This window comes from Natronomonas gomsonensis (genome assembly GCF_024300825.1).
GTDB lineage: Archaea > Halobacteriota > Halobacteria > Halobacteriales > Haloarculaceae > Natronomonas > Natronomonas gomsonensis.
In genome coordinates, this window is record NZ_CP101323.1 from 3,007,108 (window position 1) to 3,227,721 (window position 220,614).

235 protein-coding genes, 4 tRNA genes and 3 pseudogenes (2 of these 242 cut by a window edge) are annotated in these 220,614 nt (G+C 62.1%); 133 read left to right on the forward strand and 109 right to left on the reverse strand.

The features are described from left to right. A protein-coding gene (locus tag NMP98_RS15900) for a C-terminal binding protein (RefSeq protein ID WP_254858839.1) crosses the window boundary here: on the reverse strand, positions 1-30 show its start. The gene continues 960 nt to the left of window position 1, outside the view; only the first 30 of its 990 coding nucleotides appear in the window; it begins with the start codon at positions 28-30; the stop codon falls past the left edge of the window. A 171-nt stretch (positions 31-201) separates the two neighbouring features. On the opposite strand from NMP98_RS15900, the gene NMP98_RS15905 reads away from it, so the two are divergent. After that, positions 202-1,188, forward strand: a complete 987-nt coding sequence (locus NMP98_RS15905) for an LLM class flavin-dependent oxidoreductase (RefSeq protein ID WP_254858840.1) — start codon at positions 202-204, stop codon at positions 1,186-1,188. Positions 1,189-1,207: 19 nt separating this feature from the next. Here NMP98_RS15905 and NMP98_RS15910 read toward each other — a convergent pair whose 3' ends face one another. Together NMP98_RS15910 and NMP98_RS15915 are read right to left on the reverse strand one after the other, a co-directional pair. After that, on the reverse strand, positions 1,208-2,890 hold the full coding sequence (locus NMP98_RS15910) for a thiamine pyrophosphate-binding protein (RefSeq protein WP_254858841.1): 1,683 nt from the start codon (positions 2,888-2,890) through the stop codon (positions 1,208-1,210). Between the two features lie 58 nt (positions 2,891-2,948). Then, positions 2,949-4,328, reverse strand: coding sequence for an aspartate aminotransferase family protein (locus NMP98_RS15915; protein WP_254858842.1), 1,380 nt, complete (start codon positions 4,326-4,328; stop codon positions 2,949-2,951). Positions 4,329-4,948: 620 nt separating this feature from the next. On the opposite strand from NMP98_RS15915, the gene NMP98_RS15920 reads away from it, so the two are divergent. After that, on the forward strand, positions 4,949-6,118 hold the full coding sequence (locus NMP98_RS15920) for an ABC transporter substrate-binding protein (RefSeq protein ID WP_254858843.1): 1,170 nt from the start codon (positions 4,949-4,951) through the stop codon (positions 6,116-6,118). Between the two features lie 86 nt (positions 6,119-6,204). Here the strand turns inward: NMP98_RS15920 and NMP98_RS15925 are convergent, their stop codons facing one another. Next, positions 6,205-6,570 carry a universal stress protein gene (locus NMP98_RS15925; RefSeq protein ID WP_254858844.1) on the reverse strand — a complete coding sequence of 122 codons (366 nt, stop codon included), beginning with the start codon at positions 6,568-6,570 and terminating at the stop codon, positions 6,205-6,207. A gap of 520 nt (positions 6,571-7,090) precedes the next feature. Here NMP98_RS15925 and NMP98_RS15930 point away from each other — a divergent pair. Further along, positions 7,091-8,515, forward strand: a complete 1,425-nt coding sequence (locus tag NMP98_RS15930; protein WP_254858845.1) for an aldehyde dehydrogenase family protein — start codon at positions 7,091-7,093, stop codon at positions 8,513-8,515. Between the two features lie 14 nt (positions 8,516-8,529). Here NMP98_RS15930 and NMP98_RS15935 read toward each other — a convergent pair whose 3' ends face one another. After that, positions 8,530-9,666, reverse strand: coding sequence for an acyl-CoA dehydrogenase family protein (locus tag NMP98_RS15935; protein ID WP_254858846.1), 1,137 nt, complete (start codon positions 9,664-9,666; stop codon positions 8,530-8,532). Positions 9,667-9,767: 101 nt separating this feature from the next. On the opposite strand from NMP98_RS15935, the gene NMP98_RS15940 reads away from it, so the two are divergent. After that, positions 9,768-11,282, forward strand: a complete 1,515-nt coding sequence (locus NMP98_RS15940; protein WP_254858847.1) for a class I adenylate-forming enzyme family protein — start codon at positions 9,768-9,770, stop codon at positions 11,280-11,282. A gap of 79 nt (positions 11,283-11,361) precedes the next feature. Here the strand turns inward: NMP98_RS15940 and NMP98_RS15945 are convergent, their stop codons facing one another. The 4 genes from NMP98_RS15945 to NMP98_RS15960 all read right to left on the reverse strand — a co-directional run bounded on the left by NMP98_RS15945 (position 11,362) and on the right by NMP98_RS15960 (position 14,760). Next, positions 11,362-12,165, reverse strand: a complete 804-nt coding sequence (locus NMP98_RS15945) for an ABC transporter permease (protein WP_254858848.1) — start codon at positions 12,163-12,165, stop codon at positions 11,362-11,364. Beyond that, positions 12,158-13,042, reverse strand: coding sequence for an ABC transporter permease (locus NMP98_RS15950; RefSeq protein WP_254858849.1), 885 nt, complete (start codon positions 13,040-13,042; stop codon positions 12,158-12,160). Before NMP98_RS15950 ends, NMP98_RS15945 begins: the two co-directional genes overlap by 8 nt. Before the next feature lie 26 nt (positions 13,043-13,068). Beyond that, positions 13,069-14,184: an ABC transporter ATP-binding protein gene (locus NMP98_RS15955; protein WP_254858850.1), complete on the reverse strand. Its 1,116-nt coding sequence runs from the start codon at positions 14,182-14,184 to the stop codon at positions 13,069-13,071. A gap of 108 nt (positions 14,185-14,292) precedes the next feature. Next, the gene (locus NMP98_RS15960) at positions 14,293-14,760 is read right to left on the reverse strand and encodes a VOC family protein (RefSeq protein ID WP_254858851.1); all 468 of its coding nucleotides are present in this window, start codon (positions 14,758-14,760) and stop codon (positions 14,293-14,295) included. Positions 14,761-14,840: 80 nt separating this feature from the next. Here NMP98_RS15960 and NMP98_RS15965 point away from each other — a divergent pair, with 80 nt between their 5' ends. After that, positions 14,841-15,647 (forward strand): enoyl-CoA hydratase/isomerase family protein, encoded by an 807-nt coding sequence (locus tag NMP98_RS15965; RefSeq protein ID WP_254858852.1) that lies wholly within the window; start codon positions 14,841-14,843, stop codon positions 15,645-15,647. Positions 15,648-15,650: 3 nt separating this feature from the next. On the opposite strand, the gene NMP98_RS15970 is transcribed toward NMP98_RS15965, so the two are convergent. Both NMP98_RS15970 and NMP98_RS15975 read right to left on the reverse strand, forming a co-directional pair. Next, entirely contained in the window at positions 15,651-16,067 is a 417-nt protein-coding gene (locus NMP98_RS15970) for an EamA family transporter (protein WP_254858853.1), read from the reverse strand. 151 nt (positions 16,068-16,218) lie between these two features. Beyond that, positions 16,219-17,049 carry an IclR family transcriptional regulator gene (locus NMP98_RS15975; protein WP_254858854.1) on the reverse strand — a complete coding sequence of 277 codons (831 nt, stop codon included), beginning with the start codon at positions 17,047-17,049 and terminating at the stop codon, positions 16,219-16,221. Between the two features lie 985 nt (positions 17,050-18,034). Between NMP98_RS15975 and NMP98_RS15980 the strand changes: the two genes are divergently transcribed. Next, positions 18,035-19,978: an archaea-specific SMC-related protein gene (locus NMP98_RS15980; protein ID WP_254858855.1), complete on the forward strand. Its 1,944-nt coding sequence runs from the start codon at positions 18,035-18,037 to the stop codon at positions 19,976-19,978. Positions 19,979-20,584: 606 nt separating this feature from the next. Here the strand turns inward: NMP98_RS15980 and NMP98_RS15985 are convergent. After that, the gene (locus NMP98_RS15985) at positions 20,585-20,995 is read right to left on the reverse strand and encodes a TRAM domain-containing protein (RefSeq protein WP_254858856.1); all 411 of its coding nucleotides are present in this window, start codon (positions 20,993-20,995) and stop codon (positions 20,585-20,587) included. 655 nt (positions 20,996-21,650) lie between these two features. Between NMP98_RS15985 and NMP98_RS15990 the strand changes: the two genes are divergently transcribed. From NMP98_RS15990 to NMP98_RS16010, 6 genes and pseudogenes are all read left to right on the forward strand, one after another. Next, positions 21,651-22,544, forward strand: coding sequence for an alpha/beta fold hydrolase (locus tag NMP98_RS15990; protein ID WP_254858857.1), 894 nt, complete (start codon positions 21,651-21,653; stop codon positions 22,542-22,544). Between the two features lie 1,031 nt (positions 22,545-23,575). Further along, on the forward strand, positions 23,576-24,781 hold the full coding sequence (locus NMP98_RS15995) for a Cdc6/Cdc18 family protein (RefSeq protein WP_254858858.1): 1,206 nt from the start codon (positions 23,576-23,578) through the stop codon (positions 24,779-24,781). Between the two features lie 381 nt (positions 24,782-25,162). Next, positions 25,163-25,357, forward strand: a pseudogene (locus NMP98_RS19565) (cell division control protein Cdc6); the annotation flags it as partial. A 249-nt stretch (positions 25,358-25,606) separates the two neighbouring features. After that, a complete protein-coding gene (locus NMP98_RS16000) occupies positions 25,607-25,987 on the forward strand; it encodes a PDDEXK family nuclease (protein WP_254858859.1) in 381 nt (126 codons plus the stop codon). After that, entirely contained in the window at positions 25,987-26,343 is a 357-nt protein-coding gene (locus NMP98_RS16005; RefSeq protein ID WP_254858860.1) for a hypothetical protein, read from the forward strand. Before NMP98_RS16000 ends, NMP98_RS16005 begins: the two co-directional genes overlap by 1 nt. Continuing rightward, the gene (locus NMP98_RS16010; protein WP_254858861.1) at positions 26,343-27,044 is read left to right on the forward strand and encodes a hypothetical protein; all 702 of its coding nucleotides are present in this window, start codon (positions 26,343-26,345) and stop codon (positions 27,042-27,044) included. The genes NMP98_RS16005 and NMP98_RS16010 overlap by 1 nt, the downstream gene beginning before the upstream one ends. A gap of 18 nt (positions 27,045-27,062) precedes the next feature. On the opposite strand, the gene NMP98_RS16015 is transcribed toward NMP98_RS16010, so the two are convergent. Both NMP98_RS16015 and NMP98_RS16020 read right to left on the reverse strand, forming a co-directional pair. Then, positions 27,063-27,383 carry a DUF6788 family protein gene (locus tag NMP98_RS16015; protein WP_254858862.1) on the reverse strand — a complete coding sequence of 107 codons (321 nt, stop codon included), beginning with the start codon at positions 27,381-27,383 and terminating at the stop codon, positions 27,063-27,065. A 123-nt stretch (positions 27,384-27,506) separates the two neighbouring features. Next, positions 27,507-27,920, reverse strand: a complete 414-nt coding sequence (locus NMP98_RS16020; RefSeq protein ID WP_254858863.1) for a MarR family transcriptional regulator — start codon at positions 27,918-27,920, stop codon at positions 27,507-27,509. 128 nt (positions 27,921-28,048) lie between these two features. Here NMP98_RS16020 and NMP98_RS16025 point away from each other — a divergent pair, with 128 nt between their 5' ends. The 3 genes from NMP98_RS16025 to NMP98_RS16035 all read left to right on the forward strand — a co-directional run bounded on the left by NMP98_RS16025 (position 28,049) and on the right by NMP98_RS16035 (position 30,732). After that, entirely contained in the window at positions 28,049-28,597 is a 549-nt protein-coding gene (locus tag NMP98_RS16025) for a DUF8170 family protein (protein WP_254858864.1), read from the forward strand. Between the two features lie 408 nt (positions 28,598-29,005). Next, the gene (locus NMP98_RS16030; protein WP_254858865.1) at positions 29,006-29,932 is read left to right on the forward strand and encodes a MarR family transcriptional regulator; all 927 of its coding nucleotides are present in this window, start codon (positions 29,006-29,008) and stop codon (positions 29,930-29,932) included. Continuing rightward, a complete protein-coding gene (locus NMP98_RS16035; RefSeq protein WP_326494488.1) occupies positions 29,929-30,732 on the forward strand; it encodes a DUF6036 family nucleotidyltransferase in 804 nt (267 codons plus the stop codon). Before NMP98_RS16030 ends, NMP98_RS16035 begins: the two co-directional genes overlap by 4 nt. Positions 30,733-30,743: 11 nt before the next feature. Here the strand turns inward: NMP98_RS16035 and NMP98_RS16040 are convergent, their stop codons facing one another. Further along, complete coding sequence (locus NMP98_RS16040) at positions 30,744-31,559, reverse strand: hypothetical protein (protein ID WP_254858867.1); 816 nt, start codon at positions 31,557-31,559, stop codon at positions 30,744-30,746. 126 nt (positions 31,560-31,685) lie between these two features. Between NMP98_RS16040 and NMP98_RS16045 the strand changes: the two genes are divergently transcribed. Continuing rightward, positions 31,686-32,177 (forward strand): MOSC domain-containing protein, encoded by a 492-nt coding sequence (locus NMP98_RS16045; RefSeq protein ID WP_367997244.1) that lies wholly within the window; start codon positions 31,686-31,688, stop codon positions 32,175-32,177. 57 nt (positions 32,178-32,234) lie between these two features. Here the strand turns inward: NMP98_RS16045 and NMP98_RS16050 are convergent, their stop codons facing one another. Beyond that, on the reverse strand, positions 32,235-32,555 hold the full coding sequence (locus NMP98_RS16050) for an antibiotic biosynthesis monooxygenase family protein (protein WP_254858868.1): 321 nt from the start codon (positions 32,553-32,555) through the stop codon (positions 32,235-32,237). A 58-nt stretch (positions 32,556-32,613) separates the two neighbouring features. On the opposite strand from NMP98_RS16050, the gene NMP98_RS16055 reads away from it, so the two are divergent. Beyond that, entirely contained in the window at positions 32,614-33,798 is a 1,185-nt protein-coding gene (locus tag NMP98_RS16055) for a trans-sulfuration enzyme family protein (protein ID WP_367997274.1), read from the forward strand. 155 nt (positions 33,799-33,953) lie between these two features. Here the strand turns inward: NMP98_RS16055 and NMP98_RS16060 are convergent, their stop codons facing one another. The 3 genes and pseudogenes from NMP98_RS16060 to NMP98_RS19570 all read right to left on the reverse strand — a co-directional run bounded on the left by NMP98_RS16060 (position 33,954) and on the right by NMP98_RS19570 (position 37,083). Beyond that, complete coding sequence (locus tag NMP98_RS16060) at positions 33,954-34,880, reverse strand: ArdC-like ssDNA-binding domain-containing protein (RefSeq protein ID WP_254858870.1); 927 nt, start codon at positions 34,878-34,880, stop codon at positions 33,954-33,956. A 587-nt stretch (positions 34,881-35,467) separates the two neighbouring features. Further along, positions 35,468-36,280, reverse strand: a pseudogene (locus tag NMP98_RS16065) (transposase); the annotation flags it as partial. A 408-nt stretch (positions 36,281-36,688) separates the two neighbouring features. Continuing rightward, positions 36,689-37,083 (reverse strand): annotated as a pseudogene (locus NMP98_RS19570) (sensor histidine kinase). Positions 37,084-37,198: 115 nt separating this feature from the next. On the opposite strand from NMP98_RS19570, the gene bioB reads away from it, so the two are divergent. The 4 genes from bioB to bioD are packed head-to-tail and all read left to right on the forward strand — an operon-like array spanning position 37,199 to position 41,254. Then, a complete protein-coding gene (gene bioB / locus NMP98_RS16070; protein ID WP_254858871.1) occupies positions 37,199-38,314 on the forward strand; it encodes a biotin synthase BioB in 1,116 nt (371 codons plus the stop codon). Between the two features lie 19 nt (positions 38,315-38,333). Next, on the forward strand, positions 38,334-39,380 hold the full coding sequence (bioU, locus tag NMP98_RS16075) for a (S)-8-amino-7-oxononanoate synthase BioU (RefSeq protein WP_254858872.1): 1,047 nt from the start codon (positions 38,334-38,336) through the stop codon (positions 39,378-39,380). 15 nt (positions 39,381-39,395) lie between these two features. Continuing rightward, positions 39,396-40,598, forward strand: coding sequence for an aminotransferase class I/II-fold pyridoxal phosphate-dependent enzyme (locus tag NMP98_RS16080; RefSeq protein WP_254858873.1), 1,203 nt, complete (start codon positions 39,396-39,398; stop codon positions 40,596-40,598). Then, positions 40,595-41,254, forward strand: a complete 660-nt coding sequence (bioD, locus tag NMP98_RS16085; protein WP_254858874.1) for a dethiobiotin synthase — start codon at positions 40,595-40,597, stop codon at positions 41,252-41,254. The genes NMP98_RS16080 and bioD overlap by 4 nt, the downstream gene beginning before the upstream one ends. A 761-nt stretch (positions 41,255-42,015) precedes the next feature. On the opposite strand, the gene NMP98_RS16090 is transcribed toward bioD, so the two are convergent. The 3 genes from NMP98_RS16090 to NMP98_RS16100 form a co-directional block, all read right to left on the reverse strand. Then, complete coding sequence (locus NMP98_RS16090; RefSeq protein ID WP_254858875.1) at positions 42,016-43,449, reverse strand: NAD(P)(+) transhydrogenase (Re/Si-specific) subunit beta; 1,434 nt, start codon at positions 43,447-43,449, stop codon at positions 42,016-42,018. A gap of 1 nt (position 43,450) precedes the next feature. Continuing rightward, a complete protein-coding gene (locus NMP98_RS16095) occupies positions 43,451-43,735 on the reverse strand; it encodes an NAD(P) transhydrogenase subunit alpha part 2 (RefSeq protein ID WP_254858776.1) in 285 nt (94 codons plus the stop codon). 72 nt (positions 43,736-43,807) lie between these two features. Continuing rightward, a complete protein-coding gene (locus NMP98_RS16100; protein ID WP_254858876.1) occupies positions 43,808-45,025 on the reverse strand; it encodes a Re/Si-specific NAD(P)(+) transhydrogenase subunit alpha in 1,218 nt (405 codons plus the stop codon). A gap of 316 nt (positions 45,026-45,341) precedes the next feature. Here NMP98_RS16100 and NMP98_RS16105 point away from each other — a divergent pair, with 316 nt between their 5' ends. After that, on the forward strand, positions 45,342-46,109 hold the full coding sequence (locus tag NMP98_RS16105; RefSeq protein ID WP_438269635.1) for a DUF7260 family protein: 768 nt from the start codon (positions 45,342-45,344) through the stop codon (positions 46,107-46,109). A gap of 369 nt (positions 46,110-46,478) precedes the next feature. On the opposite strand, the gene panB is transcribed toward NMP98_RS16105, so the two are convergent. Together panB and rdfA are read right to left on the reverse strand one after the other, a co-directional pair. Beyond that, on the reverse strand, positions 46,479-47,312 hold the full coding sequence (gene panB / locus NMP98_RS16110) for a 3-methyl-2-oxobutanoate hydroxymethyltransferase (protein WP_254858878.1): 834 nt from the start codon (positions 47,310-47,312) through the stop codon (positions 46,479-46,481). Positions 47,313-47,929: 617 nt separating this feature from the next. Beyond that, a complete protein-coding gene (gene rdfA / locus NMP98_RS16115; RefSeq protein ID WP_254858879.1) occupies positions 47,930-48,565 on the reverse strand; it encodes a rod-determining factor RdfA in 636 nt (211 codons plus the stop codon). 192 nt (positions 48,566-48,757) lie between these two features. On the opposite strand from rdfA, the gene NMP98_RS16120 reads away from it, so the two are divergent. After that, positions 48,758-49,528 (forward strand): IclR family transcriptional regulator, encoded by a 771-nt coding sequence (locus NMP98_RS16120; protein ID WP_254858880.1) that lies wholly within the window; start codon positions 48,758-48,760, stop codon positions 49,526-49,528. Positions 49,529-49,836: 308 nt separating this feature from the next. On the opposite strand, the gene NMP98_RS16125 is transcribed toward NMP98_RS16120, so the two are convergent. The 3 genes from NMP98_RS16125 to NMP98_RS16135 all read right to left on the reverse strand — a co-directional run bounded on the left by NMP98_RS16125 (position 49,837) and on the right by NMP98_RS16135 (position 52,876). Then, entirely contained in the window at positions 49,837-50,805 is a 969-nt protein-coding gene (locus NMP98_RS16125; protein WP_254858881.1) for an electron transfer flavoprotein subunit alpha/FixB family protein, read from the reverse strand. Then, positions 50,802-51,596 carry an electron transfer flavoprotein subunit beta/FixA family protein gene (locus tag NMP98_RS16130; protein WP_254858882.1) on the reverse strand — a complete coding sequence of 265 codons (795 nt, stop codon included), beginning with the start codon at positions 51,594-51,596 and terminating at the stop codon, positions 50,802-50,804. The genes NMP98_RS16125 and NMP98_RS16130 overlap by 4 nt, the downstream gene beginning before the upstream one ends. 116 nt (positions 51,597-51,712) lie before the next feature. Further along, positions 51,713-52,876 carry a helix-turn-helix transcriptional regulator gene (locus NMP98_RS16135; RefSeq protein ID WP_254858883.1) on the reverse strand — a complete coding sequence of 388 codons (1,164 nt, stop codon included), beginning with the start codon at positions 52,874-52,876 and terminating at the stop codon, positions 51,713-51,715. Between the two features lie 154 nt (positions 52,877-53,030). Between NMP98_RS16135 and NMP98_RS16140 the strand changes: the two genes are divergently transcribed. Both NMP98_RS16140 and NMP98_RS16145 read left to right on the forward strand, forming a co-directional pair. Next, positions 53,031-54,233 (forward strand): DUF7096 domain-containing protein, encoded by a 1,203-nt coding sequence (locus tag NMP98_RS16140; protein WP_254858884.1) that lies wholly within the window; start codon positions 53,031-53,033, stop codon positions 54,231-54,233. 37 nt (positions 54,234-54,270) lie between these two features. Next, complete coding sequence (locus tag NMP98_RS16145) at positions 54,271-54,804, forward strand: archaellin/type IV pilin N-terminal domain-containing protein (protein ID WP_254858885.1); 534 nt, start codon at positions 54,271-54,273, stop codon at positions 54,802-54,804. On the opposite strand, the gene NMP98_RS16150 is transcribed toward NMP98_RS16145, so the two are convergent. After that, positions 54,723-55,409 carry a methyltransferase domain-containing protein gene (locus tag NMP98_RS16150; RefSeq protein WP_254858886.1) on the reverse strand — a complete coding sequence of 229 codons (687 nt, stop codon included), beginning with the start codon at positions 55,407-55,409 and terminating at the stop codon, positions 54,723-54,725. The genes NMP98_RS16145 and NMP98_RS16150 overlap by 82 nt on opposite strands. Positions 55,410-55,558: 149 nt before the next feature. Between NMP98_RS16150 and ahaH the strand changes: the two genes are divergently transcribed. The 12 genes from ahaH to NMP98_RS16210 all read left to right on the forward strand — a co-directional run bounded on the left by ahaH (position 55,559) and on the right by NMP98_RS16210 (position 67,036). After that, entirely contained in the window at positions 55,559-55,891 is a 333-nt protein-coding gene (gene ahaH, locus NMP98_RS16155) for an ATP synthase archaeal subunit H (protein WP_254858887.1), read from the forward strand. Continuing rightward, complete coding sequence (locus NMP98_RS16160; protein WP_254858888.1) at positions 55,878-58,127, forward strand: V-type ATP synthase subunit I; 2,250 nt, start codon at positions 55,878-55,880, stop codon at positions 58,125-58,127. Before ahaH ends, NMP98_RS16160 begins: the two co-directional genes overlap by 14 nt. Before the next feature lie 177 nt (positions 58,128-58,304). Beyond that, positions 58,305-58,577 carry an ATP synthase subunit C-like protein gene (locus NMP98_RS16165; RefSeq protein ID WP_156707810.1) on the forward strand — a complete coding sequence of 91 codons (273 nt, stop codon included), beginning with the start codon at positions 58,305-58,307 and terminating at the stop codon, positions 58,575-58,577. A gap of 22 nt (positions 58,578-58,599) precedes the next feature. After that, positions 58,600-59,181 carry a V-type ATP synthase subunit E gene (locus NMP98_RS16170; protein ID WP_254858889.1) on the forward strand — a complete coding sequence of 194 codons (582 nt, stop codon included), beginning with the start codon at positions 58,600-58,602 and terminating at the stop codon, positions 59,179-59,181. Next, on the forward strand, positions 59,178-60,239 hold the full coding sequence (locus NMP98_RS16175) for a V-type ATP synthase subunit C (RefSeq protein WP_254858890.1): 1,062 nt from the start codon (positions 59,178-59,180) through the stop codon (positions 60,237-60,239). Before NMP98_RS16170 ends, NMP98_RS16175 begins: the two co-directional genes overlap by 4 nt. Next, positions 60,236-60,556 carry a V-type ATP synthase subunit F gene (locus NMP98_RS16180; protein WP_254858891.1) on the forward strand — a complete coding sequence of 107 codons (321 nt, stop codon included), beginning with the start codon at positions 60,236-60,238 and terminating at the stop codon, positions 60,554-60,556. Before NMP98_RS16175 ends, NMP98_RS16180 begins: the two co-directional genes overlap by 4 nt. A 1-nt stretch (position 60,557) precedes the next feature. Continuing rightward, entirely contained in the window at positions 60,558-62,315 is a 1,758-nt protein-coding gene (locus NMP98_RS16185; protein ID WP_254858892.1) for an ATP synthase subunit A, read from the forward strand. A 2-nt stretch (positions 62,316-62,317) separates the two neighbouring features. Beyond that, positions 62,318-63,730 (forward strand): ATP synthase subunit B, encoded by a 1,413-nt coding sequence (locus NMP98_RS16190; protein WP_254858893.1) that lies wholly within the window; start codon positions 62,318-62,320, stop codon positions 63,728-63,730. 46 nt (positions 63,731-63,776) lie between these two features. After that, the gene (locus NMP98_RS16195; RefSeq protein ID WP_254858894.1) at positions 63,777-64,304 is read left to right on the forward strand and encodes a DUF7504 family protein; all 528 of its coding nucleotides are present in this window, start codon (positions 63,777-63,779) and stop codon (positions 64,302-64,304) included. Positions 64,305-64,333: 29 nt separating this feature from the next. Further along, positions 64,334-65,023, forward strand: a complete 690-nt coding sequence (locus tag NMP98_RS16200; protein WP_254858895.1) for a V-type ATP synthase subunit D — start codon at positions 64,334-64,336, stop codon at positions 65,021-65,023. A gap of 169 nt (positions 65,024-65,192) precedes the next feature. After that, positions 65,193-66,608: a WS/DGAT/MGAT family O-acyltransferase gene (locus NMP98_RS16205; protein ID WP_254858896.1), complete on the forward strand. Its 1,416-nt coding sequence runs from the start codon at positions 65,193-65,195 to the stop codon at positions 66,606-66,608. A 38-nt stretch (positions 66,609-66,646) separates the two neighbouring features. Next, positions 66,647-67,036 (forward strand): DUF6276 family protein, encoded by a 390-nt coding sequence (locus NMP98_RS16210; RefSeq protein WP_254858897.1) that lies wholly within the window; start codon positions 66,647-66,649, stop codon positions 67,034-67,036. Positions 67,037-67,213: 177 nt separating this feature from the next. Here the strand turns inward: NMP98_RS16210 and prf1 are convergent, their stop codons facing one another. Next, a complete protein-coding gene (gene prf1, locus NMP98_RS16215) occupies positions 67,214-68,455 on the reverse strand; it encodes a peptide chain release factor aRF-1 (RefSeq protein ID WP_254858898.1) in 1,242 nt (413 codons plus the stop codon). A gap of 90 nt (positions 68,456-68,545) precedes the next feature. Between prf1 and NMP98_RS19480 the strand changes: the two genes are divergently transcribed. Beyond that, positions 68,546-68,680 (forward strand): hypothetical protein, encoded by a 135-nt coding sequence (locus tag NMP98_RS19480; protein WP_255453895.1) that lies wholly within the window; start codon positions 68,546-68,548, stop codon positions 68,678-68,680. Positions 68,681-68,917: 237 nt separating this feature from the next. Here the strand turns inward: NMP98_RS19480 and argS are convergent, their stop codons facing one another. From argS to NMP98_RS16230, 3 genes are all read right to left on the reverse strand, one after another. Further along, positions 68,918-70,660 carry an arginine--tRNA ligase gene (gene argS, locus NMP98_RS16220; protein ID WP_254858899.1) on the reverse strand — a complete coding sequence of 581 codons (1,743 nt, stop codon included), beginning with the start codon at positions 70,658-70,660 and terminating at the stop codon, positions 68,918-68,920. A 51-nt stretch (positions 70,661-70,711) separates the two neighbouring features. Then, positions 70,712-71,209: an HTH domain-containing protein gene (locus NMP98_RS16225; RefSeq protein WP_254858900.1), complete on the reverse strand. Its 498-nt coding sequence runs from the start codon at positions 71,207-71,209 to the stop codon at positions 70,712-70,714. A gap of 225 nt (positions 71,210-71,434) precedes the next feature. After that, positions 71,435-71,932 carry an HTH domain-containing protein gene (locus NMP98_RS16230; protein ID WP_254858901.1) on the reverse strand — a complete coding sequence of 166 codons (498 nt, stop codon included), beginning with the start codon at positions 71,930-71,932 and terminating at the stop codon, positions 71,435-71,437. A 201-nt stretch (positions 71,933-72,133) separates the two neighbouring features. Between NMP98_RS16230 and twy1 the strand changes: the two genes are divergently transcribed. From twy1 to rnz, 6 genes are all read left to right on the forward strand, one after another. Next, positions 72,134-73,105, forward strand: a complete 972-nt coding sequence (gene twy1, locus NMP98_RS16235; RefSeq protein ID WP_254858902.1) for a 4-demethylwyosine synthase TYW1 — start codon at positions 72,134-72,136, stop codon at positions 73,103-73,105. Positions 73,106-73,251: 146 nt separating this feature from the next. Continuing rightward, on the forward strand, positions 73,252-73,953 hold the full coding sequence (locus NMP98_RS16240) for a DUF120 domain-containing protein (RefSeq protein ID WP_254858903.1): 702 nt from the start codon (positions 73,252-73,254) through the stop codon (positions 73,951-73,953). Beyond that, positions 73,937-74,662, forward strand: coding sequence for a 3,4-dihydroxy-2-butanone-4-phosphate synthase (ribB, locus tag NMP98_RS16245; protein ID WP_254858904.1), 726 nt, complete (start codon positions 73,937-73,939; stop codon positions 74,660-74,662). The genes NMP98_RS16240 and ribB overlap by 17 nt, the downstream gene beginning before the upstream one ends. Before the next feature lie 76 nt (positions 74,663-74,738). Next, a complete protein-coding gene (locus NMP98_RS16250) occupies positions 74,739-75,668 on the forward strand; it encodes a branched-chain amino acid transaminase (RefSeq protein WP_254858905.1) in 930 nt (309 codons plus the stop codon). 9 nt (positions 75,669-75,677) lie between these two features. Next, the gene (locus NMP98_RS16255) at positions 75,678-76,157 is read left to right on the forward strand and encodes a cupin domain-containing protein (RefSeq protein WP_254858906.1); all 480 of its coding nucleotides are present in this window, start codon (positions 75,678-75,680) and stop codon (positions 76,155-76,157) included. A 45-nt stretch (positions 76,158-76,202) separates the two neighbouring features. Continuing rightward, positions 76,203-77,132, forward strand: a complete 930-nt coding sequence (rnz, locus tag NMP98_RS16260; RefSeq protein WP_254858907.1) for a ribonuclease Z — start codon at positions 76,203-76,205, stop codon at positions 77,130-77,132. Between the two features lie 6 nt (positions 77,133-77,138). Here rnz and NMP98_RS16265 read toward each other — a convergent pair whose 3' ends face one another. Next, the gene (locus tag NMP98_RS16265; RefSeq protein WP_254858908.1) at positions 77,139-77,594 is read right to left on the reverse strand and encodes a MaoC family dehydratase; all 456 of its coding nucleotides are present in this window, start codon (positions 77,592-77,594) and stop codon (positions 77,139-77,141) included. A gap of 109 nt (positions 77,595-77,703) precedes the next feature. Between NMP98_RS16265 and NMP98_RS16270 the strand changes: the two genes are divergently transcribed. Next, on the forward strand, positions 77,704-79,686 hold the full coding sequence (locus NMP98_RS16270; protein ID WP_254858909.1) for a DUF460 domain-containing protein: 1,983 nt from the start codon (positions 77,704-77,706) through the stop codon (positions 79,684-79,686). Between the two features lie 36 nt (positions 79,687-79,722). Continuing rightward, the gene (locus NMP98_RS16275) at positions 79,723-79,947 is read left to right on the forward strand and encodes a hypothetical protein (protein ID WP_254858910.1); all 225 of its coding nucleotides are present in this window, start codon (positions 79,723-79,725) and stop codon (positions 79,945-79,947) included. Here the strand turns inward: NMP98_RS16275 and NMP98_RS16280 are convergent. From NMP98_RS16280 to NMP98_RS16290, 3 genes are all read right to left on the reverse strand, one after another. After that, the gene (locus tag NMP98_RS16280; protein WP_254858911.1) at positions 79,944-80,150 is read right to left on the reverse strand and encodes a DUF7470 family protein; all 207 of its coding nucleotides are present in this window, start codon (positions 80,148-80,150) and stop codon (positions 79,944-79,946) included. The two genes, NMP98_RS16275 and NMP98_RS16280, sit on opposite strands and share 4 nt — an antisense overlap. 98 nt (positions 80,151-80,248) lie before the next feature. Further along, positions 80,249-80,509, reverse strand: coding sequence for a DUF5658 family protein (locus tag NMP98_RS16285; protein WP_254858912.1), 261 nt, complete (start codon positions 80,507-80,509; stop codon positions 80,249-80,251). Positions 80,510-80,677: 168 nt separating this feature from the next. Beyond that, the gene (locus tag NMP98_RS16290) at positions 80,678-81,667 is read right to left on the reverse strand and encodes a zinc-dependent alcohol dehydrogenase family protein (protein ID WP_254861337.1); all 990 of its coding nucleotides are present in this window, start codon (positions 81,665-81,667) and stop codon (positions 80,678-80,680) included. A gap of 265 nt (positions 81,668-81,932) precedes the next feature. On the opposite strand from NMP98_RS16290, the gene eif1A reads away from it, so the two are divergent. Together eif1A and NMP98_RS16300 are read left to right on the forward strand one after the other, a co-directional pair. Further along, on the forward strand, positions 81,933-82,226 hold the full coding sequence (eif1A, locus tag NMP98_RS16295; RefSeq protein ID WP_178918246.1) for a translation initiation factor eIF-1A: 294 nt from the start codon (positions 81,933-81,935) through the stop codon (positions 82,224-82,226). A 52-nt stretch (positions 82,227-82,278) separates the two neighbouring features. Continuing rightward, positions 82,279-82,665 carry a DUF2237 family protein gene (locus NMP98_RS16300; RefSeq protein ID WP_254858913.1) on the forward strand — a complete coding sequence of 129 codons (387 nt, stop codon included), beginning with the start codon at positions 82,279-82,281 and terminating at the stop codon, positions 82,663-82,665. A 15-nt stretch (positions 82,666-82,680) separates the two neighbouring features. Here the strand turns inward: NMP98_RS16300 and rio1 are convergent, their stop codons facing one another. Next, on the reverse strand, positions 82,681-83,550 hold the full coding sequence (gene rio1 / locus NMP98_RS16305; RefSeq protein ID WP_254858914.1) for a serine/threonine-protein kinase Rio1: 870 nt from the start codon (positions 83,548-83,550) through the stop codon (positions 82,681-82,683). Positions 83,551-83,670: 120 nt separating this feature from the next. Between rio1 and NMP98_RS16310 the strand changes: the two genes are divergently transcribed. After that, positions 83,671-84,183 (forward strand): metallophosphoesterase, encoded by a 513-nt coding sequence (locus NMP98_RS16310; protein ID WP_367997275.1) that lies wholly within the window; start codon positions 83,671-83,673, stop codon positions 84,181-84,183. Then, the gene (locus NMP98_RS16315; protein WP_254858916.1) at positions 84,180-84,674 is read left to right on the forward strand and encodes a GNAT family N-acetyltransferase; all 495 of its coding nucleotides are present in this window, start codon (positions 84,180-84,182) and stop codon (positions 84,672-84,674) included. Before NMP98_RS16310 ends, NMP98_RS16315 begins: the two co-directional genes overlap by 4 nt. Positions 84,675-84,684: 10 nt before the next feature. Here the strand turns inward: NMP98_RS16315 and glmM (NMP98_RS16320) are convergent, their stop codons facing one another. Genes glmM (NMP98_RS16320) through NMP98_RS16330 form a run of 3 tightly spaced genes read right to left on the reverse strand, consistent with a single transcriptional unit; the run spans position 84,685 to position 87,813 of the window. Beyond that, on the reverse strand, positions 84,685-86,028 hold the full coding sequence (gene glmM, locus NMP98_RS16320; protein WP_254858917.1) for a phosphoglucosamine mutase: 1,344 nt from the start codon (positions 86,026-86,028) through the stop codon (positions 84,685-84,687). A 46-nt stretch (positions 86,029-86,074) separates the two neighbouring features. Further along, complete coding sequence (locus NMP98_RS16325) at positions 86,075-87,340, reverse strand: RuBisCO large subunit C-terminal-like domain-containing protein (RefSeq protein ID WP_254858918.1); 1,266 nt, start codon at positions 87,338-87,340, stop codon at positions 86,075-86,077. After that, positions 87,337-87,813, reverse strand: a complete 477-nt coding sequence (locus tag NMP98_RS16330) for a hypothetical protein (RefSeq protein ID WP_197424810.1) — start codon at positions 87,811-87,813, stop codon at positions 87,337-87,339. Before NMP98_RS16330 ends, NMP98_RS16325 begins: the two co-directional genes overlap by 4 nt. A 99-nt stretch (positions 87,814-87,912) precedes the next feature. Between NMP98_RS16330 and NMP98_RS16335 the strand changes: the two genes are divergently transcribed. Further along, positions 87,913-88,461, forward strand: a complete 549-nt coding sequence (locus tag NMP98_RS16335) for a KH domain-containing protein (RefSeq protein ID WP_254858919.1) — start codon at positions 87,913-87,915, stop codon at positions 88,459-88,461. A 15-nt stretch (positions 88,462-88,476) separates the two neighbouring features. Here the strand turns inward: NMP98_RS16335 and NMP98_RS16340 are convergent, their stop codons facing one another. Continuing rightward, positions 88,477-90,063, reverse strand: a complete 1,587-nt coding sequence (locus NMP98_RS16340) for a GMC family oxidoreductase (protein WP_254858920.1) — start codon at positions 90,061-90,063, stop codon at positions 88,477-88,479. Positions 90,064-90,262: 199 nt separating this feature from the next. Between NMP98_RS16340 and thsA the strand changes: the two genes are divergently transcribed. After that, positions 90,263-91,942: a thermosome subunit alpha gene (thsA, locus tag NMP98_RS16345; protein WP_254861338.1), complete on the forward strand. Its 1,680-nt coding sequence runs from the start codon at positions 90,263-90,265 to the stop codon at positions 91,940-91,942. Positions 91,943-92,012: 70 nt separating this feature from the next. On the opposite strand, the gene NMP98_RS16350 is transcribed toward thsA, so the two are convergent. The 3 genes from NMP98_RS16350 to NMP98_RS16360 all read right to left on the reverse strand — a co-directional run bounded on the left by NMP98_RS16350 (position 92,013) and on the right by NMP98_RS16360 (position 95,194). Then, positions 92,013-93,257 (reverse strand): hemolysin family protein, encoded by a 1,245-nt coding sequence (locus NMP98_RS16350; RefSeq protein ID WP_254858921.1) that lies wholly within the window; start codon positions 93,255-93,257, stop codon positions 92,013-92,015. A gap of 41 nt (positions 93,258-93,298) precedes the next feature. Continuing rightward, the gene (locus NMP98_RS16355; protein WP_254858922.1) at positions 93,299-94,396 is read right to left on the reverse strand and encodes a DUF2157 domain-containing protein; all 1,098 of its coding nucleotides are present in this window, start codon (positions 94,394-94,396) and stop codon (positions 93,299-93,301) included. Between the two features lie 264 nt (positions 94,397-94,660). After that, positions 94,661-95,194 carry a CDP-2,3-bis-(O-geranylgeranyl)-sn-glycerol synthase gene (locus tag NMP98_RS16360; protein ID WP_254858923.1) on the reverse strand — a complete coding sequence of 178 codons (534 nt, stop codon included), beginning with the start codon at positions 95,192-95,194 and terminating at the stop codon, positions 94,661-94,663. Between the two features lie 87 nt (positions 95,195-95,281). Between NMP98_RS16360 and NMP98_RS16365 the strand changes: the two genes are divergently transcribed. Further along, complete coding sequence (locus NMP98_RS16365; RefSeq protein ID WP_254858924.1) at positions 95,282-96,118, forward strand: proline dehydrogenase family protein; 837 nt, start codon at positions 95,282-95,284, stop codon at positions 96,116-96,118. Here NMP98_RS16365 and NMP98_RS16370 read toward each other — a convergent pair whose 3' ends face one another. Next, positions 96,119-96,757 carry a DUF502 domain-containing protein gene (locus NMP98_RS16370; RefSeq protein WP_254858925.1) on the reverse strand — a complete coding sequence of 213 codons (639 nt, stop codon included), beginning with the start codon at positions 96,755-96,757 and terminating at the stop codon, positions 96,119-96,121. Between the two features lie 249 nt (positions 96,758-97,006). Next, on the reverse strand, positions 97,007-97,600 hold the full coding sequence (locus NMP98_RS16375) for a conditioned medium-induced protein 4 (protein ID WP_254858926.1): 594 nt from the start codon (positions 97,598-97,600) through the stop codon (positions 97,007-97,009). A 96-nt stretch (positions 97,601-97,696) separates the two neighbouring features. Here NMP98_RS16375 and NMP98_RS16380 point away from each other — a divergent pair, with 96 nt between their 5' ends. The 5 genes from NMP98_RS16380 to NMP98_RS16400 all read left to right on the forward strand — a co-directional run bounded on the left by NMP98_RS16380 (position 97,697) and on the right by NMP98_RS16400 (position 102,591). Then, positions 97,697-98,284 carry a biotin transporter BioY gene (locus NMP98_RS16380; protein WP_254858927.1) on the forward strand — a complete coding sequence of 196 codons (588 nt, stop codon included), beginning with the start codon at positions 97,697-97,699 and terminating at the stop codon, positions 98,282-98,284. Next, the gene (locus NMP98_RS16385) at positions 98,281-98,979 is read left to right on the forward strand and encodes an energy-coupling factor ABC transporter ATP-binding protein (RefSeq protein ID WP_254858928.1); all 699 of its coding nucleotides are present in this window, start codon (positions 98,281-98,283) and stop codon (positions 98,977-98,979) included. Before NMP98_RS16380 ends, NMP98_RS16385 begins: the two co-directional genes overlap by 4 nt. Further along, positions 98,973-99,686: an energy-coupling factor transporter transmembrane component T family protein gene (locus NMP98_RS16390; protein ID WP_254858929.1), complete on the forward strand. Its 714-nt coding sequence runs from the start codon at positions 98,973-98,975 to the stop codon at positions 99,684-99,686. The genes NMP98_RS16385 and NMP98_RS16390 overlap by 7 nt, the downstream gene beginning before the upstream one ends. A 99-nt stretch (positions 99,687-99,785) precedes the next feature. Continuing rightward, positions 99,786-101,957 carry a (Fe-S)-binding protein gene (locus NMP98_RS16395; RefSeq protein WP_367997276.1) on the forward strand — a complete coding sequence of 724 codons (2,172 nt, stop codon included), beginning with the start codon at positions 99,786-99,788 and terminating at the stop codon, positions 101,955-101,957. A 94-nt stretch (positions 101,958-102,051) separates the two neighbouring features. Beyond that, on the forward strand, positions 102,052-102,591 hold the full coding sequence (locus tag NMP98_RS16400) for a hypothetical protein (protein WP_254858931.1): 540 nt from the start codon (positions 102,052-102,054) through the stop codon (positions 102,589-102,591). A gap of 15 nt (positions 102,592-102,606) precedes the next feature. On the opposite strand, the gene NMP98_RS16405 is transcribed toward NMP98_RS16400, so the two are convergent. Further along, a complete protein-coding gene (locus tag NMP98_RS16405; protein WP_254858932.1) occupies positions 102,607-103,911 on the reverse strand; it encodes a hypothetical protein in 1,305 nt (434 codons plus the stop codon). A gap of 154 nt (positions 103,912-104,065) precedes the next feature. Between NMP98_RS16405 and NMP98_RS16410 the strand changes: the two genes are divergently transcribed. Together NMP98_RS16410 and NMP98_RS16415 are read left to right on the forward strand one after the other, a co-directional pair. Then, positions 104,066-105,298 carry a digeranylgeranylglycerophospholipid reductase gene (locus NMP98_RS16410; RefSeq protein WP_254858933.1) on the forward strand — a complete coding sequence of 411 codons (1,233 nt, stop codon included), beginning with the start codon at positions 104,066-104,068 and terminating at the stop codon, positions 105,296-105,298. Positions 105,299-105,343: 45 nt separating this feature from the next. Next, on the forward strand, positions 105,344-105,997 hold the full coding sequence (locus NMP98_RS16415) for a CRISPR-associated protein Cas4 (protein WP_254858934.1): 654 nt from the start codon (positions 105,344-105,346) through the stop codon (positions 105,995-105,997). Here the strand turns inward: NMP98_RS16415 and NMP98_RS16420 are convergent. The 3 genes from NMP98_RS16420 to NMP98_RS16430 are packed head-to-tail and all read right to left on the reverse strand — an operon-like array spanning position 105,992 to position 107,390. Continuing rightward, positions 105,992-106,579, reverse strand: a complete 588-nt coding sequence (locus tag NMP98_RS16420; RefSeq protein ID WP_254858935.1) for an L-threonylcarbamoyladenylate synthase — start codon at positions 106,577-106,579, stop codon at positions 105,992-105,994. The genes NMP98_RS16415 and NMP98_RS16420 overlap by 6 nt on opposite strands. After that, positions 106,576-107,091, reverse strand: a complete 516-nt coding sequence (locus NMP98_RS16425) for a redoxin domain-containing protein (RefSeq protein ID WP_254858936.1) — start codon at positions 107,089-107,091, stop codon at positions 106,576-106,578. Before NMP98_RS16425 ends, NMP98_RS16420 begins: the two co-directional genes overlap by 4 nt. After that, on the reverse strand, positions 107,088-107,390 hold the full coding sequence (locus tag NMP98_RS16430; RefSeq protein WP_254858937.1) for a glutaredoxin family protein: 303 nt from the start codon (positions 107,388-107,390) through the stop codon (positions 107,088-107,090). The genes NMP98_RS16425 and NMP98_RS16430 overlap by 4 nt, the downstream gene beginning before the upstream one ends. Before the next feature lie 122 nt (positions 107,391-107,512). Here NMP98_RS16430 and NMP98_RS16435 point away from each other — a divergent pair, with 122 nt between their 5' ends. After that, positions 107,513-108,892 (forward strand): hemolysin family protein, encoded by a 1,380-nt coding sequence (locus NMP98_RS16435; protein ID WP_254858938.1) that lies wholly within the window; start codon positions 107,513-107,515, stop codon positions 108,890-108,892. Between the two features lie 10 nt (positions 108,893-108,902). Here NMP98_RS16435 and NMP98_RS16440 read toward each other — a convergent pair whose 3' ends face one another. Beyond that, entirely contained in the window at positions 108,903-110,072 is a 1,170-nt protein-coding gene (locus tag NMP98_RS16440; protein ID WP_254858939.1) for an inorganic phosphate transporter, read from the reverse strand. A gap of 91 nt (positions 110,073-110,163) precedes the next feature. Between NMP98_RS16440 and NMP98_RS16445 the strand changes: the two genes are divergently transcribed. Next, on the forward strand, positions 110,164-110,760 hold the full coding sequence (locus NMP98_RS16445) for an IMPACT family protein (protein WP_254858940.1): 597 nt from the start codon (positions 110,164-110,166) through the stop codon (positions 110,758-110,760). A 147-nt stretch (positions 110,761-110,907) separates the two neighbouring features. On the opposite strand, the gene upp is transcribed toward NMP98_RS16445, so the two are convergent. Next, complete coding sequence (gene upp / locus NMP98_RS16450; RefSeq protein WP_254858941.1) at positions 110,908-111,579, reverse strand: uracil phosphoribosyltransferase; 672 nt, start codon at positions 111,577-111,579, stop codon at positions 110,908-110,910. Positions 111,580-111,669: 90 nt separating this feature from the next. Here upp and NMP98_RS16455 point away from each other — a divergent pair, with 90 nt between their 5' ends. Then, positions 111,670-112,368 carry a DUF5828 family protein gene (locus NMP98_RS16455; RefSeq protein ID WP_254858942.1) on the forward strand — a complete coding sequence of 233 codons (699 nt, stop codon included), beginning with the start codon at positions 111,670-111,672 and terminating at the stop codon, positions 112,366-112,368. Between the two features lie 9 nt (positions 112,369-112,377). Here the strand turns inward: NMP98_RS16455 and trpY are convergent, their stop codons facing one another. Beyond that, positions 112,378-112,881, reverse strand: a complete 504-nt coding sequence (trpY, locus tag NMP98_RS16460; protein WP_254858943.1) for a TrpY family transcription regulator — start codon at positions 112,879-112,881, stop codon at positions 112,378-112,380. 87 nt (positions 112,882-112,968) lie between these two features. Here trpY and NMP98_RS16465 point away from each other — a divergent pair, with 87 nt between their 5' ends. Further along, positions 112,969-113,400, forward strand: coding sequence for a PaaI family thioesterase (locus tag NMP98_RS16465; protein WP_254858944.1), 432 nt, complete (start codon positions 112,969-112,971; stop codon positions 113,398-113,400). Between the two features lie 9 nt (positions 113,401-113,409). On the opposite strand, the gene NMP98_RS16470 is transcribed toward NMP98_RS16465, so the two are convergent. From NMP98_RS16470 to NMP98_RS16485, 4 genes are all read right to left on the reverse strand, one after another. Next, entirely contained in the window at positions 113,410-115,104 is a 1,695-nt protein-coding gene (locus tag NMP98_RS16470) for an aldehyde ferredoxin oxidoreductase C-terminal domain-containing protein (RefSeq protein WP_254858945.1), read from the reverse strand. Positions 115,105-115,163: 59 nt separating this feature from the next. Continuing rightward, complete coding sequence (locus tag NMP98_RS16475; protein WP_254858946.1) at positions 115,164-117,056, reverse strand: cation:proton antiporter domain-containing protein; 1,893 nt, start codon at positions 117,054-117,056, stop codon at positions 115,164-115,166. A gap of 74 nt (positions 117,057-117,130) precedes the next feature. Further along, complete coding sequence (locus NMP98_RS16480; RefSeq protein ID WP_254858947.1) at positions 117,131-118,042, reverse strand: MBL fold metallo-hydrolase; 912 nt, start codon at positions 118,040-118,042, stop codon at positions 117,131-117,133. A gap of 46 nt (positions 118,043-118,088) precedes the next feature. Next, positions 118,089-118,949 (reverse strand): hypothetical protein, encoded by an 861-nt coding sequence (locus tag NMP98_RS16485; RefSeq protein WP_254858948.1) that lies wholly within the window; start codon positions 118,947-118,949, stop codon positions 118,089-118,091. Positions 118,950-119,089: 140 nt separating this feature from the next. On the opposite strand from NMP98_RS16485, the gene serS reads away from it, so the two are divergent. Beyond that, entirely contained in the window at positions 119,090-120,460 is a 1,371-nt protein-coding gene (gene serS, locus NMP98_RS16490) for a serine--tRNA ligase (protein WP_254858949.1), read from the forward strand. Here the strand turns inward: serS and NMP98_RS16495 are convergent, their stop codons facing one another. From NMP98_RS16495 to NMP98_RS16510, 4 genes are all read right to left on the reverse strand, one after another. Further along, entirely contained in the window at positions 120,461-120,709 is a 249-nt protein-coding gene (locus NMP98_RS16495; protein WP_254858950.1) for a hypothetical protein, read from the reverse strand. It lies immediately after the preceding gene. 83 nt (positions 120,710-120,792) lie between these two features. Continuing rightward, on the reverse strand, positions 120,793-121,137 hold the full coding sequence (locus tag NMP98_RS16500; RefSeq protein WP_254858951.1) for a nuclear transport factor 2 family protein: 345 nt from the start codon (positions 121,135-121,137) through the stop codon (positions 120,793-120,795). A gap of 60 nt (positions 121,138-121,197) precedes the next feature. After that, positions 121,198-121,665: a GNAT family N-acetyltransferase gene (locus tag NMP98_RS16505; protein WP_254858952.1), complete on the reverse strand. Its 468-nt coding sequence runs from the start codon at positions 121,663-121,665 to the stop codon at positions 121,198-121,200. A gap of 63 nt (positions 121,666-121,728) precedes the next feature. Further along, positions 121,729-122,442 carry a competence/damage-inducible protein A gene (locus NMP98_RS16510; RefSeq protein WP_254858953.1) on the reverse strand — a complete coding sequence of 238 codons (714 nt, stop codon included), beginning with the start codon at positions 122,440-122,442 and terminating at the stop codon, positions 121,729-121,731. A 156-nt stretch (positions 122,443-122,598) separates the two neighbouring features. On the opposite strand from NMP98_RS16510, the gene NMP98_RS16515 reads away from it, so the two are divergent. Genes NMP98_RS16515 through NMP98_RS16525 form a run of 3 tightly spaced genes read left to right on the forward strand, consistent with a single transcriptional unit; the run spans position 122,599 to position 125,295 of the window. Next, positions 122,599-124,029 carry a cytochrome ubiquinol oxidase subunit I gene (locus tag NMP98_RS16515; RefSeq protein ID WP_254858954.1) on the forward strand — a complete coding sequence of 477 codons (1,431 nt, stop codon included), beginning with the start codon at positions 122,599-122,601 and terminating at the stop codon, positions 124,027-124,029. Continuing rightward, on the forward strand, positions 124,022-125,023 hold the full coding sequence (gene cydB / locus NMP98_RS16520; protein ID WP_254858955.1) for a cytochrome d ubiquinol oxidase subunit II: 1,002 nt from the start codon (positions 124,022-124,024) through the stop codon (positions 125,021-125,023). The genes NMP98_RS16515 and cydB overlap by 8 nt, the downstream gene beginning before the upstream one ends. Beyond that, positions 125,023-125,295 (forward strand): hypothetical protein, encoded by a 273-nt coding sequence (locus NMP98_RS16525; protein WP_254858956.1) that lies wholly within the window; start codon positions 125,023-125,025, stop codon positions 125,293-125,295. The genes cydB and NMP98_RS16525 overlap by 1 nt, the downstream gene beginning before the upstream one ends. 37 nt (positions 125,296-125,332) lie before the next feature. Here the strand turns inward: NMP98_RS16525 and NMP98_RS16530 are convergent. Next, positions 125,333-125,403 (reverse strand) — tRNA-His (locus NMP98_RS16530). Positions 125,404-125,522: 119 nt separating this feature from the next. Here NMP98_RS16530 and NMP98_RS16535 point away from each other — a divergent pair. Next, positions 125,523-125,978 (forward strand): DUF5814 domain-containing protein, encoded by a 456-nt coding sequence (locus tag NMP98_RS16535; protein ID WP_254858957.1) that lies wholly within the window; start codon positions 125,523-125,525, stop codon positions 125,976-125,978. A gap of 12 nt (positions 125,979-125,990) precedes the next feature. Here the strand turns inward: NMP98_RS16535 and NMP98_RS16540 are convergent, their stop codons facing one another. Then, the gene (locus NMP98_RS16540; RefSeq protein WP_254858958.1) at positions 125,991-126,416 is read right to left on the reverse strand and encodes a DUF8146 domain-containing protein; all 426 of its coding nucleotides are present in this window, start codon (positions 126,414-126,416) and stop codon (positions 125,991-125,993) included. Positions 126,417-126,578: 162 nt separating this feature from the next. Here NMP98_RS16540 and hisI point away from each other — a divergent pair, with 162 nt between their 5' ends. Next, positions 126,579-126,944 carry a phosphoribosyl-AMP cyclohydrolase gene (gene hisI, locus NMP98_RS16545; RefSeq protein ID WP_254858959.1) on the forward strand — a complete coding sequence of 122 codons (366 nt, stop codon included), beginning with the start codon at positions 126,579-126,581 and terminating at the stop codon, positions 126,942-126,944. After that, entirely contained in the window at positions 126,928-128,067 is a 1,140-nt protein-coding gene (locus NMP98_RS16550) for a DUF7118 family protein (protein ID WP_254858960.1), read from the forward strand. Before hisI ends, NMP98_RS16550 begins: the two co-directional genes overlap by 17 nt. Here NMP98_RS16550 and glmM (NMP98_RS16555) read toward each other — a convergent pair whose 3' ends face one another. Further along, on the reverse strand, positions 128,068-129,444 hold the full coding sequence (glmM, locus tag NMP98_RS16555) for a phosphoglucosamine mutase (protein ID WP_254858961.1): 1,377 nt from the start codon (positions 129,442-129,444) through the stop codon (positions 128,068-128,070). 241 nt (positions 129,445-129,685) lie between these two features. Here glmM (NMP98_RS16555) and NMP98_RS16560 point away from each other — a divergent pair, with 241 nt between their 5' ends. Then, the gene (locus NMP98_RS16560) at positions 129,686-130,468 is read left to right on the forward strand and encodes a helix-turn-helix transcriptional regulator (RefSeq protein WP_254858962.1); all 783 of its coding nucleotides are present in this window, start codon (positions 129,686-129,688) and stop codon (positions 130,466-130,468) included. A 32-nt stretch (positions 130,469-130,500) separates the two neighbouring features. Then, positions 130,501-131,277, forward strand: coding sequence for an HVO_0234 family beta-propeller protein (locus NMP98_RS16565; RefSeq protein WP_254858963.1), 777 nt, complete (start codon positions 130,501-130,503; stop codon positions 131,275-131,277). Here NMP98_RS16565 and NMP98_RS16570 read toward each other — a convergent pair. The 3 genes from NMP98_RS16570 to NMP98_RS16580 are packed head-to-tail and all read right to left on the reverse strand — an operon-like array spanning position 131,274 to position 134,415. Further along, entirely contained in the window at positions 131,274-132,365 is a 1,092-nt protein-coding gene (locus NMP98_RS16570; RefSeq protein ID WP_254858964.1) for a DUF373 family protein, read from the reverse strand. The genes NMP98_RS16565 and NMP98_RS16570 overlap by 4 nt on opposite strands. A gap of 60 nt (positions 132,366-132,425) precedes the next feature. Then, a complete protein-coding gene (locus NMP98_RS16575; RefSeq protein WP_254858965.1) occupies positions 132,426-133,091 on the reverse strand; it encodes a DUF6517 family protein in 666 nt (221 codons plus the stop codon). A 43-nt stretch (positions 133,092-133,134) separates the two neighbouring features. Further along, positions 133,135-134,415 (reverse strand): MFS transporter, encoded by a 1,281-nt coding sequence (locus tag NMP98_RS16580; protein WP_254858966.1) that lies wholly within the window; start codon positions 134,413-134,415, stop codon positions 133,135-133,137. Positions 134,416-134,499: 84 nt separating this feature from the next. On the opposite strand from NMP98_RS16580, the gene NMP98_RS16585 reads away from it, so the two are divergent. Beyond that, positions 134,500-135,492 carry a radical SAM protein gene (locus NMP98_RS16585; protein ID WP_254858967.1) on the forward strand — a complete coding sequence of 331 codons (993 nt, stop codon included), beginning with the start codon at positions 134,500-134,502 and terminating at the stop codon, positions 135,490-135,492. Between the two features lie 47 nt (positions 135,493-135,539). On the opposite strand, the gene NMP98_RS16590 is transcribed toward NMP98_RS16585, so the two are convergent. Continuing rightward, on the reverse strand, positions 135,540-136,253 hold the full coding sequence (locus NMP98_RS16590) for a YqjF family protein (protein ID WP_254858968.1): 714 nt from the start codon (positions 136,251-136,253) through the stop codon (positions 135,540-135,542). A gap of 89 nt (positions 136,254-136,342) precedes the next feature. Between NMP98_RS16590 and NMP98_RS16595 the strand changes: the two genes are divergently transcribed. Next, entirely contained in the window at positions 136,343-136,609 is a 267-nt protein-coding gene (locus NMP98_RS16595) for a hypothetical protein (RefSeq protein ID WP_254858969.1), read from the forward strand. On the opposite strand, the gene NMP98_RS16600 is transcribed toward NMP98_RS16595, so the two are convergent. Next, positions 136,599-137,258, reverse strand: coding sequence for a hypothetical protein (locus NMP98_RS16600; protein WP_254858970.1), 660 nt, complete (start codon positions 137,256-137,258; stop codon positions 136,599-136,601). The genes NMP98_RS16595 and NMP98_RS16600 overlap by 11 nt on opposite strands. Before the next feature lie 97 nt (positions 137,259-137,355). On the opposite strand from NMP98_RS16600, the gene NMP98_RS16605 reads away from it, so the two are divergent. The 3 genes from NMP98_RS16605 to NMP98_RS16615 are packed head-to-tail and all read left to right on the forward strand — an operon-like array spanning position 137,356 to position 139,142. Beyond that, on the forward strand, positions 137,356-137,841 hold the full coding sequence (locus NMP98_RS16605; RefSeq protein WP_254858971.1) for a TRAM domain-containing protein: 486 nt from the start codon (positions 137,356-137,358) through the stop codon (positions 137,839-137,841). After that, the gene (locus NMP98_RS16610; protein WP_254858972.1) at positions 137,838-138,293 is read left to right on the forward strand and encodes a Tfx family DNA-binding protein; all 456 of its coding nucleotides are present in this window, start codon (positions 137,838-137,840) and stop codon (positions 138,291-138,293) included. The genes NMP98_RS16605 and NMP98_RS16610 overlap by 4 nt, the downstream gene beginning before the upstream one ends. Positions 138,294-138,353: 60 nt before the next feature. Next, positions 138,354-139,142 (forward strand): SDR family oxidoreductase, encoded by a 789-nt coding sequence (locus tag NMP98_RS16615; protein ID WP_254858973.1) that lies wholly within the window; start codon positions 138,354-138,356, stop codon positions 139,140-139,142. A gap of 1 nt (position 139,143) precedes the next feature. Here the strand turns inward: NMP98_RS16615 and NMP98_RS16620 are convergent, their stop codons facing one another. Together NMP98_RS16620 and NMP98_RS16625 are read right to left on the reverse strand one after the other, a co-directional pair. Continuing rightward, the gene (locus tag NMP98_RS16620) at positions 139,144-139,569 is read right to left on the reverse strand and encodes a universal stress protein (RefSeq protein WP_254858974.1); all 426 of its coding nucleotides are present in this window, start codon (positions 139,567-139,569) and stop codon (positions 139,144-139,146) included. Positions 139,570-139,630: 61 nt separating this feature from the next. Beyond that, on the reverse strand, positions 139,631-139,915 hold the full coding sequence (locus NMP98_RS16625; protein ID WP_178918195.1) for a DUF7091 family protein: 285 nt from the start codon (positions 139,913-139,915) through the stop codon (positions 139,631-139,633). 206 nt (positions 139,916-140,121) lie between these two features. Here NMP98_RS16625 and NMP98_RS16630 point away from each other — a divergent pair, with 206 nt between their 5' ends. From NMP98_RS16630 to radB, 3 genes are all read left to right on the forward strand, one after another. Beyond that, complete coding sequence (locus NMP98_RS16630; RefSeq protein ID WP_254858975.1) at positions 140,122-141,051, forward strand: replication factor A; 930 nt, start codon at positions 140,122-140,124, stop codon at positions 141,049-141,051. Next, positions 141,051-141,683 carry an RPA family protein gene (locus NMP98_RS16635; protein WP_254858976.1) on the forward strand — a complete coding sequence of 211 codons (633 nt, stop codon included), beginning with the start codon at positions 141,051-141,053 and terminating at the stop codon, positions 141,681-141,683. The genes NMP98_RS16630 and NMP98_RS16635 overlap by 1 nt, the downstream gene beginning before the upstream one ends. A 71-nt stretch (positions 141,684-141,754) precedes the next feature. Continuing rightward, complete coding sequence (gene radB / locus NMP98_RS16640; RefSeq protein WP_254858977.1) at positions 141,755-142,453, forward strand: DNA repair and recombination protein RadB; 699 nt, start codon at positions 141,755-141,757, stop codon at positions 142,451-142,453. Positions 142,454-142,459: 6 nt separating this feature from the next. On the opposite strand, the gene NMP98_RS16645 is transcribed toward radB, so the two are convergent. After that, positions 142,460-143,602: a CBS domain-containing protein gene (locus NMP98_RS16645; protein WP_254858978.1), complete on the reverse strand. Its 1,143-nt coding sequence runs from the start codon at positions 143,600-143,602 to the stop codon at positions 142,460-142,462. 80 nt (positions 143,603-143,682) lie between these two features. Here NMP98_RS16645 and NMP98_RS16650 point away from each other — a divergent pair, with 80 nt between their 5' ends. From NMP98_RS16650 to NMP98_RS16660, 3 genes are all read left to right on the forward strand, one after another. Next, entirely contained in the window at positions 143,683-143,991 is a 309-nt protein-coding gene (locus NMP98_RS16650) for a lycopene cyclase domain-containing protein (protein WP_254858979.1), read from the forward strand. 51 nt (positions 143,992-144,042) lie between these two features. After that, a complete protein-coding gene (locus NMP98_RS16655; RefSeq protein ID WP_254858980.1) occupies positions 144,043-144,957 on the forward strand; it encodes an SDR family NAD(P)-dependent oxidoreductase in 915 nt (304 codons plus the stop codon). 107 nt (positions 144,958-145,064) lie between these two features. Continuing rightward, positions 145,065-145,538, forward strand: a complete 474-nt coding sequence (locus NMP98_RS16660) for a hypothetical protein (protein WP_254858981.1) — start codon at positions 145,065-145,067, stop codon at positions 145,536-145,538. Between the two features lie 227 nt (positions 145,539-145,765). Here the strand turns inward: NMP98_RS16660 and NMP98_RS16665 are convergent, their stop codons facing one another. Both NMP98_RS16665 and NMP98_RS16670 read right to left on the reverse strand, forming a co-directional pair. Next, the gene (locus NMP98_RS16665; protein WP_254858982.1) at positions 145,766-146,842 is read right to left on the reverse strand and encodes a tyrosine-type recombinase/integrase; all 1,077 of its coding nucleotides are present in this window, start codon (positions 146,840-146,842) and stop codon (positions 145,766-145,768) included. Continuing rightward, positions 146,839-146,997, reverse strand: a complete 159-nt coding sequence (locus NMP98_RS16670) for a hypothetical protein (RefSeq protein ID WP_254858983.1) — start codon at positions 146,995-146,997, stop codon at positions 146,839-146,841. The genes NMP98_RS16665 and NMP98_RS16670 overlap by 4 nt, the downstream gene beginning before the upstream one ends. 437 nt (positions 146,998-147,434) lie before the next feature. Between NMP98_RS16670 and NMP98_RS19680 the strand changes: the two genes are divergently transcribed. Beyond that, a complete protein-coding gene (locus tag NMP98_RS19680) occupies positions 147,435-147,755 on the forward strand; it encodes a winged helix-turn-helix domain-containing protein (RefSeq protein WP_254858984.1) in 321 nt (106 codons plus the stop codon). A gap of 15 nt (positions 147,756-147,770) precedes the next feature. Next, complete coding sequence (locus tag NMP98_RS16680; RefSeq protein WP_254858985.1) at positions 147,771-148,064, forward strand: winged helix-turn-helix domain-containing protein; 294 nt, start codon at positions 147,771-147,773, stop codon at positions 148,062-148,064. 64 nt (positions 148,065-148,128) lie between these two features. On the opposite strand, the gene NMP98_RS16685 is transcribed toward NMP98_RS16680, so the two are convergent. The 10 genes from NMP98_RS16685 to NMP98_RS16730 form a co-directional block, all read right to left on the reverse strand. Beyond that, a complete protein-coding gene (locus NMP98_RS16685; RefSeq protein ID WP_254858986.1) occupies positions 148,129-149,148 on the reverse strand; it encodes a ComEC/Rec2 family competence protein in 1,020 nt (339 codons plus the stop codon). Positions 149,149-150,128: 980 nt separating this feature from the next. After that, positions 150,129-150,911 carry a hypothetical protein gene (locus tag NMP98_RS16690; RefSeq protein ID WP_254858987.1) on the reverse strand — a complete coding sequence of 261 codons (783 nt, stop codon included), beginning with the start codon at positions 150,909-150,911 and terminating at the stop codon, positions 150,129-150,131. A gap of 60 nt (positions 150,912-150,971) precedes the next feature. Next, the gene (locus NMP98_RS16695; RefSeq protein ID WP_254858988.1) at positions 150,972-151,961 is read right to left on the reverse strand and encodes a hypothetical protein; all 990 of its coding nucleotides are present in this window, start codon (positions 151,959-151,961) and stop codon (positions 150,972-150,974) included. Continuing rightward, positions 151,954-152,778 (reverse strand): DUF8125 domain-containing protein, encoded by an 825-nt coding sequence (locus tag NMP98_RS16700; RefSeq protein WP_254858989.1) that lies wholly within the window; start codon positions 152,776-152,778, stop codon positions 151,954-151,956. Before NMP98_RS16700 ends, NMP98_RS16695 begins: the two co-directional genes overlap by 8 nt. Then, positions 152,775-153,332, reverse strand: a complete 558-nt coding sequence (locus tag NMP98_RS16705; protein ID WP_497007556.1) for a DUF8063 family protein — start codon at positions 153,330-153,332, stop codon at positions 152,775-152,777. Before NMP98_RS16705 ends, NMP98_RS16700 begins: the two co-directional genes overlap by 4 nt. Before the next feature lie 5 nt (positions 153,333-153,337). After that, complete coding sequence (locus tag NMP98_RS16710) at positions 153,338-155,074, reverse strand: twin-arginine translocation signal domain-containing protein (RefSeq protein WP_254858991.1); 1,737 nt, start codon at positions 155,072-155,074, stop codon at positions 153,338-153,340. Between the two features lie 103 nt (positions 155,075-155,177). Beyond that, entirely contained in the window at positions 155,178-155,579 is a 402-nt protein-coding gene (locus NMP98_RS16715) for a DUF8023 family protein (RefSeq protein ID WP_254858992.1), read from the reverse strand. Continuing rightward, positions 155,579-155,923 carry a hypothetical protein gene (locus NMP98_RS16720; RefSeq protein WP_254858993.1) on the reverse strand — a complete coding sequence of 115 codons (345 nt, stop codon included), beginning with the start codon at positions 155,921-155,923 and terminating at the stop codon, positions 155,579-155,581. The genes NMP98_RS16715 and NMP98_RS16720 overlap by 1 nt, the downstream gene beginning before the upstream one ends. 582 nt (positions 155,924-156,505) lie before the next feature. After that, entirely contained in the window at positions 156,506-158,437 is a 1,932-nt protein-coding gene (locus NMP98_RS16725) for a hypothetical protein (protein WP_254858994.1), read from the reverse strand. Beyond that, a complete protein-coding gene (locus NMP98_RS16730) occupies positions 158,434-158,697 on the reverse strand; it encodes an HNH endonuclease family protein (protein WP_254858995.1) in 264 nt (87 codons plus the stop codon). The genes NMP98_RS16725 and NMP98_RS16730 overlap by 4 nt, the downstream gene beginning before the upstream one ends. Positions 158,698-158,935: 238 nt before the next feature. On the opposite strand from NMP98_RS16730, the gene NMP98_RS16735 reads away from it, so the two are divergent. Beyond that, positions 158,936-159,112 carry a hypothetical protein gene (locus NMP98_RS16735; protein WP_254858996.1) on the forward strand — a complete coding sequence of 59 codons (177 nt, stop codon included), beginning with the start codon at positions 158,936-158,938 and terminating at the stop codon, positions 159,110-159,112. 81 nt (positions 159,113-159,193) lie between these two features. Here the strand turns inward: NMP98_RS16735 and NMP98_RS16740 are convergent. Continuing rightward, a tRNA-Val gene (locus tag NMP98_RS16740) sits at positions 159,194-159,268 on the reverse strand. 203 nt (positions 159,269-159,471) lie between these two features. On the opposite strand from NMP98_RS16740, the gene NMP98_RS16745 reads away from it, so the two are divergent. From NMP98_RS16745 to NMP98_RS19485, 8 genes are all read left to right on the forward strand, one after another. Beyond that, complete coding sequence (locus NMP98_RS16745; RefSeq protein WP_254858997.1) at positions 159,472-160,785, forward strand: hypothetical protein; 1,314 nt, start codon at positions 159,472-159,474, stop codon at positions 160,783-160,785. Between the two features lie 159 nt (positions 160,786-160,944). Then, complete coding sequence (locus NMP98_RS16750) at positions 160,945-161,871, forward strand: hypothetical protein (RefSeq protein WP_254858998.1); 927 nt, start codon at positions 160,945-160,947, stop codon at positions 161,869-161,871. 121 nt (positions 161,872-161,992) lie between these two features. Next, on the forward strand, positions 161,993-162,994 hold the full coding sequence (gene trpD, locus NMP98_RS16755) for an anthranilate phosphoribosyltransferase (protein ID WP_254858999.1): 1,002 nt from the start codon (positions 161,993-161,995) through the stop codon (positions 162,992-162,994). Further along, the gene (locus NMP98_RS16760) at positions 162,991-163,617 is read left to right on the forward strand and encodes a phosphoribosylanthranilate isomerase (RefSeq protein WP_254859000.1); all 627 of its coding nucleotides are present in this window, start codon (positions 162,991-162,993) and stop codon (positions 163,615-163,617) included. Before trpD ends, NMP98_RS16760 begins: the two co-directional genes overlap by 4 nt. After that, a complete protein-coding gene (trpE, locus tag NMP98_RS16765) occupies positions 163,614-165,188 on the forward strand; it encodes an anthranilate synthase component I (protein WP_254859001.1) in 1,575 nt (524 codons plus the stop codon). The genes NMP98_RS16760 and trpE overlap by 4 nt, the downstream gene beginning before the upstream one ends. Then, positions 165,185-165,769: an anthranilate synthase component II gene (trpG, locus tag NMP98_RS16770; protein WP_254859002.1), complete on the forward strand. Its 585-nt coding sequence runs from the start codon at positions 165,185-165,187 to the stop codon at positions 165,767-165,769. The genes trpE and trpG overlap by 4 nt, the downstream gene beginning before the upstream one ends. A 571-nt stretch (positions 165,770-166,340) precedes the next feature. Then, the gene (locus NMP98_RS16775; protein WP_254859003.1) at positions 166,341-169,502 is read left to right on the forward strand and encodes an adenosylcobalamin-dependent ribonucleoside-diphosphate reductase; all 3,162 of its coding nucleotides are present in this window, start codon (positions 166,341-166,343) and stop codon (positions 169,500-169,502) included. A gap of 47 nt (positions 169,503-169,549) precedes the next feature. After that, positions 169,550-169,675, forward strand: coding sequence for an HVO_2523 family zinc finger protein (locus tag NMP98_RS19485; RefSeq protein WP_268105598.1), 126 nt, complete (start codon positions 169,550-169,552; stop codon positions 169,673-169,675). Here NMP98_RS19485 and NMP98_RS16780 read toward each other — a convergent pair. Beyond that, the gene (locus tag NMP98_RS16780; protein ID WP_254859004.1) at positions 169,672-170,325 is read right to left on the reverse strand and encodes a TVP38/TMEM64 family protein; all 654 of its coding nucleotides are present in this window, start codon (positions 170,323-170,325) and stop codon (positions 169,672-169,674) included. The two genes, NMP98_RS19485 and NMP98_RS16780, sit on opposite strands and share 4 nt — an antisense overlap. Positions 170,326-170,409: 84 nt before the next feature. On the opposite strand from NMP98_RS16780, the gene NMP98_RS16785 reads away from it, so the two are divergent. Next, a complete protein-coding gene (locus NMP98_RS16785; protein ID WP_254859005.1) occupies positions 170,410-170,772 on the forward strand; it encodes a DUF5830 family protein in 363 nt (120 codons plus the stop codon). A gap of 44 nt (positions 170,773-170,816) precedes the next feature. Further along, entirely contained in the window at positions 170,817-171,221 is a 405-nt protein-coding gene (locus NMP98_RS16790; RefSeq protein ID WP_254859006.1) for a hypothetical protein, read from the forward strand. 33 nt (positions 171,222-171,254) lie between these two features. Here NMP98_RS16790 and NMP98_RS16795 read toward each other — a convergent pair whose 3' ends face one another. Then, a complete protein-coding gene (locus NMP98_RS16795) occupies positions 171,255-172,229 on the reverse strand; it encodes a DUF7115 domain-containing protein (RefSeq protein ID WP_254859007.1) in 975 nt (324 codons plus the stop codon). 117 nt (positions 172,230-172,346) lie between these two features. Here NMP98_RS16795 and NMP98_RS16800 point away from each other — a divergent pair. From NMP98_RS16800 to NMP98_RS16810, 3 genes are all read left to right on the forward strand, one after another. Beyond that, positions 172,347-172,479: transfer RNA gene (locus NMP98_RS16800), tRNA-Met, on the forward strand. Between the two features lie 88 nt (positions 172,480-172,567). Continuing rightward, complete coding sequence (locus NMP98_RS16805; protein WP_254859008.1) at positions 172,568-172,999, forward strand: DoxX family protein; 432 nt, start codon at positions 172,568-172,570, stop codon at positions 172,997-172,999. A gap of 91 nt (positions 173,000-173,090) precedes the next feature. Beyond that, positions 173,091-173,858 carry a hypothetical protein gene (locus NMP98_RS16810; protein WP_254859009.1) on the forward strand — a complete coding sequence of 256 codons (768 nt, stop codon included), beginning with the start codon at positions 173,091-173,093 and terminating at the stop codon, positions 173,856-173,858. 14 nt (positions 173,859-173,872) lie between these two features. On the opposite strand, the gene NMP98_RS16815 is transcribed toward NMP98_RS16810, so the two are convergent. Then, positions 173,873-174,088, reverse strand: a complete 216-nt coding sequence (locus tag NMP98_RS16815; protein ID WP_156709319.1) for a hypothetical protein — start codon at positions 174,086-174,088, stop codon at positions 173,873-173,875. Positions 174,089-174,173: 85 nt separating this feature from the next. On the opposite strand from NMP98_RS16815, the gene NMP98_RS16820 reads away from it, so the two are divergent. Continuing rightward, a complete protein-coding gene (locus NMP98_RS16820) occupies positions 174,174-174,584 on the forward strand; it encodes an acyl-CoA thioesterase (RefSeq protein ID WP_254859010.1) in 411 nt (136 codons plus the stop codon). Between the two features lie 3 nt (positions 174,585-174,587). Here the strand turns inward: NMP98_RS16820 and NMP98_RS16825 are convergent, their stop codons facing one another. Next, positions 174,588-175,187 (reverse strand): DUF7504 family protein, encoded by a 600-nt coding sequence (locus tag NMP98_RS16825; RefSeq protein ID WP_254859011.1) that lies wholly within the window; start codon positions 175,185-175,187, stop codon positions 174,588-174,590. A 96-nt stretch (positions 175,188-175,283) separates the two neighbouring features. Here NMP98_RS16825 and NMP98_RS16830 point away from each other — a divergent pair, with 96 nt between their 5' ends. Then, positions 175,284-175,688 (forward strand): DUF7522 family protein, encoded by a 405-nt coding sequence (locus NMP98_RS16830; RefSeq protein ID WP_254859012.1) that lies wholly within the window; start codon positions 175,284-175,286, stop codon positions 175,686-175,688. Here NMP98_RS16830 and NMP98_RS16835 read toward each other — a convergent pair. Further along, complete coding sequence (locus NMP98_RS16835) at positions 175,680-175,892, reverse strand: DUF7543 family protein (RefSeq protein WP_254859013.1); 213 nt, start codon at positions 175,890-175,892, stop codon at positions 175,680-175,682. The two genes, NMP98_RS16830 and NMP98_RS16835, sit on opposite strands and share 9 nt — an antisense overlap. Before the next feature lie 71 nt (positions 175,893-175,963). On the opposite strand from NMP98_RS16835, the gene NMP98_RS16840 reads away from it, so the two are divergent. Together NMP98_RS16840 and NMP98_RS16845 are read left to right on the forward strand one after the other, a co-directional pair. Then, a complete protein-coding gene (locus tag NMP98_RS16840) occupies positions 175,964-176,389 on the forward strand; it encodes a DUF8009 family protein (RefSeq protein ID WP_254859014.1) in 426 nt (141 codons plus the stop codon). Positions 176,390-176,535: 146 nt separating this feature from the next. Then, the gene (locus tag NMP98_RS16845) at positions 176,536-176,769 is read left to right on the forward strand and encodes a DUF8028 family protein (RefSeq protein WP_254859015.1); all 234 of its coding nucleotides are present in this window, start codon (positions 176,536-176,538) and stop codon (positions 176,767-176,769) included. A gap of 15 nt (positions 176,770-176,784) precedes the next feature. On the opposite strand, the gene NMP98_RS16850 is transcribed toward NMP98_RS16845, so the two are convergent. Then, a complete protein-coding gene (locus NMP98_RS16850; RefSeq protein ID WP_254859016.1) occupies positions 176,785-177,702 on the reverse strand; it encodes a DMT family transporter in 918 nt (305 codons plus the stop codon). 78 nt (positions 177,703-177,780) lie between these two features. Here NMP98_RS16850 and NMP98_RS16855 point away from each other — a divergent pair, with 78 nt between their 5' ends. Then, positions 177,781-178,197: a type IV pilin domain-containing protein gene (locus NMP98_RS16855; RefSeq protein WP_254859017.1), complete on the forward strand. Its 417-nt coding sequence runs from the start codon at positions 177,781-177,783 to the stop codon at positions 178,195-178,197. On the opposite strand, the gene NMP98_RS16860 is transcribed toward NMP98_RS16855, so the two are convergent. Genes NMP98_RS16860 through NMP98_RS16880 form a run of 5 tightly spaced genes read right to left on the reverse strand, consistent with a single transcriptional unit; the run spans position 178,184 to position 181,756 of the window. Further along, the gene (locus NMP98_RS16860; protein WP_254859018.1) at positions 178,184-178,384 is read right to left on the reverse strand and encodes a hypothetical protein; all 201 of its coding nucleotides are present in this window, start codon (positions 178,382-178,384) and stop codon (positions 178,184-178,186) included. The two genes, NMP98_RS16855 and NMP98_RS16860, sit on opposite strands and share 14 nt — an antisense overlap. Before the next feature lie 6 nt (positions 178,385-178,390). Next, positions 178,391-178,882, reverse strand: a complete 492-nt coding sequence (locus NMP98_RS16865; protein WP_254859019.1) for a CBS domain-containing protein — start codon at positions 178,880-178,882, stop codon at positions 178,391-178,393. A 47-nt stretch (positions 178,883-178,929) separates the two neighbouring features. Then, positions 178,930-179,952: a metal ABC transporter permease gene (locus NMP98_RS16870; protein ID WP_254859020.1), complete on the reverse strand. Its 1,023-nt coding sequence runs from the start codon at positions 179,950-179,952 to the stop codon at positions 178,930-178,932. Then, complete coding sequence (locus NMP98_RS16875; protein WP_254859021.1) at positions 179,949-180,695, reverse strand: metal ABC transporter ATP-binding protein; 747 nt, start codon at positions 180,693-180,695, stop codon at positions 179,949-179,951. The genes NMP98_RS16870 and NMP98_RS16875 overlap by 4 nt, the downstream gene beginning before the upstream one ends. Then, positions 180,692-181,756, reverse strand: coding sequence for a metal ABC transporter substrate-binding protein (locus tag NMP98_RS16880; RefSeq protein ID WP_254859022.1), 1,065 nt, complete (start codon positions 181,754-181,756; stop codon positions 180,692-180,694). Before NMP98_RS16880 ends, NMP98_RS16875 begins: the two co-directional genes overlap by 4 nt. Positions 181,757-181,891: 135 nt before the next feature. Between NMP98_RS16880 and NMP98_RS16885 the strand changes: the two genes are divergently transcribed. Further along, a complete protein-coding gene (locus NMP98_RS16885; protein WP_254859023.1) occupies positions 181,892-182,557 on the forward strand; it encodes a ribonuclease HI in 666 nt (221 codons plus the stop codon). 438 nt (positions 182,558-182,995) lie between these two features. Here the strand turns inward: NMP98_RS16885 and hemA are convergent, their stop codons facing one another. The 3 genes from hemA to ahbB are packed head-to-tail and all read right to left on the reverse strand — an operon-like array spanning position 182,996 to position 186,063. Further along, positions 182,996-184,351, reverse strand: a complete 1,356-nt coding sequence (gene hemA, locus NMP98_RS16890) for a glutamyl-tRNA reductase (RefSeq protein ID WP_254859024.1) — start codon at positions 184,349-184,351, stop codon at positions 182,996-182,998. Continuing rightward, positions 184,348-184,995, reverse strand: coding sequence for a precorrin-2 dehydrogenase/sirohydrochlorin ferrochelatase family protein (locus NMP98_RS16895; RefSeq protein ID WP_254859025.1), 648 nt, complete (start codon positions 184,993-184,995; stop codon positions 184,348-184,350). Before NMP98_RS16895 ends, hemA begins: the two co-directional genes overlap by 4 nt. 9 nt (positions 184,996-185,004) lie before the next feature. Continuing rightward, positions 185,005-186,063, reverse strand: coding sequence for a siroheme decarboxylase subunit beta (gene ahbB / locus NMP98_RS16900; protein WP_254859026.1), 1,059 nt, complete (start codon positions 186,061-186,063; stop codon positions 185,005-185,007). Between the two features lie 126 nt (positions 186,064-186,189). Here ahbB and NMP98_RS16905 point away from each other — a divergent pair, with 126 nt between their 5' ends. The 5 genes from NMP98_RS16905 (at position 186,190) to cofG (ending at position 190,950) form a co-directional block, all read left to right on the forward strand. After that, positions 186,190-187,191 carry a complex I NDUFA9 subunit family protein gene (locus NMP98_RS16905; RefSeq protein WP_254859027.1) on the forward strand — a complete coding sequence of 334 codons (1,002 nt, stop codon included), beginning with the start codon at positions 186,190-186,192 and terminating at the stop codon, positions 187,189-187,191. Positions 187,192-187,283: 92 nt separating this feature from the next. Beyond that, a complete protein-coding gene (locus NMP98_RS16910; protein WP_254859028.1) occupies positions 187,284-188,453 on the forward strand; it encodes a tubulin/FtsZ family protein in 1,170 nt (389 codons plus the stop codon). Further along, entirely contained in the window at positions 188,443-189,201 is a 759-nt protein-coding gene (locus tag NMP98_RS16915; RefSeq protein WP_254859029.1) for a hypothetical protein, read from the forward strand. Before NMP98_RS16910 ends, NMP98_RS16915 begins: the two co-directional genes overlap by 11 nt. After that, positions 189,202-189,807: a 2-phospho-L-lactate guanylyltransferase gene (gene cofC / locus NMP98_RS16920; protein WP_254859030.1), complete on the forward strand. Its 606-nt coding sequence runs from the start codon at positions 189,202-189,204 to the stop codon at positions 189,805-189,807. It abuts the gene before it with no gap. Between the two features lie 60 nt (positions 189,808-189,867). After that, on the forward strand, positions 189,868-190,950 hold the full coding sequence (cofG, locus tag NMP98_RS16925; RefSeq protein ID WP_254859031.1) for a 7,8-didemethyl-8-hydroxy-5-deazariboflavin synthase subunit CofG: 1,083 nt from the start codon (positions 189,868-189,870) through the stop codon (positions 190,948-190,950). On the opposite strand, the gene cofH is transcribed toward cofG, so the two are convergent. Next, entirely contained in the window at positions 190,947-192,302 is a 1,356-nt protein-coding gene (cofH, locus tag NMP98_RS16930) for a 7,8-didemethyl-8-hydroxy-5-deazariboflavin synthase subunit CofH (RefSeq protein WP_254859032.1), read from the reverse strand. The two genes, cofG and cofH, sit on opposite strands and share 4 nt — an antisense overlap. A gap of 120 nt (positions 192,303-192,422) precedes the next feature. Here cofH and tmk point away from each other — a divergent pair, with 120 nt between their 5' ends. Next, positions 192,423-193,004: a dTMP kinase gene (gene tmk / locus NMP98_RS16935; RefSeq protein ID WP_254859033.1), complete on the forward strand. Its 582-nt coding sequence runs from the start codon at positions 192,423-192,425 to the stop codon at positions 193,002-193,004. Here tmk and NMP98_RS16940 read toward each other — a convergent pair. Continuing rightward, positions 193,001-193,312 carry a DUF7991 family protein gene (locus NMP98_RS16940; protein ID WP_156709299.1) on the reverse strand — a complete coding sequence of 104 codons (312 nt, stop codon included), beginning with the start codon at positions 193,310-193,312 and terminating at the stop codon, positions 193,001-193,003. The two genes, tmk and NMP98_RS16940, sit on opposite strands and share 4 nt — an antisense overlap. A gap of 78 nt (positions 193,313-193,390) precedes the next feature. Between NMP98_RS16940 and NMP98_RS16945 the strand changes: the two genes are divergently transcribed. Further along, positions 193,391-194,431: a thiamine pyrophosphate-dependent enzyme gene (locus NMP98_RS16945; RefSeq protein WP_254859034.1), complete on the forward strand. Its 1,041-nt coding sequence runs from the start codon at positions 193,391-193,393 to the stop codon at positions 194,429-194,431. 19 nt (positions 194,432-194,450) lie between these two features. Here NMP98_RS16945 and NMP98_RS16950 read toward each other — a convergent pair whose 3' ends face one another. Further along, positions 194,451-194,681: an Lrp/AsnC ligand binding domain-containing protein gene (locus tag NMP98_RS16950; protein WP_254859035.1), complete on the reverse strand. Its 231-nt coding sequence runs from the start codon at positions 194,679-194,681 to the stop codon at positions 194,451-194,453. 122 nt (positions 194,682-194,803) lie between these two features. Here NMP98_RS16950 and NMP98_RS16955 point away from each other — a divergent pair, with 122 nt between their 5' ends. The 3 genes from NMP98_RS16955 (at position 194,804) to NMP98_RS16965 (ending at position 196,134) form a co-directional block, all read left to right on the forward strand. Further along, positions 194,804-195,490 carry a potassium channel family protein gene (locus tag NMP98_RS16955; RefSeq protein WP_254859036.1) on the forward strand — a complete coding sequence of 229 codons (687 nt, stop codon included), beginning with the start codon at positions 194,804-194,806 and terminating at the stop codon, positions 195,488-195,490. 2 nt (positions 195,491-195,492) lie between these two features. Next, on the forward strand, positions 195,493-195,723 hold the full coding sequence (locus NMP98_RS16960; protein WP_254859037.1) for an Lrp/AsnC family transcriptional regulator: 231 nt from the start codon (positions 195,493-195,495) through the stop codon (positions 195,721-195,723). Between the two features lie 63 nt (positions 195,724-195,786). Next, positions 195,787-196,134, forward strand: a complete 348-nt coding sequence (locus NMP98_RS16965) for a DUF7113 family protein (RefSeq protein ID WP_254859038.1) — start codon at positions 195,787-195,789, stop codon at positions 196,132-196,134. Here the strand turns inward: NMP98_RS16965 and NMP98_RS16970 are convergent. After that, positions 196,131-197,375, reverse strand: coding sequence for a DNA double-strand break repair nuclease NurA (locus tag NMP98_RS16970; protein WP_254859039.1), 1,245 nt, complete (start codon positions 197,373-197,375; stop codon positions 196,131-196,133). The genes NMP98_RS16965 and NMP98_RS16970 overlap by 4 nt on opposite strands. 51 nt (positions 197,376-197,426) lie before the next feature. After that, positions 197,427-198,596: an NAD-binding protein gene (locus NMP98_RS16975; protein WP_254859040.1), complete on the reverse strand. Its 1,170-nt coding sequence runs from the start codon at positions 198,594-198,596 to the stop codon at positions 197,427-197,429. A 108-nt stretch (positions 198,597-198,704) separates the two neighbouring features. Between NMP98_RS16975 and NMP98_RS16980 the strand changes: the two genes are divergently transcribed. The 13 genes from NMP98_RS16980 to NMP98_RS17040 all read left to right on the forward strand — a co-directional run bounded on the left by NMP98_RS16980 (position 198,705) and on the right by NMP98_RS17040 (position 211,925). Beyond that, positions 198,705-199,907, forward strand: a complete 1,203-nt coding sequence (locus NMP98_RS16980; RefSeq protein WP_254859041.1) for a TrkA C-terminal domain-containing protein — start codon at positions 198,705-198,707, stop codon at positions 199,905-199,907. Beyond that, positions 199,904-201,067: a DUF8167 domain-containing protein gene (locus NMP98_RS16985; RefSeq protein ID WP_254859042.1), complete on the forward strand. Its 1,164-nt coding sequence runs from the start codon at positions 199,904-199,906 to the stop codon at positions 201,065-201,067. The genes NMP98_RS16980 and NMP98_RS16985 overlap by 4 nt, the downstream gene beginning before the upstream one ends. A 37-nt stretch (positions 201,068-201,104) precedes the next feature. Beyond that, a complete protein-coding gene (locus tag NMP98_RS16990) occupies positions 201,105-201,440 on the forward strand; it encodes a ferredoxin (protein ID WP_254859043.1) in 336 nt (111 codons plus the stop codon). A gap of 164 nt (positions 201,441-201,604) precedes the next feature. Then, positions 201,605-203,362, forward strand: coding sequence for an ABC transporter substrate-binding protein (locus NMP98_RS16995; RefSeq protein ID WP_254859044.1), 1,758 nt, complete (start codon positions 201,605-201,607; stop codon positions 203,360-203,362). Between the two features lie 26 nt (positions 203,363-203,388). Further along, complete coding sequence (locus NMP98_RS17000) at positions 203,389-204,339, forward strand: ABC transporter permease (RefSeq protein ID WP_254859045.1); 951 nt, start codon at positions 203,389-203,391, stop codon at positions 204,337-204,339. 3 nt (positions 204,340-204,342) lie between these two features. Next, positions 204,343-205,377, forward strand: coding sequence for an ABC transporter permease (locus NMP98_RS17005; RefSeq protein WP_254859046.1), 1,035 nt, complete (start codon positions 204,343-204,345; stop codon positions 205,375-205,377). After that, on the forward strand, positions 205,377-206,741 hold the full coding sequence (locus NMP98_RS17010) for an ABC transporter ATP-binding protein (RefSeq protein WP_254859047.1): 1,365 nt from the start codon (positions 205,377-205,379) through the stop codon (positions 206,739-206,741). Before NMP98_RS17005 ends, NMP98_RS17010 begins: the two co-directional genes overlap by 1 nt. After that, on the forward strand, positions 206,738-208,087 hold the full coding sequence (locus tag NMP98_RS17015) for an ABC transporter ATP-binding protein (RefSeq protein ID WP_254859048.1): 1,350 nt from the start codon (positions 206,738-206,740) through the stop codon (positions 208,085-208,087). Before NMP98_RS17010 ends, NMP98_RS17015 begins: the two co-directional genes overlap by 4 nt. A 45-nt stretch (positions 208,088-208,132) precedes the next feature. Further along, on the forward strand, positions 208,133-208,657 hold the full coding sequence (locus tag NMP98_RS17020) for a DUF7974 family protein (protein WP_254859049.1): 525 nt from the start codon (positions 208,133-208,135) through the stop codon (positions 208,655-208,657). Positions 208,658-208,748: 91 nt separating this feature from the next. After that, a tRNA-Leu gene (locus NMP98_RS17025) sits at positions 208,749-208,833 on the forward strand. Between the two features lie 268 nt (positions 208,834-209,101). After that, the gene (locus NMP98_RS17030; protein ID WP_254859050.1) at positions 209,102-209,620 is read left to right on the forward strand and encodes a DUF5813 family protein; all 519 of its coding nucleotides are present in this window, start codon (positions 209,102-209,104) and stop codon (positions 209,618-209,620) included. Between the two features lie 80 nt (positions 209,621-209,700). Further along, positions 209,701-211,476 (forward strand): ATP-binding protein, encoded by a 1,776-nt coding sequence (locus NMP98_RS17035; protein WP_254859051.1) that lies wholly within the window; start codon positions 209,701-209,703, stop codon positions 211,474-211,476. A gap of 32 nt (positions 211,477-211,508) precedes the next feature. Continuing rightward, the gene (locus NMP98_RS17040; RefSeq protein WP_254859052.1) at positions 211,509-211,925 is read left to right on the forward strand and encodes a universal stress protein; all 417 of its coding nucleotides are present in this window, start codon (positions 211,509-211,511) and stop codon (positions 211,923-211,925) included. 209 nt (positions 211,926-212,134) lie between these two features. Here the strand turns inward: NMP98_RS17040 and NMP98_RS17045 are convergent, their stop codons facing one another. Next, positions 212,135-212,968, reverse strand: coding sequence for a KaiC domain-containing protein (locus NMP98_RS17045; protein ID WP_411911619.1), 834 nt, complete (start codon positions 212,966-212,968; stop codon positions 212,135-212,137). A gap of 114 nt (positions 212,969-213,082) precedes the next feature. Here NMP98_RS17045 and NMP98_RS17050 point away from each other — a divergent pair, with 114 nt between their 5' ends. Then, entirely contained in the window at positions 213,083-213,895 is an 813-nt protein-coding gene (locus NMP98_RS17050) for an NAD(+)/NADH kinase (RefSeq protein ID WP_254859053.1), read from the forward strand. Between the two features lie 62 nt (positions 213,896-213,957). Beyond that, positions 213,958-214,887 carry a GTP cyclohydrolase MptA gene (gene mptA, locus NMP98_RS17055; RefSeq protein ID WP_254859054.1) on the forward strand — a complete coding sequence of 310 codons (930 nt, stop codon included), beginning with the start codon at positions 213,958-213,960 and terminating at the stop codon, positions 214,885-214,887. A 6-nt stretch (positions 214,888-214,893) separates the two neighbouring features. Here the strand turns inward: mptA and NMP98_RS17060 are convergent, their stop codons facing one another. From NMP98_RS17060 to NMP98_RS17070, 3 genes are all read right to left on the reverse strand, one after another. Further along, positions 214,894-216,288 carry a PAS domain S-box protein gene (locus NMP98_RS17060; RefSeq protein WP_254859055.1) on the reverse strand — a complete coding sequence of 465 codons (1,395 nt, stop codon included), beginning with the start codon at positions 216,286-216,288 and terminating at the stop codon, positions 214,894-214,896. A gap of 85 nt (positions 216,289-216,373) precedes the next feature. Next, the gene (locus NMP98_RS17065; protein ID WP_254859056.1) at positions 216,374-217,180 is read right to left on the reverse strand and encodes a TrmB family transcriptional regulator; all 807 of its coding nucleotides are present in this window, start codon (positions 217,178-217,180) and stop codon (positions 216,374-216,376) included. 104 nt (positions 217,181-217,284) lie between these two features. Beyond that, complete coding sequence (locus NMP98_RS17070) at positions 217,285-218,898, reverse strand: DUF255 domain-containing protein (RefSeq protein ID WP_254859057.1); 1,614 nt, start codon at positions 218,896-218,898, stop codon at positions 217,285-217,287. A gap of 102 nt (positions 218,899-219,000) precedes the next feature. Here NMP98_RS17070 and NMP98_RS17075 point away from each other — a divergent pair, with 102 nt between their 5' ends. Both NMP98_RS17075 and NMP98_RS17080 read left to right on the forward strand, forming a co-directional pair. Then, a complete protein-coding gene (locus tag NMP98_RS17075) occupies positions 219,001-219,510 on the forward strand; it encodes a hypothetical protein (RefSeq protein ID WP_254859058.1) in 510 nt (169 codons plus the stop codon). Then, a complete protein-coding gene (locus NMP98_RS17080) occupies positions 219,507-220,013 on the forward strand; it encodes a hypothetical protein (RefSeq protein ID WP_254859059.1) in 507 nt (168 codons plus the stop codon). Before NMP98_RS17075 ends, NMP98_RS17080 begins: the two co-directional genes overlap by 4 nt. Before the next feature lie 26 nt (positions 220,014-220,039). Here the strand turns inward: NMP98_RS17080 and NMP98_RS17085 are convergent, their stop codons facing one another. Beyond that, positions 220,040-220,614 carry the 3' portion of a preprotein translocase subunit SecD gene (locus NMP98_RS17085; RefSeq protein ID WP_254859060.1) on the reverse strand. 1,024 nt of this gene lie beyond the right edge of the window, so 575 of the gene's 1,599 nt are visible here — the last part of the coding sequence; the start codon falls outside the window, past its right edge; its stop codon occupies positions 220,040-220,042.

Genomic DNA, 220,614 nt, shown 5'->3' on the forward strand with positions numbered 1-220,614 from the left:
GACAACGCGAATAGGCTTCTCGGTCGGCATATTCCTCGTTCAAACGGGACCGACATATGGGTTTTCTCAATCAATTATCAGATCGATCCAAGGATTTAATGTGATATCGAGGGATGGTTCGGGTATGGCGGATCATAGCGTAGCGACAGCAGCACAGCACCAAGTAACAGCAGATCTCACAGCTCGGTCGGTGGACAACGCATGAGAATTGGTGTCAATCTCAGTGATTTAGACTACGAACAGATGCGTGAGTATGCCGTCCAAGCTGAGGACGCCGGTCTTGATTCGGTCTGGGTCGGTGAAACCTGGGGGTGGGAGGCATTCACCGTACTGGGTGAACTCGCCCAGTTGACTGACGAAGTGACCCTAGGGTCGGGCATCGTCCCAGTGTACACTCGGTCGCCAGCCTTACTCGGTCAGGCGGCAGCAACCGTCGCGGAGGCGACGGACGACAGGTTCGTTATGGGCTTGGGTACCAGCGGGCCAGCTGTCATCGAACAATGGCATGGAGAGTCCTTTGAGCGACCCATTGGCTACACGGCCGAGACAATCAGTGTAATACGGAAAGTGCTCTCTGGAGACACCGTCTCTCATGACGGCGATGCCTTCGAGCTTGAGGGATTCCGTTTCCGGGCCGATCGCGAGTCCGGTGATGTTCCGCTATACGTCGGTGCACTCGGTAAGTCGAACGTCCGAATGGCCGGCGCAGTTGCCGATGGCTGGATGCCGATTTTTGTTCCGCGACAGCGTATCACCGAGCTATACAGTGAGTTCGTCGACAGCGCCGAATCGAGGGACCGTGATCCGAACGGACTGACGGTCCAACCCAACACGGTCGCGGCGATCAGCGAAGACGGCGAGACAGCTCGAGATGCGGTGCGCCACCACATAGCCTTCTACGTTGGCGCAATGGGCGATTTCTACCACCGTACCCTCTCCGAAGCCGGCTACGAGGAGACGGCCGACGCCGTCCGCGAGACTTGGCACGACGAGGGGCCCCAAGCCGCCGCAGATACCGTCACCGACGAGGTGATAGAGCAAGCTGCTATCGTCGGTACGCCTGAGGAAGCCCATACCCAATTGGACGCCTACGCTGATGGGCCCGCTGACGAGGTAGTTGGGTTCTTCCCCCGCTCGGCAGAGCCTGCTCTAATGGAATCGACCGTGAAGTACCTAGGTGAGTACTGAGCGGAGAGAATACGACTGTTCAGTCGTGGACCCGTACGTTGATGACAGCCGGGGCGTCCGCCTCGACAGCTTCTAGCAGCGTGGATTCAAGATTCTCACGCCGGTCGACCTGCAATCCAGTCGCACCGTGACTCTCTGCATTTTGTACTAAGTTGACACCGGGGTCGAAATCCATACCGATATACTCATGATCGTCGTCGGTGCCACCGAAGATGTTCAGCATACCGTCCTTGAGGATACGGTAATTACGGTTATCGGGGATAACGACGGTAAGGTCTAGGTCGTAGCGGGCCGCAGTGTACAGCGTCTGGGGGTAGTAAAGATACGAGCCATCACCGACAAATCCGACTACCGGCCGACTACCATTTTCACGTTCTCGCATAGCGACGGCCGCACCGACCGTTGCTGGCAGGCCATAACCTAAACCCCCGTTCTTGTTGGCAATGAATTGCTCTGGGTGGAGCTTCCAACGGGTTAGCAACGCGTACTTGCTGGTATTGCTTTCATTGACAACGAATCCTTCTGGAACTACCTTGGCCATGGCGTCAGCCAACGCAGCTTTCGAGATGCTGTCGTCAGATCGGTCCTCGCGCTCGGCAAAGACAAATTCACGGGCCTCCTCACGGCGAGTTGGGATTGTTTCCTGGCGCTGTTGACTCTCAGCATCGGAAACCTCGACCGCACTGGCTACCTCAGCCATAACTTCGCCAGGATCACCGATAACAGCCACATCTGCCGGCTGGTTCTTACCGACTTCAGTACTATCAGCGTTGACATGGATAGTTGTCGCGTCAGCGGGTATGTACGGTTCGTCGTAAGGGATGTAGGGTGAATTCGTCGAGCAGCCGACGAACACGAGCGTGTCAGTATCAAAGACCGCTCTAGCCATATCTGCGCCGGGTGAGACAAACGAGACCCATTGGTCATGGTCCGGCGGGAAATTTATTTCCGCAGTGATCATTTCGCTGTAGACGGCGGCACCGGTGGCTTCTGCCAGTTCGACAGCAGCAGTGATAGCCTCGTGACCCGACCGAGCGACCTGGTCACCGAGGACAATCACTGGCTCGTCGGCCGTCTCAAGCGCATCGGCTGCCGCTTTAATCTGCTTTTGTTCCCCTCGGCCAGCACTAGGTATTGCTCCCAGCCGAGCGGGTTCGTCGTCGGTCGTAGCCATCATCACGTCCATCGGAAGCCCGAGGAAGACCGGACCCATCGGTGGCGTTAGGGCAACCCGGACTGCCCGACGAACCATCGTCGGGAGTGCTGAGACATCTTGGATCTCGGCGCTGTACTTGCAGTACTCGTCGACCATGTCCACGAGGTCGCCGGAGAGTATCGGCTCTTCGTGCTGGAAGTGGGTACTGTGGTTGCCCGCTGTCACTAGCAGCGGGGCGCCAGTCCAAGCGGCATTCTGAATATTTCCCAGACCGTGGGCCAGTCCAGGTGCAACGTGAAGGTTCACGACGCCAAGCGGGTTTACGTTCTCATGATGGGACTGATAGCGCCGGGCGGAAGCGTAGCCGCCGGCCATGCCGACAGCTACGTCTTCGTGGAGACCCAAGACGTATTCGAGTGTTGAATCGGCTATCGCCCGCATAATGGGGAGTTCCGTCGTGCCGGGGTTACCGAACAGGTGCGTAACGCCATACTGCTCGAGGGCGTCAACGAACAGGTCCGCTCCGGTATAATCGTCGGTTGACATGCTATGTGGCAACGATATGTAGGGCCGATGAGGGCCAATGACAAAATACGTTCGGTCGTCAGGCTGTCCGGTCGGCAGCCACGGCCTCGACAGTATCGACGACTATGTCCATCCCGACGCGGGCCTGTTCATCAGTCATGACCAGTGGTGGTAGTAACCGAAGAACGTTCCCCTCGACACCGCCGCTCCAGACAATGACCCCTTTATTTAGACATCGACGCTGGACCTCGCTCACGTAATCACCGTCTGGCACTCCTTCAGTCGTAACAAACTCTGCACCTACAAGGGCGCCTTGGCCTCGAACCTCTCCGAGGAAAGGATTGCCATCTGCAGCCTCTCGAAGCCGATCCTCGAGGTAGGCTCCGAGCTCCACAGCACGCTCCAGCAGATTGTACTCCTTAATATATTCGATAGCCCGGGTACCGGCGACCATCGCAGGAACGTGTCCACGGAATGTACCCGCATGGGCACTAGGGCCCCAGGTATCTAGCGACTCATCGAAGACAGTCGCCGACAGGGGCAGACCGATCCCCCCGACTGCCTTCCCGAGAGTGATTGCGTCCGGTGTAAATTCGTGATGATCTGAGGCGAACCATTCGCCAGTACGCCCAATGCCGGTCTGTATCTCGTCGGCGATTAACAAAACATCATTCTCATCAGCGATAGCTGCGAGTTCAGATAAAAAGCCCTCTGGGGGAACCACGACCCCGCCAGATCCTTGGACGGGCTCGACCCAGATTCCTGCTGGTTCGGGGATGCCGCTGCGCTTGCCAGCAACGATTTCACGAATTTCTTCCAGCGCTCGTTCAGCGGAATCCTCTGGTGACCGATCCTCACGGAACGGGTAAGGATAGGGGGCGTGTACGACATCAGGAAGTAACGGCGCGTAGTCACTCTTGTAGCTTGACCAAGCCGAGAGACTAAGTGACCCGGACGTACCACCGTGGTAGCCACCTCGGAAGCCGACGAGTGCGTCGTTTCCGGTGTTATATTTCGCCAATTTGATTGTAGCTTCGACGGCGTTTGTCCCTGTTGGACCACCGAAAACAACTTTGCTCGACCCCGAAAGGTCAGCGGGAACGATATCGTCCAACGCTTCCATGAACTCCACACGTGCCTCCGTCGGGAAGTCAATAGTATGGACAAGATCGTCCTGCTGTGTCTTGGCAGCCTCGAGGACATAGGGGTTGGAGTGACCGACGTTGGCGACTCCGATCCCACCGAAGAAGTCGAGGTAGACGTTACCGTCGACGTCACGTATAGTCGCCCCACGAGCCGAATCAAGGGCGATTGGCAGCTTCTTTGGGTAAGCAACCGTGTTCGCCTCCAATTCGGATTGGGCAGCGAGCAGTTCACGGGAATTCGGCCCAGGCGGGGCAGTGGTCATCTTTGGATGGTCTGATAAGTGTAGCTCTGCAGGTGGTGGGCCAACTGTCATATCTCAATACAGGGAACCCCCCCGGTTATAGGTTGTGCTACTACGCTTGCTTGCCCCATTTATTCTAGTTGTTGAAGACATAATAGAACTAATTATGTACTATAATGATAGTGGGTTCCAGGTTCTCTCCTCGCTGGTAGTTGGCTTACTTGCGCGTGGGCGCGAGCGCGTGATGACAAGTGGTAAAATCGCAGCAACTGAACCCCCCGTACGATCGCCCAGTGTGTGAAGTCGCAGCGGTTTACATTTCACCTAGCGAGATTGCTTGAGCTGAACGTCTTCGCTGTGCTTCTAGGGAGGGTTTTCGGCTCGGTACTCGGCCAAGCAGGTTGTCGGTATTGCGGAGATTGTACGGAGCGACTGGCGCGACCCGGTATGGCAGCTCCAGAAACACTGTGAGGACTGTGTAAGGACATCTCCATCGAATACTTATTCGAAGGATCCGCGACTGGGGGAGATGGCAAGCATATCAGCTGAGAGAAATTATCTCTACCGCTGACTGCAACACCTCAAGGACGCTCTCCGAGTGACGAATTCTGTTTTATTTAATGTAATCGGGAGACAATCCCAAACATTTAATGTTGGCCCTCATGTGGTCTGTTATCGGAGCGTGATACCTAATGACGAAGCATGACAATAATTGCGGCTCGACAGGATCAGATACGTCTGTCGGAGTACCCCGACGGACCTTCCTCGGAACTGCAGGGGCTGGGGTTGCCTTCGGCTTGGCTGGTTGTATTGGCGGCGGGGGCAATGGCGATGGAGGCAATGGAGGTAACGGTAGTTCCAGCGACGACAAGCCATTTGCGGGGGAGACACTCCGCGTAACCACTTGGAGCGGTGAGTATACTACGCGGTTTCGAAATACGATCAAAGAGTGGTACGAAGAAGAGACTGGAGCAACTCTAAAAGTAATCCCTGGCTGGAGCGAACTCCTCTCGAAGATTCGTAGCGCCCCGGAAGATAATCCTCCCTACGACGTGACAATCACGGACGGCTACTACTATTACCAAGGCCGCTCGGCGGGACTATTCGAGCCGGTCCGGTACGACAACGTCCCAAACTACGAAGGCGTCCACCAGTTCCTCAAGGAATTCCGTGGTGATAACAACAAATACGGTGTGCCGGTTGACGGCGAACCGATTGCTATGCCGTACAACGCGGACCTTGATTTCGATCCCTCGACATGGGTTGACCTGCAGAGTGATGAGGCTAAAAATATCACTCTTGATGGCGGGTTCTACGCTTATCCGATGCAGATCGGCGCGATAATCGCTGACGAACTTGATGGCACCGGCGAGATCTACGACGAACAGTACCATTCCGCGCCATGGGACGCTCTCAAGTCTCTCAATATTTCTTCGTGGTACTCCTCAGGCGCGGAAGTCTGGCAGCAGCTCAGACAGGGTATCGCCGATATCGGCCAATACTACTATGCAACCTCAAAATTGAAGGCGCGTGATGACTCAACGAATATCGATTTGGCTGTTCCAGAGGTTACCGGTGGCTACTTCGATAACTTCTGTGTTGTCCGAGGGACCGATAAGCGAGATATGGCCGAACACTATCTGAACTTCCTGCTCGATCCCGAAATCCAGAGCCGGTGGTCCGAGGAGAGCTGGGAGGTCAAATCCCACTCCGAGTGCGAATACCCTGACTTCGTCGCCGAGGACCTTCCGACTACCAACGAGGAGATGGAACAGAGACTCAACTTCCCTAATTGGGATTACATGACAGACTACTCAGAGAAGTTCAACGGAGCATACAACGAGGCCAAGCAGTCTAGCTAAACAATCTCGATACCTCACCTACCGAAGAGAAACCGACTTTTTTGAGAGATCCCGGCTCTCAACCGTATCGCTGCAGAGGAAAGCGTTCACTCACCGCCGCCAGTAATGACCACTGGTCGATTGGTATTCAACAGGACCGACTGTGTGACGCTGCCAAACAGGACTTTACCTGCTGGACTTCGCTTGCGGCCACCCATTACAATAACATCTACGTCTTCTTCGTCAGCGAGTTTTTGAATCCCCTCGGTGGGCGGCGCATTCGCGGCGGCCACACTGACGTCATATCCTTTCTCAGTAAGAAGCTCCCTGATCCGTTTCACTGTCTTCACCCGCTCCGGCTGTCGCATCTCGGTTGGTGCATCTTCTTGAACACGATTCAATACGTGTGTCACGACGACCGATATCTCATCGGGGGAGACGGGTAGGTCCGTAACGTAGGTAGCTTGGCGCATCGAGCGATCAAGGTCGTCATCGACGGGTAACAGTACTCGGTACACAATTACAGGTTGGTAAGCACATTGCAAATAACCATCGCATGCTCAATTGGTACCGCTATCTTAGTGAGAAGTTGAGCTGCATCGGCTCGTACCAGAGTTTGTGGCTGTCGATCCTGAAACGTGCCACCTCATCTATGCCACCGGTAAACCGTCACACGGCTCAGCGGTTTCTGACCAAAATCGTCGAATTGTACGGATGAGCGCTGTCAAACGAAGTGACAGATGAAGGAATCGGCACCGTCGTTACCAAACACGGCGTTACACACTTCGATAGCATACGAAGCTGAATTGAACTGTGAATCAAAATCTGAAGCGCTACTTCGACGTGCTCTGCACCTCATTTATCGAACACAATGGAGAAACTACGAACAAGTAGCTTCGAAAGTTCGCCTGGGTCTGGAACGTTTGCCTAGCGTAGGAGTTTCCCGCCGCATTACGCCAAAAATTTATACGATAGTTCCACCTCCCGGCTAGCATGCGCGATCTGTATATCGACGGTCAGTGGTGTGAGAGTGACGACTGCGCAGCGATCGAAGTAACGTCCCCCATTGACGACGCAGTTCTAACCACGGTACCGTCTGGTACTGAACGTGATGTTGCTAGTGCGGTGGCGGCCGCTGAGCGGGCAAGCGACACGCTCGCCGATATGACCGTCGGAGACCGGGCCGAAGGCTTGGAGGCGGTCGCGGACCACCTGCGTGAACGCGCCGATGAACTAGCCGAGACACTGGCCCGTGAGGTCGGAAAGCCGCTGTCCGAGGCTCATGCAGAGGTCGATGGCGGCATCCACTCGGCGCGTGCCTACGGCGAGGACGCCCTCCGGCTGTTCGGTGATGTGACCCACTCAAGCATGCCGGACCGTCTTAATTTTACCCGACGTGAGCCATACGGCCCAACCGGTATCATAACACCGTGGAACTACCCGTTCGAAATCCCGATGGGGCACCTTTGTGCAGCCATCGCAGTGGGCAACCCGGTTGTCTGGAAACCGGCCGCCACGACATCGCTAATTGGGCATCATATCGCCGAGGCCTTCGCCGAGAGCCCACTACCTGAAGGGGCGTTCAACTTTGTGACCGGGCGCGGCAGCACCGTCGGGTCAGCGTTAGTCAATCACCCCGAGATTCGCTTGATCGCGTTTACTGGATCAACCACTGTCGGTCAAGGTATTGCGGCGAGCGCCGCTAACCACAGCGCCGAGTGTTTGCTGGAGATGGGTGGCAAAGATCCCGTACTTGTCTTTGATGATGCCGATATCGAGGCCGCTGCCGAACACATCGTCTTCGGAAGTAATTACAACTGCGGGCAGTCCTGTTCGGGAACCGAGCGCGTTCTGGCAACTCCGGGCATCTATGATGAACTCGTGACGGCCGTCGCGGAAAAGACGGCTGCACTAACCGTCGGTGATCCATTAGATCCCGAGACAGACGTCGGACCACCAATCAACGATGATGTTCGGGAGACGGTACGCGAGCAAGTCGCCGATGCCGTCGCCAACGGGGCAACTGTCGAATCTGGCGGCGAAGTGGGTGAACGGTATATCGAACCCACGGTACTTTCAGGAGTTGAACCTTCGATGGCCGTCGCTCGCGAGGAAACTTTTGGACCAGTCACCCCCATTCTAGAGGTGAGCGACTACGACGAGGCCATCACTGTGGCCAACGATTCCCGATACGGGCTACAATCAGCAGTGTTTACTGATTCAGTGGACCGCGCCCTGCGTGCTGCAGACGACATTGAGGCTGGCGGAGTCGTAGTCAACGGAACGAACAATGCTTGGGAGCACCAGCTTCCCTTCGGTGGTGTCAAAGAAAGTGGCAGCGGTGGACAGTTCAAAGGGGTTTGGCACCTCGAGTCAATGACGACGACCAAGGCGATAGCGGTCGATTACAGCGAATAGCCGCACACAGAACGTCAGTCGAAAGTTGCGTCGCCGATGACTTCTCGCATTATCTCGTTCGTTCCTTCGTAAATCTGGGGAATCTTCGAGAATCGGAAGAACGTCTCCACACGATACTCGTCGAAGCATCCGTACCCGCCGTGAAGCTGGACAGCCTCGCTGGCAACGTCCTCAAACAACGTTGTCGCCACGAGCTTGGCCATCGCCGCTCGCTCGGTATCAACGGGCTCATCGCTTTCGACGGCTTTAGCGGTGTCATAAACGAGCGCTCGAGCAGCCGCAAGCCGTGCACGGAGATTAGCCACCCGGTGGCGTACTGCTTGATTATCTGAAATCGGGGCGCCGAAAGCCTGGCGCTCGTCAATGTATTCCTCAAGGAGGTCGAGCGCGCCTCGGGCGGCGCCAACGGCAGAAACTGCAACGCTGAGTCGTCCCTCATCGAGGAACTCCATAGCCTGATAGAAGCCCTGACCCTCCTCACCGAGACGGGCTTCGACCGGGACGCGGACATCACTGAGGAACAGTTGCCCGAGATCCGTCGTCGAGGGGCCCAAGTATCCATCCATCGGAGTTGCCTCGAAGCCGTCGACGTCAGCGTCGACGATGAACGCCGAAATACCCTTGTGGGGTTCATCAGGTGATCCGGTCCGCGCGTAGACGACGATGAAATCAGCTACACTACCGTTGGAAATGAATACCTTATCGCCATTGAGGACGTACTCGTCGCCGTCGCGTTCAGCAGTGGTCTGGATGTTTGCGAAGTCCGAACCAGCCTCGGGTTCGGTCATGGCGACGGCACTCACCTTCTCACCTGCTGTCGCAGGCTCCACGTACCGTTCGATCTGTTCTTCAGTGCCGTACTCAAGAATCGACTCGCAACCGAACGTAATGGAAGTGACCGTCTCACCAATTCCAGGGTCGGCCCGGTGGAGTTCCTCGTTGACAATCAAATCCGTCACCAAATCCATACCTGCTCCGCCAACTGTCTCCGGGAAACCGGGGGCCAAAAGGTCCATCTCTGCGGCTTCCCCAACGACGTCCCACGGATACGTACCGTCGTGTTCGTATTCAACGGCGATAGGTTCTATTTCTTCCGTGGCGAACGTGCGTACCTGCTTCTGGATAAACTGCTGCTCATCCGTCAATCGCATGTTCCAACGTTACTCCCTTCCATTAATTATAGCTACCGGTGTCATGGCGTGACACGCTGCCGACTACATCGGGGATGAATATTTAATAACCCTCCCACTCTATGCCGGGGTACATCCAATCGATGAATTACGTGAGCTATGTGCGCCTTCAGTCACTGGCGCAGCCCGAAGCAGTTGCTGTACGGGATGAGGAGAAAACATGGACATACGGGGAACTCATGTCTGATGTCCAGCGCGGAGCGGCCGTACTGGCTGACAATGGTGTCGAAGCCGGCGATGTTCTAGCCCTCGCCTTGCCAAACTCCTACGAGTTCATCGTCGGGACATTAGCCGGGCTTGCCCGCGAGGCGATGGTCGCACCTATCAACCCCGAGTACCGCGAAGGTGAGTTCGATCACATTCTCCCAGAAGCTGATCCTGACGCCATTGTCTCAACAACTGCCGTCGCCGACCGTGTTAGTCACATTGCCCCGATGGAGACAACGTGGCTGACCGTCGACGGGACCACAGCGACTTCCGTTGACTTTGTTGATTCACTCAAAACCGCGGACGGAGGCTACCGAATTCCACCCACCAGTGCCGATACACCGGCATTCCTACTGTATACCTCTGGAACAACGGGTCAACCCAGCGGGGCAGTACACACTCATGATACGGTGATTGCCGTTTCGGATGCCTGTGCAGTCTCCTACGAACTAACCGTTGGCGACCGGTTCTTGGCGGCTATGCCGCTGTATCATTGCACCGGGGCAAGCATCGTCACATCGACATTGAAGATCGGCGGAGAGGTTGTCCTCTATGAGGACTGGGATGCCGAATCTACCCTCAAACTTCTCGATGAGTACGATATTAACGCCTTCTCCGGGGTGCCGACGATGTTTCAGGACTGGCTGGCACTCGACGACGGTACCTATGACTGCGAGGCGATGCACACGGCAGTTATTGGCGGGTCGGATGTCACTGCCGATCTGATCAAGCGTTCGGAGGCGTTGTTAGGTTGTCCGGTGTTGAACGGCTATGGCATGACGGAGACATTCATAGCCGGTATCTGGGAAGACCGATATAATGAGCGCCGGCCGCCGAGCGTTGGCCAGATGGAGGATTCGCTCATTGAGGCTAGCATTGTTGATCCTAAGACGGGCGAGGAACAACCCCCAGGCGAACCCGGTGAACTCCGGCTGCGGGGTCGGCCTCTGCTGGATGAGTACTACCGACGTCCTGAACTAACGGAGGAAGCCTTTGATGGCGAATGGTTCTACACCAGAGACCTAGCCAAACGGGACGAGGACAACTACCTGTATATTCTTGACCGATTGGATGACACCATTCTCTGTGGCGGGCACAACGTCTACCCACAGGAAGTCGAGGCGACCATTGAGGACCTCGACGGCGTCAAGCAGGCGATCGTTGTCGGCCGTGACGACGAGCGTAAGGGCCAGAAGCCGGTCGCAGTTGTCTCCCGAACAGATAGCGGGGTCACTGAGTCGATTGTTCGAGAGCACTGTCTAGAACAGCTTGCGGCCTACAAACACCCACGCGAAGTCCAATTCGTCGACAGTTTCCCCTTAAACGATGTAGGGAAGGTCGACCGCGACACGCTACGAGAGCGGGTCTAACGACGTCCGCTTTTTACGGGCAGATGGATCCAGAACGGGTCCAGTTCCGTGCGCTTTTTGTCAAAAGGAAAGAGCCGACTCAGAGCTGCTTGGAGAGCCGTTCGAGTCCGAGGACGAAGGCTGCCGGAATTAGCAGTGCAAGTGCCGCAAGGATCAGTACTGTGGTGACGACGCTGATCAGCGGACTCAACGACTGACGGAGCGATGTCCAAGCAAGTACTGGCACCGTCCGCGTGTCGTAGCCTGATAAAAATAGGGCCATGATGAATTCCTGAAGGCTGATGATGAATGCTATCATCGCCGAGGCGAAGATACCGTGGCGGATGCTCGGCATTACGATTTCGCCGAAAGTGCGCAGAGGGCCGGCGCCCAAGTCCATACTGGCATCACGCAACTCCCAGTCGAATCGGGAAAGCACCGCCTGCATAATAAAGAAGACCAGCGGCGTTGCCCACAGCGAATGAGCTAGGACAATCCCTATGCGAGTCTGCTGGAGCTGGAACTCGCTGAAGAACATCAGCAGCGTGACTCCAATAACTACCGCGGGGATCAGCAATGGAAGCAGTGCCATTGGGACGATAACCCGGGACCAGCGTGGGCCAGCGCCACGGACACCTAGAGCTGCAGTCACGCCCAGAAGCGTCGAGAGGACCATCGTTGCCGTGGCAGTGATGGCGCTGTTAGTCAGCGCCCGCATCCAGCGATCGTCTCGCAAGAACTCTTCGTACCAGATGAGCGCGATCTGTTCGGGTGGGAACGAGAGATTCCCTGACTTTGCGACGGATGTCGAAACCACGACTGCAAGCGGCGCCAGCATGGCGAAAATCACCAAGCTGTAGAAGCCCTTAAACAGCCAGTTCTCAGCCTGTTCGCGATTAAACATCGTGGTCACCTCCGCCATAGCGGTTCAGGAAGTTGAACAGAAGCAGTACACTGACCAACACTAGCACAAAAATGAGCAGTGCCATTGCACTAGCTTCGGGCCAGTTGAACTGAGTGAGAAGGCGATTCTCCACCTCGACGGCGAAGGTTCGCTCGGAACTCGACCCCAGCAGGGATGGGGCAGCGTAGGCACCGACACCCCAAGCCCAGGTAATCACTGTCGCAACGGCGATACCTGGCATCGCGCCGGGGACAACGACCTCCAGGACCGCCCGAGGCCGACTCGCACCGAGGTCATGGGCAGCCTCAACGGTGTCCCACTCTAGGGTACTCATGACACTGTAGATGGCCAAAACGGCGTAGGGAAGACAGATGTAGACTTGACCGATTATGGTACCGAGGAAGTTGTTCATCAGTGCTAACGGCTGGTTGACTAGCCCCGCTCCGATCAACCACTGGTTGATAGTACCGTTTGGCGTTAGTAACAGTACCCAAGCATAGAGTTTGGCGACCAAAGTCGTCAGAAGCGGAAGAACCATCGCAAAAAGCAGGATGGTCTGCCGAATACCGCTAGACCGCCAGACTGCGTAGGCGTACGCGAAGCCAATTGCGACTGTGATCACTGTCGAGACCACAGCCAGTTTGAACGTGAAGAGGAGTATTTCGTGGAGAAACGGCGACGTAAGGACATTTACGTAGCTTGTAATAGCCCAAGTGCCTTCAGCGTAGGCACCACTACTAGTCGGCTCGTACAGACTGAGACGAACTAGGTACAGCAGCGGAATGACGAAAAATACCGTCTCAAACACTGCCAGCGGCACCATCAGCAACTTGGATCTCGTTGAGCCACGCTGTAAGAGACGGCCGATTCGGTCCATCAAAGAGGATGTTACAGTGCTCATGATCAGGCTAGCCGCTCTTGGTTCCCGTCGAAGCAGAGAAGATCTTCGGGATCCCAGCTGATTGTGACGACATCACCAGTGTCGAACGGTTCGCCCCGCCCAACATCACTCTCGACGAACACTTCATCGCCACCGATGTCTAGATAGTGGCGGATCGTCGAGCCGCGGTACAGCGTCGTTGTCACCTCGCCTTTGAGCGAATTCCGATTACCCGATCCGTCAGAGCGAACGGAGTCAGCAGCCATGGCCTCAACAGCTAGCCTCTCCGGTCGGAGCGAGACCGTCACCGTGTCGTTTTCGGTGACCGAACTAACACCACTTACCGGGAGGTCGAGGACGTTTCCATGGCCAGTCTCGACAGCAATGCGGTCGGCACCGACCGAAGCAACCGTACCCGTCAGGAAGTTGGTGTCGCCAAGGAATTCCTCGATGAATTGGTTCTTAGGGTTGGCGTACACCTCCCGTGGCTCGCCCACCTGGACGAGTTCTCCCTGGTTCATAATACCAATACGGTCGGCCAGGGTGAATGCCTCGTCTTGGTCGTGGGTGACGTGAATCATTGTCTTTTCCAATTCCTCATGGATCCGCTTAAGTTCGATTTGCATCTCCTCCTTGAGGCGCTTGTCGAGGTTTGACAGTGGCTCGTCCAGCAGGAGGACAGAAGGATCGAGCGCCAACGATCGGGCCAGGGCAATCCGTTGTTGTTGGCCGCCGGAGAGGTCACGTGGTGATGAGTCGGCGAACTCACCCATCTGCACCATCTCGAGGAACCGTTCGGCCCTCTCAAGACGTTCATCCTTCGGTACACCATCCATCTTCAAACCGAACGTAACGTTCTCCAATACTGTCTTGTGGGGGAACAGTGCCCAGCTCTGGAATACCATTGAGGTATTGCGCTCATATGGTTGAGTCCCCGTGACCTCCTCATCACCGATGTGGATGGACCCCTCAGTCGGCTGATCGAGCCCGCCGAGCATCCGCAGCGTCGTTGACTTACCACAGCCGCTTGGGCCCAACAGACACCATAGTTCCCCTTCTTCAACGGACAGAGAAACATCGTCAACGGCGACTAGGTCGCCGAACTCCTTCACGAGGTTCTCGGTATGTAACTCTGCCATTGGTTACTTCCCTCTCAGTGCTTTCGGGATAACTTCGATCTTACCGTTCGATTCCATGTCATGCCAAATCATACGCCTCACCATAATTGTTCTGGTAACCCGCGCCACTCACTCGCTTGATACCGTGTGCGACAGTGGACAGCCTCCGATAGCGTCATCGAAGTCCTCATCGTACTCAACAAGTTGATACAGTACGCCATTAGCATCATCAGGACTGATAAACGCGTTAACAAACCCGTCGACCCGAGCGTAATCAACAACTCGAATATCGTGAGCTTCGAGGTGGGCAATCATTGCGTCAAGGTCGGCCACCTCCAAGGTGACGTGGTGAACCCCCTCTCCGTACCGATTGAGGTAGTCGGTGAGGAATGATGAATCAGCCACTGGCTCGATGAGTTCCAAGCGGCTTGCGTCGCCGAGGTCGTAGTAGTGGTACCGGAAGGCGTCATCGGGACCAAGGCCTCGATCAACCAGCGATACACCTAGCAGGTCGAACAGCGAATCGTCGGCAACATCTGAGACTGCCACGCCGATGTGGTCGACCCGAATGTCTGTCGGTGGATCTGTTTCGGACATCCACTCCCCCTATTCCACGACCGCTGCCTTGAACATTTCCCCACACAAGAATTATAGTGGAGACCATGCCAAGAGATACTGTGACAACTGTTGATACCGACCACCTGCGATTCGAGTTCGATACGGATCGTGGCGTGGCCACGTTGACGCTAAACCGCCCAGACAAACTCAATGCTATTACCGATGCGATGCTCGAAGGCATCGCCGAAGCAGTAGATGCCTGCCAAGAGTACGACGCCGAAGCAGACGGCGTCGCTGTCAACACATTGGTGCTTGAGGCAGCTGGAGACCGTGCATTCTCAGCTGGCTACGATGTTTCCCAATTCGACGAGAAAACATACCCAGTTGAGGAGCGCGCTTGGCGAGCGGCGACCAACGCTCTGGAATCCTACGATGTACCCGTTATTGCCAAAATCGACGGGTACTGTCTAGGCGGTGGTCTTGAACTTGCCTTAGCCTGTGACTTCCGAATCGCAAGCCTCCAAAGTGAGTTTGGCTTCCCCGAGGTAGATATTGGCCTATTCCCTTCCGGTGGCGGAACGCAGCGGCTCCAACCGCTGGTCGGCCCGGCGCGCACGAAAGAACTCTGTATGACTGGTCAGCGCTTCGATGGATCCACCGCTCTCAAAGATGGGTTGGTCACTGACGCAGTGCCCACCGCAGATCTCGATGGTCGAATTGCGGAGTTTGTCGACGATCTGGTGAGCAAGCCGCCATTGTCGATTCGAGCAGTCAAGAACACTGTCGACACCGGTCAGGGGATGTCGCGTGAGGAGGCACTCGAGTACGAACGCCAAGTCTACCAACCATTATTATGGACTGAAGATCACGCCGAGGGCGTTGCCGCGTTTGATGAGGATCGCGAGCCAGAATGGACCGGGCGGTAGGCTCTATCGTGTTAATAGGACAATTGCGATAACGGCTAGAATGATGCCGGCCACCTGAGAGAGATTCAGTGACTCATCCAATATGGTGACGCCGTACAGGGTCGTAACGACAAAATAAAGCGCTGGAATAGCCGGAACGATGCTGAGCTTACCAACTTTCACAGACTGATAGTATAGCAAGGTGCCTAAGCTCATTGTGATACCAGCGCCTATGGCAAACACCAGTCCGATTGTCGTCGGCAGGCTATCGGAGACACTAGGATTAAGCGCGATGACAACACCGATGGCGACGGCATACGTCGCCAGCAAGACTGCAGTCTCTGACATGTGTTCTAGAGCGTGGTTGGCCAAGATACCCCACGCCCCCCACAGAACCATCGCCCCGAGAGCGTACGTCATCGCGGTGGGCGTGCCACCCATCACTCAGGCCTCGCCTCCGTGTCTGGCTTGCCACGTTACCAGTTTGCGAGGTGAGGTTTGACTGAAAAGCATCCGTCTCGCGCTATGAACTGAGGTCATACTAATAGCGTATGTGATCCTCTCGCATAAATTTCCATTGCTGTGGCTCCGTTTAGAGCATTCGGCCCTCAAGGAAGGGATCAGATTCCTCCACATCAGCGAGGTCCTCCTCGAAGGATTCAACCACGTCGGCGAGTACGCCACGAATTTCCGCGAGCCGAGTCTCACCTTGGAAGTTGTAAGTAGGACCGTTGACTGCTAGTGCGCCGACGGCCTCGCCGTCAGGTTCATACACCGGCATCGCAACTGCAGCAAGACCGTCAACGTACTCCCCCTCAGAGTATGCCCACCCTCGCTCTCGAATTGTCTCCACTTCTGCGAACAATTCTTCTCTGCTCGTGATTGTTTGCTCGGTCCGTTTGGGGAGACCCCATCGGTTAATTACTGACTCAATCTCGGCATCCGACAGCGTGCTGAGAACCGCTTTGCCGGCTGCGATACAGTGGAAATGATAGTAGGTGCCGGTCCGCCAGTGCTTGTTAGACTGATCGACACTCTTCTCCTGAAAAGGATTATTCAGGTCGTAGGAAAGGTGAACCGTCATGACCCGTCCGTCGTTTTTGACAACGAAATCGACTTCCTCGTCAGTTTTTTCAGCCAGTTCGTCCACCTTTTCAGCGGCTATCCGGTAAGCAGGTCGCCGGGCTCGTGCGAACTCCCCTCGATTCACGAATTTCAAACCAAGATGAAACTGATCGTCTTCTCTGACGAGGTACCCACGGGAAGTCAACGTCATCAGGTGCTTGTATGCCGTGCTTTTCGAAATATCGAGTGCTTCAGCCACTTCCCCGAGTGTAGCACCGGCCGACTTCTGAATCTCTTGGATGACATCCAAGGACCGTTCTGTAGTCTTGATAGTCTCAATTGTTTCTTTGTGTTCCATACTTCACTTTAGACAGACTCAATGAAAATCGTTTCGATACTCGAAAAGTATCAGGCAAAAAATAAATGAGTCAACTGAGACTATACTCACGACCGCAACGGCAGATCTATTTCGATACTCGAAATATACGTGTGTGAATTGGTCTCATAATTGCTGAAGGGCAGGTCAGGCGTAGATTGTGGCACTCCAGTTGGTTCAAATTTTGCTCTGAAGGCCCGCTTAGGCCACTAAAAGCATTATTTCGAACTATCGAAAAGGTCAGAGTAGCTCATCAGAGATCGATAAGCCGCCATGGTAACCAATACATATTTTCAATAATCGATAGGAAAAAATCGACCAACGTAAGCTCTTTTCCGGATCATTTATTACTAATATAATATAATAAGGGGAAATCCATCGATCATCAATGGGCTGCAAGCCATTTCGAATAGTGAAATAATTGGCCATATCACTCTAAATAGAGCTACAAGTGTGTGCATTTATGACAATGGTCACGCCAGCCACCATGATAATCGGTATTTTCGTATACCGAAACCTACGGGTATCTGAATCATGCTACGGATATACTGTAGAGGTTAGTAATCTGATTCGAGTAATCGCTCGTATACATGTACGGAGCTCCGAAATCGCCCGGCAATTCAAGCACCCAACAACACCACAAAGGGGATCCGAGAAACAAGAGCGGTTCCGTGGGTAGCCTCAATACGATAGCTTCGAATTTCACAGCTAAGACGGTTGTAAGTACTCAGTATAAAATCTCTATCACCACTAATGCTGCTAGTTTTGTTGTGTGACTACAAAGCGCTAGTAGATTCCTTATGATGGCGAGAGTCGGATAACATCATTAGTGTTGTTATTGTTATTGGGACTACTAAGTCTCGGTGTATGTCGATCAACGAAGACACATCTATCACAGTACTAACGTTGTTATTGTATTGGATGACTGCAAAGCGTTAATATATCCTCCTCACTAAATATTCCGTACATGAGTTCAAAACAAATAGAATCGAAGCAGGCACTTACCGTTCGGAACGTTGGTGGGATCGATGAGGCGGAGCTCGCGTTCGAACCAGGTGTTACCATCCTCGCAGGACGCAATGCTACGAACCGAACCTCGCTGCTCCAATCGATAATGGCCGCTCTTGGCAGCGACAACGTCTCCATCAAGTCAGATGCCGACGAAGCACATGTCGAACTTACCCACGACGGAGAGACCTACACCCGGACACTCCAGCGCCGCAACGGCACGATCCACACCAGCGGTGACCCCTATCTCGACGACCCAACCGTCGCCGACCTGTTCGCGTTCCTCCTCGAATCCAACGAGGCCCGACGCGCCGTCGTCACCGATGCGGACCTCCGGGACATCATCATGCGACCGGTCGATACCGACGAAATTCAAGCCCAAATCGACCGACTCCTCGACGAACGACGGCAACTCTCCAACGAACTCGACGAACTCGACTCACTCAAAGACCGCCTCCCCTCCCTCGAGGAAAAGCGCACTCAACTGGAGAATCAAATCGAGGCAAAGCAAGCCGAACTCGAGGAACTCGAAGCTGACATCGAAGATCGGGACGCCGATGTCGAACAGAGCCGCGACGATAAAGCCGAACTCGAAAACACTCTCGAAGACCTCCGCTCGAAACGCTCAGACCTCGAAACCGTCCGATACGAACTCGAAACCGAAGAAGATAGCCTCGAATCGCTTCAGACGGAGAAACAGGAAGTCGAAGACGACTACGAGAACCTCCCCGAGACGCCCGCCGGCGACCTCGACGAAATCGAATCCAAAATCGACCAGCTCCGAAGTGAAAAACAGGCCCTAGAATCCGAAGTCAACGAACTCCAGAGCGTCATCGGGTTCAACCAGGACATGCTCGAAGATGCGGGCAACGGCGTCTTCGACGCCCTCCAGACCAACGCTGAAAACGACGACGTGACTGACGAACTACTGCCCGATGAAACCGTCACCTGTTGGACCTGCGGCAGCGACGTCGAGGCAGACCAAATCGAAACCACCGTCGAAAAACTCCAAGACCTCAGCAAAGACACCGTCAGCGACATCAACGACATCGACGCGGAACTCAGTGACCTGAAAGAACAGCGCCGCGAACGCCAAGACCAACAGCGCCAACGCGAACGCCTCGAACGCCGACAGCGAGAACTCGAATCCGAAATTGAAGACACCGAAGCCCGGATCAAACAGCTCTCCGAGCGCCGGGACGACCTCCGCGAGGAAATCAAGACCGTCGAAGCAGAGGTCGAGGAGTTGGAAGACGAATCCAACGAAGAACTGCTCGAATTGCACAAGGAGGCCAACCAGCTGGAGTACGACCTCGGCTCCCTCGAGAGTGACCTCGAACGCGTCGAAGACAACATCGAGAACATCGAAGTACGACTCGACGAGGAAGCCGACCTCAAGAACCGTCGCGAAGATGTCAACGACGAAATCGAGGAGCTACGGACGAAAATCGAGCGCATCGAACAGCAAGCCATCGAGGGGTTCAACGACCACATGGAAACGGTGTTGGAGACGCTCGCCTACGAGAATATTGCTCGGATTTGGCTGGAGCGAACGGAACAGGAAGTACGTGAGGGTCGTCGAAAGGTGACCAAAAGCGTCTTCGATTTGCACATCATCCGCCAAACGGAGTCGGGGACGACCTACGAGGATTCGATTACGAATCTCTCGGAGAGCGAACGGGAAGTGACAGGGCTGATTTTCGCATTGGCTGGCTATCTCGCACACAAGGTGTATGAGACCGTCCCGTTCATGCTAATCGACTCCTTGGAGGCAATTGACTCCGATCGAATCAGCCGCCTCGTCGACTACTTCGCCGGCTACAGCGACTTTCTTGTGGTTGCACTCCTGACCGAAGACGCTCAAGCGCTCTCTGACTCCCACAACCGGATTACCGAAATCTGAGACTCCCCTTTCGGTCCATTTTTTCTGTCGGAGATTTCTTTGAGCCGGCTCTTCCCGAGTTTCTAGATGAGGACAGACAACTCGAGGATTTTCTCTTCGACCAACTCCTCGATGAGGGCTCGATTTCTCCGGTGAGAAGGTGTGAGCGAGACTCGACATCGTCTCGACGACCTCGCTGGTTTGTTCAGCGACACTTGGTGTGGGCGCGGTTGTGAGCGGCCGGTTGACCAACTCACTGTCCTTGTAGTAACAGAACCTGAGCAGGGTGGCGTCATTCTCTTCGGGTGTGACAATCTGGACGACGCCGTATCCGTCTTTCCACATGTCAATCGTTTGTTCAAGCATGTTCTGTAGCATATACACACAACGTTTCGCGCATATGTACGTAAGCGGTTTCATTTATCTAATTCATATAATCGCCACATTGGATACCTACTATCAAATGGTGACAGCATCAGCTGAATAGAGCAAGTGATCCGTGAAGCGCGAGAGACGAGTGGCACACGATTTGAGTGGGCACCAAGAGCCCGAAGAGGTGGGCTATTCTGGACGTTCTCCGATGGACGCCGACTCCTCCGGTTGTTTCGGAGACGAATCCACTTGCGATTACTCGTAGTAGTCAATTCGCTCGACGACGTTGGCGAAGCCGACGTTCTCGCGGACGTTGGTGATTTCGATGCGAACACGTTCACCAACGTCGGTATCGGGGACGATGATGACGTAGCCACGTTCGACGCGGGCGATGCCATCACCGCCGTCACCGAGGGTTTCGATTTCGACCTGGCGGGTCTCCCCTTCCTCGACTGGTGGATTGGACTCGGCCTGAGCTCGCTGGCTCGAGGCCGACGAGGATGAATTCGAGGCGGGTGTTGCGGGAAGCAGCGCCACGCGATAGGTATCACCGGTGTTGAGCTGGCCGATCTCGAGTTCTCGCTGCGGGATTTCGATGACGTATGAGTCTCCGCGCTCTTCTACGTGGCCGGTGAACAGACAGTTGAGTTGTTCAGGGAGTTCCATTCGGGGCTACCTGATCTACCCGCGTGTGGAAGCGACTTGATTGTGTTGTCATCCGACCATATGTAGTCGGGATCAAATACTATTCCTTTGAACGAATCGTAGGCCATAGTGTGATAGCTGGCGCCCGGGAAGCCGTATCTCATGCCGAACGTGGCGAACGGTATCGGCGAGGAGATTATGAACAGTGGCCAGTGTTCTATCGGCAGACCTCTCAATTGTGATCGGGTTATATCGAGTTAACCAGCTACTTTATATATTCTTTAATGAATCTTCAGGCGACTACTGGGGCCCAGTTGTCGACAGACGACGTTCAACGAGTCGTTCGGTGATTCAAGTGCCTGAGCTTCGCCAGAACGGATGATGGAGGAGCGTTAGTATGTTCATCTAATATATTCACCCCACATATTCACCATGTATGTTCATCGCCTATGTTCAACGTGTATATCCACCAAATATGTTCACCACATATTTCCTACGCGACACAGACCGTATTCCGATGGATCGTTCCAGAATCCCCCAAGCACATGTGACTAGTCGCCGTCTTAGCGTCATGGACCATCCGGCCCCTAGGGAAAGGACCGAAAAACGAGACGGTGGGACTAGGAGTACTGCGAGGAAAGTCAGTCGGTGGGGCCGCAGGTCAGTTGCGGCCAGCATGCTGGGTCTAGCGTTGTATGCGGGCTACGAATCGGACCGGGATCCGGAGAAGCTCCGCGAGCGGTACACGTATCCGGAATCGGAGTTCGTGACTGTCGACGGGCTAACTGTTCACTACCGCGACACCGGGCCCGAGGACCCAAACGCCCCGACGCTGGTGTGTTGCCATGGGGTCTTCGCGTCGCTCCATACCTGGGAAGGGTGGACCGACGAACTATCCAGCGCGATGCGGGTCGTAAGCCTCGACCTTCCGGGGTTCGGGCTCACCGGTCCCCACCCGGAAGGACGCAACGGAATCCAAGAGACCGTCAACTTTCTCGCCGCCTTCCTCGATGCCATTGGAATCGAGCGAGCGTCGCTGGCGGGGAGTTCCCGGGGTGGTGAGATCGCTTGGCGGTTCGCTGTTGACTACCCCAACCGCGTCGACCGTCTGGTGTTAATCGGCGCCGCAGGCTATCCACGTAAGGAGACGCGGTGGCTGCGGCGAATACGGGACCTTGGCCCGCTCTCGTGGCCGCTCCAGTACTTCACTCCCCGACCGTTGACGGAGGTGGTCGTTCGGAAGGCATACGGCAACCCTGCGCGAATAGTACCCGAGACTGTGACTCGCTATCATGAACTACTTCTGCGAGCGGGGAACCGCGATGCAATCGCTAATCTGGACGTCCAGACCGGCGATCGGAGCGCCGACGTCCCGCGGGTCGACGCACCGACGCTTGTACTGTGGGGTAGCGAGGACGTGGTAATTCCGCCAGCACACGGGGAGCGGTTCGCTCGTGAAATTTCGGATGCCGAACTCGTTGTCTACCAGGGGTTAGGCCACATCCCGATGGAAGAAGACCCGAAGCGGACGGTTCCCGATGTCCGGACCTTCCTGTTGGACGAGGAGTGACGTCATCCCTCCACTTGCCACCCCTCACGAAGGTGTATAGCTGGGCTAAAAGAAGAGAGACGCAAACGGTCACTATCTTTCGATAATGGCCGTGCGCTCTGCCTGCTTTGTCGGTCGATAGATTTTGTCGACGGTAGTTAACCAACATAACCGACACAGTGAGCGACTCTGTTGGTTAATGGATGTGGCGTTTTTTCGAAATGTCGGGCAGCATGGGTAGTGACCAAATCTTATCGTATTAGTGGGGACAGTTCCACGAGGAAGAGCAAGCACGGGTATGGCAATTGCCGTACCCCAGAAGGGACACCGGGTTTCCGGTGAAATATCCGAGGGCCAACTCTGTAACTCGTGTTTAACCAACAGTATTGACGGTTGTCCTGCATCGTTGGTTAACGGTGCTACGTCTATTGGGCGGTCGAAGAGACACACCACGTTTCCGGTGGGTTGTGTCCGGAGAACCCTTAGGTCGAAATATGATAGCTCGATATGTCCCAAGAAATGACTCCGGCATACACACACCACGTTTCCGGTGAAATACCTATTGGAAGGCACTGTGTCTACGGTATTCCGCTGTGGTAGTGGTTGTATAACTATTCTTTCCTAGATGTATGTCTGACATAGTTTTATTACTATTCCCTGATTACCAGCCACTAACCTCATCGTCAGCAAAGAATGAAGACGACAGCTGTCGTCTTCAAGCTCCAGTTGATCTAACCGACTCTTGCTACTTGCGGGCGTGAACATTCGCATTCGTCTGCTTTCTCTGGTTCTACAGCTTCTGTCCTAACACGAGTCCTGGTAACCTCTTCAGCTGGGATCTGCCAAGCCAATGGATGGACTCCGTCCATTGAACAGGCCGTAACATGCTCTGTTTCGTACTGAGTTGCGATTCTAACCGTCTTTCCGCCCCCCCGATACCCCTCTTTCATCTGGAGTAGATACACTCATAATTCGGGTTTCACCGGAAACCCGGTGTGTGTGTCTCGGGGGAAGCTTCAAGTCGTTTCACCGGAAACTCGGTGTCAACGAGTATGTCTCAGTCTGACGAACTATTCACCCGGGAAGATCCGATCTTCGTGAACAAGGAACTCTTAGAAATTAACCATCTCCCGGATGAGGGACGCATCGTTGGGCGAGACGACGCGATTAGTAAACTCGCAAATGCAGTGAATCCGGCTATCTTTGGCCAGAGTCCGAGCAACGTTCTTATTTACGGTAAGACGGGGACTGGGAAATCTTTGTGTGCAAAATACGTCTCAACACGACTTGTCGAAACTGCTGCCGAGGAGAACGTTAACGCGAAGACTGCCTACGTTGACTGTGCACAGGATACAACTGAAACACAGGCTGTTCAAACCATCGCTAGTAAACTCAACGACCCTGACACGACTGGCGTTAACATCCCAGATAAGGGAATCAGTACCGCGACGTACTACAAGCGGCTCTGGAAAATCCTGGATGAGCAGCACGACGTTGCGTTAATCATCCTTGATGAAATCGACAAACTCGACGACGACAGCATCCTGATGCAGCTCTCACGAGCGGGAGAAGCGGGAAAAATCGAGAGTTGTAAGATCGGCGTGATTGGGATTAGCAACAAGATTCGGTACAAAGATCGAATGGACGAGCGTGTTAAAAGTAGTCTCTGTGAGCGTGAGTTTGTCTTCCCACCATACGATGCCGGACAACTGAATGATATCATGGAAGCACGACGGGATGCCTTCCGCGACGGTGTCCTAGACGAGAGCGTGATTTCTCGCACTGCAGCACTGGCCGCTCGCGAACACGGGGATGCACGCAAGGCAATTGACATCCTCCGATACGCCGGCGAGATCGCACAATCCGAGGAGGCAGAGGTCGTCCGTGAGGAGTTCGTCGATAGAGCTCGTGACCAGGCAGAAACCGATCGGTTCCGTGAACTCATTCGAGGTTCGACACCCCACTCACGATACGTACTACAAGCGTTGACAATCCTCTCGCTTAATTCACCGAAAAAAGAGGGATTCAGAACCACTGCTATCTACGATTTATATGAGCAAATTTGCCGACAGGAGGGCTCCGAGGGACTTTCGTTGCGTCGGGTTCGTGACCTCCTGAAAGAACATGCGTTCTTGGATGTTACCGAGCAATCTCGATGCTCCGGTGGTAGTGCTGAAGGTAGCTACACCGAACACCAACTGCTTGAAGACCCGGAAGTCATCCAGAGTGTCCTCTCGGGGAGCCTTGATTCTGAGTGAATAGGTCTCGACTGTTGGCTTCATCCCACAACTTTTGTCTTGCTAGGCCAGTGTCTGCGGTACTTCCTTTTTGATACAATCTCCAGTTGTAACACTGGCTTCATTTTCACCGGAAACCCGGTGTGTGTGTGGATATGGCCCCGGTTTACGCCAGAATTGTAATAGATTCACACGCAAACCCGTAAACAGCATTGCTAGCCCTATTCAAGATAACTTACACCGGAAACGTGGTGTCTCCCCTTCGTGTTTGCTGCGATGTATTTTACCGAACAACTGGTGTCCGCGGTCGAATTATGGCAATTTTCGCGTAGAGATTTTGGAGCGATAACCTAAGAATTGACTATGGATCGTTCACCGGAAATCTGGTGTGAATGAGAAACAGAGCTGACTAGGTACTCGCTGGTGAATTTCGAACGTCGGAGCCACGGTCCCGGTTCGGGGATGTTTCTCGAGTTCCAATTCGGTGAGCGTCCAGAGACAATTCTCGAAACGCTTCGTGAAGACTCCAAGATCGACATGGTTGCCTCATCTGAAGTTGAATCAGTCGTCAACGCCCAGATTCGCAACGAAGCCTGACACGGACCGTCTCCCTTGTCGCGGTTTTGTTTCGACACACCCCTCTATCGATGTGTTCACCTCCGGTAGTTGCCCTAAACACACCCCTCTATCGATGTGTTCGCAAGTAGTCCAGTGTCTCGAATTCGCCGAAGATTCACATACTATCGCGGCGTCAACAGAAAGAATGGCGACGATTTGGCTCACGATTGCAAGTCCAACGACCGAGGCGGTCGTCAACCCTTGCTTGCAGCCTGCGACGACCACTTCGTGCCGGATGAAATTCATCTACTCACGAATCCTGGTCTTGATCATGTAACGCCGTCGTTGGTCTCGCTGCTCGAGGACGTCGTCGCGACCTACGACACAACAGCTACTGTCGATACGCATCGGCTAAAGGCTGAAACCAACTACGGAGCTATCGCCTCGTTTTTCGTCGACAGCATTGCGACCGGCACGACCGACGACACTGTTGCGATAGACATCACGCCGGGTCGGAAATTCATGTCGGCTATCGCGTTCCAAGCGGGCCTCAAGCATGGCGCCGATCACGTCTTTTACCTCCATCTTCAGTCGACGGCGTATGGCCGGTGCTATCCCGACATTCCGCGAACGAACGTTGACCTCGTCGATTTCACGGAGGTGGTCTAATGTACACCCAGCGTGACCACCTCGTCACTCTTCTCAACGCGCTCTATGACAGCGGTGTGTCCTCGATCCCGGTCAAACATCCCTGCGACGACATCGGCGAACTGCTCCGCATTGAACTCGAAGCCGCAGGGCAAGCAACCGTTCGCTTCACGAAAGGCGCTGTGACCTATCGGGATGCTCGGGAAACAATCGAACTCGAATACGTCCAAGAGCGTACAATGACTTACCTGACGCGAACAGCTACGTTCGCGCTTTCGTTGGTAGTGGGTTGGTGCCACCGGAAAACGCTGATGCGATCGCTGAGTTTGTACAGCAGCATGGTTACCCGGATCTTGAGGCGGGCCACGACCCGGTGATGATTGGGCTCGATACGAATCTGATGGGGTTTCGACTCACCGAGGCACTCGATATCGACCCGGTTTCAGGGTCTCGCGATGGAGCCAACCGACGGCCGACGATGGGATATGCACTCTCGAAAGGCGTCAAGAAAGAACTCGATTGGTACTACAACCACTACGATACGGCGGATTTGACAGCGGCCTTCGGCGAGGAGTTTGCTCGGTTACAGAACCAACCTGCAGGGAGCAACCGTGAGGGATTCTTGGGCCTGTATGAGTTTCGCCGGTTGGCCTCACGCCGGCGAACAGACCTTGTTCCCGGAGAAGACGGCGACGTTGAGAAAGGCGACGCAGCGATTATTCAGGCCTATCGCGAGTACGACCAGGGTAATCGAAAGCGAGTGTTGCTCTTTAGCAACGACTATGCGTTCATCGACAACACTCAGGACGTCGGTCTTCGGGCCCAACATGTCACCTTCCCGGTCGACTTACCTCGAAAAACGACCGTGCCGTGGCGGGGATTGACGACGCTGCTGTACATTCTCGCGGTCCAATTCGGCGTCCTTCAGTTGCCGGAACTGACGCTCTACGGCGTCTGGGAGAATAAATCCGGGAAACACTGGCAGGACGAAGCGTTGTTCGTCGACAATCGGAGTCCCGTAGTTGGTGAGGCACTTGAACGGGCTATCTCGATTGTTGAGCGGTTTGAGGAAGTCTAATTCCGAAGAAATGGCATTCTAATCGGGGCTGACGGGTCCTTTGTATTTTGATCGGATTTTGTCGCCATCCCGCCACTGCCAGTAGTAGTATCGATTGTCGTTGATCTCTTTGATCGTGATTGTCGCCTTTGTGGGCACTTCATCGGGCAAGTCGTCAGGTCGCGCTTTGACCTCGGAGTCTTCTGACTCCTCCTCGAGGCGCGCCTCACGTTCCTTGTGTTCAGCCAATGCCTCCGCGTAGTGGGCGACGTGCTGGAGTTGGTCCGGGGAGTATCCATTGACCGTGTTGACGAGGTCTGTCGGGAGCTCCGCCGGCGGCGTCGGTGGCTCGTAGGACATCAGCGGTCGCCTCGTATTAACCAACAGAGCGCGTATCGGCATAGATTTGTTGGTTAATCAGATATCGTCCCGTCACGGGCTAAAGAGTGCGAATAGCAAACTATTCAGAAATAGACCGTGCCGTTAGACGCCGTCGGGACGGGGGGCGTTCTCGTACTTGATCATCTTCTCGGGCTTGTCGGAGATGGTGTCGTAGATTTGCTGGAGCGTCTCTTCAGCGGCCAGCAGGTTGTGCTCCTCCAGGAACTCCCGGCCCTCCTCCGTGAGTCCGTAGAACTTCCAGGGGTAGCCCTGTCGGCGCTGGTCGTCGCCCAGGGCGACCTCCTTGACGATGCCGGCGTCGATGAGTTTCTGGATGTGCTTGTAGACGGTGGCGTCGCTCACGCTGGGGTTGAGCTCCTCGAGCTCGTACATCGAGGGGAGCTGGTCGGGGTGCTGGAGGATGTTGTTGATCAGCGCGAACCGCGTCTGTTGGGTGACGAAGTGGACGAGTTCGCGGGATTCCATCCCCTCAGCTGTCCCCAGGTCGATGCTCATACGACACGATACACGGCCTGGCGGCAAGTAGTTTACCCTTGAGTAAACTACTCTGGGATAAATCACACCTGACTAAGCTGGTGATTTACTCCGTAAATCATATCGCAAGACGCTGAGAGGGGCCATATATGTCCGACGAGGAGCCGCCTGTCCCTGAAGAAGTCCTCACCAGTGCGAAGGACCAACTCGACGACGAAGAGATTTCACTGGCAGACAACGAGGAGATCCTCCACGCCCTGAGCGAACTGACCCCCGTCTACGAGAATGACCAGTCGTACTTCGTGCTGGGGAACTACGACCGAGAGCCGATCCGACGGTTGAACCTCGTGGTCGACCGCCTCAACCGCCGGCAGAACGCCTACGCCTTCCGGATGGTCGACATCCGTGGCGAGTGGGACAACAGCATCCAGAAATTCTGCCTGATTGCCGACATCGTGACCTCCCTAGTCGGCGTCGCCGAGAAGGAACCGAGTGACTTCCTCGTCGAACAAGGACTACTCGTCGGCACGACGGAGTTCTTCGCGAAGAGCCACGTCCTCAAGCGGGAGGACGAGGACGAAGACCACCCCTTCGGCTGGATGCAGGACGGCGTCTTCGAGCTGTTCGAGCAGGAGGGGCGGCTGTATCGCTGGCAGACCGAGGAGGAACTCGTCGATGTAACAGAAGATCTCCCGTGACGGGGGCCGCGACTGCTGTGGTAATCAACGACAGTGGTAAACGGGATGGCCTGTTGGTTAATCAGGATCAGCCTGTATCAGTCGGGAGTCGGCCATCCGGTCGCGGGACTCGGCCGCTCTTGATTTCGTGGTCAACGCGGCGGGGGTGCTTACATCCGCCGGCGGCGTCGATAGCTCTAGGACATCAGTTGGTTAATTGGATAACGGCTCGTCACCCGTTGAAGAGTTCGAATAGCAGACTATTCAGGAATAGAACGTACCGCTAAAACGTCGTCGGGGGCGTTCTCGTACTTGATCAGCTTCTCGGATTCGTCTGTGATGGTGTCGTAGATTTGCTGGGTTCGTCGGTGAGCTAGTGTAACACTACTCGAAACTTATTTATATATAAGTTTCATATTATGTTACACCGTGCTCCGGCGCATCGAACTGGATGTCCTCGCCACGGTCGAACGCGGCGACACAATCTCCGAGCTCGCGACGAAGCTCGACCACAGCGAGAGTTACCTCTCTCGTGCCGTCGCCGACCTCGTCGAGAAGAGGCTCGTCTACACGGAACGCGACGGGCGGCGAAAACGAGTCGTCCCGTCAGATGCTCGCGCCGTCGAGCTCTATCAGGACCTCGTCCGCCAGCACTCCCACATCAACTTCCCCGAGCTGCTGACCGGGAAATCACTCGAGGTACTGTACTACCTCGACCAGCCGCGAACCGTCTCCGAAATCGCTGACCGAAGCGACAATTACCGCAACACGGTTAACCGCGTCCTCAAGCGGTTTCGCGACCGGGGTCTCGTCGGGACGGCCAACGGCCACTACGAGTTCAACGCCGACTTCGACCACCTCCACGAGTTCGCCCGTGAACTCGCACACCATCTACATCGCCAGCGCCTCGAAGCCGTTGCCCCGAAGGGCACGATTCTCTGGGAGGACTACGACGAATTCCTCGCGCAGGCCGAGACGGAGATCGACGCAGCGGCGTTCCACGAAACCGGCCTCGCTCGATTCGCGGCCTTCGACCTCCAGTTCCTGCTCACCGGCCACCGCTACTACGTCTACTCCGAGGACCTCGACGCGGTCTCGCCGGCGGAGCTCTGCTGTCACACGCTGTTAATCGACGACGGCAGCCGTCACCGCTCGTACTGTCTCCTCCTGCTCAGCCACGTCGACGTCGACGAGGCGGACCTCCGAGAGCAGGCGGCGAAGTATGGCCTCGAAGACGAAATCGACGCCGTGCTCCGCTACCTCGAGACGCACGGGGAGGTCGACGATGCCCGACTCCCGGAGTGGGATGAGTTCCAGAAGCTGGCGGCTGACTACGAGGTGCCACTACCATCATGAGACCAACATTCGGACGTGAGTACATCGAGAACGAATTCCAGCGAATCGGAGACGGGCTATCTGAACCGCTCACGGTCTACCTGATCGGTGGTGGCGCGATGTCGCTGCGCGACCTCAAGGGAGCGACGAAAGATATCGACCTGGTCGTCCCAGATGGCGACGCGTACGGCCAGCTGTGGGCCGTCCTGATGGACCTCGGGTATGCGGAAGTTCAATCGCTGGATCCAGATTACCGGGCGCTGGGGGCGACGAGCTGCGTCGAAAACGACGATGGGTGTCGCCTCGACATCTTCAACCAGCAGGTCGCGAACAAGCTCGTGCTCACCGACGGGATGCAAGAGCGCAGCGAGCAGTTCCTCGACACGGATCGACTGATGGTCCGGCTAGTCAGCAACGAGGATATCTTCCTGTTCAAGGCGATCGCCGGCCGTGACGACGACATCGAGGACATGAATATGCTCGTGCAGGCCGGCCTCGATTACGACGTCGTCCGGGCTGAGCTCGAAGCCCAAATCGAACGCCTGGGGGACGATCAGTTTGCCACGTTCGCGAATGAGGCCCTGGTCGAACTCGAGGGGCGGTACGGAGTGACCACGCCGATCGAGGCCCGCGTCCAGGAGCTGACGAATAGATACTACCGGGGGCTCGAAGTCCTCCAGGCACTCGACGAGCCGAAGACCGTCGACGAACTGGCCGCCAAACTGGAGCTGGATACTGACGAGGTTCACGACCGGATCGCGTATCTCTCTACGTTCGACCGGGTCCGTCGGGATGGCGACACGGTCCGTCCTGTGGAGTAGTCTGGTCACGACTACGGGGAGGGAAGGCGGCCGTCTGGTCGGGGAACGCGGCCCCGTTTGATCTCGTGATCGACGCGGCGCAGGTGCTTGCAGCCGCCTTCGGGTGAACGTTGCTGCCAGTCGGGACAGGTACACGATTCGTCGATGACGTCGACTTCGTACCTGTTGCCGGACGCGGACTGCACCTCGTAGCAGCCACCTTTCGAGAGGAGTGAGACGTCCATCGCTTCGGCGACGGCACGCTTCGTGCGGGGCTCGAGATCGTCCTTCGACTGTTCGTTCGCGTCGACGACCAGTCGGTCGCGAACGTCGCCCGTTCGGCCACCGTCGGGAGCGACGGCTTCCGCAGGCCCCTTGAGCCGCTCGTGGAGCACTTCCTCCACCGGATGGTCTTCCGGCCACAGGTAGTGGACCTCGCGGCGCTCGCGATGGTCGTAGGAGCCGCACGCGGCTGCGCACCCAGTCCAGACGCGCCAGGCACCCAGCGCAGCCATCACGTCGACGATGTCACGGGGAACTGTCTGGTGGTCGTCCGGGAAGAACACCCGGAAGCGGGTACACGCCTCCTGCGGCGGGACGGTCTCCCACCAGTCTTCGCTGGAGCTCCAGCTGTCGTACATCGCCTCGTCGCTCCCGTAGCCGACGGTCACGCCGTTGATCGGTGTCCAGTCTGCTGGGAGGTGGTCCGCCTCGCCTTCAAGCACCCGAAGAACGGCGTATCGGAGGTACTCGTGGGCTTGGTTGTCTGTCGTTCGAGCGACCTGGTCGTGCTGCTCGGCAACGTGCTCGGCTTCCTCAAGGACCGTCGTGAGATATGGTTCAGTCATCATTCGACGGAGGTTAGAACGCGCCTCCGCCCCTCGGCGGGCGCAGAAAAACTACGTCTGGTATCGAAGACACCGAGTTTACATGAGACACGAAAGAGATTTCCTGAATAGAAACTATTCTGTCGTATGAACGGTGTTGGGACTGTCAAACGCATCTTTACGGCCCCAGAGGCCGAGGTCGAGATGGTCGAGCAGAGTGATGTCAAAGCCGTCGCTGGCAGTGGTCTTGAAGGCGACCGCTATTTTAGCGAAATTGAGACGGGGACCTTCGTCACGTGGGGTCCGGATGAGGAACGGCCCAATGGCTATGACGTAACGCTCATCGAGCGAGAAGCAATCGATGGTATTGAGCGCGAGGCAGATGTCGAACTCAGTCCCGGCGAACATCGGCGGAATATCATCACTCGTGATGCCGCACTCAACCATCTTGTCGGCAAGCGTTTTCGTGTCGGAGACGCCATCTTTCAAGGCGACCGACTCTGTGAACCCTGCGGGTATCTCCAAGATCTCATCGAGAAGGATGTATTGGAGCCGCTGGCTCACCGGGGCGGGCTTCGGGCAGACATTCTCGAAAGCGGGCGTATTCGCTCGAATGACGAGATAGAACCGCTCGAATAGGACAGCGCCACGCCACTATCGGATCGGCATCTCTGGAGGTTACCGGCCTTCGATGACCTAATTGGGAGGGTCTGCGTCGTCATTGAATCCGCTTCCGTACCGTTCGAGTACTTCTGTAACGGTGACTTCGTATGCGTCGTACCATTCAGTCCACCGTTGCTTTGCTTGCTTGTGGTCTGGATCCGCTCCAAACGATTCGAGTGCGTCTAGTGATTCCCAGTAGTAGACAACGAGAACCTCGTCACTTTCGAGGTCGTTCCACGTGCGTTTACCGAGGAACCCGTCTGTCTCCTCGGCAGCTACCTGTATCTTGTCGTTCAGTTCGTGGAATTCCTCGTCGTATTCTCCCGGATCAAGACGAAACGTGACGAGATACATCGACACCTGTTTGCTCTCGTAGATGGATAACCCAAACGAATTCACCGGCGATTTGTCTATGACACGAGATACTAACCGTTCCCCCGAGCACCGATTCAGAACGCTCGCCGTCGGATCTGGTCCAAATGGGATTCGTCCCGTGGAAGGTGGACCGGACGATGTCATTCCGCCACTACACCTCTCGACCACCTTCGAGTGGGCTGGGTCTGACGAAATTACTGAACACGCGTACTCGCGCGAGAGCAATCCAACGCGGGTGGCCCTCGAAGACCAGATCGCCCGCCTCGAAGGAGGCGAGCATGGATTGGTGTTTGCTTCGGGGATGGCTGCTATCTCGACGACGATGTTATCGCTGGTTCCGCCGGGGGGTCACATCGTGTCGTCGGACTCCGTCTATAGCGGTACTGAGAAGCTGCTCACAGAGATACTGGCGGGGCACTTCGGTATCGACATAGACTTTATCGACGCCCGTGACCCCGAAAACGTTGCTGCGGTAGCTGATTCAGACACTGACTTGATCTGGGTAGAGACGCCGTCGAATCCATTGATACGTCTTTGTGATGTCCGCTCGATAGCCGACATCGCTCAGGATCACAATGCCGCGTTCGGAGTTGACAGCACCTTCGCAAGTCCATATTTCCAAGCGCCGCTCGACCTGGGTGCAGACGTCGTCGTCCACAGCACCACCAAGTACCTCAATGGCCACTCCGACTCGACTGGTGGCGCCGTAATCACGGATGACGATGCAGCATTCGAGAACTTGGCGTTTTCCCAGCAGACCGGGCTCGGGAATATGCTTGCCCCGTTCGACTGCTATCTCGTTGCAAGAGGGATCAAGACGTTACCGACACGGATGGAAGACCACGAGAAAAACGCGATGGCAGTGGCTCGATTTCTTGAGGACCACGACTGGGTCGATCGCGTTCACTACCCGGGACTCGAAAGCCACCCCCAACACGATCTCGCCGCCGAACAGATGTCAGGGTATAGCGGGATGCTCTCCTTCGAGTTCGACGGCACGCTCGCCGAAATTGAAGCGTTCGTCGAGGGGCTCGATATATTCACTCCTGGAGCAAGCCTCGGTGGCGTAGAGAGTTTGATTGAGGTACCATCGCTGATGATTCCCGATGAGGTTGATCACGGGCCAGCTACGGCTGAGGTCCCGGAAAACCTCGTACGGATGTCGGTCGGTATCGAAGATGTCGATGATCTTCGCGAAGACCTCCGGACAGCGCTCCCGTAAACGCCTCCACGACGCCTCTCGCTAAAGTGGAGCTAATCGATTTATGACCGAATTCTCTGTCTAAAGAGAGTGATTGACCGAAGAACCTACGCATCTGCTTATTAACCAACAAGGTGAAAGGCGACACTGCTATGTTGGTTAAGAACGCGCGAGAGTCAGTCCTCGAGAACGTCGATGAGCTCTTCTGCTGTGGAACTGATCCGTCCGAGCCGCTCGCGAACGACCTCGAGGTTATCCGACTCCCACGCAGCGAGGTAGAACGCCGACCCGCTGGTGTCCAACCCACAGTAGCGCCCGACGACGTACGCGACGGCTTCGGCCTCGACTTCGCGTTTCGCCCGTTCGGTGTCGTCGTCGACGTTGAAGTGGAGCAGGGCGTGCGCGTACTCGTGAATCAGCGTCCGCGCAAGGTCGGCCTCGTTCTCCCGATCACGTACCTCGACGAGCGGCTGAACGTCGACGAGACTCAGCTGCTCGCAGATGCCCTTCGTCTCGCCGTGGGTCCACTCCTCGGCTGGAACGATCCGCACCGTCACGCCGAGGTCGTCAGCGGCGCCAGTCAACTGTTCGACGAGGTCGCCGGCGTCGCCGGTCGCTTCTGTGTCCAGGTCGGGAAGCGGCTCACCTTCCGTCTGGGAGACGTCGAACACCGGCGCGGGCTTGAACCCCACTAGGCCCTCGGACCACTCCTCGGGGGGCGTCTCGTCGTACTCACAGTCACTGTCCTCGTGGTAGCTCGGCGAGTTCTCGCACTCCGGGCACTGCTTGGTGATGATCGGCGCCCAGATCCAGATGGCCGACTCACCCTCCTTGACGTGGCGGTCGAACTCCTCCTGCCACGTCCGGTAGCCAGCCACCCGGCTCGCCTCGGGACACTGTCGCTTGATGAGGAGCGTGTTCCGGTAGGAGTAGTCGTGGAAACGACTCTGGACATCGAGCCACTCTTGGAACTCCGCGCTGGCCTGCGCGTCGTCGACGCCGGCGACGAGGTCGTCGATCCACTGTTCGATGGTACTGTTCATCTCGTCCGATCGCGTGTCGGTCTGGTCGAACGAGACCGACGAGTCTCTGGTCGTAGACATCGTGATCACCGAATCGAATTCACGGCGACTGCGTCTGTTCAGACCGCGCCGCACCCCTCAGGGGCAAAGAAAAACCTCACAAGAGGGCTCACTCCAATAGTGGGCCCGTCTTAGACTCTAATCCTTGCTATCACCGAACGTGATTCATTAAACATCTCACAAATGCGCTAAAACACCACTGATGTATGGAAAGCCGCCTCTATCCGTCGTTTGAGGAGATCGCCAATTCTGCCCAAGAGTCACCCACCCGCCCCGGATCAACGATCCCTCAAAGGACTCTCTCCTGCTTACAGGATTCATTCCAACAGAACCTCTACGGAAGAGGGACTGAAGCCGCTAAATTGCGTCCGAAGGGGGATATAAACCATATATTGATATACCAATCATCAATATCTGGAAGTTGAGACTACACCGGATTTAGCGGGGCTGTAATGCGTGGTTTCGGGCGAATTGTCGAGGTGAAGATGCTTCGAATCTCCTCTCGATAGTCTTCTCGTGTCGTACTACCAACTAGACCGGTGAATTTCCAAGATCCCCGACAGCGTTGCCACTCAGGAATCCGTACTGGCCCAGGACAGAGTATCGCTCTATCCGATCCCGGTCTCCTTCTTCAGCAGCGTGAGCGTATTGTCAGCCGTCACAATGGGTGAGTGTTCGTACTCACCCGTCAACTCGACTTGAACGAGCAAATCGACCGCTCGCCAAATCGAGTACAACAAACAGGCAAACGCGAAGTAGAAGAACCGCAACCCGAAGTCCTTCGATGTGGTGGCAGCCATGAACCGTTTGATCGATCTGTAGCCACTCTCGATTTCCCAACGGTAGCCGTACTCTGTGAGATGACCACTTCCGCCATTCGTCATAAACACCGAATACTGCCGGTGGTCGTCGTGCTCGGAGCTCTCTTTCCGACGGTAGATCAGCGTCGTCTCGTGCCACTCGTTCTTGCCGAGATGCAACTTCCGGTCCGTCTCGTATCGGTCTTGGTCGCGCTGGAGCAACCGCTTCGCCTGGGCTTTCTCGCTGGTCTGCATTCGCTTCGGTACGACATACGACAGCCCACACTGGCTGATCATCTCCAGAACGTGCTGACTATCGAACTCCCGGTCCATCAGGACGTTATCGACGTGGACGAGCTCTTCAGCCGAATCCAGCAAGTCCTTGACGATCTCCTTGCGTGACTCGCCTTTCCGTACCGGGCGGACATCAAGGACGAGCGGAACTGCGTTACCGACTAGCTGGACTGTCGCCCACTGGTAGGCGTACTCGTCGTTCCTCTCCTTTGTCCCAATAATCTCGTCCTCGTGGCCTGCGCGGTCGCCCGTGAAGGGGTCATCTTCGATAATGTCGATCGCGACGATCCCCGCTCGGAAGAACTCCTCCGTCTCCGCGAGCTCGTTCGCTGGAATCGTTTGAACTGCGCGACCGACTCGCGCGTTGTATCATTGCACGGCTATCAGAATATCTCTCTGAACTGGTACAAACTCCGATGGTCAATACGCACGCCTACCTAACAGCAGTTTCATCAGATGAGATGTCTAACGAATAGGATTTCAACAGAGCCGCGGATGTGAAGCAAGCCGCCGGTTGGAACCCATGACACGAGTCGCGTTCCTGATGAAGTCGAAATCAATGGTGTCACATTTACTCCTGCAGAATCACACGCGGATGATTAACCTTCAACAGTTCTGAAATTTATTTTTGGGCCACTCAATACGATGATGGCGATTTCGAAGACCTGTGCTGACTATGTATCCTGTACTTAGCGATTCTTCTCGGTCTATTTTAACCATTGTAGCGTGACCGACTCAGAGCGTCAATCTATCAGTCTGGACACTAGTGATTTCGAATCGTGCGCCTCCCTCGTCGCTGTCGGTCACGGTGATCTCCCACCCGTGAGCGTCAACGAACTGCTTGACGATATACAGCCCAAGCCCAGGCCCTCACCGTTGGTTGAGTCCTCTGATTCAAACACCTGCTCACCTACGTCATCAGAGATACCCGGCCCATCGGCTGCCACGTAGAAGCCGTCCTCCAACTCACCAATCGTCACAGGCACGTCCGCAATCCCGTATTCGACCGCATTCCGAATCAAATTCTCCACTACTTGCCGGAGCCGACTCGCATCAGCCTGAATCGTTTGCCCTGTGTCGGTGACCAGCGTCGTATCGGCTGTTGGAATGGTCTGCCAGCACTCACTCACTGTCTCCGCAAGATCGATTGCCTCGACCTCGCTCCGCCTTATCCTCCATCCTTATCTGAACACTGCCGTGAATGGAAACCCAAGAATTATATATTCGTCAACTATCTTGGCTATTGTGGTTTACGAGACAGGAAATCGCACCGTCGACGACGCTGTCGCCCGCGTACTCGACGGCGAGACACTCGACCGCCGGGATGGACTCGCACTGATTGCCCAGCCGGTCGAGCCCCTCGCCGAGGGAGCGGACTACGTCCGCTCCCAGCTCGGCGACGACACTGTCGACGCGTGTTCCATCGTGAATGCGAAGGCGGGAAATTGCGCAGAGGACTGTGGGTTCTGTGCGCAGTCAGTCCACTTCGACACTGGTATCGACACCTACGGCTTTCTTGACCCCGAAGAAATCCTCAAGGCGGCCAAGCAGGCCGAACGCGACGGCGCTCAGCGCTTTGGTGTCGTCGTGGCCGAGAAAGGCGTCTCCAAGGAAAATCGCCCCGACGAGTGGGACGACGTCATCCGCGCAATCCGCTTAGTACGAGACGAAACCGACGTCGAAGTCGACGCCTCCCTCGGGATTCTTACCGAAGAAGAGGCCGCGATTCTTGCGGACGAAGGGCTCAATCACTACAACCATAATATCGAAACCTCGCCGCGGTTCTTCCCCGAAATCGTCGGGACTCATGACTTCGAAGACCGCGTGAAGACGCTCGAAGTCGCCAAAGAAGCCGGCATGGACCTCTGTGCCGGCGTCATCCTAGGTATGGGCGAATCGCCCACCGACCGCGTGGATGCGGCCATCGCGCTCCAGGATATCGGCGTCTCCTCGCTCCCCGTCAACATCCTCAATCCGGTCGCCGGGACAATGTTCGACGACCGAGAGGAAGCACTCATCTCCACGACGGAGACCATCAAGACCATCGCGGTCTACCGGCTGCTCCACCCGCACGCGCGAGTGCGACTCACCGGCGGCCGCGAGGTCAACTTCGCTGAGGACGAGCAACACCTTCCCTTCGAGGCCGGCGCGGATGGCATCCTCACCGGGAACTACCTCACAACCGAGGGCCAGTCCCCCGGCGACGACATCGAGATGATGGAGCAGGCCGGCATGGAGCCCAATACCGAGGTCAACAATTTCGACCCGGAAGAAGTGAAATCCCGTGGCGACGATTCGGCCGACCCCGCGGACACGGCGGTCGGGACAGCCACGAGCAAGGCGGAACCGTCTGATGACTAACAGAGATACAGCAACAGCTATGAACGACATCAACTTCGCCGTTATCGGCACTGGTGGTATCGGCCGTCGCGCACTCGAAGTCTCCGCGGACAAAGACGAACTCACCCCTATCGCAGCCTGCGACCGCCATGGGGTTGCCGTCAACCACGACGGCCTTGATGTGGACGAACTGCTGGCCGCGACGGAGGGGAACATCGCTTCCGACGGCGGGACTACCGTTGAATCCGGCGGTGGCGGCATCAAGGAACACGGCGACGACAAGGGCGTCGTCGCCTCCGCAGAGGCAGTGCCGACGGAGACGCCTATCGAGGCCATCATCGCGGAACACGAGGCCATCGACGCGGTACTCATCGCGCTGCCGAACCTCGAACACGACTTCATCCCGAATGTCGCCGAGCGCTTCGCGAACGCAGGCTACGAGGGCGTCCTCGTCGACGTGCTCAAGCGTTCACGTGTCATCGGCATGCTCGACGACCGTGAGGAACAACTGGAAGAATCAGGCATCACATTTGTCTGCGGTGCGGGCGCGACACCCGGCCTCCTCACGGGCGCGGCGGCACTCGCCGCCCAGTCGTTCATCGAGATCGAGGAGGTCGAAATCTGGTGGGGCGTCGGCCTCAAGTCCGGCTATGAAGACAACCGTGGCACCGTCCGCGAGGACATCGCCCATCTCCCCGACTACGATATCGAATCGGCACGCGTCCTTTCGGACGAGGAGATCGAGGAAATCGTCGACGCTCACGACGGCGTCATCGAGTTCAACGACATGGAGCACGCCGACGACGTGCTTCTCGAACGGGCGGGTATCTGCGACGCTGAGGACGTGACCGTCGGCGGCGTCCTTGACCTTCGCAACGACGAGAAGCCCACAACGACGACCGTCAAAGTCACCGGTCGCACGTTCGATGGCGAGGTCGGTACCAACACGTTCGAACTCGACGACGACACGAGCATGGAAGCCAACGTGAACGGCCCTGCACTCGGCTACCTGAAGGCTGCCGTCCGCCGCAACTGGACCGGCGATTACGGCGTCTACGGGCCTGCCGAGCTCATGCCCGGGTTCTGAACCGTGCAGCAGCAGATGGATCGAGGGTTCGACCTCGAAGCACGCCTCCAGTCCCGGGAAGAGCGTGGGCTCCGTCGCGACCTCGCTCCTGTCGACCGTGTCGAGCCGAGGGCTCGCCGGGTGCCCGACCCCGGTGCCGACGTACCGGCCTTCGACGCCGATGCCGAGGAAATGCTGGTGTTCGCAGCCAACGACTACCTCGGGCTCGCGGGAAACGCCAGACTGGCCGAGGCAGCCGCCCGGACAGCCCATAAAGTCGGCACTGGCGCGGGCGCCAGCCGGCTCGTCGTAGGCGATACATCCGCTCACCGCGACCTCGAACACGCATTGGTCAAATCGAAAGAAACCGAGCGTGCGCTGGCGTTCTCCTCGGGGTACGCCGCCAACGTCGGGACGATTACGGCGCTCGCCCCCGACGTGATCTTCTCCGACGAACTCAACCATGCCTCCATCATCGACGGCTGCCGGCTCTCCGGCGCCGATATCGAGGTGTACGACCACTGTGACGCCAGCGACCTCCGGGCGACCATGGATCGCCGTGCCCGCGAAGCAGATGGGGAGGAATCCTGGCTGGTCGTGACAGATTCGGTATTCAGCATGGATGGCGACATCGCTCCACTCAGAATGATATGTTCGGCCGCTGAGCGCCACGGCGCGTGGGTGATGGTCGACGAAGCCCACGCGACGGGCGTGTACGACGGCGGCGTGGTCGGTCAGCTGGGACTCGAAGACCGGATTCATGTCCAGTTGGGGACCCTCTCGAAGGCGCTCGGTGCCCAGGGCGGGTTCGTCGCCGGGAACGAGGTGCTCATCGAGTACCTGGCGAATGCGGCCCGTTCGTTCGTCTTCTCGACCGGGCTCTCCCCGCCTGCGGCGGGTGCCGCACAGGAGGCGCTACGTATCGCACGGGAGACGGACCGCCCCCAGACGCTCCAGGATCACGCCGATTACCTCCGGTCGGGGTTTGAGGACCTCGGCTTCGAGGTGCTCGGTGAGACCCACATCCTGCCCGTGCTGGTCGGAGACCGGGAGGATGCGGTCGCGCTCGATGAAGCGCTCCGCGACCGCGGGGTGCTCGCCCCTGCCATCCGCCCGCCGACCGTTCCGGTGGGGATGTCACGGCTGCGCGTCGCTCCCACAGCCGCTCACACGCGCGAGCAACTCGACCGCTGTCTCGACGCGTTCGAGGCCGCCGGTGAGGAGGTGGGGCTGCGATGAGTCTCTTCGTGCTTGGCACCGGGACAGGTGTCGGCAAGACCGTCATCACCGCCGGCCTCGTGGGCTGGTTCCGCGACCGCGGCCGCGATGCGGTCGGTATCAAGCCCGCACAGACCGGCTTTCCACCGGACGACGACGCCGGCTTCGTCGCCGAAGCCGCGGGAAGCGAGGACGCCAGTATCTGCCCGCGCTATCTCGAACCCGCGCTTGCCCCGGCAGTTGCCGCAGATGTAGAAGATGTCGCCCTCTCTTACGACGAGATCCTACAGGGTTGTCGGCGCGAACTAGAGGCTGCCGACCCGGGTATCGTCGAAGGGATTGGCGGTCTCCGGGTGCCGCTCGCTGAGGGGATGGAGGTCGTCGACCTAGCCACCGATCTCGGATTACCGACGCTCGTAGTCGCACGCTCGGGACTCGGCACGCTCAATCACAGCGCGCTGACCGTCAAGGCTCTCGAACGGCGCGGTCTTGACGTGTGCGGTGTCGTCCTCAACGATTACGCTGGCGAAACGCTCGCCGAGCGGACGAACCCCGACGTACTCGAATCGATGGTCGATCTGCCTGTGTACACAGTGCCGGGACTCGACCTGGACACGCCGGGCGAAGCGGTGACAGCGGTAAAGGAAAACCTTCCGCTGAGCGTATTACCTGAATAGCGCCTACGACGGACCCAGAGGAATTGATAGATTCCGGGATTGATCCCTCTCAATGCCGTATGCATTGAGACGACCAGTCTCAACTTCTGTCAATATCGATTTACTTGCTTCACGAAGCGGAAGAGTAGGTTAGTTACATTCGCCCTTTCGGCTTTACTTCCCCCTGACCGACGCGATCCTGTCGCGTTCTGTGGATTCAAAAGAGCAGTCTTACCAGTACAATCGCTGGTGGCTAGCAGCAAATATTAATTCAGATTATGGGGCCTTCCAACGGAATTGTGATATTGTGCGGGCCAGCTGGAGTCGTCTCAGCGACTGGAAAAGAGTCCAGTAATAATTGTTTGATACTCGTGGGGTCAGGCGAGCATCTCTGACCAGACGCGATAATGGTTAAGCTCAGGGGACACGATTAGTTGACCGCATCCGTTGTTTGCCAGACTAACCCCAATAATAGGTAGTGGCATGATAGTACATAAAAACTTGGCTCTGTAGCCCCGCCACTACTGTTTAGAGGTGGGTGTCTGATGAATCGGTGTTACCGCTTCGAATATTTGTCAGAGTGAGAGTCCAGACGGCACCACACTCCATACATTCAATGGTCGCAGATTTGGAGGCGCCCCCACGTGTAAAGTCCGTTACATCGTGTCCACAATCACATTCGAAATTCACTTCCATACCTGATAAACAAGAGCCAATCGATAAATAGTCTGATTATCTCCTTTCGAAGACTCACTGCATACCTGAGAATATTCTCAGCTAATTCATCTGTTCTCCTTGTACTCGGCAACGACCTCCTGCATCGACTGCTTGCCGTCGCCGAACAGCATTACCGTGTTGTCCCGGGCGAACAGGGGGTTCGGAATGCCCGAGAAGCCAGGGCTGAGACTCCGCTTGTTCACGACGACGGTGCCGGCTTCGTAGACGTTCAACACTGGCATCCCGGAGATGGGGCTGCCATCGGCCTCGTTGGCCCGCGGATTCACGACGTCGTTCGCGCCGATGACGATGACGACGTCCGTCTGGGAGAACGTCGGATTAATCTCCTCGAGTTCCTTCATCTTGTCGTAGGGAACGTCCGCCTCGGCCAGCAGCACGTTCATGTGGCCAGGCATTCGGCCAGCGACGGGGTGAATGCCGAACTCCACCTCGACGCCGTCCTCATCGAGCAGCTCGGCGAATTCGGCGACAGCGTGCTGGGCCTGCGCGACTGCCATCCCGTACCCGGGCACGATAACGACGCGGTTGGCCGTATCGAGCAGCATCTCGAGTTCCTCTGGGGACGTCTCGGTGATGTTGCCCTCGTAGATGTCGTCCATCTCCTCCGAGGTGGCCGTCTCGCCGAAGCCGCCGAACAGCACATTGGCGAGCGACCGGTTCATCGACTCACACATGATGACCGTGAGGATCATCCCGGCAGCGCCCACGAGCGTCCCGGCGATGATCAGCGCGGTGTTACTCAAGACGAAACCGGTCCCTGCGGCAGCTAGCCCGGAGTAGGCGTTCAGCAACGCGATGACGACCGGCATGTCGGCGCCGCCGATCGAGATGACGAGCATCACGCCGAGAATCGACGCAGCGGCGATAAGTACCCAGAACGCCGGGACGACCGCCCCTTGGAGGACGCCCGCCAGCAGATCGGGCTGGATGACGATGTAGGCGCCTGCGAGGACGGCAACCCCGAGTAACAGGGCCTTGACGACGTGTTCGCCGGTGTAGCGGATCGCCGATCCGGAGATCAGGCCGTGGAGTTTCCCAGCGGCGACCATACTCCCGGTGAACGTGACGGCCCCGATAATTCCCGAGGCGGCGGCCGCGATAGCCAGGTCGGCCGGGAACGCCCCAGCCGTCGTCGTCTGGAACTCGATCAGCTCGGCGCCAGCGACGAGTGCGGAGGCCCCGCCGCCGAAGCCGTTGAAGACGCCGACGAGTTGCGGCATTTCGGTCATCTCCACTTTGATCGCAAGGCCGGCACCGACGAGCCCACCGACCGCAAGCCCGCCGATTAGCACCGCCGGTGAGAGAATCTCGAACCACAGGACCGTGGCGGCGACGGCGATTAGCATCCCGCCCGCCGAGGTGAGGTTCCCCCGGACCGCGGTCCTGGGGTGAGTCATGTCGCGAAGCCCCTGAATGAACAGGATTGCCGCTAACAGGTAGATTAGCCGGAGGACCGAATCGGAGAATAACTCAACCATCTTACCGACCCCCTCCGTGGAAGTCTTCGAGCATGAAGTGACTCACGAGGTAACCGCCGACGACGTTGATTGTCGCCATGACGACCGCCAGGAACCCCAGCACCGTTGCCACTGTCGTGGAGCCGGAGCCGGCGACTACGACCGCGCCGACGAGCGTAATCCCCGTGATGGCGTTGGCTCCAGACATCAGCGGCGTGTGCAGCGTCGCCGGAATCTTCGTTATGACCGAGTAGCCGAGGAACGCCGCCAAGACGAACAGCGTCAGGTGGGTAATGATGTCGGCCACGGCTACGCACCTCCCTCCAGGCGGACCGCTACATCCGCGGACGCATCACCACTCTCTGACGCCGGTTTTCGGTTAATCTTCATCATCGACCTCCACGTCGGCGGCCTCCTCGCCAGAACCGTCGTTCTGGTCATCTTCGGACGCCTCGTCCGGATCGGGTCGCTCCGCCGGGTGAGTCCACTGCACCTCCCCGGCGTGGGTGAGCATTGTCGAGTCCACGATCTCGTCATCAGTATCGATCTCGCCGGTGTCATCGTCGTAGAGATTCTCCAGGAAGTTCGCGATGTTGTTGCTGTATAGCTGGCTGGCGTGGTGGGAGACGGTCGCGGGCAAATTCGTCGGCCCGTGAATCGTGACGCCATCGTGTTCGACCGTCTCGTCTGGAACGGTAAGTTCGCAGTTCCCTCCCGTCGCCGCCGACAGGTCGATGATTACCGACCCGGGATCCATTCCCTCCACCATCTCGGTCGTGACCAGTTCCGGGGCGGGCCGACCGGGGACGGCGGCGGTCGTGATGACGACGTCGGACTCTCCAACGACGCGGGTCAGTTCCTTGCGCTGTTGTTCGAGGAATTCGTCGTCCATTTCGCGGGCGTACCCTTCGTCGTCGCCGGATCCTTCGGTCTCGAGGTCGAGTTCGACGAAGTCAGCGCCGAGGCTTTCGACCTCTTGTTTGACCTCTAAGCGGATGTCGTAGCCGCGGACGGAGGCGCCGAGGCGGTCGGCGGTCGCGATGGCCTGCAGCCCGGCAACACCGGCGCCGACGACGAACACCTCCGACGGCTGGACGGTCCCGGCGGCCGTCATCTGCAGCGGGTACATCTTCGGGAGCGCCTCGGCGGCCACGATCGCCGACTTGTAGCCGCCGATGCTCGCTTGTGAAGTCAGAGCGTCCATGCTCTGGGCCCGGCTGATTCGCGGGATGAGTTCGAGGGCGAGAGCGGTGACACCACGGTCGGCCAGTAGCTCTAGCTCCTCATCGAGGTCATAGGGGCCGAGTTGGCCGACGACGACTTGCCCCTCCGTGTAGGGGTCGACATCGTCGCCCGGGGTGGCCCCGAGTGCTCGGACCTGCACAATGATATCTGCGCGTTCAAAAACGGTCTCGCGGTCCTCGAGGACATCACAACCGACCTCGCGGTAGTCGGCGTCGGCCCAGTCAGAGCCTTCGCCGGCAGTCGCAGCGACGCAGACCTCGTGACCGTCCTCGATTAGGTCTTTGGCGGCGGGGGGAACGAGCGCGACCCGCGTCTCGTCTTCAGCGGTCTCTCTGGGAATTCCGATTATCACGGCCCATCACCCGATAGAGGGATTTGATCGCGATCATCCGGAAAACATGTTTCATACATTTCACTTATCATCTGTCTCCTTCATCTTTGTTTTGGACATATATTTTCTCCATCGAGAAATCTTACCATATCAAACTTAAATATTCAGGTAGAGGCGATATTACCGTAACATTGTCCGCTTATCAGATTCGAGCGTAACTGAGATCGAAACGTTTGGAGATGCATCCGTGAGAGTTGTTGGTCGGACGGTAGACAGTGTTAATCGGTAGCATGACAATAAGCCCGAATAGAGCGGAGGCTGTAGTAACATGGCCACTATGGAGCGAGGAAATAACATATTGAAGCAAGCAATCACGCTTGTCAAACAAGAGCGTTCATCAATTAACGCAGAGCAATGTGCTTTCGAGGCGTTCCGCGAGTCGGTCAGCCGAGCCCGACCGGCCACTGCCGGCGGTGGAACACAGACCAGAAGCCTACTCGAAGCATACAAAGAGAGGGTTATGTCGACGCCGGATTTCGAATCTGCCTACGACGAACCGGTTTCTGAAAGTCTCGAAGCAGAGTTCTCGCCGTCGCTGGCGAGTGCGCTCCAAGAGAACGAACCAGTGACCCAGCAGTTCAAACGTAATCTACTGGTCGAGACGACCGCAGCTATCGATTCGCGAACCCGATTTCTCCAAGCGCTGGAGGCCGAACACGAATCGATTCGAACCGTTCAGAAGACCGTTATAGACATCGATGACACGCTTCAGGAACTGCCGGTCTGTTCGTTACAATGTCTCCAGTTCGAGCGGTTCGTCGATGTCTGGGAGACCTGTGAACAAGCTGTCGAGCGATGCGACAGACGTTCCGAACAGCGACAATGCCACATCGCCGACCGTCAGACCACCGACAATCGTACGAACATCGGGACACACGCGCTTAACGCCTACCTCTACGACGATATCGAAACTCGATTTCCAGCGTTGTATGCCCTCGCCGAAACCCGACGATGTATCGAACAATATCGTGGTGGGGTGACCAGACCGGCTAGCCATACATCCGATGGCAACCGCGACTGTGGCTCCAGAATATTGTCGAATTGATATCTCTGCCAAGACCGTCCAGCCCTATCGTTCGGGCACCTTCTTGCGGACGAACTCGATGATATTCTGCATTACTACAAGTCGTAAAGGCCTCCCGAACGTTCACGGAGACGATACCGCCAAGACAATCGTGTCCTTGAAAAAGACATAAGTCCGCTAATCAAAAATCGAGAGGTCTGATTTATTGATTATGCGTAGACTGATGAACCTAGATACCACCAATAATCGATGTGTAAACCGCTTTCTCATCAATTGAGCGCACGTCCCTCAACGTTGCGTGTGTGCGAGGATGTTCTAAGAATAATTGTATTAAAGTGTATTATTCTCAAAATTACACGAGAGTCTATCGAGCTAGTATAATAGTCACTTTCAGTCTGACTTGTCAATTGGGTCATATACGTTTTCTCGAGCGGGGAAAGTCCCCTCTCGTACTTCCTTGGTATACGTCTTTACAGCTTCCTCGATAATTGAATCAAGATTCGCGTACTGTTTTGAAAGTTTGAGTGAGTCACCACCGAGACCTAAGACATCGGTGATGACCAGTACTTGACCGTCTACGTACCGTCCCGACCCGATTCCGATAGTAGGTACGTCTACCGCTTCAGTAACCTGTTTTCCTGTTTCCTCAGTGACTGCTTCGAGAACAATAGAGAAGACGCCGGCTTCTTCTAATTGAGTGGCTGTATCCACGATCGCTTCTAGGGTTACTGATGTATCGTGTCCACGTCCCTGAACGTACCCTCCGCCGATCTGATTCATTCTCTGGGGGGTAAGGCCGATATGGCCTTGTACGGGTATTCCGAGTTCGGTGAGGCGGTCGATGATCTCGATTGTGGTTTCCCCGTATGGTGCTGTTTCTAACTTCACAGCATCGGCTCCTGCCTCTTTCAGAAATCGACCTGCATTCTTGACTGACTCTTCGATAGATGTTCCGTAGCTTAGAAATGGTAAATCACTAATAAGCATTGCATTTTCAACAGTACGGTTAACAGCTGCAGTCAACGACAGCGCCTCTTCTAGCGTCACCGGTAGTGTTGAGTCGTAGCCGAGGTGGTTGTCCCCTGCGGAATCGCCGACAAGAATCATATCAATTCCACTAGTATCAACTTGACCTGCGATTGGAGCATCGTAGGCAGTCAGCATCGTCAATGGCTCATTACTTTCATACTTTTCGTACAGTTCTGGGATTGACAAACGCGACATAGTGCTTGTTTCTTGTTCCCAGTATTTAAATCTCTGTAAGGGCCCCTATATATCATGGTGAAGTAGTGTCCTTTCCCGTGGTGATACTCTAATTAGACGGATTCCAACCTCTGAAGACTGATTTGATCCGTTTTATGCAGATCTTCTAATTGACTATTTCCTCTCTTAATTTATCCTTTTTGACGGAGTAACAAGTCGTCTCTGCTTAAACCTAATGTTCAGAAAATGGCAGAGGAATCTTTCAATATTCAATCTACAGTCGCTCAATGAATTGTTATTATTATGTTCCGCATTATCGAACTTCTTCGTGATATTTCGTATATACTTCCGCTGTATCAATTCTACTGACACTCAAATCCTCCACACCACTTGAAATTCAGTTCTTAAATAATAAAAACGTAGCTAAATCGCATCTTGCTCGCATTCGATACGCCCCGAAGACCCCGTGACTTTTGTTCTTCATTTTCGAACAACATTGAGCGGGTAACTCGTGATCTGGCTGGTTCATCACTAATACGGGGTGACGGACTTCTATGGCGTGGGAGTTACTGAAACGAGAGGAGTGTCCGTTGACGTAAATATCTCATCAGCCCATTACAAATCTATGGTTGTAATATCTAGCACTCACAACCCCCGCGGTTGAAAATTTCGCTCACGGTCAGCTGGGTCCCGCAATCACTGCACCGGATTTGGATATTGACGATCACATCAAAGTCCCCGAGTGTGATTCGTTCTTTCTCTCGGAGAGACCTGAGGCTATTGGCAGTGACAGCGACCATACGGTTCTGGAGACGATGTATTGTATCTTGTTCCGTCTCGGGATTCTCCGAGACATTCGACTCTGGTGCAGACGCATCTCGATATTTCGTTAGGTAAGTGTGAATCGCTTGATGTGAGACAAAATCCGACGTGAGTGACTCGGTGTCGATCTCCTCGCGTTCGAGCCGCCGTTCGGCCCGCACACGACTGCCGGCACTCACCTCGTCGCTGGTCAGTAACTTGTATAGATTCTCAGCTTCGCCGTCGAGTACCTGCATCCCGGCGTTCTCCATCGCTTCATGTAAAACTCGTTGGTTAAAGAAATCTTCGAGTTCGCGAAGACTCATTCCCGCATTATCATCTGCAGTCCAGTGATGTTCAAGTTCCGATCCGATGTCACCCAATCCTCTGTCCACAATAACTCTCTTAACCTTGCTCTGTTGGTGGTTTGCCTCGGAATCGTCGTTCACCTTTGATTTTTGTTTGCTAGTCATCTCGCTAGTAAAACCGGGAGCCAGAGAAAAAACTGTTTCGCATACTCAAACCACTCGGCTCCCCGAAACCACTCCAATTCACTTGCCGACCGGTATTTCATACGTTATCTAGTTCGTCTCAACCCGTTCTAATAATAGGTGGTCGTTCGAGTAAGCGGAACCTTAATTATTGGTAAGTGATAACAGCAGTCTATGGGGACAACAAACGATACCAAACGAACGGTCAAGGCGGCCGAGACCACGTTCACAATACTCGAAACACTGAAGCGGCACGATGGGATGCGGTTGACCGAACTCGCGTCCGAGTTAGGGATGGCAAAGAGCACCGTCCATCGATACCTGCAGACCCTCCTCCAGAAACAGTACTTGGTCAAGGACGCGAATATGTATCATGTTAGTCTTCGATTCTTGGATCTTGGAGAGTACGCTCGGAATAGACAGGAAGGGTACCAGATGGCGAAACAGAAGGTCGAGGAAGTTGCTGAAGAGACTCAAGAGCGTGCTCAGTTCATCGTCGAAGAACACGGTCAGGCGGTCTACGTCCACCGCAAAGCCGGCACCCATGCGGTCCAGACAGACCCAGGTATCGGGAAACGTATAGATCTCCATTCGACATCCGCCGGGAAAGCCATCATCGCAGAGTGGTCCGACGAAGAGATTCAGGCTTTCGTTGACCACTGGGGACTGCCCTCACGGACATCACATACTATCACTGATTTTGAAACGCTCATGGAGACAGTTGACGACATTCGTGACTGTGGGTACGCCGTGAACCGGCAAGAAAACATTGAAGGACTCTGTGCGATTGGTGTCTCTATCTGTGGCCCTGACGACGAGGTCATCGGTGCACTGAGCGTTTCCGCCCCCACGAACCGGATGAAGGGTGACTGGTTCGAGCAGGAACTCCCCGATATGCTCCTCGGAATTACCAACGAGATCGAACTCAACATCCGGTACTCGTAACCGACTCCTAATTAACGAGCAGTATGCGTTCTTCATTCTCGAACGACTACACGAGCCAAATATGTGATCTCCACTACGAATATATTTTCTACACGATATAATCGGCCTTTCGTGGCCATATAGAAATGCAAAAACTGTTCTATTCTTTAGAACGCTTTATTCTGTTGTTCTAGTGAAAGTTCCACGTATCATGGAGGCGGACAGTGGTACGCTCCGGGTTGATGCTCACACCTTTATTTACAAATTTCCATAGGCAAATTTATAAATATAGATATTTTATTATACCTATATGTCCGCCGTCATTCTGTTTAAATATTGGGTGCTTCGCCGCCGAACTCCTCGATGAGTTCGGGGACGACCTCGAAGAGGTCGTCGACGATACCGTAGTCGGCGATGTCGTAGATGGGTGCGTTGGGGTCGGTGTTGATGGCGACGATGGTGTCGGCGCCCTTCATGCCGGCGACGTGCTGGACGGCCCCGGAGATACCGATGGCGATGTACACGTCGGGCGTGACGACCTTCCCGGACTGGCCGACCTGTCGGTTCTTCGGCAGCCAGCCGTTGTCGACGATGGGTCGCGACGAGGACAGCGTCGCGCCGAGGGTGTCGGCGAGTTCCTCGACGAGCGGGAGGTTCTCCTCCTCGTCGATACCGCGACCGATGGAGACGAGCACGTCAGCTTCGGTGATGTCGACGTCGCCGCCGCCGACCTCTTCGAAGCCGTTGACGGTCGTCCCGAGGGCGTCCTCGTCGATGTCGACGTCGAAGGCCTCGATTGCGGCGTCGCCGGCCGCTTCGGCCTTCGGCCACTCCGCCGGCCGGATGGTCAGCGCGTAGTCGTCGGCGTCGATGTCGTAGGTCGTCTCGACCTTGCCACCGTACTGTTCGCGGGTGACTTCGAGGTTGCCGTTCGTCTCGAAGTCGATGACGTCGGTGACGAGCGGAAGGTCGAGTTGCTCGGCGACCGACGGTGCGTAGTCGAGACCGTTAACCGAGTTCGGCATCAACAGCGCCGTCGGCTCGACCTCTGTGGCCAACTGCTCGATGGCCTGGGTGTAGACGCCGTGGTTGAACTCCTCGCCCTCGTCGACGGTGTAGATGGTGTCGACGCCGTCGCGGTTTACGTCCTCGGCGAAGCCCTCGACGTCGCCGCCGATGACGGCGAGTTCGAGGTCGGTGCCGAGGTCGTCTGCCAGTTCGCGGCCGGCCGTGACGAGTTCGTAGGACACGTCACGAACCTCGCCGCGGCGGTGTTCGGTAATTGCGAGAACGGTCATCCTTCGACGACCCCCTTGTCGCGGAGGAACGTAGCCAGTTCCCCTGCGGTCTCCTCTGCGCTCCCCTCCCAGAGCGTCGCATCGCCCTCGGATTCCGGTTCGTACATGTCGGTTCGCTCGACCGGCGATTCGACGACGCTGTCGTCGAGACCGAGGTCATCGAGCGTGTGGACATCCAGCGGCTTGCGTTGGGCCTGCCGGATACCGCGGAGGCTCGCGTAGCGCGGCTCGTTGATACCGGTCTGGATGGTCAACACGGACGGGAGTTCGACGTCGGTGAGTTCCTCGATGCCACCTTCGAGTTCGCGGTGGACGGAGGCGACGCCCGCCTCGATGTCGAGGTCGAGGGCGTTGACGACGGCGGCCCACTCGAATCCGATGCGGTCGGCGAGAGCGACGCCGGTCGCGCCGTTGGCGTCGTCGCCGGCCTGGACGCCGGAGAGGATGAAGTCGGGGTCTTCCTCTTCGACGACGGCGGCGAGGATGTCGGCTTTCGACTCGACGTCGAGGAACTGGGCGTTCTCGAGGGAGTCGTCCCACACGCGGAGCGCGCGGTCTGCGCCCTTCGCCAGCGCCATCCGAACGGTCTCCTCGGCGCGTTCGGGGCCGATGGTGACGGTGACGACTTCCACGTCGTCGTTCTCCTCCGAAATCTGTACGGCTTCCTCAACGGCGTAGTCGTCCCACTCGTTGAGATCATACTCGAGGGAGCCCTCGTCGATGTCGAGTCCCGAAATCTGGAACTCGTCGTCGACCTCGGCCACCTCTTTGACGGTGACGAGTATTTTCATAGCGGCTAGTCACCGGATATGACGACTGTCCGTGGTTAAACGTTTCCGAATCGTACGGCGTTTGTCACAGGTTAAGAATCCGCTGAACAGTGTTTAACCGCACGACGACGTGGTGGTCACTCCTCGTCGTCGAACTCGCCGAGTTGTTCGTCGGGGAAACTGATGAGGTTCTCCCGCCCAATTCGGAGTTTTTCGATGCGGTCGGCCTCGTCCATCGACGACAGCAGTTGTGACACCTTCGCGTTCGACCAGCCGGTCTCCTTGACGATGTTGGCCTGCTTCATCCGCCCCCCGTTCCGTTCGAGCAGTTGTTCGACCCGCTCCTCGTCGGAGAGGAGTTCGGGGTCGGTCGCCGGCTCGGGTTCGTCCTCACCGGCCGCTACGGGTTCGGTGTCCGTTCCGACGCCCGCTGTTTCGTCGCTCTCGGTGGCCGTCGGCGCCGACGGGTCGTCGGTTGCCGACGGTGTCGCCTCGGTGCCGCCGTCGGTTTCACCGTCCTGACGCTGCCACAGCAGGTACAGTCCCAGCAGCAACGCGGCGGCGCTCAACACCACGGCGCCGAGGAGCAGCAGCGTCGACAGTTGGGTTCCGCCCGGTCCCGCTGGCGTCCCGGTGTCCGTACTGCCAGGGCCACCGTTTCCGGGCTCGTAGACGATGTCGAAGTACCCCGGGTCGAACGTTTGCGGTCCCTCCCACCGGAGGTCACCGTCCCGCGGGGCGATTGGGGAGGTGCTCGGGCCGCCGTACCCCGGTGGGGATTTCAACACGAGCGTCTGTCCGTCGCTCAGTCCCGGGAGCCACGTCCCGTTGGTGGTGTTGAACGAATCTTGGAGGTACAGCGTCCCACTCGCGTCCTGCCGAGCGAACGATGTCCAGGTGAACGAGAGTCGGAACTCACCGTGTTGGCCGACGACCTCTCCGTCCTCGGTTTCGTTGACGATGACCGCGTTCCGGTCGGTGGAGTCCTGTGGAATCCGCATCTCTCGGTCGGTCGTTGCCGACGTCTCTTCGGCGGCGCGTCGGAAGGTCTCGATGCCGAGGTCGAAGTCGCGTTCGCCGCTCTCAAAGGCGGTGGCGAATGCCTGGAAATCCTCTATGTCTTCCTCGTCTTCCAGCGGAACGACAGCGACGACGTTCCAGCGAGCGTCGCCGTCGTCCTGCAGTTGTGCCTCCAGGCGGGTCTCTTCGGTCGTGTCCGGTTGTGCGACTGCAGGTGTGGCACCGACCACCAGCGCGGTCACGAGGAGGGCACACAGCAAAGCGAGGACCCGGCACCGCATATTAGGGTGGATGCACGCCCACGCGGGAAAACGCTTTCCATCACGAGATAAAACGTCTCCGGGGCGGATGAAGCGTTTCGAGCGCTCTGCGCTCCGTACAGCCGTCGGTGTCGAGTGGGCTGGATTTTTACTCGCCGGCGCCGAGGGCCCGAGTATGAACGGTTCCCGCGCCGTCGTGTTCGCCCTCCTCTGCTGTTTCGCCTTGGTGTCCGGCGTCGCCGTTCACGCCCAAACGGGTGGCGAGTCGACGATGTCGGTCACCGGGGACAACGGCACTGCGGAGTATCTGGCTCCGCCGCCGTCTGCTGTCGACCGAAGCGAGAGTGCAACGGCGACGCTTGACGTTGCGGGTGCAGTCGGCGACAACGCCATCGAACTCCAGACCACCTATCAGCGGGTCAACTTCCAGCGGGCGTATCGGAACGCCGAATCTGACACCGAACGCCGCATGGTCCTTCGGAACGCCGCCACGTGGTATTCGGAGCGGACCGACCGGCTAGAACGCCGACAGCGAACGGCGATACGGCAGTACGGCGACGGCGAAATCGGCTCCCAAGAGCTGTTTCGAACGCTGGCCGCCGTCGACCGGGGCGCCGCCGCGATGGAGTCGAACGTCGGCTGGTTCGAAAACAACGCCGACGACCTCGGGATGAGCGGCGTCCGGACGCAACTGAACACCGACCGCGTTCGGCTGCTCACCCTCCAGAGTCCGCTCGGGGGCGCCCTTGAGTCAGCGTTCGAAGGCAAACGGACACTCACCGTTCACACCGAAGTGAGCGACAACGCGACGGTGCTCGCGACGGTCGAAACCGACACGAACGGGGGGCAGACGTACCTCCGTGAAGCGCATGACCCCTCGGCGCGGTCCATCGGTGTCCCCGACACCTACGACGGTGACCTTTCGCCGGCTCTCGACCGAATCGAGACGCTGTATCCGTGGGTGACCGACAACGGGTCGCCGACGGTCGATTTCCTCGGCCCCGACCGGGCCCGACTCTACCGCTTCGAGTACGACCACCCACACGGAACCCTCCGGACGTATCTCGACGGTGGTTCCGAGGACATCGTCACGGAAATCCAGCGCAACGACCCCGAAGCGGTGCCGACCGACACCGTCGAAACGGTCGACGGAGACCTCCTACTCCGGGTCAACACGACCCGCGCTGGTGGCCCGCTCGGCGTGACGGTACTGAATGAGACGAGCGGTGAACCGGTCGCCGCAGCCATCGGGGTCAATGGCCGAGAGGTGGGCAACACCGACGGCGGACGGGTCTGGACCGTCGGTCCGCGAGGCACCGTGACGGTCAACGCCACCCACGACGGCCGGTCGCTGTCCATCACGACGACCCTCCAGTAGCGAACGTTCTTATCCGAAGCCGAGGCCACGGACGTGTATGTCCGACCGCGCCGCCGCTCCCGTCGTCGGAGTCGTCCTCCTGGTCGCGGTGACCGTCCTCGCGGCGACGGCCGTCGGGACGGCCCTCCCCTCGGAACTCTCCGACCCCGCTCGCACGGCCGCCTTCGACGTGGCGGCCGACGACACCGGTCGAGTGACCGTCACCCATCTCGGTGGTGACGCCGTCGACCCCGCCGAACTTCGAATCCGAATCCTCGTCGACGGCGAACGGCTTTCCGAACAGCCGCCGGTCCCCTTCTTTTCGGCGCGGGGGTTCGAAAGCGGGCCGACGGGACCGTTCAACAGCGCCACGCACGGCCCGTGGCGTGCCGGCCAATCCGCGAGTCTCCGCGTGGCAGGGACGAATTCACCGACGTTGCGTGTCGGTGCGACCGTGGAGGTGCGCCTCTACACCGACGGGACGCAAATCGCCGTCCAGACGGCGACCGTTCAGGCGGCTTCGACTGGGTCGCTGTCGACGGTCGTCTCCTCTTCGGTTTCGGGGGCGTCCTCGTCGTCGTCAGGCACGTAGGCGACGGTCGTAATCGCCCGCGGGGTTCCCGGTGCACGCTGTTGGATGTGGTGTTCGAACTCCTCGAAGCCGGCTTCGGCGAACATCCGGTCGGCCTCCGACTCGTCGTAAAACAGCATGATGGTGTCGGCGAGTTTCTGGAACAGCGTCGAGTTGGGATAGTCCGGGCCGACGACGAGAACCGGCTGGCCGGGCTTGGTGACGCGGCGGGCCTCCCGCAGCGCCGCGACGGGGTCGGGCCAGTACTCGATGGAACCGGACGACCAGTAGGCGTCGAAGCTGTCGTCGGCAAAGGGGAGCCGTTCGGCGTCGCCACGGTGGAACTTCACGTCACCGCGCTTGCCGAACTTCGCGAACGCCTTCTCCAGTTGGTGGGCCGACTGGTCGAGTCCCCACACGTCGTCGGTGTAGCCGAGAAGTCCCTCGGTCGCGAAACCGGTGCCACAACCCACGTCGAGGACGCGGTCTCCCGAATCGAGGTCGAGCCACTCTAAGGCCTCATCGCGCATCTCCTCGTTCCAGATGAACGGGTTGATGGTGTCGTACACCTGCGAGAGGTACTTGTAGAAGAGCCGCGCACGCGATTTGTCTTCGAGGAGTCCCATTGACTGCCTGTTGGGGTGGTTCGGTCATAATTCCCTTGTTTCCAGCCGTCGTCGCCTCCACGCGTTCGAAGACGACCCTGTCGAACCGCGCGAAAAGCCGTTTCGCAACTACCAAATAGGCGCTTTCCGAAGCATCCGATGATATAATCATGGCCAGGCCAGAGGTTCTTGACCGAATCAAGGAGGCCGAGCGGGAGGCTGACGAAATCGTCGCCGACGCGAAGGATGCGCGAGAGGAGCGCATCGCGGAGGCGCGCGAGGAAGCCGACCGTATTCGCGAGCAAGCCCGCGAGGACGCCGCCGACCACAAGGAGGCGGAACTCGCCGAGGCGCGTGAGGAAATCGAGGCCGAACGCGAGGAACTCCTCGCCGAAGGCGAAACCGACCGCGAGGCTCTCGAAGCGCGCGCCGACGAACAGCGCGACGAGGTGGTCGAATACACCGTGGAACTGTTCACGGAGGCGGTGAATGCTCAGACCTAAGCAAATGAGTCGGGTCTCGGTGACGGGATCCAAGCGCGTAATGGACGACGCCGTCGAGGCCGTCCACGACCTGAACCTGTTGCACGTCACCGAGTACGACGGCGGCTGGGAGGGGTTCGAACCCGGCGACCCGGTCGAGGGCGCCGAAGACGCCGCCGAGAAACTCGTCACCGTCCGCTCGCTTGAGAGCATTCTCGACATCACCGAGGAGGATGCCGGTCGGACGCGAATCATCGACGACGACGAACTCGACGAGGAACTCGAGGCGACCCGAACTCGAATCAACGAACTCGACGACCGTCGCTCCGAACTGGAGGACGAACTGCGAGAAATCGACGAGAAAGTCGACGCCGCACGTCCCTTCGCCGAGTTGGGCATCGATCTCGACTTACTCGCCGGCTACGACTCACTGACGGCCACCGTCGGCGAGGGCGACACCGAGACCATCCGTCGGACGCTCCTTGACGCCGACGAGGTCAACGGCTTCGAGATATTCGAGGAAGGCGGCTACGTCGCCGTCTTCGTCTACCCTGATGTCGACATCGAGGACGTGCTGGTCGGCGCGGCGTTCACCCGATACGAGGTGCCGGAGTTGGGTGACGGCGACGAGGCGACGAGTCCCGAGAAGTACATCGAGGACCTCGAACACCGCCGACAGAAGGTCGAGTCGAAGCTCGAAACTGTCGGGAACGAACTCGAAGACGCCAAACACGAGGTTGCCGGCTTCCTGTTGGCCGCCGAGGAGAAACTCTCAATCGAGGTCCAAAAGCGGGAGGCACCGCTGACCTTCGCGACGACGGAGAACGCCTTCGTCGCCGAGGGGTGGATTCCGAGCGACCGATACGCCGACCTCGCCGAGACGCTGCAGTCGGCCGTCGGCGACCACGTCGATGTCGAGGAGCTCGAACAGGCGGAGTACGGCGACGACGGTCACGCCCACGAACGCGAGAGCGTCGGTGGCTCCGGCTCTGCCGGCTCCGAAAGCGGCGAGACGGTCGCGGCCGACGGCGGCACCGCAATGAGCGGTGGCGACCCGCCGGTCGTCCAGGACAACAACGGGGCGGTGAAACCGTTCGAGGCGCTCATCGAGGTCATCAACCGGCCGAAATACTCCGAACTCGACCCGACGTTCATCCTGTTCCTGACGTTCCCGCTGTTCTTCGGGTTCATGATCGGTGATCTCGGCTACGGGTTGCTGTACGCCGGGATGGGTTACCTGCTGATGAGTCGGTTCGAATCCGATACGATTCGCTCGCTGGGTGGCGTCGGTATCTACGCGGGTGTGTTCACGGCTATCTTCGGTATCCTGTACGGGGAGTTCTTCGGACTCCACCAGCTCGGTGGCATCATCTGGGACGGCCACCCGCCGATTCACAAGGGGCTCCAGCCGCACTACATCTACTACGCTTACGCGTGGCTGCTGGCCAGCGTCATCGCCGGCGTGTTCCACCTCGTGGTGGGCCGCGTGTTCGACTTCGTTAACAACCTCGAACACGGCTTCGGCGAGGCGTTCATGGAGAGTGGGTCGTGGATTATCCTCACCCTCGGCGTCTGGTGGTGGGTGTTCACCACGTCCGCGCTCGGTCCGAAACCGAACTTCATGTTCAGCGTCTTTGCCGCCGAAGGGATGACCAATCCCGCGACGGGCGAGGTCATAAGCGAGGGCGTCGCCTTGCCGCTCGGATTCAACGGCTTTGCGCCGGTCGAACTCGTGACGCTGCCGGTCGTCGGGACGCTGACGCTGCAGGTCCTCGCCATCCTCGTCGGACTGGCGATGGTGTTGAAAGTCGAGGGCGGTATCGGCCTCGTCGAGTCGATTACTCAGGCGTTCGGGCACGTCGTCTCCTATACGCGTATCGCCGCGGTCCTTCTGGCGAAGGCCGGCATGGCGCTTGCGGTGAACCTGCTCGTCTTCGGTGCGTACCTCCACGACGGTGAGTTCCACCTCATCTTCTTCGCCGAGGCGGCCGAGGTCGCGGAGGCGGAAGCCGCAGGGGAGGTCATCTTCGGTGGACTCCTCAACGCGGAGGGCGGCGCGATGCTCGTCCTCGGCATCATCTTCGGCATCGTCGTGCTCGTCCTCGGACACCTGCTCGTGTTGATTCTGGGCATCACGTCCGCGGGCCTGCAGGCGGTCCGTCTCGAGTACGTCGAGTTCTTCGGGAAGTTCTACGAGGGCGGCGGCAAGAAGTACACGCCGTTCGGCTACGACCGGACCTACACGACCGAGGACTGACGCCTCGGTTGCCGCTGCTGTCGCTGTGTTGAGACATCGCATAGCGTTCAGATTGTGTACCGTTCTCACACGTGAGTGTGGGACCGTCTCCGTGTCGTTTGGGAAGTTTTATGAACTCAGTACGAACATATCCGTCTGTTCGGATAGCAGTCAATCCACCCGACGGAAAATCAAACCATGTTTGAACTTGCTACGGTCTTGGGCAGTGTTGCACCGGTTCTTCAGAGTGGAGCAGAAGCAGGCGGTCCCGCACTTGACGCGACAGGGGCAGCGGCGCTTGCAGTAGGCCTCGCAGCGCTCGGTGCCGGTATCGCCGAGCGAGGTATCGGCGCGGCGGCGATGGGCGCCATCGCGGAGAACGAGGACCTGTTCGGTCGCGGGCTCATCCTGACGGTGCTGCCCGAGACGCTCGTCATTCTGGCGCTGGTCGTCGTGTTCCTCACGCTGTAAACCGCACCCGATTTTTAAACCAATGAGCCTTGATACGGTCGTAGAGGACATCCGAGACGAAGCCCGCGCGCGTGCGGAGGACATCCGTTCGGAGGGCGAAGAGCGTGCCGAGGAGATAGTCTCCGAGGCAGAGCGCGACGCCGAGGAAATCCGAGAGGAGGCCGAACGCGACGTCAAACGCACTATCGAACAGGAGCGCGAGCAGAAGCTCTCTAGTGCGAAACTCGAGGCCAAACAGAAGCGCCTTGAGGCTCGCCGCGAGGTTCTCGAGGAGGTCCGCGACGACGTAGAAGCACAGATCGCCGCCATCGATGGTGACGAACGCGAAGAACTGACGCGAGCGTTGCTGGACGCCGCGGCCGAGGAGTTCGAGGACGCCGACACCGTCGTCGTTCACGGCCGAGCGGACGACGAGGAACTGCTCGAGACAGTCGTCGAAGACTACGACGGCTTCGACGTGGGCGAACCGACCGACTGTCTCGGCGGTGTCGTCGTCGACGCCGAGGAGTCCCGCGTTCGTGTGAACAACACGTTCGACTCCGTCCTCGAAGAAGTCTGGGACGACAACCTGCGTGACATCAGCGCACGGCTCTTCGAAGAATGAGCGTCAAAACCGAAGGGAGTTCGAACTACGAATACGTCACGGCACGAGTGCGCGCTCGCCGGGCGAAACTGTTCGGCGACGACGACTACCGGAAACTGGTCCGGATGGGCCCCGGCGAGATAGCCCGCTTCATGGAGGAGACGGAGTACGAAACCGAGATGAACGCCTTGGGTGCACGACACTCGGGCGTCGACTTGGTCGAGTACGCGCTGAACCGGAACCTCGCGAAGCACTTCGAGGACCTGCTGCGGTGGTCCGAGGGGAGTCTGTACGGCTACATCGCCCGCTACCTCCGGAAGTTCGACGCGTGGAACGTGAAGACGGTCATCCGGGGCATCTACACGGAGTCCGACCGGAGCGACATCGAGGACGACCTCATTCGCACCGGCGAGTTCTCCGAGCGTCTGCTCGACCGTCTCGTCGACGCATCGAGCATCGAGGAGGCCATCGAACTGTTGGACACCACCATCTTCGGCGGGCCGCTCGAAGATGCCTACAGCGACTTCGAGCGCGACGGCGTGTTGGTGCCGCTGGAGAACGCGGTCGACCGCGCCTTCTACGGACACCTGCTCGACGACTTGCCGAGCGCCGAACCGGACTCGCCGACGGCGCTGGTTCGTGAGTTCCTCGAAGCGGAAATCGACTTCCGGAACCTCCGGAACGGCCTGCGTATCGCACGTAGTGGTGCCGACATCGACCCCGCCGCGTACTTCATCGACGGCGGTCGACTGTTCGACCCCGAGGAACTCCGACAGTTGGCGAGCAACGACGAGGAGCTCGTCGCCCGCATCCGGGAGGGTCCCTACGGGGACGACCTCGATGTGGCACTCGAGGAACTGGAGGACGCCGACAGTCTCATCCAGTTCGAACACGCCCTCGACGCGGCGCTGTTGGAGTACTCCGGGAAGCTCTCGAATCGCTACCCGCTGTCGGTGTGCCCGGTGCTCTCGTACATCCTCGCAAAGGAGCGCGAGGTCGAGAACATCCGTGCCGTCGCCCGAGGGCGGGAGGCTGGTCTCTCCGTCGAGGAAATCGAGGAGGAACTGGTGATACAATGAGTCAGGAAATCGCCGTCGTCGGCAGTCCGGACTTCACGACGGGGTTCCGACTGGCCGGCGTTCGTCGCTTCGAGAGCATCACCGACGACGAGAAAGACGAGCGCCTTGACGACGCCGTCGAGGAGGTACTCGACGACGAAGGCGTCGGCATCGTCGTGATGCACGACGACGACGTTGCGGACCTCTCACGTACAGTTCGACAGCGAGTCGAAACGAGTGTCGAACCGGTCGTGGTCACCCTGGGTGGCGGCACCGGTTCGGGCAATCTGCGCGAGCAGATCAAACGCGCCATCGGCATCGACCTGATGGAAGAATAATATGAGCCAAGCTACTGCAACTGAAACCACGAGTGAGGGCGTCATCGAGAGCGTCAGCGGTCCGGTCGTGACCGCTGTCGACCTCGACGCCCGCATGAACGACGTCGTCTACGTCGGCGAAGAGGGCCTGATGGGCGAGGTCATCGAAATCGAGGGGAACCTCACCACCATCCAGGTGTACGAGGAGACCTCCGACGTCGCCCCCGGCGAACCGGTCGCCAACACGGGCGAACCGCTGTCCGTCGACCTCGGACCCGGCATGATGGACAGTATTTACGACGGTGTCCAGCGTCCGCTGGACGTCCTCGAAGAGCAGATGGGGGCGTTCCTCGACCGCGGCGTCGACGCACCCGGCATCGACCTCGAGAAGACCTGGGAGTTCACTCCCGAGGTCGAGGAGGGTGACGAGGTATCCTCCGGCGACGTCGTCGGCATCGTTCCCGAAACCGAGAGCATCGACCACAAGGTGCTCGTCCCGCCGGACTACGAGGGTGGCGAAGTGACGTCCATCGAGTCGGGTAACTTCACCGTCGACGAGACGGTCGCCGAACTCGACAACGGCGAGGAGATTCAGATGCGACAGGAGTGGCCGGTCCGAGAGCCGCGCCCCACCGTCGAAAAGGAGACGCCGACGACCCCCCTCGTCTCGGGTCAGCGCGTCCTTGACGGCCTGTTCCCCATCGCGAAAGGTGGGACGGCCGCCATTCCGGGTCCGTTCGGGTCCGGGAAGACGGTCACCCAGCACCAACTCGCCAAGTGGGCCGATGCGGACATCGTCGTCTACGTCGGCTGTGGCGAGCGTGGCAACGAGATGACGGAAGTCATCGAGGACTTCCCGGAACTGGAAGACCCCAAGACCGGCAAGCCGCTCATGTCCCGGACGTGTCTCATTGCGAACACGTCCAACATGCCCGTCGCGGCGCGTGAGTCCTGTGTGTACACGGGCATCACCATCGCCGAGTACTACCGCGACATGGGCTACGACGTGGCGCTGATGGCCGACTCCACCTCGCGGTGGGCCGAGGCCATGCGTGAAATCTCCTCGCGGCTGGAGGAGATGCCCGGTGAGGAGGGCTACCCCGCTTATCTCGCCGCGCGCCTCTCGGAGTTCTACGAGCGGGCCGGCAAGTTCCAGAACATCAACGGCAGCGAGGGCTCGATTTCGGTTATTGGGGCCGTCTCGCCGCCGGGCGGTGACTTCTCGGAGCCGGTCACCCAGAACACCCTGCGTATCGTGAAGTGCTTCTGGGCGCTGGACGCCGACCTCGCGGAACGTCGGCACTTCCCGTCTATCAACTGGAACGAGTCGTACTCGCTGTACAAAGAACAGCTCGACCCGTGGTGGCGGGAGAACGTCCACGAGGAGTTCCCCGAAGTGCGACAGTGGGCCGTCGACGTCCTCGACGAGGAGGCCGAACTGCAGGAAATCGTCCAACTCGTCGGGAAGGACGCCCTGCCGGAAGACCAACAGCTCACGCTTGAGGTCGCCCGCTACATCCGAGAGGGGTGGCTCCAGCAGAACGCCTTCCACGACGTGGACACCTACTGTGAGCCCGAGAAGACCTACCTCATGCTGACGGCGATTCAGCACTTCAACGACGAGGCCTTCGACGCGCTCGAAGCCGGCGTCCCCGTCGAGGAAATCATCGACGTCGACGCCGTGCCGAAGTTGAACCGCATGAACACCCAAGAGGACTTCGAAGCCTACATCAGCGAGCTGAAAGACGACCTCAGCGACCAGCTTCGGGAGAAGTACTGACAATGCAGAAGGAATACAAAACTATCACGGAGATTAGCGGCCCGCTGGTGTTCGCCGAAATCGACGAGCCCGTCGGCTACGACGAAATCGTCGAAATCGAGACGCCGAGCGGCGAGACGCGACGCGGACAGGTCCTCGAGACCACGTCCGAATACGTCGCGATTCAGGTGTTCGAGGGTACCTCGGGCATCGACCGCAACTCGTCGGTTCGGTTCCTCGGCGAGACCCTGCAGATGCCGCTGACCGAGGAGTTGCTCGGTCGCGTGCTGTCGGGGTCCGGCGAACCCATCGACGGCGGTCCGGAAATCGAACCCGACGAGGAACGACCAATCGTCGGTGCTGCGATTAACCCGACTGCTCGGGAGTATCCCGAGGAGTTCATTCAGACGGGTGTCTCTGCCGTCGACGGCATGAACACGCTGGTCCGCGGTCAGAAACTCCCCATCTTCTCTGGGTCGGGCCTGCCGCACAACGACCTCGCACTCCAGATTGCCCGACAGGCGACCGTCCCCGAAGAGGAAGACGGTGGCGACGACGAGGGCTCGGAGTTCGCAGTCATCTTCGGTGCGATGGGCATCACCGCCGAGGAGGCAAACGAGTTCATGGACGACTTCGAGCGCACCGGCGCGCTGGAGCGGTCGGTCGTCTTCATGAACCTCGCGGACGACCCCGCAGTCGAGCGGACGGTCACGCCGCGACTGGCGCTGACGACCGCCGAGTACCTCGCCTTCGACAAGGGGTATCACGTGCTCGTCATCCTGACGGACATGACCAACTACTGTGAGGCGCTGCGAGAAATCGGCGCCGCACGTGAGGAGGTCCCGGGCCGCCGTGGCTACCCCGGATACATGTACACGGACCTGGCCCAACTCTACGAGCGGGCCGGCCGCATCGAGGGGCGGGAGGGTTCGGTCACCCAGATTCCCATCCTCACGATGCCGGGCGACGACGACACTCACCCGATTCCGGACCTCACCGGGTACATCACCGAGGGCCAGATTTACATCGATCGTGACCTGAACAGTCAGGGTATCGAGCCGCCGGTGAACGTCTTGCCCAGCCTCTCGCGGCTGATGGACGACGGTATCGGCGAGGGCCTCACCCGCGAGGACCACGCCGACGTCTCCGACCAGCTGTATGCCGCTTACGCGGAGGGTGAGGACCTCCGTGACCTCGTGAACATCGTCGGTCGCGAGGCACTCAGCGAGCGTGACAACAAGTACCTCGACTTCGCGGACGCCTTCGAGACGGAGTTCGTCCAGCAGGGGTACGACACGAACCGCGACATCGACGAGACGCTCGACCTCGGCTGGGAACTCCTCAGCGAACTGCCGAAAGAGGAGCTCAACCGTATCGACGAGGAACTCATCGAGAAGTACTACGTCGAGACGGAAGCGGCCCAGACAGCCGACTGATTCGGTCAGTCAACGACTTCTTTACAGGGTGGGTTGAAGGATTGGTATGTCGGATAGCCGCCTCCAGCGGGTGCCGGATGACGCCTCGACGGTTCTCGTTCGGTCACCCTCCATAGAGGGGGTCACGTCCGCCTGCACCGGCCTGTCGGGGCGGTCCGAGCGCGTTCTGCTCGTCGGGTATGCGGGTTCGAACGTCGAGGGGCTTCGAACGCGGTTGGCTGAACGTGACGCCGACCCGCCGCCGGTCCGGGAACTCGATGTCGGAACTGACGTCGAACCGGGCGATTTGACGGGGTTGGGAATCGCCATCGCCGAATCGTTGGGGCCGGACACTGCGGTGTGTTTCGACTCGCTGACGGCGATGTTGCAGTACGCCGACCGCGAGCGGTCGTTTCAGTTCCTTCACGCCCTCGGCGAGCGGTGTGCGTCCGCGGGCGCGACGGCGCATTACCATCTCGACCCCGAGGCGACCGACGAGACGACCGTGGCGGCGCTGTCGACGCTCGTGGACGCGGTCGTCGACACCGGGGCGGGAACGGTCTCGGTTCGGCCCGAACTAACTGAAAAAGATTAACCCGGTCGGGACACAAGCCCTCGACAAGAATGGCCAAGGACGTCAAACCGACGCGGAAGAACCTCATGGCTATCGAGGACCGCATCGAACTCTCCGAGCGGGGCCACGACACCCTCGAGAAGAAGCGAGACGGCCTCATCATGGAGTTCATGGACATCCTCGACCAGGCACAGGACGTCCGGTCGGACCTCGACGACAACTACGAGCGCGCCCAGCGGAACATCAACATGGCGCGGGCGATGGAGGGCGACGTGGCGGTTCGCGGCGCCGCCGCGGCGCTGAAGGAACACCCCGAAATCACTTCTCAGTCGAAGAACATCATGGGCGTCGTCGTCCCGCAAATCGAGTCGACGAAAGTGAAAAAGAGCCTCGACCAGCGTGGCTACGGACTCGTCGGTACGTCGGCGCGTATCGACGAGGCTGCCGACGCCTACGAGGAACTGCTGGAGACGATTATCCTCGCCGCCGAGGTCGAGACGGCGATGAAGAAGATGCTCGACGAAATCGAGAAGACCAAGCGTCGTGTCAACGCCCTCGAGTTCAAACTCCTCCCGGAACTGCACGGCGCCCAGGAGTACATCGAGCAGAAACTCGAAGAGCAGGAGCGCGAGGAAATCTTCCGGATGAAGAAAATCAAGGCGAAAAAGGAAGAGAGCGAAGCCGAAGAGGCCGCCGAAGCGGCTGAAGCCGAGACCGAACCGGTCACCGCAGACGACTGACGCAGTTGCTTTCGTCTCTGTTTTCAGCGTGGTAGCCACGCCGACGGTCGGCGGCAGATTCATTGACCCCCTCTTCGAAGCCCGTTTCAGATGACACGTTCGAGGCTCGCGACGGACGCCCCACGAGTGACGAACCAGGCGGGAACGACCGGGGGGCTCGGCGGTATCGATGACTGAACGGGAACCGATTTCGGGCGCGGACAACGCCTGGCGGCGCATCGGGTCGGTGACCAACCTGACGACGATAACTGGCGTGTTGTGGTTCGACGACGCCATCACCTACGAGGAACTGTGTGACCGCCTCGAGGAGCGACTGCTTCGTTTCGACCGGTTCACCCAACGTATCGCCGGCACCGACCGCCCGATGCGGCGGCCCTACTGGGAAACACTCGAGGACTTCGACATCGAGACGCACATCACTCACGTCGCGCTCCCGGAGCCACAGGACAAGGCGGCGTTTCAGCGCTTCGTCAGTGGACTGATGAGCCATCCTCTCGAGGAGTCTCGACCGCTGTGGGAGGCGTATCTCATCGACGGGGCCGGTGGCGATGACGGCAACGCCGTCGCGTTCCGAATCAATCACAGCATCGGCGACGGGTTCGCGCTGATGTACGTGCTGTTCGGGCTGGTCGACGACCCTGATTCGGTCGAGATGCCGATGGGTATCATGCCCGACCCGCCGAGTGCGGACGCTTTCTCCGAGGAATCCGACGACGCAGTCCCGAACGACTCGACAGGGGACGCGTCTGCTGGGTCGAAAGAACGGGGAGAGAAGGAAGGCGACGAGGACGGTTCGGGGCTCTCACTCGGTCCCGACGGCCCTCTCCAGGCGGCCCAACTCGCGGGGAAAGCCGTCAAGACTGGGTGGAACCTCCTGACACAGGACGACGAGGCTGAGACGTCACTTCGCGGTGACATCGGGACGGCCAAGCGGGCGGGATGGACCGAGGAAATCGACCTCGAAACGGTCCGTGCCATCGGCCGGGCCAACGACGCGACCATCAACGACGTGCTGTTGGCCGCACTCGCCGGGGCGTTCCGACGACTCTTGCAGGAACGCGGTGAGGGGGTCGACGGGCTCGAACTCCGGACGACGGTGCCGGTCAACCTCAAGCCGTTGGACGAGCGGGACGCCTCGCTGGGGAACTACTTCGGACTCGCCTTCGTTCCGATTCCGGTCGGCACCGCGGACTTGAACGAGCGGATTCGCATCATCCACGAGCGAATGGACGCCCAGAAGGCGGGTCTGGAGGCGCTCATGATGTACCTGACGCTGTCTCTCGGCGGGCACTCGCCGGACCCCGTGTTGGACTGGCTGATGAAGCAGTTTGAAAACCGCGCGACGGGCGTGGTGACGAACGTCCCCGGACCGGTCGACACCGTCGAGTTCGCCGGCAAGGAAGTGACTGACGTGATGTTCTGGGTCCCACAGGCCAACGACCAGGGCATCGGTATCAGTATCTTCAGCTACGATGGCGGCGTCCGCGTCGGCATCGCGGCCGACGAGAACCTCCTCCCGGAGCCGTCGAAACTCGGGGACGCTTTCGAGCGGGAAATCGAGTCGCTCGTCGCCGATATCGAGTAAACCGGCACACACTACTGTGCTTTTCCCCTACGTCGGGTATGGAGTGTCCTGCATGCCGAGCGCGGATGGTGACGTTTCCCGTCCCGTTGGAGTATCGCGAACACGTTCCGGAGTCTTCGGACTGTGCGGCGCTGTGTCCCGAGTGTCTGACGCTCGTGGCGGCAAACAGCGCCAGTGACGACCCGCGGTTCGACCGCATCTCCAGTGCCTTTCCCGACAACGAGGCGGCGGTTCCACTGGCGCTGGCGGTCGGATTGCTCGACTCGCTTGCGCTCCACCGGACGGCGCTACAGGAGTTGCTTCCCGCGGTCGAAGCCGCAGGCGTCGACCCGCTTCTCGTTCTCGACCGACTGGACGCACAGGGCGGCGTCCAACCGGAGTTCGACCTCAGCAGGCGCCGGCATCAACTCCAGCAACTGCTGGATTGAGGAAAATAGTTAAATATTTGTTTTCGCCTCCTGGGAGGGTACGTCACGCGATGACGTAATGAACTCGAACGGCTAATCTTCGATGGGGTGGGGTGCACCCTCTCTTCGGGGTGGGGGGAATCCACCGACGCGCGAGCGGCCACGGGGGAAGATTCCGCGTCGGTCGAATGTGGGGTCTTAGACGCCCGTCGAATAGCGGAGAATGCCGGCGATACCACCGAACGCCGTGAGCAGTTGTTCGCCTTTCTCGAAGTCGGTGGAGATGAACTTCGCATCCGACCCGCGCTGTTCGGCGAGGTCCATCAGGTGGTCGATGACGTCCTCACGCTCTTGGACCTCGCCCTCGGTTCCGTCCTCGCAGGTGTGACTCGGCGTCCCCGCTTTTCGGTCGACGACCTCGAACTCCTCGCGGCCGCCACATTCGTAGACGACCACGTCCTTCCGGAGGTCCTCGCTGATGAGCAGTCGGTCGACCGCTCCCATCATGAGGTTCTGTCGGGTGGCCTCGAAGCCGTAGGTGGCCTTCTGGCCGTCGTGGAGTTGCTCGAAGAACTCCTCCATCTCGGATTTGTCCTTCATCACCTCGGTTTCGGCCAGCACGTCCTGGGCGGCGTCGACGAGGTCGTACAGCCCGGATTCGTCGGTGTAGGAGACGTCGAACTTCCCCAACACACTGTCCTGCAGTTCGTGGTGCAGGTAGTCGCCGTCGAGGAACTCGTCTTTCGTCGGCGAGGGGCCACCGACTAGGATGCCGTCCATCTCGTGGCGCTTGGGAACGAAGAGGTCGTCGGCCATGCCGGCGACTTCCTGATAGAAGTTGTCGATGGCTTCCAGTCGCAGGCGGGCGAATCGCTGGGCGGACTGGCCACCTTTTCGCTGCTTCCCCGGCACCAGCGAGGAGGCTGACTTGACGGGTTCGACGCGTTTGCCTTTCAGCCACCCGACGTTTGCCTCCCGTCGGTCCAGGACGATGAGGCCGTACAGGCCCTTGTCGCCGAGCATCTCCGCAAGCGGTTCGGTGAGGAAGTGTGAGTCACAGTGATACCGGAACGACTCGATGGGGTCCGGCGGCGATTCGAGCACCTCGGTGACCATATCCGTTTGGCCGCCCCCGGCGTCGACGGCTCCCGAAAAGATGACCATCCCGTTTTCCGGTGGATGGACATCGTAGTACTTCAGGCGGTCCTTGATGCTGGTGAGAGCGTCCTGTACGGCGGTTCGGGTCTGTTTGGACTTGATGTTGGACGCTTCGCTGTGCTCTTGGGTGACGTGGGCGACCACGTCGCTAATTAGCCTGTCTTCGGGGATGTAGATGGAGACGAGTTGGGTTCCGGAACCCGAGTAGTCGTCGAGTTCCTCGATTACCTTCTGAAACTCGTATTTCTGTTTGTCCGAGGGGTCCCCCTCGCTTTCGCTCATTGTGGTTGGTTTGCGCCCCCGGAAATAAAACTCCGTCCTTTGTGAGAGCAGAGAGTAAGGCCTATCAGGCCACTCCGCACACATCCCGCTATGTCACAGAGCGAGGAGAGTTCGGTTCGACTGTCATGGATTGCTATCTTCCTGCTGCTCGCGCTCGGCCTCGGGGCGGCCGCCGTCCTCGCCGTCGGGGGCAGCATCCTGCCGACGGTCGCGCCGCTGGTCTGAGGAGACATCTGCCGTACTGATTGCGGAGTGCGGTATACTCACAATACTGTCGTAGCATACGGCGCACGAAGCGCGCCGTTTTGGTCCGAGAGAGCAGAGCTCTCTCGTCATCACGAAAGACCGCGCTGTGCGCGGTCTTTCGAACGACACCGCCGACGAGCGCCTGCGGCGCGAGTCGGCGGCCTTTTTCATCGAACGTTTTGCGCCTCGGGGTCGCCGAAGCGCAAAACGTTCGGGTTACATCGATTCGGGCGCTTCCACACCCAAGATATCGAGCGCGTTGGCGACGGCGTGTTTCGAGGCGGCGACGAGCGCGAGTCGTGCGGCACGAGTCTCGTCGTCGTCGGCGGTGAGGACGGGACACTCCCGATAGAAGGCGTTGAACCGGTCGGCGAGTTCGCGGGTGTACGTGGCGACTTGATGGGGTTCGAGGTCCGAGGCCGCCGCGTCGACGACGCCGGGGAACCGCGCGAGCGAGCGGATGAGGTCGCGTTCGGCACCGGTGGTGAGATACGACGTGTCGGCGACTGCTTCGAGTTGGTCGGCCTCATCGAGAATGCCACAACAGCGCGCGTGAACGTACTGGACGTAGGGCGCCGACTGGGCTTCGAAGTCCAGGGCGCGCTCCCACTCGAAGGTGATGCCCTTCGTCGGCTGTTTCGAGACGATGTCGTAGCGGACGGCGCCGATACCGACCTGCCGAGCGATGCGTTCGACGTCGGCTTCGTCGAGGTCGTCGTCGCGGAGGCGTTCGTCCATGCGGTCTTCGACCTCCTCGCGTGCGCGGTCGATGGCTTCGTCCAGCAGGTCGTCCAGTTGGACGCCCGTGCCGCGACGGGTCGACATCTTGCCCTCGGGAAGGTTGACGTAGGAGTAGATGACGTTCTTCAGTCGGTCGGTGTCGTTGCCGAGAAGTGACAGCGTCGTCGAGAGCTGTTCGGCCTGCAGTTTGTGGTCCTCGCCCAACACGGTGACTGCGCGGTCGTAGTTGTCGAACTTCCACTCGTGGTGGGCCAAATCGCGGGTCGTGTACAGCGAGGTATCGTCGGCTCGGAGGAAGACGAGGTTCTTCTCGATGTCGTCGAAGGTGAGTTGCCAGGCGTCGTCCTCGTAGACGGCGCCGTCGAGTTCCTTTAGACGGGCGATGACGTCGTCGGTCGAGCCGTCGCGCATGAACTTGGTCTCCTTGACGAACTCGTCGAACTCCGCGGGGAGGCGGGCGAGACATTCCTTCATCCCGCCGAGGACGGTGTCGACGACCTCGCCGACCCGCTCGTAGGTCTCCTCGTCGCCGGCTTCCAGTCCCTGAAGGATGGCCTCGATTTCGGCTTCGGCCTCCTCGACCTCTTCGGGGTCGGCCTCCTCGAGGAAGGCGTTGCCCTTCCGGTAGTAGCGAACCATCCGGTACTCCGCGCGGTCCCGTGCCGGTTCGGGGAGGTCCGACTCGTCGAAGCGTTCGTAGGCCCACGTGAAGACGGCCATCTGTCGGCCGGCGTCGTTGACGTAGTAGTGGCGGTCGACGTCGTAGCCGGCGTAATCGAGGGCGTTCGCGACGGCGTCGCCGATGATGGGGTTGCGCGCGCGCCCGACGTGGACGGGACCGGTCGGGTTCGCGGAGGTGTGTTCGACGACGATGGAGGTGTCGCGGTCGGGGAGTCGGCCGAAGGCGGCGTCCCCGCCGGCCTCCAGCGTGTCGGCGAAGTACGACTCGTCGGGCAGGAAGTTCAGATACGGCCCCTGAACGTCGACGCGGTCGAGGTAGTCGTAGTCGTCGGCGTCGATGGCGTCGGCGAGTTCGGCGGCCACCTTCGGCGGCGGTGCTTCGGCCTGTTCTGCCAGTCGGAAGGCGACGCTGGAGGCGAAGACCGCCTCGACGTCTTCCGGTGGCTCCTCGATACCGAGGTCGTCGGTTGGGTAGTCGTTGGCCGCAAGCGCCGTCTCCAGCGCCGTCGCGACCGACTCCCGGAACGCAAGGAACATACCCGACGGTTGACGAGCGGCCGATAAAGGGGTTTCCGAACGGACCCGTGGTCAGGGTCGGACGTTCTCGACGAGGTCCCCGGATGCGAGTGCGTTCAGGCAGTCCTCGATGCTCTCGTGGGTACCGTCGTTCCACCGGGGGTAGAGTCCGGTCAACTCGCCCGCCTCGCGGAGGGCGACGGAAACCGGCGGGAACGTGACCACCCGGTCGACGCCGTCGGAACCGGGCCGCGTCTTGAAGAACGGGTCCAGCGACTCCCAGCCGACTGCCTCGACGAACTCGTCGTAGACGGCGGTGGGTGTGTCCCGGTCGGTTTCGTTCCCCGTTGGCTGCTTGGACACCGTCTCGACTCGGCGGTCGGTCACCACGCCTGCCTGCTCCAGCAGTTCGAACCCCTCGAGGGCACTCGAAACCCTGTCGGAGGCAGCGTCCGGAACGGTCTCGCGGACGTAGAGGGTCAACTCCGCCGACAGTGGCTCCCGGTCGGCTATCCTGATTATCATGGGCTCTCCGCCGGATTTTCCACCCATATCGAGTCCTCTGAGCATATCTCTACATCAGCCGACCAACGGAAAAACATTCTTCACCAAGAAGTAAAGAAATAGGTGGAAATAACGATTCAAACGTTTTCAAATACTGGTTAGAAGTTGTGGGTGGGCTCCACTCGATATTAGAAATAAACGTTCGGATTCGGAGGTGTGGATTGTGCGTCGGCGTGTACTGGAGCAATCGGAACGAACGAAAAGATACGTCGGGGCTCGAAACGGTGGGCTTCAGGCGACGTTCTCGACGCGGTCGCCCATCGCGAGGGCGGCCAGACAGTCCTCGACCGACTGGGTTGTGCTGCCATCGCGCTTCGGGTAGAGGCCCGTCAGTTCTCCCTCGTCGCGAACCGTGATGCAGATATCGGGCATGGAGACGACGCGCTCGTGGTCGTCGTCACCGGTTTCGGCCTCGAAGAACGGTTCGAGGGCGTCGGTGCCGACCGACTCGACGAACTCGTCGTAGGTGGCGACGACCTCGTTTTCGGGGCCGTCGGTCGGCGCGTCGATTTCGGTGGGCCACGTCACGACGGTGACGCCGTCGATGACCTCGGCGGCCTCCAGTCGGTCGAAGCCGTCGCGGACGGCGCGGAACCGCTCGTGGCTCTCCGACGACAGGGATTCGGCGACGTAAATAGTCACATCGCCGTCGAACGCCTCGCGTCCGGCGGCTTTGATTATCATCGGTTCGTCGTTGCTTTCGCCCCACGTGTCGAGCCCTCTGAGCATGTCTATTCGTTCCCATCACCACTCAAAAGGGTTCTGTGGAAAGCATACAAATTGTATTAGGAGTTCGTGTGAACACTGACCAAAGAGCGGCTGCAGTGAACGAACGTATCACGACTCGAGGGAACGCGTGTCGAGTGTCACGCCATCTCTTGACACGCGACGAACCACGGCCTTTAGGCCTTCGTCGCTGTATGGGCGGGTATGCCCAAGCAGGTCAGCGACCCTGACTATCACTCGGAGAACCACACCGCCGCCCAGACCTGCGGGTGGACGGCAAACGCCTTGCGGGGAGAGGGCCGCTGTTACAAGAACCATTTCTACGGCATCCAGAGCCACCGCTGTATCCAGATGACGCCGGTCGTCAAGTGCAACGAGCGCTGTGTGTTCTGTTGGCGCGACCACGCCGGCCACGCCTACGAACTCGGCGACGTGGAGTGGGACGACCCCGAGGCGGTCGTCGACGCCTCCATCGACCTCCAGCGGAAACTCCTCTCCGGCTTCGGCGGCAACGACGACGTACCCGAGAAAGTGTTCGAGGAGGCGATGGAACCGCGACACGTCGCCATCTCGCTGGACGGCGAACCGACGCTGTATCCCTACCTGCCGGAACTCATCGAAGCGTTCCACGACCGCGGTATCACGACGTTCCTCGTCTCCAACGGCACTCGCCCGGAGGTGCTCGCGGAGTGTGACCCCACACAGCTGTACGTCAGCGTCGACGCCCCTGACCGGAAGACCTTCGGCGAGGTCGTCAAGGCTGTCGAGGACGACGCGTGGGATAGCCTCATCGAGACGCTGGACGTACTCGCCGAAAAGGACGAAACCCGGACCGTCCTGCGGACGACGCTTCTGAACGGCTACAACATGTCCCACCCCGAGTGGTACGCGGGGATGTTCGACCGTGCCGACGCCGACTTCGTCGAAATGAAGGCGTTCATGCACGTCGGCAACTCCCGGGACCGACTGGACCGCGATGTGATGCCCGACCACGAGGCCGTCGTCGCCTTCACCGAAGCGGTCGGCGAGTACATGCCCGACCATCCGGTCGTCCGCGACGTACCGGCCTCCCGAGTTGCCCTCCTCGCACGCGACGAGGACACGTGGGTGCCGGAACTGAAAGGCGGCTCGGACTTTTGGACCGAGGGGACCTACGCGAAAGGGACCAGCGACTGACAGCAACTGCCACCGGCCTCGTCACGTATTTACGTCGCGGACTCCGAATTAACGCTGTAAACCGTTCTCGGCGTGCGTACCGTTCCAATTCTGTTATGCATGCCATTTCCGTTACGGTTAAGGGGCAATACTCCCTACCGGGTGGTATGTCACAGACGACCGAGCGCGTGGGACACGACGAGTTGGCGACGCTGAAACTCGTCGCCCTCGACGGCGCGCTCGAGGGTCGGGCGACGGTGACCTGTGCGGCGCTCGCCGACCGTCTCGACGCATCTAACCAGACCGCCTCCCGGCGGCTCCAGCGACTCGAAGACGCCGAGTTCATCGAACGCAACATGACCGGTGACGGCCAGCGAATCGCCGTCACCGAAGTCGGCGAGCGGGCCCTCCAGCGGGAGTACGCCGACTACCGCCGACTGTTCGAGGGCGACGCCGACGTGGACCTCTCCGGCGTCGTCACGAGCGGGATGGGCGAGGGTCGCCACTACATCTCCCTGTCGGGGTACATGGAGCAGTTCCGCGACCGACTCGGCTACGAACCGTTCGCCGGCACGCTCAACGTCGAATTGGACGACGAGAGCGTCCGCGCTCGCGCCCGCATGGACGCTTTGGACCCAGTCGGCATCGACGGCTGGGAGGACGACGACCGAACCTACGGGCCGGCCTTCTGTTGGCCGGCGACCATCGAAACCGTCGACGGCACCCGCTACGAGGACGTTCACGTCATCGCCCCCGAGCGGACCCACCACGGCACCGACCAACTGGAACTCATCGCGCCCGACCGCCTCCGCGACGAACTGGGCCTGAACGACGACGACCACGTCACTATCCATGTCTCAGAGCAGTAACACCACGCACATCCGCCGCGGCGTCGATTCGGCCATCACCGCCTTCGCCGCCGGCGAGCCAGTGCTCGTCCACGACGCCGCCGACCGGGAGGGCGAGGTTGACCTCGTCTACCCGGCCGCTGCCGTCACCCCCGAAGCCGTCGCCCGGATGCGAAACGATGCGGGCGGCCTCATCTGTGTCGCGTTGGCCGACGACGTGTGTGCGGCCTGGGACCTCCCCTTCGCACAGGAACTCATCGACCACCCGACAGCGGCCAGCCACGACCTCTCCTACGACGAGCGGTCGTCGTTCTCGCTGACGGTCAACCACCGCGACACCTTCACCGGCATCACCGACGAGGACCGCGCGCTCACCATCTCGGAACTCGGTGCGGCCGCGGGTGCGGTACGGCGTGCGACGACTGTCGCCGGAGACGGTGCCGAGGAGTCGGTCGCCGCCGATGCCGAGGGATTCGCCGAATCGTTCCGCTCACCCGGCCACGTCCACCTGCTTCGGGCCGCACCGGGCCTCCTCAAAGACCGCGAGGGCCACACCGAACTCGGCATCGCGTTGGCCGACGCCGCCGGCGTCGAACCCGCCGTCGTCGTCTGTGAGATGATGGACGACGAATCCGGCGGGGCGCTGTCGCCGGCGGCCGCCCGTGCCTACGCCGACCGCAACGGCTTCGCCTACGTCGAGGGGGCCGAACTGCTGGCCCGACTCGGCTGACGAGCGATGTCGGCGGCGTGACACACGCTGTCAGTAATCGTCAACACTCATTACGGGGGGCGCCCACAGACGGAGTATGTCTTTCGAGGAGATGGACGTCGACACCATCTGGCAGAACGGGGAGTTCGTCGACTGGGACGACGCACAGACACACATTCTGACCCACTCGCTGCACTACGGGACCGCTGTGTTCGAGGGTGCGCGGTGTTACGACACCGCTGATGGCCCGGCGCTGTTCCGCTGGGAGGAACACCTCGACCGCCTGTTCGACTCGGCGAAGGTGCTCGACCACGACATCGACCACACGCGCGAAGAGATTACCGAGGCGACGCTGGAACTCATCCGCCGACAGGACCTCCAGTCCTGTTACATCCGGCCGCTGGTGTACTACGGCTACAACTCCTTGGGCGTCTCGCCGAAGGACTGCCCGACTGAGACGATGGTCGCCTGCTGGCCGTGGGGTGCGTATCTCGGCGAGGACGCCATCGAGAACGGCGTCGACGTGATGGTTTCCTCGTGGCGGAAACACGCCTCCAGTCAGATTCCGACGAACGTGAAGGCGACGGGGCCGTACGTCAACTCCATGCTGGCCGGCGAGGAGGCCCGCCGCAACGGCTACGTCGAGGCCATCGTCCTCAACAAGGAAGGCAAGGTCGCGGAGGGCCCCGGCGAGAACATCTTCATGGTCAACGACGGCGAGATTTACACGACCGGTCTCTCGGAGTCCATTCTCGACGGCATCACTCGCGAGACGGCCATCCAACTGGCCGAGGACCTCGGCTACACCGTCCACGACGAGGCGTCCATTGCCCGCGGACAGCTCTACACCGCCGACGAGCTGTTCTTCACCGGCACCGCCGCCGAGGTGACGCCCATCCGGAGCGTCGACGACAAGGAAATCGGCAACGGCTCTCGTGGCCCGATTACCGAGGAGATTCAACAGCGGTTCTTCGACCTCGTCAACGGCGAACTCGACGGCTACGACGAGTGGTTCCACTACGTCTGAACTCGACCGATGGGTCCCATCAACGAAGCCGACCTGGAGTGGTCCGAGACCGACCGCGGTGAGACGCGGTTCAAGCGCAAGCAGTTGGCCGAGGCGGCCGACGGCGAGGACATCGGCTGTAGTCTGTACGAACTCCCGGCCGGTCACCGCTCGTGGCCGTATCACTACCACACCGGCAACGAGGAGGCGCTGTACGTGCTGTCCGGCACCGGCCGCCTCCGACTCGACGGCGAAAGCTACGAGTTGCAGGCGGGCGACTACGTCGCGTTTCCGGCCAACGAGTCCGGCGGCCACCGCGTCGTCAACGACTCCGAGGGGCCGCTTCGATACCTCGCGGTCTCGACGATGAACGAACCGGACGTGACAGTCTACCCGGACTCGGGGAAAATCGGCGTCTTCGCCGGGTCGCCGCCCGGCGGCCGCGAGGAGCGGTCGGTCCACGGCTACTACAACCGCGATGACGACGTCGACTACTGGGACGGCGAGTAGCCCGGCATCGAAGGCGGTATGTAAACGCCACCTCTTTGCCCGTGTATGTCGCTGTGTGTGACGTTCCTCGGAACCGGCGGGGCCGTGCCGACGACCCAACGGAACACGAGTTCGGTGTTCTGTCGTCGGGAGGGCGAGCGGTTCCTCTTCGACTGCGGAGAGGGTACCCAGCGACAGATGATGCGGTTCGGAACCGGTTTCGGCGTCTCGCACATCTTCGTCTCCCATCTTCATGCCGACCACACCCTCGGGATTCCGGGGCTGTTGCAGACGATGGACTTCAACGAGCGGACCGAACCGCTTGCGATTCACGTCCCCTCGGGACAACAGCGCCGCATCGAGCGGTTGGTCGGCGCAACGGGAACCGAACTCTCGTTTCCGATTCGCATCCACGGCGTCGACGACGGCGACGTGGCACTCGAGGCCGACGACTACGAAATCCGAGCGTTTGCGACCGACCACGACACGCCGTCGGTCGGCTACGCCCTCGTCGAGGACGACCGCAAGGGCCGATTCGACCGCGAGCGCGCCGAGGAGTTGGGCGTCCCCGTCGGCCCGAAGTTCCAGCGACTCCACGCCGGCGAGGACGTGGAACTGGACGACGGAACGGTCGTTCGCTCCGAGGAAGTCGTCGGCGACCCCCGGCCCGGTCGCACGCTCGTCTACACCGGCGACACGCGGCCGAGCGACCGGACGGCCGAGGTGGCCGCCGACGCCGACCTGTTGATACACGATGCGACCTTCGCCGCCGACAACGCCGAGCGCGCCGGGCGGACCGCCCACTCGACGGCCGCCCGCGCCGCAGAAATCGCCGCGGAGGCGGGAGCGAAACGGCTCGCGTTGGTCCACGTCTCCTCGCGGTACGCGGGCAACGTCTCACCCATCGAGCGAGAGGCCCGAGAGGTGTTCGGCGGCGAGGCGTTCGTTCCCGGCGACGGCGACGAACTCGACGTGCCGTATCCGAACGCGGAGTAGACGCCGTTACTCGTCGGCCTCGCGGCGGCGGAACATCCCGTCGGCCTTCCACTCGATGACGGCTTCGCCGTCGTCGTTGTAGCCGGTCAACTTCGAGCGGACGTGGCCCATCCCGGGGCGGCTCTCGGAGACTCGTTTTTCGAGGATTTCCACGTCGACGCACAGCGTGTCGCCCGGGTACACCGGCTGCTTCCACTGGAGGTCGTCGATGCCGCGGGCGCCCATCGACGTTTCGGCGTCGAGGAAGCCATCGACGAGCAGCCGCATGCATATCGAGGCGGTGTGCCACCCTGAAGCGGCCAGCGAGCCGAAGATTGAGTCTTTCGCCGCCTCCTTGTCGGTGTGGAACGGCTGGGGATCGTACTTCTCGGCGAACTCCAGTACCTCGTCTTCGGTGACTTCGTAGGTGCCGTCGAGTTCGTACGTCGCTCCGACTTCGATGTCCTCGAAATACCGTGGCATTACCGGAGCGTCGGTTCGGGGGGACAAAAAGCCGTACCCCGTGGCGACGTGGCGGCGTTTCCTTGACTCCGGCACGGAGTTTATACTCGCTGCACCCCTACACGCGGCCGTGAGCACGCGAACGAGTGCCCTCGACTCCCTCATCTTCGGCGTCGACATCCAGAGTGGCGACGTTCGAGGTGATGCCCCCTCGTATGCGGTGGTCGCCTTCGACGGCGAGTCCATCGAGCGCGACGTGGTGTCGGGCCGAAAGCTCCGGCGGCGAATCCAATCCGAAGAGCCGGCCATCGTCGCCACCGACAACACCTACGAACTCGCCGAGGACAAGGGTGCACTCGTACACTTCCTCCGAGAGTTGCCTTCGGAGACGAAACTGGTGCAGGTGACCGGCGATGAACGACCCGAACCGCTCTCCCGCGTCGCTGCCAGACACGGCGTCCCCTACGCGAAGCCGCCGATGAAGGAGGCCGAAGCGGCGGCGCGACTCGCCGCCCGCAACGTCGGCTACGAGGTGTCGGCGTTCACCGACACGACGACGGTGAAGGTCGCCCGTGGGCGCTCGACGGGCGGCGGAGGTGGTTGGAGCGAGGACCGCTTCACCCGCCGCATCCACGGGTCGGTGAAAACCGCCACCCGAGAGGTCGAATCGAAACTCGAAGACGCCGCCCTCGAGTTCGAAAAGGAGGTCACAGAGAAGTACGGCGGCTACTCCCAGGCGCTGTTCGAAGTCGAGGCGACGCCCGCCGAGATTCCCGTTTCGTCGCGGCGTTCCGGCGATACCCGCATCGAAATCGAACGCGAGCGCCGCGACGGCATCGAGTATCGCCCGCTCGCAAAGCGACGGGATTTCGTCGTCGTCGGCATCGACCCCGGGACGACGACCGCGGTTGCGCTTTTGGACCTCGACGGGATGGTACTCGACGTGTGGTCGACCCGGACCGCCGACACCGCCGAGGTCATCGAGTGGATTATCGAACACGGCCGACCGGTTATCGTCGCCGCCGACGTCGAACCGATGCCCGAGACCGTCGAGAAGATACGCCGCAGTTTCGACGCCGCGGGCTGGATTCCCGGGACCGATCTGCCGGTCGACCGCAAACTCCACCGCACCCGTGAGGAGAGCTACGACAACGACCACGAACGGGACGCGATGGCGGCGGCGCTGTTCGCCTTCGACGCCCACGAAGACCAGTTCGACCGCATCGCCGAAAAGACGCCTGCCGGGTTCGACCGCGGGGAGGTGACCGCCCGCGTCGTCGCCGGCGAGGAGAGCGTCGAAGCCGTCCTCGATGACCTCTCCGAGGACGAGGAGTCCGACGAGGAGTCGACCGAACACGACCCACGAGAACTGACCGCCGAGGAGAAGGAAATCAAGCGACTGGAGGCTCGCATCGAGCGCCTCGAAGGTCACGTCGAGGACCTGAAAGACACCATCCAACAGAAGGACAGTCGAGTATCGGAACTGGAAGAGGAACTCTCCGAGGCACGCCGCGAGGAACGTCGGGAGGCCCGCGAGCGCCGCGAAGTGACGCGGCTGGAGCGGGAGAACGAACGGCTGAAGCGCGAACTCGCCGAGGCCGAACAGGCAAACGAGGAACTCGACGGCAAACTCGAACGGCTCAAGGAACTGTGGAAACTCGACCACTCGAACTTCGCGGACGTGGCCGCCGAAAAACAGGGACTGGTCCCGGTCAAGCCCGTCGAGCAGTTCACGAAGGATGCAATCGGGGCCGCCGAGGAGAGCTACGGCCTCGCCCCCGACGACGTGGTGTATCTCCGGGATGCAAGCGGCGCCGGTCGGGCGACCGCCGAGCGACTGGCCGACCGCGATCCCCGGGTCGTCCTCCGTGATGGCCGGCTCTCGGAGCAGGCCGACGAGGTGCTGTTCGACCACGGGATTCCCGTCGGGCCGGCCGACGACGTGACGATTCAGGAAATCGACGAACTCGCCGTCGCCCGCGAGAGCGAAGTCGAGTCGGTTATCGACGACTGGGAGGACCGCGCCGAACAGCGTCGCCGCGAGAAGAAATCCGCGAAACTCGACGAGGTCATCAGCGAACACCGCGCGCGTGACCCTGCTGCCGACGGCTGACGGGGATTTTTATCGGTGGCGGATGCAGTTCCGATGATGTTCCCGCTTCAGTTCGGCCTTCCAGGCGGTCCGGAACTGCTGATATTCGGGTTGCTGTACCTCATCATCCCGTTCGTATCGGCGTATTGGGTGTTCAACGATGCCGAGAGCCGCGGCAACGACAACGCGGCGCTGTGGGCGCTGGCCGTCGGCGGCCTGTTTTTCCTGACGTTCTTCGGTGGGTTCCTCGCGTTGGCCGTCTACGTCTGGCAGCGCGATTAGAGGTCGTCGTAGCTCATCCCCATCGATTCGAGGAACGTACCGAGGAGGCCGTGACCGAGGAGAGCGCCACCTGCCATAACGACTGTCGCCGCGAAGGCTGCTCTGCGGTTCTCGCGGCCGAGTAGCACCATCCCTACGACGACGAGTACGGCCCCCGCGATGCCGGTATCTCCGAGTGCGTCCGTCAGTTCTTGGGTACTCATACCAGTGGGTGTACACGGGTGGTACGTAAAGAGCCGGATTTCCCGACGGCGTGGTCACGACGGCACGACGAGCGCCAGCAGATAGAGGTTCCACCCCGTCACGGAGACGCCCAGAAGCGCCAGTCCGAGGGCACCCCGACGCGGTAGGGCCGCTGGACGACTCGCCAACAGAGAAAGCAGCCACCGAACATGAGGGCCTTCGACGCGACCATCCCCCCGAACCCGTACCGTTCGACGAACACCGAGGTGACTGGGCCGAGTTCGAACAGTCCCCCGATACCGAGACCGACGCTCGTCGTCACCACGTCGCCGACGCCGAAAAAGAGGACGGCGAGCGCCCACAGGGTCGGGTGACTCACGTCGGGACGTCCGACGGCCGGCGGAACCGAATGCGGGGGCATGGTCCCCAAAGACGGCTGCGGTGGAGTTGGTAACCCGCTCCCTACGACCGGCGACCGAGCAGTAGTCGTATCTTAGAATCTCCGACTCGTCGTAAGCACACTCAAAAAACGGAACGGCGGGTTCGTTTAGAACTCGTTGCAGACGGGGATGCCGACGGTATCGAAGTCGCCCATTGAGGCGATGGTGTCGGGGACTTCCTCCAGCGAGATGGTCTTCGAGACGATTTTGCCGGGGTCGATTTTGCCCTGCTCCATCATCGAGAAGATTTCCTCGTACTCGTGGGGCGGCATGCCGAAGGAACCGATGAACTCCCGTTCGTCCATCACGATGCTGTCGACGGGGAGGGAGACCTCGCCTTCCTCCTCGCTGGTCGTGAGACCAATTTGGAGGTTCTGCCCGCCTTTCGCCAGCGAGTTCACGGAGTTACGGCAGGTCTCTGCGATGCCGAGGGCGTCGACGCTGACGTCGGCGCCGAGTTCCTCGGCTTTCAGCAGTTTGTCCTCCGAGAGGTCGACGGCGATGACGTTCGCACCGAGGGCGTCGGCGATGTGGACCGCGGAGAGGCCGACGCCGCCACAGCCGTGGACGGCGACCCAGTCGCCGGCCGTCACGTCGACGCGGTGGACGAGTCCGTGGAACGCCGTCGCGAACCGACAGCCGAGGCCGGCGACCTCGACGGGGTCGACGCCGTCGGGGAGTTTGATGACGTTGTGGTCGGCGTTCCGAACCGGGAACTCCTCGGCGAAGGCCCCCGGCTGGAAGGAGACGAATCCGAGCGGGATGACCCGTTCGCAGATGTTCGCCCGACCCTGCTTGCAGAACCGGCAGGTGCCGTCAGAGAGGTTGAACGGGACGCACACCCGGTCGCCCTCGCTGAAGTTCTCGACGTCTTCGCCGACGTCCTTGACGATACCGACGGGTTCGTGCCCGAAAATAAGGCCCGGCGTCGGCATGACGCCGACCCAGTCCCAGTCGCCCTGCCAGGCGTGCCAGTCGGACCGGCAGACGCCGCAGGCCTCCGTCTCCACGACGATGCCGTCCGGGTCGGGTTCCGGTCGGTCGACCTCCTCTACCTCCATCGGCTCCTGTGGTTCCTGAAAGACCACGGCACGCATCGACTCCGCCTCCTGCTCCGCGTCTGCGGATTTGCTCATGACGCGCGAACACTACCCCTCCACCGATTTAATCCTTGCCACCGTATATTAACGGGCCACGATTGGGAGGGCGCGGTGTTATGTGGGGAACGGTGACGGTGTCGATAATGTGGCAATAGTTGCCGAAAACGGACGATTTCGTGGTTCGGTAGCGGTTGGCGCGCGGACCGAGCGGGAAAGCGCTTCGCTTGAAAGAATTAAAGGGCTCCCTATCCAACCGACGGGTATGAGCGACAACGAGGGACGCAAGAACCTCAGGATGCCCGACGACGACGAGGTGTTCGCCGTCGTCACGAACATGCTCGGTGCCAACCGAGTGAAGGTCCGCTGTATGGACGGCACGGAGCGAACTGCACGCATCCCCGGCCGGATGCAGAAGCGCATCTGGATTCGCGAAGACGACGTGGTGTTGGTCGAACCGTGGGACTGGCAGGACGAGAAGGCCGACGTGGTGTGGCGCTACGAGAAACAGGACGCAGACCAGTTGCGCGAGGAAGGCCACATCACCGACAGCGTCTGACTGCGCTCCCGTCGCCGAGGGAACTTTTGTCGCCGGCGTCCGTTCGGTCGGTATGTCCGAATTAAACGTCCTCGGCGAACCGCTCGAACCGTGTAGCACCGACCCCGAGACGGGGTTCCAGCGGGACGGTCGCTGTTCGTGTCACGATACGGATATGGGCCGGCACGAACTGTGTGCCGTCATGACCGACGCGTTTCTTGAATTCAGCCGCGAACAGGGCAACGACCTCGTGACGCCGCGGCCGGAACTCGACTTTCCGGGCCTCTCGCCGGGGGACCGCTGGTGTGTCTGTGTGCCTCGCTGGGTCGAGACGCTAGAGGCGGTTCGAACCCAACACATCCCCGAGACGACGGTGCCGCCGGTCGTTCTGGAAGCGACGAACGAGGCGGTGTTGGACACGGTGCCGATGGAGACGCTTGAAGCCCACGCCTACGACTGACCCGGGGATGGGAGGTTACTCCTCGTCGCCATCCGGCTCCGGTTCGGCCTCGGTGACGTACTCCAGTAAGTCGTCATCGGTGACCTCCAGCCCCTGCCGGCGGAAGAACGCGGCGACGTTGTGACAGTCCCGTTCGAGGAACTCTTGGGCGTTGGGGTGGTGGACGGTGACGGCTTGGCCCAGATCCAGCAGACACAACTCGCCGTCGTGGACGACGATGTTGTACTCCGAGAGGTCGCCGTGGACGAGACCCGCACGATACAGCCGTCGGGTGTATTCCCGGACGACCTCGTAGGCCGTCTCGGGGTTCTCGACGTGGACCTCGTTGAGGCGCTTGGCGCGGTCGTCCTCTCCGCCGAGATACTCCATCACGAGGACGTTCCGCTCGACGGCCAGCGGTTCGGGCACGCGGACGCCAGCCGCGCGTGCACGGGAGAGATTCGCAAACTCCTTTTTCGTCCAGGCGACGACGACTTTCTTCTTGTCCGAGCCGATGCCCTCGAAGCGGGGGTCGCCGTCGAGGTAGTCCCGCATCTGCCGGAAGTCGGAGGCGTTGATGCGGTAGACCTTCACCGCCACCTCGCCGTCCGGTGCGAGGGCGGTGTAGACGTTGGCCTCCTTGCCGGTCGAGATTGGGCCGCCGAAGGCGTCGATGTAGCCGTCCTGAACCAGTTTGTACAGCGCACCGAGCGTGGCGTCGTCGAACACCGACGCCTCGACTTTGAACTGTTCCGTGTTCTTGATTCGCTTGCGGAACTCGAGGAACTCACGGTCCTGCTTTCTGGCGATGCGGTCGGCTTCCGTGTCCGACACGTCGAGTTCTTCCCACTCGTCGCCGAGCCCCTCGGACTCTTCGGGCTCTAACAGGCCGTACTCCTCTGTCATTCGTCTCGGGGTACGCCGCCCCGACGGAAAGCGTCACCGGTCGTCGCGGTCGTGGGTTCGGTGGGCGACGAACCCTCGGTCCCCGGTGGCTTCTTTTCGGCGTGTGCCGAACGGTCGTCCATGTACGTCGGCATCATCTCCGATACCCACGACAACGTCCCGGCGGCCGACGCCGCGATGGACGCCTTCGTCGAGCGGGGCGTCGAGACCGTGATTCACTGCGGGGACTTCGTCGCCCCGCCGCTGATTCCGCATCTCGACCGTGCGGGAATCGAGGTACACGCCGTCCGCGGCAACAACGACGGCGAACGCGAGGGTCTCGTCGACGCCTTCGAGAACCTCGACGGCGGCACGTTGCACGGCCGCTTCGCGGAACTGTCCTTCGACGGCCGGGCGTTCGCGGTCCTCCACGGCGAACAGCGGCCGGTCATCGACGCTTTGGCGTCCTCGGAGGAGTACGACTACGTCTGTCACGGCCACTGGCACGTTCGCGAAGAGCGCACCGTCGGCGAGACGACGGTCATCAACCCCGGCGCACAGTTCCCGACGGTCCCCGACGAACACCGCACGGTGGCCGTCGTCGACACCGAAGACGACACAGTCGAGTTCCTCGACGTGACGGAGTCGATATGAGCGTCGAGATACGCGAGGCGACGGCCGACGACGTGGCGGCCATCCGCGATGTCGCGAGGGACTCGTGGTATGCGGCCTACGGCGGCGTCCTCGACCCCTCGACGGTCGAGGGCGCACTCGGGGAGTACTACGCACCCGACCTCATCGAGGCGGGCGTCGACCACGACGACATCGCTTTCTTCGTCGCCGAAAGCGAAGACGGCGTGGTCGGCTTCGCCAGCGCCGAACAGACGTGGGCCGACGAGGTAGAGTTACACACCATCTACGTCCACCCCGACCGCTGGGGGGAGGGCGTCGGGGCAGCGCTGCTCGACCGCGTCCAGCGGTGGGCGACCGAGCAGGGCGTCGACCGCATCGCGTGTTCGGTGCTCGCCGACAACGCCATCGGTATCGGGTTCTTTGAGGCCTCGGGGTTCCGCCGCGGCGCCGCAGCGAAGGGCGAAATCGCCGGCGAACTCCACGACGAATACGAGTTCGAACTCGACCTCTGAGCGGCGGGGGTTACTCTTCGACCCGTTGTCGGACCGATTTTGCCAGTTCGGTAGCCTCCTGTGGCGTCTTCGCTTCGGCGTACACTCGGACGTACGGTTCGGTTCCGCTCGGTCGGACGAGCGCCCACGATTCCTCGAAGTCAACGCGGTAGCCGTCCAGCGTGGTGTGTTCGCCGTCGGCACTCGCCGCCCACGCCTCTGCCCGCTCCATGATGGCCTCCCGATTGCTCTCGCCGTCGTAGGGAACGTTCTCCCGCTCGAAACTGTACCCCCGGTGCGGTTCGAGGAGGTCACTCGCCGAGCGGTCGGCGAGTAACTCGAGGAACCGGGCCGCCACGTGGCCGCCGTCGCGGCCCAACCGGTGGGCTGGGTACACGATACCGCCGTTGCCCTCGCCGGCTATCGGCACCGAGACGCCGGCCTCGCGGAGTTCGCGTGTCCGACTGAGGACGTAGGTGTTCCCGATGGGTGTGTATTCGACGGTGCCACCTGCGGCCTCGGCGACATCGCGGAGTCGCAACGACGCGTTACACGTGGTCACGACCGTCTCGCCGTCGTCCAGTTCCGCGGCGGCGAGTGCCGCAAACGCCGCGTTACCGTCGACAAACGCGCCGGACTCGTCGACGAACACCACGCGGTCGGCGTCGCCGTCGTGGGCGATACCGAGGTCGGCGTCGGAGGTCGCGACGAACGACAGCAACTCCGACAGTTCGGCTTCGACCGGTTCGGGGTCGCGGCTGGGAAAGGCCCCGTCGGGGTTGGCGTTGAGCGTCTTTACCTGACAGCCGAGACGCCGGAACAGCGCCGGCGAGGTGAGCGAGCCAGCGCCGTTTCCGGGGTCAACGACGACGGTTGGTGCGGCCTCGCGTATCGCCTCTCTGTCGACCGATTCGACGACGCTTTCGACGTACTCGTCGTTGGCTCCCTCCACGGTCCGCGATTGGCCCGTTGACTCCGGAGGCGCCGTCAGGGCACCCTCCTCGGCCAACGACGCGACTGCATCGACAGCTGTCGGTTCGAGAACAGAGCCATCACGACCGACCAGTTTCACGCCGTTGTGGTCGGGTGGGTTGTGTGAGGCCGTAATCTGAAGCCCCGGTATCGACCGCGTTTCGACGTATCGCTGTAACGCTGGCGTGGGGACGACGCCGAGGCGGTCGACCTCCGTGCCAGCGTTTTCGACACCGGCGGTCGCGACGTGGTCGAACATCTCCCCGGTCGTTCGGGTGTCGCGGCCGACGGCGACGCGGTCGGCCTCCCAATAAACCGTTGCAGCGCGTGCGAGTTCGAAGACGCGTTCGGCCGTGACCGTCACGTTGGCCCCCCCTCTGATACCCATTCGTCCGAAACTCATCGACGGCGCTACGCGGAGCACCCACTTGGGTGTCCGGTTCGGTCGGTCAGGCGTTCTCGTCGAGCCACGTCTGCATGGCCTCGTAATCCCCCGACTGGTCGCTGACGACGCGGTGAACGTCGTCGTCGGTGATGCCCGCGAGCGTCGCGTCGATGGCTTCCCGACAGGCGCGTACGCCGCCACCGACCGACGAGAGCAGGTCGTCGCTCGGATACGAGTAGATGGCCGACCCGACGACGAACAGCTGCTCCGTGTCGTAGTCGGGTTCGTCGACACTCCCCGTCCCGATTTGCATGTTCCGGTGGATGTTTTCGGGGCTGACCTGGTGGGAGACGACGGGGAGCGTCCGCTTGAACTCGCTTCCCAACCGCCGTCGATTGCCGCGAAGGACGCTCTTGCAGGTGTAGATGTGGCTCCGCGAGCGGGAGTGGTCGCCGGCGACGTTGCCGGTGTGGGCGGAGTCGGCGCCGCTGAGTCGGAAGAGTTTCTCGAGGACGTCCAGCGCGATGCCGTGATTCGTCTGTGTGTAGACGCCGTGGCCGGCCCAGTGTGCGTGAATCGGGTACTGGAACTCGTCGTCGTCGGCGATTCGTTCCATGTGGTCGAACCCCGAGGAAACCGGTGACTGCATCAGGACTATCGACTCCTTCACGTCCGAGAGGTCGATTTCGGGGTCCGGACCGCTCGTAAGGCGTCGAAACCGACGGGTTTCGCCAGTGACGTTGAGGACGTACAGCGGGCGCCGTCCGGTTTCGGATTCGATTTCGCGGAGCGCGGAGACGATGGCTCGGATGCGGTCCGCCAGCGGACAGTACGCCGGCGAGACGAACTTGATGTCCTCTTTGACGACGTCGACGCCGTTGATGCCCGCGGTCACGGCGATGTCGTGCATCCGTTCGGGCGTCAGTCCGGCTGGTTTGAGGATGAGCCCGAGCATCGGGCGGTCGTCGACGCCGGCACGCTCTCTGAGGGTTTCGATGCCGTACTGAGGTCCGGGGAACCGCTTTACGAACTCCGGCGGGAAATCGATGCCAGTAATCTTTATTTCGGAGACGTAGCCGGCGTCGAAGAGGTCTCCCCCGATGTAGTTGAGGAGCTGTGACGTACTCGCGGTGATGTTTTCGGCCGGGAAGGCCACCTCGACGGTCCGGTCGCCGTATCTCGTGACGCTCGCCTCGTAGTCGCCGTCGACTTTGTCGCCGAATCCCCAGCGGTAGTTGCCGAGCGACTGTGATTTCGCGATTTTCTCGCCGATTCGGTGAATGTTCGCGTCGTCGTCCCCGATACGGTATTCGACCAGTATGTCGCTCATAGGCGCTCGACCACCTCGTCGATGCGCGCTTCGAGCGACTGAATCTCGTTGCGGAAGTTCCCGACGCGGCTTCGGTCGATGTCGGCGCGGTCGGTCGCTATCAGTTGCTCTCTGAGGAATCGCTGCTGTGTGCTGATGCGCTCGATGTCGTCGTACACCGCGTTGAGTTCCCGCTGGAGGTCCTCGGAGAGCAGCGAGAACGTCCCGCTCGAAACCCCGGACTCGTAGCTGCCGGTCGGAAAGGCTATCGTCGGCGGTACTTCCCCCTCCCAGTTGCCGATGTTCTCGCTGATTCCCCCGAGTTCGCCGGCGATGGAGTCACGAAGCCGCTGCCGGTCGTCTCGTTCGCGCTCCGCCTGCAGGTGCCGTTCGCGCCGCGCGGAGAGTTGATGCCCCAACAGCGCCCCCATCCCGACCGCGAGGAAGTCGGCGATGTACACCGGTGATATCAGCCAGTCCACCACGATGTCCATTACCGAACACGGTAGTAAAACAGTTTCCTGCGAACTCCGTGTGATGCGACAACGTCCGAACCGGCGAACGCTTAAAAACCGCCACCTCCAATCGGAAGTATGAAACACGTCAGGATTCCGGAGGACCGCATCGGCGTTCTCATCGGCGAAGGAGGTGCGACCATGCGGGAAATCGAGTCCCGCGCCGAGGTCCGTCTGGACATCGACTCCGAGACGGGGTCGGTGAAAGTCGAGACCGTCGGCGACCCGATACTCGGTCTGAAGGGGCCGGACATCGTCAAGGCCATCGGCCGCGGATTCGCCCCCGAGGACGCTATGCGCCTGCTGGACGACGACATGCAGTTGTTCGAACTCATCGACATCGAGGCCGCCACCCGGAACAAGAAAGACCTCCGCCGGAAGAAGGGACGACTCATCGGCGAGGGCGGTCGGACCCGAGAACTCATGGCCGAACTCTCCGGCGCCGACGTGGTCATCTACGGGTCGACGCTGGGCATCATCGGTAAACCCCAGCAGGTCGACGCCGTCCGCAGCGCCGCCGAGATGATTCTCGACGGCGCGCCTCACGGTGCCGTCTACTCCTTCCTCGAACGGCGCCACAACGAGATGAAGTCCAACGACATCGAGTACCACCAGTTCACGGGCTGAGACGGCCCCCTCGATTTACTCCGAGCGAATCATATCCACGGCTTTCTCCGCTATCATCATCGTGGGTGCGTTGGTGTTGCCGCCGACGAGCGTCGGCATCACCGAGGCGTCGACGACCCGAAGCCCCTCGACGCCGTGGACGCGGAGTTCTTCGTCGACGACCGCATCGTCGCCGTCGCCCATCTTGCACGTTCCGACGGGGTGATACACCGTGTGGGCCGTCTCACGGACGTGCTCGCGCAGTTCGGCGTCGGTGGTCGCCTCCTCGCCGGGCCAGATTTCCTCGCCGCGTACGTCGTCGAAGGGCTCTGCCTGCAGGATTTCGCGTGCCCGACGGATGCCCTCGACTAACACTTCCATGTCCCGTTCGTCGTCGAGGTAGTTCGGGTCGATGACGGGGTCGGCGAAGGGGTCGTCGGAGGCCAGCGAAATCGACCCGCGACTCTCCGGGCGGAGTTGGGTCGCACCGACCGAGAGGCCGTGGCCCTCCTCGGGGTTCTCGAAGCCGTGTTCCATGAAGTAGCCGGGCGCGAAGTGGAACTGCAAATCCGGCGCGTCGAGGTCGTCGTCGGTCCTGATGAAGCCGCCCGCTTCGCCGACGTTGGAGGTGAGATGCCCTCGCTTCAACAGGAAGTACTTCGCGAGGTCCCGGATTCGGCCGGCGTCGTCGAGCGTCCCGGGTTCGGTACACTCGTAGACGGTAAAGGCAAAGAGGTGGTCTTGGAGGTTCGCTCCGACGCCCGGCAGTTCGGCGCGGACATCGATGCCGTGGTCGGTGAGGTGTTCCGGGTCGCCGAGTCCCGACAGCATGAGCAGTTGCGGGGAGTTGATGGCACCGCCGGAGACGAGTACCTCCTCGACTGCTTCGGCCCGGAGGCGCGTGCCGTCCTGTTCGTACTCGACGCCCGAGGCGCGGTCACCGTCGAAGGCGATTTCGGTGGCGTGGGCGCCGGTCTCGACGGTGAGGTTCGGCCGGTCGAGATGCGGCGTCAGGTAGGCTTTCGCGGCGCTGTGGCGTTTGCCCTTCTTTTGGGTGAGGTGATAGAGGCCGATGCCTTCCTGTCGGGCGCCGTTGAAGTCGGCGTTCCGTGGGTGGCCGACATCGGTTGCGGCTTCGACGAACGTCCGGGAGAGGTCGTTCGGTGACCGGGGGTTCGAGACGCACAGCGGGCCGTCGGTGCCGTGGTAGTCGCCGTCGCCGGGTTCGAACGTCTCGTTGCGCTTGAAGTAGGGAAGGGCGTCCTCGTAGGCCCACCCGTCGTTGCCGCGGTCGGCCCACTCGTCGTAGTCGTTGGGATGGCCCCGGATGTAAATCATCGCGTTGATTGAACTGGACCCGCCGAGGGTCTTCCCGCGTGGCCAGTACAACTCGCGGTCGGCCAGACCGGACTGGGGTTCGGTGTAGTACTCCCAGTCCACGTCGGTTTTGAACAGTTCCGGGAACGCCGCTGGGATGTGAACCTCGCGTTTCTCGTCTGGTTCGCCGGCCTCCAGTAGGAGGACGGAAGTGTCTGGGTCCTCGCTGAGACGGGAGGCGAGGACACAGCCGGCGGAGCCGGCGCCGACGACGACGTAGTCGTAGGCCGCTGTCTTGGTTGCCATACACTGCCACACTCGTGGGCGCATCATAAACCGTCGGACAGCGGCACGCCCCGCGGAACCGCTTCGAAGTGTTATATAAAACTTCTCCGTCACCTCTTCACACACCCCGTCCGCCCCCCGTACGGGGGTTTTCCGCCTCCATTTCAGCAACTTTTATATAGAACCACAGACAATCATTCGGACGACTATGGCACAACAGATGGGCAACCAGCCGATGATAGTTCTTTCCGAGGAGAGCCAGCGTACCTCCGGAAAGGACGCACAGTCGATGAACATCACCGCCGGGAAGGCGGTCGCCGAGTCGGTACGCACCACACTCGGCCCGAAAGGGATGGACAAGATGCTCGTCGACTCGACGGGCAACGTCGTCGTCACGAACGACGGCGTCACCATCCTCAAAGAGATGGACATTGAGCACCCGGCTGCGAACATGATTGTCGAGGTCGCCGAAACGCAGGAAGAGGAAGTCGGCGACGGCACGACCACGAGCGTCGTCATCGCCGGTGAACTCCTCTCGAAGGCCGAGGACCTCCTGGACCAGGACATCCACGCGACTATCCTCGCACAGGGGTACCGACAGGCCGCCGCCGAGGCCAAGGAAATCCTCGAGGACATCGCCATCGATGTCGACGCCGACGACAGCGAAGTCCTAGAGTCTATCGCTGCGACCGCGATGACCGGCAAGGGCGCCGAGGCATCGAAGGACCTGCTGGCCGAACTCGTCGTCGACGGGGTACAGGCCGTCGCCGACGGCGACGACATCGACACGGACAACATCAAAGTCGAGAAGGTCGTCGGCGGTGCCGTCGACGAGTCCGAACTCGTCGAGGGCGTCATCGTGGGCAAAGAGCGCGTCCACGACAACATGCCGTACTTCGCCGATGACGCAAACATCGCGCTGCTGTCGACGCCCATCGAGGTCAAGGAGACCGAAATCGACGCCGAGGTCAACGTCACCGACCCCGACCAGCTCCAGCAGTTCCTCGACCAAGAGGAACAGCAGCTCCGCCAGATGGTCGACCAGCTGAAAGAGGTCGGCGCCGACGTCGTCTTCTGTCAGAAGGGTATCGACGACATGGCCCAACACTACCTCGCACAGGAGGGCATCATCGCCGTCCGCCGTGCGAAGAAGTCCGACATGAAGGCGCTGGCCCGCGCGACGGGCGGCCGCGTCATCTCCAACATCGACGACATCACCGAGGACGACCTCGGCTTCGCCGGCAGCGTCGCCCAGAAGGACATCGCTGGCGACGAGAAAATCTTCGTCGAGGACGTCGAGGAGGCCAAAGCGGTCACGCTCATCCTCCGCGGCGGCACCGAACACGTCGTCGACGAAATCGAGCGCGCCATCGAGGACTCCCTCGGTGTCGTCCGCACCACGCTGGAGGAGGGCAAGGTCCTCCCCGGCGGCGGTGCCCCCGAAATCGCGCTGGCGCTCGGCCTGCGCGACTACGCCGACTCCGTCGGCGGCCGCGAGCAGCTCGCCGTCGAGGCCTTCGCTGACGCCGTCGACGTGATTCCGCGCACGCTCGCCGAGAACGCCGGTCTCGACCCCATCGACTCTCTTGTCGATCTCCGCAGCCAGCACGCCGACGGCGCCGACGCCGCCGGCCTCGACGCCTACACGGGCGAGGTCATCGACATGGAAGACGAGGGCGTCGTCGAACCGCTCCGAGTCAAGACCCAGGCCATCGAGTCCGCCACCGAGGCAGCCGTGATGATTCTCCGCATCGACGACGTCATCGCCGCGGGCGACCTCAAGGGTGGCTCCAGCGACGACGGCGACGACGACGAGATGCCCGGCGGCCCCGGCGGCGGTATGGGCGGCGGCATGGGCGGCATGGGCGGTATGGGCGGCGGCATGGGCGGCATGATGTAATTCAGTCGGATTACAACAGCCTACCCCACGCCCGACCCGTCTCGAACCGCCTTCCGAACGCTTCTTCCTTTTATTTCCCGTCCAGCGATGCCTCCGTCTCCCGTTCGACGTGGACCCGTCGGATGCGGTTGTCACCGACGGTCCGGACCGTGAGTCGGGCGTCGGCCACCTCGATTACGTCGCCCGGTTCTGCCGGCCGGTCCAACCGCTCGGCGAGTAGGCCGGCGACCGTCTCGCCTGCTTCCGGCAAGTGTGTCCCGATTTCGTCGTTGATAGACCGGGTCGAGGCCGTCCCGCGGGCGGTCGCGGTTGTCGGCGAGAGGGCGACGACCGCCGCCTCCTCACCGATATCGAATATCTCGCCGACGATCTCCTCGACGATGTCTTCGGTGGTCACCAGTCCCTCGACGGCACCGAACTCGTCGTAGACGATGGCCACCTCGGTTCGGCTCGCTTGCAGTTCGGCCAACACCTCGTCTATCTCTTGGCCCTCGAAGACGTGGAGTGCGGGGTTGGTCAACGACTGAAGCGAGGTGTCTGCCGGCGCGTCGACGAGGTCGCGGATGTCGACGTAGCCGAGGACGCGGTCCATATCGCCCTCGTACACCGGGAGGCGAGTGACCCGGCCCGAGCGACACGCGTCGATGGCGTCTTCGACGCTCGCGGCGGCGTCGACGGCGACCACGTCGGCCCGTGGCACCATCACGCTCCCGACGGCCGTCGTGTTGAACCGAAAGACCTGCTCTATCATCGCCTGCTCGTCGCCCCCGACGATGCCGAGTTCCTCGGCGGTCTCGACCAACGCGACGATTTCCTCCCGGGTTATGTAGGGGCGTTCGATGTCGCGGCCGCCGCCCGTGAGGCGGTTGATGCCGTCGGTAACCGTCTCGAAGACGACCACGACGGGGTACAGCGCCGTCTGGACCACCTTGACCGGTCGGGCGACGCGGAGCGCCACGGATTCGGGGTTGCCGACGCCGTAGGATTTCGGGACGACTTCGCCGAAGACGAGGACGACCGTACTGGCGAAAAGCGTCGCGAGCAGGACGCCGAGACCGCCGGGGAAGCGGTCGACGAGAAGCGCCGTCGCCAGCGAGGCGATGGCGACGTTGACGACGTTGTTGCCGACGAGAATCGTGACGAGAAGTCTGTGGGGGTCCTCCCGGAGCGCGACCAGCACGTCGCCGCCCGGTTCCGTCGCGAGCGTTCCGAGTCGGTGTTCCTCCAGCGAGAACAGCGCGATTTCGCTGGAGGAGAAGAAGGCACTCACTGCGACGAGGCCGACGATTGCGAGGAGTCCCGCAGTCAGGAACATACCTCACGGTGCGTGTCCGTCCACATAACCCCGCCGCCGCCTTAGATTCTTGACAACAGCGACCGCCGGCCCCGCTCTAAGGCGACGCCGGCGGCCAAAAGCAGCAGGCCGGCGACGACGAGCGCGACCGACCCCGACAGCGCATCGACGACCGTCGCCTCGACAAACGACAGCGACTGCAACAGTGCGCCGACGACGGCGAGGTCGATGTACGCCCGCGAGCGACGCAGGTATCCGAGGTAGCCAGTCGAGGCGACCCCGGCCAAGGCGACGGTGTGTAACCCGACGAAGGCGGCCAGTTCGGGAACGGTGTCCGGCGCCGTCACCGCGAGGCCAGTCGCGAGAGCGAGGGCGACGACGGTGAGTGCGGCCCAGCCGCCGGATTCCCGGTCGCCGTCGGCGAAGAGCCACCCGATGCCGAGGAGTGTGCCGACTGCTGTTGCACCCACGACGGCCGACGGTCCGAAGGTGTACAGTTCGAACTGTCCTTCGAGGACGGTCATCATCACAAGCGTCCCGATGGCGAGTGCGACGCCGCCGACGCGGTAGGTCCACTGGACTGCACCCTCGCGGGTGTGGCCGAGTGCGAACAGCGCGACGCCGAGGAGGCCGACTGCGGGAACGGGGTCGTCCGGCGAGGACAGCAAGAGGACCAACGCGACGACGACCGCGAGGCCGAAGCCTGCGGCGACCCGCGACCCCAGTGCATGGGCTGTCGGCAGGATGGCGACGGTCCACGCCAACAGCAGCCACTCCGGGTCGACACCGAGCGTTAGCAGGTCCTCGAAGAGGAACAGCGACGGCCCGACCAACACGGCCCCGAGGACACAGAGCGCGTGGCCGATTCGGGGGACTGACCGGTCGTAGGCGACGATGCCCGCGACGTACGCAAGCGTCGGTCCCGCGATGAGAACCGCCATCCGCGCCGCGCGCGGCAGGTCCGCCCAGTTCGTCGCGAGAAACAGGACGACACCGGCGAACACGAGGGCGGCGCCGACGAGCGACAGCGCGACGACGACCCGCGAACGCCCGGACGATTCGTCCTCGTAGCGTGCCAGTATCGCCTCGGCCTGAGACTCGCTGATGATTCCCTCGCGGACCCACTCATCGACTTCCTCTTGGAGGGCGTCAGGGTCCATGTCGCGAGTTCACACGACCGATTGTGATAAATCCGGGGCCAAAACGTGAGCAGATACGATTTGCGTGGGGAACCATCCAAATCGCCTCCTTGATAACTGACGGATGACTCTCCAGAGGAAAGACGAGATGGATTCCGAAGAAAACACCCACGTCATCCTGTTGCTCATCTATATTGGCGTTGGCATTGCCTTCCTGCTGTTCTCGCTTCTCATCATCGAGAGTATCGTATTCTGATACGTTCGCGGCCGATTACTACCGGCAGGCTACCACGGTTCGTCTTTCAGGCCGAACGCGTAGGCGATGGCGTTCGTCCCGACGTGGAGAATCGGTGTCAGAACGATGACCGCGACGATGACGGCCAGCGTGAACGTCTCGCGGAACCAGCCAAACGAGAGGATGGCGGTCAATAGCAGTGCGACCACGACGAAGTCGAGTTGGTCGACGACGGGGAAGACGGCGCCGCGCTTTCGGCCGGTCCGGCGCTTGGCGAACGACGCGAGGATGTCGCCGAGCATCGCGCCGAAGGCGAGGCCGACGGCGGCCGTGATGGGGAACTCGGGGAGGCCGAGGCCGAGCAATCCGTTCAGTGCGTTGAGCAGGAGCGCGACGACGACCCCCGCGGCGGTGCCGAAGGCGGTCCCGCGCCACGTCTTCCCGTCGCCGAGAATCCGTTTGCCGTCGTCGAGTCGGCGGCCGCCGTCGATTGGTCGGCCGCCGCCAGCCAACACGGCGACGTTGTTCGGGATGTAGGCGGGCAGCATCGCCCACACGGCGACGACGAGGGTCTCGACTACCATATCCGGCCTCCACTCGGCACGAGTATAAGACCGGGGGATTCCGCTTGCGGGGGTACGCTCTTGGGGCGGGCGGGAGTACTCGACGGTATGCTACCGCCAATCGCCCGGCGGTTCGTCGCCGGCGAGTCGCCCGCGACCGCGATGGACCACGCGCGCCGACTCAACGACGACGGAATCGGCGCGATACTCAATCTCCTCGGCGAACACTACGACACGCGCCCACCCGCCGACGCCGACACCGACGCCTACTGTCGACTGCTCGGGGAACTCGGCGACAGCGACCTCGACGCCTGTATCTCGGTGAAACCCTCCCAACTCGGCCTTGACGTCGATGTGGGCGTCTTCCGTGAGAACCTCGAACGCATCGTCGAGGCCGCCGCCGAAAGCGGTGCTTTCGTCTGGATGGACATGGAGGACCACACGACCACCGACGCGACGCTTTCGGCGTTCGTCGCACAGGCCGAAACGTATCCCGGCATGGGGCTATGTCTGCAAGCGAACCTCAAGCGGACGGCCGCCGACATCGAGCGACTCGCCGATGTCCCGGGAAAGATACGGCTGGTGAAAGGCGCCTACGAGGAACCCCCCGAAGTCGCTTACACCGACAAACCGAGGGTGAACGAGGCCTACCGAGAGTACCTCGAGTTGGCGTTTCAGGAGTTCGATCGCGGTGTCGCCGTCGGGAGTCACGACCCCGAGATGATAGCTCACGCCGCCGACCTCCACGAGGAGTACGGCACGCCCTACGAGGTCCAGATGTTGATGGGGGTTCGTGAGGACGCCCAACGGAAGTTGGCCGACGACGACGTCACCGTCTACCAGTACGCCCCCTACGGCGACCGCTGGCTGTCGTACTTCTATCGGCGGCTGATGGAGCGCAAGGAGAACGCGGTGTTCGCGCTGCGGGCGATTCTCACCGGCTAATCAGTCGTCGACGGCCTCGTCGTCGGCCCGAGGGGCCGGCGTCTCTTCGGTCACGTCGATTTGGATACTCTGCTCTCGGTTCTCGCCGAAGCCGGCGCTGAGGATGCGCGTCAGGGCGTCTTCGACCTTCTCGTCGACCTCCTCGTAGCGGTCCGGTTCGACCTCGACGACGAACCCCGTCGTGATGTTCGGTGCGGTCGGCAGAAACAGCACGTCCTTGCCGTCGTCGGTCGTCTTGCCCGTCTTGAACGCGGTCATCCGCATCCCGTTCCACGTTTCGAGTTTCACCGGCGTCTGGAGGTCTTCGGGGCCGGAGACAGCGGTTTCGACGGCCATCTTCGAGGCGTTGTACACGACCCGCAGCCCCGGCAGGCGGTTCATCACGTTGTCGAGTGACTGTTCGAGGAGGTCGCCGACGGTCGTTCGCATCAGGTAGCCGACCGAGAGGACCAACAGCGCGAACAACACTAGCGTGACAACAACGCGGACGACGACTGGCTGATTCGCCAGCGCTTGTTCCAACAGCGGCAGGTTGGCTATCGACTGGTAGATGAAGGCGACGACGTACGCCGTCACGAGCAACGGCACCAGCACGATGAGCCCGCTCGCGATGTCGCGCTTCCACGAGGGCGGCAGCATTCGTCTCAACATTTCCCTGCCGCGTATTCAGCGCTTCGACCTGGTGACGCCGTCGAGGCGACTATCCGACGCTTCCGCGGGCCTCAAGACCGACGCCGCCCGTTTGTCTCACCCGCTCCAGTGAAGGCTTCCGGCGACGAACCGCTCGCGCGTTGGATGGGCCTCGCCACGGTGGCGTCTCTATCTTCGTCTCACGGAAAGCCGACGGACCGAATCCGTCGAGGGCATCGTGTCGGGTGGAGGCTGGCCTCAGAACTGTACGTTGGTCTCCATGCCCTCGGTTGCCTCCTCTAACCCGTCGTCTTGTACGTCGGTCGTGAGCTGTTGGCTCAGGTCGGCAGTGGCGATGAGGTCCTCGAACTCGCTGCGGAACCGGCCGCTGACGCGTCGACTCTCGTCTCGGGCATCGACGACCCGGCGATACCGGCGGACGGTCGACTCGGAGACGCCGAGTGCCTCGGCGATGTCGCTCGTCGGACGGTCCTCGGCGAGGAACTCACGGAGCGTCTCCAACTCGAAGGGGGCGTCGGTGTCCCGTTCCCGGAGGAGGTGCAAATCGAGGCGGGCCCGAAACACCGTCCGCTGGTCCACGTCGAGCGCCTCGGCAATGTCCCCATCGGAGTCCCCGGCGTAGAACCGCTCGACGACCGCCACCAGCGCCTCGTCGTCCAGAGACGTATCGAACCCACAGACTTCCCGCATCTCGGCGACGATTGCGGCGAGTCCCTCGGTCGATGTCTCGCCGGTGAGCGAGCCACGGGACTCGGACTGCCGTTCGGTGACGGTGTCCTCGTCGGTGATGTCGACGAAAATATCCCGTAGCTCCTCGGTTTTTTCATCCATCTCGACTACGTATCAACCGGTTCTGTGTACATAAGCCTGTTCCCGAACGCGCCGTCGACCGATACACAAAAGGTGGTTGACGTGGTCGGGGGGAGTATGACTAACACATCGACAACCGACGTCGACCTCGTCGGGTCGGAGATGACGCTGAACATCGCCCGCGTCGCCCTGCTTGCGGCGCTGATGGGTGCCTTCGCCTACGTCTCGTTCCCGAATCCCTTGGTCCCGAGCGTTCCGGTCACCCTACAGGTGCTGGGCGTGTTCCTCGCGGCTATCTTCCTCGGACCGGTGTGGGGGGCCGCGGCGATGGTGGTGTACCTGCTCGCGGGCGCGCTGGGCGTGCCGGTGTTCTCCAGTGGGTCCGCCGGGTTGGGTTCGTTCTTCGGTGCGACCGGCGGCTACCTGGTGTCGTACCCCTTCGCCGCCTTCCTCGTCGGTGCCGTTGTCCACGGCGGTCTCGAACCGACGCCTCCGAAATCCGTCTCGGTCGGTCGTCTCCTCGTAGGGATGGGACTCGCCGTGCCTGTCGTTTACGCCTTCGGCATTCCCGTCTACTGGTACTATCTCGACGTGACGTGGACGACGGCTATCGTCAACGCCGGCCTGCTGTTCCTCCCGGCCGAGGCCGTAAAAATCGCCGCCGCCGTCGGCATCGTCCACAGCGACCGCCTCAAAACCGCATGATTCGAACCGAGGGTCTCGTCCACCGATACGGTGAGACGACGGCTCTCGACGGCGCCTCGCTGACCATCGAGGACGGCGAATTCGTCGTTCTCGCGGGTGCAAACGGGTCCGGAAAGACCACGCTGGTCCGACATTTCAACGGGCTGTTGGAACCGGACGACGGCGAGGTGTTCGTCAACGGTCGACCGGTCGACGAGGACCTCGTCGCCGCCCGGACGGCCGTCGGGATGGTGTTTCAGAACCCGCGGGACTGTTTCGTCGCCGCCACCGTCGGCGCGGACGTGGCCTTCGGCCCCGAGAACCTCGGTCTCTCGCGGGCGGAAATCGACGACCGGGTGGAGTCGGCGCTGGATGCCGTCGACATGGCCGACCGGGCCGACGAGCGCCTCGACCGCCTCTCCGGCGGTGAGCAGGCCCGCGTCGCCATCGCTGGAGCGCTGGCGATGGACCCCGACCACCTCGTGTTGGACGAACCGTTCGCGGGACTGGACTGGCCGGCACGACGGGCCGTCCTCGAACACCTCGATGGACTTTCGGAATCCGGGACGAGCATCGTCGTCGTCACCCACGACCTTCGGGACGTACTCGAGCGGGCCGACCGAGTCGTCGCGCTCTCGTCGGGGACCGTTGCCTTGGATGCCGACCCGGAGACGGCCCGTGACCGACTCGCCCAACTCGACGTACGACCGTGCTGAGTTACGAACCCGGCGACTCGCTGGCCCACCGTCTCGACCCGCGCTCGAAACTCGCCGTACAGGTCGGCTTCGTCACTGTCGCCTTTGCCTACACGACGCCTCGCGGTCTGGCCGTGCTGACTGCCGTGACGGTCAGCATGCTCGCCGTCGCCGCGACCCCGCCGTGGACGGCCCTCTCGGAGTTGAAGTACGTCCTCCCGCTGTTGGCGGCCGCGCCGGCCGTCGAGGCGCTGACGCTCGGGTCGCCGTGGGTCGTCGTCGCCGACGCCGTCGCGCCGGCGCTTGCGGCCTATCGAATCCTGTTGGTGTTGGCCGTCAGCGCCGCCTACGTCCGGACGACGCCCGTTCGGGAGTCTCGTGCGGTCGTTCAGCGACACGTTCCCGGCCGAACCGGACAGTTCCTCGGGATGAGCGTCGCCTTCGTCTTCCGGTTCTTGCCCGTCCTGCAGGCCGACCTCGCCCGGATTCGCGACGCCCAGCGCGCGCGACTCGGAACCGAACGGCCCGTTCACGAACGTATCGCGTCGGTGTTGCTGTCGGCGCTCGACGGCGCCTTCGACCGCTCCGAGCGGTTCGCCGACGCCCTGCAGGCCCGCTGTTTCGCGTGGAACCCGACGCTGCCCGCGCTTCGGTTCACGTGGCTCGACGGGCCGGCGCTCGTCGTCGCCGGTGGCTTCCTTCTCGCCGCCATCGTGACAGTCGTCTGAACGGCCGATGGAAAGCCAAATTTTGCCACAACAGCGCCCTACGGCGGTTCCGTGTAACAAAACTTAAGCGGATACGCCCCTGCCTATTGCCGTATGTCCATGGCGCTTCAGGCGGGAAGTGAGGTCACACGGGAGACCTACTGGCTCATCGGTCCGGTCCAGAAGGCGGTCTTCTACTTCCTCGCCACGTTGACGGTACTCATCCTCGCCATCGGCGTGTATCAGCGCTTCGCGCGATACGCCGAAGGCACCGAGGACTGGTTCGACCGGCTCGACGACCTGCCCGGACGGGTCGTCAGCGCGGCGAAAATCGTCGCATCGAACGAGAAACAGTTCAACCGCGATTTGGTCGGCGGCCTCATGCACGCCTTCATCCTCTGGGGCTTTCTGACCCTGCTCATCGCGACGACCATCCTCTTTATCGACATCGACTTCTACCGCATCGTCGTCGGTGATTCCTTCTTCGTCGGTGACTTCTATCTCTCCTACTCGCTGGTCACCGACGCGCTCGGCCTGTTGTTCGTCATCGGCCTGGGCATCGCACTGTGGCGACGCTACGTCACCCGCAACGACCGCCTGTGGGGCAAACACACCAACTGGGAGGACGCCTTCCTCGTGTGGTCGCTGTTCCTCATCGGTCTCGGCGGGTTCCTGCTCGAGGGACTCCGCATCCTCGGTGCCGACTTCCCCGCCCACGAGACGGTGAGTTTCGTCGGCTGGGCGACGGCGCTGGGCCTGCAGGGCATCGGGATGGACGCGGCGATGGTCCGGACCGTCTACCCCATCGCGTGGTGGTCTCACACCCTCCTCGCGTTCGTCTTCCTCGCGGCGATTCCGTACGCCAAACCGTTCCACATGATTTCGTCGTTCGCCAACATCGTCGCCCGCGACGAGAAGGCCGGCGCGCGACTGCCGGGCGTGCCCTCGGACCTCGATGCGACCAATGCTGAGTCCATGGAGGACTTCACGTGGAAGGAGATGCTCGACCAGGACGCCTGTACGAAGTGCGGTCGCTGTTCGTCCGTCTGTCCGGCTAACGCCTCCGGCCTGCCGCTGGACCCCCGTGACGTGATTCTCGACCTCAAGGAGTATCGGGAGTCGCTGGACGCCGGCGGCGACACCGAGGAAATCATCGCCGACGGCGGCGTCATCGACACCGAGACGATGGAGTCCTGTATGGCCTGTATGGCCTGCATGGACGCCTGTCCGGTCGAAATCGAGCACCTCAAGTCCTTCACCCGGCTGAACCGCCAACTCGTCGACCAGGGCGACGTTCGCCCCCAGATTCAGGACGTCTTCCAGAACGTGATGACGAAGGGCAACACCTTCGGGGACTCACCGGGCGACCGCGGCGACTGGGCCGACGAACTCGACTTCGAGGTCACGGACGCCCGCGAGGAGTCCGTCGACTACCTCTGGTATGTCGGCGACTACCCCTCCTACGACGAGCGCAACAAGAAGGTCGCCCGCTCGCTGGCGAAAATCTTCGAACACGCCGACGTCGACGTGGGCATCCTCTACGAGGACGAGGTGTACGACGGCAACGACATCCGCCGCATTGGCGAGGAGTTCCTCTTCGTCGAGCAGGCCGGTACGCTCGTCGACACCTTCCAGGAGTGCGATTACGACACCATCGTCTGTACGGACCCCCACTCCTACAACACGTTCAAAAACGAGTACCCCGAGGTCGACTTCGAGGAGTTCGCCGACGACCCGATGATGGAGTTCGCCATCGAGGGCTACTGGAACGCCGACGGCGACATCGACGTGTATCACTGGACTCAGGCCGTCGAGGAGTTGGTCGATTCGAACGTTCTCGGCCTCTCCGGCACCGAACTCGACTACACGGTCACCTACCACGACCCCTGTCACCTCGGACGGTTCAACGACGAGTACGAGGCGCCGCGGGAACTCGTCCGTGCGACCGGGTGTGACCTCCACGAGATGCCGCGCAACCGCGAGGACTCCTTCTGCTGCGGTGGCGGCGGCGGCGGACTCTGGATGGACCTCGAAGAGGAGACCAAACCCAGCGAGGAACGGCTCCGGGAGGCGCTGAACGACACCGAGGCCGGCGACGCCATCGAGAAGTTCGTCGTCGCCTGTCCGATGTGTATGACGATGTACGAGGACGGCCGCAAGACCGGCGGCTTCGAGGACGACATCGAAATCGTCGACGTGGCGGAACTCATCGTCGAGGCCCTCGAATCGAGCGGCGCGACGATTTCGGCGTCGGCCGAGACGCCAACCGACGCCGAGCCCGCCGACGACTGACTGTATCCCGGTTTACGACTCGTTGCTGCCGGTGGTGTCTGGACGGCAACCGTTCCAACAGATGTTTGATACTGTGGGGGGAACACGTCTCTAGATGACTGACACCGGGTTCCCCGAGGGTGAGTTGGGCATTATCGTCATCGGCAGCCTGCTTCACAGGGACGAACTCGCCTACCTGTTCGATGGGCTCCCGGACCGGACGGCACGGGTGCGACTCGATGGCTATCGGCGGGTGTTCGATGCGGTTGCCGACCGTCGAGAGACGGTCGGGGACCGCCGTGCCGTACTCAATCTACATTCCGCCGACGCGTGGTGCAACGGCGTCTTGGTGACCGACCTCTCTCCGCGCGAGTTCGGCATCTATGCCCGACGGGAAACCACCTACCGGTTCGAAATCGTCGATTCCGAGGCGGTCACGTACTACGAACACGAGTCGGTTGACCTCCCCGACGAAATCATCGTCGCCAGCGATGCACCCTCTCACGCCGACGTAAAGCCCATCCCATCGTACGTCAAAACCTGCCTTTCGGGTGCTCGCCAGTGGGGCGAGACGTTCTACGACGAGTTCCTCGAGACGACCGCCGTTGCCTCCGGGGAATCCCTTCGGTCGTATCTCGACATCGACCCGAGATAATAGCCGACAGCGGTCCTATATTTCGCACTCCTGTCGCTTTTGATACAGAAGCACCCATATCAGGAGTATCGAAATCGCGAGAAACACACCTGCAACGACCAGATGCTGAACCACCGCGATTGCTGGTGCGGTGAGGTGGGGAGCACTCACCGTGGAGACGTATCCGGATATCGTACTGAAGAACTGCTCGCCAGCGACGAGTGCGGCCAAGATGCCCAAAATGGATAGCGACACCTGCTTGCCCATCGTGTACTTCATATTTCGCCTGACTTTCACTAGGTCCTCGATACACGCGTTCACCGCCTTCCGTTCCGTCGAGGGCATGTAGATGTGGTTCGAGGAGTGGTTGCCGGTCAGGATGCCGCCATCGGATTCATTGTCGGCGGCTTTCGACATCTCGTCACTCGTTGCGCTTTCGGCTTCGACATCGACGCTGTCCGGGAGGTCGAGACACTTGACGTTGTGTTCCGTTCCACCCCACTCGATGACGACGCGGTCGCCGCTGCCGATTCCGAGCAGGTTTCGGGTGTCCGGTTCGACCCGGACGATGCGTCGCTCTTCGTCGATATCCAACCCCGGACGAACTTCGAGATTGATTCGGTTGTAGCCGACGAACAGTGCCCCAATCGAGTGCCACAACTGGTCGGTCAGCGTTCTGTCGGGCAAACTCGCCTCGATCGGTTTTCGGATTCCGAGTTTCTCGCCCCATCCCTCTTTGCTCCGCTCGTCGACCGAAATGACGCCGAGCGAGTCGCGGTTCACATTCCCGACGGCTATCGTCCCCCTTTCGAGTCGTCCTATCCCTTCCACGCGAAGGCTCGCCCGATTTCCGTTCATCGGATTGTACACCTCCACGGTGTCACCGTCAGTGAACGCCAGTTCCTCGAGTTCCCCCTTGTTTATGTAGCACGTCGACAGTCCCGTATCCTTCTCGACGGGGAGGCGGACGGGAACGAACAGTCTCGTCTCGTCGTCGGGGGACCTGGCGGTCGAGTGCGGCCGAACGTCGACTTTCCTCGTTCCCGACGTTCGCTGTTCGAAGATTCGCTCTTGATACGACCCCTTCAGCAGTCCCTCCGGCTTGTCGGGGGTCGGCTCGAACCCGTCGGCGAACGGGAGCAGGTACACTGTCTCCCCTTCGTCCCACGCCCGGCCGTTCGGCGTGACATCGACGTAGCTGTACGGTGTGATTCCCAACTCCTCGCGTATCAGTTCCGAAGGGAGGATGAGCGCGTGCTGGAACTGGTCTTGATACCGATGGAAATCGGACTGTTCGAAGTCCTCGATTTCGCCGACCGAAACCGTTAGTCGCCGTGTCACTTCGTCCCCACCGAAGCCATTGTCGAGTGTTCGGTTTCCTCCCCACTTATTTTTGACCCAACGTGGTGCGTGACAGCGACCGCCAGTTCGGAAAACGCCCGTCGAGTCCTCTCCATTCAGGAAAACTCATTACGGAAACGCGTGAGGAACCCGTATGCGCGAGCGCTTTGACGTGGTCATCGCCGGGGCGGGTCCGGCCGGCGGGCAGTGTGCACGCGACCTCGCCGCGAGAGGGTACGATGTCGTCGTGTTGGAGACGGAACCCGAAGACGAGTTCCCACGTCAGAGCAACAAATCCACCGGCGGGACGTTCCCGTCGATGATGGCGTCGTTCGGGATTCCCGACGACGTGGTGATGCAGTTCACCGACGACGTGGTCATCGAATCGCCGAACGACCATTTCGCCCGCGAACGGTCGGGCGCAGTCCTCGATTTCGGTGCGTTCAAGGAGTTCCTCGTCGAGGACGGCCAACGGCTCGGTTCGGAGTACTACTTCGACGCCCGGGTCTCGAAACCCATCGTCGAGGACGGCGAACCGGTCGGCGTGAAGTACAACGGCTCCGAGGAGGTGTACGGCGACGTGATAATCGACGCGACTGGTCCCTCCGCGCCGTTGGCGAAGGACCTCGGCGTCACCGACCTCAGTCGGAAGAACCACGCCATCGGCATCGAATACGAGTTCGAGGGCGTCGACCTCGACCACGAGGGGTACGCCGACCTGCATCGGTCCATGATGTTGCGTCTCGACCACGAGTACGCCCCCGGCGGCTACTCGTGGATTTTCCACACCGGCGGTGACACTGCAAAGGTCGGACTCTGTTACATCCGCAACGACAGCTACCAGCGCTACGCCGAGGTCGACCGCACCATCGACGGCTATCTCGACCACTGGCTCGACACCGACCCACGCTTCGAGAGCGCCGAACGCATCGAGGGCCGGCAACACCGCGGGTCGGCACACATCCAGCCGCCGACGAACCTCAGCACGGACAGCTTCATGGCCATCGGCGACACCGTCCCGACAATCGACCCGCTGTGGGGTGAAGGAATCAACAAGTGTATGCAGTCCGGCCGGGCCGCCGCAAAGACCGTCGACAGCTGTCTGACGCCCTCGAACCCCGACACCTCTGCCGACGCCATCTCGCTGTACGACGAGTTGTGGCACGACGAGGTGGCACCCGACATGGACTCGCGACTGTTGATGACGGAGATGCTGTATCTCGCCCCGAACGACCGCTACGACACTCTGCTGGGTGACCTCAACCGCCTCGACGACGAGACGCTCCAGCGAGCCAACGCCGGCGAAAAACGGGCCATCCTCAAACTGCTCCACGCCGGTGACGTGCCGCTGCTCGCCCGACTGGCGAAACATCGACGCGGCCGGTAACCCGACGAGCGAGGATTCAAATACTGGGAGGCGACCAGACGTCCCGTGGAGACGTTCAGCGACCTCGCGACGGCGGCGTACTGTCCGCGAAAACTGTACTACCGTCGGCGGGACGATGACCGCGGCCCGCCCGAGAAAATCGAGCGAATCCGAGCGCTCGCGACGCGCTACGAAACACTCCTGGATTCGGCGACCGACCTCTCGGCGGAACCGATAGCGACCACACCGACGCAGTATCGCTCGAATCTCGGTAGCGCGAAGGCCCGCCTCGACTGCTGGGGGACGCTCGCCGACCCCCCGAAGACGGACGTACTGTTGGAGGGCAAGGACTGTCGCGGAATCGCTCACAAACTGCTCGAGGACCCGGCCGTTCCGGTCGTCGTCTCGGCGGGAGAACCGCCGGAGCGTGGCGTCTGGGAACCGCAGTCGGTTCGGGCGACCGCGGCGGCGAAGGCGCTGGCGTGGGAGCGGGCGGAGCCAATCGAGCGCGCGTTCGTCGAATACCCCGCCTACGGCCGAATCCGCGAAATCCGGCTCACGACGCGCCGCAAGGCCGCCTACCGGCGTGCGCTTCGAACCGCCCAATCGATCGACGGGCCGCCGCCGCGGCTGCACGACGACTCCCGATGTGGCCCCTGTGAGTACCGCGAGAAATGCGGAGTGAAAACGCGGTCGCTGCGGTCGCGGCTTCCCCTATAGGCGTTCGTTCAGCCACGCCTCGATGTCGTCTGCGCGCGCCCCCCGACGGACGATTTCGCCGGCCGAAACGTCGACGACCGTGCTCTCGGTGCCCGGGGTTTCGCCGCCGTCGATGACGACCGTCCGTTCGCGGATGCCGGCGTCGATTTCGTCGACTCGGCGGGCGCTCGGTTCGCCGCTCCGGTTGGCGCTCGTCGCGGTTATCGGGCCGGTCCGTCGCGCGAGGTCGCGGGCGATGTCGTGGTCCGGGACTCGGATTCCAACGCGCTCTTTGCCGGCGACGAGGGCGTCGGGGACGCGGTCGTTCCGCTCCAACAGCACCGTCACGGGGCCGGGGAGGAATCGCTCGCAGAACGCCCGTTCGCGCTCGGAGGGGTCGGTGTAGTCGGCGGCGACATCGGCGTCGGGCAGCGCCATCGAGAGCGGTTTGTCCCGCGGCCGGTCTTTCGCCTCGAAGACCCGCCCGATGGCGTCGGCGTCGAGAGCGTCGGCGCCGAGGCCGTACACCGTCTCAGTGGGGTACACCACGAGGTCGCCGCGGCGAATCGCCGCGACGGCCGCTGTCAAATCCGTATCGGTCACAGTTGCTCGATTGCGGCCTCGATGTCGCTGTACGGCGGGAACTCCGGCCACGTCGTGGCGACCCAGGCCTCCCGAACGGTTCGCTCCTCGTCGATGACGAACACCGCCGGCCGCGGTTCGGCGATGCCGTTCATGCCGTCGAGGTCGTGACTGATGCCGTAGGACTCGGCGACGCCGTTCTGTGGGTCCGAAAACAGTTCGTAGTCCTCGACCCCCCACTCCTCGAGAAACCGGGAGTGTTCGTACGGCGTCGAAATCGACAGGCCGACGACGCGTGCGTCGTAGTCGACCCACTCGCGGTCGTCGATTTCCTGCCAGATGTACGTCGCCGGGAAGTCGCCGTCCATCGGATAGAACACGAGAACGACCGGCCCGTCGTCGGTCAGTTCCGAAAGGGAGGCGTCCTCCCAGTACTCGTCGTTGACGAGCGGACGGGTGAAGTCGGGTGCGGTCTCGCCGGCCTCGGGGTGGCCGGCGTCACCCAATTCGACGATGTCGAAGCCGAGGTTCATTCGGCATCACCCGCCGCGCTGGCGGTGACGTGCGCCGGGTCGACACCACCGTCGCCGTACGTCGTTTCGAGATACTCGACGATGTTCGCGCTCTCGCTCATCGTGACGCCGGTTGTCTCGTCGACGATTGCGGGGACGGTTCGTGCGCCGCTGATGCGCTTGACGACGTCCCGGCGGGAGTGTCGCGCCTCGACGAACCGCGAACGGTACTCCAGACCGAGGTCGTTCAACACGCGCACGACGCGCTCACAGAACGGACACGCCTGCAACCGGTACAACGTAATCGCTGGTTCGGACATACCATCTCGTTGGGGTGGTCATCGCCTAAGGGTGTCGCCCGCGGACCCACCCGACACACGACCTCGGTGTTCGCGTCCATGACAACTCTTAATCCCGCGGCCGGAGAACAACGCACGTCTAAATGGGCTCTCTCGCGCTGTCGGCCGTCACGGTCTGGTTACAGGCTGCTCCCGACGCCGGCGAACTTCCGTTCAGTGACACGACCGTCATCGTACTCGGCGGCGTGGTAATCCTCGGATTGGTCGCACTCTCGGGATTCTTCTCGTCGTCGGAGATAGCGATGTTCTCGCTGCCACCCCACCGGGTGGATGCCCTCGTCTCCGACGAAATCCCGGGGGCCGAGACGCTGAAACACCTCAAGGACGACCCCCACCGGTTGCTCGTCACCATCCTCGTCGGCAACAACATCGTCAACATCGCGATGTCGTCTATCGCGACGGGGTTGCTGGCGACGTATTTCCTCTCACAGGGACAGGCCGTCCTCGCGTCGACGTTCGGCATCACCGCCCTCGTGTTGCTGTTCGGCGAAAGCGCGCCGAAGTCCTACGCCGTCGAACACACCGAATCGTGGGCGCTCCGCATCGCTCGGCCGCTGCAGTACGCGGAGTACGTCCTCATGCCGCTGGTGATTACCTTCGATTACCTCACCCGGCAGGTCAACCGACTCACCGGCGGCCAGTCCTCGATCGAGTCGACGTACGTCACTCGCGAGGAGATTCGCGACATCATCGAGACGGGCGAACGCGCCGGCGTCCTCGAGGAGGACGAACGCGAGATGCTCCAGCGCATCTTCCGCTTTACCAACACCATCGCCAAGGAAATCATGACGCCACGGCTGGACATGGACGCCGTCTCGAAGGACGCCAGTATCGAGGAGGCCCTCGAGAAGTGTGTCCACGCCAACCACACGCGGCTTCCGGTGTACGAAGGGAGTCTCGACAACGTCCTCGGCATCGTCCACGTCAGCGACCTCGTCCGCGATTACTCCTACGGGGAACGCGAGGACGTCGAACTCGAGGACCTCATACAGGAGACGCTCCACGTCCCCGAATCGAAGAACGTCGACGAACTGCTCGCGGAGATGCGCGAAAGCCGGATGCACATGGTTATCGTCATCGACGAGTTCGGCACCACCGAGGGGTTGGTGACGATGGAGGACATCACCGAGGAAATCGTCGGCGAACTGCTCGAAGCCGGCGAAGAGGAGCCAATCGAGTTCATCGACGACCGCACCGCGGTTATCAAAGGCGAGGTGAACATCGACGAGGTTAACGAGGCGCTTGAAATCGATATCCCGGAGGGAGAGGAGTTCGAGACGCTCGCGGGCTTCATCTTCAACCGCGCGGGACGACTCGTCGAGGAGGGCGAGACCATCGAGTACGACGGCATCGACATTCACATCGAGGGCGTCGAGAACACGCGCATCATGAAAGCCCGTCTCGTCCGCACCGAGGCCTACGACGAGCAGGCACCCGAAGAGCAGATTGCCGACGAGGAGTGACCGACGACGATTACAGCACTGCGGTCGCTGCGGTGTAGAGACCGAAACTCAACACGCTGGCCACTAGCAGCGACCCAACCCACGCCAACACGGTGTACCCCATTTTTCCACGACTGACGCCACCGGTGCCGGCGGCCGCGCCGGCGCCGACGACCGCCGAGACGATGATTTCGTTGAACGAGATGGGGACGCCGAGCAGGATGGCCGTCTGTGCGATGGCGAAGGAGGGAATGAGCGCGGCGATAGAGCGGCGTGGGCCCAGCGAGGAGTAGTCCTGTGCGATGGCCTTTATCATCCGTGGGGCGGCGGTCCACGAACCCAACAGCAGGCCGACGCCGCCACCGAACAGAAGCGCGATGAGCGGAATCTCGACGCTCGTGGTGTCGAACAACGGCAACAGGGGGCCGAGCGCGAGTCCGACCTGACTGCCGCCCGCGGAGAAGGCGACGAGTGCGCCCAACGCGAGTAGGAAGTGGCGCTGGCCCGCCGCTTCGTCGTTGCGCATGTCGGCGGCGAGTGCGCCCGTGACGGCGACTGCGAAGGCCAGTGTCACCGCCGCCTGACCCGGGAGGCCACCACCGAGCGTCGTCGAGAGGCTTCCGACCCCGTCGGGCGGCCCCAGAAGGACGAACTCGACGTTCGCCAACAGCGCGCCGACGACGCCGGCGAGTGCGGGAATCGCGACCCGCTCCGGGACCCCCTCCCGCCGGAGGAACTTTGCCGTCCCGTAGGCGATGCCGCCGCCGACGAAGGGCGTCAGCGTCCACACCGAGAGTATCTCCGTGTACTTCGTCCATGCGGGAGACCCCCCCATCGCCAGGCCGGCACCGACCACCGCGCCGGTAACGGTGAAGGCCGTCGCGATGGGGTAGCCGGTGAAGATGCCGACGGCGACGAGGCCCGCGGCGATGCTCAACGCGACGATGGCCGCGCCGGGCGACAGCGTCGTGCCGACGACGAGTTCCCGACCGACCGCTTCGGTGACGTTCGCACCCTGTAGCGTGGCCCCGAGCAGGCCGAGAATCCCGACGAAGAAGCCGGCGCGCATCACCGAGATGGCGTTGGCGCCGACGGCGGGTGCAAACGGCGTCGACCCGGATGACCCGGCGCCGATGGCCCACGCCATGAACAGGCTGGCTCCCCCGGCGGCCACGAACGTCGCGAGCGTCAACGCCTCCATCGAAAGCGGCTACGTCGGCCGCCCGTATAAATACCGGCCGAACGCGCTCGCGACGCGAAACGCGTTTACCGACCGCGTTCGGAGTCCGGATGTGTCCGACGACGCCTATCTGACGCTGGCCGGCCGGGGGACGGCGCGGTTCACGGTGCAGGGGTCGGAATTCATCGGTCACGCCGCGCCGGTCGAATCAGTCGAGGCCGCGGAGGCGTTCGTCGAAGAAATCGAAGCCGAGTACGACGACGCCACCCACAACGTGCCGGCCTATCGGGTCCGGGCGGACCCGTTTCGGGAGTACGCCTCCGACGACGGCGAGCCCTCTGGAAGCGCCGGAAAACCGATGCTGTCGGTGCTTTCGGGTCGAGAGTTGGAGAACGTCGTCGTCGTCGTCACGCGCTACTACGGCGGGACGAACCTCGGTGTCGGCGGCTTGGTCCGGGCGTACTCGCAGGCGACGAAAGACGCCGTCGACGCCGTCGGCGTCGTCGAACAGCGACCACAGGAGACGTTCCGTGCCGTCGTCGACTACGACGATTCGGGGACGGTCCGGGGAATCCTCGAAAGCGAAGCCGTCACGTTCGAGGCCGACTACGGCGAACGCGTCCGCTTCGAGGTCCGAGTGCCGGTCGCCGAGGCCGACGCGCTTCGTGACCGCCTCCGGAGCGCTACCAGCGGTCGAATCGAACTGTGAGGTCTCCGTCAGCCGTGCGTCTGACGCTTCGACAGGAACGAAACCGCAGGAAAGCGGCCATCTCCACGTGAAGTAGGGGGGTTAAGATGGATTCTGGTGGAAATCGGTCGTGGCTGCCGTCTCGCGTATCTCGAGGGGAAACGCCGGTCAGGTGCCGAAGGCTCGGTCGCCCGCGTCGCCGACGCCGGGAACGATGTAGCCGTCGTCGTCGAGGCGCTCGTCGATGCTGACGGTGAGGATGTCGGCCTTCGGGAACGCCTCGTCGACGCGGACGAGTCCCGGCGGCGCGCTCACAGCTGAGAGCACCACGAACCGTTCGGGGTCGCCCTTCTCTAAGACCTCCTCCAACACCGCGACCATCGTGCTCCCGGTAGCCAACATCGGGTCGGCGACGATGACGGTGTCGTCCTCGTTGATGTCGGGCAGTTTCACGTAGTCGACGGTGATGGGAAACTCGCCGTCGTCGTCCATGCCCGCGTCCTCGTCGCGTCCCGCCGAGATGACGCCCTGTCGGGCGTGCGGGAACGCTTCGACTAACCCCTCGACGAACGGCGTTGCCGCCCGCAGCACGTTGACGATGACCACATCGTCGAGTCCCTTGACGACCTCGCCGGTGGTTTCGGCCAGCGGCGTCGTAATCGAGACGTACTCGGTGTCCATCATGCCGTCGATGATTTCGAAGCCACAGAGCCGCCCGAGGTCGATGAGACCGTTGCGGAACGCCACCTGGTCGGTGTCGACCGACCGAAGCTCCGAGAGGGTGTGCTTCGCGAGCGCGTGAGTGATGACGTGGGCGTCATCACGGTCCTCGATTGGCATATCGGTACGGCGGGCGCCGACGGCTTAAAGCCAGTCGTTGGGACCGACGAGCGACAAAAGGTAAACGTCCCGGCGTCGTAACCGCCGACAATGGAGGTCGAAGAGAGCGTCTCCGGCTTCAAAGTTCGTGGGAGTTGGGGAGACATCGTCGAGCACGGTGAACGGCTCACTCGCGCGCTGAAGGACATCGCCGACGAGGGACAGGCGGTTGACGAGGCCACCCTCGAAGAGTGGGACGAGTGGCGTCCGAAGGCCGACGAACGGCTCGGCGAGGACGTCAACGAAAAGACCGCCGAGAAGGCGAGCGTCTCCGAGGGTGAAGGAGAGAAAGCGGGCAAGGGCCCCGACGAGGACCTGAAGACGGCCGGCGAGAAACTCGCGGAGTCCTACGACAGCCTCGAAAAGCCCGAGGAGGCGGTCAACGAGTGGCGGAAGTCCATCAACTACGTCGCCCGTGCCGCCGACTCCGCGACGCGGAAGGCCCTCCGGAAAGTCGAGGGTAGTGTCTACAAAAACGTGATGACGCAGGTGTCGCCGTATTACTTCGACAACGAACTCGTGAGCGCGAACCTCTCGCGGGCCGACACCGACGACTACGTCTTCGAGGTGAACGTCAACGACGACGACCTGAAGATTCGCGTCTCGAACAAACTGGCCGACTACGAGACGTCGGTCGACCGCTGGCACGTCGACACGCCGAAGGACACCGACATCGCCGAGGCCGTCGAGGGCCACGCCCCGCCGGAGGACGAAGAGACCCACGGCGAGTCCGAACCGACGAAGAACTAATCGGCGGCGTTACTCCAACTCGATTTTCCGAACGAACGGCAGCGACCGAATCTCGTTTATCAACTCGCCGTCGAGCGATCCGTCGGTGACGATGTACAGTTTCGGCTCGTCGGTGAACTCGGGGTCTTCGCTTATCGTCTGTCGAATCGAGATGCCGTGGTCGGCGATGCGGCCCGTCACCTCGGCGACGATGCCGGATTGGTCGGCGTCGCCGACGCGGACGGTGAGCACGGTCAAATCGAGTACCGGCGCGAGGTCCATCAGCGACGGAATCGCGGAGATGTTCTGGAAGATACGCCGGAGTTCGTCGTCAGCGAGGATGGCGTCGGTCGTTGCGTCGACGACCCGCCGGTCGACGTCGATTTCGCGGGCGATGCCCGTGTTCGGGATTTCGATGCCGCCGGAGACGACCCGGCCGTCGTCGTTGACCGAAAAGCCACGCTCCAAGAGGAGTCGGATGACAGCCTGTTGGCTCGGGCTGTCTTCGAACTTTCGCATGATTTCGTCGAACATACACGCTTCTCGGGGGCGGAGGTGTTGTCAGTTACGCCACTCTATCCGAGGGGACGGACTTTTTGTCGCCGACGGTGGAGTTCGGGTATGGTCCTCTCGGAACTGTTCGACGAGATGCCGTTCAACGACCGACTCGGGATCGAACTGCTGGACGCCGAGGACGGTCACGCAAAGGGAAAACTGGAACTCTCCGCGGAGCACTCCTCGAACCCGAACACGATGATTGCCCACGGTGGCGTCACCTACGCGCTTGCGGACACCATCGCGGGTGCGGCGGCGGTCTCCGCGAACTACACCGTCACGCCGACTATCGACATGCGAATCGATTACCTCTCGCCGGCCACCGGCGGGACGCTGTACGCCGACGCGGAAGTCATCCGAAACGGCAACAACGTCGCCACCGTCGAGGTCGACGTTACCGACGAGGGGGGGACCGACATCGCCACCGCTCGCGGGACGTACAAGACCGGTGGCGGCGACGGGTCGTCGGCGTGGCGCGGCGAGTCCGACGACGGATAGCCGACCTGTCTAGTCGTCTGCGGGAGCCGGACTCCCCCCCTCGACGCTCGTGTCGTGGACGGTGCCGTCGTCGTTCCAGCCCCGGAGGTCGTAGTAGTTCGACAACTCCTCGTCGAGGCCCTCCAGTTCGTAGGGGAGGGCGTCGTCGTCGCCGCGGTCGAAGCCGCGCTGATTGTTGAAGTGGCGTTCGAGTTCGATGATGCGGCCGCCGACCTCCTGAAGCGTCTCCCAGTCGGTGCCGAACAGCCGCGCATAGCGGTCGTGGTCCATACTCGAGAAGGCGAACTTACAGAGGACACCGGAGTCGTGGACGGCGTTTTTGTTCTCCATCTCGATGAGCCGTTCGGATTTCCCCTCGACGCCGTCGGAGTCGAGCGCCTGGTCCGGCGCGACGAGCGGATATTCGAGTTGGTACATCTCGGCGTACATGTGGTCGGCGCCGCGATTCGAGGTGGCGAAGGACAGTCCCTGTCCGTTCAGCGTCCGGCCGTCGTGGGCGGCGAACTCCATGCCCTTCATCGTCCAGTTGTCGACGCCCAACTCCTCGTGGAAGCGGTCGATTCCCTCCGCGAGGGTGTCGCCGACGCCCTCCCGGAAGGCAATCTTCTCGATGAGGTCGTGGATGAGGTCGGTCTTGCCGAACTCGTCTTCGGCGGCGAGGTAGGCCGCAATCGAGTCGCCACAGGAGATTGTGTCGAGTCCGTACTGGTCACACAACTCGTTGGACTTCATGATGGCGACGAAGTCGTCGACGAGGGCGTTCGAGCCGAACGACATCATCGTCTCGTATTCGGGGCCCTCGGTTTCCAGTCCGGATTCCTCGTCGCGGGTCGGCAGTTTACACGCGAAGGCACACGACGAACACGTCCCCTTCTTGTATTTGTGTTCGATGACGGCGGCCGAACCGATGTCATCGACCCCGTCGTAGCGCAGCTCCTCGAAGTACTTCGTCGGGAGCGCGCCGACGGCGTTGGCGTAGTCCGAAACCGAGACGGTGCCGGCGTCTTTCATCGGACTGCCGGATTCGGAGGCCTCCTTGTGAATCTCCATGACGAGTTCCTCGTCGATACCCTCGATTTCGGGTCGGGAGTCGCCGTCGAAGGTGAGGAACTTCACGTTCTTCGCGCCGAGGACGGCGCCGAGGCCACCGCGACCGAAGGCACGGGACTCGCTCGTCATGATGGAGGCGAATCGCACCTCGTTTTCGCCAGCGGGGCCGACGACGGCGGTGTGTTCGTAGTCGAGACCGGACGACTCCTCGATGTACTCGGTCGTCTCCTCGACGGTCGCCTCCGCGAGGTCGGGGACGGCCTCGAACTCGACGCCCTCGTCGGTGACGTGGACGCCGACGAGTTCGTCGCTCGCGCCGGCGATTTCGACCGCAGCGTAACCGGTGTCGACGAACGGCCGGGACATGAAGCCGCCGGCATTCGACGACAGCAGGCCGTCGGTCAGCGGCGAGAGGCCGGTACAGGACATCCGACCGGTGTAGCTCATCATCGACGTTTGCAGCGGCCCCGTTGCGAACACCAGTCTGTTCTCGGGGCCGAGTGGGTCGGCGTCGTAGGGGATGCGGTCGTGGGCGAGTTTCGTCCCGACGCCGCGGCCGCCGACGAACGCCTCCAGTTCTTCGTCGATGTCTTCTTCGGTCGTCTCCTGTCGTCCGACGTCGATAGACAGAAGCGGGCCCTCGGTGTGAATCATAGTCTATCGTCTAGGCGAGAGCGGACCCCTTAAACGGTGTGCCACGAATCCTCGGGGGGTTAATCCCCACGACAGAGGTCCATCGCTTCCCGGACCGCGTCGTGTTCGCCGATGAGGGTGATTTGGTCGCCCTCCTGAATCTCGTAGTCGGGTTCGGGGACGAAGGTTTCGTCCTCGTGGGAGATGAGAACGATGAGACAGCGCCCCGGCAGTTTCGGACCGACCTCGCTGATGGGTTGGCCGACGAAATCGCTGTTGCCGACAGTCACTTCCTGTACGTCGCCTTCCACACCGATTGAACTGGACCAACTGGCCAGCGCCGGTCGCTCGATGGCGTTGTCCATGGCCTGGGCCGTCGCCAGCGTCGAGGAGATGGTGTCGACGCCCAACTCCTCGAAGGCCTCGACGTTCTCGGCGTCGTTCGCCCGGCAGATGACGCGTTCGACGTCGAACTTCGTGACGGCGAGTTGGCCGACCAGCAGGTTCACCTCGTCGTTACCGGTCGCCGCAACGACCGTCGAGGCGTTCTCGACGCCGGCCGACCGGAGGGTGTCGATTTTCGTCCCATCGCCGATGTGGACGGTGAACCCATCGTTGCGGGCCTGTTCGACTGCTTCGTCGTCGTTCTCGATGATGACGACGTTCTCTCCTCTGTCTTCGAGGCGGGTGGCGACCTCTCGGCCGACCTGTCCGCCTCCGATTACGAGTACACGCATTGGTATCACGTCGAGGTATTCCGCGATGTGACGGGCGAACCCGCCCTGCAAGACGACCGTCGCGAGAATCACGAGGAACACGGTCCCGACCAGAAGCGTCGCGTTGGCCTCCAGTTGGGCGGCCCGTGCGATTTGTCCGGCGGCCTCTGCCTCCTCGGCGGCAGTCTGGAGTTCGATGGCGAACAGCGTCGCAACCGACGCGGGGATGATGCCCCGCGGCCCGACGAAGCCGACGAACAGTCGTTCGGGGCGAGTGAAGTTGCCGCCCACCGTCGAGAGATACACCAACAGCGGTCGGATAACGAACGCGACGGCGACGACGACGGTGATTCCGCCGATGCCGAGCGCCAGCAGGTCCTCGAGTTCCAAAAGCGCCGCCAAGGCGATGAAGACGAACGACAGCACGATGAGCGTGATGTCGCCTTTGAACTCGGAAATCTGTTCTTCGTAGGGTATATCGAGGTTTCCGAGGACGATGCCGGCGGTCGCGACGGCGGCGACGCCCGCCTCGCTGGCGAGGGTCTCCGCAGCGCCGAACGCGACGAGGGCGCCGGCGAGGACGACGAGTCGGGCGTTCCGAGGAGCGTCTCCCGGCGAGAGGTCGATGTATCTCAGCACGAACCAGACGACGGCGGCGACGGCGGCCCCGATGAGGATGCCGCCACCGAGGCGCTCGATGAACAACCCGAAGAAGGCGCTCAGGGTCGGGTCTTCGAGGCGAATCACTTTGAACACCACGATGGCGAGGATGGCCGCGGTCACGTCGTTGACGATGCCTTCCGTTTCCAGTGCGACCTGTACCCGGTCGCGGACAGGGACGACAGCGAGAATGGGCGTGATGACCGTCGGGCCGGTCGCTATCAGGAGGGCTCCGACGAGAAACGCGATGCCCCAGTCAGCCCCGAGAGCGAACCGGACCGCGACCGCCGTCCCCAACAGCGCGATGACCGCGCCGATAGTGACCAAACGGAGGCTCTCGCTCGTGGCCTGTCGAAGTTTCTCTATGCGGAGGTGAAACGCCCCCTCGAAGACGATGATGGCGACCGACAGTCCGACGATGGCCGGGAGCGCCCCGAAGGAGTCGCTCGTTATGATGCCGAGTCCCTCCGGGCCGAGTCCGATACCAGCGGCGAGTAAGAAGACGATACTCGGCACTTCGAAGCGATCTGCGAGCAACTGTGCGCCGACGCCCAGCGCGATAATCGCCGCTACGAGTGGAATCAGTTGACTGGACACGGTTCCTCCGTCATCGACTTACCGGTTCACGGCCGCGGCGAATAAATCCCCGGGACACCGTTGGTGTCGACGGTTCACTCGCCGTCCTCGGCCCGTTCGTCGAGGTAATGGAACACGCCTCTGACGTTCATCGCCACTTCGCCGTCGCCTTTCTTTTGGCCCCACACCTCGCCGATGTCGCTCTCGTCGACGAAGTGTTCGATGACCGCCGCGTCGTCGTCCAATTCATCGCGTTTCTCGGCGACGCGTTCGACCCACTCGGTGATGACGCCGACGTACTCCGAGAGTCGCTCGTCGGTCGCCGCCGGGCCGAAGTGGGCATAACACAGCGTTTCGGGGTCGATTCGGGCAATCATCCGTGCGTCGGCGACGACCTCCTCGAGATCGAACCCCGGCGGCGGCGAGGTCTCCCGGATGGACTCGTATTCGGGCACGTAGATGCCCGCAGCGTCGGCGGTGAACACGACGCCGTCGTCGGGTTCATGGAAGACGGCCTGGTGGAAGGCGTGGCCGGGAGCGTAGTGGGTCTCCAGTTGCCGGTCGCCCAAATCGATGGCGGTACCGTCGTGAATCGGCTCGATACGGTCGACCGGAACCGGCTTCGGTTTCGTGTAGTACTCGATTTGCTCGCCGACGGCACTCTTGGTCCCCTCCCAGATGGCGTCGGGGTCCGAGAGGAACTTCGCGCCCTTTTCGTGGACGTACACGTCGGCGTCGGTTTCGGCGGCGAGAAAGCCCGCTCCGCCCGCGTGGTCGAGGTGGACGTGGGTGACCACTATTGCTTCGAGGTCGGCCGGCGCGATGCCGACCGACTCCAGTGCGGCCAGGATTCGCTCGTAGTTCGTCCCGATGCCCGTATCGACGATGGCCGGGCGTTCGGCGTCGAGGATGTACACCGACCCGTACTCGGGGGTGTCGTACATGCCGGTGTCGACGTAGTAACAGTCCGACACCGCACTCACTTCGTACACGTCTCCGATTCCCATACCGGTATCTCGGAGCACAGGAGCAAAAAGCCCAACCCCTGCGGTTTCAGAGCGACCGCTGGAGCGCCGACCACAGCGTATTCTGTCGCTTCTGTAACACCGTAATCGGCGAGGCGACGCTGTACTGGCCGTCGGCGTTCTGCTCGGCGATGCCCTCGCTCTCGAAGTCCTCCAGCGTCGACCGGACGGTGTCCTCAGACAGCACCATTCGGCCGGCGATGGTCTCGGGGGTCCCGCTGCCGAGCGTCTGGACGGTGAGATACACCGAGACGCGCTGTGGTGATTCGAGGACGCTCACGAGCAGTTCGTTGACGAGGTTCCCGCCGGCGGATTTCGCCGAGGGTTCGGTGACGACCATCTCGTCTTCGGTGAGCGGTTCGGCCTCCTCCAGTCGCTCTTCGAGCGCCGAGACGGCCGTCTTGCGGTTCTTCCCCTCGCGTTCGCGTTCGAGCAGTCGTTCTAGGGTTTCGGGTTCGGCGATGTCGTCGGCGAGGTCGGTCAACTCCGCGACGGTGTAGTCGGCGGGGTCGACGTCGACGAGGTCTTCTTCGGTGATTTCGTCGTCGGTGGTGAAACTCACTTCGCCGTATCCCTCGACCTGAAGGCCGACCTTGAGTTCGTGGACGCCGAGGCGGAGCCGGTCGCGGTCGAGCACCATCTGGACGGTTTCGGCGAGGTCGAGTTCGAGTGGGTCCTCCGGAGTTATCTCGTCGGCTCGATACTGCTCGTCTTCCGACAACTCCACCGTAATGTCCCCCTGTGAGACCTCCTCCTCGTCGAGGGCGACCAGCGTAATCCCTTCGAACTCGGCTTCGATGAGCCGGTTCTTCAACTCGAACTCGACGCCGCGTTCGGTGTTCTCGAGGCTCTCCCAGGTGAAGAGCCGCTGGAGATACTGCTCTATCATACGCGGGCCAACACGTTCACGACACTTCGGTCTGTCGTCAACCCGACACGCTCGGTGTCGCGTTTACTCGGCGAAAGCGGCCGGGAACCGGTCGCACGCGACCGACACGACTTTGCCCGGGCCTGCCGAACCGCCGACAAATGCTATCGAGGCAGTTCGTCCGCGAGAACACCGAGGAGGTCCGGCGGGCGCTGGAAACGAAAGGCGTCGACGTCGACCTCGACCGAATCCTCGAGGTCGACGAGGAGTGGCGACAACTCAAGGCGAAAGGCGACGACCTGCGTCACCAGCGCAACGAAGTCTCCAGTCAAATCGGCGAACTGAAACAGGCCGGCGAGGAGGAGAAAGCCCAGGCCGCAATCGAGGAGTCCCAGGAACTGAAGGCCGAACTCGAAACCGTCGAGGAACGCGCCGAGGAACTGGAAGCCGAACTGGAGGCGGCGCTGCTTGAGATACCGAACGTCCCCCACCCCGACGCCCCCGTCGGCGAGGACGAATCCGACAACGTCGAAGCCGACCGCTGGGGCTTCGAGGACCGACGGGAACTGCCCGATGAGGTCGTCCCTCACTACGACCTCGGCGAGGCGTTGGACATCCTCGATTTCGAACGCGGCGCGAAAGTGACCGGCGGCGGCTTCTACTTCGCGAAAGGCGAGGGCGCCCAACTGGAACACGCCCTCGTGCAGTTCATGCTGGAGACCCACCGCGAGCAGGGGTACACCGACGTGTTCCCGCCGATTCCGGTCAACTCGGCGTCGATGCGCGGCACCGGCCAGTTCCCGAAGTTCGTCGAGGACGCCTACCGCATCGGCGGCGACAACGACGAGGACTACGACGACGACGACCTCTGGCTGTTGCCGACCGCCGAGGTGCCGGTGACGAACATGTACCGCGACGAGATTCTGCTCGACGACGACCTCCCAATCAAACACCAGGCGTACTCGCCGAACTTCCGGCGGGAGGCCGGCGAACACGGCACCGAGACGCGTGGCATCGTCCGCGTCCACCAGTTCAACAAAGTCGAGATGGTGAACTTCGTCCGCCCCGAGGAGAGCTACGACCGACTGGAGGGACTCCTCGATGAGGCAACCTCCGTGCTGGAAGCGCTCGGCCTCCCCTACCGCGTCCTGGAGATGTGTACCGGTGACATGGGCTTCACACAGGCGAAGAAGTACGACGTGGAGGTGTGGGCGCCCGGCGACGACATGGAAGACGGTCCCGAGGCCGGCGGTCGGTGGCTGGAAGTCTCCTCGGTGTCGAACTTCGAGGACTTCCAGGCCCGGCGAGCAGGAATCCAGTACCGCCCCGAACAGCACGAATCGGCAGAGTACATCCACACACTCAACGGCTCTGGAGTGGCGGTGCCGCGGGTCGTCGTTGCCATCCTGGAGTACTACCAGAACGACGACGGCACCGTCGACGTGCCCGAACCGCTCCAGCCGTACATGGGTTGCGAGGTCATCGAGGGTCACGACGCCGTCGGCGAAACCGCGGTCGGCGACGGCGCCTGATTACCGGGGTACCGGCCGGGCACACTCACCACAGAACGTGTACTCCTGACGGACGTCCTGTCCGCAGTGTCGACAACACCGGACGGCCGTCCCTTCGAGTTCGCATTCGATAGTCGCTTCGACGTCGGGTCGACCCCACTCGCGACGCCTGTCAAGAGGGGTCAACGCATCCGCCTCTCGAACCAGCGGTTCGAGGAGAAAGGCGACGACGACCGCAAGTGAGACGGCGACAGCCACGCTCGGAAGCATCAGTTCACCGTCGGAACTGGATGCAGTTAGCGGCCCTGCCGCTGCTGTACGGCCTTATTTGTTAGCCGGACGGCGGCCGAACCTCACAGCGGGTGTTCGTCGGTGTACGTTTGGATGTCGGCGATGGCTCCCCCGTCGATGTCGAAAGTATCCACGAAGCCGAACCACACCTCGCCGTCGGCCCGGAGCAGTCGCCCCTCGGCGGCGACGCGGCCGCCCGCTTCCGTGCTGTACACCGCATCGAGTACGTGTTCGGTGTCGGTTTCGGGGCGCTCTTCGCGCATGAACTCGACGAAGCGGTCCCTGCCGGAGAGCGTCCGGTCCGGGCGCTCGTGGACGAACCCCTCGGCGAGAAGCGACTCGAGCGTCTCGTAGTCGGCGGCGTCGATGCTTCGGTAGTACTCCCGCGTGAGGGCAGGGCCGTCCATACCGACAATGGAGTCGGCGCCCGGAAATATCCCGTCGGTCGCTCGGCGGGCGATTTTGAGTCAGTCGAGCGGTTTCGCGTACGTGACCTGTTTCGCATCGTACCCGGCGTTCTCGTAGAACGCCCTCGCGTCGTGGTTTTCGAACTCCGCCGAGACGTCGAGGTAGTCACAATCCTCTGTCGCCGCCAGTGTCTCGACTCGCTCGAGCAGTTTCGTGCCGTAGCCCCGTCCCCGGAACGCTTCTTTGACGTAGAGGTCAGTCACCGTGGCGTATTTGCCCTTCTCGCGTGTGGGTCGCTCTCCGAATTCGACGGCGACGAAGCCGACTTCCGCGCCTTCGTCTTCGAGCAGGAAGACGGTCCGTTCTTCGTCTTCCAGCAGTGATTCGAACTCTTCGACAGCCATTTCTACGGCGTCGTCGGTCAACGCGTTCAACTCGGAATACCGCTCCATCCGTTCGGCGAGTGGATGCCAGAACGTCTCCGCGAGCATCGCCACTTCGCTCGCTTCGGCTTCGCGTATCCGCATACGTCCACCGTTCGGTAGCGTCGACAAAATACTGTCCATGGGCCTAACCTCGGCACGTGACACTCACTCCACGAGCGTGACGTTCTCGGCCAGCCACGCTTCGGCGTCGTCCAGCGCCGCGGTGTCCTCGGCGGTGAGTTTCAGCCGGTTGTGTCCCGCCTCGCGGTCGGGATAACAGCCGACCTTCACGCCGAAGCGCTCCCGCGTCTCGTCGAGTCGCTCGATGAGATTCGCCTCGGGTTCCTCGGTGTAGAGAAACCGCGACTCCACGTCGCCGTCGAACTCGCCGGCCACGTCCTCGAACATCTCCTCCATCTCCGAGGGGATGCCCGGCAGAACGTAGACGTTCTCGACAACACATCCCGGCGAGAGGCCGGCACGGTTGAGAAGCGGCCGGGCGCCTTCCGGCAGCGACGCCTCCGCGGATACGTCCACGTCGAGGTCCGGATAGTCGCCGGCGATGGCCTCGAGCGTCCGTTCGAGGTCCTCGCGTGCCAGGTCGTTTTCGACGAGCGGGAGGTCGAACGCCGCCGCGACGCCGGCCATCGTCACGTCGTCTGGCGTCCCGCCGAGACCGCCGGTGACGACGACGACGTCGAAGGAATCGCTGTACTCCCGTGTCGCCGCCGCGATGACGCCTTCGTCGTCCGGGACGGTCAGTATCCGTCGGATGGAGACGCCGCGGTCGCTCAACTCGGCCGCCAACCACGTCGCGTTGGTGTTTTCGGTGTCGCCGTCGAGCAACTCGTCGCCGACAGTGAGTATCGCCGCCTGCATGGAGCGTACGTCGCTGGCGATTCGGATATGCCTTCGCTCTCATGACTGACGTGGGCGCCCGTTCGACGCTCGGACCCGAACCAATATCATTTAGCGAAAAGTACTTTTGAGTGTTCGGTCGCCCCGCTACGAGCATATCCCTCGAATCCACTCACAATGGTTGACCCCATCTTCGCAAGTCGGCTCCAGTTCGCTCTGACGACCATCGTCCACATCGTCTTTCCCGTAATGAGCATGGGCCTCGCGCCGTTTCTCGTGTACTTCACGTGGCGTGAGATACGGTCCGGGGAGGCGATATACGAGCAACTACGCCGATTTTGGACGCGCATCTTCGCCGTCAGTTTCGTCGTCGGTACCGTCACCGGAATCGTCCTCGAATTCGAGTTCGGGACGAACTTCGCGGCGTTCTCGACGACTGCGGGCGAACTGTTCGGCGGCCCCCTCGCTTTGGAGGGGATGATGGCGTTCATGCTCGAAGCCACGTTCCTCGGCGTCTTCGTGTTCGGTCGCGAACGCGTCAGCGACGCCCTGTACATGATTTCGGCGGTGGCCGTCGGTCTCGGGACGTGGCTGTCGGCCGTGTGGATTCTCATCGCGAACTCGTGGATGCAGACGCCTCGCGGCTACGAGTTGGTGATGGAGGGTGGTCAACCGATTGTCAGACTCGTCGACCCCATCGCGGCGTATCTCAATCCGCGTTTCTTCTGGATGTTCGTCCACATGCAGAATGCCGCCGTCGAATCCGTCGCCCTCGTCATGGCCGGCCTCGGCGCGTACTTCGTGTTCCGACACCACGTCTGGGGGAACCCCGTCCGACACGTCGGGTTCTGGGAGACGACGCTCAAGTTCGGGCTCATCGCCCTACTCATCACGGCCCCGTTGCAGGTGATTCACGGCGACCTCTATGCTCGACACGTCTTCGAGACCCAACCCCAGAAGTTCGCCGCGATGGAGGCCGTCTGGGAAACCGATTCCTACGTCCCCGAGTACATCATCGCGTTCCCGACGAGCATCGAGAACCTCCTCGACCCGCGGGCGAAGGAGATTTTCGGCATCGGTATCCCGGGCGGCGCTTCGTGGCTCGCCAGCGGCGGCGACCCGCAGGCGACGATACGGGGTCTCGAAGAGTTCGAGGGGCCACAACCCCCCGTCGCTATCGTCTTCTGGGCGTTCCGCGCCATGGTCGCACTCGGCTTCTGGTTCATCCTCCTTGCGGTGTGGGGGAGCTATCGCTGGTGGAGCGGCGAACTCTACGAGGACGACCTGTTACACAAGGCGCTGATGGCGTCGACGCCGCTCGGCATCATCGCCGTCGAACTGGGATGGGTCGTCACCGAAGTCGGCCGTCAGCCGTGGGTCATTCAGGGCGTCCTGAAGACGTCGGACGGCGTCTCGCCCGGCCTCACGGGTACGGAAGCGACGATTACACTCGCCGGGTTCGTCGTGGTGTATCTCGCCTTACTCACACTGTACGTCTACGTTCTCGTCCGCATCGTCCGTGCGGGGCCACCGTCTCGTGACGACCTCAGGGCAACTCCGGAGCAACCGGGTTCGGACACCACTCCCGAGGTGAGCACGGATGACTGATGTGGCCTCGTTGGCCGGTGGGCCGCTGCTCGGCCTTCCGCTCGCCGAACTGTGGTTCGTTCTGCTGTTTTTCATCCTCGCGATGTTCCTGTTTCTCGATGGGTTCGATTTCGGCGTCGGCGCACTGTTTGCGACCCGCGACGACGAGGCCGAACGCGAACAACTCCTCGCGGCTATCGGCCCCTTCTGGGACGGAAACGAGGTGTGGCTGGTCGTCTTCGGTGGGGCGATGTTCGCGGCGTTTCCGGCCGTCTACGCGAACCTGTTCAGTCGCCACTACCTGTTGATGTTCGCTATCCTCGGGGCGCTCATACTCCGTGGTCTCGCCCCCGAGATGTACGAACAGCGCCACGACGAGGCCTGGAAACGCTGGTGGGGCCGGGCGTTCGTCGTCGGAAGCCTCACCGCGCCGTTCTTCCTCGGGATGTTCACCGCCAACTGGATGCTCGGCGAGACGGCGACGCTCACGGTCTCCGGCGTCGTTGTCGGCCTGGCCGTCGTCGCACTCACGGTCGTCGATGGCGTCGCTTTCCTGCGGTTGAAAACCCGTGGTCGCTTACGCGCGGACCTTCGAACGGCCGGCTATCGCGCACTCGCGGCGTATCTCGCCTTGGTCGTCGTAGCCCTCGGCTACGTGGCAGTCACGCGCCCTGCGCTGCGCTCGGCGCTTTCCTCGCCGGTCGTCGTAGCCCTCGTCGCCGTGACGCTCCTCCTCGCTGGCGTGTACGCCGTCGCTACGCGGAGCGACCGCTACTACGCCGCATTCGGCGCTGCCGCCGGGCTGGTGTTCGCCCTCGTTGGCATCGTCGCCGGGTTACTGTACCCGAGTATCGACCCGGCGGGTGGCCTCACCGTCGAATCGGCCATCGTCTCGACGCTCCCGCTCAACCTCATGTCCATCGGGGCCGCGCTTCTGCTCCCGTTGATTTTCGGCTACTTCGTCGTTCTCTACTCGGCGTTCAGCGGCCCAATCGAAGCGGGGGAGGCGTACTGATGGATTCCGCTTCGCTCGTCGACGCGCCCCCGCGACTCCTCTCCCGTGTGCTGGTGACGTGGCTCGAACTCACCGTCGTCGGAACGACCGGCGGCGCTATCGGCGCGACAATCGGCGGGCCACCGGGGTTCATCGCCTATCTCGCGACGACGCTGCTGTCGGTCGGAATCGTTCTGTACAACGTCAACGAACTCGTCAAAGGCTGGTTGCGCGCGACCGGTGTCGTCGACGAATCCGTCGCAAACGATGTGACTGATACCGACGAAGAGTAGTCAGGCGACTCCGAGACGGAGTTTCGAGAGGAATCAGGTCCGGGTGCGGGAATTGAACCCACGTCCCAGCCACCACAAGGCTGGAGGATACCACTACCCCAACCCGGACACGCATTCGTAGTTATCCCGCTGTGACGGATATACGTTTCGACTTTCCCAACCCCGTGTAACCCTCCCGCACGGTGTTTCGAGTCGCTTTTCAGCGCCGACGACGTAGGGCGGCCAACGTGGCGATTACGGACAAAATCTACGTGAAGAACCACCGGCAGTTGGCCTCTCAACTGGATACGTCGTTCCCCAAGAGTGCCTTCTCCGGGGCGACGCTGGACATCCTCTTTTCGGGCGATGGCATCGCCAAACTCGACGACGCCTCCCGGGATCGCGTGTTGGAGTTCGCCGAGGACTTCCTCGACTGTGACTGCCAGTCGAACCCCCACTGTGGCTGTCCCGAGCGGAAGTTCATCGCTTACCTGCTGGAGTTGCGGGCGCAGGGACTCGGACCGGACGCCATCGTCGACGTGATGGGCGACGACTACATGGTGTATGCGTATCCGGGCGACGTGCTGTCGTTTCTCGACAGCGGGGTTCGGACGCTGGAGGCGGCCGAACAGCTGGCCGACGTGGACGGACGGGACGACGCGGAAGCCGAGATTCGCAGAAAGCGCAGAGAACTGTCGGGGTAGCGGCGTCGGGCGTTAACCGAGGCGGAACGGCTCTTCTTCCTGTTCGTCGCCGTCGAGGTCCTCCAGTTGGATGACCTCCTCTTCGTCTTGCTCTTCGACCTTCTGGCTGAGTTTCGTGACGTACTGTTTGTACTCGTCGAGCTGTTCGCGGAGGTGTTCGGCTTCGAGTTCGAGTCGTTCGTGCTCGCGGACGAAGCTCTTGGGCACCTCGACTTTCGGGGGGAAGCTCTCGGAAGCAGAGGACGTTTCCGTGGCACTGCCGCCTTTCAGTTCGTGTTCGGGGACGACCCGAACCTGGCCGTCGTGGGCGACGAGCGTGTCCACGTAGTCGCGGAACACGGCCGAAAGCGAGATGTCGCGCTCTTCGGCTATCTCCCGGAGGGTCTCGAAGGCGTCCTCGTTGACCCGAAAGGAGATGGTCTTGTTCTTGTTGCCCATATTGGCCCTAGCTGGTTCGTCCACGCATATAAGCGTTTGTCAGACGCACGCACGCCACCGGTCGGTCGGGCGTTCCGACGGGCGTCTCACGCTTTATGCGGCGTGACCTCTTCGATGGGCTAACGAAAAGGCCTATCCCGGCGACTGACCCACTGTCGGGTAATGACGGTCGACCTCGCCTTCGACGAGCAGGAACTGCTTCCAGCGGTCGCACAGGACGCCGACTCCGGCGACGTGTTGATGCTCGCCTACGTCTCCGAGGAGGCGCTGGAACGGACTCGGGAGACGGGGTATGCCCACTACTACTCCCGAAGCCGTGACGAACTGTGGAAGAAGGGCGGCTCCAGCAGCCACACCCAACGCATTGAGGAGGTCCGGGTCGACTGCGATGGCGACGCGCTGCTGTACGTCGTCGAACAGGAGGGCGGGGCGTGTCACACCGGCTACGAGAGCTGTTTCCACCGGACGCTCGATGGCGAGGTCGTCGGCGACCGAGTGTTCGACCCCGATGATGTCTACGACGAGTGACCACGACGACGCGGCCGCGGAACTGGAGGCCGCCGCCGAACGGGTTCGAGAGCTAGAGCAGAGTCTCGAACTCGACGAGGCTGACCTCGATGCGGTCGCCGACGCCTACGAGTCGGTCGCGACGGTGTTGGACCGCTGGGAGGAGCGCGCGACCGACTGGGACGACTTCGAGGGGTACGTCGAGTTCCGCAACGACATCTCGGAGACGCTGGAGTCGATTCCCGAAGACGTTCCCGAGAGCGAGGCGTTCCTCGAGGCCGACGGCCACGTCAAGACAAGCGGCGTCACCGGGTCGCTGAAGACACGTGACTTCGAGGCCGCCCGCGAGGCGCTCGCTCCGGCGCGAGAATACGCGGCGACGCGCGAGGAACTGACCGACGCGCGAAGTCGACATCGTGAGGCCTACCGCGCGGCCCGGGACCGACTGACGGAACTCGCGGACCGAATCGACGACCTCGAACGGCTGGTCCGACTCGGTGAAGCGGACCTCGACGCTCCAATCGAGGAACTCCGAGAGCCCATCGAACGATACAACGACGGCGTCGCCGACGATTTCGCCGCCTTCCGACGGGACGCGTCGGCCCGCGAGTTCCTCTCGTTTATCGCGACAGCGGCCGACTACCCGCTGGTCGAGTTTCGGTGTCCGCCGACGGAGCTACTGGAGTACGTCCGAGAGCGGCCCGCCGGCGAGCATTCGGTCCCCGACCTCATCGAGTACGCCGACTACTCGCCGTCGAAGCTCTCCCACTACGTCGACGACGCGAACCTGTTGAAGCGCCGAGTCGCGACGAACCGGACGTATCTCGATGGACTGTCGGCCGACCCGCTTTTCGTCGAGTGGCCGCCCGCCGAGACCGAGGCGCTTCGGTACCGCGCCGAGGAGTTGGTGTCGCTCGTCGACCGCTTCGCCGACGAGGAGACGGTCGCCGCACTCCGGGCGGTTCGGGAATTGACGCGCCGCGATGCCTATGAACGGCTCCGAACGGCCGCCGTCGCCCGTTCGGAGTTGGACGACGACGAGCGCACACGCATCGAAAACGGGACCATCGAGTCGGAACTCGAAGTCGCCCGAGAGGAGCGCGGCCGGCTCGAGGAGGCACTCGACGCCCACGCGCCGGCGTAGTCAGGCGCCGTCTCTCGCCTCGACCATCTCGGTTTTGACTCCCTCAAGTAGCGACGTCGCTCGCTTCTGATTTTGGGCCTCGGCGTACAGTCTGACGAGCGGCTCCGTCCCGCTGGGGCGGGCCAACACCCATGCGTCGCCGTAATCGAGGCGGTAGCCGTCGATGGTCGTCAACTCGGCGTCGGCGTCGTCGGCGTGTCGCTCGGCGGCCGCGAGCATTGCCGTGCGGCCGGCCTCGTCCTCGTAATCGAGGTTCGCCCGAACGTTGGCGTAGCCGCCGTGGGATTGGGCCACCGCACTCGCGGGGCGGTCGGCGAGCAACGCGAGGAAGCGCGCGGCGGTGTAGGCGCCGTCGCGGGCGATGCGGTAGTCCGGAAAGAGGATGCCGCCGTTGCCCTCGCCCGCAATCGGGACCGTCCTGTTCTCTCGTTGAAGCTCTCGGATGCGACTGATGATGTAGGTACTGCCGATTGGAGTCAACTCCACGTCGGCGCCGGCGTCGTTGGCCACGTCCACCAGTCGCTGAGAGACGTTGACCGCAGAGACTGTCACGTCGCCGGCTTCCAGCTCGGCGGCGGCGAGTGCCGCGAGAGCGGTGTCGCCCTCGATGTGCTCGCCGTGTTCGTCGACGAATATCGCGCGGTCGGCGTCGCCGTCGTGGGCGATGCCGACGTCGGCGTCGGTCGTTCCGACGAGTCGCCGCAGGTCCGCGAGGTTCGCGGCGACGGGTTCCGGGTTCCGGCCGGGGAAGTGGCCGTCGGGTTGGGCGTTGACGGTGACGACGCGACAGCCGAGTTCCCGGAAGAACTCGGGGCTCGTCAGACAGCCGGCGCCGTGTCCGGGGTCCAGCGCGACCGTGATGTCGGTGTCGGCGATTCGTTGGCGGAGTCCCTCGGAGTCCAATCTATCGAGTAACGCGTCGACGTAGCGACCGGGAGCGTCGTCGACCTCCCGGTGGGTTCCGATGGCGTCGTAGCCGACAAGCGTAAAATCCTCCGCGAGGAGGCGCTCCTCGACTCGCTCCAGCGTCGATTGGGGCAACTCAACTCCGTCGGCCCCGATGAGTTTCATGCCGTTGTACTCCGGTGGGTTGTGACTCGCGGTAATCACGACCACGGGAACGCCGGTTCGTTCGGCGTAGGCTTGGGCGCCCGGCGTCGGCACGATTCCGAGGCGGTGTACGTCACAGCCGATGGCGGCGAGGGCGCTCGCGGCGGCGTCGGCGAACAGTCGACCGGTGGTTCGTGTGTCACGAGCGATGGCGACCGATTCGGTATCGAGCTGGGTACCCGCAGCAGCGGCGACTTGCCCGACGAACGGCGGCGTCAATTCCTTGCCTGCGACGCCACGGACACCACTCGACCCGAACACCTGCATACCTGTCCCCTTGGCGGGCGGCGGCAAAGGGGTTCCGACAGCGGCCGCTGGCGTCGGGATGAAGTGGAGGAACGGTCCTTCCAGAGGCACCGCAGCGTCAGGGGGACCTACCTATCCCTGCGCAGTCGGGGGCCTTCACGTTACGCGCCGCACGCTGTTTCGAGGGGTCGAACATATTTCGATGCTCGAAACATCGATTCGATGCGTACCCATTTATTAGTACAGTTCGTTAGGGAGCGATATGGACGAACTCGACCGTGACGTATCAGCGGTCGCGAACGTACTCGCCAAGCGAACGCCGCTGTTGACGGCACTCGCTGACGGGCCGATGGACCAGCGAGGACTGCGTGAGGAACTCGGTGTCTCGCGGTCGACGGTGTACAAGTCACTGAAAGAACTCGAAGACAAAGGGCTGGTCGAACAGCGCGCCGGCGGCTACGGTCTCACCGGTTTCGGGCGCCTGGCGTGGCAACGACACGACGCGTATCTTGCTCGACTCGAACGGCTGACCGACGCCGAACGACTCCTGAACAGCCTGCCGGTCGACCGCCAGTACCCGCCGTCGCTGTTCGAACGGGGCCACATCGTCGCGCCGGGGAGACACGCCCCCGAGCGGCCGCTCGAGCGGATGGAATCGCTCGCAGGGGCGGCCGAGCGGCTCCGGTGTCTCTCGCCGGCCGGGATGCCGCGATATCTGGAAGTCTCTCACGAACGGGTCGTGGCGACCGACCAGACGGTGACGCTCGTCATCGAATCGGCTGCACTGTCGCGGTTGGCCGACAGCTACGACCGCTTCGATGCGGCCATCGAACAACCCGGGTTGAACGTCAGAACCGCCGACGAGGAACTCCCGTTTGCAATAATGCTGTTCGACGACGACGTAGTCGGCCTGTTTGCCTACGACGACGGGTCGCTGCTGGGAGCGGCGTTCAGTTCCGACGACGACGCCGTCCAGTGGGGACGGACGGTCTTCGAGCGGGTACACGACCGCTCGGAACCGGTCGAACGCTCGACGCCTATATAAACGCTTTCGACCCTTCGACTCCGAGGGACGGTATGAGCGACGAGGACATCAGCATCGACGAAAAGCGCGTCTACGCCGACAAGAAAGGGGCCACGACGGCGTTCGTCGCGACCGGCGTCGGCATCACCCGCGTCGACATCTCCGACGATATCGTCGGGGAGTTCTCGCTGGTCCACCGGGGAACGGCGACCGATGCCGCCAGCGCCGACGGCCGCCTCGCGGTCGCGACGACCGAAGACGTTCTCGTGGGGACCGGCGAGGAGTTCGAACCGACCGGGTTCGGCCCCGCCGACGCCGTCGGCTATCACGACGGCCTGCTCGCGGCCGGCGACGGCCGTCTCGCCAGATACGACGACGGCTGGGTGACGCTCGCGGAGTTGGACGACGTGCGAGCGATGGACGGCGAGATGGTCGCCGCGGCCTCCGGTGTCCACCGCCTCGACGGCACACACGTCGGACTGACGGCCGCCCACGACGTGACGACTGCCGGCGGGCCGCTGGCGGCGACCGAAACGGGGCTGTACTACCTCGCTAACGGTTGGATGGACGCCCTCGACGGCGAGTTCCGGGTTACAGCCAATCGAGCCGACGGCACCGCCCACGCCGCCACGGCCGACCGACTCTACGAGCGGACCGACGTGGAGTGGTCGGCCGTCGAGTTACCTATCGAGGGGACCGTCGCCGACGTGGCGTACGGCGAGGCGACCTACGCGGTCACGACGGACGGAACTTTCCTCGTGAACGCGGGCGACGGCTGGCGACATCGCTCGCTCGGATTGCCCGACGTGACCGCGCTCGCCGTGGTCTAACCGATGAGTTCCGAGTCCGAATCGCGGTTCCGCGGGAACCGCTGTTCGGCGACGGCGAAGGCGAGCGTGCTGGCGAGTCCGACGAGCGTCCCCGCGGTGAGCGTCCCCGCGAGATACGGGAGGCCGGCGAACGGCAACTGGAGGAAGAACGCACTCAGGCCGTGGAGGACGATGGCGATTGCGGCCACGTAGAACGGGGCGTTGAGGTACCGCCACCGGAAACTGTCGTCGAGGTACTCGTCGGTGATGCGGCCGAGCGAGGCGACGACACCCGCGGCGGCGGCCCACTGGACCGACCCGTAGACGAACGCCGAGGCGGCCGCCAGCGGTTCCGGCGACGGCAACTCGCCGACGGTCTCCAGTCCGGACGCCGCGCCGACGGCGAGCAGGGCGACCCCGACGACGTACGTGATGAGTTGGACGCGTCCCGAAAAGAGGCCGACGCGGAGTCGCTCGGCGGTGTCGTCGATGGCGTCCTCCAAGCCGAGGCCGCGAAAGAGGATGTACAGTCCCAACAGCGCGGAGATGACCCCGAGTGTCGACCCCGGCAGACCCAACTCCTCGGCGACGATGGCGACCGGGTAGATGAGCAACAGGATGCCGAGCGGGATGAGGATGGTTCCGCGGGTCTCGGGGTCGGCGAGTACCTGCTTGAACGTGTAGTACATCGATTCGAGGTCCTGTGCCTGCCGGACGACGACGCGGCGGACGCCGTCGATGGGGACGCGAGAGCGGATGACCGGCAGGACGGACTCGTCTTGGGCGCCGTCGGTGACGACGATGGCACGGACGTCTTCGCCGGTCGACAGTGAGGCGAGGACGGTGTCAACCTCCTCGCCGACCTTGCGGTTGGCCGAAACGTCCGCCTTCGCCGTCCCGGTGACGACTGCCACCTCGACGGATTCGTCGTCGATGGCGTCGTGGAGGTGAATGCCCTGAAAACAGACGTTCACGTCGGAGTCCTCGGGGTCGGCGTTGGCGAGGGCGACGGCGGCGGCCTCGACGCTGTCGCGGCCGACGACCGGCGTCTCGAAGTCGGTCTTCCGACCGAGGTCGTCGTCGAGGTCGACACACAGGATGAGCAGCATCGCTGTTCGTGCGATGATTTCACGCGAGGCGTTAAGTCCCTTCTCCCTGCCGTGCGGTCGCTACGGTTCCGCGCGGCGTTCGACCCCGGCGAGTAGCGTTCGGACGGTGTCGAGTCGCTCGCCGAACGCCTGGGGGTGGGCCGCAAGCGTCACGACGAAGTCCTCGCCGACCTCGACCGCGTCGCTGACGTAGAGGTAGATGTCGACGCCCTGGCCCAACTCGACGAGGCGGGCCTGTCCGGCAAAGCGCGTGACGGTCGTCGTCTCGCCGGTCACTGCCGCTTCGAGTTCGCCGTCGAGTTTGAGGCCGCCGACGTTGTCGTAGCGGTCCTGAACTAACGCGGCGATTTCTTCGGCCGACATCTCGGCGATGGGGTTGAACGACCGGCCGAAAACGCTCACCTGTGGCGTCGAAAGCGTCGCGAACACCGCCGCTTGAATGCGCGTTCCGAGGAACCCGAGTTCGATGGCGCGGTCGTACTCCGAGACGATGTTCGTCACCTCGACGGTTCGGGAGAGTCCGAACCGCTCGAACTCCCGGGAAATAACGTCTTCAATCGTTCTGTGGTGGGTGTAGCCGGTCTCCTCTTGGACGCTCGTCGAGAGGCCGACGCCCGTCGCTCCGAACGCGGTGACGCCGCCGTCGAGAACGCCCGTACAGCCTGCGAGCCCGCCGGCAACTCCCGCACCGGCGCCGGCCAACAGTTCGCGTCGCGTCGGTCGCATACGTGTCGGAAGGCGGTCGTCGCTTTTCACCTCATCGGTCCCGCTATCGGACGTGGCCGGGGTCGGCCGGCCGCTCGGGAGCGACAGAGGGCAGACCGACGGCGTAGACGACGACCGGAAGCAACAGCAAGAACCCGAGGACGAACGGCGCCCAGTAGGCGACGGCGGTGTACAGTCCGCCCATCACGACGGGACCGATGGTGCGTGCGAGACTGCCGGCGCCCTGTGTCAGGCCGAACGCCGACCCCTGACGCGACCCGGCCCCCTTCGAGACCAGCGCGGTCAGCGTGACGCTCAACACGCCGTTGCCCAGCGATAGCGCCGCGAGAACGACGAGTAGGCCGAGCAACTGCGGCGTGAGAAAGCCGACGACTCCGGTCGCGTCCGGGAGGAGCCGTCCGATAGCCGGTGCCGCCGGAATCCCCACCAAGGAGACGGCGAGACAGCCGGCTCCGAAGACGGTCAGCGGCGCATCGCCGTACCGACTCGTCAGCGGGCCGATGAGGCCGCCTTGGACGACGACGGCGAGGACGCCGATGTAGGCGAAAAGCAGCGCCGCCTGACTCTCGGTGTAGCCGTAGATGTCGGCGACGTAGGGGATGAACATGATTTGGACGCCGGAGAAGGCAAACGAGACGAGAAAGAACGCTCCGAGCAGTCCGCGGAGGCCGGGAGCGGCCAAGGCGTTCCGGAGGGCGTCGAGTTGGGACTCCCGTTCGGTTTCGCCCTTCGTGGCCGGCAACAGGGTGGCGGCCAACAGGAGCGCGAGCAGACTCGCGGTGGCGGCGCCGAACGCCGGCAGCGAAAACGGTGAGACGGGAACGAAGGCAGGAGCGATACCGTCGACGACGGCGACAGTTTCCTCGAAGGCCAGCGCCGCACCGATGACCGGTCCGAAGATGAACCCGAAACCGAACGCCGCGCCGAGGTAGCCGAGGGCTTTCGGTCGCTCCTCGGGCGTCGTGAGGTCCGCCACGGAGGCTTGGGCGGCGGCGATGTTGCCGCCCATCGCACCGGCGAGTCCCCGGGCGACGAACAGCGTCGCCAGTCCGGTCGCGAAGCCGAAGATGGTCCACGCGAGGACTGCCCCGGCCAGCGACATCACCATCACGAGTCGGCGGCCGTAGCGGTCCGACAGCGCCCCGAGAAGGGGTGCAAAGCCGAACTGCATGAGCGAGTAGGTGGCCGCGAGCAGGCCGATGACCAACTCGGAGGCGCCGAACGACCGCGCGAAGTACGGGAGGATGGGGATGACGATGCCGAACCCCGCGAGGTCGACGAAGACGACGAGGAAGACGACGGCGAGGCCACGGCGGTTCTGCACGGGACGGTAGTCGGTGTCGACGTGTATAAAACGGTCCGTGTAACGCACGACTTTTGCGTGTCGACGGACAAACGATGACAACGAATGATTTCGAAGGGCTGTGAACAGTGCGCTAAGGGCGGGAAGATGGTACTCTTCGTCTACGGCTACTGCGACCAACGCGACTGTTTCTACTGCCCGCTCGGCGAGAACCGAAAGAACGTCACGCAGGCCTACGCCAACGAACGGCCCATCGAAGACGACGGCGACATCATCGAGGAGGCAAAGCGGATGAGCGCCCTCGGCACCTCCATCACGGGCGGCGAACCACAGGAGGCGATGGAGAAGACCACTCGCTACCTCTCGCTTCTGAAAGACGAGTTCGGCGAGGACCACCACACCCACCTCTACACCGGCATTACGGGTGGCAGAGAGAACATGCGCCGACTCGCCGAGGCCGGCCTCGACGAGATTCGGTTCCACCCGCCGCTGGAGTTGTGGGGCGACATGCACGGCACCGAGTGGGAGGAAATCCTCTACATCGCCCGCGAGGAGGGGCTGACCCCTGCCTTCGAGATTCCGGGCATCCGACCGGAACCGGAGTTCCTCGAATTCCTCGACGAGGGCGCAGCAGAGTTCTGTAACATCAACGAGTTCGAGATGTCCGATGGCAACTACCGCCGGATGCAGGAGGAAGGCTTCGAACTCAAGGAAGACCACATGTCCGCCGTCGAGGGCTCTCACGGCATCCTCGAAGAGATGGGCGACCACGAGAAGGTGTACTTCTGTACGAGCGTGTTCAAGGACGCCGCCCAGCACCGTTCGCGGTTGAAGCGGATGGCCAAGAACATCCGCCGGGAGTTCGACGAAATCACCGACGACGGCACCATCGTCTACGGGAAGACGTGGGTGACCGAGCGCCGACTGGAGGAGTTAGGCGTTCCGGAGCAGTTCTACTCGGTCAAATCCGACCACGTCGAGTTGGCGTGGTGGCTCCTAGAGGAGATGGTCGAGGACGGCGACGTCGAGAAGGGCGAAATCGTCGAGCAGTATCCGACCTACGATGGGACGGTCGTCGAGCGGACACCGTTGGCGTAGTATCCAACCGGGCGGACGGCATTCGTCTATCAGTCTTTTCCGGTCGCTCACCGTGCGTCGAGCGGTTTCGACGGGTAGACGGTAACATCGGACCCGCCCGCGAAAATCCGGTGTATCGGGTCGGCATCGTCGAGAAATGCCCACTGCTCGCCGTAAAGGGTCTCGAAGTCGATGTCGACGGTCAGCGACTCGATGTCGTAGACGGCCCACCGCGGGTGGTCGACGCGATAACGACGCGTCCGTCCCAGTCTGTCCGTTCCGAAGCCCCACGAGTGTTCCTTGAAGAAGTGTTCGGGGCTGTCTTCCGGGGGGACGTGCGTGGAGTGACTGTCGGCGGTCACTCGGAGTTCGTGTGTTCGCCCGCCGTGATCCATCCGGAGGCCGAACGACAGTTTTTCGGCCGTCAGTCGCTGTTCGGACACCATCGGTGCTCGGACGTACGGTTCGCCGTACAGCGCCCGGGCAATCCACGCGACGGCGCGTTTGGGGACGAACTCCCGCAGGAAGACGACGCCGCGGTCGTTTCCGTGGCGGACGTAAAACCGGAGGTTCACCTCTGGGAAGGCGCGATATCCCGGCCACGGGACGCCCAACACGCGCGTGTCGGTGAAGTCGAAGGCAACGAGGCTGACGAAACTCCGGCCCTCGGAGCGCTCCAGTTCGACGCCGTCGGGGCAGTGCGGTTCCAGCAGCTCCGGCGGCACCTCGTAGGTGAGGTTCAGGAGGTTCTTCCAGCGGGCCGAGAGGAACGGGCGGGGCATCGACGGAAGAGTACGGCGAGGAGGTACATAGACTTTGGAGCGTGAATGGGAGCCAGTAGACATTTCATTCGCCTGGAAGTACGGCCTCCATGGGAAGCGACGGTCCGCCGCTGCTCGGTCTGCTCGGCATCGGCGACGACAACCGCGTGCCGGCCCGCGTCGACCTCGAAGACGACCTCAACCTGAAGGCGGTCGTCGACCGACTGGAAATCGGCGGCGTGCTGTTGTTCGCGCAACTAATCCTCCTCGGCGTGTTCACGAACCTCGCGCCGACGGCGCAGGTCGGCATCGCCGGTATCGTCGTGATTCTCGTCGACGTGGTCGACAGAAAACTCGTGAGTCGGTTCATCGAGTAGCGCGGTCCGCGCCCAACGCGAGAAAGGCGCCGACGGCGACCAACACGCTCCCCGCGGCAAGCCCCTCGGTCGGACGGCCGGTGGCGGTCAGGATGCCAAAGGCCGCCAGTCCGCCGCCGAGACAGCACGCGACGGCAATGCTTCTAGTTCGACGCTGGAGCGGGCCGCCGCGGTGTCTGCGGTAGTCGACCGCACCGAAGCCGACGAAAACGGCTGACAGCGCCCCCACGAGCAGGCTGTCGGTCGCGCCGTAGAGAAGCAGAACGGCGGCGCCGAGGAGGCCGACGGCGAGCGTCGCGTCGGGTGAGAGGGGGTTGACGGAGTCGCCGAATCGGGCGTGATACAGCGCCGGAGGGACGGCGACGACCGAAGCGACGAACGCACCGAAGGCGAGTTGTCCCGAAACGAGGCCGTACAGGGACACGAGGGCGCCGCCGAAGAGGCCAGCGGCGAGGACGGGGTCCGGCAGAAACACGTCTTCGGGTGTCTCCGAGCGGACGATGCCGAAGGCGACGAACGGGTACAGGAGGACGACGCTTCCGAGTACCGTCGCGAGGTGGTTCGTCGAGACGAGAAAGCCGAACAGGGCGAACGCCGACGAGAGGACGACGCCGACGAGTGGGGCGGCTTCGGGAACCGGGCGACTCATCGACACTTCGTAGGCGTTCCCTCGGCAAAGCGCTGGCGTTCGGCGAGGGCCTCACCGACCCACAAGCGTTTAATCGACGCCCGAACTACGCTTCTGTATGCCGGACTGCCCACTCGCGGACGACTGCCCCAGTTTCTCGGAGCGAATCGAGGGAATGGGGTGTCAACACTACGGCGACCGCGGCGGCGCCGAGTGGTGTTCTCACTACAATCAGCCGATTCGAGACTTGAAGCAACAGCCAGTCAAGATGGGTGAGGAGGTCGTCGTCGACGTTGAGGACATTCACGAGTCGGGTGCGGGCGTCGGCCGAACCGAGGACGGCTTTATCGTCATGGTCGACGGCGTGTTGCCGGAGGCCCGAGCGAAAGTGAAGATAACCGAAGTGCGGTCGAACCACGCTCGCGCCGACGAAATCGAACGGCTTCCGATGGAGGACGAAGACGAAGATGAAGGCGACGAAGCGAGCGACGACACTGAATCGGAGGGCGACGGCGACGAGACCGAAACTGAAGAGAAGAGCGGCCGCAAGAAGGCACTCGACCGCGAGCGGCTGGGCAGCCGCGAGAACTTCTGGGGCAAGTGACGCTTCCCGACGTCGACGAACTGCTGGAAACTGCGGGGTTCGACGAGGAAACGGGCGTTCTGACGCGCCGTCAGGCGGAGGTGTTGGCGCTCCGAGAGCGGGACATTCCGCAGGCCGACATCGCTGAGGCCCTCGGCACCTCGCGGGCGAACGTCTCCAGCGTCGAATCGAGCGCCCGCGAGAACATCGAGAAAGCCCGCGAGACGGTCGCCTTCGCCGAGGCGCTGACGGCGCCCGTCCAGTTGACCGTCGAGGCCGGCACCGACCTCTACGACGTGCCGAATCGGGTGTACTCGGCCTGCGACGAGGCGGGCGTGAAAGTCACCCGCACGGCGCCGGAGTTGATGAAACTGGTCGGCGACGCCGCCGGCGACGCCGTCCACGGCCGGGAGGTCCGACGCGACATCACCGTCAGCGTGACCAGCGACGGCACCGTCCGCGTTCGGGAGTGAGTCGGGAAAAACCGCAAGCGACGACGGAGTTATAAGTCGGCGGCGGCCGACCGCTTCGGTATGGATTTGGGAATCGACGGCAACGCAGCAGTGGTGACGGCCGGAACGGCAGGACTCGGACTCGCGAGTGCGGAGGCACTCGCCCGCGAGGGCTGTGACGTGGCGGTGTGTGGCCGCGACGAGGACCGACTTTCGCGTGCGGAGGCCCACCTCGAAGCCATCGACGGCGGCGACGTACTCGCCGTCCAGGCCGACATCACCGACGAGAGCGAAATCGAGGGGTTCGTCGGAAGCGCCATCGGCGAGTTCGGCCGACTGGACCACGTCGTCACGAGCGCCGGCGGGCCGCCGTCGGGGCCGTTCCTCGAAACCAGCGACGAGGACTGGCAACGGGCCCACGACCTCCTCGTGATGAGCGTCGTTCGGACGGTTCGAGCGGCGCATCCGACCATCGCAGAGGATGGCGGCGGCACCATCGTCAACATCACCTCCCGGTCGGTTCGGGAGGTCATCGACGACCTCGTGTTGTCGAACTCGGTCCGCCGGGCGGTCATCGGGCTGATGAAGACGCTCTCGTATGAGTTCGCCCCCGACGTGCGGGCGAACGCGGTGCTGCCGGGTGCCCACGAGACGGGTCGAATCGAGGAGTTAGTCGAACAGGGCGTCGACCGCGGCGACTTCGCGGACTACGAGGCGGGCCTCGAGGAGTGGTCAGAGGGGATTCCGCTCGAACGGGTCGGCGAACCGCGTGAACTCGGCGAGACGGTGGCGTGGCTCTCCAGTGACCGCTCGTCGTACGTAAACGGCGCAGCGGTGCCGGTCGACGGCGGGTCGACCAGAAGCGTCTGACTCAGGACCGGACGATGAACACGTCGTAGTCGGTTCCGCTGGCGACTGCCCCGCCGACGCTGGTCACCGGTTGGACGACCCGGCCGGCGTTGTCGCTGCCGACGAAGACGACGTCGGCGTCGAGTTCGCGGGCGGCCTCGCGGATTTCGGTCGCGATGCGGCCCTTCCCGGCGTAGGCGTCGACGCTCTCGGTGCGGAATTCGGCGTCCGTGGTGATGCTCTCGACCCGTTTTCGGAGTCGCCGAGCCGCATCGCCGGGGTCGTAGGTGTCTCCCTCGACGAGGCCGTATTCGGCGGCGAGGTCCTCGTCGTTCGGGAGGACGCTCACGACGACGAGTCGTTCGTCAGTCGAACCGGCGAACTCGGCCGCTCGGCGCAGTGCCGTCTCGGAGCGGTCGGTGCCGTCGAACGCGGCGAGGTAGGTCATATCGGTCGGTCGTCACGCTGATAAAATAAGTCTCGGTCGGCGGCGACGGTTGCGGCATCGCTCACCAGGTCTCGATTCGGTCCTCGCGAATGTCCTCCAGACAGCCCTGACAGTCCCGGTGGTCGGCCTCATAGCAGGCGGGCCGCCCCTCGTCGTCCAGCGAGACGGCGCGCTTCTCGGCGTATCGCCGGCAGACGAGTTTTGCACGCCCCTCCTCGTCGGTCGGCAGGTCAGCGAGCGCGGCCGCTTTTGCGTCCGTGTAGGCGCGTTTGGCCTCCTCGTACTGCTTGCCAGCCGAGTGCAGTTTCGTCTGCAAGAGCCGCTTGAGGCGACGACGGTTGCTCACACGGCCACGTAGCGGTCGGACTCACAAAGAGGCGTCGCCCGGAGCGTGCGTGGCTGTCTGCCTCCCTCGAGCGAACCCGTTCAAATGCTCGAAAACACGCCGAAAAGCGGCTGAGAACACTTTCACTCTGCTACCGACGGTTTTTATACTATCGGGAACCAACCGGCGTACGTCTCCCATTGAAAACACGCGGAGACGGAACACCCATGACAGACCTGCGACAGCACGCGGTCGAGATACACGAACAGTTCTCCGAGGCGCTCGACGTGAGCGTCGACGAAATAGAAGACAGACTGGAGACGCTCGTCTCCGAGTACCGCGTCCCCGTCGAGGAGGCCCGCCGCAGCGTGGTCTCGACGTATCTCGACGAGGCCGACATGGGGCGAGAGGACATCGCCTCCGGCGGCAGCGAGGCCGCCGAGGTCGCCGATATCGACGCTCCCGAGGAGTGGCTCGATTTGACCGCTAAGGTCGTCGAGTTGTGGGACCCTCGGGCGGATTCCATCGCTCAGGTCGGCTTACTCGGCGACGAGACCGGCACCGTCAAGTTCACCAAGTGGGCCAAAAGCGACCTCCCCGAACTCGAGGAGGGAGCGGTCTACCGGCTCGGCAACCTCGTCACCGACGAGTACGAGGGTCGGTTCTCGGTGAAGCTCAACTCCACGACGACCATCGAAGAAATCGACGAGGACATCGAGGTCGGCGACGACTCGACGGAAGTCGAGGGCGCCTTGGTCGACATCCAATCGGGCTCCGGACTCATCAAGCGCTGTCCCGAGGAGGACTGTACGCGCGTCCTCCAGAACGGCCGCTGTTCGGAACACGGCGAGGTCGAAGGTGAGTTCGACCTCCGAATCAAGGGCGTTCTCGACGACGGCGAGACCATCCACGAGGTCATCTTCAACCAGGAATCGACCGAGGAGTTGACTGGAATCACCCTCGATGAGGCCCAGGAGATGGCGATGGACGCCCTCGACACCGAAGTCGTCGTCGAGGAGATGCGCGAAACCGTCCTCGGGCGGTACTACCGCGTCGCCGGCCCGACGCTGGGTCGGTACGTCCTGGCCAACGACATCGAACTGCTCGATGGGCCGGTCGATGCCGAGAGCGTGCTAATCAAAGCGAGGTCCCTGTAATGAGTGCATCCGTACCCACCCGCGAGGTCGCCCGACGCGCCTTCGCGGCCGAGTTCAACGACGCAACGTACACGTTCAAAGAATCCGACGACGACCGCGCGCCCGTCTACTCGCTTTTGCCGACCGGCGAGCGGGCCAACCGCGTCTTCGTCGTCGGGACGCTGACCGAAACCGAAGACGTCGGCGAGGATTCGGAGTACTGGCGCGGCCGCATCGTCGACCCGACCGGGACGTTCTTCGCCTACGCGGGCCAGTACCAACCGGAGGCCGCCTCCGCACTGCGGGAAACCGAAACGCCCGCCTACGTGTCGGTCGTCGGCAAGCCCCGCACCTACGAGACCGAGGAGGGCGATGTGAACGTCTCGCTGCGACCGGAGTCGATTACGATTGTCGACGCGGCGACGCGGAACCGCTGGGTCGCCGAGACCGCCGAGCGAACCCTCGACCGAATCGAGGCGTTCGATGGGGCGGCATCGGAGACGCCGCCAGAAGGCGGCGAAGCCGCCGTATCCGACGAGTACGCCGCGATGGCCGAAACCCAGTACGACCCCGACCTCGCGGTGTACCGCGACCAGGTCGTCAAGGCATTGGAAGACCTCGAAGCAGACGCCGAGGTCGCGGCCGAAGCCTGACGCCGTAACCGCTCTCCCGGTCCCGGTGTGGACTGCGGAGGTTTTTAACCGAACGCGCCGAAGCGATAGCCGTGAGCGAGCCGATTCCGACGGGGTGTGAGACGGTCGACGAGTTACTCGGTGGGGGATTCGAGCGCGGAACGGCCACCCAGCTGTATGGTCCGCCGGCGGCGGGGAAGACCAACCTCGCGCTGTCGGCGGCCATCGAAGTGGCCGCCACCGGAGGGACCGCGCTGTACATCGACACTGAAGGGCTCTCCGTCGACCGTTTCGAGCAACTCGCCCGCGCGAGAGCCGACGGCGACATCGACGACCTCGCCTCCCGCGTCATCATCACGGACGCACTGGACTTCGAACAGCAGGAGGAGGCGGTCCGTGACGCCGCCGACCTCGCCGAACGCGTCGACCTCGTGGTACTCGACAGCGCGACCGGGTTCTATCGGCTCGAACGCATCGACGACGAGGAGGGCAACGCGCTCCGTCGGGTCGCAAAGCAGGTGACACACCTGCTGTCGCTGGCTCGTCGACACGACCTCGCGGTCGTCCTCACGAATCAGGTGTACTCCGACCCCGACTCGGACTCCTCGCGTGCGCGCCCGCTCGGGGGGCACACGCTCACCCACTGGTGTGGCGTCGTCGCGCGCATCGAGCGGTTCCGGGCGGGGAATCGACGGATGACGCTGGAAAAACACCGGTCGAAAGCGGCCGGCGAGACGGCCCGATTTCGAATCACCGAAGACGGTCTCGATGCGGTCGAAGAAGGCGCCTGAGGCCGATTACAGCTCGCCGAGTTTCCGGAGCAACTGGCCTTCGTACTCCTCGTCGGCGCGAGTCCCCTTCAGTTCGAGGACGTTCCGTTCGAGTTTGTCGATGGCGACGTGGAAGGCGGTTTCGGCGCCGTACCCTTCCCCGGAGCCGGCGACCTGGCCGCGGTTCGTCCGGAGCCGAATCTGACACTGGATGAGCGGCGTCCCGCGGAGTCGCTCCTTGTGTTCGTGGAAGCGGACGTGGGCGTGGTGGACCTGCATGTCCTGGTACTTGTCGGCCACCTCGGTAATCGAGGTCCGGATGTTCTCCCGGGTGAGCGTATCGAGGAGTTCGACGTTCGTGACCTGGACGTCCATGGCCTCCTCTTCGGTGTAGGTGAGTGCCCGGAGGATGTCGGTTTTGGTGAGAATCCCGGCGACCATGCGGTCGTCGTCGTCGGGGGTGACCACGAGGCCGGCGTAGTCGTTGTCGAACATCTGTTCGACGGCGTCGCTGACGGTCGCATCAAGCGTCACCGTCTCGACGGGGCTGTTCATCAGGTCGTACACGGGCAGGTCGAGCATCCGGTCGGTCTCGCCGGAGCGGTCGCCCTTCTGTTGGCGCTCCATGGTTCGCACCGCGAAATCAGCGATGTCATGGGTCGTCACCATCCCCGTGAGGTTGCCGCTCTCGTTGACGACCGGCAGTCTGGAGACGCCGTGCTCGCGAAGGTGGTTGATTGCTTTGCCGACGTGGTCGTCTTCGGTGAGCGTGACGACTTCTTCGGTGTATATCTGTTCGACGGTGAGCACGTCGAGGTTGTCGAGGACGGCTTCGAGAATGGCGTCCTCGCTGATGATTCCCCACAGGTCTTCGCCTTCGAACACCGGGGCGACTTTCGTGCCTCCCTCGACGAGCATGCGGGCGACGTCTCGGACGTCGTCTGTGCGCCCGACTTTCGGTGCGTTCCGCATCATCACGCTCACCTTCGCGTCGTCTTCGATGTGCGACTGGACGAGTTGTCGCTCCGTGATGACGCCCGCGTAGGTTTCGTCGTTGGTCACAATAACCCCTTTCGGGTTCTCGCGTTCGAAGATAGACCGAACCTTCCCGAGCCGCTCGTCGTCGTCCACCTGGATGTACTCCGGGGTGGCGATATCTGCGATATTCATCTCTCTCGAAGCGACTTCTCCGCGCTGGTTATTCAAAGTACCCCCATCCAAATTTTATATTTGGCTCCCCTGTGTCGGGTATGCGACCCGACATCACGGTGTTCGGCCGTTTCACCTACCTTCTCACCGAACTCGTCTGGGGGGCCGTCGCGTTCGTCCTCCTGCGGCGGACCAACTCGGTTCGGAAGGCGCTTCGCGTCTGCTTGCTATTGTATCCGTTTGCGTACGCGTGGGACCGCTACACGCTCGAAGTCGGGGTTTTTGACATCCCGCTTCGGACCGGTATCGACATCGCCGGCATCCCGCTCGAAGAGCACATCTTCATGTTCGTCGTGCCATCGATGGTCGTCGGGACGACGGAACTGCTGGAGGAGCGAACCGACGAGTGAGAAATGTGTCAGTCGTAGCAAACTTCAACGCGGGACGTGAAGCGTAGCCCGATGATTGGGTCCGACAAGAAGCCGGAAGTGAAAGCGGGCGTTGAGTCGGTCGACATGTCCGGGAAGACGGTCCTCGTGACCGGTTCGACGAACGGGCTCGGCCGGGAGGCGGCGCTGTCGCTCGGGCGACTCGGAGCGGACGTGTTGGTCCACGGCCGCAACGAGGAGGCGGGCGCCGAAACCGTCGCCGAACTCGAGGCGGTCGGCTCCGACGCCGAGTTCATCGCCGCGGATTTCCTCAGTACCGATGACGTGTCCGCCCTCGCCGACGAGGTCAGGTCGTCCGTCGAGGAGTTGGACGTACTGTGTAACAACGCCGGCGGCCTCTTCGAGGACAACGAGGAGACGGACCTCGGTGTCGGCAAGACGTTTCACATCAACCACCTCGCGCCGTACCAGTTGACCAACGACCTCCTCCCGGCGATGGCCTCCGGCGGCCGCGTCGTCACGACGGCGTCTATCGGCCACCGGGTCGCGACGATGAACCTCGACGACCTCCTCGATTTGACGACGCTCTCGCCGTGGGCGGCGTACTGCCGGTCGAAACTGGCGAACATCCAGTTCTCGAACGAACTGGCCCGACGACTCGTCGTCGCCGGTCGGGACGTCACCTCGAACTCGCTGCACCCCGGCATCGTCCCCGGCAGCGAGTTCTCCCGGGCACTCCCGTCGCCGGCACCACAAATCGGCCAACTCGTCGGCGAGTTTCCCATGACCGACTCCGTTGAGGACGGCGCCGCCACTATCGTCTATCTCGCGGCCTCCGAGGACGTGTCGGGAGTCACCGGCAAGTACTTCGCCCGATGTAAGCAACGGCGTCCGGCCCCGAAGGCGATGGATGTCGAGGCCCAGCGGGAACTCTGGCGGCGAAGTGCCGACATACTCGGCATCGACGAACCGCTGTCAGATGTATAAAGGAGGTCAATACACCGGTTCTACACGCGGTTTTATTAAATTGATAAAAAACCGGTAATCTCCCGAGTAAATTCCTTTTATTTATCAGTTCTCGGTTGGCGTGTAGTATGACTCGACGTACCACGACACGCGCTGGCGTCGCCCTGCTGGCGGCGTTCTGTGTCGCGACCATGTTCGTCGCCCCCGCGGCGGCACAACTCGGTGGAATCGGCGACCAAGTTCCCGACGGTCCCAGTGGCGGTGACATTACCGGTGACCTGATTCTCGACGCCGACGGCAGCGGCGGCGAGGGCGGCGGCGAAGTCGGCGTCGAAAGCGGCCAGGGCAACGCCTCCGGTAGCGGTTCCGCTGCTGTCGATGCCGAAGAGCCGAGCGTCGAAGTTTCGGCCTCGGGTGGCGGCGATGTCGCCGGCCAAGGTGCGGAAGCCGGAATCGACTGTGAACTCAGCCAGCAGTCCGCACAGAACCCCCAGGAGACCTGTGAATTCGAGACGCCGGGTGGCGGTGACACCCCCGCGCCGGAACCGCCGGAACTCCCCGAGTTCCCTGGCGGCGGTGAACTCCCGGCCGACCTGCTGTAGATAGTCGCTCGAACATTTTCGCTTTTCGTTACTCGGTTCGTAGCGACCGCACAGTCGAAATAACTCCGAAAACAAGCCATCGAGGAGGCGCTCCTCGACGCCGTATTCGTTTACTTTGTCTCATCTCAGTAATGGTCGACACGCACGGCTGGAACTGACGTAGCGGCGGTGTAGAAAGCGAGTGGGTTCGGGCAGCATACTTCTGGGACGGAAATCCGCCGCTCAGATTAGCTCGAATCATCGTCACCTCCGTCGAGGTCGAGGCGAAGTTTATCCAACTGCGGCCGACGCCGATTCTCCATCTCGTCGCGGCGAGAGGCCTTGTCGTAGTGGCGGCGAATCGTTCGAAGCGAAGCGTTCACTCGCTTCGCTGTATCTTCCGGATCGAAACCGCGGTCCTGGTGGAACGTTACCGAACCCGTTCGCACCGCGTGGGGTGACCGCGAGGAAGGGCATTGACTTGCCTTGCTTTGAACAGTCAATTCGCACTCGGCCCGCTTCCGGTCGTGCGGGCAGGGGTCGGTATGCCAGCAGGGTTGCGTTGCTTGATATATCCAACTCCGTATAGCGTTCTTGGAGGCCCGACCGTACTCCGATCGCGTGGTGAACAGCGGGGCACGGCCGCTCTCGTCGTGGCGGTCGTGCCGGTGTTCCTCGATGTAGGTGTCCAACACCTCCGAGACCTCCGGGAGGATTCCCACGTCGCGTTCGCCGCCGAGCTTGTTCTTCAACGGAGTGCCGGTGTTCGGCCGGTGACGGAACTCCAGTACGCGGAAATCGCTATCGTAGTCGTCAAGGTCGAGGGCACGGAGGCCGCCGATTCGAGCGCCGACGTGCCACGCCACTTCGAGAACCGCGTGCCACTTCGTTCCGTAGAGGCCGTTCGACCGTTTGCGGAAGTGCTTCAGTAGGGTCTTCGCGTCCTCGGTGGCGAGTTTGTCGTCGCGGGACTGTTCGGAAACAGGAGCTCGAGGAACGTGGACCGACTCGTGGAGGCCGTCGGCAACGACCCCGATGTCCTCGCAGAACTCGATGAACCGTTTGACCAGTCCCATCTGGTTCTCCAGACTCGTCGACGCGATCTCTTCGGAGCGGTCGGTTTCGTAGAGTTCGAAATCGTAGCCGGTGAGGTCCGACACCTGCTCGATGCCTTCGTCCTCACACCACAGTACGAACTGACGGAGGTCGAGGCGGTAGGCGTCGACGGTGGCGTCGGCCCGATCACGCCGAAGCCGACCGAGGTACTTCTGGACCGCATCCCGGACGGTCAAGTCCTCCGGCGGTCCACGACGGTCGGCACTCATACGACGAACTCACCGACTGTCCCGGTCACGTCTTTCTCGCAGTGCCGACACCAGAATTTGACTTCATCGCCCTTCTGTTCGTGGTCGTGAACGTGGTGAACCGTCGAATTCCCGCAGTCGGGACACTCGTGTTCGTGATGGGGGAGCGAAATCATCGGTGCCCCTCCTGATGAATCGGGTTTCGACAGTCGGGACAGTCGATAGGGTGGCCCGGTGATTCTCGCCACTCAAAGACATCACGACCACAACTCAGACAGAAGTAGAACAGCTGTACTCGGTGCGGTCGCGGCTCAGGCCCAGAGCGAGTGTCGTCGGTTACTTGTACGCGTGGTTCCTCTCCGTCCGTGCGGGCTTCGCCCGCGTAGGTAGGTTCCGACATTCGTAGTTACCCCGGAGCCACCTTCTACGGGCCGTGTACCAGCACGGCCCGACCTTCCTGACGACCAGCAGCGCCGCCAGTCAGGGCTCGGTGGCCCCGAGTACGCCCATGCCTTCTCGTTACATAAATGTAACGAGCGGATTGAAAGTACCACGACGGGCATATACGTGATTAACACGTATATTAGGTTGTTAGGGGCGAGTACGTAATCAAATGCGCCGTTCCGGCTCGTGGCAAAGCGTTTGGGACGACCGAATCTTAGAGTGGCTACGCGAGAACGAGGGGGATGGAACACCGAAACAGATCAAGGATAGCGGAATGGTCCGAGTTTCTCGCGCCCAGATTTCGCGTCGTCTGAAGAAATTGGCCGAACACGACCTTGTTCGACACATCGGGAACGGTGCGTACGTGATTACCGAGCAGGGGGAAGCCTACCTCGATGAAGAATACGACGCCGACCGAGGCGTCTACATGAACCGAGATGCCGTCGACGACGAATCCGAGAACGGAGCCGACACCGCAAGCGACGTGTAACCCAATCCGCCCTCCATGCCTGTTCGACTAACCGCCCGCTGGCAACAGACGCTCGACGATAGAATCATCGAACATCTGGACGACGAATCATGGTCGACACCGGGATACATGGAAATGGTTCCGGGCATCGACGCGACGAAGGCACAGATTCGAGATCGTTGTCGGGTGTTGGCCGATGCTGGCTTAGTGGCGTTACAGCAGGAGGAAGGTTGGTATGTGGAATTGACGACGTTGGGGGAGTTGTATCTGGAAGGGGAAGCAGATATTGACCTGTATCCAAGGCCGCGACATCCGACAGTTCTGGAATAAAGCTGTCTCTACCTTAGGCAAACGACAGAAGTGAGTATTGTTACTTGATTTCAGAGCGTTCTGATTAATTTGGAACGCTGAATATTCCGTCAGGGACAGTAGGAGATACACTAACACTTCCCCTCATACAAGTAATATTTATGGTACCATATTGTCTGGTTGACCAAATCTCAGTGTCTGAGCTACAAACCTCTCGGTATTTTTCATGAGCATCTGTTGAGGGTTTTTTCCCTACGCTTAGAATAATATGGTCTGGATCCATCGCTTCAACCGCTTCTTGATGGAAGCCATTTTCACGACCATGATGTGAGGCCTTCAGAATAGTAACATCCTCTAAGACACCCTTTCCATGCTCATCAATAATTTCTTCCCAAGCATCTTGTTCCGCATCGCCAGGTAGTAGAATAGCCTGGTTATTATGAGTAATTTTGAGAACGTAACTAATATCATTATATTTTTGCGTTTCTTCACCCTCATACTGGTCGTTTAATTCGGATACAAAACTAGGTGAAGGGTGAAGAATCTGGATATTATCCTGGTCCCAGTAGTTCTTCTGAGAGCCTGGGGTAGGGCTTATACTCGAATGATTTGTATCTCCCTCTCTAATGTCTGTGTAACGCATCCAGTCTTCTTTTGAATATTCCTCTGGCCACTCCTCATCGAGATCTTGTTCCTTTTTGTGGTTTGTATCCCAGAGAACGTCGAACCCAATTTCATCATCCAGCCGTGCTAATCCAGATAGATGATCCATATCCGGATGTGTGGAGATAAACCGCCATATTTCGCTTTGTATACCCCCAAATTCAGAGTTATAGTATTCAATGGGGTCATCTAGATATTTCTCTGCATAATCTTCAGGCGAGACGAAATCCTTGCTTTTGCTGGAACTGTACTCTAAATAATTATTGAGTCCTGCAACTAGTTCGTCGTACTTGTCTGGTTTTCGATGTTTCCAATCGTTGATATCAACAAACGAAATTCTACCTTCTTTTCCATCACGATGGTCGTTAGGATGTCGGATTATCGTACAATCCCCGTGGTCAACGTTCAGGAAGTGTAGTTGAAGCCAGTTTTGAGCACTCATATCATCACCTCAAAGGAGGAATTGAGCATACTTACTGGTTCAACTGATTCTATATAAACAGTATCAGACCGGAGTAAAAGTAAAGCGGAAAACCCGGCTTGTGAAATTATTTATTACAATTTTGGTAAAAATCAAGGAACACGTATCTAAGGAATACCCTCTCAAATTTCTGCTTCCGTTTTTTAAACACATATGTGGCGAGGATGGATATTACGAATACCGCTATTAGAACCTTCCAAGAGGTAGTAAGTGGTCCACAAACCGTCAAAATAGTCGAAAGAACAGTAGCGAATAGCAAAATCACCGACATACTCCACATACTTCGATGGAAGGTGTGAATAGTCTGAAATCGAAGAGCGCGAGAGGCCTCCTGTGTCTCGAGATAACTAAGAACTAATAGGAGAAGTTTTGGAGACTCTGGGAATTCATTAGAGAGACCAAATTTGGATTTTACATTTTCTACAAAATTGTCCTCGATCTCGGTTCGCTGGCCTATTGGTAGTTCATCGTCTTCATTACGAATAGACTTCACCGTCCGAGAAAAGAGGTCATCACCACCATGATAATACTGTTGTGAGAAGCGGTCAAGCCGACTACCGAACCATTGTATTATATGGCCCGCAATGAAGCCGAAAACCAATATTCCGGCAATTGCAGCTGTGGAGGATATGGAGTGAGGAACGCCGAGCCAGGAAACGGGAAATAATATCGCAAAAAAGAGTATGAGTGCTATCCCTGGAATTAGATTTGCCAAAAGATCATATAAGTCAAGCGTGGTCAGAGTCCGTCCTAAGGACATATTTGATTTGTATAGTTTATCCCTGATATAATGAACCAACGAAAACAGATTGTATTTAGAATATTTCCACCCCCCCTCAAGGAGGGGGTTCGGTCGTCACCAACGCAGGGTGGATTGGTTGTTCGGTGGTCGGAAAGGGGTAATAGTATACGAAAGTGAGTGCGGAATGTTCCCTCTTGAATCAGTCCAATATTATCTGGCGGTCTTTGACAGCTAAAACTAGACGCTTCATCAAATATAGAACGAAGGAGACGATCAGCAGTATCAAGAAAAATACTCCCAGTAGGATAGTGAAGCCTAAAAACAGAACCAAAAACAGCTCTTTGGCATACTGTATAGTGAAGAATTGAGCTGAAGATTCAGTATTTACCTCAGAAATGAGAAACCCGGAAACCCAAATCCAGAATATTAGGCCAATGACCACACTTACGCCTTGTATGAGTTTTCCAGTACCAAACTGATCATCGAAATAATCTGATACGCGAATGATTGGTTGCCAGACTAAAGCAGGGAGCATGATTCCACTGAGATAGGCTATCATTATTATATACGGCATCCATATTGTCGGAAATTGCACCACAACTGCCGTTAGAACTCCAATCAATGGGACATAAAACGCACCGAATGCCACCAATCCTACGTTGGGAAATGAATACCATGTGCCGTTGTGATTTATCCGTCTGAGCAGATCTACTAGAATTACAATTGAAAGAATAATCACCAAACTAAAGCCCATAACCACAACTATGTTCTGAGCCAAATCTGAGTTTATTACGTCAGATGCGGCTTGCCTAGCATAAATGCTAGTAGCTCCAAACACACCAATTAGTGTGAATATAGTAGAGTTCGAATTCAGGAAGTCAGACAATTCCTCTACCGGGCTATAGAGGAAAGGATAAATCCATTCTTCAAGAAAGAGTTGAAAAAGTGTTCTATCAATTAATTCAGTATCTGAGGGAGCCATTGTAATCGGGGAATTTCATCGGGAGTTGAGAATCCAGCGATAATAAATCCCACATCCCAATTATTGGCTTGGACCACGATTACGAAGAAGTTCAAGCAACTCCGACCAATTAAGATCTTCGGCGAACAGGTCGGCACGGAGGTCCCACGCCCACGGTGCAGCATCGTCCGGGTCGTACTGGTGTGAAGTCGCTTCCAGATTCTCGGCCGTAAGTAGTTCGTCGCTTGGGTAGTCCGCATCAGCCGCCCACCGCTCGAAGAACTCCACGACGTCTTTCTCCAGCTTGTAGTACGCGAGAGTCGCCAGCCGCTTCGCTTCCGGATGGAGGTCCTTCCCGGTGTGACAAATGACGCCCGCAGCGTCGACGCCGATTTTAGCGAATCGCTTGGCGAGTGGGGTCCATTGGGTCGCTACCTCCCGTCGATACACGCGGGCGTCCATGTGCGTCGAGGCTTCGTCGACGACGATGAACTTCGGTTGGTCCCGGTGTTCGAGCAGCTGCACCGCGAGGTCGTGACAGGATGTGACGACGTGATCCGTCCGGTCCCACGACCGGATGTTTGAGAGAACGAGGAGATCGTCATCAAGGGCGAGGTCCCGAATCTCGACGAGTTCGCTCATTGTGTTCGTCTTTCCGGTGTTCGGGTTTCCAGCACCAACGATGAACGCCGGAGCGTCGTTGTTCTCCAGCCACGAGTTGATACGCATCGGTAGCCGCAGCGAGGAAGCGTCGAGGTCCTTGTCGGTGATGCCGGTGAGTCGAGAAACGACCGAGGCGTTATCGGTGTGGACGGCATCGGAGGCCGCGTCGGTGAAGAACGTCGAGCGAAGGCTTCGCCCGAGTTCCGTTTCGTAGAACGAACTGGCATCGAGGTCACGGTCGGAGAGATCCCCATCGAACAGCGATTCCATGAACGACAGCGACGACCGAATTTCCGGGTCCGACAGCACGCCAGCGTGCGGATAGAGGTCTTCGCCCGCTTCCATCTGACCGTGTACCTGTTCGCGCAGCTTCGCCGCGTTGTAGAGATTATCGTGTTCGTTACCCATCGGTCGGCACCTCCTGGTGACCGTTCTCGTCGTACCGATTCAACGGATGGTCCTCCGGCACCTCACCGGGCTGTTCGCTCGCCTCTTCCGGCGACGGTTCGTCCTCGATGGAGACGTTTTCGAGTTCCTCCGAGAAATCGAACTGTTCCAACGCGGAATCGACGGCTTCGGTCAACGCCTCACCTTGGTCGGGAAGTCGACCGGATTCGACCATCTCGATCACGTCGAGGGCGGTTGCCCGAGCAGCGGAACGAACGATAGTGAACGCCGAGGTCTCCAGCACGAAGCCACGCTGGGCGTCCTCCTGGAGCTGGCCGCGACACTCCCGAACCGCTTGGAGCGCACGAGCGAGTTCCCTGTCATCGAGCGTTCCGCGCCACGTCCCAACGACGGTCATCTCTTCGAGTTCGACCTGTTTCCCGACGTAGAGATGCGACGCAAGTTGCGTCATCTCATATGGAGCATCGGCGTTGCCGTTCTCGTCAGTTACCGTCAACTCTCGAAAGTCCGAGTACGGGAAGCGGAAGAGTGCGCCGTCGATTACGCTGGCATCGAGATCGACGAGGAAGATATGATTCGGATTCCAGAGCAGGGAGACGATGTAGTTCCCGGTGAGGAAGCCGACCGGCGTCAGCGCGAGGAAAGTCAGTCCGGCAAGCTTCGCCCATCGAGGGACTTCCAGCGACACCTCGAAGTAGACCAAGACGGCGACAGCAATCAACGCGAGGCCAACCAACGTGAGCAGTCGAGACTTGAGGAAATCCAGCAGCAGCTCGAACTTCGTCGGCTGCCGGAACTGTTCGGGGCGCTCAGTCATGCTACCCGCTCCGGTTCATCCGTTCGACCGAGTACGGTTCGAATAACGACGAACACCGCGACGGAGGCGACACCGCCCGCGCCGGAGATCGCCGCGAGTTGTACGTCCTGGGCTGTCCACGGCTCACCGATCAGCGTCGACTCTTCCTCGATGGGAACAGCATACAGCGTATCGCCGGTGTCGATGGAGACACCAGCAAACCCGTTGTGGACGGTCACGTCGAACCGAATCGTGTTCCGTTCGCCTTCGCGCAGGGTGAACGTTCGACGATTAATCTCGCCGCCGGTCATGAACGCGCCGGCATCGGTGACCGTGATTTCTTGGAGTTCGTCCGAGTGAAGCACCACGACGGCTTCCGTACCGTCGAGGGAAGCCGAACAGACGACCGTGTTCTCGTCGATGGCTTCCGGGGCTTCGCAGTCGTCGTCGAGGTCGCCAGCGAACTCGGCCGTCGGCGTGGTCGTGCCGTTTTGGGCGACGACGGGCGCGGCCACGAGAGGGACAATGCAGACGAGTAGCGCTGCTAAGAACGCGAGTGTGCGGAAAAGATTCATCGTTGTTAGTACCCGTTGTCGTCGGTCTGTCCGAGCAGTACGAGGGCGATGCCACCGACGGCAACGACGATTCCCCAACCGGGAATATCGGGAGCGTTGGGAAGTAGACCACCGCCCCCGCTGCCGCTTTTGGAATCTTCGTACTCTTCGATCAGCTCTTGATTCTGCTGTTCGAGCTGGTTCCACTCTTCTTGGGTGACGTAGTTCGAATCGTTCTGTGGTTGCGCGGAGGTGAATTCCGCAGAGTTGGCTTCCTCGCCGGTCTCTTCGTTGACGAACTTCTGGACGGTGAAAGGGCCGCGAATGCGAATCGTTTCGTACCGTGTTTCGTCGGTCTTGGTGACGTAGTTGACCGACTCGATCTCGGCAATGGCGTTCTCCAGCTGGCCGGATACATCAACGGTCCAAATGGTATTGCCGCTGCCATCTGTTCCTTCGCTGAAGTCGCCGGCTTTCACTTCGGCTGTCTCGTCGTAGTTGGTGTTGATTTGGTAGGTCACCTCAGTCAGCGGTTCTTTGGTGAAGGTGACTGTCCCGCCGTCGACGCCGGAGGCATCGTCGTAGGCTGTCCATGTCCCTTCGCCCGAGCCGACATCATAGGTCAGGTAGACGCTGCCGAGACCGTCGGCCGAGGGGGAGTACTGCGTACCCGTCTCGATGGTCGTTGAGTCGTCGGTGACACCGAGCGTCCCTTCCAGGACGACATCGTGGTCGTGGAGTTTCACGGTCGCCTTCCGTTCGAAGTCGACCGGAACGTTGAGTGCAACGAGATCAGCGACGGCTTGGGGGTAGTCACCGTCTTCGGTCATCATTTCGGCGCGTTCGCGTGGGGTGATGAGATCGGAGACCTGAATGTCGCCGGCTTGGACGCTGCCGTAGACGCCATCGAGCCAGGTGATGAGGCCGTTTCGGGCGTCGTCGAAGGTGGTGGCAATCTCGTCGGTGAGGGTTTTCCAGTCGCTTTCGGATGCGCCCTTCGCTCGCATGTAGGTGAACTGGTTGCCGTTGATGTTCATGACGAGTTCGGGGTCTGGGTAGCTGTCGGGGTCGCTGTTGGTAATCCCGAAGCAGTCCCACGACTGGGTTCCGTCACCAGCCGACCGCTGTTCGTTTAGTTCGACCTGTTCAACGTCGATGGTGGTGCCATCAACGAGATCGACAGTTTCCGACGACGGGAACGAGACGGTATCGGAGCCATCATCGAAGATGTCGTTTTGAGAGAGGTCGCTGTGGGATTCGACAGTCGAGACGACGTTTTCGAGCTCGCGGACGGACTCGTTCCAGGATTTGACGAGGTTCTTCGTGACGGTTGCTTGGTAGGCGTCGACGGCCGCGACCATCTGATCTTGGACGGCCGACTGAGATTTTTCAGCGTTGAGGCCTTCGATGGCAGCGACTTTGCCATCGGTGTAGGCGTTGTTGCTGATGCCGTCGAGCATGTTGCGGTTGTCGACGAAGGTACTGGCGTTGGTGGATTGGCGGGTGTGGAGGGTTTCGTAGATGCTTTGCAGGGCGGCATCAGCGGTCATGCCCTCGGGGACGCTGTCGGCGGTCATGGCATCGTAGGCGCTGTAGAGCGCCCAACCGACAGCAGCGCCGCCGGCAGCGACGAAGATGGGAGCGACAGCTTTCGAGCGACCAACGGGTTCGAGGTCGAGCGTCGATGCGCCCGCGCCCGTCGCGGCGACACCTGTGGCTACCCCCGCGCCTTTGATGAACGTCCGACGGTCGATCTCGCTCACAGGACACCTCCAGCGGCGAAGAACATCCCGGCGGTCGAGGCCGCCGCGCCCGCCGCGAACATGACGATCTCGTCGGTCGAGAGATGCCGGTCGATGGGGTCGGTCATCGGACGGCAACACCCCACGACAGCACCGAGACGGCAAAGGCGAGGATGTGCAGGGTCGGGGAATTCGCCGCGAATTGGTCTTGAACGAACCCGATGTACTGATAGGAGACTATCAGAATCGGGGCAGCCGCGATCAGTAGTTTCTCCCAGTCCTCGTAGCGGTCGAAGGCCTTCGTCTCACTTGATGCGAACGCCGTAGCGAAGACGACCAGCGAGACGATGGTCGCGTGTTCTGTCGTCAGCGTGTACCCGACGCCCCACTGGAGCGTGGGCGCGGAGATGCCGCCGAACTGGAAGGCGGAAGCGACCACGAACACCACGGACAGCAGGGCCGGGAGCGTCCGCAGGTGCGCGTAGTCGTTCATCAGCCCGCTCATGCGGTTCGATGCCGACGCCATCACCGGACCCCCACGGTGAAGCCTTTGCCAGTGTGGCCGTCGTCGGTTTCGTACTCACCGTCGTACCGGAGTTTCACCACGTCACCGATCTCGACGCCGAGCCTGTCGAAGTCGTTGGTGATGGAAGCGCAGTGCCACACCATCACGTACTCGCCCGGTGCCGTCGACAGCTTGTAGACGCGATTGTTGTTCGCGCCAGCGTTCTCGATGATGTCTCGAAGTTCTCCTTCGAGAACTTCGTCCTCTTCCCATTCGTCTTTCCACTCTACGTCTTCGTCGTCGTCGTACTCCGAGCCGACGGTCTGGAAGCCAGCGAACTCGGGGTCGGATTCTTCGGTCGCCATTGCACTAGACATACTAGTTTACTGGGGGGTAAACCTCCGATTAACCCGAGTGAAAGTGAAAACCAGTATCTAGTAACTATATCATGTATCGCAGTCATTCAGCTCTGTTGAAATCCTTAGGAACTGATAGGATCTGCGTGCGACATACAGAGGATGAGTTCTGCACTGTAACGGCGTTTGTTTCACTCTGAAAGAGATGAACCGTCCGCTCACTACACATGCATATTGAGCAGAGGATTAGGATGTCACTCAGTTACTCAATTGAAGGTTTGGCGTGAAAACCAGCGGATATCATACCTTTGCGGGATGAACAGAAATTGATGGCCGGAAAAGAATCTGTCAAACTCAATGACGACCAACCACCCTCTGCCGATGAGGAAGTAGCAAGACTGCGCTTGCAACTAAATCAAAAATCCTTGAAGGAGTTGGTGAGGCTGGGTTTAGTCGAATGGGATAGGGAGAATCATGTGATTAAGAAAGGCCCCAACTTCGACAGGGAACGCCCTTTTAGGAAGTAATCCATCGATATCCATACAATCTGTATTCAGCACGTCTCCAAGAACATATCACCGATTGAGGATTTCAACAGAGCCAGTCATTCGAGTATGGATACTCAGTTTCCGGTCGCTTCGACCCGAACTTGTCGTGGTAATGTTGGTAGTGAAGCACCCGATCTGCAGCCTCCGGCTCTTCGAGACCGTGTTCGTAGAAATGCATCGCCATCGTTCGAGCTTCGTGCGAGGAGAACCCGCACTTCCGACAACGGTACACCTCTGCCTTCTGGAGCGGAATCGACAACCGAGTCTCTTCCTGGAGGCGCTTCAGAGGAAGGTGTAGTGGAACGACATCGACACCGCCGCCACCGGGATCGTGTTCCTCACCGTCGCGGTCGATAACCGCGTCGAGTTCCCACTGGTCGGTCAACGGTTCCGGCTTTTCGAATTCATTGGACTCCGGTTCGGTGGCCCGACTCTCCAGCACGTCCTCGACGAACGAACGGTCGGACGGCGAGACACCGAGACGACCCATCACCTTTGGAACCGACCAGTTCTTACCCGGTCGGTCCTCGATGAGCGACAGAATCTCATCACGTAACTGGGTCCGTTTCAGATTCTCACCAGTCGACCCGCCAGCTCGGGCTGACGGCCACCGCTCAGACATTGGTTTATCGAAGTGGGAAACTGGAGTGTTGCCACTCTCGGTTTCGTCACCCACCGAGCCGAGGGCGTCGTCAGGTGGGTCGAGGCGATCTTGGTCAATTCGCCACGCCGAATCACAACACGCGCAGACGACATCCGCACCACGGCCGTCGTTCCAATAGACGTGTTCGCCGTGCGGAACGTCTTGGTCCGCGCGAGATGATTCGAACCGCTGTTCACACGCATCAGCGGTTATGGCGTTATTGACGATTTGAGACCGAGAAACCCGGCGACGAGATCCGGACCAGTACAACGCACCCCACGCGAGATATTCGACCGGCTTCTCCAGTAGGTCCTCTGTGTAGCCGCCCATGTAGGCGGCCATGTACGAACCCATGTTTTCGACCTCTGGATTCAGCGAGATACACCCATCCGACTCTTCTACGTACGAATCTATTGCAGTGTAATCGTGAGCAGAGAAGCCCGCCGGTTCACATTTCTCGATATGCGCGTCTATCACGCGTTCTAGTTCACGACCAACGTCTTCGAGGGAGATCGAGGGCGCGAGGGCATCCCGGTCGAAGTAGATACCGACGTGCAGGTGAGTATAGCAGGCGTTCGCACCGGGGGCCTTGTCAGCATCGGAAGCTGCACCCATGCCGTGCGGTTCGGCCTGACTCCAGTATGCCCAGTCGTCGGAGTCGAGGTCGAGGTGATATTCCATTGTATTGCGAAGCGCGTCCCGAACACCGTGTTTCGAGAAGGCGTCGTGAATGGCGTCGAGGTGGTCGACCGGCGGTAGGCGAGAACCTTTCGGCGTCGACGATGCAGTTAGAGTGAGCATCGCAGTCACCGGGTTCTCCCATTGGCCGACGGACGAACCGCCGGTCGGTCGTTCGCCGCCACCCATCTCCCGTTCGAGCGCACGCGCACGAGCGTACTCTTTCTTCGAGTACGATTCACTCCAGGCGTCCATCAGCGGTATCTCGAACGTCTCTCCGTGTTGATTTGAGAACCGAGCAGTCAACCCACGGTACTCCGTGTGCGCGAAGAGGAACGATGAGACGGCATCGGCCCAGGTCACCGACTCACGGCGCTGGAGTTCGGACACCTGGAAGTTCTGTTCGACCTCTTTCTCGGTTTCAACGTACACGTCTTGATACTCAGCTTCGGTCACGACCCGACGGAGTGACCTCCCGTGTTGTTCGGAGATCTGGAGGTCGGCCTTGTTTGGATACGCATCGATGAAATCGAGAACCCGTTCGTGTACCTTCTGTTCGTACTCGTCATACTCAGAATCGGCCGCAGAGGGTTCTACAGAGTTAATCTGATTGGAGGGCCGAGAGGCCGCCGGTGGTTGATCGGCCCCGCTCATGGAGAGGAAGCAAGAGAATCGTCGTGCAGATGATGCCGCGAATGGGCCTCCGGTTCGACTGCAACGAGGTTACCGGGAACGTTCAGCCAGGGTACAGACTGCCGGTGATGCACCTCGTAGTGAGCAGGGAGAGCATCGAAGCCGTGTTCCGCAACGTACAGAAGCCGGTGGATGTAGACCGTATCGTCGGCACCGTTCGCACGGCACCGAACGTACTCGTAGCCCTCGCCGGTGGACTGGAGCGACGGGGCGTCACTCACGCTGACCACCGTCGGTACGAGCTTCCGAATCGCTCAAACGCCGCTGTGGCTTCCCGCGCGGCGTCGTTGGGTCCGTCCCTGCGGTCGGACCCTGCGCGCCGGCTTCCGGGTCGACCCACGAGGGGTCGCTTCCGGCCGCTCCGCTCGGGGGTGCCCGTCGCTCCGCTCTTCCGGCGCTTGCGTCAGCTGGGCAGGCGTCGAGGTCGAGGCCGGATGCCCAGTGAAGCGACGGGAGTAGGTGGTCGACGAGTTCACGCTGGAGATCGGGAGCGCGGAAGCAGCTCCGGCATTCTCGATAGCGGGTAGCCGGTTCTCGTCGAGGATTGAGACACCAGTCGTGGCAACTCTGACAGCGATATTCGACGAGAGAAGGGGTCAACGCCGACCACCCCGGAAAGTATCCGCGCGCTGGTAGTTATTTGGGGGTGAGCCGGCCGATTCTGCAGAAGATACTTGTGAGTGCTTACTTGAGGTACCGAAAGTGTTAGAAGTCGGATGGGTTCGGGCAGATTTGAACTGCCGGCCTCCTCCATGTCAAGGAGGTGTCATAACCAGCCTAGACCACGAACCCACGCTGGTGTCTGCCTGCACTTCTTCGTATCCCGGTGAGGTAATTGAAGGTTTCGGAATGGTCGCCGAGAACTGGAGGGTGTTTCCCGAACCGTTCGGCTCATGGCGGGGGAGTATAAAAATAACCGGTTATCTCGGGCGTCATCCTGTTCCTTGTAGCTGTACTTTCAGAAATATATGCGACAAAGAGTTCGGCAACTGTTAGTGGTCGTCACGGCAGTTTCGGTTTTCGCGTCCTTCGCCGTGGCTCCGGCCGCGGCGCAGTTGGGCGGTAGTGGTGACGGAATCAACATCGGTGGCGACGAAGGAATCAGCATCGGTGCCGACGGCGTCAACGTCGGTGGCGAGGAGGGTGTCGACGTCGAAGCCGGCACTGACGGTGTCAACGCCACGGTCGGCGGCGACGACGCGGTCGCTGCCGAGGCCGGAACCGACGGGGCCGGCGCACAGGTCGGCGGCGTCGAAGCAAGCGATGACGGCGTTTCCGTGGGCGACCGAGAGGTCTCCCCCGACACCGGCGGCGGTGACCTCCCGCTTCCCGACGACGCCGGTGACATCGGCGGCGATTCAGGTGGGCTCCCCGTTGGCGATTCGGGCAGTCTGCCGCTTCCCGACGACGCCGGTGACATCGGAAGCGGCGACGGCGTCCCGACCGACCCGACCGAATTAGACAGCAGCTCCGACGATATTCCGCAGGAGCTTCGAGTTCTGGAGCAAATCCTCGAGAACGCGGAAATCAATCAGACGGGGCCCGAAGACGTTCCCATCGGTGACGAGAACGCACAGGTGAACGTCTGTGAGCCTCTCAACGTTGAATCCAGTGACCTTCCTGCCGAGGCCCTTCCCTCGATTCAGGACCTCCCGCAGGAGGCTGTCCCCTCTGGCGTTCCGACGAGCATTCTCTCCAACGACGCGGTCCTCGGCATCGCACTCGGCCTCGTTCCGGCGCCGTGTGACATCCAGACGCCGAACGACCCCTCGGTTGACCCGACCGACCCGCCGTCCGAGCCGGCTTACGACTTCGACGTTCAGCGCTTCGGACAGTACGAAGACGGCGGTGTCGCACTCATCACGTACGACGGTACCCTGAACGAGTCCGGTGAGGGTCCCGGTGTCTCCGGTATGCTCGGCGGTCTGACGACCTCGGAGTTCGGCGACCTCGACGGTGAACTCGTCGTCAACGACGGCGAGAACGATTACGGTGTCGACCCACGCGTCCGGTACAACGACGACAGTTTCGAGGGTGAAGCGGTACTCCTCATCTTCGGAAACCAGGCCGGCATCGACGGCGAGTGTAACGACCTCACGGAGTTCGACGGCGACTTCAGCGACGTCCAGGAGAACCCGCTCGGTCCCTGCGAGTACGAACTCGTCGGGCTCCCGAACGCCGTCGGCCCCGCTGACGCGGTTTCTATCATCACCAGCGCGACCGAGGGTGGCGCTCCGGGCCTGCCGGAACTCGGCGGGTCGGGACTCCCCACCGGCAGCGTGACCTCGCTGACGTCCGGTGGCCTCTAACTCCGAACTGACGAACTGACCGGATTTGTCGGTTGCTATCAAACGTTTCTTTTCGTCTGTTTCGGACCCGCTTCCCCGCGGATTCGTCATTTACGTATAAAGTCCCGTGCATGGGGGGCGTAACTGTAAATACGTTGACTAAGCTATCCACTGATAGAAATGGGAGAATCCAGCATAGCGAGAGCAACACTGTCCTGTCTCGTCGCCGTTTTGATGGTCGTGGGTTTCACGGCCGCGCCGGCGGCGGCGGTTGACGACGGCATCTCGGTGAGCGACGACGGCGTCTCGGTCGGACTTGACGGTAACGGAGTCGAAGTCGACGACGATGGCGGTGTCACGGTGGAGAACGATACTAGTGTGGAGTCGGTCGAAGACTCCCTTCCGGGAGAGGACGACGCGCCCGACGGTGACACGCTTCCGGACGACGGGGGCGATTCTGACCCGTCGGTCGACTACAGCGACATCCCGATAGAGGAGTCCCCGGTCGACCCATGTCGTGACCTCGGCGGCGATGTCCAAGAGAACGTGCCGTTCGAGCAGGTGCCGTGGTTCGATGACCTGCCGAAGCAGGCCCAGCCGCCGGGCGTGCCAACGAGTCTGATTACGCCGGAGGTCGTCGCGGGAATCGTCTTCGGTGCGACTCCGAACCAGTGCGATATTCAAGACCCCAACGACCCCTCGGTCGACCCCACGGACCCACCGAATGACCCGGGATACAGCGTGGAGAATCAGCGTATGGGCCAGTACCGTGACGGAGCAGTTGGATTGGTGTACTACGAGGTGACGGCCAACGAATCCGGTGAGGGTCTCGGTGTTTCGGGCATGGTCGGTGGTCTCACAACCTCGGAGTTCGGTGACATCGACGCGGAACTGACAGTCAACGACGGGGAGAAGGACTACACGGTTGACCCGCGCGTTCGCTATTTCGACGGCGGACGCACGGGTATGGCGGAGACGAACGTCGAGTTGCTCGGCACGCGACTCGGTGTCGTGATGGACTGCAACGGTGAGGAGTGCCAGCCGGGGACGCGTGGTCTCCCCGAGTTCCAGAAACCGCCTGCAATCCCTGCACCGACGGGCGAATAGGCTCTCGCGTTCTCTGCGTCGATTTTCTTGGTTTCACCGAAGAGCGCCCGCTGTAGCGACAGCCTTATACTGGTGTACGAATTTGTACATTATAGCGCAAAACTGGTCATTGGTGTCCACAATGAAAGAACATATTCGACGAGTTACTGACGGCGAAGACCTCTCGATGTCGGAGGCACGGGACGCTGCGGCGACGGTCTTCGAGGAGGCGACGGAGGCACAAATTGGGGCGCTGTTGGCGGGACTGCGCTCGAAAGGGGAGACGGAAGCGGAAATCGCCGGGTTCGCACAGGGGATGCGGGATGCGGCCCGACGCATCGACCCCGACCGCGAACCGCTCGTCGACACCTGCGGGACGGGCGGCGACGGCCACGACACCATCAACGTCTCGACGACGAGTTCCTTCGTCGTCGCGGGTGCCGGCGTCCCCGTCGCGAAACACGGCAACTACTCGGTGTCGTCGTCGTCGGGAAGCGCAGACGTACTTGAAGAAATCGGCGTCACCATCGACGCCGAACCGCCGGCCGTCGAGCAGTGCATCGAAGAGACCGGGATGGGGTTCATGCTCGCCCCTGTGTTCCACCCGGCGATGAAGGCCGTCATTGGACCGCGGAAGGAACTCGGGATGCGGACGATATTCAACGTTCTCGGGCCACTGACGAACCCGGCCGGTGCGGACGCCCAAGTCGTCGGCGTCTACGACGAGGCCCTCGTTCCCGTGTTGGCCGATGCGCTCTCGCAGATGACCGTCGAGCGCGCGCTCGTCGTCCACGGCGCTGGCCTCGACGAAATCGGTGTCCACGGGGAGTCGACCGTCGCCGAAGTCGATGGCGACGACGTGACCGAGTACACGGTCACACCGAGTGACCTCGGTGTCGGCACTCACGACCTCTCGGCGGTCGGCGGTGGCTCACCGACCGAGAACGCTGCGGACATGCGCGGTATCCTCGAAGGCGATGTCGACGGCGCGAAACGCGACATCATCCTCGCGAACGCTGGGGCTGCCATCTACATCTCCGGGGAGGCCGACAGCCTCGAGGCGGGCGTCGACGCCGCACGCGAGTCCATCGATTCCGGGGCTGCGGCCGCCCAACTCGACTCGCTGCGGGAGTTCGAGCCATGACGCGCGTGAAGGTCTGCGGGACGACGACCCACGAGGATCTCGATGCAGTGGTCGAGGCGGGAGCCGACGCCGTCGGTTTCATCGTCGACGTGTCGGTCGACACGCCGCGTGAGATCCCGGCCAAACGAGCCGTGGAGTTGGCTCGGGCCGCACCGCCGTTCGTGACAACGGTGCTCGTAACGATGCCCGAATCACCTGAGGAAACCGTCGAACTCGCGTCTCGCGTTCAGCCCGACGTGGTGCAGGTCCACGGCGAACTGACGCCCGGCGACTTGGCCTTTCTGTCGGCGAAGGTTCACGGCGATGTCGTGAAGGCCGTCTCCCCCAAATCGGCCCCTGCCTACGACACCATCGCCGACGCACTGTTAGTCGATTCTCTTGATGCCGACGGCGCTGGCGGGACCGGGGAAACTCACGACTGGGAACGGACGCGCGGACTCGTCGAGACGCTGGATTCGCCGGTCGTACTGGCGGGTGGGTTGACACCCGACAACGTCGCCGAGGCGGTCGAAACCGTCCGCCCGTTCGGTGTCGATGTCGCAAGCGGCGTCGAGAGCGGCCCGGGACGGAAAGATGCAGACGCGGTTTCGGCATTCGTTCGAGCCGCAGGGGGCCGACCGTGATTTCGAAAGACGAGTTCGTGGCGCTCGCAGGGGAGGGTCCGGTCGTCGTCCGGGCGGTGGAGAAACTCGACGTGACGCCGGAACCGCTCGTTGCCTACGCGGCGCTGACGGGCCGGACGACCGACGCCGACAGCGCCGACCACGCCTTCCTCCTGGAGAGCGCCGAGAAGGTCGCCTCCAGCGACCCCGACGGCGCATTCACGGCGGGTCACGGCGCGGACCGCCACGCCCGGTACTCCTTCGTCGGCTACGACCCCGCAGCGGTCGTCACCGTCGACGGTGAGGCCTCGGTCGACGTGATAGACGACCGCTACGAGGGACTGCTCGATCCCAACGGCGGCGACACGGTGGCCAAGCTCCGCGAATCCCTACCCGACGTTCCATTGCGGAACTTCCCCGAAACCGAACGACAGCAGTTACAGGGCGGACTCGTGGGCTTTCTCGCCTACGACGCGGTGTACGACCTCTGGCTGGACGAGGTCGGCATCGACCGACCCGATTCGCGATTCCCCGACGCGCAGTTCGTCCTCACCACGAAGACAGTCGTCTTCGACGATGCCGCCGGCACCGTCGAGTTGGTGTTTACGCCCGTCGTTCGAAAAGGCGAGGACCCAGGGGCGGTGTACGACCGACTTCGCGAGGAGGTCGACCGCGTCGAGTCGCTGCTTGCCGACGCCGAGGAATTGACGACGGGCGGCTACCGCCCCGTCGCCGAGCGTGCGGGACCGAAAGCCGACTACGAGGCCGCGGTCCGGACGGCCAAAGAGCACGTCCTCGACGGTGACATCTATCAGGGCGTCATCTCCCGGACGCGGGAACTCGACGGCGAAATCGACCCGCTCGGTCTGTACGAGGCCCTCCGAGAAATCAACCCCTCGCCGTACATGTACGTCCTCGATTACGACGACCTCACGGTCGTCGGTGCCTCCCCGGAGACGCTGGTGTCCGTCCGGGGCCGTGAGGTGATGAGTAATCCCATCGCGGGGACGTGTGCCCGCGGCACCAGCCCGGTCGAGGACCGACGGTTGGCCGGTGAGATGCTCGCCGACGACAAGGAGCGGGCCGAACACACGATGCTCGTCGACCTCGCGCGAAACGATGTCCGTCGGGTCGGTGAGGCCGGCAGCGTCCGCGTCGAGGAGTTCATGAACGTCCTGAAGTACAGCCACGTCCAGCACATCGAATCGACGGTGACGGGGACGCTCGCCGACGACTGCGACGCCTTCGATGCCACGCGGGCGGCGTTCCCGGCTGGGACGCTCTCGGGGGCGCCGAAGATACGGGCGATGGAGATAATCGACGACCTCGAACGGAAGCCACGCGGCGTCTACGGCGGCGGCGTGGGCTATTACTCTTGGACCGGCGATGCGGACTTCGCCATCGTCATCCGGACGGCGACGGTCGAAGACGGCGTCGGCGAGGGTGGGTCGGCCCGAATCACGGTGCAGGCGGGTGCGGGAATCGTCGCCGATTCGGACCCCGAAAGCGAGTTCGAGGAGACCGAAAAGAAGATGGACGGCGTCCTCGCCGCCTTGGAGCGAATCGAGGCCTCCGAGGAGGTTCCGCGATGACGCGCGTGCTGTTCATCGACAACTTCGATTCGTTCACGTACAACCTCGTGGAGTACGTCAGCCAACACGACGACACCGAAGTCGAGGTGTTGCGGAACACGGCATCCTTGGAGGAGGTCCGTTCGGTCGACCCCGACGCGATTATCATCTCCCCGGGGCCGGGACATCCGAAGAACGACCGAGACGTGGGCGTGACACTTGAGGTGCTCCGGGAACTGAGTCCCGAGGTGCCGACCCTTGGCGTCTGTCTCGGCCTCGAAGCGGCCGTCTACGAGTACGGCGGCTCGGTCGGTCGTGCGCCGGAACCTATCCACGGCAAGGCGTTCCCCGTCGACCACGACGGTGCGGGCGTGTACGCGGGACTCGAAGACGGTTTCCAGGGCGGACGGTATCACTCGCTCGTCGCCCTCGAGGTGCCGACGTGTTTCGAGGTGACGGCGACGACCGACCACGACGGCGAGGAGTTGGTGATGGGCGTCCGTCACCGCGAACACCCCATCGAGTGCGTCCAGTTCCATCCCGAATCGGTGTTGACCGCCGCCGGCCACGATGTCATCGCGAACTTCCTCGCGGATGTCTGACGGTATCGTCGTTCGCCGTCGAGGGAGCGACCTCGGTTCGATAGAGAACCCACTGTAGTGTGTGCCTCGCCCGGGTTTCGCGACTGTCACGAGTCATCAACACAGCACCGGAAATATATGACAGAATAATTCTATAAACTGTGAGTTAGACAGCAACCGCCTCGGTTCGTTTCGGGAGGTTGGCGTTCGTGTTGCTCGTTTCACCGACCGCCTGTCGGCTTTTTGCTGCCCATGAGTGCCGGGGAAAACCCCCGATTATTTCCAATGGAAACAACGGTTCAGTCTGGTGGTTCCGTTCGGCCAAATTTCACTTTCACCGCGGTCTATCAACCCTTATGAGAGTTGCCCCGAATGCAACTTGTCGTACGCGCACAGGCACGCGCAACTGCTGAGCCAGAAAACCAACACGTGCCTCCATCTCAATGTCGAAGCGTCGACACGAACGCCCGTCGAATGCCGCGGGTCATATGGCATTCGAGCACGAACACGCTACCATGACGATTTGCACCACCCATCTCGCTGCTGACGGAACTGTAGGGGAACCGACTACTTTCACACGGGGGGCTGAGTGATGTCCGGGGCGGACCTCTCCGCGGACGAACTGACGCTTCCGGTCAAGCGAACCGAAGGTGACTCCCTCGAAGAGCGCCTCACCGGCAACGCCTACCACAACATCCTGCCGGCGCGTTATCTCCGGAAGGACGCCAACGGCGACCCCGTCGAACAGCAGGAAGACCTCTTCGAGCGCGTCGGCAAGAACATCGCCCTCGCCGAGGCCGTCTTCGAGGCCCGAAAACGCGACGTCGAGGTGACGGTTATGCCCGAACAGCTCAAGCCCGACCATCCGCGCCGCGACGAACTCGCCGAGGAAGTGTTCGGCAAGGGCGTTTCCGCGGGCGATGCCGTCGAGACGGAACTCTCCATCTACAACGTCAACAAGTTCGCCTACGAGACGCTGGTCCCCGAACTTCCCGATGACATCCGGAGCCACGTCGAGGAGAAAGCCGACGAGTTCCAAGAGGCCATGGAGATGCTCTCCTTCATGCCGAACTCCCCGACCCTGATGAACGCTGGCGACGAACTCCAGCAACTCTCGGCGTGTTTCGTCGACTCCCCGGAGGACGACATCGACGACATCCACCAGACCGCAAAGGAGGCCGCACAGGTGTTCCAGAGCGGCGGTGGCATGGGGTATGCCTTCTGGCGGCTCCGCCCCTACGGCGACGCCGTCGGCTCCACCGGTGGCATCGCCAGCGGCCCGATTACGTTCATGCGAACGTACGACCAGATGTGTGAGACCATCGCGCAGGGTGGTGCCCGTCGCGGCGCCCAGATGGGCGTCATGCGCGTCTCACACCCCGACGTGATTCAGTTCCTCCACGCGAAGAACAAGGACGTCTCCCTCGCCGAGACGCTTCGACTCAACGACCCCGACGACTTCACGCACAACTCCTTCGCCGAAGCGCTCGAAGAGGCCCGCGAACTCATCGACGACGAGGGGCGTGTCCCCAAACACCTCCGCAACGCCGTCGAAGGCCACCTCTCGAACTTCAACATCTCCGTCGGCATCACCGACGAGTTCATGGAGTGTGTGAAAAACGGCGAGGAGTTCACGTTCACGAATCCCCGAACCGGCGAACCCCACGTCGCCACCCCCGAGACCAAGGAACTGTACGACATGTTCGGTCTGGGCGAACACGTTGAGGTCGGCGAGGTGCTGTCGGTCCCCGCCGAGAAACTGTGGAACCACATCGTCGAGGGTGCCCACGAGAACGGCGAACCGGGCGTCATCTACCTCGAACGGGTGAACAAACAGCACTCCTTCGACGTGGAGAAACACCCCGACCACCGCATCCTCGCGACGAACCCCTGTGGCGAACAGCCTCTCGAGGAGTACGAGGCCTGTAACCTCGGTCACATCAACCTCTCGACGCTCGCGGACCTCGAAACGCCGGACTGGCGCGTCTGGCACGCCGAACACGCCGACGAGTACGACTCGACGGAAGCCGCCGTCGAGGCGTTCCTCGAGGAAGCCATCGACTTCGAGGAGTTCGACCGACGCATCGAACTCGGGACGCGGTTCCTCGAGAACGTCGTCACGATGTCGGACTTCCCGGTGCCGAAAATCGAGGAGAAGGTCCGCGAGATGCGGAAAATCGGTCTCGGCATCATGGGGCTGGCGCAGTTGTACATCCAACTCGGCATCCGCTACGGGAGCGAGGAGGGCAACGAGGTCGCCCGCCAGTTGATGACCCACATCAACCACGGCTCGAAGTGGGCCTCCCACGAACTGGCCGAACAGCGCGGCGCCTTCGACGAGTGGGACAACTCCAAGTACGCCAACCCCACGGAGTACCGCGAGTGGTTCGAGAAACAGACCGGTCTCGACGCCGACGAGTGGTCCGATGGCTTCCCCATCCGCAACCACAACACGACGACCATCGCGCCGACCGGCACGACGTCGATGATCGGCAACACGACCGGCGGCTGTGAACCCATCTACAACGTCGCCTTCTACAAGAACGTCTCCGACGACGTCCAGGGCGACGAGATGCTCGTGGAGTTCGACGACTACTTCCTCCGCGTGCTGGAGGAAAACGACATCGACGTCGACGCGGTCAAACAGGAAGCCCAAGAGCAGATGGCGAACAACGCCTTCGACGGCGTCGATGGGCTCTCGACGGTTCCCGACGCGGTCGGCGAACTGTTCGTGACGACCGGCGCGCTTTCGGCGAAAGAACACGCCGGCGTGCAGGTCGCCTGTCAGAAGGGCGTCGACTCGGCCATCTCGAAGACGGTCAACGCGCCCAACGACTCCACGGTCGAGGACGCGAAGGAAGTGTTCGAGTACATCTACGAACACGGCGGGAAGGGAGTCACCTACTACCGCGACGGCACCCGCTCGAAGCAGGTGTTGACGACCCGTGCGAAGAACGCCGAGTTCTCCGACTTGAACGAAGACGAGGCCGCCGCGGCCATCGTCGAGAACATCGAGGAACTGTTCGGCGGTATCGAAGGCTTCCTCGACAACGAGGAGGTCCGTGCGGCACTCGAGTCCGACGTGGAGTCGCTGCTCGACATCGACTCGGGCGAGTTCGGCGAGAAACAGCCGCGTCCCGACGTGCTCCACGGCGTCACCCAGCGCATCGACACCGGCTACGGCAAACTGTACGTCAACATCAACGAGGACCCCGCCCAGGAGCGGCCCTTCGAGCTGTTCGCCAACATCGGCAACTCCGGCGGCTTCACCGCCTCTTTCACCGAGGCGCTGGCGAAGACCATCTCGACGGCGCTGCGCTCGGGCGTCGACCCCGAGGAAATCGCCGACGAACTGCAGGGCATCCGGTCGCCGAAGGTCGCCTGGGACAAAGGCGAGCAAATCAACTCCATCCCCGACGCCATCGGGACGGCGATGCGTCGATACCTCGACGGCGACGTTGACAAGGCCTACCCCGACCAGACCACGCTCGACCAGACGGCCCAGCAGGCCGAAGAGCAGGCGGAGCGAGAGGCCCGCGAGGCGCCGGAAACCGACGGCGGTGCGGCGAGTGCCGCAAGCAGTGCCTCGTCGGCCGCCACCCATTCGACGGCTTCGCCGAACGACGACGCCTCCGACACCCAGTCGCTCATCGACGCCGGGGAATCCCCCGAGTGCCCCGAATGCAGCAGCATGACGCTGTACTACTCCGAGGGCTGTAAGACGTGTGAGTCCTGCGGCTGGTCGGAGTGCTGACGTAGACGCTACGGAGTCTTTTTGGGTTCGTCGCCCCCCGTTTTCGTATGGACGGTGACCGAAGCGGCCGACGGTGTCCGATGTGTGAGACGCCGATGTACAAGCGTCACTGCAAGTACGTCTGCCCGCAACACGGCGTCGTCGTCGACTGCTCGGACCCCTTCACGTTCTAGAACGTCGTCCCGTCCGAGAGACGCCTGTAGGCCGGTCCCGAAAGGACCAGCAGTGCCGCAAGCGCGACGGCGGTGACGACGACGAGTGGGTCGGCGGCGCTTCCGGCGGCGGTCAACTCGCCGGCGGAGGCACCGAGCAAGACGGCGGCGACGACCCACGGCGCTTCGCCGATGGCCGTCCCCAGAATGTAGGGACGCAGCGGCACCTCGGCCAATCCAGCGCCGTAGGAGACGGGGTCGGTCGGCAGCGGCGCGAGTCGAACCGCGATGATGCCGCGGAGGTCGCCGGCGGTCTTCCGGACGGCGCCACCGGCGTCGCCGACTCGGGCCAGCAGGCCGGCGTCGTGGCCGAGATACCCCGCCAGCGTGTAGGCGGGCAGCGTCGTCACGACCGCACCGGCAAGCGCGACCGGAATCGCCGTCGGCCCGTAGAGGTAGCCGAGCAACACTGACAGCGCGCTGATGGGCCACGCCAACAGCGGGCGAACGAGATACAGCACGAGGAGCGCGACCCCGAGAACCACGGGTCGCGAGGCGAGTCCCTCGGCGTGGACGAACAGCCGCTCCGGGGGGACCGTCAGGGCGGCGGTGGCGGCGACGACACAGACGACGGCGATACCGGCCACCTGACGGGCGGTCGCGCGCTTCACGTCGGCGGGAAGCCGCCCGGTGGACAAACCTCTTGTGGTCGGATTACCCGGTCGTTTTTATTCCGACGCCGCCGAGGAGTCTCCGTGACCCGCGACGACGACCCCGTCGAACTCGGGGTGCAGTTGCTCGCCCGCCTCGAACACGAGGAGTTGTCGCTGGCCGACATCATCGACCGCATCGAGACGATTACCACTCACCCCGAGACGACGCGAGCCATCCTCGAGGAGGCCGAAAAGAGGGGTCACATCACCCGCGACGGCGACACGGTCAAACCCACCGCCGGCCGGTTTCTCAGCTTCGAAAGCGAAGTCGTCTCCCGGGAGGGCGACTTCGACTGCCAGCGCTGTGGGGCGTCCATCTCGACGGGTTACTTCATGAAGCTACAGGCCGGCGAACACGGACCGTTCGGGTCGTCGTGCATCCGGAAAGTGACCGGCCGGGAGTGACTCCCACCACAACTGATTCGACGCCGGGGCTGTTATCCCTCCCTATGTCAGCCCTCCCCTTCCAGCGCAACTCGTGGCTCGGTGCGACCGTCGACGTACTGCTTGCGAGTGCCGTCCTCGGTGTGCTGTGGTATCCAGCGCTTTCGGTCGGCAACGAGCTACTCGGGTCGCCACTCGCGGCCTCGACGGTGACGCTGCTCGCCGGGACGCTCGCCATCGGAAGCACTTACCCGTTCGTGGCGGGTCCGTGGTCGCTGGGACGGCTCGGCGAGTTCCTCTTCGCTTTCGTCGTCGCCGTCTTCGCTTTCGGTATCGTCGGTGCGGCGGTGGTCGTCGTCGCTGGATTGGAGCTTTCGGGCAGCAACCCCCTCCCGAGTGCGGTGCTGTTGGGAGCCGCTTACCTCGCCGCCTTCGTGGCTGACATCTGGGGGCCGCAGTTGTTCGAGTAACCGAACGTCTCGACGACCGGTTGGACCAACAGCCTACCGTCCCCGTCGGAGTTCGTCGACGAGCTGTTCGATGGTCTCCCCTTGGGCTTCGAGCAGTTCCGTCTGATACTCGACGGTCTCTCTGAGGGCTTCGACCTCTTCGGCGAGTTCCTCGATGTCGACCTCGGCCGTTTCCCGAACGTCGCCGGTCGGTCCCTCGTCGTCGGTCGACTCCGCGCTATTCATCCCTTGTCTGCCGGTCACGTCCTGGTCGGCGGGCGGCGACCAGTCACTGGAGACGAAGCCGTCGTCCGCCACCTCGGAGTCGTCGGTTGTCCCGTTGTCGTCCGCGTCGGCCGCTTCGCCGGGGGCGGTCTCGTCGTTGGACCCGTCTTCGATGGCGGCCCGAAGCCCGCCGAGCGAGGAGACGCCGTGGAACTCGAAGACAGCGCTCTGTACGTCCTCGCGGACGCGGCCGGCGTGTTCGTTCGGCACCTTGACCCGTTGTTTTCGGCCGTCGGCCTCGACGACGACCTGTGTGGCGACGCTTCCCTCCTCGAAGTCGAGGTCGGCGAGGTTCTCGTAGCGGAACGCCTCGAACTCCTCGTCCCAGACCGCGCTGCCGACGTGTTTCAGCAGTTGTCTGTCGGTGACGACGAGCGTGAGTTCGCTGAATCGGAACGTCGCGTCGACGGCTTCGTCTTCGGCGACGACGCCGGTCGCTCCGAGAACGCCTTCGAGGACGGCCTCGATGACGCTGTCGGCGACGCTTCCGGGAACGGTGAAACTCCGCTCGCCGTCGATGCCGTCGAGTCGAATCGTCGATTTGCGCCGGCCGGTGTCGACGGCGAAGCGCTCGACGTCGTGGTCGTAGCTGTCGAGTGATTCGTCGGACAGCAGCCCCTCGGAGCGATACACGTGCGTCGCCTCGGGGGTGACGACGACGGCGTCTCCACCGCCGACGTCGACGATTTCGATGACCGTCGCGTCGCCGACGGCCTCGGTTACCAGCGCCGGAAGCTCGTCCATGCGTGTGGTGTCCCCGCACGGTAGCTTAAAACCGCTGGCTGACTACGCTACTGACCCGCACAACCACCCGACGGAGATAGGAAGGTTGAAGGGCGAAAGCGGGCAACGAGGAAGTGAGCCCGGGTGGCTTAGCTGGACATAGCGCCGCACTCATAGGGTTACGAGGCGGTACCCGCGATGTCCTGAGACGGTGCCTACGTCTCGTTCCTGGGACATGCGGAGATCGAGGGTTCGGAGCCCTCCCCGGGCACTCCTATTTCGAGAACTCACGTCGAACAGCCGCCGCTTTGCGCACCGAGACGGTAGCGTTAACCCGACAACCCGATTACATGCGGGAAATGAGCGACGGACGCGACCTGTTAGGTGCGCTTCGGCGACTGAAACACCCGCTTCTGTACGTGATGGGACCTGCCTACATTGTCGCAGGAATCCTGCACTTCGTCGTTCCGGAGTTGTACGTCCAAATCGTGCCACCCACCCTCCCGTTTCGGCTCGAACTCGTCTATCTCTCCGGTATCGCGGAAGTCCTCGTCGGCGTCGGCGTGTTGGTTCCACGAACGCGTCGCATCGCGGCGTGGGGGACCGTCGCGCTACTCGTGGCAATCTTCCCCGCGAACATCTACATGGCGACCCAGGGTGTGGTCATCGAGGGCGCACCCGGTGGCGGCGACCCCTCCCAACTCGTCCGATGGGGCAGACTCCCGTTGCAGGCCGTCCTTATCGCGTGGGCGTGGTGGTACACGCAGTCACCGCCCGAGGAGGCGCTGTAACAGTCGTCGCGGGCGGTCGAAACTTCCACTGCATCGGCTTCGATGACTGGCGATGTTTTTTTTTACGTAGGGCGTGCTGAATAGTTACTGCATGAAACGCATCGCCCTCCTCGCCGTCCTGTGTCTGTCGGTCTCCATCTCGGGGTGTTCGATGGTGGCTCCGGACGGGGAATCCGAACCCGAACCGGTCGCGCCGGGGCTCTCCGAAACCGGCATTGAGGACTCCGACGCACTGACGGATGCCCACGGCGATTTCCTCGAAAACACCTCCTTCACGGTTATCACAACCGAAACGGTCGCCCACGAAAACGGGACGGTCCTCGAAGAACGACGGTCTCGGACGGCGGTGGAATCAGGATTCAGCGCCTACGAGGCCGAACGCTACGCCTCGACTGGAAACGAATCCCGTCCCGATGTCGCGCTGTACTTCGACGGAGAGACGGGGGGGTCGGCCCGCCAAACCGACGATGGACGGGTGGTGGAGTCGTTCTCCGCGGAGAGTCCGCTGAGCGAATACGTGACTCGGTCGACACAGACCGACTCCCTCCGTCCGGTTCTGGACTCGTTCACGACGACAGTCAGCGGAGGGACCGAACTGAACGGGAAGACTCTCTACTACGTTCAGTCGACGGACTTTCACAACCGATACGGCTACCTCGGCCCGAGACAGCACGTATCGAAACTTCAGTACGCCGAGTTCAGTGGTAGCGTCGATTCTGAGGGCTTCGTCCACGAGTATCGGCTCATCCAGCGAGGCCCCGGAAACGAGATCGGTGAGACGTTGACCGTCGAACGACGGGTTCGATACACCGACGTCGGCGAGACGACCGTCGAACGGCCGGAATGGGCCGAGGAATGATATCGATGTGTGGGTTAGATGAGTGCCCGCATCACCAACAGCAGGAACATGACCCCGAGGATGGTGAGGGCAGCGGTGGCGACTATCCAGAGGTTGCTGCCCGCGGCGGCGGCCGCAAACGGTGCAGGGAGAACCGTGGGTGCGACGAAGGCGACGGCCGCCAGTAGCGTCGCCACGACGCAGGCGACGATGAGGAGGCCGTACAGCGAATCCCGCAGGAGTCGGGCCATGGACGTGTTGATTGGCCAAACATAAAGAGCGTGTCGGGACCGACGGAAGCGAAACGCCCTTCGGCGACACGGACGGGTCGTGCGTATGGACCGAGAGTTCCCGTTTCACGTCGAGTTGCCAGTCAGATACAGAGACCTCGACACGCTCGAACACGTCAACAACGCCGTCTACGGGACGTACCTCGAACAGGCCCGTATCGAGTACTTCGAGGACGTCCTCGGCGTCGGCTTCGATGAGTTGGGGATGGTGCTGGCGTCGATAGAGATGGATTTCCGGCGGGCAATCGTCCTCGACGACGAGTCGGTTCGAATCGAGTGTGGCGTCACCGACCTCGGGGAATCCAGTTTCCGAATGGGATACCGTGTGTACGCCGCCGGGGCCGACGACCCCGCGGCGACCGGGGAGACGACGCTCGTGGTCGTCGACGAGACGGGGACGAAGCCGGTTCCCGAGTCGTGGCGAGAAGCGTTCCGCGAGTTCGAACCGGGGCTTTGAGCGTCAGCGACGCTTGACTTCCCAACCCGAATCGGTGTGGCGGGCAATCGCCTGAAACGTCGAGGTAATCGTCGAGACAGTCTGTTTGTCCTGCGTATCGGGGTCGAGATGGAAGTGTGCGCGGGCGTCGGCCCCGGAGATGCGTGTCGTGATGAGATGGAGGAAGCGGTAGATGCTGTGGGTCTCGCCGTACTGCAACAGCGTCGTCAGCGAGTCGAAACAGACGGCCATCTCCCGGTCGGCTTCGTGCCAGCGTTCGAGGTACTTGCTGACGACCATTCCGATGCCCGTGAGGTCGCCGGGACTGGAGAGGTATTCGACGGTTACGGAGTCGGGAAGGTTTTCTTCGGTCTCCCCTGGTTGGGTGAAGGCGTCGCTGGTCGTGACGACGACGAGTTCCTCGGGGAGGTCGCCGACGCGTTCAATCCAGCCCTCGACCCACTGCTTTGGTGACAGCATGAAACTCACGACGAGTACCGCCTCCTCTTCGCCGGCCGTCAGGAGGCGCTTACAGCCGATGTCGACCGATTCGTCGACACTCGGGCCGAGAACGAGCACGTTCGACACGTCGGCGATGTCGTCGAGTGCTCCCGCAGATGACATGCTGGCCCTCGGTCGCCATCGGATAAAAACGATTGGGCCGACACGGATGCGGGTGGTCGACCAACCGTTTTTGTCGGTCGCTATCGTGTGGCATCCATGGCACTGACGGGCGATTCGGAATTGGCGGAGTTCGACGCCGAGGCCGCGCTCGAACGAGCGCGAGACGTCTGTGGCGACGGCGTCCAGTCGTTCATGGAGTTCTCACAGAACGAGTACAACATCCTCTACGTCCACGACGACATCGTCGAGATGTATCGCGACGAACAGCACCTCCGGGAGCACTACGCACGCGTGTTGGACCACCTGCACATGGACTTCATGGAGCGTGACACCTACGAGAACACGCTGTTACCGAACGCCGGCCACGTCACCTCGCTCGTCACCCACACCGAGGAGTTGACCCTGCTCAGACTGCTCGGAGAGACGACCGGACTGTACATCGCCTTGGACCCCGACTGCTCTGCGGAGGCTGTCTCCGAGGCCATCGGGCCGCTACGCTGAGCGCCACTCCTCGGCCCGGGTTTCGGCCGCTTCGCGGTCCTCGAAGGTCTCGTGGCGGTACGTCTCCCCGTCGGGGGCCTGCTCGAGTCGGTCGAGGGTCACCGCCCATCGGTCGTCGGCGGTGTGCCGGAGGCGGACGAAGGCGTTGCGGTCGCTTCGACTCCAGACGGCGCCGTCGTCTCGCTCTTCGTGCGTCCAGTCCATGCGACCGAATCGACCGCCGGCGGGGAAAAGTCCGCCGACACGCTCATTGGCGCTCGGGTCCGTTCTCCGCTGTGGCGACCGACGACCCGACATCGATACGCACGCTCGCGGTGACGACCGACGACGTGGTGGCCGCACTCGAAGCCAACGAGCGCCGCGGCGCCGGGGCGGTTCTCCGGGTGACGCCGCCGTTCAGCGGTCGGATGCGCGCCCGGTTACACCTCGCGGGCACCGAACAGGAGTACGACGACCCGGCACCACTCCACCTGCCGCCGGAGGTGTTCGTCGACTCCGTGCCCCAGTTCCCGACGGCGGACCGAACCGAAGACGCCCTCCGTTCACACCCCGAGCGAACGTACGCTCCCGAAACACACCGCGAGTACCACGAACGGGCGGTGGCGGCGTGGCGACGCGCCGTCCGCGACCGACTCCGCGAGGCGACGACCATCCGGACGCCGAAGGGCCCCCACCAGGTCGACCTCGCGATGCTCGGGTGACGGACTGTCCGCTAGTGACCGTCTCAGCGGCGCGGATAAAATCTCTCGTCCGCGCTGGCGTGTCCGTGAAAGGTCAGAGCCTCTGTGAAATGTGTGAAATGTTCGCGTGGTTATTAGTGGGTTTCGCGTGTGTTGTCGGATAGACGATGAGTCCCTCCACGTTCCCCGACGACTCCCTGATTGGGGTGGTCAAGTCGGCACGGTCGTACCTCAGTGGGCCACTGGAGGCACTCGCCTTCTGGAGTGCGGTGTTCCTGCCGTTCTGTCTGCTCGGACTCTTCATGAGTGGGTTCGACGGTCCAACGGACTATTTCGTGTTCACTGCCCTCGTCGTCGCCAACGTCGCCGCGGTCGTCGTCGGTCACGACTACCGACAGTAACGGGTCGTTACCCGGTCACAGATGTCGGTCCAGTTCGGTACGGATTTCCCGTCGTTTGATGAGCAGAAAGCCGACGAGGATGACGAGGAAACCGAGGACCGTCGGCGCGTCGATGACTTCCTGAAGGAAGAGGAAGCCGGCGACGGCGGCGAAGACGGGGGCGACGTAGGAGACGAGATTGATTTCGATGGGGCCGAGGCGTTCGAGCAAGTCGAAGTAGATGAGGAAGCCGGCGGCGCTGGCGACGACGGCGAGATACACCAGCGCGACCGTCGCACGCAGCGGCGGGAATCCCGAGACGGACTCGCCGAGACCAAGGCTGAGGGCATGCATCAGCGCGGCGCCGCCGACCATCGACCACGCTTCCATCGTCTCGATTGGGAGGTCGGTATCGAGTCGGCGCGTGAGGACGCTCCCGAGGGCGAAACACAGCGTGGCGCCGAAGACGAGCGCCTCGAACCGCGACCCGACGAGGTTCGCCGGGTCGGGTCGGGCGAGAATCGTGACGCCGACGAGACCGAGAATCATTCCGACCAACCCGACGACGGTGAGCCGTTCTTGGGGGAGGAGAGCGCGCGCGAAGGCGGTCGTGAGGACGGGCGATAGAGAGACGATGACGGCCGCGGCGGCGCTCGTCGTCCCGCGTTCGCCGATGAACAACAGGGCGTGATATCCGGCGATGAGAAACACCGCTCCGACGGCAACGAGGAGCCACTCCGAGCGCCCGCGCGGCCGCCAGCGGTCGACGGTCCACGCTGCGTACCCGAGCATCAACACGCCGGCGATGTCGTAGCGAACGGCGGCGAACAGCACCGGCGCGTCGAAGAAGTACGCCGGGTTCCCGGGTTCGCCCAGTCCCGCTTTGATGGCCATGAACGCAGACCCCCACGCGGCGGCGAGCGCACAGAACAACACCAGGTTTCGATAGCGCACGACGGAACGGCGTCGGCCGTCGGCCTCAAGTTTTCGGGATGGAGTAAGAGGTAAGTTCGTCGGCCGTCGGGAGGTGATATGGAGAGGGAGGTGGGCGGTGGAAACCCGAAAATACGACTCGTTGCTGCCGGCGTTCTCGTCGTCGTCATTGTGGTGGTCGGGGCCTACGCGGGGTCGATGCTCGTCGGCGATTTGACCGACCCGACGCCGAACGCGTCGTTCACCCACGAGTACGACGACGGCACCGTAACGGTAACACACGCTGGCGGCGATTCGTTCACGACCGTCGAGACAGCCCGACTCGAGGTGTCGTCACCGGAGGCGGAAGTGACGACGACGTGGGCGGCGGATGATGAGTCCTTCCCCGTCGAGGAGGGCGACAGCGTCCGTTTGTCGGGCGTCGAACCGGGCGTGACGGTCCGCGTAATCTGGACCGGAACCGGAGAGGAGTCGTCGTTTCGCGTGCTCGAAGCGTTCGAAATCAGCGCCGAGTGAACATCGCGAGCAGAACCGCCCCCAATATCAAGCCCAGCACACCGGTGATTGGGGATTCGGCTTCGACGCCGACGGCGAGCAACCCGAACACGGCGAGAACGGCGATTGCCACGCCCAGCAGTTCCAGCACACGGGTGATGCGACGCTGCCAGTCGGTCGGCTCTCGGCTCCCGTCGGCTGAATCCATCCCGTCTCAGGCGTCCCGTTCGTCGCGGAGTGCTCGAAGCAAGTCCTCTCGGGTGACGATACCGAGTAGGGCGTCGGCCTCGTCGACGATCGGGAGCCGGTTGATGTCGCGTTCCTCGTCGGCGAGGATAGCGAGCATCTCGTCGAGGTCGGCCTTCGGGCCGACGGTCACGACTTCGGTCGTCATCACCTCGCTAACCGGGCGGCCGGCGTTCCGAAGCATGTCGACGCCGACGTCGAAGTCATCCCACGAGAGGTCGACGGCGTAGGTGAGTGATTCGAGAAACGGCGGGAACCCGACGGGAATCCACAGCGTCCGGTCGGACGGCTGGAACAAATCGACCAAATCGCCCTGCGTGACGATGCCGACGACGAGGCCGTCTTCGGTGACGGGAAAGCCGTTGAAATCGGCGCGGGCGAGTCGCGTCAACACTTCACTCACGTCGTCCTCCGGGGAGACCGTCTCCACGTCGCGCGTCATGATGTCGCGGGCCTGCATGTGCCGACGTACAGCGTCCCGTCCGATGTGTGTTCCGGTCGTCGGGGTCAGTCGGTCGCCGGTTCGGCCTCCGAGTCGGTGCTACTGGCGTCGATGCGTGCGGTCTCCGCCGCCGACTCCTCTCCGAGCGCGGTCCGAAGGCGCCCGAAAACGATACAGGCGACGTAGATGGCGACGGCGACGAGGACGATGACGCCGCCGGCGGTCGCCTCGCCGTAGTACGACAGTCCGATGCCGACGATGACGGCCAACTCCGCGAGGACGACCGACGAGAGCAGCGACCCGGTGAAACTCCGGGAGACCTGCGCCGCGCCGGCGACGGGGACGACGAGCATCGCCGCGACGAGGATGACGCCCATTATCTGCATCGCGCCGACGACGACGAGCGCCGTCAGCACGACCATCGTTCGGTTGTACCAGTTGACGGGAATGCCCGCGACCTCGGCGGCGGTCTCGTCGAAGGTGACGTACAGCAGTTGGTTCCGGGTGAGTGCGACGGTGCCGACGATGACGACGAACAGCACGAGCAGTATCGCCGCGTTCTCACGGGAGACCGTCGCGAGGTTTCCGAAGAGATACTGGTCGATGCCGACCGATAGGCCGCCGGCGTTGAGACTGATGAGCGTCGTCCCCAGCGCGAACCCAGTCGAGAGGACGATGGCCATCGACACGTCGTTGTAGGCGTCAGTCACCTCCGAGATGAGTTCGATACTTAACGCCGCTATCATCGCGACGATGATGGCGGTGAGATACGGCGAGACGCCGAAATCCAACACGGCGTTCAGGAACAGACCGACGGCGACGCCGGCGAAGGCGGTGTGGGCCAGGGCGTCACCGATGAGTGCGAGTTGGCGATGAACGAGGAACGTCCCGATGAGCGGCGCCATTACGCCGATACACAGTCCGACGAGTACCGCCCGATGCATGTACTGGTACTGGAGGAGTCCCAGGCCGGTCCACCGGGCCACATCAAACATGAACTCCGACCACTCTGCCAAGAGCCAGTAGGCGGGCGCGAGGGCGGCATCCAGTAGACTCGTCCCGGCGAGGAACGCGGGGGACGCGGTCATCCGCTCTCACCAACGGCGCTGACGGCCGTTCCGAACGTCTCCGCGAGGGCGTCGCTGTCGACGAACTCCTCGGTCGGGCCGTCGAACCGAAGCCGGCGGTTCAGACAGACGACTCGTTCGGCGTGGTCGGTGACCGCACGCAGGTCGTGTTCGACCAACAGGACGGTGATGCCGTCGTCGTTGAGCGTTTCGAGCAGTGCGTAGAAGGCGTCGACCGACTCGGCGTCGACGCCGACAGTCGGTTCGTCGAGGACGAGCAGGTCGGCCTCGCCGGCCAGCGCTCGTGCGATGAAGGCACGCTGTCGTTGCCCGCCGGAGAGTTGGGTCACGGGGCGGTCGGCGAAGGCGCTCATCCCGACGACGTCGAGAGCGCGGTCGACGATTTCCCAGTCTTCGGCAGAGAGGAGGCCGTACCCCACGTGGGGAAACCGACCCATCTTCACCACCTCACGGACGGTAATCGGCATCTCCTTTGCGGCGTTCGCCTGCTGGGCGACGTATCCGACTCGGGACCCCTCGTCGAAGCGATGGGCGGGTTCGCCGAACAGCCGGACCGAACCGCTGTCGGGTTCGAGCAGACCGAGGACGAGACGCATCAGCGTCGACTTCCCGGAACCGTTCGGGCCGACGATTGCGGCGTACTCGCCGGGGTCGATGCGGAGCGAGACGTTCTCGACGACCGGCGTCGCGGTGTAGCCGAACGTCACGTCGTCGAGTTCGGCGATGGGTCCCTCGGTCGTCATTCGAAGTTCCTCCACTCCTCGGCCCAGCCGTCGGGACCGGCGTCTTCGGGCGCTTTGTTTCCGAGGACAACTTCGAACGTCGGCATGTTGATGTTGTACGCGATTTCCTCGTATCCCCAGTCGTTTTTGACCCACTCCTCACGGACGCCGGCGTAGGGCGTCACCGGGAAGTACGCCGACACGTCCGTCTCGGCGATGAGCTGTTTGGCGGGTCGGCGGGTCTCGAAGACGCCGGCACCGACGTACTCGATGTCGTTTTCCTCGATGACGCGCTTTGCCTCCCTGATGTCGGAGGGCTTTACGTCACCGCTGGCTGCAAGATTGACGACGAGCGGCCGCATCTCGACGCCGTAGCGCGTTCCGATGTACTGGAAGGCGTTGTGTGCGGCCAACTGGACTACGTCCCGCGTCGCGGCGTCGAATATCGCCTCGTAGTCGCCGTCGATGCGGTCGAGTACGTCGCTCTTGTAGGTCTCGGCGTTGTCGCGGAGCGTCGCCTCGTGGTCGGGAGCGAGTTCGACGAACCCCTCGGTGATGTTGTCGACGGACTGCTTGGCTCGCTGGGGGTCGAGCCAGAAGTGGGGGTCCTTGCCGCGGTTCTCGCCGACGCCCTCCTCGTCGCGGTCGAGACTCGCCGCGAGGTCGACCAACTCGACGCCCTCCCGGACGTTGATGAGTTTGGTGTCGATGCCGTCGTCTTTCAGCGTCCGAATCGTCCGGTCGGCCCACGGCTGGAACTCCTCTCCGACGTGGACGAACGCGTCCGCCTCGATTACCTCTCTGGTGATACTGGAGTTCGGCTGCCAGCCGTGGCCGTGGAGTCCCGTCGGAATCAGGTTTCGGACCTCTATCGGCGTCTCTCGGGCGATTTTCCGACCGAAGTCGTAGAAACTGAAGAACGACGCGACCGCGACCGGTCCGTCGTCGCCGGCTCCCCCGGGTGCACTCGCCTCGCCGAGGCAGCCGGCGAGGCCGGCGGCTAACAGTCCGCCGCCCCCGGCGACTGCCTGCCGCCGGGTGAGGACCGGCCGGTCGCGGCCGCCGGTTCCGTGATGTGTCATTACGAAGACTTAGCCACCAGTTCATATTTAGGACTTATGGTCTAATATAGAATTTAGACTAGTCTAATCCTCTCGATTGAGGGTTCGGTGCCGAGCGCCCGTGGATTTATGTACTGTGCGGGCCGAAACTCGCATATGGCCGCGCACTGCCGGCCGGTATTGCGGAACCTGTTCGACGACTCACCGACCCCCCACATCGCGCATCCGCCGCGCACCCATCGCCGAGACTTCTACCTCGCCACCGACGGGTCCTACCGTGCGGACGGTGCTGGCGGGTTGGGTGTCGTCATCGAAACGCGCGACGGCGAGCGTGTCGCTCGCCTCTCGGTGCCCGACGCGGTACCGGACAACAACGTCGCCGAGTATCGGGCCCTCCATCTCGGTCTCGACGTGTTGGCGGCACGAGCGCCCCGAAACGCCCGCGTGGGTGTCCTCATCGACCACGACGACCTCGCGGCGAACGTCAACCGCGCGACGCTCGCCACACGGGGCCCCGACGGTCGGCCACCGCATCCGTTCCGCGTCCCCACCGAAAGCACCACCCACTGGCGGGGCATCCGTGCCCGCGTCGCCGGCTTCGGCGAACTCCGTGCGGCCCGCATCGACAGCGGCGACAACCCGGCTCATCCGCTCGCGAACACGCCCGACCAGTACGCCCACGTCAACCGCGAACCCGACCGCTGTGTCCTCCCGCGCGACGAGCGCTGGCGAGCGCCCGACGACGACCGGTACCCGCCACCGTCCCGTGCCGACCGCGACCGCTCCAACAACTTCGTCGGCGGCGGGTCGGCTAGCGATTAAAAACCCAGCTTACTAACACCCACTTTTTACTCCCTCGGGTGTCCTCGCGCGCCTCCGGCGCGCTGCGGGCACCACTCGGTCGCAAAAACTTGGGGAAAAACGACCCGACGCCTCGCTACGCTCGGCGTCGGCGAACCGCTCGCTCCCTACGGTCGCTCGCGGATGCCTACCCGCTACCGATGTAGAATATCCGCGCGAGCGAAGCGAGCGCGGTTCGCGGCGACGAACGATAGCGAGACGCGACCGGAGGGAGCGTCTCGGAAAAGCGAACGGCGAACGAAGTGAGCCGTGAGCCAAGTGAGTCGCCGTAGCGAGTGCCGACTAACGCGCCCGTAGGGCGCGGCTGGAGGCTCTCGCGCATATTTTCCCCAAGTTTTTGCCGAGAACCGGTGTCGCGCGCCGGATGGCGCGCGACCCGCGTTCTCGTGCAAAAAGTGGCTAGTCGTCGTCGACCGTCAACTGCTCTAAGACGGCGTCGGGCATCTGTCGCCGCATCTCGTCGGGAATCCCGTCGGGCGCATCCGGGCGGTTGGCGGGTTCGGGTTTCAGTCCGGGGCCGAACAACTGAAGGGCGGTGTTGATGGTCGTCCAGTCGTCGTTCTCGGCGGCGTCCCGGAGGCTCTGTGTCGGCGCGGAGAGAATCTGCCCGACGAGCGCGTCGGCCATCGATTCGAGGATTTCCTGCTGTTCGTCGGTGAGGCCGTCGTCGGACTCGGCTTCGAGTTTCGAGACGGCGGTTCGGAGTTCTCGGGCTTTGATGCGCTCTGCGCCCTCGTACATCGCCCCGATGACCTGGTCGGCGCGCTTGCGCTTGTACTGGGCGATGAGGTGGTCGAACTCCTCGTCTATCATCGCTTCGACGGTTTCTGCGGCTTCACGCCGCTGGCTACGCGTTTCGTCGGTGACCGACTGCAGCGAATCGAGGTCGTGGAGTTCGACCTCGTCGACGGTTCGCGCCGCCGGCGTCACGTCACGCGGCTGGGCGATGTCGATGATGAGCGTCTCGCCGACCTCTTCGAGCGTGTCGCTGTCGAGGACGTGGTCGTCGCTGCCCGTCGCGGTGACGACGATGTCGGCCTCTTCGACGGCAATCGGGAGGGCGGCGAGGCCGACGGCAGCGGCAGAATCGGTGTCGAGTTCCTCAACGATGTGTTCGGCGTGTGGGAGCGTCCGGTTGGCGACGACGACACGGTTGACGGCGTCGTCGAGCGCGCGGGCCGCCAGCGTCGCCATCTTTCCGGCGCCGACGACGAGTGCGGTCGCGTCGGCGAGGTCACGCTCGCTTTCGGCGAGTTCGACGGCGGCCGACCCAAGCGAGACGACGCCCTCGTTGATTGCGGTCTCGCTGCGGGCGCGTTCGCCGACGTGCAGCGCCTTCAGTACGGCGTCGTCGAGCGTCGACCCGATGCCGCCAGCGCCCCGAGCAGCCTCGTAGGCTTCCCGGACCTGTCCGATAATCTGGTCTTCGCCGATGACGAGCGATTCGAGGCCGCAGGCGACCCGCATCAGGTGCCGGAGGCTCTCTTCGTGGCCCAACTCGCGGGTCGCCCCCGGGTCGACGCCGACGAGGTACTCGTCGAGCGCCTCGCGGGCGGTTTCGGCCTCGTCGGCGACGACGTAGGCCTCCGCGCGATTGCAGGTCTGGAGGACGAACGCCTCCGAGACACCGGGACGCTTCAGAAGCGCCTCGACGGCCTCGCGTTCGGAGGTCTCGCAGGCGGCTTCGATTTGCTCGACGCTCGCGTGGCTGTATGAGACGCTGACCCCAGCGATGATTCCGGTTCCGATGTTCACTCCTTGTCACCCAACGCCGATTCGACGACGGCGTCTACTGTTCGTCGTGGCTTAGCCCCGCCTGTACCTAAAACCTTCCAAACACGCGGCGATTGCACGACGGCTCGGACTGCATCCCGACGAGCACTCGCGTCGACGCCGCGTCGTTTCAGTTCCTCGCGCACCTCGGCGGTCAACGTCGCCAACTCACCCGCGCCGTCGATGTCCGACTGGATGCGCTTTCGGAGTTCCTTCGATAGCGCGGGACTCGCACCGCTGGTCGACACCGAGACGACCACGTCGTCGTCCCGGACCGTCGCGGGAACGACCACGCTGCCCACCTCGCGGTCCCCGGAGCGGTCGGCGCGGTTGATGAGAACCGAACGCTCCTGTGCGGCCGCCTCGACGGCGTCGTTGACCGCCGCGTCGTCTGTCGCCGCCACCACGAGCGCCGGGTCGACTCGTTCGACCCACACCGGCACGTCCTCGGCGGTCGGCGCCGCTCGTACTCGGTCCGCGTCGCCGTAGTCGTCGGCCGGGAACTCGGGGCTGACGACGACGACGCGCGCCTCGCGGGCGAATCGCCTGGCCTTCCTGGCCCCGACCGGCCCGCCGCCGACGACGAGCACCGTCTCGTCCGTAAAGTCGTGATACAGCGGTATCATCGGGTTCGGCTACTCCGTGTTCGCATCGGCGCGTTCGTCCAGTCGGATACCGGTCTTCTTCAGTATCTGCGTCGAGAACAGCGTATCCCAGTCGTCGTCGCCGACGTCCCAGAAGGACTCCATCGTCTCTTTGACCTGCTGGATGCGCTGTTGACTTTCTTCTTCGCTCCGGCCGTGTGTCATCGCGAAGAAGTTGTACGGCCAGACGCCCTCGTGACGCGGCCGACGGTAGCAGTGCGTGACGAAATCCAGCGACGCGACTTCCGGCCCGACCTCCGAGACGAGGTCGTCGGGGACGTTCCAGACGGTCATCCCGTTTTCCGTGTAGCCGAGACTGTAGTGGTTCGGAATCACACCGACACGGCGGACCTTCCCCTCCTCGTTGAATCGCTTGATTGTGCTGGTGACCCACTCGGTGTCGACGCCGAGTTCTTCGGCCACGTCGGCGTACGGCGTCGCGGTGACGGGCAGGCCGCCCTGAACCTCGACGATGAGGTCCCGCTCTTCGGGGGTGAGCGTGTCCCGTTCGACCGGTTCGACGGCAGGGCCGAGGTCCGAGCAATCGAGGTCGCCGTCGGGAATCGGGCCGTCGAGGAGGAACTTCGCCTCGACGCGGAACTCCTCGCGCTTCGGGAGGTTGTACGTCTCTTGGCCGGTTTCAGCTTCGATGTCTGCCAACACGCGGTCGACGGCGTCGGGGTCGGCCACCGAGACGACGAACCACATGTTGAGATGGGGGTGTTCCCGTTCGTAGTTGTGGGCGACCTCTCTGTGGGCGTTGACCTGGTCGGCCACCTCCTCGAAGCGCTCCTCGGGTGCGTGCATCGCCACGAGCGTCGCCGCACCGCCGATTTCCTGGGCGTTGATGAGCGCGCCGAAGCGCGTCAACACGCCGTCGTCATCGAGTCGTTGGACCCGTTCAAGGAGTTCCTCGCCAGTCACGCCGATGCCGCGCGCCCGAAGCGCTTCGGCGGCGGGGTCGAACGGGGATTCGACGACGGGAAAGCCGCCCTGGAAGGCGTTGATGATGGCCCGGTCGATGCGGTCCAGTCCGGCGGTGGCGCTCATTGTCGGTACTCGGAGTTTCGGGACAATAACGGCGTCGGCTAGCGACGGTTTCGGGGGCGTTCGGAACCCTGTAGCGGTTGCCTCGCCACGACCCTTTATACGGTCTCCGCGAGTACGAAAGAGTGTATGCGCATCCTTGTCGTCGGCGGTACGGGCTTCATCGGCGAGAACCTGTGTCGAGAGTTGCACCGGCGGGGACACGACGTGACGGCGCTGTCGCGTTCCCCGAACGAGGCCGACCTGCCGAGTGGCGTCGAAACCGCCATGGGCGACGTGGCGGCGTACGACTCCATCGAAGCCGCCTTCGAGAGCCAAGACGCCGCCATCAACCTCGTCGCGTTGTCGCCGCTGTTCCGCCCGAAAGGCGGCAACGACAAACACTTCGAAGTCCATCGCGATGGCACCGAAAACGTCGTCCGCGCGGCCGAGGAACACGGCGTCGGAAAACTGGTCCAGATGAGTGCCCTCGGCGCCGACCCCGACGGGAACACGGCCTACATCCAATCGAAGGGCCTCGCCGAGGCCATCGTCAAGGAGTCGGGACTCGATTGGGTCATCTTCCGACCCTCCGTCGTCTTCGGGGACGGCGGCGAGTTCGTCTCCTTTACGAAGAAACTCGCTCCGCCGTATCTCACCCCGCTTCCCGGTGGCGGGAAGACCCGGTTCCAGCCCATCTGGGTCGGCGACCTCGTTCCGATGCTCGCCGATGGGCTGGAGGGTGTCGAACCGACCAACGAAGACGACACCGAAGACGAGGGACCGACGCCGGCCATCCGTCGTGTCGACGACTCGGAGGACGCGGGTGCCGAAGAGCAGGAGCCACACGTCGGCGAAACCTATGACATCGGCGGCCCGGAGGTGTTGACGCTGGCGGAAGTCGCGAAACTGGCCCACGCGGCCGACGACAAGCCTATCGACGTGGTGCCGGTTCCGATGGCGCTGACGAAAATCGGGCTGCGACTCGCCGATTTCGTCCCCGGTGCGCCGATGGGGTCGGACCAGTACCGTTCGCTGCAGTTCGACAACACCACCGACGACAACGACATCGACGCCTTCGGCCTCACTCCCGAGGACATGACGACGCTGGCCGACTATCTCGGCGTCGACCCCGAGACGTTGGACGACTGATACGTAGAGGGCGGTCGAATCGTCATCTCAGCGTCTGACTCGGGCCGAAAGCTTATCCTTCCCGTGGGACGCTATCCGGGACAAGTGACGTTATGAAACTCGCAATGATCGGCTTCGGGCAGGCCGGCGGGAAAATTCTCGACCGGTTCCTCGAATACGACTCTACCCGCGGGACGGGCATCATCGGCCACGCCGTCGCCGTCAACACGGCGAAGGCGGATTTGATGGGCCTGGACTACGTACCGAACGAGAACCGGGTTCTCATCGGCCAATCGGTCGTGAAGGGCCACGGTGCCGGCACCGAACCGGAGCTGGGCGAACGATGCGCCCGCGAGGACATGGAGGAGATTCAGACGGCCATCGACACCATGACGAGCAGCGAAATCGACGCGTTCCTCATCATGGCCGGCCTCGGCGGCGGCACCGGCAGCGGTGGTGCGCCCATCTTGGCCGAACACCTCCAGCGACTGTACGTCGAACCCGTCTACGGGCTCGGTATCCTCCCTGCCCGCGACGAGGGAGGCATCTACAACCGCAACGCGGCGCGGTCGTTCCAGGAGTTCGCCGAAAGCGTCGACAATCTGCTCACCTTCGACAACGACGCGTTCAAAACCGGCGGCGAGAGCCTCGGCGAGGGGTACGCCGAAATCAATCAGGAAATCGTCGCTCGCTTCGGCGCGCTGTTCTCCGCGGGCGAGGTCGAGGCGATGGGCGACGACGTGGCCGAAAGCGTCGTCGACGCCTCCGAAATCATCAACACCCTCGGCGACCACGGCATCACCTCTATCGGCTACGCCAGCGAGGAAGTCGAATCCCAGAGCAAGGGACTGCTCGATAGGTTCCGCGGCAACAACGACGGCGACGGCCTCGAAAGCTCCGGCGACGCGACGAACCGAATCACCTCACTCGTTCGTCGGGCAACGCTCGGAAAGCTCACGCTGCAGTGTGAAGTCGACAGCACCGAACGGGCGCTGTTGCTCGTCTCCGGTCCGCCGAAGGCGCTCAATCGAAAGGGCATAGACAAAGCGCGGAAGTGGCTCGAGGAGACCACCGGCTGTATGGAGGTGCGGGCCGGCGACTACCCGCTCCCCAACGAGAACCGGGTGGCGGCAATCGTCGTCCTCTCGGGGGTGACCGACGTCCCGCGCGTCAAGGAGATGCAGCGGATGGCCATCGAGGCCGAGGAGAACGTCGAACAGCTCCGAGCGAAGAGCGAGGAGGACTTAGACGACCTCATAGAGTACGGCGACGATGAGGAGTAGCCAGTTCATCGCGGGCCTGTTCGCCTGCCTGCTCGTCGGTGCGCTGTTCGCCGGGCCGGCGGCAGCCGTCGACAGCACCAGCGACGACATGCCCGAGGAGGCCGAGGTCGGAACCACCGTCGAGGCAACCGTCGAACTCACGCAGTTGTTCGACGAGTTCGAACAGTGGACGCTGCGCGCGGAGACGAACATGACGAACGTGACGTGGACAGTCCGGCAGTTCGACCAGGCGGGCAATCAGGTCGACCAGACGTCCGCCGACGGCCAGTCCGTCGAGACGCAGGTCGACATCGAGGACGGCACGAACCGAATCGAGGTCGAAATCCGTGGGACTGCGCCCGAAATCGAGAACCTGAGCTACGACCCGCCACAGCAGTTCCGGTTCGCCGAGTTCACGCAGGTCCGCGAGGGCGGCACGACCAACGCCATCGACAGCTACGAGGTCCACCACTACACGACCGACAGCAAGGAGGCCCGCGAAGCCATCGACAGCGCCCGCGAGGCCACCGGAAGTTCGGGCTCCGGCGACGCCCAGGAATCCCTCGATAGCGCCATCGACGCCTACGAGGCCGGGAACTTCGACAACGCGATTCGAAACGCCGAACGGGCCGAGAACGAAGCCTCCCAGAGCGCGACGCTCCGAACCGGCCTCATCGTCGGTGCCGTCGTCGTCGTCGCCTTGCTCCTCGTCGGCGGGGGTTACTACCTGTATAAATCCCGCCAGCAGGCCCCGAGCAGACTGCGGTAGATGAACGTCTACGTCCCGTTCGCGGCGCGGGAGCCGAAGACGCGACTCGCCGACGCCTTCGAACCGGACGAACGGGCCACCTTCGCCCGCGCGCTGCTTCTCGACGTGTGTGATGCGATTTCTCGAACCGGTCGAGAACCGACCGTGCTGGCGACCGACTCGGTCGACTGTCCGTACCCGGTCGTCGTCGACGACCGGCTGCTCACCGACGCGGTGAACGCCCGTCTCGACTCGCCGGTCGCCGTCGTGATGGCCGACCTCGGGTTGGCGAACGCCGTGGCGCTGGAACGGCTCTTCGAGGCCGACGGCGACGTCGTCATCGCCCCGGGACTCGGCGGCGGGACGAACGCCCTCGTCGTCCGACACCCCGACTTCGAAGTCGACTACCACGGCGCCTCGGTTCGGGACCACCGCCGTATCGCCCGCGGAATCGGCACGGAGGCGACGATGGTCGACTCCTTCCGGCTGGCCGTCGACATCGACGAACCACGCGACCTCGTCGAACTGCTCCTCCACGGCGAGGGACGGGCCCGCGAGTGGCTCGAAGACGCCGGGTTCGCCGTCCAGCGCCGCGACGGGCGGGTGGGTATCGGCCGGGACGCCTGAGACCCACGCCGCCCCGCCGCAGGCGAGTCCTTTAATGCACTCTCCCTCCGACCGAGGAGTGTGTTCGGAGCAGGCGAGTACGGTGTCGAGGTAACCGTCGAGGAGGCGGCCGTCGAGCGACTGCTCGATACCACGCCCGCCGACGTTTCGAGCGCTCCCGAGTTGACGTTCGCGCGCAACGTATTCGTCCCGCTGACGACCGCCTGTCGCTATACATGTACCTACTGCACCTACTACGACCCACCGGGACAGGCGTCGCTGCTGTCGCCTGAAGAAATCCGCGACATCTGCCAGCGCGGTGCCGACGCGGGGTGTACGGAGGCGCTTTTCACCTTCGGCGACGACCCCGACGACCGGTACACGGCGATTCACGAGCAACTCGCGGAGTGGGGTCACGACTCGATTCACGCCTACCTCCGGGAGGCCTGCGAAATCGCTCTCGACGTGGGACTGTTGCCCCACGCCAACCCCGGCGACCAGACCCGCGAGCAGATGGAACTGGTCGCCGACGTGAACGCCTCGATGGGCGTGATGTTGGAGACCACCGCCGAAGTGCAGGCCCACGGCGGGCCGCGGGCGAAGGAGCCGGGCCAGCGACTCGCCACCCTCGCTACCGCGGGGGAACTCGGCGTCCCGTTCACGACGGGCATCCTCGTCGGCATCGGCGAATCCTGGCAGGACCGCGCCGAGAGCATCCTTGCGATTCGGGACCTCCAGGAGCGCTACGGCCACATCCAAGAGGTCATCGTCCAGCCCGTCGTGAACAACGACCGCTGGCAGAGCGGGTCGCCGGACGTCGAAACCATGCGCAGAGTGACGGCGATGGCACGGGTCGGCCTTCCCGAGGAAGTGAGCGTCCAGTCGCCGCCGAATCTCGCGCCCGTTCGGGAGTTACTCGACTGCGGCATCGACGATTTGGGCGGCGTCTCGCCGGTCACCGACGACCACATCAACCCCGAGTACGCGTGGCCACAACTGCGTGAACTGGAGTCAATCGCCGAGGAGGCCGGCGTCCCGCTGAACGAGCGGCTTCCGGTGTACGAACGGTACATCGAAGACGGGTGGCTCTCCGAGCGCATCGAGGCGGCGCTGGACGCCGACGATGCCGCCGGGGAACGCTACCGGGCGCTGTTGGTTGATTAACGCGACACCAGGGGCGTGCCGTCGGCGTTCAGCCCCAACTCCGGCCCGTGGGGGCCGTCCTCGGGGTCGATGCGGCGGCGTTTCTCGTAGTCCGTCGAGCGCTCGACGGGAACGCGTCCGATGGCCGAAATCATGTCCACGTACTCCTGGAACGACCGGAACTCCCCGTACTCGCCGCCGGCGCGTTTCGTGATTTCCTCCGAGAGGATGGTGCCCATGAAGTCGTCGGCGCCACAGGAGAGCATCTTCAGCCCTTGAGCGTCGCCGTATTTCACCCACGACGACTGGATGTGCTCGACGTTGTCGAGATACAGCCGTGAGACGGCTATCATCAGTTCGTCCTCGTGGACGGTCGCCCCGGAGTCGACCATTCCGCGTTCGGCCAGCGGGGTGTCGTGGTGGACGAACGACAGCGGGACGAACTCGGTGATGTTCCCGGTTCGGTCCTGTAACTCTCGAATCCGGTCGAGGTGCAGCGCGCGGTGGGCCTCGTTGTCGACGTGGCCGTACATGATGGTCGCGGTGGTGTCTAACCCCACGTTGGCGGCGGCTTCCATCGCCTCAAGCCACTCGCCGGTATCGATTTTCGCCGGACAGATGACCTCCCGGACTTCGTCGACGAGGATTTCGGCGGCGGTGCCTGGTACGGAGTCGAGGCCGGCGTTCTTCAGACGGCGGAACACCTCTTCGTAACTCCAGTCGGTGCCGCGGCGGGCGTGGTAGGCCTCCTCGGGCGTCATCGAGTGGACGTGGACGCCGTCGACGGCCATCGCCCGAATCTGTTCGACGTACGTTCGGGGGTCGACCTCGTACTCTTCGGGTGGGCGGTAGTTGAGGTCGCCGCGGTCGCTCGATTCGAGTATTTCGCGGTGTTCGTCGTCGAGCGCGAAGGCGGGGTGGAGTCCCGACACCGAAGTCACCTCGTAGATGCCGCGTTCGACGGCATCTCGGACGATTTCCCGCGACTCGTCGGGCGTCTTCGTGAAGCCGCCGTGGTCGTCCTGGTAGGTCGTGCGGAACTGCTCGGAGCGGTCCTTGAAGTTACAGAACAGACACCCGGTGTTGCAGGCGGTCGTGATGTTGTTGTTGAGGTTGGCGACGAACGTGACTTCCTCGCCGACGACCTCGGCGCGACGGCGGTCGGCGGCCTCTAACACTTGCTCTTTGCGTTCGAGGTCGATGCCGTCCCGCTCGGTTCCGGTGGTCAACAACTCGATGGCATCGTCGACGTCGAGTCGGTCGCCGCTCCGTGCCTTCGCGAGGGCGTTCTCGAAGGATTGCTCCGTCTCGGGGCGGTGTTCGAACTCGAAGGAATCCCGCGGGACGTTCGCCGACGCCTCGAACGCGTCCATACCTCACCTCTCCACTCGAACGTCAAAACCCCACCGGGTAGCGGCAGTCCGGTCAGTTGTCGGCGGGCCGTCGTCGGAGAGACCGCCCAACTGATATGCGCCGGCACCGACGGGCCGGATATGCTCATCACGCTCGAAGGTATCGACGGCAGCGGGAAGACGACCGTCCGGGAGGCGCTGGCCGACAGCCATCCCGAGGCGGTGTTCACCCGCGAGCCGACCGAGTCGTGGTACGGTGAGGCCGTCAACCGCTCCATCAACGACGACGCTGCCGACCCGATGGCGGAGTTGTTCCTCTACACCGCCGACCACGCCGACCACCTCTCCCGTGTTGTTCGCCCGGCGCTGAACGAGGGCAAGACCGTCATTTCCGACCGGTATTCGGATTCCCGGTACGCCTATCAGGGGGCGACGCTTTCGGGTGTCGTCAAACAGCCGATGGCGTACATCAAGGGCGTCCACGAGCCGTTCACCCGGAAGCCCGACGCGACGCTGTACTTCGACGTGCCGCCGAAGACGGGTGCCGACCGCGCGGGCGCGACGAACAAGTTCGAGGCCGCCGACTACCTCGAAGCAGTCCAGCAGAACTACGAACGACTCATCGACGCCGAACCGAACCGGTTCGTCCGTATCGACGCCACCCAGTCGCCGGAGGAAGTCATCGCGTCGGCCGAGCGAGTGGTCGCCGACCTCCTCGATTAGAGCGTATCGGGAACCTCGACTTCGTCGGGCGAGGGCATCCAGAAGTAATCGAAGGCGACGCCGAGCGTCAACGGTAGCAGGATGGCGACGCCGACGACCGTCGTCGTCGACCCGAGGTTCGGACCGAGGGCCTGCCCCAACACGAGCGTGAGGACGACCAATGCGAGCGGCGTGAGCAACAGCGTGTAGAGGGCACCGCCCCACCGGGTGTTCAGTCGGACGCGGAACACGCGCGTGAGGACGGCGGCGACGAGCGTGTTGACGCCGATGAGGACGAGCAATCCCACGGCTTCGAACACCGAGACCATACCGTCCGTAGGTGGTCGAGACTCTTTGCTCTGTCTCTCCGGCGTCACCTCTTTGCTCGCCGCCCGCGGAGGGGGCGTATGCACCGTGTCCTCGGCGAGCGGGACCTCTCGGCGGTCGATTCCGACCTCGCGCGACGCCTGTTGTGCGAGATGGTTCGGGCTCGCATCTTCGACGAACGAGCCTTTGCGCTCCAGCGACAGGGGTGGATGAGCGGCTATCCGCCGTTTCGCGGACAGGAGGCCTCACAGGTCGGCGCGGCGACGGCGATGGCCGACGGCGACTGGCTGGTGCCGACGTATCGTACCAACGCCGCCCAGTTGACCCGCGGTGTCCCGATGGCCGACATCCTTCGATTTCGGCGTGGCTACCCGGAGTTCGGGTCGGACCACGACCTGTCCATTCTGCCGCAGGCGGTCCCCATCGCCTCCCAGATCCCACACGCCGTCGGCGTCGGGATGGCCGCGACCCATCGCGACACGGACGAGGCGGTGCTGTGTTACTTCGGCGATGGCGCGACCTCAGAGGGGGATTTCCACGAAGGGCTGAACTTCGCGGGGGTCTTCGAGGCGCCGGTCGTCTTCTTCTGTGAGAACAACGGCTGGGCCATCTCGACACCGGAATCCGCCCAGACTGCAAGCGACACCATCGCAAAAAAGGCCGACGCCTACGGAATCGAGGGCGTTCGTGTCGATGGCAACGACCCGCTTGCGACCTACGAGGTCGTCACCGAGGCGCTGTCGATGGCCCGCGAAGGACGGCCCGTCCTCGTCGAGAGTCTCACCTACCGACAGGGGCCCCACACCACCAGCGACGACCCCGAACGCTACGCGGACCGAGACACGTTCCCCGAGTGGCGGACGGCCGACCCAATCGAGCGCTTCGAGGCGGCACTCGGTGAGGCCGGCATCGTCGACGAGGGGTTCATCGAGGACACCCGCGGGCGGGCCGAGGAAACCTTTGCGGCCGCCAAACGTGAGGCCGAAACCGCCGACTCGACCCGCGACCCCGAGGACCTCTTCGATTCGGTGTACGAGATGGCTCCGCCGATTTTCGAGGCTCAGCGGAGGGAACTGAGCGAGTGGTTCGAGCGCCACGGCGACCCCTACGAGAACGAGTAGCCGACGGTGCCTTCGGTCGTCACTCCAGACAGACGTAGGTCTTGGTGTCGTCGACGTTGTCGAGTTCTCGAACCTTCGTGGCCACGCCGTTGATAACGTCGTACACTTCCTCGGCCTCGGCCTCGACGATGACGTCGAAATCGCCGGCCACGACGTTCGCGTCGGCGACGTGTCTCAGTCCGCGAACCGTCCCCAAGAGCGACTCGGCGTGTCCCGAACCTGCCTTCACCATGATGAACGCACGGACCATGGTACCGATTCGCAGGGACTGGCGAAAAAACTTTCCCGCCGCTGTGTTCCGCGAGCGGTGAGGTTCTCCCCTCCCCATGACACGGAGTAACATTATTGGGGCCGGTCGGCGTACGGTATGCCATGAGATTCGTTATCGTTGGTGCCGGTCGGGTCGGAATGCGGACCGCCCGGGTGCTGCGTGAGGAGGACCACGACGTCGTCATCATCGAACCCGACGAGACGAAGGTGAGCAGACTCGACGACGAGGGGTTCGATGTCGTGCAGGGCGACGGCAGCGACGAGGAGACGCTGTTGGCGGTCGGCCTCGAGGATGCCGACGGCATCGCCGGCCTCTCCGGTGACCTCGTCGTCAACTTCGTCGCCTGCATGATAGGGAAGACCCACGACTGCCGGACGGTCCTCAGGGTCGACGACGACTACCGCGAATACGTCGTCCAGAAGTACGCCTCCGACGTCGACGAGGTCATCTACCCCGAGCGACTCGGTGCCATCGCCGCGAAGAACGCTCTCGTCGGCGGCAACATCCGTGCCGTCGCCGACATCGCCCAGAACCTCCAACTCGTCCAGTTGACCATCACGCCGGAGTCGCCGATGCGTGGCTACTCGTTGACGGAACTCGAACTGCCGGCTGACTCCCGACTGCTCGCCTTCGGGAAAGCCGACGGCAGGCTAGAACTCCCCGGTCCCGACGATTCACTGGAGGCCGGCGACCGGGTCGTCATCATCGCCGACTTCAGTGTCCTCCGCGACGTCGAACAGATTATCGTGGGTGAAACGAGTCAAGTTACGGCAACGGGGGGTGCCTGACCATGGTCGTCGCCTACGTGATGGTGAAAGCCCACACCGGGGAGGCCGACCGACTGAAAAACGACATCGAGGCCATCGACGGCGTCGTCTCGGCGCACATCGTCGCGGGCGACGTTGACATCATCGCCAAAGTGGAGGTCGATTCCCCCGCCGACGTCAAGGACATCGCGGCCACCACCGTCCAGAACCTCGACGGCGTCGAGGACACGCGGACGTACGTGGCGATGGAGTGACGAGACATCCGAAGACGTCCCCGCCGCCGTACGCTTTTTATCCGTCCCTGCCGTAGTGTGTGTATGATTCACGTTCGGGGGTCGGCACGGGGGACCGATTTGACCGGGACGCTGTTCGAGCGTGGTGAGGACCCACCGGAGTTCCGGGGGGCGCCCGACGACGACGCGCCGTACGTCTGGGTGTGTGATGCCTTCTATCAGGTCGACAGCGGCGGGACGACCCAAGAACTCGGCGAGGAGGAGGTCCAAATCGCCTTCGAATCGCCGATGCCGCGGGGGTTCGAGACGCGGGAAGACGCAATCGAGGCCGCCAAAGAACACGTTCGGACGCAGTTCGCTCGCCTCGGCGTTCCCGAAGAGGAGGTGACCGTCGAGGTCATCGAAGTCGCAGACGAGGTCGCAGGCGCCTAAGCGACCAGTCCCCAACGTTCGTCGTCGTAACTGCGGTCGCGTTCGGCGTCGAAGCGCTCCTCGATTGCACGCCCGAGTGCGGCTTTCTCCTCGCGGCTGATGCGGGCGAGTTCGTCGGCCTTGGCGACGGCGAGCGGCGGGCCGCGTTCGTGGGCCACGTCCCGGAGCAACTGCATCGCAATCGCCTCCCGTGTCGTTTCGTCGCGGGTGAAGACGGCGGGGGCCTCCACGCGAAAGAGGAGTTCGTCTCGGGGGTCGTAGATGCAGAAGAACGTCACCTCGTAGTCGGCGGGGTCGCGTTCGCGTTCGACGCCGACGGCGTCGCCGTCGGCCGACAGCGGTTCGTCGACGCCGCACCGGGAGACGAACCAGTTGGTGAACGTGAGACAGTCGGTCCGGGTTTCTCCCTCGTCGTCGGTCCGGCGGAGCGCCCGCTCGAAGAACGCGCCGTCGTCGACCCACGGGGCGCGCTCTTTGTTGCGGACCGCGCGGGTGATGGCCTTTGAGGCGCTGTTCTTGACGAAGCCGACAAGTGGAACGCCGCGGTCGGCGAACGTCTCGACCAACTCGACGTACCCCTCGATTACGTCCCGCGGGCGTTCGTCCTCGATGAGTAGGTCGGCGAGTTCCGGGTGTCGGTCGGCCCACGCGAGCAGTCCTTTCGGGTAGATGGGGCCGTCGAGAATGAGCAAGTCGTCGACCACCTCCGACTGCGTTCGGGCGTGGGTCACCTCCGCGAGATACAAAGACAGCGCGTGGACGACTGCCTCCTCGTAGCGGTTGACGTGCGGCGCCTGCAGGATACGACCGCGGGAGTATCCGCCGTCGAACACCGTCCAGTCGTCCTCGCCACAGTCGACGGTCGCGTCGTTGGAGTGAACCGTCGCGACGACCGACCGGGCACGATGGAGGTCGAGTTCGGAGGGGACGGCGGCCATCGCCGCCTGTGCCACGTCGAGAACGAGGCCGTTCGTGAACGTCGTCGGGTTGATGGTGCCGGAATCGAGGCCGTGTTGGGTCGGGAACGGGGCTTCCTGGAGGGCGGCATCCTCGGCGTCGATGCGGCGGCGTCGCAACTCACCCACGGGTTCGATGACGCGCCGGCCGTCGTACCACAGCGGGTCGAGGAACTCCTCGAACACCGTCTCGGCGAAGGAGTCATGGTCCGTGGCGTCGACCTGCTGGCTGATGCGCCCCGCCAGTTGGGCGATGCCGTCGAAGTGGACCGGGTCGAGGGTCATGGGCTATCTGTGTCGCTTTCGGTGTTAAATGGTCGGTGGCCAGGCGTTCACTCAGTCCCCGAGGTCGAGTATCTGTCCCAGCGTGCGCTCGGGGTCGTCGTTGCCGAGCGCCGACTCGACGAGGAGCCGACCGCCGAGAACGGAGGGACTCAACACCACGTCGGCGCCCGCTCGGCGGAGTTTCCGGACGTTCTCGCGGTCGGTGGCCGCGGCGACGATGCGGAGGTCGGGGTTGAGTTCGCGTGCGGTCAGAATCGACAGCGCGTCCTGTGCGTCGTCGTTCGTCGCGGCGATGAGCGCCGTCGCCCGCTCGATGTGGACGCGCTGGAGCGGCTCCTCGTCGCTGGGGTTGCCGGTGACGACCTCGAACCCGTGGTCCCGGAGGTGTTTGGCCTTCTCGGTGTCGCGGGTGACGACCACCGAGGCGTCGCGGTTGAGGTTTTCGAGTATCGGTTCGGTCAGTTCGCCGTATCCGAGGACGATGTAGTGGTCGTCCAACAGGTCGAGTTGTTTGTCGCTCATGTTTCCGAGTGCGGTCGCGAGGCGGGCCTCGATGAGTGGGCCGAGCAGAGTACCGAGGGCGACACCGAAACTGGCGACGCCGGTGAGCAGGACCGACATCGAGAACAGTCGCCCGAGCTGTGTCGTCGCCGTGATGTCGCCGTAGCCGACGGTCGAAGCGGTGACGAGCGTGAAGTAGAAGGCATCGAGGACGGTGTTCACCTGCGGGAACTCATCGCGCAGCGCGTACGTGCCGATGGTGCCGTAGGCTTGGACGCCGACGATGGCCGCCAGCGAGGCCAACTGTGTCGTGTTGAGGTCGACGCGCCGGTCGAAGTACCGGCGGTTGAGGAGGACTGCTGGAAGGGAAAGCACCGACAGGGCGACGAGCGGAAGCGAGAGGACGCTCGACTGCGCCAACCCCTGAAGGGCCGTCACGGGCAGTAAAACGACCGTCGACGACCACGCCACTCGGTAGCCGCGTCGGAGACCGTAGACGCTGACAAGCATGCCGAACCCCGTCATCGTCCCGGTGAACCCGGCCGTCCGAGCGACGTACCCCGGAATGATGGTGGCGAGCGGCCCGGAAATCGTCGTCGCACCGATGTTGACGAGGCCGGTGACGACCGACAGCACGGCGACGACCGTCGTCGACAGCACCGCCGCTTGGGTCCGTAACAGCGTCGGTGTCTCGTGTCGTCTCTCCGGTTCGGCCGCCATACTGTCGTCTCAGCTACGGCCACGATAAAACCTCTCCGCTCTCGTCCGACTACGGTTCGCCGCTGTCGGAGCGGTAGTAGTTTAACGTCGCGGGGTCTCAGGGGGTCCATGGTTCAAGCGCTCCCCGTCGAGATTCTGCTGGGTATCTATCTCGGCATCCTGACGGGAATCTTCCCGGCGCTCATTGCGTGGGGGCTCGGATTCATCTTCAAATATTTCACCGGTGTCTCCATCCCTGCCTTCGGTGTCATCGTTCTCTCGCTGGCGATTGCGGGTATCAACGGCGGACTGCTGGCACTGAACGACCCGGCGGTTCTCGCCTCCGGTCCCCGAGTCGTCATCGCACTCGTCGTCGTGTTGATGGTCTCGATGTACGCCCACTCGAAGGGCGACCAGATGGGTGCGACGTTCCCGAAACGGCTGTCGCTGTCGAAGTTGCGGGAGCGGACGCTGTCGAGCGACGTGGTCGACCTCGTCGGCTCCCGCGGCGAAGTCCGTGTCGAGGTCATCGGCGAGGTCATCGACATGGAGGGGTATCCGCCGCTGTCCGAGGAGACGCGAACGGCCATCAAGACCGGCGAGTGGCGGCTCCCTGCGGACCTCCCGATTTCGGAACTCGAGACGCGCTTCGCCGACCGACTGAAGACGGAACTTGACCTCGCCGACGTTTCGGTGTCGATCGACGAGCGTGGGCGAGCGACGGTCATCGCCGCGCCGCCGCTGTCGGGCATCTCCAAGCGAGTCCCGACCGGTAAACGGGCCGTCTCCCTCGACGTGCTCGTCCCCACGGGGGTCGCTCGGGGTGACGAGGTACTCGTCGTCGCGGATGGGCTCTCCGTCGAGGGGACCGTCGTCGCCGCCCGCTCCGGGACGAAAAAAGAGGAGTTGAAGACCGACGGCGGAACTGAGGAGGTCACACCCCCCGTCAACGTCCCGACGACGACGGGTGGGGATGGCCGTGTCACCGTCGCGGTCGCTCGCAGCGACGCCGAGAAACTGCTCTCGGCCCAGCGGCCGAAAATCGTCGTGACCGCCCGTGGAACCCGCCGGGAGTTCGAACTCATCTCGTTGCTTCGACAGGCCGGCAAGCGTTTCCGGAAATTCACGGTCAAGCCGACCAGTTCCCTTGCGGGGTCGACGCTGGCTGGGGCCAATGTCCGTGATAACCACGATGTCGCAGTACTGGCGGTCAAGCGCCCCAACGGCTGGCTGGTCGCCCCGCGTGGGGCGACGGAGCTATCGGCCGGCGACGAACTGTTCGTCGTCGGGACACGCGAGGCGCTCAACGCCTTCGAGGGGGTGGTCGGATGACCCTTGCACAACTCGCCATCGTCGAGGGGTTCCTCGTCGACGTGGCGCGTGTCGCGGTGTTGGTGCTGCTCGCTGGGGTGTTAGGCGCAATCGTGGGACTGATTCATCGGTGGTACGCCAACGAACAGGTTCCGGACGGTCTGACGGTACTCATAGGGCTCAGCAGCGTCGCACTGTATCTGAACACTGCCGGTGCGCTCGGTGAGGTCATTGGCGGTACCGGCGGGGACTTACTCGCTTTGGAGATGGTGGCCTACAACACCATCACGCTCTTCCTTTCGGGTGTCACGGCGAGTGCGGGTGGGCGAGTCGGCGACCGAGCAGGTATCAGCGTCTTCGCCGTCTCGGGACGGAAATCCGTCGAGCAGGACGTGAGTCGCATCGTCAAGTCCGTCGGCCGGGTGACCACCGTCGAGGTGCCGGACGACATCGAGGACATTGACGGCTACGAACCCGTCGACTCGGCGACGAAGGACAAACTCGCCGGTCAGACGCTGCTGTTCCCCCGGCGACTCACCGTCGAAGAGTTACAGACACGGTTCGTCGAGCGGCTCCGCATCGACTACGACGTCGGGTACGTCGACGTGGAGTTCGCCGAGGACGCGAGCATCGAATACCTCGCGTTGGGACGGCGGGAATCCGGTCTCGGACCGACGCTACCGCCCGGTAGTGCTGCCGTCGCCGTCAGGGCGGACCCGCCGAACAACGCCAGTCCCGGCGACGCCGTTCAGGTCTGGACGACCGGCGACGGGGAGGAAGCGTCGCCACACCGGGTGACGAACGCGGAGCTCCGGGGCACGGCCGAGGACGTGGTGACCCTGACGATGGACGAGCGGGATGCACGGCGCTTCGACACCGAGCGCCGATATCGACTCGTCACTCTCCCCGTCGAGGCTCGAACAGACAGGGAGTTCGCCGCCCAGTTGCGCGCCGCCGAGGAGACGACGACTGCAGTCACAATCGAGTCAGGAAGTCCCCTCGTCAACTCCAGTGTCGGCGCACTCGACATCGCCGTCGTCGCGGTCCGAACGTCTGCTGGCGATATCGAGGCGATTCCGCCGCGAAGGCGACCACTCGCTCCCGGCGAGACGGTGTACGCTATCGCTCGTCCGGCACAACTCCGTCAACTGGAGGCGGCTGCCGCGGTGGACGGCCAGTAGTCGTTACAGACAAACCTACCCGCCTCCCAGTAGGAGTATGGCCGACGACCCGATAGACCCAAGCGACATCGGCGAAGGGGATGCACCCCCAATCGAGGAGGCACCATACAAAATCATCTTCGAGGCGAACAAGTGCATCGCCGCGGGCAAGTGTGCGGAGGTGTCGACTAACTGGGAGATGGACATCACGACCGGCATCGCCAAGCCGGACGTGTACTTCTTCGGAGAGGGGAACCTCGAACACAACATCCGTGCGGCCGAGGCCTGTCCGGCGAAGAAGGACCGAGGCGTCATCCACGTGGTCGACCGTCGAACGAACGAAGAAATCGCTCCCGACCCCCACGGTGACGGCACGCTGTCGGTCGACTGGTAACCACGAAAGCAGCAGTTTTGACGAACACAGGTGGCCGTTCGTAGCCCGAACACCACCATTCTCGTTCACCAGTCCGCTTTCTTCGGCAACAGGGCCGAAGAACGTGTAACATCAGTGTGGTTGTTTCCCCTATATATTTATATCCAGAACGCAGGTGGGCAAGTATGGCGCGAAACGACAGCCAGGACAACGTCAATCAGAACCGGCGGCGGCTCCTCCAAGCGATGGGCGCCGCCGGTGCGGCTGGACTCGCCGGTTGTTCCGGTCTCGGTGGCAACGGAAACGGCAACGGCGACGGAAGCGGTCTCCCGGACGACCTCCAACAGCAACTCAGCGACGGCTTCGAGGAGGCGGGCTTCGAGACGCCGTGGGAAGGCGAAATCATCACCAACGAAAACCCCGAACGCGTCCAGTGGGCGCAGGTCATCCAAGAGGAACTCAACGCCACGGAGTTCTTCGACATCGAACTGAACCAGTTCGAGTGGACGACCTACGTTGGCCGCGTACTGGCCGAGGATTCCGCCGAAGACGAGGCGCTCGTCTGTCTCGGTTGGTCTGCCGGCTGGGACCCCGACGCGTACATCCGGAACCTGTTTCACAGCGACCAGCACACGCCTGCCTGTTGTAACGTCAACCACTTCTCCGACGAGGAAATCGACACCCTCATCGACGAGGGGACGTCGACGACCGACATCGACGAGCGGGCCGACATCTATCAGGATGCCCAGGAATCTATCGTCGAGTCCTCGCCGGTGGCGTTCATCCGCTACGGCGAGGAAATCGACGCCTTCCGGTCGGCGGCGGTCGAGGGCTGGCAGACCTACCCCATCAACGGCGGCAAGTACTACAGCGTCTACGCGCCGTGGGCGGGCGTTCACGCGGAAGTCATGGGTGACAACGCCGGCGACGAGAACGAACTCATCGCGACGTTCTCCGCCGACGTGGCCAACACCGACCCAACCGAGCAGAACGACACCACCTCGACGATGTCGACGAACCTCGTCTACGAGGGTGTGATGGGCGTCGACTACAACGGCGAACCGCAGATGATGCTCGCCGAGGACCTCGAACAGGTCAGCGAGACGGAGTACGTGTTCACGCTTCGTGAGGGCGTCCAGTTCCACCCCAGCCAAGAGTTCGACTTCGACGGCCGCGAGTTGACCGCCGAAGACGTGAAGTTCTCCTGGGAGCGGTATCTCGGCACGACGCGAGAGGCCGACGTCGGCGACTGGCTCGGCGTCCCCGACACGCCCGAGGGCGAATCCGCCGACTCCTTCGAGGGAACGCTCACCGTCGAAGGCGACTACACGCTGCGAGTCGAACTGCCCGAGGTGTACGCGCCGTTCCAGTTCACCGTCGGCGATGCACTCATCGTGCCGCGGGAGGCTGGCGAGGACGGCCCCCTCGACCTCTCGACGGAGCCCATCGGGACGGGTCCTTACCGCCTGGACCAGTACGACCCCGACGAGCTGTGGCGTCTGACGGCGTTCGACGACCACTGGTACGACGGCTCCGGCGACGTGCCGGCCGACCAGCCCATCGAGACGGCGACGTTCCGCATCATCACCGAGAGTTCCGCTCGCGAGGCTGCACTCCGCGGTGGCGACGTGGACCTCGCCCAGCCGCCGCAGGGCAGCGTCTCGGCGCTCCAAGAGGAGAGCGACTTCTCGGTCACGAGCCGCATCGCCGGCGGCTTCGACATGTTCATCTACCCGATGAACGCCGATACGCCGTTCCAGAGTCAGGACGTCCGACTCGCGGCCAACCGACTCATCAACCGGCCCGGCATCGTCAGCGCCGTCTACGACGGCATCGGTACCCCAGCGTACTCACCGATTTCGCCACTGGCGGGGTCGTTCACATCCGAAGAGTTCAACCAACGCATGGGTGACGAGTACTCGCGGTACTACGGCGCCGAATAACCCGGCCCCGCGATTACCACCCCTACATGTCCCTACGCAGGTACGTCGTCAAGCGACTGTTACTCACCATCCCAATACTGCTGGGTGTGACGGCCATCACGTTCGCGATGGTCCACCTCCAACCCGGTGACGTCATCGACGTACTCGTCGGATTCAACGACGTCAGCGCCGAGACGGAACGGCAGTTGCGGGAACAGTACAACCTCGATGAGCCGATATACGTCCAGTACGTCCTGTGGCTCAGAGACGCCATGGTACTCGACTTCGGACAGTCGTTCATCTCCGAGCGGAGCGTCGGCGAGGCGATTTCGACCCGCCTCCCCTATACCGTGCTACTCGGCATCCTCGCGCTCTTCATCTCCATCGCCATCGGCGTTCCGGCCGGCATCATCGCCGCGGTCAAGAAGGGCGAGCAGGCCGACGAGGTCAGCCGCGTCGCCGCCCTCCTCGGCGTCGCGACGCCGAACTTCTGGCTCGGACTGATGTTGCTGCTCGTCTTCAGCGTCCAGTTGGGGTGGTTCCGAACCATCCCGCCCTCGGACGTGGCGGTGTACGACCCGGCGTTGTTGAAGTTCATGGTCCTCCCGGCGATTACGCTGGGGACGGCCTCTGCGGCGCTTCTGATGCGCATCATGCGGTCGTCGATGCTCGAAGAGTTGAACAAGGAGTACGTGAAGATGGCCCGCGCGAAGGGGCTCCCCGAGCGGACCGTCATCACCAAACACGTCGTCCGGAACTCACTGATTTCCGTCGTGACGGTGGCGGCGCTTCAAATCGCGTTCATCGTCGACGGCGCGGTCGTCATCGAGCAGGTCTTCTCGGTTCGGGGCATCGGGCGCCTCCTGCTCGGTGCGATTCTCCAGCGTGACTTCCCCATCATTCAGGCGTCGGTCCTGATGATCGGTGTGACTATCGTCTTCGCCAACCTCTTGGCTGACATCATCTACTCCTATCTCGACCCACGAATTCGCTACTAAACTATGGCTACGAGAGACAAGACTTCCGAACGCGGCCGGATTCAGGTGACTGGGTTCGACGCCTCGATAGTGACCGAACGCGACGAACTCGTCGACTGGGAAGCAGCCGAGGGATCCAAAAGCGGTACCAGCAGACGCGCGAAAGCGTGGTACCGGTTCAAACAGAACCGGTCGGCGTTTCTCGGCATCGGCATCCTCGCGTTCATGCTGCTCGTCGCGGTTTTCGCACGACCGATAGAGGTCGCCGTCGCCGGCCAATCGATTCCCATCCAGCCGATTCAACTGGCTCCACACAGCACCGACACCAGCCTCATCGCGAGCAACACCCCACCCAACGCCGAACACCCGTTCGGGACGACGCAACTCGGTCGCGACATCCTCTCGCAAGTGATGGTCGGCGCACGATACAGCCTCTCCATCGGCGTCATCGCCGTCGGACTGGCTGTTCTCGTCGGCGTCCCCATGGGCGCCATCGCCGGCTACTACGGCGGCTGGGTCGACGAGGCCATCATGCGCGTCGTCGACATTCTCTATGCGTTCCCCTTCCTCGTCCTCGCTATCGTCATCATTGCCATCCTCGGGCAGGGATTCTGGAAGATGATTCTCGCCTTGGTCATCGTCGGCTGGATTGGCTATGCGCGTCTCATCCGAGGTGAAATCCTCTCGGTGAAAGAAAACGAGTACGTGATGGCCGCGAAGGCGCTGGGCGCCCGGGACAGTTCGATTATCTTCAAACACATCGTCCCGAACGCGATGGCGCCGGTCATCGTACAGGCGACGCTCAACGTCGGCACTATCGTCCTCGCGGCCGCCGCTCTCGGGTTCCTCGGGTTGGGTCTCCAGCCCGGTTCTCCCGAGTGGGGGACAATCCTCTCGGGCGGCCGTGACGCCGTCATTGCCGGGCGATGGTGGGTCACCGTCTTCCCCGGCCTCGCCATCGTCTTCTTCGTGCTCGCGGTCAACCTCGTCGGCGACGGCGTCCGCGACGCGATGGACCCACAGGACACCGGTGGCGACACCGGCGGAGGGTTCCGCTGATGACGCTTCTGGAAGTCGAGGACCTCCGGACGCAGTTCTACACGGAGGACGGTGTCGTGCGGGCGGTCGACGGCCTCTCGTATCGCATCGAGCGCGGCGAGAAGTTCGGTATCGTCGGCGAATCGGGCGCCGGAAAGTCCGTCGCCTCGCTGTCGTTGATGCGACTCATCGACGACCCCGGTCGCGTCGCCGGCGGGTCGATTCGGTTCTACGAGGAGTCGACAGTCGAGCGCTTCGAGCGGAAGTTCCCCAAGCGCGTCGTCGACGTGGCGGACCTCCGTGCGGAACACGACGTGACCGAACTCGTCGACCAACTGCTCGAGGAGGGTGTCGCGCCGTCGTCGATAGCCGACGACCGAGTCGACGCCGACGCTGACGCGGCGACGGTGGTCAGAGACGGCGACGTCGGAATGCGCGACTTGGTCGATAGTCGTTACGGCGTCGACCTCGGTATCGTCGACGAGGACGCCGTCGTCGTCCACGACGGCTCCGAACGCTACATCGAGATTACGCGCGCCGACGGCGAACCGTTGCGCCAACTCCGTGGGAACCACATAGCGATGATTTTCCAGGATCCACAGACGGCGCTCAATCCGGTGTACACCATCGGCGAGCAGATTTCCGAGGCCATCCGGACACACATGGACCTCGACAGCGCCGCCGTCAAGGACCGCGCCATCGACATGCTCGACCAAGTTGGTATCCCCGACCCCGAGAGTCGATACGACAACTACCCCCACGAGTTCTCCGGCGGCATGCAGCAGCGGGCGGTCATCGCCGTCGCGCTGTCGTGTGACCCCGACCTCATCATCGCGGACGAACCGACGACGGCGCTGGACGTGACCATCGAGGCCCAGATTCTCGAGTTGCTCGACGATTTGACGACCGAGACGGGAACCGCGATTCAGATGATTACCCACGACCTCGGCGTCGTGGCGGGCGTCTGTGACCGCGTCGCGGTGATGTACGCGGGCAAGCCGGTCGAAATCGCACCGGTCGAGGAACTGTACTACGATCCGAAACACCCCTACACCGTCGGCCTGATGGGGTCGATTCCCCGCATCGGGGACGGGCGTGAACGGCTCGACACCATCCCGGGGACGATGCCCGACCTCGTGCAGGTGCCGCCGGGCTGTAGTTTCCACCCGCGGTGTCCGTACGCCGAGGAGGCGTGTACGCGGAAGGAACCGAGCCTCACCGAGGCCGACAGCGGTGACCGGGCGGACCCCGTCGACGACGACGCACACGCCGCGGCGTGTCTGGAGTACACCGACGACCTCCAACAGGGCCTCGACTACGAGGTCCACGTCGGCGAGGGAATCGAGACGGGCGCCGGCGGCGAGACGACGGAGGAGAACCAATGAGTGCTGACGACCCCCTGATTCGAACGGAGAATCTCACCAAGTACTACTCGACGGAGAGCGGCTTCCTCGACCGACTGCTCGGCGAGGACAAGGACGTGAAGGCCGTCGACGGCGTCGACATCGAAATCAAGGAGGGTGAAACCCTCGGTTTGGTCGGCGAATCGGGCTGTGGGAAGTCCTCGCTCGGTCGAACCCTGTTGCAACTGGAAGACGTCACCGCCGGGTCGGCATACTACCGCGACGGTGACAAGGAAATCGACCTCGCGCAACTGTCCAACAGCGAGATGCGGGAGTACCGCAAGGACCTCCAGTTCATCTTCCAGAACCCGTTTGCGAGTTTGAATCCGCGGCTCACCATCGCCGACATTATCGGCGAACCGCTCGACGTTCACGGCCTCGCAAGCGGCGACGAGCGACAGGAGCGCATCGAGGAACTGCTCGAAACCGTCGGGCTACAGGCGAGTCACGCCGGCCGGTACCCCCACGAGTTCTCCGGGGGCCAACGGCAGCGAATCGGCATCGCTCGGGCGCTCGCGGTCGACCCCGATTTCATCGTCTGTGACGAACCCGTCTCCGCGCTGGACGTGAGCGTTCAGGCCCAAATTCTCAACCTCCTCATGGACCTCCAAGAGGAGTTGGGACTGTCGTATCTGTTCATCGCCCACGACCTCAGCGTGGTCGAGCACATCGCCGACCGCATCGCGGTGATGTATCTCGGCGAAATCGTCGAGGTCGGCACGCCCGAGGAGGTGTTCACCGAACCACACCACCCATACACCGAGGCGCTGCTGTCGGCCATTCCCGAACCGGACCCGCTGTGGGAGAGCGACCGCGTCCTCCTGAAGGGGACGGTCCCCTCGCCGATGGACCCACCCTCCGGCTGTAAGTTCCACACTCGGTGCCCACGCGTGATTCCGCCCGAAGGAATGGACATCGGCCAAGAGGAGTTCCGCTCCATCATGGACCTGCGGGTCCGTATCGCCGACCGCGAAGTGGGTATCGAGTACGCCTGGGAACAGGTCGAAGAGCGCAATCCCGGAGCGAACCGGGCGGACCTCCGCGAGGAGTTCATCACGGAACTCCGCGAACACGAACTCGACACCGAACCCGACGGCGTCCACCGCCGGCGGGTCGACGAGGCCATCGAGTTCCTTGCGGACGAGGAGTACGAGGCCGCGGGCGACCTGCTCCGGGAGCACTACGAGAGCGTCTGTGAGACCCGAGAACCGACGCTCGGCGACGGCGAGAATCCCAAGTCCTGTCACCTCTTCGATGTGGACGAAACCGGCGAAATCCCCGACACCGCGGGCGATGCACACGACGGCGCTGTCGGTGCCGACGACTGACTGTGGTCCGTACGCTTTTGTTCGCTGCAGTGTTACTGCGGGTGGATGCGCCGCATCTACGAATCGCGGGCGCTGGAGTACGACGACGAGGACCCCTACGCTCCCAAGCGAACCTCCGACGACGAACGGTCGCGGAAGCCCATCGATTGGGCGTCGGCCAGCCACGCCTTCGTTCCGATGCGACTCAGGCCGCGAGCGGTCGGCGTTTCAGTCGAAACCAATCGACAGCGATACGAGTCCGACGAACCGGTTCGCTTTCGCGTGTCGTTCCGAAACCGCGTTCCGTTTCCCATCGCGCTGCGAACCGATTCGCCGGTCCGGTGGACGTGGAGCATCGACGGCGTCGACGAGGCCAGTCGGGTCACGAACCACCCCGACGACGACAGCCTCTTTCGGTTTTCGCGCTCGGAGACGAAAACGTTCGAGCGGTCGTGGTCCCAGCGATTTCAGGAGTCCGCCCGACGCTGGGAACCGGCGTCGCCCGGCGAGTACTCACTTGCGGTTCGAGTCAACGTTCCGGATGCCGACGACAAGGGGTTGACTGACGAAACGACGTTCACAATCGAGTAAGCAACCACGACCTAACGTCGTGAAGTCGTCCGCGAACTACTCGCCTGCGGACCGAAACCGATTTTCCGGGGACGGTCGGAGGTACTGATGCGCGAGGGTGGCTGAGCCTGGCCAAAAGCGGCGGACTTAAGATCCGCTCCCGTAGGGGTCCGTGGGTTCGAATCCCTCCCCTCGCACTTCGTCGATGAACGTTCCGTGAGTGGCGTGTAGCGACAGCGGAGCGCTGCGAACGTCACCGTGAATCGCCAAATCATCGGGGGTTCGAACCCTGCCGGTCGCAGCCCACAGAGCGAACGCAGTGAGCGAGCAGGACCGTCCGGCTTCGGTTCGAATCCCGACGCGGTGACACGGCGAAATCGTGTTATCGACCGTACCGTGGAACGAACCGAACAGACACGCCTTCTCACGACGCCCTTTTGAGGCACAACGCCGTATCCGAATGCAATGACTGACGAGCTTCCGGAGCGCGCCGTTCGGGCCTTCGAGAGCCACGACGCCTTCGAGCGAAACGGCGAGTGGTTCGAGGTAACGACGACGCGATTCGACGGGCGGGCGACTGCCACCGAAACCGACGACTGGGACATCCGGTATACGATTGAGGTCCGTGCGCCGATGCTCTCGGCGGCGACGGAGGGCCCGGTCGGGTCGGCCGTCGAGGACGGGTGGTTCGAGACGTACGAACTCCGACTGGAAGACGCCCACATGGCCGTCCGACAGGACGTGACCTTCGACGACCAGCGGGTTATCGAGGAATCCGACGACGCGGTCGCGATTTTCGAGTTCGAGTGGGGCAACGCTGACCACGCCCCGGCGATGGTGAAGGCGATGGCCGAGTACGTCGAGGGGACGTACATGGAGGGAATCGTTCCGGGCTACGACTACGTCCAGCCGGTTTCGGAGATGCTCTCACAGGCCCGACAAGCCGACGGCGATGGGCAGGGGAGCGGCCCGATGCCGCTCTGAGGTCGGTCGCGGCTCGAAGTCCGCTTTACTTCCGCTCTACCACCTGAGCCTTTTTAGCCGGTGGCGGACACAGCTACGGTATGTCCGATTTGGGCGACTTCGCCGACCACGACCCCGACGATACCGGTGGGGAGGAGACGGCCACCGACGACGATTTCGAGGCCGTCTCGGTGACGCCGGTCGGAACCGACCGGGGAATTGGGACGCTGTCGGCCTCCGAGGGGCTGGTCATCAGCGAGGACGACGACGAGACGCGGCTCCGGGCCTACATTACGGTCGCAAACCGCTCTACGGTCCGTATCGGGAGTTACCTCATCGCCTCCTATCCGGACGGTGAACGGCTCTTCTGCCGCATCGTCGCACTGGAGTACGCCCAGGAGTTTCGCTCCGACGACGCGACGGAAATCCACGCCCGACGAGCGATGCGCCGCGAGGAGGTCGACGAACAGGACTACAAGTTCATGGCGACGCTCGAACCGGTCGCGGTGTTGTACTCGGAGGGCGGCGAACTCAAACGTCGGATGACCGACCGGGTTCCAAAACCGGAGACGGTGGTCCGGCAGGCCGAGGACGACGAGGAAATCAAGACGGGGTTGAAAATCCCCGCCGAGGGTGTCTTCCTCGGTCACCTCTCGGTCGGCGGCGAGAAGGTCCGCACTGCGGCCGAACCCCCGACCATCGACTACCGCCTGAAAGACGACTACGAGGCCGGCGACCCACTCGTCTTCCGACACACCCTCGTCGCCGGAGGGACGGGGTCGGGGAAGACCCACGCCGCCAAGAACGTCCTCCGGCAGTATCTCGCCGAGGACCGTCGCTACCCAATTGAGGACGGCCGCGACGTGGCGCCCGCCGTCGTCCAGTTCGACCCCCAAGACGAGTACGCTCAGATGCACGACGACAACCCCGACATCGACGCCGACTACGAGCGCCGCCTCGAACGGGAGGGCGTCGCCCACGGCGGCGTCGCGGACACGAAGGCGTTCGTCCCGACGGTCGGCGACGCGACGTACGCGGCCTCCCACCACCGCGCCGAGCAGGTCGAGTTCACCATCCCCTTCTCGATGGTTCGGAATCGACCGTGGCTCATCGCGGGGTCGAAACTCAACGACAATCAGTACGGGGCGTTGCAGTACCTGTTGAAGCGCTTCTTCGACCAACACGGCTCCGGCGGCACGTACAGTCAGTTCATGTCGTTCCTCGATGACCCGGCGTTGAAGGAGGAACTCGACGAATCCGGCCGCGTCCACGAGGCCACCTTCGATGCGGTTCGGCGGCGGGCGTTCGGTTTCGGCAACGTGTTCGACCAGGACGCCCGGCCGATTACCGACCTCGTCCGGGAGTTCGTCCGCCCCGGTGGCCTGACGACGGTGCCGACCTACCACCTCAACGACTCGCGGGCGACCACGACGGTCGTGTTGGCGGTCGCCTCGCTTCTCGTCGACGAGAAACTCTCGAACGACCCTTCCTTCGAGCGCATCAAGGAGACGCCGCTCGTCTTGGGAATGGACGAGGCGCACAACTTCCTCACCGACGCCGACAGCGTCCAGGCCGACAAGGTCATCGGGAAGTTCTCCGAGGTCGCAAAGCAGGGCCGCAAGGAGCGTCTCGGCCTCTTTCTCATCACTCAGGACCCCCAAGACATCGCCGACCCCATCTTCAAGCAGGTGAACACGACGGTCGTGCTCAACCTCGGCGACGAGGACGCCATCAAGGCCGTCAACATCCCCTCGAACCTCGAAGGGAAGGTGCCGTACATGGAGAAGGGACAGATGGTCGTCTACTCGCCCGATAACTCCGAACCGGTCGAACTCATCGGGTTGCCGAGGTGTCTGACTCGCCACGGGCAAGACTGACCTTTATCACCGGTGCCATCGTCGGTTCTCGTATGCGTGTCCTAGTGCCGATGGACGGTTCCGAGCAGTCGTGGCGAGCCTTCGAGTACGCGGCCGAGCAGTTCCCCGAGGAGACCATCGTCTGTCTGCGGGTCATCGATCCGGTACAGGCGGGCTACGGCATCGGGGTCGGTGAGGCTGCGGCGGCCGGCGAGTGGCTCGATGCCCAACAGGAGGCCGCCGAGCGAATGTTCGAGGATGTCGAGGAACGCGCCGAAGAGGCCGGCGTCACCGCGGAGACGATGACCAAAACCGGCCGGCCGGTTCGCGCAATCACGGATGTCGCCGAGGGCTGTGACCACGTCGTCATCGGGAGCCACGGCCGGGAGGGTGTCTCCAGAATCCTGCTCGGTAGCGTCGCCGAGAGCGTCGTTCGTCGGTCGCCGGTGCCGGTGACGGTCGTTCGGTAAGATAGAGCATCCGCGAGGCGCGCAACGCGCGCCGAAGCAGTTCACTGCGCGCGAAGCGCGCAGGACCGAGGGCCGACCATAGGGAGGCCCGACGTGTCTTTTTCACGAACGTTCGCCAGAGCGAAGCTCTGACGCAGCCCATCAGAAATCTCCGATTTCTGAGGACGTTTTTGCCGGGTCGGCGCAGCCGACCCGTGCAAAAAGGTTCCTTAGAAAATATTCGCCTGCTGGTACACCGAAATCCCGTCGCTCGTGATTTCGTAGGGTTTCGTCTCACGGGAGTGGTTGGCGTTCCGTATCTTCTGAATCTCGACGGCGAGTCGGGTTTCGCGGAACTCCGAGCGGACGTACTGCAGGACGAACACCCCGTCGGTGAGGTACTCGATGATGCCGTGGCGGGAGGCGTAGGGGTTGCCTTCGCTGGCCTCGCTCGTCAGCATCGTCGTGACGCCAGCCTTCTTCAGCGACCGGGTGAAGTCGAACACCTCGGTACGGCGCTCGGCTTGGTTGTCGTACATCATCTCCAGCAGCGACACGGAGTCGAGAACGAGCCGTTGGGCGTCGAACTCGTCGACGAGTCGGGGGAGGTCACCGCGGATGGAGGCGAGACTGTTGGCCATCTCGATGGGGTCCAAATCGACGATGGCGAGTTTGTCGTCCTCAATGTACTCGTCGAAGGGCCACCCCTTCTCGGTTGCGGCCTGGACGACGGCTTCCTTGTCTTCCTCGAGCGTGATGTAGATGGCTTTCTCGCCGTCCTCGATGCCACTTTGGAGGAACTGGAGGCCGAACGTGGTTTTCCCGGTCCCGGCGGAACCCATGACGACGAGCAGCGACCGCTCTGGGACGCCGCCCTGAATCATGTCGTCGAGCCCTTCGATGCCGAGGTCGAGGCGGGGAATCTCGGATTCGAACTCCTCTTCGAAGCCGTCGCCGTCGCCGCCCTCGAAGGCGGTCGCGAAGTCGTCTTCGAACAGTTCGTCGTCGCCGTCCTCGAACGGTTCGTCGCTGGCGCTCTCGAACCAGTCGTCCTCGTCGCTCATGTTCGCCCCCGCGACTCAGGCATACATCAGCGTGTTATTTCGCTACAACGTTAATGTTACCCGTCGAATCGCAGTCCGTGGGGCTTTTTGTCGTCGGGTGGCGAAGCACCGCCGATGCACGTCGGCGTCGTCGCCCAACAGGACAACCCGCGGGCCGCCGAGCTCGCCGACCGGATACGGCGGAACGTCGACGCTTCGGTTTCGCTGGACGCGGCGACGGCCGAAAGCCTCGACCGCGAGGGAATGGCGGTCGGTGCGTTCGTCGACTGCGACCTCGTCGTCTCCATCGGCGGCGACGGAACGTTCCTGTTTGCCGCCCGCGAGGTGACGCCGACGCCCGTCATGGGCGTCAACCTCGGCGAGGTTGGCTTCCTCAATGCGGTTTCGCCCGGAGAGGCCGTCGAAGTCGTCCAGCGAGAAGTAAAGCGGTTCGAACGCGGCGACCGAACGTATCAGGAACTCCCGCAGGTCCAGGCCGAAGGCGACGGGTGGTCGCTGCCCGCGGCGGTCAACGAGGTGTCGATTCTCGGGCCACAGCGCGGTCGGAACAACGGTGTCGGCATCGAGGTGCGCGTCGACGGACAACTGTATTCGGGGAGCCGTGCCGACGGCGTGTTGGTGTCGACCCCGACCGGGTCGACGGCGTACAACCTCAGCGAAGGTGGGCCGCTGGTCCATCCCGACGTGGCGACGCTCGTCGTCACCGAGATGTGTGCGGAGGGGCCGATGCCCTCGCTTGCTGCGCCGCTGGACGCCGACATCGTCGTCCGCGTCGAAGAGGCCGACCACGCCTTCGTCGTCGCCGACGGCCGGACGCGACAGCGGGTCGACCCACCGACGAACGTCCGACTGCGCCGCGCCGACGACCCCGTCAGAATCGCGGGGCCGCCGCTGGAGTTCTTCACCGCGCTCGGGAAACTGGCCTAGCGGCAACCGACCGAATGCCCCTTTCGAAAGCCCTAACGGCGTTCCCGACGTTTTAAATACCAATGAGTCAGCAGCTGCCGGACGTACAGGCGTCGAGTCCCGACGTGAGCGTCGGTCTCAACCGCGTGGGCGTGACCGGCGTCGAGAAACTCGTAAAGCTCCACCGCGAGGAGGACCGCCCCATCGTGTTGATGGCGGAGTTCGAGGTGTTCGTCGACCTCCCGAGTTGGCGGAAGGGCGCCGACATGAGCCGGAACATGGAGGTCGTCGACGAGATGCTGGAGGAGGCCGTCTCCGAACCGGCGATGCGCGTCGAGGACGTCTGTGGCGACGTGGCCGAACGTCTCCTCGAAAAACACGACTACACGTCGAAAGCCGAGGTGCGGATGGAAGCGGAGTACATGATTCGCGAGGAGACGCCGGCGACGAACCGCCCGACGCAGGCGACGGCGGACATCATCGCGTCGGCGACCGCCACCGAGGACGGCACCCGCGAGGAAATCGGCTGTCACGTCGTCGGCATGACGGTCTGTCCCTGCTCGCAGGGAATGAGCGAATCCCGCGCCCGCGACGTACTCGCCGACCTCGATGTCGACCGCGAAACCGTCGACGCGTTCCTCGAAGAGGTACCTCAACCCGGTCACTCCCAGCGCGGCCACGCGACGCTGACCGTCGAGACGTCGGGTGCCCCGAGCGTCGACCTCAACCGACTCATCGAGGTGGCTCGGGACTCGATGAGCGCGCGCATCTACAACCTCGCAAAGCGCCCCGACGAGGACCACATGACCTTCGAGAGTCACAGCGACGCGAAGTTCGTCGAGGACTGCGTTCGCGCGATGGCCGACGGACTGGTCGAGGCGTATCCGGACCTCCCAGACGACGCCGTCGTCTACATGGAGCAGTCCAACGACGAGTCCATCCACCAGCACAACGCCCACGCCGAGCGAGTCGCCGAGTTCGGCCAGTTGAAGTCGGAAGTCAACGACGACTGACCGGCCTCACTCCGCTCGTGGGAGTTTCACCGTCACGCAGTTCCCACAGTCGGGAACGTACTCGAAATTGAGGGTTCCGTCCGAAAGGTCGACTATCCAGTAGACGAGCCACAGCCCGAGACCGGTGCCGTGATACAGGTCGCTTGGCTCATCTTCGCCGAACAGCGGTTCGAACTCGTTTCGAGGAATCGGTGAAGCGTTGTCGAGGATTTCAAGCACGACGCACTCCGATTCGACGTGGAGTTCGACCTCGATATTCGGGGGACCGTCGGCGTGTCTGATTGCGTTTTCGAGTAACTCGTGGATGGCGCGGTCGATTTCCGGTAGCGAGACGACTTCGGCCGAGGCGGGTGTGTCGGCAGTGATGATGGCGTTCGGCGCCACCTCCGCTCCGAACTCCTCGACTTTGGCCCGGAGCGTCGAAGCGAGGTCGATACACTCCACGTCGCCGACACCGACGAGTACGTCGACGATTTCCCGCTCTTTCTCGGCCGTTTCGAGCAGTCGCCACCCCGTCTCCAGTATCGTCTCCATCCCCTCTACGACCGTCCCGTCGGCCCGTTTCCGTGCCAACTCCGCGTGCCCGAGGATGACGTTCATGTCGTTGCGGAGGTTGTGTCGGAGGAGGTTGTCCATCACCTGCAGTTGTCGTTCCCGGCGACGGCGGTCGGTGACGTCTCGCGCGAAGCCGACGATGCGGGCGATGCCGCCGTTCTCGATGACGGGACGTGCCTGCACCCAGACCCACCGGCGATACCCTTTCTCGGGGTTCACGCGGTACTCCATGCTCCGCGGCGTCCCGTTCGAGAGCTGTTGCATTCCCTCGACGACGCCGTCTCTGTCGTCCGGATGGATGCCGTGGAGAAAACTCGTCGGGTCGGCCTTGACGCGTTCGACGGACATCCCCCAGAGGTCCTCGAAGGCGTCGTTGACGAACAGCAACTCGCTCCAGTCGGCGGAAAACGTCCACAGCACGTCGTCGGTGTTCGCCGCGAGTTCTTCGAGGCGAATCTCGGTCTCGCGTTGCCGGCGTTCGGCCTCCTTTCGGTCGGTGATGTCCCGAGAACTGACGACGTAGCCGCCGAGCGTCGAGTCGAGGTGGTTTTCGACGCGGCTCTCCAGCCACACCCACGAGTCGTCCTTGGCTCGGTGTCGGTATTCGATGGTTTCGGTGTCGTCGACTTCCCCTTCGAGGAGTCGCTGGAAGGCCTCCCGGACACTCCCGCGGTCGTCGGGGTGTATGTATTCGAAACTGTTGGTCCCGACGAACTCCTCGGTTGAGTACCCTAACAGACGCTCGACGGCGGCGTTGACGTATCGATACACGCCGTTCTCGTCGATGACGACGATTTTGTCTTGGGCGTGGTCGAGTAAGGCCCGCAGTTTCTCGGGGTCGTCCATTCGGTCCTCCCCGATAGTTCGACACCGAGACTCAAGTTCGTTCCGGCCGGCTCGGTTGGAAAGTTGTGGTCTTCGGCCGGAACGACTAGAACGCCAACTCCTCGGCTTTCTCCCACCGTGGTTCGAACTCGGTTCTGACGTTCCCGGCGAACTCCCGGTCTTTGAGGTCTATCATGGCGAACACCTCTTGGCTCTTCAGTGGGTGCGGCACCTCGATGACGACCTCGTTTTCGTCGACGAGGGTGAACGTCCCGGAGACGTTCTCGCTGGTCCGGACGGAGAAAGCGTCGTGTTCTGTCAGGGTACTTCGGTAGCGCTCGCCGATGGATTCGGGGAGGATGGGAACGAGGTCGGGCCGCATCAGCAACTGCACATCGACGCCGCGGTCGAGGGCCTGACTCAACTCGTCGACGATGAGCGTGCCAACCTTGTCGATGTCGAAGAACTGCTCGGTGTACGTCGACAGCACCATCACGATTCTGGAGTCGGCCGCCGAGAGCCGTTCGACGAGGAGGTCGACGGTCTCCTCGGGGCCGACGGCGGCGGTCCAGAAGGTCTCCTCGACCGGTTCGGCGGTTTCGAGCTCGCCAGTGAGTTCGTCGACGATGTTCTCGTACTGGCTGGCCTTCTCGTTGAGTTCGCGCTTCTTGTCGTCTAAAAGGCGGTCGAGTGCGGTCGTCGGCTCGACGGCGACGTACTTCTTCGGCCGAGAGGCCGACTGCGAGCGGACGAGGTTATACTGTTCGATGCTGTTGAGTACGTCGTATATCCGGCCCATCGGGACGTCGCTGACCCGTGACAACTCTTTGGCGGTTGTGGGGCCGGTTTTCAGCAGTGCTCGGTACGCCCGAGCCTCGTACTCGGACAATCCGAGGTCTCTGAGACTTGCCATTACTCGCCTCTCTCCCTCGGGGAATATAAACACATCGTAAGTTTAGGCACGGTTGGAGTTGTTGTTACGATAGACACACGTCCCCACGGAACGGAGCGCTTTCGTTAGGGACTCGGCCCTTCGGAGGCGCGTTCGAGGAGTTCGTCGGGAGTCTCCGCCGGAACCGTCTCGGTTCCGCTCCGAACGACGACCGCGTTTTCGCGGTCCCCGGGGACGACCACCTTCTCGTGGTCGGCGATGCGGAGTGCGGCGCGGTGGAGGTCCGTCCCCGCGGCGGGCGTCCGGACGACGAGCGGGTCGTAGTGGGCGCGGGCAGAGGCGGCCGCGTAGCCGGCCACCTCGACGCCCATTCGGTCGTAGGCGCCGGCGAAAGACCCGAGCGCGTCCGTCGCGGCGGTTCGGTATCGGTCCTCGTCGGTCAGCGCCCACAAATCGAGGAGCGCGTCGGCCATCTCCGCGTTGGTCTCCAGTGGCCGGAGCGGTCGGTCGAGCAGTCCGGCACCCTTCGGGTCGCCGTCGAGGAACGCGCCGTCGTCGACGAGGCGGTCGATGGCGTCGTCGGCGACTTCGCGGGCCGGCGCGAGCCAGCCGTCGGGACCGGTCACCTGTGCGGCGGCGGTCAGTCCCGACAGCACCCGCGCGTGGTCGGCGAGCAATCCGGTTTCGCTATCCTCGCCGTCGAAGTGGGTGATGTGGCCGTCATCGACGAGCGTATCGAGAATGAACTCCAGTGCCCGCTCGGCGTAGCGGGTCGCTCCCTCGTGGTCGGTGACGGCGGCGAAGCGGAACAGCGCCTCCGCGGCCATCCCGTTTCGGTCGGCGAAGACGGTCGTATCGACGTGTGGTGGGTCGGCCTCCTCGCGGTCGGTCGGTTCCAAGAGGTAGTAGTCGCTGTCGGCTTGGCTGGCGGCGAAGGCCTCGCCGGTCCACGCTGTCGTCGTCAGGTAGTCGACCGTCCCCTCGGCGGCGTTGTGATACGATTCCTCGCCGGTGTAGAGATACCCCGAGGTGAACGCTCCGAGGAGGGCGGCGTTCTCGTCTGTGAGTTTCTCGCGGTGGGGTTCGCCCCAACTCCGGTTCTCCGCGAAGCGATAAAATCCGCCGTCGTAGGTGTCATAGAGGTGCGTCTGGACCGCTTCGAGCGTCCGCTTTGCCCGCTGTCGGTCGCGTTTGAGTGCGAACTCGATGGTTTGGGGAAGCGGGAACTTCGCGCCGGTTCCCCACCCGCCGAACTCCTCGTCGAAGGCGGCGGCGACCTGTTCGACCATGTGCGCCTCGATGTCGGCGGTCACCTCGCCGCTCGGGAGGGCCTCACCGGACAGCGCCCGCGGGACGCTGCCCGCGGTCGCGCCCTTCGCATCCCAGGACTCCCGAACGCTGTCGAGCACCTGTCGCATCCCATCGAGGCCGAGATACGTCGCCCCCGACAGCACCTCGCCGTCTGGCGTCAGGAACACCGTCGTCGGGAACCCGCCCATGTTGTACCGTTCCCGAACCCGGGGGTTGCGGTCGATGTCGACGCGGACGGGGACGAAACTGTCGCCGATGTTGGCGGCCAGTTTCGGGTCCGAGTACGTCTCCTCGTCCATCCGGTGGCACCACTCACACCACGGCGCCGTCAGCGAACACAGTACGGGCTTGCCGGTACGGTCGGCGGCCTCGAACGGGTCGGGACCCCACTCGTGCCAATCGACGAGCGTGCCGTCTCGGAAGGTCATGGCTGTCCTTTCGGGCCAGTTGGGGAAAGCGCTTCGAAGTGCGAAAAACTGTAGCGGATTGCCGGCAGTTCCGTTTAGTGGTCGGTTGTTGTGACACGGGGCATGTTCCGGAGATCCTCCCGACTCTCGGTCCGACGCGCCCTCCTCGTCGCCGTCGTCTGCGTCGGCGTGGCCTCAGTTGCGGCCGTCGGCATCGCCTCGGCGGACGGCACGGCCCAATCCGACGCACCGCGCTACGAACCCGAGGAAGCGGGCAATGCGACCTTCGAGTTCCTCGAAGCGGAAGACCACCACCCTGGCACCGACAACGCCAGCGTTCGATATACGCTACGGGGTGGCGATGTCTTCGAGGACATCGGTGCGTCGGACGGCATCGCTCCGGACCAACTCATCATCGAAACGGACGCGGTCGACCACAGCGACTGCGAGGCGACGAACATCGCGACGTTCGGCATCGACGAGGACGGCGACGGCGAGACCGAACAGGAGTTCCTAAGGGAGGGTGGACAGGTGGCTTCGGGGACCGCATCGAAGTCTGGTTCTACGATGGCGAGGATTTCGCGGGCGACCCACCCCACCTCGAGCGCGAGGACCGTCTCGTCCTTGAGTTGAGCGACGAGGCGCCGGGCGGCGCGTGTGCCGACACCACCGAGGAAGTCGGCTGGTACGCCGCGGATGTGTTCCTCAACGGCACCGGCCCGGAGGGAACCGACACGGAAAACGGGTCCTTCGGCTTCACCGTCGAGACGAACGAAACCTACGTCTGTCCCTGCGACAACGAGAGCCACGCACGACAGCAGTTGGGCACGGAGCCGTATCCGGGAAGCCCGACCCCGACGCCGACAGCGACGGCGACTCCCACCGCAACCCCAACCGCGACAGCGACTTCGACGCCAACGGCGACACGAACGTCAACACCGACAGCGACGCCGGAACCGGCACCGACGGAGACGTTCACGCCACTCCCGACGGAGCCACCGGAAACGCCGACCGCCGACCCCACCGACACTGACGACGCCTCGCCAACGGCGGCCGACGGGGCCGGGTTCGGCTTCACGGTTGCCGTTGTCGTGGCGCTTCTCGTAGCGATGGGGCTTCGACGACGCGCCGACTGAATCAGAAGAGGTCGAAAAAGGGGTGGTTAGTCTTCCAACACGAGCACGCGGAGGATGTCGCCGTAGGCCGGCCGCGTGATGAGGACGCCGATGAGGACGCCGACGATGGTGATGATGGCGAACCCTTGGAGGTCACCCAAAGACAGCACCGCCAGCGGCGACATGGCGATGATGGTCGTCGCCGCAGCGGCGCCGATGACCCAGAACGCCTTCTTGAACCGCGATTCGAAGACGCGTGAGGTCCGAACCTCACCCTGTTGCATGATTTCGTCGGCGATTATCACGAGGTCGTCGACCCCGGTCCCGATGACGGCGATGAAGCCGGCGATGTGAGAGAGGTCAAGCGGTAACCCTACTGCGGCGGCGAACCCGAGCAGGATGTACACCTCCGCGGCGGCGGTGAGCAGCATCGGTGCCGCAACCTCGGCTCTGCGGTATCGGGCGAACACCACGAGCGCGACCGCGCCGACCGCGGCCGCGCCGGTGGCAAGCGACAGCGGCTTGAACCGCTCGGCGAGACTCGGCAACAGGAAGTACGTCGTTCCGCGGTTGTCGATGTCGAGTTCCGTCGGGAGCGCCCCCGCGCGGATGTTGAGTTCGA

Bases quoted from the DNA above. Each gene is read 5' to 3' on its own strand.
- NMP98_RS15905 (WP_254858840.1), top strand. From the start codon at position 202: ATGAGAATTGGTGTCAATCTCAGTGATTTAGACTACGAACAGATGCGT.
- NMP98_RS15910 (WP_254858841.1), bottom strand. From the start codon at position 2,890: ATGTCAACCGACGATTATACCGGAGCGGACCTGTTCGTTGACGCCCTC.
- NMP98_RS15915 (WP_254858842.1), bottom strand. From the start codon at position 4,328: ATGACAGTTGGCCCACCACCTGCAGAGCTACACTTATCAGACCATCCA.
- NMP98_RS15920 (WP_254858843.1), top strand. From the start codon at position 4,949: ATGACGAAGCATGACAATAATTGCGGCTCGACAGGATCAGATACGTCT.
- NMP98_RS15925 (WP_254858844.1), bottom strand. From the start codon at position 6,570: ATGCGCCAAGCTACCTACGTTACGGACCTACCCGTCTCCCCCGATGAG.
- NMP98_RS15930 (WP_254858845.1), top strand. From the start codon at position 7,091: ATGCGCGATCTGTATATCGACGGTCAGTGGTGTGAGAGTGACGACTGC.
- NMP98_RS15935 (WP_254858846.1), bottom strand. From the start codon at position 9,666: ATGCGATTGACGGATGAGCAGCAGTTTATCCAGAAGCAGGTACGCACG.
- NMP98_RS15940 (WP_254858847.1), top strand. From the start codon at position 9,768: ATGCCGGGGTACATCCAATCGATGAATTACGTGAGCTATGTGCGCCTT.
- NMP98_RS15945 (WP_254858848.1), bottom strand. From the start codon at position 12,165: ATGTTTAATCGCGAACAGGCTGAGAACTGGCTGTTTAAGGGCTTCTAC.
- NMP98_RS15950 (WP_254858849.1), bottom strand. From the start codon at position 13,042: ATGGACCGAATCGGCCGTCTCTTACAGCGTGGCTCAACGAGATCCAAG.
- NMP98_RS15955 (WP_254858850.1), bottom strand. From the start codon at position 14,184: ATGGCAGAGTTACATACCGAGAACCTCGTGAAGGAGTTCGGCGACCTA.
- NMP98_RS15960 (WP_254858851.1), bottom strand. From the start codon at position 14,760: ATGTCCGAAACAGATCCACCGACAGACATTCGGGTCGACCACATCGGC.
- NMP98_RS15970 (WP_254858853.1), bottom strand. From the start codon at position 16,067: ATGGGTGGCACGCCCACCGCGATGACGTACGCTCTCGGGGCGATGGTT.
- NMP98_RS15975 (WP_254858854.1), bottom strand. From the start codon at position 17,049: ATGGAACACAAAGAAACAATTGAGACTATCAAGACTACAGAACGGTCC.
- NMP98_RS15980 (WP_254858855.1), top strand. From the start codon at position 18,035: ATGAGTTCAAAACAAATAGAATCGAAGCAGGCACTTACCGTTCGGAAC.
- NMP98_RS15985 (WP_254858856.1), bottom strand. From the start codon at position 20,995: ATGGAACTCCCTGAACAACTCAACTGTCTGTTCACCGGCCACGTAGAA.
- NMP98_RS15990 (WP_254858857.1), top strand. From the start codon at position 21,651: ATGCTGGGTCTAGCGTTGTATGCGGGCTACGAATCGGACCGGGATCCG.
- NMP98_RS15995 (WP_254858858.1), top strand. From the start codon at position 23,576: ATGTCTCAGTCTGACGAACTATTCACCCGGGAAGATCCGATCTTCGTG.
- NMP98_RS16005 (WP_254858860.1), top strand. From the start codon at position 25,987: ATGTACACCCAGCGTGACCACCTCGTCACTCTTCTCAACGCGCTCTAT.
- NMP98_RS16010 (WP_254858861.1), top strand. From the start codon at position 26,343: ATGATTGGGCTCGATACGAATCTGATGGGGTTTCGACTCACCGAGGCA.
- NMP98_RS16015 (WP_254858862.1), bottom strand. From the start codon at position 27,383: ATGTCCTACGAGCCACCGACGCCGCCGGCGGAGCTCCCGACAGACCTC.
- NMP98_RS16020 (WP_254858863.1), bottom strand. From the start codon at position 27,920: ATGAGCATCGACCTGGGGACAGCTGAGGGGATGGAATCCCGCGAACTC.
- NMP98_RS16025 (WP_254858864.1), top strand. From the start codon at position 28,049: ATGTCCGACGAGGAGCCGCCTGTCCCTGAAGAAGTCCTCACCAGTGCG.
- NMP98_RS16035 (WP_326494488.1), top strand. From the start codon at position 29,929: ATGAGACCAACATTCGGACGTGAGTACATCGAGAACGAATTCCAGCGA.
- NMP98_RS16040 (WP_254858867.1), bottom strand. From the start codon at position 31,559: ATGACTGAACCATATCTCACGACGGTCCTTGAGGAAGCCGAGCACGTT.
- NMP98_RS16045 (WP_367997244.1), top strand. From the start codon at position 31,686: ATGAACGGTGTTGGGACTGTCAAACGCATCTTTACGGCCCCAGAGGCC.
- NMP98_RS16050 (WP_254858868.1), bottom strand. From the start codon at position 32,555: ATGTATCTCGTCACGTTTCGTCTTGATCCGGGAGAATACGACGAGGAA.
- NMP98_RS16055 (WP_367997274.1), top strand. From the start codon at position 32,614: ATGACACGAGATACTAACCGTTCCCCCGAGCACCGATTCAGAACGCTC.
- NMP98_RS16060 (WP_254858870.1), bottom strand. From the start codon at position 34,880: ATGTCTACGACCAGAGACTCGTCGGTCTCGTTCGACCAGACCGACACG.
- bioU (WP_254858872.1), top strand. From the start codon at position 38,334: ATGAACGACATCAACTTCGCCGTTATCGGCACTGGTGGTATCGGCCGT.
- NMP98_RS16080 (WP_254858873.1), top strand. From the start codon at position 39,396: ATGGATCGAGGGTTCGACCTCGAAGCACGCCTCCAGTCCCGGGAAGAG.
- bioD (WP_254858874.1), top strand. From the start codon at position 40,595: ATGAGTCTCTTCGTGCTTGGCACCGGGACAGGTGTCGGCAAGACCGTC.
- NMP98_RS16090 (WP_254858875.1), bottom strand. From the start codon at position 43,449: ATGGTTGAGTTATTCTCCGATTCGGTCCTCCGGCTAATCTACCTGTTA.
- NMP98_RS16105 (WP_438269635.1), top strand. From the start codon at position 45,342: ATGGAGCGAGGAAATAACATATTGAAGCAAGCAATCACGCTTGTCAAA.
- panB (WP_254858878.1), bottom strand. From the start codon at position 47,312: ATGTCGCGTTTGTCAATCCCAGAACTGTACGAAAAGTATGAAAGTAAT.
- rdfA (WP_254858879.1), bottom strand. From the start codon at position 48,565: ATGACTAGCAAACAAAAATCAAAGGTGAACGACGATTCCGAGGCAAAC.
- NMP98_RS16120 (WP_254858880.1), top strand. From the start codon at position 48,758: ATGGGGACAACAAACGATACCAAACGAACGGTCAAGGCGGCCGAGACC.
- NMP98_RS16125 (WP_254858881.1), bottom strand. From the start codon at position 50,805: ATGACCGTTCTCGCAATTACCGAACACCGCCGCGGCGAGGTTCGTGAC.
- NMP98_RS16130 (WP_254858882.1), bottom strand. From the start codon at position 51,596: ATGAAAATACTCGTCACCGTCAAAGAGGTGGCCGAGGTCGACGACGAG.
- NMP98_RS16135 (WP_254858883.1), bottom strand. From the start codon at position 52,876: ATGCGGTGCCGGGTCCTCGCTTTGCTGTGTGCCCTCCTCGTGACCGCG.
- NMP98_RS16140 (WP_254858884.1), top strand. From the start codon at position 53,031: ATGAACGGTTCCCGCGCCGTCGTGTTCGCCCTCCTCTGCTGTTTCGCC.
- NMP98_RS16145 (WP_254858885.1), top strand. From the start codon at position 54,271: ATGTCCGACCGCGCCGCCGCTCCCGTCGTCGGAGTCGTCCTCCTGGTC.
- NMP98_RS16150 (WP_254858886.1), bottom strand. From the start codon at position 55,409: ATGGGACTCCTCGAAGACAAATCGCGTGCGCGGCTCTTCTACAAGTAC.
- ahaH (WP_254858887.1), top strand. From the start codon at position 55,559: ATGGCCAGGCCAGAGGTTCTTGACCGAATCAAGGAGGCCGAGCGGGAG.
- NMP98_RS16160 (WP_254858888.1), top strand. From the start codon at position 55,878: ATGCTCAGACCTAAGCAAATGAGTCGGGTCTCGGTGACGGGATCCAAG.
- NMP98_RS16165 (WP_156707810.1), top strand. From the start codon at position 58,305: ATGTTTGAACTTGCTACGGTCTTGGGCAGTGTTGCACCGGTTCTTCAG.
- NMP98_RS16170 (WP_254858889.1), top strand. From the start codon at position 58,600: ATGAGCCTTGATACGGTCGTAGAGGACATCCGAGACGAAGCCCGCGCG.
- NMP98_RS16175 (WP_254858890.1), top strand. From the start codon at position 59,178: ATGAGCGTCAAAACCGAAGGGAGTTCGAACTACGAATACGTCACGGCA.
- NMP98_RS16180 (WP_254858891.1), top strand. From the start codon at position 60,236: ATGAGTCAGGAAATCGCCGTCGTCGGCAGTCCGGACTTCACGACGGGG.
- NMP98_RS16185 (WP_254858892.1), top strand. From the start codon at position 60,558: ATGAGCCAAGCTACTGCAACTGAAACCACGAGTGAGGGCGTCATCGAG.
- NMP98_RS16190 (WP_254858893.1), top strand. From the start codon at position 62,318: ATGCAGAAGGAATACAAAACTATCACGGAGATTAGCGGCCCGCTGGTG.
- NMP98_RS16195 (WP_254858894.1), top strand. From the start codon at position 63,777: ATGTCGGATAGCCGCCTCCAGCGGGTGCCGGATGACGCCTCGACGGTT.
- NMP98_RS16200 (WP_254858895.1), top strand. From the start codon at position 64,334: ATGGCCAAGGACGTCAAACCGACGCGGAAGAACCTCATGGCTATCGAG.
- NMP98_RS16205 (WP_254858896.1), top strand. From the start codon at position 65,193: ATGACTGAACGGGAACCGATTTCGGGCGCGGACAACGCCTGGCGGCGC.
- NMP98_RS16210 (WP_254858897.1), top strand. From the start codon at position 66,647: ATGGAGTGTCCTGCATGCCGAGCGCGGATGGTGACGTTTCCCGTCCCG.
- prf1 (WP_254858898.1), bottom strand. From the start codon at position 68,455: ATGAGCGAAAGCGAGGGGGACCCCTCGGACAAACAGAAATACGAGTTT.
- NMP98_RS19480 (WP_255453895.1), top strand. From the start codon at position 68,546: ATGTCACAGAGCGAGGAGAGTTCGGTTCGACTGTCATGGATTGCTATC.
- argS (WP_254858899.1), bottom strand. From the start codon at position 70,660: ATGTTCCTTGCGTTCCGGGAGTCGGTCGCGACGGCGCTGGAGACGGCG.
- NMP98_RS16225 (WP_254858900.1), bottom strand. From the start codon at position 71,209: ATGCTCAGAGGACTCGATATGGGTGGAAAATCCGGCGGAGAGCCCATG.
- NMP98_RS16230 (WP_254858901.1), bottom strand. From the start codon at position 71,932: ATGCTCAGAGGGCTCGACACGTGGGGCGAAAGCAACGACGAACCGATG.
- twy1 (WP_254858902.1), top strand. From the start codon at position 72,134: ATGCCCAAGCAGGTCAGCGACCCTGACTATCACTCGGAGAACCACACC.
- NMP98_RS16240 (WP_254858903.1), top strand. From the start codon at position 73,252: ATGTCACAGACGACCGAGCGCGTGGGACACGACGAGTTGGCGACGCTG.
- ribB (WP_254858904.1), top strand. From the start codon at position 73,937: ATGTCTCAGAGCAGTAACACCACGCACATCCGCCGCGGCGTCGATTCG.
- NMP98_RS16250 (WP_254858905.1), top strand. From the start codon at position 74,739: ATGTCTTTCGAGGAGATGGACGTCGACACCATCTGGCAGAACGGGGAG.
- NMP98_RS16255 (WP_254858906.1), top strand. From the start codon at position 75,678: ATGGGTCCCATCAACGAAGCCGACCTGGAGTGGTCCGAGACCGACCGC.
- rnz (WP_254858907.1), top strand. From the start codon at position 76,203: ATGTCGCTGTGTGTGACGTTCCTCGGAACCGGCGGGGCCGTGCCGACG.
- NMP98_RS16265 (WP_254858908.1), bottom strand. From the start codon at position 77,594: ATGCCACGGTATTTCGAGGACATCGAAGTCGGAGCGACGTACGAACTC.
- NMP98_RS16275 (WP_254858910.1), top strand. From the start codon at position 79,723: ATGTTCCCGCTTCAGTTCGGCCTTCCAGGCGGTCCGGAACTGCTGATA.
- NMP98_RS16280 (WP_254858911.1), bottom strand. From the start codon at position 80,150: ATGAGTACCCAAGAACTGACGGACGCACTCGGAGATACCGGCATCGCG.
- NMP98_RS16290 (WP_254861337.1), bottom strand. From the start codon at position 81,667: ATGCGTGCCGTGGTCTTTCAGGAACCACAGGAGCCGATGGAGGTAGAG.
- eif1A (WP_178918246.1), top strand. From the start codon at position 81,933: ATGAGCGACAACGAGGGACGCAAGAACCTCAGGATGCCCGACGACGAC.
- NMP98_RS16300 (WP_254858913.1), top strand. From the start codon at position 82,279: ATGTCCGAATTAAACGTCCTCGGCGAACCGCTCGAACCGTGTAGCACC.
- rio1 (WP_254858914.1), bottom strand. From the start codon at position 83,550: ATGACAGAGGAGTACGGCCTGTTAGAGCCCGAAGAGTCCGAGGGGCTC.
- NMP98_RS16310 (WP_367997275.1), top strand. From the start codon at position 83,671: ATGTACGTCGGCATCATCTCCGATACCCACGACAACGTCCCGGCGGCC.
- NMP98_RS16315 (WP_254858916.1), top strand. From the start codon at position 84,180: ATGAGCGTCGAGATACGCGAGGCGACGGCCGACGACGTGGCGGCCATC.
- glmM (WP_254858917.1), bottom strand. From the start codon at position 86,028: ATGAGTTTCGGACGAATGGGTATCAGAGGGGGGGCCAACGTGACGGTC.
- NMP98_RS16325 (WP_254858918.1), bottom strand. From the start codon at position 87,340: ATGAGCGACATACTGGTCGAATACCGTATCGGGGACGACGACGCGAAC.
- NMP98_RS16330 (WP_197424810.1), bottom strand. From the start codon at position 87,813: ATGGACATCGTGGTGGACTGGCTGATATCACCGGTGTACATCGCCGAC.
- NMP98_RS16335 (WP_254858919.1), top strand. From the start codon at position 87,913: ATGAAACACGTCAGGATTCCGGAGGACCGCATCGGCGTTCTCATCGGC.
- NMP98_RS16340 (WP_254858920.1), bottom strand. From the start codon at position 90,063: ATGGCAACCAAGACAGCGGCCTACGACTACGTCGTCGTCGGCGCCGGC.
- thsA (WP_254861338.1), top strand. From the start codon at position 90,263: ATGGGCAACCAGCCGATGATAGTTCTTTCCGAGGAGAGCCAGCGTACC.
- NMP98_RS16350 (WP_254858921.1), bottom strand. From the start codon at position 93,257: ATGTTCCTGACTGCGGGACTCCTCGCAATCGTCGGCCTCGTCGCAGTG.
- NMP98_RS16355 (WP_254858922.1), bottom strand. From the start codon at position 94,396: ATGGACCCTGACGCCCTCCAAGAGGAAGTCGATGAGTGGGTCCGCGAG.
- NMP98_RS16360 (WP_254858923.1), bottom strand. From the start codon at position 95,194: ATGGTAGTCGAGACCCTCGTCGTCGCCGTGTGGGCGATGCTGCCCGCC.
- NMP98_RS16365 (WP_254858924.1), top strand. From the start codon at position 95,282: ATGCTACCGCCAATCGCCCGGCGGTTCGTCGCCGGCGAGTCGCCCGCG.
- NMP98_RS16370 (WP_254858925.1), bottom strand. From the start codon at position 96,757: ATGCTGCCGCCCTCGTGGAAGCGCGACATCGCGAGCGGGCTCATCGTG.
- NMP98_RS16375 (WP_254858926.1), bottom strand. From the start codon at position 97,600: ATGGATGAAAAAACCGAGGAGCTACGGGATATTTTCGTCGACATCACC.
- NMP98_RS16380 (WP_254858927.1), top strand. From the start codon at position 97,697: ATGACTAACACATCGACAACCGACGTCGACCTCGTCGGGTCGGAGATG.
- NMP98_RS16385 (WP_254858928.1), top strand. From the start codon at position 98,281: ATGATTCGAACCGAGGGTCTCGTCCACCGATACGGTGAGACGACGGCT.
- NMP98_RS16395 (WP_367997276.1), top strand. From the start codon at position 99,786: ATGGCGCTTCAGGCGGGAAGTGAGGTCACACGGGAGACCTACTGGCTC.
- NMP98_RS16400 (WP_254858931.1), top strand. From the start codon at position 102,052: ATGACTGACACCGGGTTCCCCGAGGGTGAGTTGGGCATTATCGTCATC.
- NMP98_RS16410 (WP_254858933.1), top strand. From the start codon at position 104,066: ATGCGCGAGCGCTTTGACGTGGTCATCGCCGGGGCGGGTCCGGCCGGC.
- NMP98_RS16425 (WP_254858936.1), bottom strand. From the start codon at position 107,091: ATGAACCTCGGCTTCGACATCGTCGAATTGGGTGACGCCGGCCACCCC.
- NMP98_RS16430 (WP_254858937.1), bottom strand. From the start codon at position 107,390: ATGTCCGAACCAGCGATTACGTTGTACCGGTTGCAGGCGTGTCCGTTC.
- NMP98_RS16435 (WP_254858938.1), top strand. From the start codon at position 107,513: ATGGGCTCTCTCGCGCTGTCGGCCGTCACGGTCTGGTTACAGGCTGCT.
- NMP98_RS16440 (WP_254858939.1), bottom strand. From the start codon at position 110,072: ATGGAGGCGTTGACGCTCGCGACGTTCGTGGCCGCCGGGGGAGCCAGC.
- upp (WP_254858941.1), bottom strand. From the start codon at position 111,579: ATGCCAATCGAGGACCGTGATGACGCCCACGTCATCACTCACGCGCTC.
- NMP98_RS16455 (WP_254858942.1), top strand. From the start codon at position 111,670: ATGGAGGTCGAAGAGAGCGTCTCCGGCTTCAAAGTTCGTGGGAGTTGG.
- trpY (WP_254858943.1), bottom strand. From the start codon at position 112,881: ATGTTCGACGAAATCATGCGAAAGTTCGAAGACAGCCCGAGCCAACAG.
- NMP98_RS16465 (WP_254858944.1), top strand. From the start codon at position 112,969: ATGGTCCTCTCGGAACTGTTCGACGAGATGCCGTTCAACGACCGACTC.
- NMP98_RS16470 (WP_254858945.1), bottom strand. From the start codon at position 115,104: ATGATTCACACCGAGGGCCCGCTTCTGTCTATCGACGTCGGACGACAG.
- NMP98_RS16480 (WP_254858947.1), bottom strand. From the start codon at position 118,042: ATGGGAATCGGAGACGTGTACGAAGTGAGTGCGGTGTCGGACTGTTAC.
- NMP98_RS16485 (WP_254858948.1), bottom strand. From the start codon at position 118,949: ATGATAGAGCAGTATCTCCAGCGGCTCTTCACCTGGGAGAGCCTCGAG.
- serS (WP_254858949.1), top strand. From the start codon at position 119,090: ATGCTATCGAGGCAGTTCGTCCGCGAGAACACCGAGGAGGTCCGGCGG.
- NMP98_RS16495 (WP_254858950.1), bottom strand. From the start codon at position 120,709: ATGCTTCCGAGCGTGGCTGTCGCCGTCTCACTTGCGGTCGTCGTCGCC.
- NMP98_RS16500 (WP_254858951.1), bottom strand. From the start codon at position 121,137: ATGGACGGCCCTGCCCTCACGCGGGAGTACTACCGAAGCATCGACGCC.
- NMP98_RS16505 (WP_254858952.1), bottom strand. From the start codon at position 121,665: ATGCGGATACGCGAAGCCGAAGCGAGCGAAGTGGCGATGCTCGCGGAG.
- NMP98_RS16510 (WP_254858953.1), bottom strand. From the start codon at position 122,442: ATGCAGGCGGCGATACTCACTGTCGGCGACGAGTTGCTCGACGGCGAC.
- NMP98_RS16515 (WP_254858954.1), top strand. From the start codon at position 122,599: ATGGTTGACCCCATCTTCGCAAGTCGGCTCCAGTTCGCTCTGACGACC.
- cydB (WP_254858955.1), top strand. From the start codon at position 124,022: ATGACTGATGTGGCCTCGTTGGCCGGTGGGCCGCTGCTCGGCCTTCCG.
- NMP98_RS16525 (WP_254858956.1), top strand. From the start codon at position 125,023: ATGGATTCCGCTTCGCTCGTCGACGCGCCCCCGCGACTCCTCTCCCGT.
- NMP98_RS16540 (WP_254858958.1), bottom strand. From the start codon at position 126,416: ATGGGCAACAAGAACAAGACCATCTCCTTTCGGGTCAACGAGGACGCC.
- hisI (WP_254858959.1), top strand. From the start codon at position 126,579: ATGACGGTCGACCTCGCCTTCGACGAGCAGGAACTGCTTCCAGCGGTC.
- NMP98_RS16550 (WP_254858960.1), top strand. From the start codon at position 126,928: ATGTCTACGACGAGTGACCACGACGACGCGGCCGCGGAACTGGAGGCC.
- glmM (WP_254858961.1), bottom strand. From the start codon at position 129,444: ATGCAGGTGTTCGGGTCGAGTGGTGTCCGTGGCGTCGCAGGCAAGGAA.
- NMP98_RS16560 (WP_254858962.1), top strand. From the start codon at position 129,686: ATGGACGAACTCGACCGTGACGTATCAGCGGTCGCGAACGTACTCGCC.
- NMP98_RS16565 (WP_254858963.1), top strand. From the start codon at position 130,501: ATGAGCGACGAGGACATCAGCATCGACGAAAAGCGCGTCTACGCCGAC.
- NMP98_RS16570 (WP_254858964.1), bottom strand. From the start codon at position 132,365: ATGCTGCTCATCCTGTGTGTCGACCTCGACGACGACCTCGGTCGGAAG.
- NMP98_RS16575 (WP_254858965.1), bottom strand. From the start codon at position 133,091: ATGCGACCGACGCGACGCGAACTGTTGGCCGGCGCCGGTGCGGGAGTT.
- NMP98_RS16585 (WP_254858967.1), top strand. From the start codon at position 134,500: ATGATTTCGAAGGGCTGTGAACAGTGCGCTAAGGGCGGGAAGATGGTA.
- NMP98_RS16590 (WP_254858968.1), bottom strand. From the start codon at position 136,253: ATGCCCCGCCCGTTCCTCTCGGCCCGCTGGAAGAACCTCCTGAACCTC.
- NMP98_RS16595 (WP_254858969.1), top strand. From the start codon at position 136,343: ATGGGAAGCGACGGTCCGCCGCTGCTCGGTCTGCTCGGCATCGGCGAC.
- NMP98_RS16600 (WP_254858970.1), bottom strand. From the start codon at position 137,258: ATGAGTCGCCCGGTTCCCGAAGCCGCCCCACTCGTCGGCGTCGTCCTC.
- NMP98_RS16605 (WP_254858971.1), top strand. From the start codon at position 137,356: ATGCCGGACTGCCCACTCGCGGACGACTGCCCCAGTTTCTCGGAGCGA.
- NMP98_RS16615 (WP_254858973.1), top strand. From the start codon at position 138,354: ATGGATTTGGGAATCGACGGCAACGCAGCAGTGGTGACGGCCGGAACG.
- NMP98_RS16620 (WP_254858974.1), bottom strand. From the start codon at position 139,569: ATGACCTACCTCGCCGCGTTCGACGGCACCGACCGCTCCGAGACGGCA.
- NMP98_RS16630 (WP_254858975.1), top strand. From the start codon at position 140,122: ATGACAGACCTGCGACAGCACGCGGTCGAGATACACGAACAGTTCTCC.
- NMP98_RS16635 (WP_254858976.1), top strand. From the start codon at position 141,051: ATGAGTGCATCCGTACCCACCCGCGAGGTCGCCCGACGCGCCTTCGCG.
- NMP98_RS16645 (WP_254858978.1), bottom strand. From the start codon at position 143,602: ATGAATATCGCAGATATCGCCACCCCGGAGTACATCCAGGTGGACGAC.
- NMP98_RS16650 (WP_254858979.1), top strand. From the start codon at position 143,683: ATGCGACCCGACATCACGGTGTTCGGCCGTTTCACCTACCTTCTCACC.
- NMP98_RS16655 (WP_254858980.1), top strand. From the start codon at position 144,043: ATGATTGGGTCCGACAAGAAGCCGGAAGTGAAAGCGGGCGTTGAGTCG.
- NMP98_RS16660 (WP_254858981.1), top strand. From the start codon at position 145,065: ATGACTCGACGTACCACGACACGCGCTGGCGTCGCCCTGCTGGCGGCG.
- NMP98_RS16665 (WP_254858982.1), bottom strand. From the start codon at position 146,842: ATGAGTGCCGACCGTCGTGGACCGCCGGAGGACTTGACCGTCCGGGAT.
- NMP98_RS16670 (WP_254858983.1), bottom strand. From the start codon at position 146,997: ATGATTTCGCTCCCCCATCACGAACACGAGTGTCCCGACTGCGGGAAT.
- NMP98_RS19680 (WP_254858984.1), top strand. From the start codon at position 147,435: ATGCGCCGTTCCGGCTCGTGGCAAAGCGTTTGGGACGACCGAATCTTA.
- NMP98_RS16680 (WP_254858985.1), top strand. From the start codon at position 147,771: ATGCCTGTTCGACTAACCGCCCGCTGGCAACAGACGCTCGACGATAGA.
- NMP98_RS16685 (WP_254858986.1), bottom strand. From the start codon at position 149,148: ATGAGTGCTCAAAACTGGCTTCAACTACACTTCCTGAACGTTGACCAC.
- NMP98_RS16690 (WP_254858987.1), bottom strand. From the start codon at position 150,911: ATGGCTCCCTCAGATACTGAATTAATTGATAGAACACTTTTTCAACTC.
- NMP98_RS16695 (WP_254858988.1), bottom strand. From the start codon at position 151,961: ATGGGTAACGAACACGATAATCTCTACAACGCGGCGAAGCTGCGCGAA.
- NMP98_RS16700 (WP_254858989.1), bottom strand. From the start codon at position 152,778: ATGACTGAGCGCCCCGAACAGTTCCGGCAGCCGACGAAGTTCGAGCTG.
- NMP98_RS16705 (WP_497007556.1), bottom strand. From the start codon at position 153,332: ATGAATCTTTTCCGCACACTCGCGTTCTTAGCAGCGCTACTCGTCTGC.
- NMP98_RS16715 (WP_254858992.1), bottom strand. From the start codon at position 155,579: ATGGCGTCGGCATCGAACCGCATGAGCGGGCTGATGAACGACTACGCG.
- NMP98_RS16720 (WP_254858993.1), bottom strand. From the start codon at position 155,923: ATGGCGACCGAAGAATCCGACCCCGAGTTCGCTGGCTTCCAGACCGTC.
- NMP98_RS16725 (WP_254858994.1), bottom strand. From the start codon at position 158,437: ATGAGCGGGGCCGATCAACCACCGGCGGCCTCTCGGCCCTCCAATCAG.
- NMP98_RS16750 (WP_254858998.1), top strand. From the start codon at position 160,945: ATGGGAGAATCCAGCATAGCGAGAGCAACACTGTCCTGTCTCGTCGCC.
- trpD (WP_254858999.1), top strand. From the start codon at position 161,993: ATGAAAGAACATATTCGACGAGTTACTGACGGCGAAGACCTCTCGATG.
- NMP98_RS16760 (WP_254859000.1), top strand. From the start codon at position 162,991: ATGACGCGCGTGAAGGTCTGCGGGACGACGACCCACGAGGATCTCGAT.
- trpG (WP_254859002.1), top strand. From the start codon at position 165,185: ATGACGCGCGTGCTGTTCATCGACAACTTCGATTCGTTCACGTACAAC.
- NMP98_RS16775 (WP_254859003.1), top strand. From the start codon at position 166,341: ATGTCCGGGGCGGACCTCTCCGCGGACGAACTGACGCTTCCGGTCAAG.
- NMP98_RS19485 (WP_268105598.1), top strand. From the start codon at position 169,550: ATGGACGGTGACCGAAGCGGCCGACGGTGTCCGATGTGTGAGACGCCG.
- NMP98_RS16790 (WP_254859006.1), top strand. From the start codon at position 170,817: ATGTCAGCCCTCCCCTTCCAGCGCAACTCGTGGCTCGGTGCGACCGTC.
- NMP98_RS16795 (WP_254859007.1), bottom strand. From the start codon at position 172,229: ATGGACGAGCTTCCGGCGCTGGTAACCGAGGCCGTCGGCGACGCGACG.
- NMP98_RS16805 (WP_254859008.1), top strand. From the start codon at position 172,568: ATGAGCGACGGACGCGACCTGTTAGGTGCGCTTCGGCGACTGAAACAC.
- NMP98_RS16810 (WP_254859009.1), top strand. From the start codon at position 173,091: ATGAAACGCATCGCCCTCCTCGCCGTCCTGTGTCTGTCGGTCTCCATC.
- NMP98_RS16815 (WP_156709319.1), bottom strand. From the start codon at position 174,088: ATGGCCCGACTCCTGCGGGATTCGCTGTACGGCCTCCTCATCGTCGCC.
- NMP98_RS16820 (WP_254859010.1), top strand. From the start codon at position 174,174: ATGGACCGAGAGTTCCCGTTTCACGTCGAGTTGCCAGTCAGATACAGA.
- NMP98_RS16825 (WP_254859011.1), bottom strand. From the start codon at position 175,187: ATGTCATCTGCGGGAGCACTCGACGACATCGCCGACGTGTCGAACGTG.
- NMP98_RS16830 (WP_254859012.1), top strand. From the start codon at position 175,284: ATGGCACTGACGGGCGATTCGGAATTGGCGGAGTTCGACGCCGAGGCC.
- NMP98_RS16835 (WP_254859013.1), bottom strand. From the start codon at position 175,892: ATGGACTGGACGCACGAAGAGCGAGACGACGGCGCCGTCTGGAGTCGA.
- NMP98_RS16845 (WP_254859015.1), top strand. From the start codon at position 176,536: ATGAGTCCCTCCACGTTCCCCGACGACTCCCTGATTGGGGTGGTCAAG.
- NMP98_RS16855 (WP_254859017.1), top strand. From the start codon at position 177,781: ATGGAGAGGGAGGTGGGCGGTGGAAACCCGAAAATACGACTCGTTGCT.
- NMP98_RS16860 (WP_254859018.1), bottom strand. From the start codon at position 178,384: ATGGATTCAGCCGACGGGAGCCGAGAGCCGACCGACTGGCAGCGTCGC.
- NMP98_RS16865 (WP_254859019.1), bottom strand. From the start codon at position 178,882: ATGCAGGCCCGCGACATCATGACGCGCGACGTGGAGACGGTCTCCCCG.
- NMP98_RS16870 (WP_254859020.1), bottom strand. From the start codon at position 179,952: ATGACCGCGTCCCCCGCGTTCCTCGCCGGGACGAGTCTACTGGATGCC.
- NMP98_RS16875 (WP_254859021.1), bottom strand. From the start codon at position 180,695: ATGACGACCGAGGGACCCATCGCCGAACTCGACGACGTGACGTTCGGC.
- NMP98_RS16880 (WP_254859022.1), bottom strand. From the start codon at position 181,756: ATGACACATCACGGAACCGGCGGCCGCGACCGGCCGGTCCTCACCCGG.
- NMP98_RS16885 (WP_254859023.1), top strand. From the start codon at position 181,892: ATGGCCGCGCACTGCCGGCCGGTATTGCGGAACCTGTTCGACGACTCA.
- NMP98_RS16895 (WP_254859025.1), bottom strand. From the start codon at position 184,995: ATGATACCGCTGTATCACGACTTTACGGACGAGACGGTGCTCGTCGTC.
- ahbB (WP_254859026.1), bottom strand. From the start codon at position 186,063: ATGAGCGCCACCGCCGGACTGGACCGCATCGACCGGGCCATCATCAAC.
- NMP98_RS16905 (WP_254859027.1), top strand. From the start codon at position 186,190: ATGCGCATCCTTGTCGTCGGCGGTACGGGCTTCATCGGCGAGAACCTG.
- NMP98_RS16910 (WP_254859028.1), top strand. From the start codon at position 187,284: ATGAAACTCGCAATGATCGGCTTCGGGCAGGCCGGCGGGAAAATTCTC.
- NMP98_RS16915 (WP_254859029.1), top strand. From the start codon at position 188,443: ATGAGGAGTAGCCAGTTCATCGCGGGCCTGTTCGCCTGCCTGCTCGTC.
- cofC (WP_254859030.1), top strand. From the start codon at position 189,202: ATGAACGTCTACGTCCCGTTCGCGGCGCGGGAGCCGAAGACGCGACTC.
- cofH (WP_254859032.1), bottom strand. From the start codon at position 192,302: ATGGACGCGTTCGAGGCGTCGGCGAACGTCCCGCGGGATTCCTTCGAG.
- tmk (WP_254859033.1), top strand. From the start codon at position 192,423: ATGCTCATCACGCTCGAAGGTATCGACGGCAGCGGGAAGACGACCGTC.
- NMP98_RS16940 (WP_156709299.1), bottom strand. From the start codon at position 193,312: ATGGTCTCGGTGTTCGAAGCCGTGGGATTGCTCGTCCTCATCGGCGTC.
- NMP98_RS16945 (WP_254859034.1), top strand. From the start codon at position 193,391: ATGCACCGTGTCCTCGGCGAGCGGGACCTCTCGGCGGTCGATTCCGAC.
- NMP98_RS16950 (WP_254859035.1), bottom strand. From the start codon at position 194,681: ATGGTCCGTGCGTTCATCATGGTGAAGGCAGGTTCGGGACACGCCGAG.
- NMP98_RS16955 (WP_254859036.1), top strand. From the start codon at position 194,804: ATGAGATTCGTTATCGTTGGTGCCGGTCGGGTCGGAATGCGGACCGCC.
- NMP98_RS16960 (WP_254859037.1), top strand. From the start codon at position 195,493: ATGGTCGTCGCCTACGTGATGGTGAAAGCCCACACCGGGGAGGCCGAC.
- NMP98_RS16965 (WP_254859038.1), top strand. From the start codon at position 195,787: ATGATTCACGTTCGGGGGTCGGCACGGGGGACCGATTTGACCGGGACG.
- NMP98_RS16970 (WP_254859039.1), bottom strand. From the start codon at position 197,375: ATGACCCTCGACCCGGTCCACTTCGACGGCATCGCCCAACTGGCGGGG.
- NMP98_RS16975 (WP_254859040.1), bottom strand. From the start codon at position 198,596: ATGGCGGCCGAACCGGAGAGACGACACGAGACACCGACGCTGTTACGG.
- NMP98_RS16980 (WP_254859041.1), top strand. From the start codon at position 198,705: ATGGTTCAAGCGCTCCCCGTCGAGATTCTGCTGGGTATCTATCTCGGC.
- NMP98_RS16985 (WP_254859042.1), top strand. From the start codon at position 199,904: ATGACCCTTGCACAACTCGCCATCGTCGAGGGGTTCCTCGTCGACGTG.
- NMP98_RS16990 (WP_254859043.1), top strand. From the start codon at position 201,105: ATGGCCGACGACCCGATAGACCCAAGCGACATCGGCGAAGGGGATGCA.
- NMP98_RS16995 (WP_254859044.1), top strand. From the start codon at position 201,605: ATGGCGCGAAACGACAGCCAGGACAACGTCAATCAGAACCGGCGGCGG.
- NMP98_RS17000 (WP_254859045.1), top strand. From the start codon at position 203,389: ATGTCCCTACGCAGGTACGTCGTCAAGCGACTGTTACTCACCATCCCA.
- NMP98_RS17005 (WP_254859046.1), top strand. From the start codon at position 204,343: ATGGCTACGAGAGACAAGACTTCCGAACGCGGCCGGATTCAGGTGACT.
- NMP98_RS17010 (WP_254859047.1), top strand. From the start codon at position 205,377: ATGACGCTTCTGGAAGTCGAGGACCTCCGGACGCAGTTCTACACGGAG.
- NMP98_RS17015 (WP_254859048.1), top strand. From the start codon at position 206,738: ATGAGTGCTGACGACCCCCTGATTCGAACGGAGAATCTCACCAAGTAC.
- NMP98_RS17020 (WP_254859049.1), top strand. From the start codon at position 208,133: ATGCGCCGCATCTACGAATCGCGGGCGCTGGAGTACGACGACGAGGAC.
- NMP98_RS17030 (WP_254859050.1), top strand. From the start codon at position 209,102: ATGACTGACGAGCTTCCGGAGCGCGCCGTTCGGGCCTTCGAGAGCCAC.
- NMP98_RS17035 (WP_254859051.1), top strand. From the start codon at position 209,701: ATGTCCGATTTGGGCGACTTCGCCGACCACGACCCCGACGATACCGGT.
- NMP98_RS17040 (WP_254859052.1), top strand. From the start codon at position 211,509: ATGCGTGTCCTAGTGCCGATGGACGGTTCCGAGCAGTCGTGGCGAGCC.
- NMP98_RS17045 (WP_411911619.1), bottom strand. From the start codon at position 212,968: ATGAGCGACGAGGACGACTGGTTCGAGAGCGCCAGCGACGAACCGTTC.
- NMP98_RS17050 (WP_254859053.1), top strand. From the start codon at position 213,083: ATGCACGTCGGCGTCGTCGCCCAACAGGACAACCCGCGGGCCGCCGAG.
- mptA (WP_254859054.1), top strand. From the start codon at position 213,958: ATGAGTCAGCAGCTGCCGGACGTACAGGCGTCGAGTCCCGACGTGAGC.
- NMP98_RS17060 (WP_254859055.1), bottom strand. From the start codon at position 216,288: ATGGACGACCCCGAGAAACTGCGGGCCTTACTCGACCACGCCCAAGAC.
- NMP98_RS17065 (WP_254859056.1), bottom strand. From the start codon at position 217,180: ATGGCAAGTCTCAGAGACCTCGGATTGTCCGAGTACGAGGCTCGGGCG.
- NMP98_RS17070 (WP_254859057.1), bottom strand. From the start codon at position 218,898: ATGACCTTCCGAGACGGCACGCTCGTCGATTGGCACGAGTGGGGTCCC.
- NMP98_RS17075 (WP_254859058.1), top strand. From the start codon at position 219,001: ATGTTCCGGAGATCCTCCCGACTCTCGGTCCGACGCGCCCTCCTCGTC.